Origin of the sequence: Paracoccus endophyticus (assembly GCF_003286075.1) — a bacterium.
Lineage (GTDB): Bacteria > Pseudomonadota > Alphaproteobacteria > Rhodobacterales > Rhodobacteraceae > Paracoccus > Paracoccus endophyticus.
Genome location: NZ_QLUV01000006.1, coordinates 1 through 174,134, shown reverse-complemented (window position 1 = coordinate 174,134; position 174,134 = coordinate 1). Strand labels below are relative to the sequence as shown.

General features: G+C 70.4%; 169 protein-coding genes, 2 tRNA genes, 1 other RNA gene and 5 pseudogenes. 76 read left to right on the top strand and 101 right to left on the bottom strand.

Annotation, left to right across the window (positions count from 1 at the left end; translation table 11 throughout):
* Positions 1–110 precede the first annotated feature (110 nt).
* From DPQ23_RS09540 to DPQ23_RS09525, 4 genes are read right to left on the bottom strand one after another with little or no spacing between them, the layout of a single operon-like run.
* A complete protein-coding gene (locus tag DPQ23_RS09540; protein WP_205961430.1) occupies positions 111–584 on the bottom strand; it encodes a thioesterase family protein in 474 nt (157 codons plus the stop codon).
* Positions 581–1,180 (bottom strand): recombination mediator RecR, encoded by a 600-nt coding sequence (gene recR / locus DPQ23_RS09535; protein ID WP_112874449.1) that lies wholly within the window; start codon positions 1,178–1,180, stop codon positions 581–583. Before recR ends, DPQ23_RS09540 begins: the two co-directional genes overlap by 4 nt.
* On the bottom strand, positions 1,181–1,525 hold the full coding sequence (locus DPQ23_RS09530) for a YbaB/EbfC family nucleoid-associated protein (protein ID WP_112874448.1): 345 nt from the start codon (positions 1,523–1,525) through the stop codon (positions 1,181–1,183).
* Between the two features lie 7 nt (positions 1,526–1,532).
* On the bottom strand, positions 1,533–3,344 hold the full coding sequence (locus DPQ23_RS09525; RefSeq protein WP_112874447.1) for a DNA polymerase III subunit gamma/tau: 1,812 nt from the start codon (positions 3,342–3,344) through the stop codon (positions 1,533–1,535).
* Positions 3,345–3,475: 131 nt separating this feature from the next.
* Here DPQ23_RS09525 and nudC point away from each other — a divergent pair, with 131 nt between their 5' ends.
* From nudC to DPQ23_RS09510, 3 genes are all read left to right on the top strand, one after another.
* Complete coding sequence (gene nudC, locus DPQ23_RS09520; protein ID WP_112874446.1) at positions 3,476–4,408, top strand: NAD(+) diphosphatase; 933 nt, start codon at positions 3,476–3,478, stop codon at positions 4,406–4,408.
* Positions 4,409–4,454: 46 nt separating this feature from the next.
* Positions 4,455–4,856 (top strand): group III truncated hemoglobin, encoded by a 402-nt coding sequence (locus DPQ23_RS09515; RefSeq protein ID WP_112874445.1) that lies wholly within the window; start codon positions 4,455–4,457, stop codon positions 4,854–4,856.
* 83 nt (positions 4,857–4,939) lie between these two features.
* Positions 4,940–5,164, top strand: a complete 225-nt coding sequence (locus tag DPQ23_RS09510) for a GlsB/YeaQ/YmgE family stress response membrane protein (RefSeq protein ID WP_162630708.1) — start codon at positions 4,940–4,942, stop codon at positions 5,162–5,164.
* A gap of 13 nt (positions 5,165–5,177) precedes the next feature.
* Here the strand turns inward: DPQ23_RS09510 and DPQ23_RS09505 are convergent, their stop codons facing one another.
* The 3 genes from DPQ23_RS09505 to DPQ23_RS09495 form a co-directional block, all read right to left on the bottom strand.
* Positions 5,178–6,539 (bottom strand): cytochrome P450, encoded by a 1,362-nt coding sequence (locus DPQ23_RS09505; protein ID WP_240602603.1) that lies wholly within the window; start codon positions 6,537–6,539, stop codon positions 5,178–5,180.
* Positions 6,536–7,768 carry a hypothetical protein gene (locus DPQ23_RS09500; protein ID WP_112874473.1) on the bottom strand — a complete coding sequence of 411 codons (1,233 nt, stop codon included), beginning with the start codon at positions 7,766–7,768 and terminating at the stop codon, positions 6,536–6,538. Before DPQ23_RS09500 ends, DPQ23_RS09505 begins: the two co-directional genes overlap by 4 nt.
* Before the next feature lie 127 nt (positions 7,769–7,895).
* The gene (locus tag DPQ23_RS09495; protein WP_112874443.1) at positions 7,896–8,582 is read right to left on the bottom strand and encodes a M48 family metalloprotease; all 687 of its coding nucleotides are present in this window, start codon (positions 8,580–8,582) and stop codon (positions 7,896–7,898) included.
* An 81-nt stretch (positions 8,583–8,663) separates the two neighbouring features.
* Here DPQ23_RS09495 and xseA point away from each other — a divergent pair.
* A pseudogene (gene xseA, locus DPQ23_RS09490) lies at positions 8,664–10,220 on the top strand (exodeoxyribonuclease VII large subunit); the annotation flags it as partial.
* 326 nt (positions 10,221–10,546) lie between these two features.
* On the opposite strand, the gene DPQ23_RS09485 reads toward xseA, so the two are convergent.
* The 5 genes from DPQ23_RS09485 to putA all read right to left on the bottom strand — a co-directional run bounded on the left by DPQ23_RS09485 (position 10,547) and on the right by putA (position 18,047).
* Positions 10,547–11,770 (bottom strand): MFS transporter, encoded by a 1,224-nt coding sequence (locus DPQ23_RS09485; RefSeq protein ID WP_112874442.1) that lies wholly within the window; start codon positions 11,768–11,770, stop codon positions 10,547–10,549.
* A gap of 35 nt (positions 11,771–11,805) precedes the next feature.
* A complete protein-coding gene (gene eda / locus DPQ23_RS09480) occupies positions 11,806–12,447 on the bottom strand; it encodes a bifunctional 4-hydroxy-2-oxoglutarate aldolase/2-dehydro-3-deoxy-phosphogluconate aldolase (protein WP_112874441.1) in 642 nt (213 codons plus the stop codon).
* Between the two features lie 155 nt (positions 12,448–12,602).
* Positions 12,603–13,295 carry a DUF1190 domain-containing protein gene (locus DPQ23_RS09475; RefSeq protein ID WP_112874440.1) on the bottom strand — a complete coding sequence of 231 codons (693 nt, stop codon included), beginning with the start codon at positions 13,293–13,295 and terminating at the stop codon, positions 12,603–12,605.
* A gap of 3 nt (positions 13,296–13,298) precedes the next feature.
* Positions 13,299–14,516, bottom strand: coding sequence for a glutathionylspermidine synthase family protein (locus DPQ23_RS09470; RefSeq protein ID WP_112874439.1), 1,218 nt, complete (start codon positions 14,514–14,516; stop codon positions 13,299–13,301).
* Between the two features lie 93 nt (positions 14,517–14,609).
* Complete coding sequence (gene putA / locus DPQ23_RS09465) at positions 14,610–18,047, bottom strand: bifunctional proline dehydrogenase/L-glutamate gamma-semialdehyde dehydrogenase PutA (RefSeq protein ID WP_112874438.1); 3,438 nt, start codon at positions 18,045–18,047, stop codon at positions 14,610–14,612.
* Positions 18,048–18,119: 72 nt separating this feature from the next.
* Between putA and DPQ23_RS09460 the strand changes: the two genes are divergently transcribed.
* From DPQ23_RS09460 to DPQ23_RS09435, 6 genes are all read left to right on the top strand, one after another.
* Positions 18,120–18,623 (top strand): Lrp/AsnC ligand binding domain-containing protein, encoded by a 504-nt coding sequence (locus DPQ23_RS09460; protein WP_112874437.1) that lies wholly within the window; start codon positions 18,120–18,122, stop codon positions 18,621–18,623.
* A gap of 109 nt (positions 18,624–18,732) precedes the next feature.
* The gene (locus tag DPQ23_RS09455) at positions 18,733–20,325 is read left to right on the top strand and encodes an ABC transporter substrate-binding protein (RefSeq protein ID WP_112874436.1); all 1,593 of its coding nucleotides are present in this window, start codon (positions 18,733–18,735) and stop codon (positions 20,323–20,325) included.
* A gap of 127 nt (positions 20,326–20,452) precedes the next feature.
* Entirely contained in the window at positions 20,453–21,445 is a 993-nt protein-coding gene (locus DPQ23_RS09450) for an ABC transporter permease (RefSeq protein WP_112874471.1), read from the top strand.
* The gene (nikC, locus tag DPQ23_RS09445; protein WP_112874435.1) at positions 21,442–22,365 is read left to right on the top strand and encodes a nickel transporter permease; all 924 of its coding nucleotides are present in this window, start codon (positions 21,442–21,444) and stop codon (positions 22,363–22,365) included. The genes DPQ23_RS09450 and nikC overlap by 4 nt, the downstream gene beginning before the upstream one ends.
* On the top strand, positions 22,362–23,249 hold the full coding sequence (locus DPQ23_RS09440; protein ID WP_112874434.1) for an ABC transporter ATP-binding protein: 888 nt from the start codon (positions 22,362–22,364) through the stop codon (positions 23,247–23,249). The genes nikC and DPQ23_RS09440 overlap by 4 nt, the downstream gene beginning before the upstream one ends.
* Complete coding sequence (locus DPQ23_RS09435; protein WP_112874433.1) at positions 23,246–24,004, top strand: ABC transporter ATP-binding protein; 759 nt, start codon at positions 23,246–23,248, stop codon at positions 24,002–24,004. Before DPQ23_RS09440 ends, DPQ23_RS09435 begins: the two co-directional genes overlap by 4 nt.
* A gap of 64 nt (positions 24,005–24,068) precedes the next feature.
* Here DPQ23_RS09435 and DPQ23_RS09430 read toward each other — a convergent pair whose 3' ends face one another.
* The 7 genes from DPQ23_RS09430 to ubiE all read right to left on the bottom strand — a co-directional run bounded on the left by DPQ23_RS09430 (position 24,069) and on the right by ubiE (position 29,632).
* On the bottom strand, positions 24,069–24,269 hold the full coding sequence (locus tag DPQ23_RS09430; protein ID WP_112874432.1) for a CsbD family protein: 201 nt from the start codon (positions 24,267–24,269) through the stop codon (positions 24,069–24,071).
* Between the two features lie 71 nt (positions 24,270–24,340).
* Positions 24,341–25,291 carry a 2-hydroxyacid dehydrogenase gene (locus tag DPQ23_RS09425; protein ID WP_112874431.1) on the bottom strand — a complete coding sequence of 317 codons (951 nt, stop codon included), beginning with the start codon at positions 25,289–25,291 and terminating at the stop codon, positions 24,341–24,343.
* Entirely contained in the window at positions 25,291–25,650 is a 360-nt protein-coding gene (locus tag DPQ23_RS09420) for a tRNA-binding protein (RefSeq protein WP_112874430.1), read from the bottom strand. The genes DPQ23_RS09425 and DPQ23_RS09420 overlap by 1 nt, the downstream gene beginning before the upstream one ends.
* Complete coding sequence (gene proC, locus DPQ23_RS09415; RefSeq protein WP_112874429.1) at positions 25,647–26,456, bottom strand: pyrroline-5-carboxylate reductase; 810 nt, start codon at positions 26,454–26,456, stop codon at positions 25,647–25,649. The genes DPQ23_RS09420 and proC overlap by 4 nt, the downstream gene beginning before the upstream one ends.
* Before the next feature lie 120 nt (positions 26,457–26,576).
* Entirely contained in the window at positions 26,577–27,080 is a 504-nt protein-coding gene (locus DPQ23_RS09410) for a type III secretion system chaperone family protein (protein WP_112874428.1), read from the bottom strand.
* Between the two features lie 253 nt (positions 27,081–27,333).
* Complete coding sequence (gene ubiB, locus DPQ23_RS09405; protein WP_112874427.1) at positions 27,334–28,866, bottom strand: 2-polyprenylphenol 6-hydroxylase; 1,533 nt, start codon at positions 28,864–28,866, stop codon at positions 27,334–27,336.
* A gap of 1 nt (position 28,867) precedes the next feature.
* On the bottom strand, positions 28,868–29,632 hold the full coding sequence (ubiE, locus tag DPQ23_RS09400; protein ID WP_112874426.1) for a bifunctional demethylmenaquinone methyltransferase/2-methoxy-6-polyprenyl-1,4-benzoquinol methylase UbiE: 765 nt from the start codon (positions 29,630–29,632) through the stop codon (positions 28,868–28,870).
* 55 nt (positions 29,633–29,687) lie between these two features.
* Between ubiE and mutM the strand changes: the two genes are divergently transcribed.
* Positions 29,688–30,545: a bifunctional DNA-formamidopyrimidine glycosylase/DNA-(apurinic or apyrimidinic site) lyase gene (mutM, locus tag DPQ23_RS09395; RefSeq protein WP_112874425.1), complete on the top strand. Its 858-nt coding sequence runs from the start codon at positions 29,688–29,690 to the stop codon at positions 30,543–30,545.
* Between the two features lie 101 nt (positions 30,546–30,646).
* Positions 30,647–31,423 carry an enoyl-CoA hydratase gene (locus DPQ23_RS09390; RefSeq protein WP_112874424.1) on the top strand — a complete coding sequence of 259 codons (777 nt, stop codon included), beginning with the start codon at positions 30,647–30,649 and terminating at the stop codon, positions 31,421–31,423.
* Positions 31,424–31,481: 58 nt separating this feature from the next.
* On the opposite strand, the gene DPQ23_RS09385 is transcribed toward DPQ23_RS09390, so the two are convergent.
* The 3 genes from DPQ23_RS09385 to DPQ23_RS09375 all read right to left on the bottom strand — a co-directional run bounded on the left by DPQ23_RS09385 (position 31,482) and on the right by DPQ23_RS09375 (position 34,617).
* Complete coding sequence (locus DPQ23_RS09385) at positions 31,482–32,504, bottom strand: hypothetical protein (RefSeq protein ID WP_112874423.1); 1,023 nt, start codon at positions 32,502–32,504, stop codon at positions 31,482–31,484.
* Positions 32,505–32,619: 115 nt separating this feature from the next.
* Positions 32,620–33,522 (bottom strand): RNA polymerase sigma factor RpoH, encoded by a 903-nt coding sequence (rpoH, locus tag DPQ23_RS09380; protein WP_112874422.1) that lies wholly within the window; start codon positions 33,520–33,522, stop codon positions 32,620–32,622.
* Between the two features lie 54 nt (positions 33,523–33,576).
* Entirely contained in the window at positions 33,577–34,617 is a 1,041-nt protein-coding gene (locus DPQ23_RS09375) for an RluA family pseudouridine synthase (protein ID WP_112874421.1), read from the bottom strand.
* On the opposite strand from DPQ23_RS09375, the gene DPQ23_RS15430 reads away from it, so the two are divergent.
* Positions 34,616–34,924: a DUF6476 family protein gene (locus DPQ23_RS15430; RefSeq protein WP_162630707.1), complete on the top strand. Its 309-nt coding sequence runs from the start codon at positions 34,616–34,618 to the stop codon at positions 34,922–34,924. The two genes, DPQ23_RS09375 and DPQ23_RS15430, sit on opposite strands and share 2 nt — an antisense overlap.
* Positions 34,925–35,146: 222 nt before the next feature.
* Here DPQ23_RS15430 and DPQ23_RS09365 read toward each other — a convergent pair.
* Positions 35,147–35,383 (bottom strand): annotated as a pseudogene (locus DPQ23_RS09365) (accessory factor UbiK family protein); the annotation flags it as partial.
* A 119-nt stretch (positions 35,384–35,502) separates the two neighbouring features.
* Between DPQ23_RS09365 and lgt the strand changes: the two are divergent.
* The 3 genes from lgt (at position 35,503) to pgeF (ending at position 38,287) form a co-directional block, all read left to right on the top strand.
* Positions 35,503–36,384: a prolipoprotein diacylglyceryl transferase gene (lgt, locus tag DPQ23_RS09360; protein ID WP_112874419.1), complete on the top strand. Its 882-nt coding sequence runs from the start codon at positions 35,503–35,505 to the stop codon at positions 36,382–36,384.
* The gene (locus tag DPQ23_RS09355; protein WP_112874418.1) at positions 36,381–37,457 is read left to right on the top strand and encodes a class I SAM-dependent methyltransferase; all 1,077 of its coding nucleotides are present in this window, start codon (positions 36,381–36,383) and stop codon (positions 37,455–37,457) included. Before lgt ends, DPQ23_RS09355 begins: the two co-directional genes overlap by 4 nt.
* Before the next feature lie 65 nt (positions 37,458–37,522).
* Positions 37,523–38,287, top strand: coding sequence for a peptidoglycan editing factor PgeF (gene pgeF / locus DPQ23_RS09350; protein WP_112874417.1), 765 nt, complete (start codon positions 37,523–37,525; stop codon positions 38,285–38,287).
* 59 nt (positions 38,288–38,346) lie between these two features.
* On the opposite strand, the gene DPQ23_RS09345 is transcribed toward pgeF, so the two are convergent.
* Both DPQ23_RS09345 and DPQ23_RS09340 read right to left on the bottom strand, forming a co-directional pair.
* Positions 38,347–38,835 carry an Lrp/AsnC family transcriptional regulator gene (locus DPQ23_RS09345; protein WP_112874416.1) on the bottom strand — a complete coding sequence of 163 codons (489 nt, stop codon included), beginning with the start codon at positions 38,833–38,835 and terminating at the stop codon, positions 38,347–38,349.
* Positions 38,836–38,912: 77 nt separating this feature from the next.
* Entirely contained in the window at positions 38,913–39,431 is a 519-nt protein-coding gene (locus tag DPQ23_RS09340) for a DUF2243 domain-containing protein (protein WP_112874415.1), read from the bottom strand.
* A gap of 176 nt (positions 39,432–39,607) precedes the next feature.
* Here DPQ23_RS09340 and trxB point away from each other — a divergent pair, with 176 nt between their 5' ends.
* The 4 genes from trxB (at position 39,608) to DPQ23_RS09320 (ending at position 44,299) form a co-directional block, all read left to right on the top strand.
* Positions 39,608–40,603, top strand: coding sequence for a thioredoxin-disulfide reductase (trxB, locus tag DPQ23_RS09335; protein ID WP_112874414.1), 996 nt, complete (start codon positions 39,608–39,610; stop codon positions 40,601–40,603).
* Positions 40,604–40,739: 136 nt separating this feature from the next.
* Positions 40,740–42,449 (top strand): bifunctional sulfate adenylyltransferase/adenylylsulfate kinase, encoded by a 1,710-nt coding sequence (locus tag DPQ23_RS09330; RefSeq protein WP_112874470.1) that lies wholly within the window; start codon positions 40,740–40,742, stop codon positions 42,447–42,449.
* Positions 42,450–42,524: 75 nt separating this feature from the next.
* Positions 42,525–43,328 carry a hypothetical protein gene (locus DPQ23_RS09325; RefSeq protein WP_112874413.1) on the top strand — a complete coding sequence of 268 codons (804 nt, stop codon included), beginning with the start codon at positions 42,525–42,527 and terminating at the stop codon, positions 43,326–43,328.
* Positions 43,325–44,299: a glycosyltransferase family 8 protein gene (locus DPQ23_RS09320; protein ID WP_112874412.1), complete on the top strand. Its 975-nt coding sequence runs from the start codon at positions 43,325–43,327 to the stop codon at positions 44,297–44,299. The genes DPQ23_RS09325 and DPQ23_RS09320 overlap by 4 nt, the downstream gene beginning before the upstream one ends.
* On the opposite strand, the gene DPQ23_RS09315 is transcribed toward DPQ23_RS09320, so the two are convergent.
* Both DPQ23_RS09315 and DPQ23_RS09310 read right to left on the bottom strand, forming a co-directional pair.
* Complete coding sequence (locus tag DPQ23_RS09315) at positions 44,286–44,513, bottom strand: DUF1150 family protein (RefSeq protein WP_112874469.1); 228 nt, start codon at positions 44,511–44,513, stop codon at positions 44,286–44,288. The two genes, DPQ23_RS09320 and DPQ23_RS09315, sit on opposite strands and share 14 nt — an antisense overlap.
* 11 nt (positions 44,514–44,524) lie before the next feature.
* Complete coding sequence (locus DPQ23_RS09310; RefSeq protein WP_112874411.1) at positions 44,525–44,935, bottom strand: Hsp20 family protein; 411 nt, start codon at positions 44,933–44,935, stop codon at positions 44,525–44,527.
* Between the two features lie 215 nt (positions 44,936–45,150).
* Here DPQ23_RS09310 and DPQ23_RS09305 point away from each other — a divergent pair, with 215 nt between their 5' ends.
* The 4 genes from DPQ23_RS09305 (at position 45,151) to DPQ23_RS09290 (ending at position 47,417) form a co-directional block, all read left to right on the top strand.
* Positions 45,151–45,384 carry a YdcH family protein gene (locus DPQ23_RS09305; RefSeq protein ID WP_112874468.1) on the top strand — a complete coding sequence of 78 codons (234 nt, stop codon included), beginning with the start codon at positions 45,151–45,153 and terminating at the stop codon, positions 45,382–45,384.
* Positions 45,385–45,453: 69 nt separating this feature from the next.
* Positions 45,454–45,942: a 5-(carboxyamino)imidazole ribonucleotide mutase gene (purE, locus tag DPQ23_RS09300; RefSeq protein WP_112874410.1), complete on the top strand. Its 489-nt coding sequence runs from the start codon at positions 45,454–45,456 to the stop codon at positions 45,940–45,942.
* Complete coding sequence (locus tag DPQ23_RS09295) at positions 45,935–46,993, top strand: 5-(carboxyamino)imidazole ribonucleotide synthase (RefSeq protein ID WP_112874467.1); 1,059 nt, start codon at positions 45,935–45,937, stop codon at positions 46,991–46,993. Before purE ends, DPQ23_RS09295 begins: the two co-directional genes overlap by 8 nt.
* Complete coding sequence (locus DPQ23_RS09290) at positions 46,980–47,417, top strand: hypothetical protein (protein WP_205961429.1); 438 nt, start codon at positions 46,980–46,982, stop codon at positions 47,415–47,417. Before DPQ23_RS09295 ends, DPQ23_RS09290 begins: the two co-directional genes overlap by 14 nt.
* Positions 47,418–47,419: 2 nt before the next feature.
* On the opposite strand, the gene DPQ23_RS09285 is transcribed toward DPQ23_RS09290, so the two are convergent.
* Both DPQ23_RS09285 and DPQ23_RS09280 read right to left on the bottom strand, forming a co-directional pair.
* Positions 47,420–48,598: a dipeptidase gene (locus DPQ23_RS09285; RefSeq protein ID WP_112874408.1), complete on the bottom strand. Its 1,179-nt coding sequence runs from the start codon at positions 48,596–48,598 to the stop codon at positions 47,420–47,422.
* Positions 48,599–48,614: 16 nt separating this feature from the next.
* Positions 48,615–50,432 (bottom strand): M3 family oligoendopeptidase, encoded by a 1,818-nt coding sequence (locus DPQ23_RS09280; RefSeq protein ID WP_112874407.1) that lies wholly within the window; start codon positions 50,430–50,432, stop codon positions 48,615–48,617.
* A gap of 143 nt (positions 50,433–50,575) precedes the next feature.
* Between DPQ23_RS09280 and DPQ23_RS09275 the strand changes: the two genes are divergently transcribed.
* The gene (locus DPQ23_RS09275) at positions 50,576–51,859 is read left to right on the top strand and encodes an O-acetylhomoserine aminocarboxypropyltransferase/cysteine synthase family protein (RefSeq protein ID WP_112874406.1); all 1,284 of its coding nucleotides are present in this window, start codon (positions 50,576–50,578) and stop codon (positions 51,857–51,859) included.
* A 61-nt stretch (positions 51,860–51,920) separates the two neighbouring features.
* On the opposite strand, the gene DPQ23_RS15725 is transcribed toward DPQ23_RS09275, so the two are convergent.
* Positions 51,921–53,357: an SIMPL domain-containing protein gene (locus DPQ23_RS15725; protein WP_205961428.1), complete on the bottom strand. Its 1,437-nt coding sequence runs from the start codon at positions 53,355–53,357 to the stop codon at positions 51,921–51,923.
* A 247-nt stretch (positions 53,358–53,604) separates the two neighbouring features.
* On the opposite strand from DPQ23_RS15725, the gene DPQ23_RS09265 reads away from it, so the two are divergent.
* The gene (locus DPQ23_RS09265; protein WP_112874405.1) at positions 53,605–57,312 is read left to right on the top strand and encodes a hypothetical protein; all 3,708 of its coding nucleotides are present in this window, start codon (positions 53,605–53,607) and stop codon (positions 57,310–57,312) included.
* A 16-nt stretch (positions 57,313–57,328) separates the two neighbouring features.
* Entirely contained in the window at positions 57,329–59,245 is a 1,917-nt protein-coding gene (locus DPQ23_RS09260; protein ID WP_112874404.1) for a cation:proton antiporter domain-containing protein, read from the top strand.
* A 43-nt stretch (positions 59,246–59,288) separates the two neighbouring features.
* Here the strand turns inward: DPQ23_RS09260 and DPQ23_RS09255 are convergent, their stop codons facing one another.
* A complete protein-coding gene (locus DPQ23_RS09255) occupies positions 59,289–59,885 on the bottom strand; it encodes a hypothetical protein (protein ID WP_162630705.1) in 597 nt (198 codons plus the stop codon).
* Positions 59,886–60,054: 169 nt separating this feature from the next.
* On the opposite strand from DPQ23_RS09255, the gene gatB reads away from it, so the two are divergent.
* Positions 60,055–61,569 (top strand): Asp-tRNA(Asn)/Glu-tRNA(Gln) amidotransferase subunit GatB, encoded by a 1,515-nt coding sequence (gene gatB / locus DPQ23_RS09250; RefSeq protein WP_112874402.1) that lies wholly within the window; start codon positions 60,055–60,057, stop codon positions 61,567–61,569.
* A gap of 57 nt (positions 61,570–61,626) precedes the next feature.
* Complete coding sequence (locus DPQ23_RS15720) at positions 61,627–62,259, top strand: DUF4177 domain-containing protein (RefSeq protein WP_205961427.1); 633 nt, start codon at positions 61,627–61,629, stop codon at positions 62,257–62,259.
* A gap of 1 nt (position 62,260) precedes the next feature.
* Here DPQ23_RS15720 and DPQ23_RS09240 read toward each other — a convergent pair whose 3' ends face one another.
* Complete coding sequence (locus DPQ23_RS09240; protein ID WP_112874401.1) at positions 62,261–62,461, bottom strand: SlyX family protein; 201 nt, start codon at positions 62,459–62,461, stop codon at positions 62,261–62,263.
* Between the two features lie 50 nt (positions 62,462–62,511).
* On the opposite strand from DPQ23_RS09240, the gene hisS reads away from it, so the two are divergent.
* From hisS to DPQ23_RS09220, 4 genes are all read left to right on the top strand, one after another.
* The gene (gene hisS / locus DPQ23_RS09235) at positions 62,512–63,996 is read left to right on the top strand and encodes a histidine--tRNA ligase (protein WP_112874400.1); all 1,485 of its coding nucleotides are present in this window, start codon (positions 62,512–62,514) and stop codon (positions 63,994–63,996) included.
* Positions 63,993–65,072, top strand: coding sequence for an ATP phosphoribosyltransferase regulatory subunit (locus DPQ23_RS09230; protein WP_162630704.1), 1,080 nt, complete (start codon positions 63,993–63,995; stop codon positions 65,070–65,072). The genes hisS and DPQ23_RS09230 overlap by 4 nt, the downstream gene beginning before the upstream one ends.
* Complete coding sequence (hisG, locus tag DPQ23_RS09225) at positions 65,066–65,743, top strand: ATP phosphoribosyltransferase (RefSeq protein ID WP_112874399.1); 678 nt, start codon at positions 65,066–65,068, stop codon at positions 65,741–65,743. The genes DPQ23_RS09230 and hisG overlap by 7 nt, the downstream gene beginning before the upstream one ends.
* A gap of 97 nt (positions 65,744–65,840) precedes the next feature.
* On the top strand, positions 65,841–66,110 hold the full coding sequence (locus DPQ23_RS09220; protein ID WP_112874398.1) for a DUF2171 domain-containing protein: 270 nt from the start codon (positions 65,841–65,843) through the stop codon (positions 66,108–66,110).
* A 149-nt stretch (positions 66,111–66,259) separates the two neighbouring features.
* Here DPQ23_RS09220 and ftsY read toward each other — a convergent pair whose 3' ends face one another.
* Positions 66,260–67,375 carry a signal recognition particle-docking protein FtsY gene (gene ftsY / locus DPQ23_RS09215; protein ID WP_112874397.1) on the bottom strand — a complete coding sequence of 372 codons (1,116 nt, stop codon included), beginning with the start codon at positions 67,373–67,375 and terminating at the stop codon, positions 66,260–66,262.
* 122 nt (positions 67,376–67,497) lie between these two features.
* On the opposite strand from ftsY, the gene DPQ23_RS09210 reads away from it, so the two are divergent.
* The gene (locus tag DPQ23_RS09210) at positions 67,498–68,316 is read left to right on the top strand and encodes a TIGR00282 family metallophosphoesterase (RefSeq protein ID WP_112874396.1); all 819 of its coding nucleotides are present in this window, start codon (positions 67,498–67,500) and stop codon (positions 68,314–68,316) included.
* 121 nt (positions 68,317–68,437) lie between these two features.
* Entirely contained in the window at positions 68,438–70,216 is a 1,779-nt protein-coding gene (locus DPQ23_RS09205) for an SLC13 family permease (RefSeq protein ID WP_112874395.1), read from the top strand.
* Here DPQ23_RS09205 and olsA read toward each other — a convergent pair.
* From olsA to DPQ23_RS09190, 3 genes are all read right to left on the bottom strand, one after another.
* Entirely contained in the window at positions 70,211–71,080 is an 870-nt protein-coding gene (olsA, locus tag DPQ23_RS09200; protein ID WP_112874394.1) for a lyso-ornithine lipid O-acyltransferase, read from the bottom strand. The genes DPQ23_RS09205 and olsA overlap by 6 nt on opposite strands.
* On the bottom strand, positions 71,077–71,859 hold the full coding sequence (gene olsB, locus DPQ23_RS09195) for an L-ornithine N(alpha)-acyltransferase (RefSeq protein ID WP_112874393.1): 783 nt from the start codon (positions 71,857–71,859) through the stop codon (positions 71,077–71,079). The genes olsA and olsB overlap by 4 nt, the downstream gene beginning before the upstream one ends.
* Before the next feature lie 124 nt (positions 71,860–71,983).
* Positions 71,984–72,178 carry a DUF3553 domain-containing protein gene (locus tag DPQ23_RS09190; protein WP_112874392.1) on the bottom strand — a complete coding sequence of 65 codons (195 nt, stop codon included), beginning with the start codon at positions 72,176–72,178 and terminating at the stop codon, positions 71,984–71,986.
* Between the two features lie 48 nt (positions 72,179–72,226).
* On the opposite strand from DPQ23_RS09190, the gene DPQ23_RS09185 reads away from it, so the two are divergent.
* The gene (locus tag DPQ23_RS09185; protein WP_240602601.1) at positions 72,227–72,892 is read left to right on the top strand and encodes a histidine phosphotransferase family protein; all 666 of its coding nucleotides are present in this window, start codon (positions 72,227–72,229) and stop codon (positions 72,890–72,892) included.
* A gap of 26 nt (positions 72,893–72,918) precedes the next feature.
* Here DPQ23_RS09185 and DPQ23_RS09180 read toward each other — a convergent pair whose 3' ends face one another.
* Together DPQ23_RS09180 and DPQ23_RS09175 are read right to left on the bottom strand one after the other, a co-directional pair.
* A complete protein-coding gene (locus DPQ23_RS09180; protein ID WP_420818576.1) occupies positions 72,919–74,178 on the bottom strand; it encodes a glutamate-5-semialdehyde dehydrogenase in 1,260 nt (419 codons plus the stop codon).
* 34 nt (positions 74,179–74,212) lie between these two features.
* Positions 74,213–74,875, bottom strand: a complete 663-nt coding sequence (locus DPQ23_RS09175) for a glutathione S-transferase (protein WP_112874391.1) — start codon at positions 74,873–74,875, stop codon at positions 74,213–74,215.
* A 160-nt stretch (positions 74,876–75,035) separates the two neighbouring features.
* On the opposite strand from DPQ23_RS09175, the gene DPQ23_RS09170 reads away from it, so the two are divergent.
* Positions 75,036–75,713 carry a DUF2270 domain-containing protein gene (locus DPQ23_RS09170; RefSeq protein ID WP_112874390.1) on the top strand — a complete coding sequence of 226 codons (678 nt, stop codon included), beginning with the start codon at positions 75,036–75,038 and terminating at the stop codon, positions 75,711–75,713.
* Positions 75,714–75,721: 8 nt separating this feature from the next.
* On the opposite strand, the gene ssrA is transcribed toward DPQ23_RS09170, so the two are convergent.
* The 4 genes from ssrA to DPQ23_RS09150 all read right to left on the bottom strand — a co-directional run bounded on the left by ssrA (position 75,722) and on the right by DPQ23_RS09150 (position 78,243).
* Positions 75,722–76,077, bottom strand: a transfer-messenger RNA (tmRNA) gene (ssrA, locus tag DPQ23_RS09165).
* On the bottom strand, positions 76,077–76,607 hold the full coding sequence (locus DPQ23_RS09160; protein WP_162630703.1) for a DsrE family protein: 531 nt from the start codon (positions 76,605–76,607) through the stop codon (positions 76,077–76,079). The genes ssrA and DPQ23_RS09160 overlap by 1 nt, the downstream gene beginning before the upstream one ends.
* Before the next feature lie 85 nt (positions 76,608–76,692).
* Positions 76,693–77,109, bottom strand: coding sequence for a PaaI family thioesterase (locus DPQ23_RS09155; RefSeq protein WP_112874389.1), 417 nt, complete (start codon positions 77,107–77,109; stop codon positions 76,693–76,695).
* 78 nt (positions 77,110–77,187) lie between these two features.
* Positions 77,188–78,243, bottom strand: coding sequence for an ABC transporter substrate-binding protein (locus DPQ23_RS09150; protein ID WP_112874463.1), 1,056 nt, complete (start codon positions 78,241–78,243; stop codon positions 77,188–77,190).
* A 117-nt stretch (positions 78,244–78,360) separates the two neighbouring features.
* Between DPQ23_RS09150 and DPQ23_RS09145 the strand changes: the two genes are divergently transcribed.
* Positions 78,361–79,035, top strand: coding sequence for a 5'-methylthioadenosine/S-adenosylhomocysteine nucleosidase (locus DPQ23_RS09145; protein WP_112874388.1), 675 nt, complete (start codon positions 78,361–78,363; stop codon positions 79,033–79,035).
* 9 nt (positions 79,036–79,044) lie between these two features.
* Here DPQ23_RS09145 and DPQ23_RS09140 read toward each other — a convergent pair whose 3' ends face one another.
* The 6 genes from DPQ23_RS09140 to DPQ23_RS09115 form a co-directional block, all read right to left on the bottom strand.
* Positions 79,045–80,040: an NAD(P)/FAD-dependent oxidoreductase gene (locus tag DPQ23_RS09140; RefSeq protein ID WP_112874462.1), complete on the bottom strand. Its 996-nt coding sequence runs from the start codon at positions 80,038–80,040 to the stop codon at positions 79,045–79,047.
* A gap of 36 nt (positions 80,041–80,076) precedes the next feature.
* Positions 80,077–80,820, bottom strand: a complete 744-nt coding sequence (locus DPQ23_RS09135) for an SDR family NAD(P)-dependent oxidoreductase (RefSeq protein WP_112874387.1) — start codon at positions 80,818–80,820, stop codon at positions 80,077–80,079.
* A gap of 77 nt (positions 80,821–80,897) precedes the next feature.
* Positions 80,898–81,788, bottom strand: a complete 891-nt coding sequence (gene ppk2 / locus DPQ23_RS09130) for a polyphosphate kinase 2 (RefSeq protein ID WP_112874386.1) — start codon at positions 81,786–81,788, stop codon at positions 80,898–80,900.
* 73 nt (positions 81,789–81,861) lie between these two features.
* A complete protein-coding gene (locus DPQ23_RS09125) occupies positions 81,862–82,788 on the bottom strand; it encodes a homoserine O-succinyltransferase (RefSeq protein WP_112874385.1) in 927 nt (308 codons plus the stop codon).
* Positions 82,788–83,645: an ATPase gene (locus DPQ23_RS09120; RefSeq protein WP_112874384.1), complete on the bottom strand. Its 858-nt coding sequence runs from the start codon at positions 83,643–83,645 to the stop codon at positions 82,788–82,790. Before DPQ23_RS09120 ends, DPQ23_RS09125 begins: the two co-directional genes overlap by 1 nt.
* Positions 83,646–83,766: 121 nt before the next feature.
* Positions 83,767–84,909, bottom strand: coding sequence for an OmpP1/FadL family transporter (locus DPQ23_RS09115; protein WP_112874383.1), 1,143 nt, complete (start codon positions 84,907–84,909; stop codon positions 83,767–83,769).
* 293 nt (positions 84,910–85,202) lie between these two features.
* Between DPQ23_RS09115 and DPQ23_RS09110 the strand changes: the two genes are divergently transcribed.
* From DPQ23_RS09110 to DPQ23_RS09090, 4 genes are all read left to right on the top strand, one after another.
* The gene (locus tag DPQ23_RS09110; protein ID WP_162630702.1) at positions 85,203–86,135 is read left to right on the top strand and encodes a TDT family transporter; all 933 of its coding nucleotides are present in this window, start codon (positions 85,203–85,205) and stop codon (positions 86,133–86,135) included.
* A gap of 71 nt (positions 86,136–86,206) precedes the next feature.
* Positions 86,207–87,655: an IMP dehydrogenase gene (gene guaB, locus DPQ23_RS09105; protein WP_112874381.1), complete on the top strand. Its 1,449-nt coding sequence runs from the start codon at positions 86,207–86,209 to the stop codon at positions 87,653–87,655.
* Positions 87,656–88,045: 390 nt separating this feature from the next.
* A complete protein-coding gene (locus DPQ23_RS15425) occupies positions 88,046–88,540 on the top strand; it encodes a hypothetical protein (protein WP_162630701.1) in 495 nt (164 codons plus the stop codon).
* A 139-nt stretch (positions 88,541–88,679) separates the two neighbouring features.
* Positions 88,680–90,965 (top strand): FdhF/YdeP family oxidoreductase, encoded by a 2,286-nt coding sequence (locus DPQ23_RS09090; protein ID WP_112874380.1) that lies wholly within the window; start codon positions 88,680–88,682, stop codon positions 90,963–90,965.
* Positions 90,966–90,978: 13 nt separating this feature from the next.
* On the opposite strand, the gene modC is transcribed toward DPQ23_RS09090, so the two are convergent.
* From modC to DPQ23_RS09070, 4 genes are all read right to left on the bottom strand, one after another.
* A complete protein-coding gene (modC, locus tag DPQ23_RS09085) occupies positions 90,979–92,064 on the bottom strand; it encodes a molybdenum ABC transporter ATP-binding protein (protein ID WP_112874379.1) in 1,086 nt (361 codons plus the stop codon).
* Positions 92,061–92,759 carry a molybdate ABC transporter permease subunit gene (gene modB, locus DPQ23_RS09080; protein ID WP_112874378.1) on the bottom strand — a complete coding sequence of 233 codons (699 nt, stop codon included), beginning with the start codon at positions 92,757–92,759 and terminating at the stop codon, positions 92,061–92,063. The genes modC and modB overlap by 4 nt, the downstream gene beginning before the upstream one ends.
* A 10-nt stretch (positions 92,760–92,769) precedes the next feature.
* The gene (gene modA, locus DPQ23_RS09075; protein ID WP_112874461.1) at positions 92,770–93,519 is read right to left on the bottom strand and encodes a molybdate ABC transporter substrate-binding protein; all 750 of its coding nucleotides are present in this window, start codon (positions 93,517–93,519) and stop codon (positions 92,770–92,772) included.
* Between the two features lie 75 nt (positions 93,520–93,594).
* Positions 93,595–93,960: a winged helix-turn-helix domain-containing protein gene (locus DPQ23_RS09070; RefSeq protein ID WP_112874377.1), complete on the bottom strand. Its 366-nt coding sequence runs from the start codon at positions 93,958–93,960 to the stop codon at positions 93,595–93,597.
* Positions 93,961–94,238: 278 nt separating this feature from the next.
* Between DPQ23_RS09070 and DPQ23_RS09065 the strand changes: the two genes are divergently transcribed.
* From DPQ23_RS09065 to DPQ23_RS09030, 8 genes are all read left to right on the top strand, one after another.
* Complete coding sequence (locus DPQ23_RS09065; protein ID WP_112874376.1) at positions 94,239–96,584, top strand: NosR/NirI family protein; 2,346 nt, start codon at positions 94,239–94,241, stop codon at positions 96,582–96,584.
* Between the two features lie 2 nt (positions 96,585–96,586).
* Positions 96,587–98,554 (top strand): TAT-dependent nitrous-oxide reductase, encoded by a 1,968-nt coding sequence (nosZ, locus tag DPQ23_RS09060; protein WP_170310771.1) that lies wholly within the window; start codon positions 96,587–96,589, stop codon positions 98,552–98,554.
* 4 nt (positions 98,555–98,558) lie between these two features.
* Positions 98,559–99,902, top strand: coding sequence for a nitrous oxide reductase family maturation protein NosD (locus tag DPQ23_RS09055; RefSeq protein WP_112874375.1), 1,344 nt, complete (start codon positions 98,559–98,561; stop codon positions 99,900–99,902).
* Positions 99,871–100,821 carry an ABC transporter ATP-binding protein gene (locus DPQ23_RS09050; protein WP_112874374.1) on the top strand — a complete coding sequence of 317 codons (951 nt, stop codon included), beginning with the start codon at positions 99,871–99,873 and terminating at the stop codon, positions 100,819–100,821. The genes DPQ23_RS09055 and DPQ23_RS09050 overlap by 32 nt, the downstream gene beginning before the upstream one ends.
* A complete protein-coding gene (locus DPQ23_RS09045; RefSeq protein ID WP_112874373.1) occupies positions 100,818–101,636 on the top strand; it encodes an ABC transporter permease in 819 nt (272 codons plus the stop codon). The genes DPQ23_RS09050 and DPQ23_RS09045 overlap by 4 nt, the downstream gene beginning before the upstream one ends.
* Entirely contained in the window at positions 101,633–102,226 is a 594-nt protein-coding gene (locus DPQ23_RS09040; RefSeq protein ID WP_112874372.1) for a nitrous oxide reductase accessory protein NosL, read from the top strand. Before DPQ23_RS09045 ends, DPQ23_RS09040 begins: the two co-directional genes overlap by 4 nt.
* Positions 102,223–103,149 carry an FAD:protein FMN transferase gene (locus tag DPQ23_RS09035; protein ID WP_170310770.1) on the top strand — a complete coding sequence of 309 codons (927 nt, stop codon included), beginning with the start codon at positions 102,223–102,225 and terminating at the stop codon, positions 103,147–103,149. The genes DPQ23_RS09040 and DPQ23_RS09035 overlap by 4 nt, the downstream gene beginning before the upstream one ends.
* A gap of 120 nt (positions 103,150–103,269) precedes the next feature.
* Complete coding sequence (locus tag DPQ23_RS09030) at positions 103,270–103,944, top strand: SDR family NAD(P)-dependent oxidoreductase (RefSeq protein ID WP_112874371.1); 675 nt, start codon at positions 103,270–103,272, stop codon at positions 103,942–103,944.
* A 91-nt stretch (positions 103,945–104,035) separates the two neighbouring features.
* Here the strand turns inward: DPQ23_RS09030 and DPQ23_RS09025 are convergent, their stop codons facing one another.
* The 4 genes from DPQ23_RS09025 to DPQ23_RS09010 all read right to left on the bottom strand — a co-directional run bounded on the left by DPQ23_RS09025 (position 104,036) and on the right by DPQ23_RS09010 (position 109,933).
* Positions 104,036–107,218, bottom strand: coding sequence for a helicase-related protein (locus tag DPQ23_RS09025; RefSeq protein WP_112874370.1), 3,183 nt, complete (start codon positions 107,216–107,218; stop codon positions 104,036–104,038).
* Between the two features lie 201 nt (positions 107,219–107,419).
* Entirely contained in the window at positions 107,420–108,199 is a 780-nt protein-coding gene (locus tag DPQ23_RS09020) for a MetQ/NlpA family ABC transporter substrate-binding protein (RefSeq protein ID WP_112874369.1), read from the bottom strand.
* A 23-nt stretch (positions 108,200–108,222) separates the two neighbouring features.
* Positions 108,223–108,894, bottom strand: coding sequence for a methionine ABC transporter permease (locus DPQ23_RS09015; protein WP_112874368.1), 672 nt, complete (start codon positions 108,892–108,894; stop codon positions 108,223–108,225).
* The gene (locus tag DPQ23_RS09010) at positions 108,884–109,933 is read right to left on the bottom strand and encodes a methionine ABC transporter ATP-binding protein (RefSeq protein ID WP_112874367.1); all 1,050 of its coding nucleotides are present in this window, start codon (positions 109,931–109,933) and stop codon (positions 108,884–108,886) included. Before DPQ23_RS09010 ends, DPQ23_RS09015 begins: the two co-directional genes overlap by 11 nt.
* A 199-nt stretch (positions 109,934–110,132) precedes the next feature.
* Here DPQ23_RS09010 and DPQ23_RS09005 point away from each other — a divergent pair, with 199 nt between their 5' ends.
* The gene (locus tag DPQ23_RS09005; protein ID WP_112874366.1) at positions 110,133–111,077 is read left to right on the top strand and encodes a glycosyltransferase family 2 protein; all 945 of its coding nucleotides are present in this window, start codon (positions 110,133–110,135) and stop codon (positions 111,075–111,077) included.
* Here the strand turns inward: DPQ23_RS09005 and DPQ23_RS09000 are convergent.
* Positions 111,074–111,655 (bottom strand): tyrosine-protein phosphatase, encoded by a 582-nt coding sequence (locus DPQ23_RS09000; RefSeq protein WP_112874365.1) that lies wholly within the window; start codon positions 111,653–111,655, stop codon positions 111,074–111,076. The genes DPQ23_RS09005 and DPQ23_RS09000 overlap by 4 nt on opposite strands.
* 198 nt (positions 111,656–111,853) lie before the next feature.
* Here DPQ23_RS09000 and DPQ23_RS15420 point away from each other — a divergent pair, with 198 nt between their 5' ends.
* Positions 111,854–112,021, top strand: a complete 168-nt coding sequence (locus DPQ23_RS15420; protein ID WP_162630700.1) for a hypothetical protein — start codon at positions 111,854–111,856, stop codon at positions 112,019–112,021.
* Between the two features lie 62 nt (positions 112,022–112,083).
* On the opposite strand, the pseudogene purF reads toward DPQ23_RS15420, so the two are convergent.
* The 3 genes and pseudogenes from purF to radA form a co-directional block, all read right to left on the bottom strand.
* A pseudogene (purF, locus tag DPQ23_RS08995) lies at positions 112,084–113,535 on the bottom strand (amidophosphoribosyltransferase); the annotation flags it as partial.
* A 127-nt stretch (positions 113,536–113,662) separates the two neighbouring features.
* Positions 113,663–114,262, bottom strand: a complete 600-nt coding sequence (locus tag DPQ23_RS08990) for a CvpA family protein (protein ID WP_112874364.1) — start codon at positions 114,260–114,262, stop codon at positions 113,663–113,665.
* A 42-nt stretch (positions 114,263–114,304) separates the two neighbouring features.
* On the bottom strand, positions 114,305–115,669 hold the full coding sequence (gene radA, locus DPQ23_RS08985; RefSeq protein WP_112874363.1) for a DNA repair protein RadA: 1,365 nt from the start codon (positions 115,667–115,669) through the stop codon (positions 114,305–114,307).
* Between the two features lie 144 nt (positions 115,670–115,813).
* Here radA and DPQ23_RS08980 point away from each other — a divergent pair, with 144 nt between their 5' ends.
* Both DPQ23_RS08980 and DPQ23_RS08975 read left to right on the top strand, forming a co-directional pair.
* Positions 115,814–117,112 (top strand): lipoprotein-releasing ABC transporter permease subunit, encoded by a 1,299-nt coding sequence (locus DPQ23_RS08980; protein WP_112874362.1) that lies wholly within the window; start codon positions 115,814–115,816, stop codon positions 117,110–117,112.
* The gene (locus tag DPQ23_RS08975) at positions 117,105–117,782 is read left to right on the top strand and encodes an ABC transporter ATP-binding protein (protein ID WP_112874361.1); all 678 of its coding nucleotides are present in this window, start codon (positions 117,105–117,107) and stop codon (positions 117,780–117,782) included. Before DPQ23_RS08980 ends, DPQ23_RS08975 begins: the two co-directional genes overlap by 8 nt.
* 15 nt (positions 117,783–117,797) lie before the next feature.
* Here the strand turns inward: DPQ23_RS08975 and DPQ23_RS08970 are convergent, their stop codons facing one another.
* Both DPQ23_RS08970 and DPQ23_RS08965 read right to left on the bottom strand, forming a co-directional pair.
* Positions 117,798–118,067, bottom strand: coding sequence for a hypothetical protein (locus DPQ23_RS08970; RefSeq protein ID WP_112874360.1), 270 nt, complete (start codon positions 118,065–118,067; stop codon positions 117,798–117,800).
* Positions 118,068–118,124: 57 nt separating this feature from the next.
* Positions 118,125–118,847 (bottom strand): gamma-glutamylcyclotransferase, encoded by a 723-nt coding sequence (locus DPQ23_RS08965; protein WP_162630699.1) that lies wholly within the window; start codon positions 118,845–118,847, stop codon positions 118,125–118,127.
* 152 nt (positions 118,848–118,999) lie between these two features.
* On the opposite strand from DPQ23_RS08965, the gene DPQ23_RS08960 reads away from it, so the two are divergent.
* Positions 119,000–119,404 carry a c-type cytochrome gene (locus DPQ23_RS08960; RefSeq protein WP_112874358.1) on the top strand — a complete coding sequence of 135 codons (405 nt, stop codon included), beginning with the start codon at positions 119,000–119,002 and terminating at the stop codon, positions 119,402–119,404.
* Between the two features lie 83 nt (positions 119,405–119,487).
* On the opposite strand, the gene parE is transcribed toward DPQ23_RS08960, so the two are convergent.
* The gene (gene parE, locus DPQ23_RS08955; protein ID WP_112874357.1) at positions 119,488–121,458 is read right to left on the bottom strand and encodes a DNA topoisomerase IV subunit B; all 1,971 of its coding nucleotides are present in this window, start codon (positions 121,456–121,458) and stop codon (positions 119,488–119,490) included.
* Positions 121,459–121,570: 112 nt separating this feature from the next.
* Complete coding sequence (locus tag DPQ23_RS08950) at positions 121,571–122,233, bottom strand: glutathione S-transferase family protein (protein ID WP_112874356.1); 663 nt, start codon at positions 122,231–122,233, stop codon at positions 121,571–121,573.
* Positions 122,234–122,439: 206 nt separating this feature from the next.
* On the opposite strand from DPQ23_RS08950, the gene rnd reads away from it, so the two are divergent.
* Both rnd and DPQ23_RS08940 read left to right on the top strand, forming a co-directional pair.
* A complete protein-coding gene (rnd, locus tag DPQ23_RS08945) occupies positions 122,440–123,621 on the top strand; it encodes a ribonuclease D (protein WP_112874458.1) in 1,182 nt (393 codons plus the stop codon).
* A gap of 4 nt (positions 123,622–123,625) precedes the next feature.
* A complete protein-coding gene (locus DPQ23_RS08940; protein WP_112874355.1) occupies positions 123,626–124,153 on the top strand; it encodes a GNAT family N-acetyltransferase in 528 nt (175 codons plus the stop codon).
* 51 nt (positions 124,154–124,204) lie between these two features.
* Here DPQ23_RS08940 and DPQ23_RS08935 read toward each other — a convergent pair whose 3' ends face one another.
* The 7 genes from DPQ23_RS08935 to DPQ23_RS08905 all read right to left on the bottom strand — a co-directional run bounded on the left by DPQ23_RS08935 (position 124,205) and on the right by DPQ23_RS08905 (position 129,087).
* On the bottom strand, positions 124,205–124,753 hold the full coding sequence (locus DPQ23_RS08935; protein ID WP_112874354.1) for an MgtC/SapB family protein: 549 nt from the start codon (positions 124,751–124,753) through the stop codon (positions 124,205–124,207).
* A gap of 30 nt (positions 124,754–124,783) precedes the next feature.
* Positions 124,784–125,104 (bottom strand): phosphoribosyl-ATP diphosphatase, encoded by a 321-nt coding sequence (locus tag DPQ23_RS08930; protein WP_112874353.1) that lies wholly within the window; start codon positions 125,102–125,104, stop codon positions 124,784–124,786.
* Positions 125,101–125,862, bottom strand: coding sequence for an imidazole glycerol phosphate synthase subunit HisF (gene hisF, locus DPQ23_RS08925; protein WP_112874352.1), 762 nt, complete (start codon positions 125,860–125,862; stop codon positions 125,101–125,103). The genes DPQ23_RS08930 and hisF overlap by 4 nt, the downstream gene beginning before the upstream one ends.
* A gap of 172 nt (positions 125,863–126,034) precedes the next feature.
* Positions 126,035–127,009, bottom strand: a complete 975-nt coding sequence (locus tag DPQ23_RS08920; RefSeq protein WP_162630697.1) for a beta-ketoacyl-ACP synthase III — start codon at positions 127,007–127,009, stop codon at positions 126,035–126,037.
* Positions 127,006–128,115 (bottom strand): phosphate acyltransferase PlsX, encoded by a 1,110-nt coding sequence (plsX, locus tag DPQ23_RS08915; protein WP_112874351.1) that lies wholly within the window; start codon positions 128,113–128,115, stop codon positions 127,006–127,008. Before plsX ends, DPQ23_RS08920 begins: the two co-directional genes overlap by 4 nt.
* A gap of 20 nt (positions 128,116–128,135) precedes the next feature.
* Positions 128,136–128,342, bottom strand: coding sequence for a 50S ribosomal protein L32 (rpmF, locus tag DPQ23_RS08910; RefSeq protein ID WP_112874350.1), 207 nt, complete (start codon positions 128,340–128,342; stop codon positions 128,136–128,138).
* Positions 128,343–128,514: 172 nt separating this feature from the next.
* A complete protein-coding gene (locus DPQ23_RS08905; RefSeq protein WP_112874349.1) occupies positions 128,515–129,087 on the bottom strand; it encodes a YceD family protein in 573 nt (190 codons plus the stop codon).
* A gap of 182 nt (positions 129,088–129,269) precedes the next feature.
* Here DPQ23_RS08905 and DPQ23_RS08900 point away from each other — a divergent pair, with 182 nt between their 5' ends.
* The gene (locus DPQ23_RS08900) at positions 129,270–129,725 is read left to right on the top strand and encodes an outer membrane protein assembly factor BamE (RefSeq protein WP_112874348.1); all 456 of its coding nucleotides are present in this window, start codon (positions 129,270–129,272) and stop codon (positions 129,723–129,725) included.
* Here DPQ23_RS08900 and msrB read toward each other — a convergent pair.
* Entirely contained in the window at positions 129,722–130,129 is a 408-nt protein-coding gene (gene msrB / locus DPQ23_RS08895; RefSeq protein ID WP_112874347.1) for a peptide-methionine (R)-S-oxide reductase MsrB, read from the bottom strand. The genes DPQ23_RS08900 and msrB overlap by 4 nt on opposite strands.
* Before the next feature lie 105 nt (positions 130,130–130,234).
* On the opposite strand from msrB, the gene DPQ23_RS08890 reads away from it, so the two are divergent.
* Together DPQ23_RS08890 and tgt are read left to right on the top strand one after the other, a co-directional pair.
* Positions 130,235–130,987, top strand: a complete 753-nt coding sequence (locus DPQ23_RS08890; protein WP_112874346.1) for a GNAT family N-acetyltransferase — start codon at positions 130,235–130,237, stop codon at positions 130,985–130,987.
* Positions 130,988–131,061: 74 nt separating this feature from the next.
* The gene (gene tgt, locus DPQ23_RS08885; protein ID WP_112874345.1) at positions 131,062–132,189 is read left to right on the top strand and encodes a tRNA guanosine(34) transglycosylase Tgt; all 1,128 of its coding nucleotides are present in this window, start codon (positions 131,062–131,064) and stop codon (positions 132,187–132,189) included.
* Here tgt and DPQ23_RS08880 read toward each other — a convergent pair.
* The 4 genes from DPQ23_RS08880 to DPQ23_RS08865 all read right to left on the bottom strand — a co-directional run bounded on the left by DPQ23_RS08880 (position 132,186) and on the right by DPQ23_RS08865 (position 135,031).
* Positions 132,186–132,833 (bottom strand): trimeric intracellular cation channel family protein, encoded by a 648-nt coding sequence (locus DPQ23_RS08880; RefSeq protein ID WP_240602598.1) that lies wholly within the window; start codon positions 132,831–132,833, stop codon positions 132,186–132,188. The genes tgt and DPQ23_RS08880 overlap by 4 nt on opposite strands.
* Complete coding sequence (rnhA, locus tag DPQ23_RS08875; protein WP_112874455.1) at positions 132,830–133,279, bottom strand: ribonuclease HI; 450 nt, start codon at positions 133,277–133,279, stop codon at positions 132,830–132,832. The genes DPQ23_RS08880 and rnhA overlap by 4 nt, the downstream gene beginning before the upstream one ends.
* A 160-nt stretch (positions 133,280–133,439) precedes the next feature.
* Positions 133,440–134,399, bottom strand: coding sequence for a 4-hydroxy-3-methylbut-2-enyl diphosphate reductase (gene ispH / locus DPQ23_RS08870; protein ID WP_162630696.1), 960 nt, complete (start codon positions 134,397–134,399; stop codon positions 133,440–133,442).
* 62 nt (positions 134,400–134,461) lie between these two features.
* Complete coding sequence (locus DPQ23_RS08865; protein ID WP_112874344.1) at positions 134,462–135,031, bottom strand: LabA-like NYN domain-containing protein; 570 nt, start codon at positions 135,029–135,031, stop codon at positions 134,462–134,464.
* Between the two features lie 32 nt (positions 135,032–135,063).
* Between DPQ23_RS08865 and folK the strand changes: the two genes are divergently transcribed.
* The 4 genes from folK to DPQ23_RS08845 all read left to right on the top strand — a co-directional run bounded on the left by folK (position 135,064) and on the right by DPQ23_RS08845 (position 138,943).
* Positions 135,064–135,633, top strand: a complete 570-nt coding sequence (folK, locus tag DPQ23_RS08860) for a 2-amino-4-hydroxy-6-hydroxymethyldihydropteridine diphosphokinase (RefSeq protein WP_240602596.1) — start codon at positions 135,064–135,066, stop codon at positions 135,631–135,633.
* 65 nt (positions 135,634–135,698) lie between these two features.
* Entirely contained in the window at positions 135,699–136,055 is a 357-nt protein-coding gene (gene rpoZ, locus DPQ23_RS08855) for a DNA-directed RNA polymerase subunit omega (protein WP_112874343.1), read from the top strand.
* Between the two features lie 18 nt (positions 136,056–136,073).
* On the top strand, positions 136,074–138,200 hold the full coding sequence (locus DPQ23_RS08850) for a RelA/SpoT family protein (protein ID WP_240602594.1): 2,127 nt from the start codon (positions 136,074–136,076) through the stop codon (positions 138,198–138,200).
* An 86-nt stretch (positions 138,201–138,286) separates the two neighbouring features.
* Positions 138,287–138,943: a DUF2062 domain-containing protein gene (locus DPQ23_RS08845; RefSeq protein WP_112874342.1), complete on the top strand. Its 657-nt coding sequence runs from the start codon at positions 138,287–138,289 to the stop codon at positions 138,941–138,943.
* On the opposite strand, the gene DPQ23_RS08840 is transcribed toward DPQ23_RS08845, so the two are convergent.
* From DPQ23_RS08840 to DPQ23_RS08825, 4 genes are all read right to left on the bottom strand, one after another.
* Positions 138,940–140,250, bottom strand: a complete 1,311-nt coding sequence (locus DPQ23_RS08840; protein WP_112874341.1) for an NAD(P)/FAD-dependent oxidoreductase — start codon at positions 140,248–140,250, stop codon at positions 138,940–138,942. The genes DPQ23_RS08845 and DPQ23_RS08840 overlap by 4 nt on opposite strands.
* A gap of 61 nt (positions 140,251–140,311) precedes the next feature.
* The gene (locus tag DPQ23_RS08835; protein ID WP_112874340.1) at positions 140,312–141,667 is read right to left on the bottom strand and encodes a glutamine synthetase family protein; all 1,356 of its coding nucleotides are present in this window, start codon (positions 141,665–141,667) and stop codon (positions 140,312–140,314) included.
* A 47-nt stretch (positions 141,668–141,714) separates the two neighbouring features.
* Complete coding sequence (locus DPQ23_RS08830) at positions 141,715–142,323, bottom strand: FMN-binding negative transcriptional regulator (protein ID WP_112874339.1); 609 nt, start codon at positions 142,321–142,323, stop codon at positions 141,715–141,717.
* Positions 142,323–143,021, bottom strand: a complete 699-nt coding sequence (locus DPQ23_RS08825) for a type 1 glutamine amidotransferase (protein ID WP_112874338.1) — start codon at positions 143,019–143,021, stop codon at positions 142,323–142,325. Before DPQ23_RS08825 ends, DPQ23_RS08830 begins: the two co-directional genes overlap by 1 nt.
* 143 nt (positions 143,022–143,164) lie before the next feature.
* Here DPQ23_RS08825 and DPQ23_RS08820 point away from each other — a divergent pair, with 143 nt between their 5' ends.
* Positions 143,165–144,292 carry an aminotransferase class V-fold PLP-dependent enzyme gene (locus DPQ23_RS08820; protein ID WP_112874337.1) on the top strand — a complete coding sequence of 376 codons (1,128 nt, stop codon included), beginning with the start codon at positions 143,165–143,167 and terminating at the stop codon, positions 144,290–144,292.
* Positions 144,293–144,334: 42 nt separating this feature from the next.
* On the opposite strand, the gene DPQ23_RS08815 is transcribed toward DPQ23_RS08820, so the two are convergent.
* From DPQ23_RS08815 to DPQ23_RS08790, 6 genes and pseudogenes are all read right to left on the bottom strand, one after another.
* Entirely contained in the window at positions 144,335–145,666 is a 1,332-nt protein-coding gene (locus DPQ23_RS08815; RefSeq protein ID WP_112874336.1) for a glutamine synthetase family protein, read from the bottom strand.
* A 3-nt stretch (positions 145,667–145,669) separates the two neighbouring features.
* Positions 145,670–146,497, bottom strand: coding sequence for an ABC transporter permease (locus DPQ23_RS08810; protein WP_112874335.1), 828 nt, complete (start codon positions 146,495–146,497; stop codon positions 145,670–145,672).
* Positions 146,494–147,375 carry an ABC transporter permease gene (locus DPQ23_RS08805; RefSeq protein ID WP_112874334.1) on the bottom strand — a complete coding sequence of 294 codons (882 nt, stop codon included), beginning with the start codon at positions 147,373–147,375 and terminating at the stop codon, positions 146,494–146,496. Before DPQ23_RS08805 ends, DPQ23_RS08810 begins: the two co-directional genes overlap by 4 nt.
* A 188-nt stretch (positions 147,376–147,563) precedes the next feature.
* Positions 147,564–148,286: pseudogene (locus DPQ23_RS08800) on the bottom strand (transporter substrate-binding domain-containing protein); the annotation flags it as partial.
* A gap of 28 nt (positions 148,287–148,314) precedes the next feature.
* The gene (locus tag DPQ23_RS08795; protein ID WP_112874332.1) at positions 148,315–149,133 is read right to left on the bottom strand and encodes an ABC transporter ATP-binding protein; all 819 of its coding nucleotides are present in this window, start codon (positions 149,131–149,133) and stop codon (positions 148,315–148,317) included.
* A 229-nt stretch (positions 149,134–149,362) separates the two neighbouring features.
* Positions 149,363–150,481 carry an NADH:flavin oxidoreductase/NADH oxidase gene (locus DPQ23_RS08790; RefSeq protein WP_112874331.1) on the bottom strand — a complete coding sequence of 373 codons (1,119 nt, stop codon included), beginning with the start codon at positions 150,479–150,481 and terminating at the stop codon, positions 149,363–149,365.
* A gap of 526 nt (positions 150,482–151,007) precedes the next feature.
* Here DPQ23_RS08790 and DPQ23_RS08785 point away from each other — a divergent pair.
* The gene (locus DPQ23_RS08785) at positions 151,008–152,006 is read left to right on the top strand and encodes an SDR family oxidoreductase (RefSeq protein ID WP_112874451.1); all 999 of its coding nucleotides are present in this window, start codon (positions 151,008–151,010) and stop codon (positions 152,004–152,006) included.
* Positions 152,007–152,189: 183 nt separating this feature from the next.
* Here DPQ23_RS08785 and DPQ23_RS08780 read toward each other — a convergent pair whose 3' ends face one another.
* Positions 152,190–152,897, bottom strand: coding sequence for a type 1 glutamine amidotransferase domain-containing protein (locus tag DPQ23_RS08780; RefSeq protein WP_112874330.1), 708 nt, complete (start codon positions 152,895–152,897; stop codon positions 152,190–152,192).
* 668 nt (positions 152,898–153,565) lie between these two features.
* Between DPQ23_RS08780 and DPQ23_RS08775 the strand changes: the two genes are divergently transcribed.
* The 3 genes from DPQ23_RS08775 to DPQ23_RS08765 all read left to right on the top strand — a co-directional run bounded on the left by DPQ23_RS08775 (position 153,566) and on the right by DPQ23_RS08765 (position 156,908).
* A complete protein-coding gene (locus DPQ23_RS08775) occupies positions 153,566–155,209 on the top strand; it encodes a flavin-containing monooxygenase (RefSeq protein WP_112874329.1) in 1,644 nt (547 codons plus the stop codon).
* Between the two features lie 82 nt (positions 155,210–155,291).
* The gene (acmB, locus tag DPQ23_RS08770) at positions 155,292–156,479 is read left to right on the top strand and encodes a methyl acetate hydrolase AcmB (protein WP_112874328.1); all 1,188 of its coding nucleotides are present in this window, start codon (positions 155,292–155,294) and stop codon (positions 156,477–156,479) included.
* A 102-nt stretch (positions 156,480–156,581) separates the two neighbouring features.
* A complete protein-coding gene (locus tag DPQ23_RS08765) occupies positions 156,582–156,908 on the top strand; it encodes a DUF1330 domain-containing protein (RefSeq protein ID WP_112874327.1) in 327 nt (108 codons plus the stop codon).
* A 228-nt stretch (positions 156,909–157,136) separates the two neighbouring features.
* Here DPQ23_RS08765 and hisH read toward each other — a convergent pair whose 3' ends face one another.
* From hisH to DPQ23_RS08745, 4 genes are all read right to left on the bottom strand, one after another.
* Positions 157,137–157,772 carry an imidazole glycerol phosphate synthase subunit HisH gene (gene hisH / locus DPQ23_RS08760; protein ID WP_112874326.1) on the bottom strand — a complete coding sequence of 212 codons (636 nt, stop codon included), beginning with the start codon at positions 157,770–157,772 and terminating at the stop codon, positions 157,137–157,139.
* A gap of 113 nt (positions 157,773–157,885) precedes the next feature.
* Complete coding sequence (gene hisB, locus DPQ23_RS08755) at positions 157,886–158,473, bottom strand: imidazoleglycerol-phosphate dehydratase HisB (RefSeq protein WP_112874325.1); 588 nt, start codon at positions 158,471–158,473, stop codon at positions 157,886–157,888.
* A 63-nt stretch (positions 158,474–158,536) separates the two neighbouring features.
* Positions 158,537–159,556 (bottom strand): hypothetical protein, encoded by a 1,020-nt coding sequence (locus DPQ23_RS08750; protein ID WP_112874324.1) that lies wholly within the window; start codon positions 159,554–159,556, stop codon positions 158,537–158,539.
* Between the two features lie 324 nt (positions 159,557–159,880).
* A tRNA-Tyr gene (locus DPQ23_RS08745) sits at positions 159,881–159,964 on the bottom strand.
* Between the two features lie 162 nt (positions 159,965–160,126).
* Here DPQ23_RS08745 and rlmB point away from each other — a divergent pair.
* From rlmB to groL, 5 genes are all read left to right on the top strand, one after another.
* On the top strand, positions 160,127–160,978 hold the full coding sequence (gene rlmB, locus DPQ23_RS08740; protein WP_112874323.1) for a 23S rRNA (guanosine(2251)-2'-O)-methyltransferase RlmB: 852 nt from the start codon (positions 160,127–160,129) through the stop codon (positions 160,976–160,978).
* 163 nt (positions 160,979–161,141) lie between these two features.
* Positions 161,142–161,552 (top strand): YHS domain-containing (seleno)protein, encoded by a 411-nt coding sequence (locus tag DPQ23_RS08735; RefSeq protein WP_240602593.1) that lies wholly within the window; start codon positions 161,142–161,144, stop codon positions 161,550–161,552.
* Between the two features lie 179 nt (positions 161,553–161,731).
* Positions 161,732–162,154 (top strand): CoA-binding protein, encoded by a 423-nt coding sequence (locus tag DPQ23_RS08730; protein WP_112874321.1) that lies wholly within the window; start codon positions 161,732–161,734, stop codon positions 162,152–162,154.
* A 169-nt stretch (positions 162,155–162,323) separates the two neighbouring features.
* Entirely contained in the window at positions 162,324–162,611 is a 288-nt protein-coding gene (locus tag DPQ23_RS08725; RefSeq protein WP_112874320.1) for a co-chaperone GroES, read from the top strand.
* A 45-nt stretch (positions 162,612–162,656) separates the two neighbouring features.
* Positions 162,657–164,303, top strand: coding sequence for a chaperonin GroEL (groL, locus tag DPQ23_RS08720; RefSeq protein WP_112874319.1), 1,647 nt, complete (start codon positions 162,657–162,659; stop codon positions 164,301–164,303).
* Positions 164,304–164,400: 97 nt separating this feature from the next.
* Here the strand turns inward: groL and DPQ23_RS08715 are convergent, their stop codons facing one another.
* The 6 genes from DPQ23_RS08715 to DPQ23_RS08690 form a co-directional block, all read right to left on the bottom strand.
* Positions 164,401–164,925, bottom strand: a complete 525-nt coding sequence (locus DPQ23_RS08715; RefSeq protein WP_112874318.1) for an arsenate-mycothiol transferase ArsC — start codon at positions 164,923–164,925, stop codon at positions 164,401–164,403.
* Between the two features lie 4 nt (positions 164,926–164,929).
* Positions 164,930–165,424 carry a UPF0262 family protein gene (locus DPQ23_RS08710; protein ID WP_112874317.1) on the bottom strand — a complete coding sequence of 165 codons (495 nt, stop codon included), beginning with the start codon at positions 165,422–165,424 and terminating at the stop codon, positions 164,930–164,932.
* A 101-nt stretch (positions 165,425–165,525) separates the two neighbouring features.
* Positions 165,526–166,830, bottom strand: a complete 1,305-nt coding sequence (hisD, locus tag DPQ23_RS08705; RefSeq protein ID WP_112874316.1) for a histidinol dehydrogenase — start codon at positions 166,828–166,830, stop codon at positions 165,526–165,528.
* A 67-nt stretch (positions 166,831–166,897) separates the two neighbouring features.
* Positions 166,898–167,395 carry a DUF2948 family protein gene (locus DPQ23_RS08700; RefSeq protein WP_112874315.1) on the bottom strand — a complete coding sequence of 166 codons (498 nt, stop codon included), beginning with the start codon at positions 167,393–167,395 and terminating at the stop codon, positions 166,898–166,900.
* Positions 167,388–168,671 carry a UDP-N-acetylglucosamine 1-carboxyvinyltransferase gene (gene murA / locus DPQ23_RS08695; protein WP_112874314.1) on the bottom strand — a complete coding sequence of 428 codons (1,284 nt, stop codon included), beginning with the start codon at positions 168,669–168,671 and terminating at the stop codon, positions 167,388–167,390. Before murA ends, DPQ23_RS08700 begins: the two co-directional genes overlap by 8 nt.
* Complete coding sequence (locus DPQ23_RS08690) at positions 168,671–168,880, bottom strand: hypothetical protein (RefSeq protein ID WP_112874313.1); 210 nt, start codon at positions 168,878–168,880, stop codon at positions 168,671–168,673. Before DPQ23_RS08690 ends, murA begins: the two co-directional genes overlap by 1 nt.
* A 181-nt stretch (positions 168,881–169,061) precedes the next feature.
* On the opposite strand from DPQ23_RS08690, the gene DPQ23_RS08685 reads away from it, so the two are divergent.
* Positions 169,062–169,136: transfer RNA gene (locus DPQ23_RS08685), tRNA-Thr, on the top strand.
* A gap of 532 nt (positions 169,137–169,668) precedes the next feature.
* Here DPQ23_RS08685 and DPQ23_RS08680 read toward each other — a convergent pair.
* The 3 genes from DPQ23_RS08680 to DPQ23_RS08670 form a co-directional block, all read right to left on the bottom strand.
* The gene (locus tag DPQ23_RS08680) at positions 169,669–170,202 is read right to left on the bottom strand and encodes a hypothetical protein (RefSeq protein WP_112874312.1); all 534 of its coding nucleotides are present in this window, start codon (positions 170,200–170,202) and stop codon (positions 169,669–169,671) included.
* 14 nt (positions 170,203–170,216) lie between these two features.
* Entirely contained in the window at positions 170,217–171,365 is a 1,149-nt protein-coding gene (locus DPQ23_RS08675; RefSeq protein WP_112874311.1) for a zinc-dependent alcohol dehydrogenase, read from the bottom strand.
* A 249-nt stretch (positions 171,366–171,614) separates the two neighbouring features.
* The gene (locus tag DPQ23_RS08670) at positions 171,615–172,742 is read right to left on the bottom strand and encodes an extracellular catalytic domain type 1 short-chain-length polyhydroxyalkanoate depolymerase (RefSeq protein WP_240602592.1); all 1,128 of its coding nucleotides are present in this window, start codon (positions 172,740–172,742) and stop codon (positions 171,615–171,617) included.
* 168 nt (positions 172,743–172,910) lie between these two features.
* On the opposite strand from DPQ23_RS08670, the gene DPQ23_RS08665 reads away from it, so the two are divergent.
* On the top strand, positions 172,911–173,630 hold the full coding sequence (locus DPQ23_RS08665) for a haloacid dehalogenase type II (protein WP_112874309.1): 720 nt from the start codon (positions 172,911–172,913) through the stop codon (positions 173,628–173,630).
* A gap of 228 nt (positions 173,631–173,858) precedes the next feature.
* Here DPQ23_RS08665 and DPQ23_RS08660 read toward each other — a convergent pair.
* Positions 173,859–174,134, bottom strand: a pseudogene (locus tag DPQ23_RS08660) (putative 2-aminoethylphosphonate ABC transporter ATP-binding protein); the annotation flags it as partial.

Below are 174,134 nucleotides of genomic sequence, written 5' to 3'. Positions count from 1 at the left end.
CTGGCAAAAGCATACGAAACCCTGCAATTCAAAGCCAACAAAACCGCAGCTTCAGCACACAAAATCAATGCAGTAGAAGTTGTTCAGGCCGGACTCCTTAGGCGGCGCGCTCAGCCGCGCGACAGCCCGACGCGCCGTCCGACCTGTTCGGGCAGGGGCAGGTCCGCATGGCGCGCGACCGCGGCCGCGATGCGGGCCGCCACGGCGGGCGAGAACGGCGTCACCCGGCGGGTCGCCAGATCGACGTGCAGGATCAGGTTCTCGCTGATCGCCGCGGCCCACCCGTCAAGGTGACGCATGGTCTGGACATAATGCAGCCGCTTGGCGTCGTGCGCGATCAGCCGCGTCTCGACCGTCACCCTGTCGCCCGCGTTCAGTTCGCGCAGGTAATGCACCTGCGCCTGCGCCGTGAACACCGACACCCCGTCTGCGGCCGCGACCTGCGGGCCAAGGCCCAGCGGGTCCAGCACGCCGTCCAGCGCGCGGTCGAACAGGACATGATACCACGCCATGTTCAGATGGCCGTTGTAATCGGTCCAGCCATCCTCGACGACCATCGGCGGGCTGATGAACGCTGCGCTCACAGCCGCCGCCGGGCGCGCAGCGCGGCCACGATGGTGCCGTCGTCCAGGTAATCCAGCTCTCCGCCGATGGGCACGCCCTGCGCCAGCCCGGTGACGGTGACCTGCGCGGGCTCCAGCGCCTCGGCGATGTAATGGGCGGTGGTCTGGCCCTCGACGGTGGCATTCAGGGCCAGGATCACCTCGGTCACGCCCTCCTCGGCGATGCGCGACACCAGCCGGGGGATGCCCAGCTCGTCCGGGCCGATCTCGTCCAGCGCCGACAGCGTTCCGCCCAGCACGTGATAGCGCCCCCGGAAGGCACGCCCGCGTTCCAGCGCCCACAGGTCGGCCACGTCGGCCACCACGCACAGCTCGCCGTTGGCGCGGGCGGGGTCGGCACAGATCGGGCAGATCGCCGCCTCGCCGATGTTGCCGCAGCGCGAACACTCGCGCGAGGTTTCGGCGACCCGTGCCATCTGCGCCGCCAGCTGCGCCATCTGGCCGGTCCGGCGGCGGATCAGCGATAGCACGATGCGGCGCGCCGACCGGGGGCCAAGCCCCGGCAGCCGCGCCATCTGTGCGATCAGCGCCTGGATCTCGTCGCTGCCCTCGGCCATTCAGAACGGCAGCGACATGCCCGGCGGCAGGCCCAGGTCGGCGCCCATGCGCTGGGTTTCCTCGGCCATGCGGTCCTGTGCGCGGCGTTGCGCGTCCTTGATCGCCGCCAGGATCAGGTCCTCGACCACCTGCTTTTCGCTGGGCACGAAGATCGAGGGGTCGATCTCCAGCCCCGTCAGCTCGCCCTTGGCGGTGGCGGTGGCGCGCACAAGCCCCGCGCCGGACTCGCCGGTGACGGTGATCGTGTCCAGCCTGGCCTGCAGTTCGGCCACCTTGCCCTGCATGTCGCGGGCGGCGGCCATCATCTTGTTCAGGTCCCCCAATCCGCCGAACGGGTTCTTCATCCTGTGCTCACTCCTCGTCCTCAAAGGGGTCCCATTCCTCGGCCTCGGCCAGTCCGCCCTGGGCGGTGGCGTGCAGGTCGGGGGCCGCGTCCGTGTCATCGTCCGCGGGCGGCGGCGCGACGTGCCGGATCGCGGCAAAGCGCGCGCCGGGCACCGCGTCGAAGATGGCGCGGATGACCGGGTTGTCCAGTGCCGCCGCCTCGGCGGCCTGTCGGGCGGCGGCGCGCGTCTCGGCGATGGTCGGCCCGCCGCCGCTATCCACGACCGACACGGCCCAGCGGGCGCCGCCGGTCCAGCCGCGCAGACGCTCGCCCAGCCGCTGCGCCAGGTCGCGCGGCGCCTCAGACGTCGGCTGGAATTCGATGCGGCCGGGGGCATAGCGGACCAGGCGCAGGTGATCCTCGACCTGGGTCAGCAGGACCATGTCGCGCATCCGCCGGATCAGGTCGACCACCGCGTCGAAGTCGGCCAGCGCCGCAACCGCATCGGGCGCCGTGGCCAGGGCCAGGGCCCCGCCGCTGCCGCCCGCCTGCGCCACGACGGGCGCGGACCGGGGGGCGGCAGGCTGCATGGGGGCCGCGGCGCGGGGCGCGGACGCAGGCGCGGACCCCGGCGCCGCCGGGCGGCTGAACTCGCCCGCGGCCTGGCCCGCCTGCACGCGGCGGATCAGCGCCTCGGGGTCGGGCAGGTCGGCCACATGGGTCAGGCGGATGATCGCCATTTCCGCGGCCATCATGGCGTTGGGCGCGGCCGACACCTCCTCCAGGGATTTCAGCAGCATCTGCCACAGGCGGGTCAGCGCGCGCATGGGCACCCGCGCCGCCATGTCGCGGCCGCGGGCGCGTTCGTCGGGACCGACGGTCGGGTCCTCGGCCGCCTCGGGCGTGATCTTGACCAGGCTGACCCAGTGGGTGATCTCGGCCAGGTCGCGCAGCACGGCCAGCGGGTCGGCACCCTCGGCATACTGGGCCTGCAACTCGGCCAGCGCCTCGGCCGCGGCGCCGCGCAGGATCATGTCGAACAGGTCCAGCACCCGGCCCCGGTCCGCAAGGCCCAGCATGGCGCGCACCTGCGCGGCGGTGGTTTCACCCGCCCCGCCTTCACCCGCGCCGTGGCTGATCGCCTGGTCCAGCAGGCTGGTCGCATCGCGCGCCGACCCTTCGGCCGCCCGCGTGATCAGCGCCAGCGCGTCGTCGGCGATCGCGGCCCCTTCCGCCGCGGCGATGCGCCTGAGCAGCGCGATCATCGTCTCGGGCTCGATCCGGCGCAGGTCGAACCGCTGGCAGCGCGACAGGACGGTGACCGGCACCTTGCGGATCTCGGTGGTGGCGAAGATGAACTTCACGTGCGGCGGCGGCTCCTCCAGCGTCTTCAGCAGCGCGTTGAACGCGCTGGTGGACAGCATGTGAACCTCGTCGATGATATAGATCTTGTAGCGCGCGACCGCGGCCCGATAGTGGACCGAGTCGATGATCTCGCGGATGTCGTTCACGCCGGTCCGCGATGCCGCGTCCATTTCCAGGACGTCCACGTGCCGCCCCTCGGCGATGGCGATGCACTGGTCGCAGACGCCGCAGGGGCTGGTCGTCGGCCCGCCCGTGCCGTCAGGGCCGACACAGTTCATGCCCTTGGCGATGATCCGCGCGGTCGTGGTCTTTCCGGTCCCCCGGATGCCCGTCATGATGAAGGCCTGCGCGATCCGGTCCGCCGCGAACGCATTCTTCAGCGTGCGAACCATCGCGTCCTGGCCGACCAGGTCGGCAAAGGTCTCCGGCCGGTATTTCCGGGCCAGCACCTGATAGGCGGGCGTGTCGGTCATGCGTTCCCCTGGGTCTGGGCGGAATGTAGGGGGGGGCACGCGGGGGCGCAACGCCCGATGGCGCCGGGTCGGCCTTGGCATTCCGGGGCGGGCGCGGCAGCGTGGCCCGAGCAGTCAGGACGGGGACGACGATGGGGATCGAGACAGAGGCGCTGGCCTTCGCCGGCGGCGGGCTGGACCGCGCGGCCGACCGGCGCGGCGGCGACGACTGGCTGACCGGCGCGGCGGTGCTGCCGGTCTGGCGCGGCAAGGTGCTGGTCGATGGCGCCGACCGGCTGGCGCGGCTGGCGGTCGATCACCCGGCCCTGGCGGACGCCGAGCCGCCGATCCTGCTGGGGCTGGACGCGGGCCAGGCGGTCGCCGCGCAGGACATCGGGGCCTGGTCGCCCCCCAACCTGGCCGAGACGCAGCTGTTCTTCGATCCGACCGAACAGGTCCATCCGCTGATCAGGGGCGCCCGCTTTGTCGAGCTGCGCGGCCTGATGGCGCGCCTGTCCACGCTGGACGGCGAACTGGCGGCGACGGCGCGGGCGCTGACCGGCTGGCACGCGACCCACCGCCATTGTGCCGCCTGCGGCGAGCGGTCCGAACCCGCCCAGTCGGGCTGGCAGCGGCGCTGCCCGTCCTGCGGGGCGCAGCATTTCCCGCGCACCGATCCCGTGGTCATCATGCTGGTCGCGCGCGGCGACCGGGTCCTGCTGGGCCGCTCGCCGGGCTGGCCAGACGGGATGTATTCCTGCCTTGCCGGCTTCATCGAGCCGGGCGAGACGATCGAGGCCGCCGTCCGGCGCGAGGTCGCCGAGGAGACGGGCGTGACCGTCGGCGCGGTCCGCTATGTCGCCAGCCAGCCCTGGCCGTTCCCGGCATCCCTGATGCTGGGCTGCGTGGCCGAGGCGCTGGACGAGGCGATCACCCTCGACCCCGTCGAGCTGGAGGACGCGCGCTGGCTGGGGCGCACCGAACTGGCCGCGGTGTTCGCGGGCGAGCACCCGACGCTGCGCGCCCCGCGCCCCGGCGCCATCGCGGGCTGGCTGCTGCGGTCCTGGCTTGGGGGCGGGCCGTGAGGGCGCGCCGCTTGGCAGACAGCCCACCCGTCCCCACATGCGTCCCATGATCCCGCCCCGCTTTGACGTCACCCCCGAGCAGATCGACCGCGTGGTCGCCACCTTCTACGCGGCCGTGCGCCGGCACGAGGTGCTGGGGCCCATCTTCGCGCGCCACGTCACCGACTGGCCCGCGCACGAGGAAAAGATCGCGGCCTTCTGGCGCAATGCGATCCTGTACGAGCGCAGCTATGACGGCAATCCGATGCGGGTCCACATGGCGGCGGGCGACGTGCGGGCCGAGCATTTCGAGCCGTGGCTGATGCTGTTCGACGCGACGCTGATCCGCACCCTGCCGCAGCCGCAGGCGCGGGCCTGGTCGGCGCTGGCCCACCGGATCGGGGCGGGGCTGCGGATGGGCGTGCGCGACCTGCGCGAGGACCGCGGCGCGGCGCCGATCCTGCGCTAGCGCCACCCGCCCGGCGATCGGGCGGGGGCCATGTCCGGGGGGCTTGCAGTTGGCGCAGGGGTCCTTATGTCGGGCACATGGGCATGATCGTGATCTTTGCAATTGTCGGCGCGGCCGTCGGATGGCTGGCCGCCGGGCAGATCGGCCGCGGCCGGGTGACCTCGACCCTAATCGGCGCGGCCGGGGGCATGGCGGGCGGCATCGGGCTGTGGATCATGATCGGGCTGCTGGGCCTGCTGGTCGGCGCGCTGGGTGCGGTTGCCGGGGCGCTAATCCTTCTGTGGCTGGTGGATCGCTGGCGGGGCTGACCCGCGTGCGGCGTCAGCGCCGGTCGATCCTTACGCGGATGCCGTCGCGGCCGCGCACGGTCAGCCGCGCCACCGGGACCGGGTCCGCCTGTCCCCGCGACAGCCGCAGGTCGCGGCAGATCATCGCCAGCATCAACGGCCCCTCGATCATGGCAAACCCTGCGCCGGGGCACACCCGCTGCCCTGCGCTGAAGGGGATATAGGCGTCGCGGGCGCAGGCCCGGCCGTTCGGCGTGTCCCACCGGCCGGGGTCAAAGCCGTCGGGATTGTCCCACAGCCGCTGGTGGCGGTGCAGGTGCCAGGGCGACAGCACCACCTGCGTGCCACGGGGCAGGGGGCGGCCGCGCAGGGTTTCGGGCCGCGTCGTCTGGCGCACCATCATCGGCACGGGGGGATACAGGCGCATCGCCTCGCGGAACACCGCGCGCGCGGTCCGCAGGCGGCTGACAGCGGCGAAGGCAGGCTGCTCGCCGGTGGCGTCCAGCGCGTCGGCGGCCTCGGTGGCGACGCGGTCCTGCCACGCGGGGCTGGCCGCCAGCAGCCACAGCGCCCAGGCCAGCGCGCTGGCCGATGTCTCGTGCCCGGCCAGAAAGAAGATCGCGACCTGATCGACCATCTCGCGGTCGCTGAAGCAGCGGCCGGTGACGGGATCGGGCGTGGTCATGATCTTGGTCGCCAGATCGTCAGGCGCAGTCCCCTGGGCGATGGCCCGGGCGCGTGCGGCGACCAGATCGCCGATCAGCCCGCGGATCGTGGCCGCGGTCGTCCGCGTCCGCCGGGAATGCCAGCGCGGCACCCAGCGGGGCATCGGGATCAGCGCGGCCGGGTTGACCAGCGGCTGCGCGTCCTGATGGGCGCGGAAGGCCGCGAACACCTGCCCTGCGATGCGGTGCTCGATCGGCATGGAAAACAGCGTGCGAAAGATGACATCGGCGGCGGCGTGGCTGGTTTCCGGCTCGACGTCGATCTCGGTTCCCGACGCATCGGCCAGGCGCGCGGTCGCGGCGCGGCTTGCCTGCCACATGGCGGGCCATGTGTCGCGGATGCGCCCGCCCTCGAACGCGGGGTCGATGATGCGGCGCTGGCGGGCCCAGACCTCGCCGTTGGTGACGAAGACCGACTGTCCCAGCAGCGGGGCCAGCCCTTCGCGCAGGCGGTCGGACTTGGGGAAATCGCGCGGTCGTTCTGACAGCACCAGCCGCACCAGCGCGGGGTCGTTGCACAGCACGCTGCGGATCAGCGGGCTGCGGAACTCGGCCATCCAGGCGCGGTACAGCTTGTCGGGCAGCGCCGACAGCAGGTCGCGCCGGAACGCCCGCGCGATGCCGACCAGCCTGCGACCGGGCGGCGCGGGATCGGGACGTGGCGGGATCACGGCGCGCCCCGCAGCCGGCCGGGCCAGTCGTTGACCGCGCGGGTGATGCGTCCGGGCGAATGGCCGCGGCCGGCGAAGCGCGCGCCCAGCCGACGCGGCCCGGCGGTGATGGCGAAGTAATCATACGCCCCGGGCCGGTCAAAGGCGCACAGGTACTGGAAATGCAGCCGGAACCAGCGGCCGCGCAGGGCGCGCTGGCGGGCGGGCGACAGGGTCTGGCGAAACGCCGCCGACAGCACCAGCGGATGGCGGCGGTCGGGGGGCGCGACGCCCGAGACGGCGACCGGATCGCACAGGCCAAAGCAGCACGGATCGCCCGGCGCGGACACGTCCACCCAGTCCAGTTCAGGGCGCGCCGACAGAGAGCGCAGGTCGGACCGCAGCCGCCCGGCACGCGGCAGGAACGATGCCATCGGCACGACCTGGCCCAGCGTCAGCAGCGCCAGCCGCCCGTCCGCGCGCGCCCGGCCCGAACCGATCAGCTCTGCCAGCGCAGACACCGCCAGATAGGCGCCCGACGAATGGCCGACGACCAGCACCTCGTCCCAGTCCTCGGCCAGCGCCGCCCCGATCCGGTTCGCAAACAGCGTGATCCGGGCCGCAAGCTGGGGCGGATAGGCCCCGCCGTCCTGCGCCGTAAACGCGAAATCATGCATCAGGTAATGGGCGAACAGCCGACCGTCGAGACGCCGGAACAGCGTCAGCCCGGCCATGACGACGCCCGCGCCCAGCGCCAGCCCGGCCAGCGTCGCGGCCAGCGCCGGCAGGCCCACGCCGTCCAGCACGCGCGCGCCCAGCCACCCTGCAAGGACGCCCGCGGCCAGTGCGGCCGCCAACTGCCCCACCAGCACCACAACGGGATAGAGGGCTGCCAGCGCAGGTCCGCGGCGCAGGCGCATCAGCCGCCACAGCGCGCCCGACGCGGCATAGGTCCATGCGGTCCGTACAAGCTGGCCATAGGTCGCGGCGACCGTCTGTCCCATCGACCCCTGCACGACATCGGCCCAGACCAGCACCTCGACATCGGTTTCGGCGGAGCCTTCGGGAAACTGCGCCCGCACGCCCCAGCCAAAGCCCGCGGCGTCGCGGCGCGGGACCAGATCCAGCCGATAGCCGGAGATCGCCGCCTGCGCCGCCCCCTCGCGCCGGTAAAGCTCGCGATAGCGCCGGGGCGGAATGGGGTCGTATCCGGGGATGTAAAGAACCCGGCGGCGAAAAGGTCGGGTCATCGGCCTGCCCGTGCAATGCAGCCGCAGCATAGCGGCCCCGGTCGGCCGGGGAAAGGCGCGGCGCTGCCCCTTGCACGGCAGGCGGTCAGCGCGAATCCCCCGCGTCAGTGGCCCGCGTCTGAGCCGTTCAGCGGACCTGCCAGCGCGCCTCCAGCGCCTCGATCGCGGCGATGCGGCGGTCCGCCGGCGGGTGCGAGCGCGCCCAGGCCAGCCCCGGCGATCCGCCCGCGCCCGTCATCGCGTCCAGCCGGCCCAGCAGCGCCTTTTGCGGACCTGTGCCGAAGCCTGCCTTGATCATCAGCGCGGCGGCAAAGGCGTCGGCCTGATACTCGTCCTCGCGCGACAGACGGGCGGCCAGCGCGGTGGCGATCAGCGACCCGAGCCAGGGGCCGACAAGCGGAATCATGCGGCCGAAAACCCCCACCAGCACCGCCCGCACCACGTTCTGCCCGGCGAAATCCAGCATCCGGCGACGGGTGTGGCCATGCGCGACGTGCCCCAGCTCATGCGCGATGACCGACGCCAGCTCGGGCTCGGTCACGCGCCCGGCGTCCAGCTGGTCCAGAAAGCCGCGCGTCAGGAACACCCGCCCGTCCGGCGCGGCAAGCCCGTTCACGGGCGCGATCTCGTAGACATGGGCGCGGATGCGGCCCAGCCCCATCGCCGCGCCCAGCCGGTCCAGCGCCGCCGCCAGCCGCGGGTCGGTCAGGGGCGTGGACCGCGCGTTCAGCTCGGCCCGCAGGCGCCAGGCCGAGAACGCCCACATCGCCAGCGCGTAAAGGACGATCAGCAGGATCGGGGTCAGCTTGATCATGGGTCCAATCTGGGGGGTCGCGCCCGCGCAATCAATGTCGCTCGCTTGCGCCGGGCGGGCGGCTGCGCCACATCTGGGCGCATGGATCTGTTCGAGGACAGCGGCGCGCCCGCCGCCACCGGAAACGCGCCGGCGCTGACCGTGTCCGAAATCTCGGGCGCGGTGAAGCGCGTGATCGAGGGCGAGTTCGGCCGCGTCCGCGTCCGGGGCGAGGTGGGGCGCGTGTCCCGGCCGTCCTCGGGGCATCTCTACTTCGATCTCAAGGACGACAACGCCTGCATTGCCAGCGTGTGCTGGAAGGCCCAGGCCGGCCGGCTGTCGCACCGCCCCGAGGAGGGGATGGAGATCGTCGTCACCGGCCGCCTGACCACGTTCCCCGGCCAGTCCAAGTACCAGCTGCTGGTCGAGGACGTCGAGCCCGCCGGCCTTGGCGCGCTGATGGCGATGCTGGAAACCCGCCGCCGGGCGCTGGCGGCCGAGGGGCTGTTCGACCCCGCCCGCAAGCGGCCGATCCCCTATCTGCCCGGCGTGATCGCGGTCGTGACCTCGCCCAGCGGGGCGGTGATCCGCGACATCCTGCACCGGCTGCGCGACCGTTTCCCGTCGCGCGTGCTGATCTGGCCGGTGGCCGTGCAGGGGGCCGCCTGCGCGCCGCAGGTGGCGGACGCGATCACGCGGCTGAACGCGCTGGCCCCCGGCGGGCCGGTCCCGCGCCCCGACCTGATCATCGTGGCGCGCGGCGGCGGTTCGGTCGAGGATCTGTGGGGCTTCAACGACGAGGCGGTGATCCGCGCCGTGGCCGCGGGCACCATCCCGCTGATCTCGGCCGTGGGGCACGAAACCGACACCACGCTGATCGATCATGCCGCCGACCTGCGCGCGCCGACGCCGACGGCGGCGGCGGAAATGGCGGTGCCGGTGCGGGCCGACCTGGCCGGGCGGCTGGCCGACACGCAGGGGCGGCTGATCCGCGCCGTGCAGGGGCGACTGGACCGGCCCGCGCAGCGGCTGTCGGATCTGGGCCGCGGGCTGGGACGGCCGCAGGCGCTGACCGGCGCGGCGCGGCAGCGGCTGGACCTGATCGGGGCACGGCTGGACCCCGCGCTGCGCGGCTTTCTGCGCGACCGCCGCCGCGGCGTCGAGGGGCTGGGGATTCCCCGCGCCTCGCTTCGCAGCTTCATGCGGGCGCGGCGCGAGGCGTTCGACCGGGCGGCGCTGGGGCTGACCAAGGCGCAGGACCGCGACCGCGACCGGCGGCGCGCGGCGCTGCCCGTGCTGAACGCCCGCTGGCTGGCACGGGCTGCGGGCGATGCGCGGCGGGCGCTGGACGCGGCGGGACGCGGGCTGGACCCGGCGGCGCGGCGGGGCGCGGCCCGCCAGGCCGAGCGGCTGAACGGACTGGCCGCGCGGCTGGTCGGCGCACGGACGCGCACGCTGGCCGATGCGCAGCGCACGACCGCGCAGGGCCGGGCGGCGCTGGAGGGGCTGACGCGGCGGCTGGCCGCGCAGGGACCGCGGCTGACCGCCGACCGGGCCGAGGCGCTGGCCGCGCTGGACCGGCTGCGCCAGACGCTGGGCCACATGGAAACGCTGCGCCGCGGGTTTGCCATCGTGCGCGGCCCGCACGGGCTGGTCACATCGGTCGCGACCGCCGCCGCCGCCCCCCGGCTGGACCTGGAATTCCACGACGGGCGCCTGCCGGTCGGCCCCTTGGGCGACGGCGACGGCGGCGACGCACAGCCGGCGCCCGTCCCGCGTCAGGCGGCCCCGCGCGTCAGGGCAGGCCGCAAGGCCGCCGACCCCGCCCCGCAGGCGATGCCCGCCACGGCGCAGACCACCGCCCAGCCACCCGCCGCCGTCCCGCAGGACGGGGCCGGGCCTGCCGCCGCGACCCCGCGGCCCCGCGCCCGACGGCCCCGCGGGGCGCCCGGCAACGGCGGGCCGCCCGATCAGGGATCGCTGTTCTAGCGCGTGTCGCGCGGGCGCAGGGTCAGCCAGATCAGCGCGCCCCCGGCCAGCACCAGGAACGGCAGCATCGCCATGTTGACCGCCGACCAGCCCGCCTGCGCCGATCCGCCCGTGCAGCCCATCAGCCCGCCCGACGACAGCGACGCCAGAAACACCCCGCCGAACACTACGGCGTCGTTCACCCCTTGGATGCGGCCCCGTTCCTCGACCGAGTGGGCGGCCGTCAGCATCGCGGTCGCCCCGATGAAGCCAAAGTTCCAGCCGATCCCCAGCAGCACCAGCGCGGCGAAGAACTGCTCGATCTGAACCCCGGTCAGCGCCACCGCGCCCGACAGCGCCAGGATCGTCAGCCCCAGCGCGACGATCCGCGGCGCGCCAAGGCGGGCGATCAGGTGTCCGGTGAAGAACGACGGCACGAACATCGCCAGCACATGCGCCGACACCACCTGCGAGGCGTCGGCCGTGGCAAACCCGCACCCCACCATCGCCAGCGGGGTCGAGGTCATCACAAGGTTCATCAGCGCATAGCTGACCATGGCGCAGATCATCGCCACCGCGATGCGCGGGTCGCGCAGCATCTGGCCCACGCTGCGCCCCCCCGCCGCCCGGCCCTGTTCGCGTTGCAGATGGGGGATATCCAGCCCGGCAAACAGCAGGGGTCCCAGCAGGTTCAGCCCGGCGATCACCGCAAAGGTCAGGGCGAACGGAATGGCCGTGCGGTCCGCCGTCAGGGTGACCAGCCCCGGCCCCAGCAGCGCCGACACGAGGCCCCCCGCCTGCACCATGCTGATCAGCCTGGGGTGCAGGCCGACCGGCGCCGTGTCGGTCGCCGCGAACCGATAGAACCCCTGCGCCGACATGTAGACGCCGCACAGCGTCGTTCCGGCGGTGAACAGCGCAAAGCTGCCCGCCCGCAGGCCGGCATAGGCCATCATCGCGCCCGCCGCGGCGATCATGCAGGCCAGCGTGAACCCCGCCTGCCGCCCGTGCCGCGCCATGAAGCCGGACAGCAGCCGCGCCGAGACGGCCGAGCCCAGCATCACCATCGACACCGGCAGCGTCGCCAGGCAGCGGTTCGGCGCCAGCATCGCGCCCGCCAGGCCGCCGACAATGAAGATCATCGACATCTGCGACCCCAGGATCGCCTGCGCGGCGATAAGCACCCAGGCGTTGCGCCAGCTTTGGCGGCGGCTGGCGAACGTGTCTGCAACCTCGGTCATGGGGGCCTGTCCGGTCTGTAAAGGGGGTGGCGTCGTCAGCGGGCCAGCGCGGCGGCGGCGCGGGCGCGCGCCTCGATGGCGGCCCAGTCACCTGCGGCCATCAGCGGCTCTGGCGCAAGCCAGGTGCCGCCGACGCAGGCGACGTTGGGCAGCGCCAGATAGGCCGGGGCCTTGTCGGCGGTGATCCCGCCCGTCGGACAGAACGTCAGCGCCGGCAGCGGCCCGCCCAGCGATGTCAGCATCGCCACCCCGCCCGCGGCCTCGGCGGGAAAGAACTTGAGCATCGTATAGCCGCGGTCGGCGGCCTGCATCGCCTCGGTCGCCGTTGCGGCGCCGGGCAGCAGGGGCAGGGCGGCGTCGGCCGCGCTTTCGGCCAGCCCGTCGGTCAGGCCCGGCGACACCGCAAAGCGCGCCCCCGCCTGGCGGGCGCGATAGACATCGGTGGGCGTCAGCACCGTGCCCGCGCCGACGACCGCGCCGGGCACCTGCGCCATGATGCGGATCACCTCCAGCGCGGCCGGGGTGCGCAGCGTCACCTCCAGCATCGGCAGCCCGCCGGCGACCAGGGCACGGGCCAGCGGCTCGGCCAGGGCGGGATCGGACAGGACGATCACCGGGATCACGGGGATGCCGGCGCACAGCGCGCGAAGCTGCGCCGACTGATGGTCAGGGGTCATGACGTGTCTTTCGTATGCTGCGCGCACCCTGCGACGCCCGCGAGGCCGCCGCAAGCGAGGCCGAAGCCTTCTCACCCATAGGACGGGCGCGCTGCCTTGCCCGCCAGCCCCGGGGGGGTGCGCTGGCCGGTCGTGTGGCGCAGCCGCGCCGCCCGTCAGCCGCCGACGCTGCGCGCCGCGCCGCCGACGCTGCGCGTGCCGCCCGTCGCGGTGCGCGCCGTGGCCCCCGCACCGAATCCGCCGCGCTGCGCGACCTGCGCGCGGGTCATGGGCTGCTGCCCGATGGTGGCGGGCGCGCGGTTGAACGTGGTCGCCGGCACCTTGCCCGCGCCGGTGTTGCTGGCGAACGTCTGGCCGCCGTTCGGCGTGGAATAGCCGTTGGGCGTGCGGATCATCGGCTGGCTGAACACGCCGCCGCCGCGGCTGAGCATCGAACCCATCATGTAGCCCACCAGCAGCGGCATGAAGCTGAACCCGCCCCCCTGCTGCTGCTGCGCAGCCGCGTTGGGGTCGGCGGGTGCGTTGGGATCGGCGGCGGCCTGCGCCACGGGATCGGCCCCGCAGGCGTCCGCGCCATGTTCCTGTTCGCACAGCTCGCGCGATTCATAGCGCGGCGCGGTTTCCAGGTGGGTCTTTTCCGCCTCGGCGAACTGGGTGCGGCAATCGTCGGCGGTGAACCACAGCCCGCCTTCCTTGGCGGCGGCAAGGCAGGCGTCCAGGTTCGGGAACGCCTGCGCGTCGGTCTGGTCATCCTCGCAGGCGGCCAGCGTCAGGACGGCAGCCCCCGCCAGCATCAGCGCGACATGGCGCGACCGCTTGCGGCGAGGAGGGGGCGACAGGTCGGTCATGGCTTACCCTTCGATGAAATGCGGCTTGAAGCGGCTGAGGTTGTGGGTGATGCGCGCGCGATCTTCTCGGATGCCCAGCCCGGCGCAGCGTTCGCCCACGATCCAGGCGCCCAAGACGGGGTGGAAGCCGTCGAACACCGGCAAGGGCGCCAGCGCCTGCACGACCTGCGGATGATGGGAATAGCTGTCGTCGGGGGCGCGGTCGGTCTCGCGCCCGGCCTCGGTGATGACGACGCCGGACCCTTCGCGCGAGAAGATCGGCTTGGTGACATGGCCGCGCGCCAGGGCGGGCTCGGCCTCGGCGATGGCCGCGGCAAAGGGGGTCGGCTCGCCCCGTCGCACGGCCTGGATGTCGGCCGCGAAGAACGCGGGCAAAAGGTTCGGGTGACCGGGAAACATCGACCACAGCAGCGGCAGCAGCGCCTTGTTGGACAGCACCGCCTTCCACGGCGGCTCGATGAACCGCGTTTGCGAGGGCTGGAGGTTCGGCGCGAAGTCGTCGCGCAGCATGTCCTCCCACGGGTACAGCTTGAACAGCGTGCCGATCACGCGGTCCTGGTCGTCGGCAAGCTGGCCCTGGTCGGTGACGCCGATGCCCGACAGCGCGGTGAAATGGGCGCCAAGGCCCGCCTCTCGGGCAGCCCAGGCGATCGCCTCGACGGTGGCATAGTCCTCGGGGTTGTCGCGGTCGGCGGCGAAATGCACGTCCTCGCCGGGCGCACAGATCTCGGCCCAGCGTTCGACCAGCGCCTCGTGGATGCGGTTGAACTGGTCGGTGCGGGGCGACAGCACGCCCGCGTCGCGGCTTTCCTCGAACCACAGCCACTGGAACGACGCGGATTCGTAAAGGGACGTGGGCGTGTCGGCGTTGTATTCCAGCAGCCTGGCCGGGCCGTTGCCGTCATAGGCCAGGTCAAAGCGCCCATAAAGCTCGGGCTCGCCCGCCGCCCAGGACCGCTCGACAAAATCCCAGTAGGGGCGGGGGATCGCCAGCCGCTCCATCCATTCCTCGGACACGACCGCCGCCGCCACGGCCTCGCGGCACATGGCGTGCAGGTCGGTCGCGGGGTCCTCGATGTCGTCCTCGATCTGGCGCAGGGTCAGGCGATAGGCGCTGGTCTCGTCCCAGTAGGGCTCGCCCCCCATGTCGGCGAAGGTAAAGCCGACCTCGGTGGCGCGCTCGCGCCAGCCGGGCCGTTCGGGAAGATTGATCTTGTGCATGGCGCGCCCTGTTGGTCACGTCCGATGTGGCAAGGGGCGGGCCGCGATGCAAGTGTGACGGCCATGCGGGGACGCCAGTGCCTTGCGCGGCCGCTAGCGCGCGGCGTCGGCGCCCAGCGCCTCGCCCGCAAGCAGCGCGGCGTTTCCGCCCGATGCGGTGGTGTCGATGCACACGTGGCGTTCCGCGACCGCGTGGCCTGCGTCGATGCCCCCGATCAGCGGCAGGATGGGGCCGGGGCGGGCGGCCAGCGCCCGGGCATAGGCGCGGCCCCGGTCCGCATCGCCCCACCAGACCGCGCCCGAAAACCCCTGCGCCCGCGCCAGGGCCGCAGGGTCGGGCAGGCTGTCCAGCGCCACGCCCACGCCGCCCAGCCGCGCCAGTTCGGCGGCCTGCGCGCGGGCGGTGTCGTAGCCGGGGCCAAGGCACAGGACCGGGTCGCGGGGCAGGGCCGACAGATGGTTCGATTCGCCCGTGGGACCGGGCAAGGCGCGGTCCCAGGACGCCGGGCGGTCGGCGCGGGCGCGGTCGATCACCGCCTGCAGCGGCCCGTCGCCGGGCGGCTGCGGGCTGCCCGCGGGACCGGCGGGTGCCGCGGTAAAGCGGTGCAGATACAGCGGGCCGCCTGCCTTGGGCCCGGTGCCGGACAGCCCCTCGCCCCCAAAGGGCTGGCTGCCGACCACGGCGCCGATCTGGTTGCGGTTCACATAGATGTTGCCCGCGTGGACCGTGTCCGCGACGCGCTCGGCGCGCGATTCGATCCGGCTGTGCAGGCCGAAGGTCAGGCCATATCCGGTCGCATTCACATCCGCGATCACGCGGTCCAGCCCGTCCGCCGGGAACGTCGCCACGTGGACCACGGGGCCGAAGATCTCGGCCCCCATGTCGCGGATCGATGCGACGCGGATCAGCGTGGGCGCGACGAACCGCGCCGGATCGGGCGAGGGCCGCTCAAGGATGACCCGTCCCTCGGCGCGCGCGGCATCGATGTGGGCGCGGATGGCCGCCACTGCATCGGCGTCGATGACCGGGCCCACGTCGGTTTCGATGGCGGCGGGATTGCCCAGCGACAGCTCGCGCATCGCGCCCGCCAGCATGTCCAGCACGGGACCTGCGATGTCGTCCTGCAGGTACAGGCAGCGCAGCGCGGAACAGCGCTGGCCCGCCGACTGGAATCCGCTGGCGACGATGTCGCGCACCGCCTGTTCGGGCAGGGCGGTCGAATCAACGACCATGGCGTTCAGCCCGCCGGTTTCCGCGATCAGCGGCGCGGTCGGGTCCAGATGGTCTGCCATGCTGCGCCGGATCGCCTGCGCCGTGTCGGTGCCGCCGGTGAAGACGACGCCCGCCACGCGCGCATCGGCGGTCAGCGCCGCTCCGACCGTGGCCCCGTCCCCCGGCAGCAGTTGCAGTGCGGCCGCGGGGATGCCTGCCCGCAGCATCAGGCGGGTGGCGAGATGCGCGATCAGGGGTGTCTGCTCGGCGGGCTTGGCCAGCACCGCGTTGCCCGCGGCCAGCGCGGCCGCGACCTGGCCGGTGAAGATCGCCAGCGGAAAGTTCCACGGGCTGATCGCCGCGAAGATGCCCCGCGCCGGGTGGCGCAGGGCTGCCGCCTCGGCCGCGTAATGGCGCAGGAAGTCCACCGCCTCGCGCAGCTCGCTGACGGCGTCGGCCCAGGTCTTGCCCGCCTCGCGCGTCAGCAGGGCCATGATCTCGGGCGCGTTCTGTTCATACAGATCGGCCGCGCGGCGCAGGGTCTCGGCGCGCTGTGCCACCGGCGCGGTCCAGGGCCGCGCCGCGTCGATGGCGGCGGCCACATGGGCAGGCGTCGCATCGGCCACGGTGCCCACCGTCTCGCCGGTGGCGGGGTTCGGAACCGGGCGGGCAGGGCCGTCGGGCACGACCGCCGCAAGGATCGGGGCGGCCGCGGGCCGGTCCGTCATGTGGCGGGCCCTCGCAGCGGTCAGCGCGGCCAGCGTCGGCCGGTCGGCCAGATCGACGCCGGCCGAGTTCTCGCGCACGGGCGCAAACAGCGCGGGTCCGCGCGCCAGCGCCGGGTTCTCGATCTGACCCAGCGCCTCCACCGCCGTCAGGGGGCAGGCGGCGACCGTCGCGGGGGGGATCGCCTCGTCCACGATCTGGTTGACGAACGACGAGTTCGCCCCGTTTTCCAGCAGCCGCCGCACCAGATAGGCCAGCAGTTCGCGATGCGCGCCGACCGGCGCATAGATGCGCAGACGGGTGCCATGGTCGGCCTGCACGATGCGGTGCAGGTTTTCGCCCATGCCGTGCAGGCGCTGGAACTCGAACGGTTGTCCCGCCGCCATGTCCAGCACGGCGGCGACGGTGTGGGCGTTGTGCGTGGCGAACTGCGGATAGAGGCGGTCGGTCATCCCCAGCAGCTTGCGGGCCAGCCCGACATAGCTGGCGTCGGTGGAGATCTTGCGGGTGAACACCGGAAAATCGGGCAGGCCCAGCACCTGCGCGCGCTTGATCTCGGCGTCCCAGTAGGCGCCCTTGACCAGCCGCACCATCAGCCTGCGGTCCGTCCGCGCGGCCAGATCGTGCAGCCAGTCGATGACCGGCCCTGCACGGCGGCCATAGGCCTGCACGACGATGCCGAACCCGTCCCAGCCCTTCAGCCGGGGATCGGCCAGCACCGCCTCGATCACCTCCAGCGACAGGGTCAGGCGGAACGATTCCTCGGCGTCGATGGTCAGCGGCATGTCGGCCGCCGCCGCCGCGCGGGCCAGATCGCCCAGCACCGGCACAAGCTCGGCCATGACGCGGCCCGCCTGCGCCGTCTCGTACCGCGGGTGCAGGGCCGACAGCTTGACCGAGATGCCAGGGTTGTCGCGCACCGCGCCCGGCTGGCAGTCGCGCGCGATGGCGGCGATGGCGCGTCCGTAGGCCGCGGCATAGCGGGCGGCATCGGCCTGCGTCAGCGCGGCCTCGCCCAGCATGTCGTAGCTGTAGGTGGCGGTGGGCGTCTCGCGCGCGCGGTGCATCGCGGCCTCGATGGTCTGGCCCAGCACGAACTGGCGGCCCATCTCGCGCATGGCGCGGGTGACGGCCGCGCGGATCACAGGCTGGCCCAGCCGGCGCACCGCGCCGCGGATCAGCCCGGCATGGCGGCGGTCCAGCACGCCCCCCGTCAGCATCAGCCCGCGGGTGGACAGGTTGACCACCCGCGACCGCGACCGGCCCTTGTGGCTGGCCCAGTCGGCCGGCGCGATCTTGTCCGCGATCAGCGCGTCCGATGTCTCGGCGTCGGGCACGCGCAGCAGCGCCTCGGCCAGCGTCATCAGGGCCAGCCCCTCATCGGTGGACAGGCCGTATTCCGCCAGGAACACCTCCATCATGCCGGGGTGCAGGTCGGCGCGGATGCGGGCCACCAGGCTTGCGCCCGAGGCGGCGATCCGCGCGCGGTCGGCGGGCGACAGCGCGGCCTGGGCGATGAGGTCGCGCAGCAGCGGCGACTCGGGCGTCAGCGTGGCGGCGTCGATGGCGGAAAGAGCGACGGTATAGGTCATGGCGATGTCCCTGTCGGATGGCCCATGATAAGGGCAGGAAGGCAGGCGTTTCGGCCAAAGGCAGGGCATCGGATGGATATTTCGACCGAAGATCGCGGCACATGCGAGCCGTTCGCCCTGGACCGGATCGACCGCGCCATTCTTGCCGCGCTGGCCGCCGACGGCCGCATCAGCGTGACCGATCTGGCGTCGCGCGTGGGGCTGTCCAAGACCCCCGTGCAGGCGCGGATGCGACGGCTGGAACGGGCGGGCGTGATCCGCGGCTATCGCGCCGTGCTGGACCCGGTGCGCCTGAACGCCGCGCATGTCGCCTTTGTCGAGCTGAAGCTTTCGGACACGCGCGAACCGGCGCTGCGCGCCTTCAACCGGGCCGTGATGGCCGTGCCCGAGATCGAGGAGTGCCACATGATCGCGGGCGGGTTCGATTACCTGCTGAAGGTCCGCACGACCGACATCACCGCCTATCGCCGCGTCATGGCGGACCGCATCAGCACGCTGCCGCATGTCGCCGCCACCTCGACCTATGTCGCAATGGAGGCGGTGAAGGACTCAGCCTCGGTCACTCTGCCCGGATAACCGGCAGATCGCCGGGCCGTCACGCAAGTTCTTGCCCCAGGGTGCGGAACAGCGCACAAAAACGCGATCAACCCCGCTGAACGACGGGGATACCAACTGGGAGACTGACATGACCCGCTTTTCCCCGCGCGCGATCCTGCTGGCGAGCGCCATCGCCGTGGCGCCCCTGTCCGCGGCCTGGGCCGAGACGCCCGCCGACGTGCTGGTGGTCGCCCACACGATCGACGACATCATCAGCCTGGACCCGGCGCAAAGCTTCGAGTTCTCGGGCAACGATGTCACCCAGAACCTCTACAGCCGCCTGGTCGATTTCGACCCCCTGAACCTGGAAGCCGGGTTCCAGCCCAGCTTGGCCGAGAAGTGGGAGGTGAGCGAGGACGGCAAGACCATCACGCTGACCCTGCGCGAAGGCGTGACCTTCCAGTCCGGCAACCCCGTCCGGGCCGAGGACGCCGCCTGGTCGCTGCAGCGCGCGGTCAAGCTGGACAAGTCGCCCGCCTTCATCCTGACCCAGTTCGGCCTGACGCCCGAGAACGTCGACCAGATGGTCAAGGCAGACGGCAACACCGTGTCCATCACTATGGACCAGCCCTATGCCCAGTCCTTCGTGCTGAACTGCCTGTCGGCCAGCGTGGCCAGCGTGATCGACAAGGAAACCGTGCTTCAGCACGTCGAGGGGGACGATCTGGGCAACGCCTGGCTGACCACGAACTCGGCGGGGTCGGGGCCCTATGCGCTGGCCGCCTGGCGGCCGAACGAGGTGGTGCAGCTGACCGCGTTCGAGAACTATTTCGGCGGCGCCCCCAAGATGAAGCGCGTGATCGTCAAGAACGTGCAGGAATCCAGCGCGCAGCGCCTGCAGCTTGAGGCCGGCGACATCGACGTGGCGCGCAACCTGACCCCCAGCGACATCGAGGGCGTGACCGGCAAGGAAGGGATCGTCATCAAGGACGAACCCCGCGGCCGCATCCTGTACATGGGGATGAGCCAGCGCGACCCGCTGCTGTCGCAGGCGCCGGTGCAGCAGGCGATGCGCCACCTGATCGACTTCGAGGGGATGGCCAACAGCTTCCTGAAGGGCCAGTGGCGGATTCACCAGAACTTCATCCCCGAGGGGTATCTGGGGGCCTCGGACGAGAACCCGTGGACCTATGACATCGAGGCGGCCAAGAAGATCCTGACCGACGCCGGGATCACCGGCGGCACGATCACGACCAAGGTGCGCGACCTGCGCGAATACCTGGACGTGGCCCAGACCCTGCAGGCGTCGATGGCGCAGGCCGGGCTGACGCTGAACATCGAGCAGATGACCGGCGCGCAGGTGCTTGACGCCTATCGCGCCCGCGAGGTGCCGATCTTCCTGGGCGAATGGGGGCCGGATTACGCCGATCCGCAGACCAACGCCGGCACGTTCGCCTGGAACCCCGACAACGAGGGCAAGGGCAGCACGCTGGCCTGGCGCAACAGCTATGCCGTGCCCGCCGCCATGCAGGAGGCGGTCAAGGCCGCGACGCTGGAAGGCGACAGCGACAAGCGCAAGCAGATGTACCTGGACATCCAGGCGGAATACCGCGCCAACGCCCCGATCCTGCCGCTGTTCCAGCGCGTCGAGCAGGCGGCCATGCGCGACACCGTCAAGGACTGGTCGGCCGGGGGCGCCGTGACCTCGGTCATGTACCACCAGGTCAGTAAGGGCGAGTGAGCCGGTGACCCGGACCGCGCCAACCGGGGGGCAGGCGCTGCCCCCTGCGGGTGCGGCGCCCGTCCCGGCGCTGCCGCCCGCCCCCGGTTCGGGGCGGCTGGCCGCCACGGGCCGGCGGGCGCGGGCGCTGGGCGGCATCCTTCTGTCGCTGGCGCTGACGCTGCTGGGGCTGCTGCTCGTCACCTTCATCATCGGCCGGGTCATGCCGATCGACCCGGTGCTGAAGGTGGTGGGCGAACGCGCCACGCCCGAGCAGTACGAGGCCGCCCGTCAGGCCATGGGGCTGGACCAGCCCCTGGCCGTGCAGTTCCTGACCTATATCGGCGACGTGCTGCGCGGCGACTTCGGCCGCTCGATCTCGACTGGGCATCCCGTGGCCGAGGATCTGCGGCGCGTCTTTCCGGCCACGCTGGAGCTTGCGGCCATGGGCACGCTGATCGGCGTGCTGGCCGGCGTGCCGCTGGGGGTGGTCGCCGCCGCGCGCCGCGGGGGCTGGGTGGACCAGATCGCCCGCGTCGCGGCGCTGGTCGGCTATTCGATGCCGATCTTCTGGCTGGGGCTGATGGGGCTGCTGGTCTTCTATGGCATCCTGGGCTGGGTCGGCGGACCGGGGCGGCAGGACATCCTCTATGACGGCATGGTCCCCGAGGTGACGCGGCTGCTGCTGATCGACAGCGCGCTGGCGGGCGACTGGGGCGCGTTCCGCGATGCCTTCGGCCACATCATCCTGCCCGCATCGCTGCTGGGCTATTTCAGCCTGGCCTACATCAGCCGCATGACCCGCAGCTTCATGCTGGAACAGTTGTCCGCCGAATACATCACGACGGCGCGGGTCAAGGGCCTGTCGGAAGGACGCGTCGTCTGGGGCCATGCCTTCCGCAACATCGCCGTGCCGCTGGTCACGGTGATCGCGCTGTCCTTCGGCTCGCTGCTGGAAGGGTCGGTGCTGACCGAGATCATCTTCAGCTGGCCGGGCATCGGCAGCTATATCACCAAGACCCTGCTGGCGGGCGACATGAACGCCGTGCTGGGGGGCACGATCGTCGTCGGTGTCTGCTTCATCGGGCTGAACGTGCTGTCCGACCTGCTGTATCGTTTCCTGGACCCGAGGGCGGCATGACCGATCTGTCCACCCGTCCCGCGTCCACCCGCGACTGGCTGCTGTCGGATGCCCCGTCCACCCGCCGCCAGGCGCGGCTGGGGGCGCTGTATCAGGGCTGGCTGACCTTCCGCGCCAACACGCTGGCGATGGTGGGGCTGGTCATCCTGATCGGGCTGGTGCTGATGGCGATCTTTGCGCCCTGGCTGTCGCCCTATGATCCCGTCGCGCAGAACCTGGGCGACCGGCTGATGCCGCCGTCGGGCGCGCACTGGCTGGGGACCGACGCGCTGGGGCGCGACATCCTGTCCCGCATCATCTGGGGCAGCCGGGTGACGCTGTTCATCGTCGGCACCGTCGCGCTGATCTCGCCCATCCTGGGGCTGCTCATCGGGACGGTGGCGGGCTTTGCGGGCGGCTGGGTGGACCAGGTGCTGATGCGGATCACCGACATCTTCCTGGCCTTCCCCAAGCTGATCCTTGCGCTGGCGCTGGTGGCGGCGCTGGGGCCGGGGATCTTCAACGCCGTCCTTGCGCTGGCGATCACCGGCTGGCCGCCCTATGCGCGGCTGTCGCGGGCGGAAACGCTGGCGGTGCGCCACGCCGACTATATCGCGGCCGCGCGCCTGCAGGGCGCGGGCCCGGCCCGGCTGCTGGTCGGGCATGTCTGGCCGATGTGCGTCAGCTCGCTGATCGTGCGGGTGGCGCTGGACATGGCGGGGATCATCCTGTCGGCCGCAGGCCTGGGGTTCCTGGGCCTTGGAGCGCAGCCGCCTCTGGCGGAATGGGGGGCGATGATCTCTGACGGGCGGACCTATATCCTGGACCACTGGTGGGTCGCGGCGATGCCCGGCCTTGCGATCTTCATCGTCAGCCTGGCCTTCAACCTGCTGGGCGACGGGCTGCGCGACGTTCTGGACCCCAAGGGGGCCAAGGAATGACCGGCGCGCCGCTGCTGTCCATCCGCGACCTGTGCGTGACCTTCCCGACCCGTCAGGGGGAATTCCAGGCCGTGCGGGGCGTCAGCTTCGATCTCGGCCGCGAACGGCTGGGGGTCGTGGGCGAAAGCGGGTCGGGCAAGTCGATGACCGGCCGCGCGATCCTGGGCCTGGTCCGCCCGCCGGGCCGCGTCACCGCCGCGCGCATGGACCTGGACGGCCAGCCGATCCTGAACCTGCCGGAACGGCGGATGCGGGCGATCCGCGGCGGGCGCATCAGCATGGTCATGCAGGACCCCAAGTTCAGCCTGAACCCCGTCATGCGCGTGGGCCCCCAGATCATGGAGGCGTATCGCCTGCACGCGGGGGGCGGGCGCGCCGCCGCGCGGGCCCGCGCGCTGGAGATGCTGGCCGCCGTGCAGATCCGCGATCCCGAACGGGTCTTCGGCCTTTACCCGCACGAGGTCTCGGGCGGCATGGGCCAGCGGATCATGATCGCCATGATGCTGGCCCCCGACCCCGAGATCCTGATCGCGGACGAGCCGACCAGCGCGCTGGACGTGTCCGTCCGGGCCGAGGTCCTCAACATCATGGACGCCCTGGTGCGCGACCGCGGCATGGGGCTGATCTTCATCAGCCACGACCTGAACCTGGTGGCGCAGTTCTGCGACCGCGTGCTGATCATGTATGCCGGCCGCGTGGTCGAGGAACTGCCCGCCCGCGACCTGCACGCCGCCCGCCACCCCTATACCCGCGGGCTGCTGGACAGCCTGCCGCGGCTGGATGCGCCGGTGGACCGGCTGGCGGTGCTGGAACGGCAGGACGACTGGCGGACCGAGGCGATCGACGCATCGATGGTCGATGCCCTGCCGGGTGGCCTGCGATGACGCCCATGCTGCAGGTCAGCGACATGGACGTCTGGTTCGGCCCCCCGCATGCCCGCGTGACGGCGGTGAAGGGGGCAACCTTCTCGGTCGCGCCGGGCGAAAGCTTTGGGCTGGTCGGCGAAAGCGGGTCGGGGAAATCGACGATCCTGCGGGCCGTGGTCGGGCTGATCCCCGGCTGGTCGGGCCGCATCGCGGTCGAGGGCAAGCCCGTCGCGGGCATTGGCCGCGACCGGGCGTTCCTGAAGACCGTGCAGATGGTGTTCCAGGACCCCTACGCCAGCCTGCATCCCCGCCATTCCGTGGACCGGGTGCTGTCGGAAACGCTGGCGCTGCAGGGCCTGGGCGACGTGGACCGCCGCATCACCCGCCTGCTTGAGGATGTGGGGCTGGGCCGGGGTTTCCGCTTTCGCTTTCCGCATCAGCTGTCGGGCGGGCAGCGCCAGCGCGTGGCCATCGCGCGCGCCCTGGCGGCCGAGCCCCGGCTGCTGCTGCTGGACGAGCCGACCAGCGCGCTGGACGTCAGCGTGCAGGCGGAAATCCTGAACCTGCTCAAGGACCTGCGGGCGGAACATCAGCTGACCTATGTGATGGTCAGTCATGACCTGGCGGTGGTGGCGCATATGTGCGACCGGCTGTCCGTGATGCAGGCAGGCCGCATCGTCGAGATCATGGACGCCGCCACCCTGCGCGCCGGCGCCCCGCGCGAGGATTACTCCCGCGCGCTGATCGCGGCCTCGACCTGGCGGCGCGCCTGAGGCGGGCGCCCACGGAAAAGGGCGCCTGAACGGCGCCCTTGCGGTCTCCGGCGGTCCTGCCGCGTCAGACGTGGCGACGGAAGAACTCGTTCATCTTCTCGTCAACCTCGGTCTTGGCCCAGCCATAGCGTTCCTGAAGCTTGCCCGCCATGCGGTCACGGTCGCCCTGGATCTGGGTCAGATCGTCGTCCGTCAGATCGCCCCACTGCTGCTTGACCGAGCCCTTGAGCTGATCCCACTTCCCCTGGATGATGTCCCAGTTCATAGCATCCTCCTGTGGATGTTGTTACGGGAAATCAACGTCCCATAAGCGGGCGAGGTTCCGCTTTGTGCCGGTCAGGCGACCCGGTCCGGCAGGGCGCGACCCTCGTCCAGCGCCACGACATTGGCCATGGCGCGCAGGGCCATGTCGGTGCGGACGTCATCGGTCGCGGTGCCCAGGTGGGGCAGCAGGACGGCGTTGTCCAGCGCGGCCAGGGCCGCGGGCACGACCGGCTCACGCTCATAGACGTCAAGGCCCGCGCCGAACAGGCGACGGGCGGCCAGCGCCTCGATCAGCGCCGCCTCGTCCACCACGTCACCGCGCGCGACGTTGACAAGGATCGCGTGGGGCTGCATCGCCGCAAGTTCTGCCGCGCCGATCAGGTGCCGCGTCGCGGCGCCCCCGGGCACGGCCAGAACCACGATGTCGGCCGCGGCCAGCAGGGCTGGCAGGTCCGGGACCTGCTCGGCCGGAAACGCCGTCGCCACGCGCGAGCGGTTGTGAAACAGCACCCGCATCCCGAACCCGAAATGGCACCGCTGCGCGATGGCCTGCCCGATGCGGCCCATGCCGACCACGCCGACCGTGCGGCCGGTCACGTGCATCCCCAGCATCTGCGTCGGATGCCACCCGGTCCAGCGGCCGGCGCGGACCAGGCGCTCGCCCTCGGCCGCGCGGCGGGCGGTCATCAGGATCAGCGTCAGGGCCAGGTCGGCGGTGGCGTCCGTCACCACGTCGGGCGTGTTCGTCACCGCGACGCCGGCCGCTTGCGCGGCGGCGATGTCGATGTGGTTGAACCCCGCGCCAAAGTTCGCAAGCAACCGGCAGCGATGCGGCCCGCCGGCCAGCGCCGCCGCCGAGAACCCGTCGCCCAGCGTCGGGATGATCGCATCATAGGCCGCCAGCGCCGCTGCGGCCTCGTCGCTCGTCAGGGGGGTGGTGTCGTCGCGGATCGTCGTGTCGAACCGGTTGCGCAGCGCGGCCTCGGCCCGGTCGGTCATGCGGCGTGTGACGAGCAGGCGCATCAGAACATCCGTCCGCCGTTGGGAACGGGGCTGTCCGGCCCGATCAGCACCACCTCGCCGTCCGCGTCAGGCAGGCCAAGGACCAGCACCTCGGACATGACCTTGCCGATCTGCCGGGCAGGAAAGTTGACGACCCCCAGAACCTGCCGGCCGACCAGCGCGGCGGGGTCATAGTGGCGTGTGATCTGGGCCGAGCTGTGCCGTTCCCCGATGCCGGGGCCAAAGTCGATCCACAGCCTGATCGCGGGCTTGCGCGCCTCGGGGTAGGGTTCGGCGCGCACGACGGTGCCCACGCGGATGTCCACGGCAGCAAAGTCGTCCCAGCCGATCTGCGGCGCGGGGGCGGTGGGCGCGCTCATGCGCCCAGCTCTCGTCCGCGGGCGGCGGCGGCGGCGATGGTGCGCCGCATTAGGGGCGGCAGGCCGGTCTTTGGGTCCATCAGCTGCGCCAGCCCCGCCGCCGTCGTGCCGCCGGGCGAGGTGACGGCCTCGCGCAGCGCGGCAGGGTCCTGATCCTGGTGCATGGCCAGCGCGCCCGACCCCGCCACCGTTGCGCGCGCCAGGTCCAGCGCCAGCGCCGCAGGCAGCCCCTCGGCCACGCCGGCGGCGGCCATTGCCTCGATCAGGTGAAAGACATAGGCCGGGCCGGAGCCCGACAGCGCGGTCACGGCATCCATCTGCGATTCGTCGCCCAGCCGGACCACGCGCCCCACGGCCCCCATCAACTGCTCGGCCAGATCCATGTCGGCATCGCTCGCCCGCGCGTTGCCGATGATCGCCGTGATGCCCTGGCCGATGGCGGCCGGGGTGTTGGGCATCGCCCGCACGATCGCGGCGCCCGGAAACGCCCGCTCATAGGCGGCCAGCGTGACGCCGGCCGCGACCGACAGCACCAGCGCGCCGCCCTGACCCGGCGAGGCAAGCTGGGGCAGCACGCCGCCCATCATCTGCGGCTTGACCGCCAGGACCAGAACCGCCGGGTGGGCGGGCAGCGGCCCGTTGACGGCGACCCCACGGTCCGCCAGCCCGGCGGGCGGCGAGGGGTCGAGCACGTGCACCGCACGGGGGGCCAGTCCCCGCGACAGCCACCCCTGCAGCAGCGCGCCACCCATGCGCCCGCACCCCACAAGCACCAGCCCGCGATCGTTCAGATGCGCCAGATCCATCCCTTGTCCCCCTGTTTGTGCAAGGCCTAGCACCCGGGGCGGCATGGACAAGGGAAACGATGCCCCCGCAAACCCGCGGCGCAGGGGCCGCCTGCCACGCACGGCCGCCGTCGGTCCCGCTCAGGCGCGGCCGTAGGCTGCCGACAGTGCCACGTCCATCGCCGCCTGGGCCGGGGCGTCGCCCCAGCAGGCAAGCTGGAACGCGGGATAGAACCGCTCGCACGCCTCGATCGCCGCGCCGATCATCCGGTTGATCTGCTCAGGGCCGGCAAGGACCTCGCCCGCCAGCACCAGCCCATAGCGCCAGACCATCAGCTTCTGAGGCGCCCAGAAGGTGAAGCCGCCGTCCCAGACCTGATCGTTGGCAAGGTTCAGCACCTCGTACAGCACGGGCAGCCGGGCCGCGGGCGGGTCCATGTCGAAGCTGCAGATCAGGCGCAGCACCTCGTCCCCCGGTGACCACGCCAGGGTCAGGGAATAGCTGCGCCACTGGCCCTGCACCGTCATGGCGATCTGGTCGTCGGCCAGCCGGTCGAAATCCCAGTCGCGATGGGCGGCCACCGTCTCGACGATGTCGATCGGGTGAATGTCGTCGCTGTGGATGAAGTGGTCCAGTTGCGCCATGTCGTGCCCTGCCTGTCTGAGGTCGGGTTCATCCCAACTTGTGGTAGTCGCCACAAGACCGGGGGTTCGGACCCGGTCGTGACACCAGATAGGGTAAGCGGGGAATCAGGGACGGTGTAAAGCGGAAAACGGGGCGCGGATTGCCCACAGCGATTGCGCGCCATCCGTGGCGCCCAGGGCGAACGGCCCTGGCGCTGTCGGTGCCCCGGGCAAGGCCCGCCGACCAGGCACAGGCGCAGGGTCCGCCCGCGGGTCAGCCCAGCATCGACGCCATCGCCGCGCCCAGGGCGACCAGCGCGCCCCCGACCAGCCAGTCGCAGGCGCGCAGCGCGGCGCTGCGGCGCGGGGGCTGCGGCGGCGGGCGCGTGGCCGAGTCCAGTCCGCGCTCGATCAGTTCGGGCAGCAGCGGTCCATAGCGGCCCAGCGTCTGCACCGCTCGCAGCCCGTCGCGCAGCGCGGCGCGCGGCCCCAGATTGTCGCGGATATAGCGTTCGACGACCGGGGCCGCGGCCCGCCAGATGTTGATCTGCGGGTCCAGCGTCCGGGCCACCCCCTCGACCACGACCATGGTGCGCTGCAACAAAATCAGCTCGGTCCGGGTCTGCATCCCGAAGCGCTCGGTGACCTCGAACAGATAGGCCAGCAGGTTGGCCATCGAGATGCGGCTGGCGTCCGCGCCGAAGATCGGCTCGCCCACGGCGCGCAGGGCGCGGGCGAACTCGGCGACGTTGCGGTCGCGGGGAACATAGCCCGCCTCGAAATGCACGCGCGCCACGCGGTCATAGTCGCGCTGGATGAACCCCATCAGGATCTCGGCATAGACGCGCCGGGTGTATTCGTCGATCTCGCCCATGATGCCGAAATCAAAGGCCGCGATGTCGCCGTTGGGGGACACGCGCAGGTTCCCCTGGTGCATGTCGGCATGAAAGAACCCGTCGCGCAGGGCGTGCGACAGGAACAGCTGGATCATCCGTTCCGCCAGGGCGCGGGTGTCGTGGCCGGCGGCGCGGATCGCGGGCACGTCGCCCATCGGGATGCCGTGCATCCAGTCGCTGGTCAGCACCCGGCGCGACGACAGGCCCCAGTCGGGGCGCGGCACGCCAAAGCCCGCATCCTCGCGCGTGTTCTCGGCAAAGGCCGAGGCAGAGGCCGCCTCGAGCCGGAAATCCAGTTCGCCCAGCACCACGGATTCGAAATGCCCGATCACGTCGCGCGGCCGCAGCCGGCGGCTGGAGGGCGAGAGCCGCTCGATCATGCCGGCCGCAAAGTGAAAGGCGTCGATGTCGCGGCGGAACGCGGCCTCGATCCCCGGCCGCAGGACCTTGACCGCGACCTCGGCCCCGTCGCGGGCGCGGCGGGCATGATGGACCTGCGCGATCGAGGCAGCGGCGACGGGTTCGGAAAACTCGGTGAACAGCGCCTCGACGGGGGCGGCCAGTTCGGACGCGACGATGGCCCGCGCCGTGGCCTGCGGAAAGGGCGGCAGGCGGTCCTGAAGCATGCGCAACTGGTTGGCCATTTCCGCCCCCACCACGTCGGGCCGGGTCGACAGGATCTGGCCGAACTTGATGTAGGCAGGTCCCAGGGCGGTGATCGCGCGCGTGATCGGCGGCAGTGCCGGGTCGCCGGGATAGCCGAGCCAGGCGAAGGGCCAGCCCATGATGCGCGCGGCCAGGCGCACGCGCGAGGGCGCGTTCATCGCGTTCAGCGCCGCGCCCATCGCGCCCGTGCGTTCGAACGTGGCGCCCGTGCGGATCAGGCGCCAGATATTGTGCGGGCCGCGCATGTCAGATCACCCAGCCGGAATGCAGCGCGGCGATGCCAAGGGACAGGTTGCGGTACTGCACGCGGGCAAAGCCCGCGTCGCGGATCATGGCCGCAAAGGTGTCCTGATCGGGAAAGCGGCGGATCGATTCGACAAGATACTGATAGCTGTCGCGGTCCCCCGCGACCACCTGCCCCAGCGGCGGGATCACGTTGAACGAATAGCGGTCATAGGCCCATTGCAGCGCCGGCACGGGCAGCTGGCTGAATTCCAGCACCATCAGGCGACCACCGGGGCGCAGGACGCGCCGCGCCTCGGCCAGCGCGTCGGGGATGCGGGTCACGTTGCGGATGCCGAAGCTGATCGTGTAGCGGTCAAAGCTCGCGTCGGCAAAGGGCAGGGCCATGGCGTCGCCCGTGACCCAGGACAGCCGGTCCGACAGGCGCCCGGCCTCGGCCCGCTTGCGCCCCTCGACCAGCATCGATTCCGTCATGTCGCAGACTGTGACGCGCGCGCCGGGCGCCCGGTCCAGAAACCGGAAGGCGATGTCGCCCGTGCCGCCCGCGACATCCAGCAGGCGCTGGCCATCGCGCGGGACCAGCCAGTCCATCATCGCGGTCTTCCACAGCCGGTGGACGCCGACGCTCATCAGGTCGTTCATCACGTCGTATTTCGACGCCACGCGGGAAAACACGCCGTGGACCAGCCCAGCCTTGTCATCCTCGGCCACGTCGCGAAACCCGAAATGGGTCTGGCGGCCGGATTGTGTCGGGCGAGGGTCGGTCATAGGTCGGTCTTTCCGTGCCGGTTGCGCGCGGCACCATGCGACGGATGGAGGCGGAATGCCAGAACTGCCAGAGGTGGAAACCGTGCGCCGCGGCCTTGAACCGCACCTTGCGGGACAGTCGATCGCCCGTGTCGACCAGCGCCGCCCCGACCTGCGATGGCCGATGCCGCCCGACCTGGTGCAGGTGCTGACCGGCGCGCGGGTCACGGCGCTGCGGCGCCGGTCGAAATACCTGCTGGCCGACCTTGACCGGGGCGGCAGCCTGCTGGTGCACCTGGGCATGTCGGGGCGCATCCGCATCCGCACGGCGGACCAGACCGCCACGCCCGGCGCGTTCCACCACGACGCGGCCATCCTGCCGCAGCACGATCATCTGGTGCTGACCACCGGGGCGGGCACGACCATCACGCTGAACGACGCCCGCCGGTTTGGCGCGGTCGATCTGGTGCGCGACGGGGTGGTCCACCCCCTGCTGGCCGCCCTGGGGCCCGAACCCTTCGCCCCCGAGTTCAGCGGCGACGGGCTGGCGGCCGCGCTGGCGGGCCGGCGCGCGCCGATCAAGTCTATGCTGCTGGACCAGCGGCTGGTCGCGGGCCTGGGCAACATCTACGTCTGCGAGGCGCTGTTTCGCGCGGGCATCCATCCGGCGCGGGCGGCGGGCCGGATCGGGCGGGGGCGGCTGGCCGCGCTGGCCGGCCACGTCCGCGAGGTGCTGGCCGAAGCGATCGAGGCGGGCGGCTCGTCGCTGCGCGATCACCGCCAGCCTTCGGGCGAGCTGGGGTATTTCCAGCACGCGTTCCGCGTCTACGACCGCGAGGGCCAACCCTGCCAGCGCCAGGGCTGCACCGGCACCATCCGGCGCATCGTCCAGTCCGGCCGGTCCAGCTGGTACTGCCCCGCCTGCCAGCACTGACCGGCCAGCAGTGGGCACCCTCCGGCCGACAAGGCACTCGCCGCTGGAACCGCACACGCAGCTTTGATAACCAGCCCCGGACCCTGTGGGAGAATGCTGCAATGGCCTATCAGACCCTGATCGTCGAGATCGCCGACAATGTCGCGCTGATCCGCCTGAACCGACCCGAGGCGCTGAACGCGCTGAACGCCCAGCTGCTGTCTGAACTCGCCGCCGCGCTGAAGGCCGCGGACGCGGACGAATCCGTGCGGTGCGTGGTGCTGACCGGCAGCGAAAAGGCGTTCGCCGCGGGCGCGGACATCAAGGAAATGGCCGACAAGTCCTATGTCGAGGCGCTGACCGGCGATCTGTTCGGGTCCGACGTGGACGCGATCAACGCGACGCGCAAGCCGATCGTGGCGGCGGTGTCGGGCTATGCCCTGGGCGGCGGGTGCGAACTGGCGATGATGTGCGATTTCATCATCTGCGCCGAGAACGCCAAGTTCGGGCAGCCCGAGATCAACCTGGGCGTCATGGCCGGGATCGGCGGCACGCAGCGCCTGACACGGCTGGTCGGCAAGTCCAAGTCGATGGACATGCACCTGACGGGCCGGTTCATGGACGCCGCCGAGGCCGAGCGGTCCGGGCTGGTCAGCCGGGTCGTTCCCGTGGACAAGCTGATGGACGAGGCGATGGCCGTGGCCCGCAAGATCGCCGCGAAATCGGCCATCGCCGTCGGCGTGGCCAAAGAGGCGGTGAACCGCGCGCTGGAAACCTCGCTGCGCGAAGGGCTGCTGTTCGAGCGCCGCGCGTTCCAGGCGCTGTTCGCCACAGAGGACCAGAAGGAAGGCATGGCCGCCTTTGTCGAGAAGCGCGAGGCGCAGTTCCGGGACCGCTGAGGTCCCGGCCCGCGCGCCAGGCAGGCGTGCGCTGGTGCCGGCGCGGGGGATGGGCCGGTCAGATGTTGCAGATCTGTTGCAACTGGACCCATTCCCCGTCGCTCAGGATCGGCTTCCTGGGCGGCGTGGTGCGGAACGGGTCAGCCTCGATCAGCGGCAGCACCGATTCGCCCGTGGGGTCCAGCGAGCGGGCATAGGGCTCGCTGGGCACGCCCGCCTGTTCCATCCGGGCCAGCAGCGCCTCGTCGGCCGGGCGCGCAACGGGGCCTGCCAGCAGCGCCTGCCCATAGCCCGCAAGCGCGCCCTCGGGCATCTCGCCGGTGGTCAGCATCTCGATGGCCGCGCGCGTCCCGGCGCGGTGGATCGCGGCCAGCAGCGGGTCGTGGGCGCGGGCCACCTCGTCGGCGGCAAGGACATGGCCCGCGGCGATGTCGGGGTCGGCCTTGCCGGCGATCAGGTCATCGCCGATCACCACGATCCCGCCGGGCAGCGCGCGCGCGCCCCGCAGCGTCGCGGGCAGGACCACGATGCGCCCCTGCGCCCCCAGCAGGCGGTCGGCCAGCCGCACCAGCACCGTCGATCCGGCCGCACGCGAGCATTCCGGCCCCGTCGCCACCCGCAGGTCGGCCAGGATCTGGTTGCCGATCGCCGTGCGCTGCGCCGGGGGCGAAATCCACGCCGCGTGCCGCTGGATCGCGCCCGGCAGCCAGACCGCCGCAGCCCCCAGCAGGACGACGGCCAGCGCCAGCCTCATGCCGTGGCGCACCCGCCCCGGACGGGGACGGCCGGCCGCGATGGCGGTGTGGATGCGCTCGATGGCATCGACCATCAGCGTGTCGTCGATCTCCAGGACCTCGTCGCGCTCGGTTCCGCCGGGGGCAAAGATGGCGGGGCGCTGGCCGGGGTTCAGCCGGGTCACCGCGGGCAGGGACCAGTGCGACAGCGGCTCCTCCGAGCGGGGATCGCGCAGGATCAGCGTGGCATCCCCGAAGGCCACGACCACGTCGCGCACCCGGTCTTCGGGCGAGGGACGCCAGACCCCCGATGATTCGAGCCGCTGATACTGCGCAAGCGCGGTCACCTGTGCGAAAGCCCCTTGCCCCTGTGCTTGCCGCCACCTTGGGGCCTGCCGCGCGGTGCGTCCAGATGGTCCTTCGACCGTGCGGGGTCCGGGAAGGGGGCGACCGGCGGGACGCTCACTCCTCGGCCGGGGTCATGCCGCGCTCGCGCGCCAGCTTGCGCATCCGGTCCTGAAGCTTCTCGAACGCGCGCACCTCGATCTGGCGGATGCGCTCGCGCGAGACGCCATAGCGCACGGACAGATCCTCCAGCGTCACGGGTTCGTCGCGCAGCCGGCGCTCGACCAGGATGTCGCGCTCGCGTTCGTTCAGCACGTCGATCGCGGCGGCCAGCATCTGGCGGCGGGCGTCCAGCTCGTCGGCCTCGGCGAAGGCTTCGGCCTGGTTGGCGTTCTCGTCCTCCAGCCAGTCCTGCCATTGGGCGGTCGACTCGCCCTCGGCGCCCCCGACGGTGGCGTTCAGCGAGGCGTCGCCCCCCGACAGGCGGCGGTTCATCTCGACCACCTCGCGCTCGGTCACGCTGAGATCCTTGGCGATCTGGGCCACGTTCTCGGGCCTAAGGTCGCCTTCCTCCAGCGCGCCCAGCTTGGACTTGGCCTTGCGCAGGTTGAAGAACAGCTTTTTCTGCGCGCTGGTGGTGCCCATCTTCACCAGGCTCCAGGACCTCAGGATGTATTCCTGGATCGAGGCGCGGATCCACCACATCGCATAGGTCGCAAGGCGAAAGCCCCGCTCGGGGTCAAACCGCTTGACCGCCTGCATCAGCCCGACGTTGGCCTCGGAAATCACCTCGGCTTGGGGCAGGCCATAGCCGCGATAGCCCATGGCGATCTTGGCGGCCAGGCGCAGGTGGCTGGTCACAAGCTTGTGCGCCGCCTCGCTGTCCTGGTGATCCACCCAGGCCTTGGCCAGCATGTATTCCTCCTCCGGCTCCAGCAGGGGGAACTTGCGGATTTCCTGCAGATAGCGGTTCATCCCTTGTTCGGGGCTGGGCGCAGGAAGGTTGGTATAGCTGGCCATTGCGAATCCTGACTGGCGCCCGGAATTGGGCGGCCGGTGTCCTATCGAACGCCCCTAGGGGGCGGGGGTTCCCCGCAGCCGGTCCAGCAGCCCGGCCATGTCGGGGGGCAGAGGGCTGTCGAAGGACAGCCAGCGCCCGTCGGGATGGGCGAACCCCAGATGCGCCGCGTGCAGCGCCTGTCGTGGAAAGGACGCAACGGCAGCCGCCGCATCCGCCCCCAGCGCCCGTGCCGAGGGCTTGCGGCCGCCACCATAGGTGGGGTCGCCCACAAGCGCCAGTCCGCAATGGGCCAGATGGACGCGGATCTGGTGGGTCCGGCCGGTTTCCAGCCGGCATTCGGCCAGCATCGCGGCCGGGGGCGCACCGAACGCCTCGATCATGCGGGCGCGGGTGACGGCGGCCCGCCCCCCGTCAAAGCGCACCGCCTGCCGCTGCCGGTCGGTGGGGTGGCGGTCCAGCCCGGTGGCGATCCGCAGCACGCCGCCGGGTTCCATCGTCACGCCCCGCAGGCCGCGCAGGCGTGGATCGCCCGCGTCGATGGTGCCATGCGCCACCGCCAGATAGCGCCGCGCGGCGGAATGGTCGGCGAACTGCGCGGCCAGCGTCTGATGCGCCAGATCGGTCTTGGCCACCACCAGCAGCCCCGAGGTGTCCTTGTCGATCCGGTGCACGATCCCCGGACGGGCCGCGCCCCCGATGCCCGACAGGCTGCCCGCGCAATGCGCCAGCAGCGCGTTGACCAGCGTGCCGTCTGGACTGCCGGGGGCAGGGTGGACGACCAGCCCCGCAGGCTTGTCGATGACGATCAGGGCCTCGTCCTCGAACGCGATGGACAGGTCCATCGGCTGGGGCTGGGCGTCGATGGGCGCAGGCTCGCCCAGGGTCACGCGGTAATCGCCCGGGCGGGCGCGCGCCTTGCCGTCGGTCACGGGACCCAGCGGGCCCGCGACGGCCCCCTGGGCGATCAGCCGCGTCAGGCGTGAGCGCGACAGCGCCGCGCCCGCTGGCGCGACGGCGGCCAGCGCCTTATCAAGCCGGTCGTGGTCGGTCCCGTCGGCGGAACCCTCCGGTATGGTCAGGATGAGGTCGGGCATGGCGCCGGATGATAACGACACTGCCGCGGCGGCGAAAGTGCCGGAACTGGCCCTGTTGCGCCGCGTCGTGGTCGGGCTGGCGCTGGCCATGGGGCTGGGCATCGCGGCGATCGCGGCGATCCTGTGGCTGCGCCTGTCCCAGCCGCCGCTGCCGGTGCTGCCGGCGGCCATCACCCTGCCCGCGGGGGCGCGGGCCGCGGCCGTGACCTTCGCCCGCGACTGGACCGTGGTGGTGACCGACGCGGGCGCGATCCTGCTTTATGACCGCGCCGGCACCCTGCGCCAAAGCGTCGTGCCGGACGCGTGATCCCGCGCCCTTGCGCGGAACGCGCTGTCAGCCCTTGTCGGGGGGGCTCATGTCCGTGGGCGGGGCATCGGCCTGGCTGACGTGCGGCGCCTCTGCGGGGGGATCGCCGGCCACTTCGGGGGCGGTCATGTCGCCGGCGGGTGCGTCGGTCTCGCTCACATGCGGCGCCTCGGGCGGCTGGCCTTCGGTCGTCGCCACCCCGGCCGAGGGCTCGGCGGTGCCGCGCATCGCCCCGATCAGCGCGCGCAGTTCGGCGTTTTCGGTCCGTGCCTTGATCGCCATCTCGCGCACCGCCTCGAACTCTTCGCGGGTGACGAAGTCGCGTTCGGCCAGCCAGCGGTCGATCCATCCCTTGAAGGCGGTCTCGGCCTCGTCCTTGGCGCCCTGTGCCACGCCCATGGCGTTGGTCATCAGGCGGGACATGTCGTCGAAAAAGCGGTTGGGTCCGGTGCTGGTCATGGGCGGTCCTTTCGCGTCCGTTGCCGCCAATATGGCGCGGGCGGCGGGGTGCTTCAATGTCTCGCGGTTGACACCCCGGCGCCGCGCCGCCAAGCCTGCGCCCGACCCGCGAGGAACCGATGATCCCTTTCCCCGACATTTCCCCCGACATCTTCACCATCACGCTGTTCGGGCGCGACTTTGCGCTGCGCTGGTACGCGATGGCCTATCTGGTCGGGCTGATCGGCGGCTGGCGGATCATCGTCGCGCTGATGCGCCGCCCCGGCCTGTGGGGCGGGACCGCACCCATGGCGCCCGAGCGGGTCGAGGAGCTGCTGACCTGGATCGTCGCCGGGGTGGTGCTGGGGGGGCGCCTCGGGTTCGTGCTGTTCTATGAACCGGCCTATTACCTGGCCAACCCCGGGCAGATCCCGATCCTGTGGCAGGGGGGCATGTCCTTTCACGGCGGGTTCCTGGGGGTCGTGGTCGCCGCTTGGCTGTTCGCGCGGCGCAACGGCATCGCGCCCCTGCGGCTGGCCGATGCACTGGCCGTGGCGACGCCGCTGGGGCTGTTTCTCGGCCGCATCGCCAACTTCATCAACGCCGAGCTGTGGGGCCGCCCGACGACCCTGCCCTGGGGCGTGGTCTTTCCGGGCGAGGCGGCGCAGACCTGTCCCGGCGTCGTCGGCCCCTGCGCCCGCCATCCCAGCCAGCTGTACGAGGCGGGGATGGAGGGCATCCTGCTGGGCCTTGCGCTGCTGTGGCTGGTGCGCCGCGGGGGCTTGCGCCGTCCGGGGATGGCGATGGGGCTGTTTCTGGCCGGCTACGGGCTTGCCCGCTTTGTCGTCGAGTTCTTCCGCCAGGCCGACGCGCAGTTCGTGGCGGCGGGCAACCCCTGGGGCCATGTCGTCGGCGGGCCTGTCTGGGGGCTGACGATGGGACAACTGCTGTCGCTGCCGATGATCCTGGTCGGGCTGGCCTTCGTGCTGCGCGCCCGCCGGCGCGTGGCCGCCCTGCCGTGACGCCGCTGGGCCGCCTGATCGCCGGCCGGATCGCGGCCGAGGGGCCGATGCGCCTGGACGACTACATGCGATTGTGCCTGCTGCACCCGGCGCACGGCTACTATTCGACCCGCGACCCGTTCGGGCGGGACGGCGATTTCACCACCGCACCGGAAATCAGCCAGATGTTCGGCGAGATGGTGGGGCTGGCGCTCGCCCAGGCGTGGCTGGACCAGGGTGCGCCCGCGCCGTTCACCCTGGCCGAGCTGGGACCGGGGCGGGGCACGCTGATGGCCGACATCCTGCGCGCGACGCGCGGCGTTCCGGGCTTTGCCGAGGCCGCCCAGGTCGTGCTGGTCGAGGCGTCGGCCCATCTGCGGCAGGTCCAGCGCGACCGGCTGGGCGCGGTCGTTCATCTCGACAGCGTCTCGGACCTGCCGGACAATCCCTTGTTCCTGATTGCAAACGAGTTCTTTGACGCGCTGCCGATCCGGCAGTTCCAGCGCGTTCCCGGCGGCTGGGCCGAGCGCATGGTCGTCGTCGCCGGGGACCGTCTGGCGCTTGCGCTGGGCCCGCCCGTCGCGCTGGACCGCGTGGCGCGCGATGGCGAGGTCGTCGAGATCTGCCCCGAGGCGCCCCCGATCGTCACGGCCCTTGCCGGACGTATCGCGCGGCACGGGGGGGCGGCCATCCTGATCGACTATGGCACCTGGGACGGCCGCGGCGACAGCTTTCAGGCGTTGCGCGCTCACGCCCCTGTCGATCCGCTGGCCCATCCGGGACAGGCCGACCTGACCGCGCATGTCGATTTTGCCCCGCTGGCCGCGGCGGCGCTGGCTGCGGGGGCGGCCGTCTCGGCCCCGGTGGCGCAGGGCGACTGGCTGCTGGGCCTGGGCATGGCGCATCGGGCCGCCCGGCTGGCCGCCGCCGGCGATGCCGGCGCGGCCGAGGCGCTTGAGCGCTTGACCCATCCGGCCCGGATGGGACAGTTGTTCAAGGCGATGGCTGTCTGGCCTCGTCCCGCGCCGCCGCCGCCCGGCTTTTCGGCACTGGCGTTGCCTGTCCCGGCCCAGTGCCGCCCGCCCGATGCCTGATCCTGCCGCCACGATCCGCGGCATCCCTGCCTGCACCGCCGCGCCCAGAACATGAGTTTCCGACCATGCAGACAACCCTGCAAGTCCTGACGCACCCGCTGCTGGCGCCGCTGCGCCACGGGTTCTTCACCCGCAAGGGCGGGGCCTCGTCGGGGCTGTTCGCGGGGCTGAACTGCGGGCGCGGATCGTCGGACCAGGCCGGGATCGTCGCGGTGAACCGCGCCCGCGTCGCCGAGGCCATGGGCGTCGCGCCCGACCGCCTGGCGACGGTCCACCAGACCCATTCCGCACGCGCGCTGACCCTGCATCCCGGCGATGACCCGGCCGCGATCTGCCGGACCGAGGCGGACGCCATCGTCACCGCCGTGCACGGCGTCGCCATCGCGGTGCTGGCCGCCGATTGCCAGCCCGTGCTGCTGGCCGACCCGCAGGCGGGGGTGATCGGCGCGGCCCATGCCGGCTGGAAGGGGACGCTGGACGGCATCCTGGACGCCACCGTGGCGGCGATGCGCGACCTTGGCGCGGACAACATCCGCGCCGTGATCGGCCCCTGCATCAGCCAGCGCGCCTACGAGGTCGGCGACGACTTCATGGACCGCTTTCTGGCCGAGGACCCGGACGCCGGGCGTTTTTTCGCCGGCGGGCCGAACGGGCGGCCCATGTTCGACCTGCCGGGCTTTGGCCTGCACCGACTGCGCGAACTGGGGGTCGAGGCCGAGTGGTCGGGCCACTGCACCTATTCGGACCCCGACCGCTTCTTTTCCTATCGCCGATCCACCCACCAGGGGCAGGCCGACTATGGCCGGCTGATCTCGGCCATCACGCTCTAGGCACCTGGGACGGCCGGGCGGCCCGGATCCTCATGGCAGGAAGACCACGGCTCCGGCCGTCAGCCGCGCGCCTCGATCACGTCGAAGGGCACGCCCGGCTCGTCCTTGGCGCAGCGGATCACCAAGCTGGTCTTGACGCTGGCCACGTTGTCGGCGGCGGTCAGCTGGTCGGTCAGAAAGCGCTGAAAGGTGGACAGGTCGGGGGCCACGCATTTCAGGATGAAGTCGATCTCGCCATTCAGCATGTGGCATTCGCGCACCAGCGCCCAGCCGCGGGCGCGGTTCTCGAACGCGGTCAGGTCGCGCTCGGACTGGCTGTGCAGGCGGACCATGGCAAAGACCTGCACCTCGAACCCCAGTTCGCGCGGGTCGATGTCGGCGTGATAGCCGCGGATATAGCCCGCCTCCTCCAGCGTGCGGACGCGGCGCAGGCAGGGCGGGGCCGAGATGCCGACCCGGCGCGCCAGTTCGACGTTGGTCATGCGCCCGTCGGATTGCAGTTCGGCCAGGATGCGGCGGTCAATATCGTCGAGTCTGTTCCCCGCCATGCTGTCCTCTGCCGTCGTTCCGACGGTTCCTTACCGAGGCGGCAGGGCAGGCGCAATATTCTTTCGCCACACCCGGGTCAGCGCCTCCCCTCGGCCGGGGTCTGGTCCCGGCCCGCCCGCAGCAGCGCCCATCCCCCCAGCAGCATGGCCGCGCCCCAGACCAGAAAGCCCAGGTCCCACCAGATCCACTGGGCGGGGGGCACCGTCTCGTTGACGTGGTGGATGCCCAGCAGCTGGTGGCTGATCGTGCCCTCGACCAGGTTGAACAGGCCAAAGCCCATCAGCATCGAGCCGGCCAGCAGCTTGCCCGACCAGCGCAGGTGCCGCCGGCGCGCCTGCCGCCACAGGACCACGAGGCCCAGCCCGACAAAGACATAGGTCGTCGCATGAAACAGCCCGTCGGCAAGCGTGTTCACCTTGAGGTTGGGCACGCTGTCGGGCGGAAAGCCCGCGCTGGTCAGCATGTGGTGCCATTGCAGGATCTGGTGCAGCACGATCCCGTCGAAGAACCCGCCCAGCCCCAGGCCGAACAGGATCCCCGCCGACACGGGGAAATGCGGCGGGTCCGAGGTCGTGTCGGAAAGCGCAGACGCCATGACGTGTCCCTTCAGCTGTGCAGGTCGTCCCCCATTTTTCCGCCGCCCTCAGCGCAAGGCAAGCCTCATCGCGCGCGGGGGCTGCCAGGCCGGCTGCCGTGGCGGGCGATCCCCGGCCATTGCGACGGGCTGTCCGGTGGCATACCTGATGCGCCGACCGATCTGAAAGGCCTGCCATGTCCGCCCCGACCGCCCCCCCCTTTGCCCCGGACGCAACCACGCCCGTGCCCGAGCATCTGCGCCTGCTCATCATCGGCTCCGGCCCTGCGGGATACACGGCGGCGATCTATGCCGCGCGCGCGATGCTGAAGCCGCGGCTGATCCAGGGGATGCAGCCCGGCGGCCAGCTGACCATCACGACCGAGGTCGAGAACTGGCCGGGCGACACCGAAGTGCAAGGCCCCGACCTGATGGTGCGGATGGAGGCGCACGCCCGCGCCATGGGGGCCGAGGTCGTGACCGACACCGTGACGCGCCTTGACCTGTCGCGGCGTCCCTTCCTTGTGGAATGCGACAGCGGCGCGCGCCTGACGGCGGACGCGGTGATTCTGGCGACCGGGGCGCAGGCGCGCTGGCTGGGCCTGCCCAGCGAGGCGCGGTTCCAGGGCTTTGGCGTCAGCGCCTGCGCCACCTGCGACGGCTTCTTCTATCGCGGAAAAGAGGTTCTGGTCATCGGCGGCGGCAACACCGCGGTCGAGGAGGCGCTGTTCCTGACCAATTTCGCCAGCAAGGTCACGCTGGTCCATCGCCGGGACAGCCTGCGCGCCGAACGCATCCTGCAGGACCGGCTGTTCCGCCATCCCAAGGTCGAGGTGCTGTGGAACCACGAGGTCGTCGAGATCACCGGCGACGACAACCCGCTGGGCGTCACCGGCGCGGTGCTGCGGTCCACCACGGACGGCAGCGTCCGGCCGATCCCGGCCGACGGCGTGTTCATCGCCATCGGCCATACGCCCGCATCCGAGCTGGTCAAGGGTCAGGTCGCGTTGCGCGACGGCGGCTATGTCCAGGTCGAGCCGGGCAGCACCCGCACCTCGGTCCCCGGCGTCTTCGCGGCGGGCGACCTGACCGACGACACCTATCGCCAGGCGATCACCAGCGCGGGCATGGGCTGCATGGCGGCGCTGGACGCCGAACACTGGCTGGCGGCGCAGGGACTGGCCGAGCGTTGACCTCGCTGCAACGCAGCAGTCTTTTCCCGCCCGCTATGGTTGCAGGGGACCGGCAGGGCCGATAAGGGGCCGGCAGCCGTGCCCGGCCTGCGCCTTGGCACCTGGCGTGATGTCATGAACAGTCAGTGGGCAGATGATGCAGCAGCCGAACCTTGCGCCGATCCCGGAACTTTATGTCAACGCCGATTCGGCGCAGAAGCTGAAGGTCGAGGCGGGCAACATGCCGTCCTGGGATCTGACGGCGCGTCAGATCTGCGATCTGGAACTGCTGATGAACGGCGGCTTCCATCCGTTGAAGGGCTTTCTGACCGAGGCCGACTACGACAGCGTGGTCGAGGACCTGCACCTGGCCTCGGGCGCGCTGTGGCCGATGCCGATCACCCTGGACGTGACCCAGGCGTTCGCCGACGGGGTTGAGCCGGGCACCGACATCGCGCTGCGCGACCAGGAAGGCGTGATCCTGGCCATCATGTCGGTCACGGACCGCTGGACGCCGAACAAGCAGCGCGAGGCCGAAAAGGTCTTCGGCGCCGACGATCTGGCCCATCCGGCCGTGAACTATCTGCACAATGTCGCGGGTCCGGTCTATCTGGGCGGGCCGATCACCGGCCTCCAGCCGCCGACGCATTACGATTTCCGCGGCCGCCGCGACACGCCCAACGAGCTGCGCGCCTATTTCCGCAAGCTGGGCTGGCGCCGCATCGTGGCGTTCCAGACCCGCAACCCGCTGCACCGCGCCCACCAGGAGCTGACCTTCCGTGCCGCGCGCGAGGCGCAGGCCAACCTGCTGATCCATCCGGTTGTCGGCATGACCAAGCCCGGCGACGTGGACCATTTCACCCGCGTCCGCTGCTACGAGGCGGTGCTGGACAAGTATCCGCAGGCGACAACCCATCTGTCGCTGCTGAACCTGGCGATGCGCATGGCCGGCCCGCGCGAGGCGGTGTGGCACGGCATCATCCGCCGCAACCACGGTCTGACCCACATGATCGTCGGCCGGGATCATGCCGGGCCGGGCAAGAACAGCCAGGGCCAGGACTTCTACGATCCCTATGCCGCGCAGGAGCTGTTCCGCCAGCACCAGGACGAGATCGGCATCGAGATGGTCGATTTCAAGCAGATGGTCTTCGTGCAGGAACGCGCCCAGTACGAGCCGCGCGACGAGGTCGAGCCGGGCGCGACCATCCTGGACATCTCGGGCACCGAACTGCGCCGCCGCCTGCGCGAAGGGCTTGAGATCCCGGAATGGTTCAGCTTCCCCGAGGTGGTGACGCAGCTGCGCCGCACCTCGCCCCCGCGCCACAAGCAGGGCTTCACCGTGTTCTTCACCGGCCTGTCGGGGTCGGGCAAGTCCACGATCGCCAACGCGCTGATGGTCAAGCTGATGGAGATGGGCGGCCGCCCCGTGACGCTGCTGGACGGGGACGTGGTGCGCAAGCACCTGTCGTCGGAACTGGGCTTTTCCAAGGAACACCGCGACATCAACATCAAGCGCATCGGCTATGTCGCGTCCGAGATCACCAAGAACGGCGGCATCGCGATCTGCGCGCCGATCGCGCCCTATACCGCCACCCGCCGGGCCGTGCGCGAGATGATCGAGCAGTTCGGCGCCTTCGTCGAGGTGCATGTCGCGACCACGCTCGAGGAATGCGAGCGGCGTGACCGCAAGGGCCTGTACAAGCTGGCGCGCGAGGGCAAGATCAAGGAGTTCACCGGCATCTCGGACCCCTACGAGGAGCCGCAGACGCCCGAGCTGCGCGTCCAGACCGAGGGCGTGGACGTCGATTACGCCGCCCAGCAGGTGCTGCTGAAGCTGGAACAGATGGGCCTGATCGGGCTGTCGTAAGCGGCCGCCGATTGACTTTCCCCGCGCCCCCCGGTCACACCGGGGGGCGTTTTCATCTGCGGAGCCCTGCGGCCCATGTCCGATCCGGTGCTGATCCTATGCATGAAATGGGGCACGCTTTATGGCGCAGCGGATGTGAACAACCTGGCGCGCGGCGTGCGCCGGCATCTGGCGCGGCCGCATCGGTTCATCTGCCTGACGGACGACGCGGCCGGGCTGGACGCGGGCATCGAGGCGCTGCCGCTGCCTGACCTGCGCCTGCCCCCCGGATCAGGCGACACCCGCTGGCGCAAGCTGGCGCTGTTTGGGCGCGACCTGCACGGGCTGGCGGGGACGGCGCTGTTTCTGGACCTGGACCTGGTCGTCATCGGCAACCTGGCCCCGTTTTTCGATCACCCGGGCGCGGTGTGCGTCATCCGCGACGACGACCTGTTCCGCGCCAAGCCGTTGCGGCGGATCAACCCCGGACGCGACCGATTCCTGCACATGGTCGGCAACACTTCGGTCTTTCGCTGGCGCATCGGCGCGCACCCCGAGGTGGTCGAGACCTACCAGGCCGACCCGGCCGCCGCGCAGGCCGCCTATGAGCATGAGCAGCAGATGGTCAGCGATATCCTGAACCGGCAGGGCAAGCTAACCTATTGGCCGCGCGGCTGGTGCGTCAGCTTCAAGAACGACTGCGTGGGGCGGGGGCTGGCAAGCTGGCTGCGCGACCCGGCCCCGCCCCCCGGGGCGCGCATCGTGCTGTTCGCGGGAACGCCCAAGATGGCCGAGGTGCTGGCCGGGCGGGGCGGGCGCTGGTATCGCCGCATCGGGGACGTGGGCTGGCTGCGCCGCGCGTGGCAAGGCCCCGACGCCGGCACCGGGTCCGCGCCATGACGCTGCACGTGGTCACGGGGGCGGACGACAATTACGCCCCCGGTGTGCTGGTGCTGATCGCCTCGGCGGCCTGGCACAATCCGGCCGCCCGCTTTACCGTGCTGGACATGGGCATCTCGGCCGGGAACCGCGCGCGCATCGACGCGCTGGGTCCGTTGCTGGGGGTGCAGGTCTCGCGCATCGAGATCGGCGCAGACCGCTTTGCCGCCGTGCCTGTCACCCGCGCTCATCTGACCCGCAGCACCTTTCTGCGGCTGCTCATCCCCGACCTGATGCCGCACGAGGGGCGGGTGGTCTACATGGATTGCGACATGGCGGTAATGGGGGACCTGGGGCTGCTGGCCGATGTGCCCCTGGGCGACAACCTGATCGCCGCGGTCCCGGACCCCAGCCCCGACGACCGCGAGCTTGCCTCGACCGGGCTGGCGCGGGGGGACTACGTCAATGCGGGGCTGCTGGTGATGAACCTGCCCCTGTGGCGGCGCGAGGGAACGGCCGCGGCCTGCCTGTCGCTGCTGTCCGATCCGTGCCGGCCCCTGCTGTCCGAGGACCAGTCCGCCGTCAACATCGCCTGCCGCGGCCGGGTGCTGGCGCTGCCGCCCTCGTTCAACGTCTACACCGACCCGGCCGCCTGGACGCCGGCGCGCCTGCCGGACGACATCCGGGTGGCCCATTACGTGGTGAACCACAAACCCTGGCGCGCCAATGTCGCCATGGGCGACATCTGGCATTTCCACGCCGACCGGATCGCGGCGCTGATGCCGCCGCCGCAGCCCCGGACCTGGCGGCTGCGCCTGTCCGTCCTGAACCGCAACCGGCGCATGGCCATGGGTTTGATGACGGGGCGGCGCAAGTACCGCGTCCAGCGGGCCGCCCTGGCACTGATGCGCCAGCGTTATGTCCTGCCCTATCTGCAGGCGCAGCAGCGCCGGGCCGCTGCGCCGCGCTCAGTCGGGCTCAGTGGACGCTGACGGGCGTCAACTCGTTCTGCCGCGCCAGCACGAAGGCCAGCTTGCGATCGGCGACCAGCGCCAGCCGCTCGCCATCGACGCCGTGCACGGCGTACAGCCAGTCCAGCCCCTGCGCCTGCTGGCGCACCTCGGCGGGCAGGGCGTCCATTTCGACGCGGCGGATATAGACGACGTTGCCTTCGTCGGTCTGCGGAAAGTCGTGCTTCATGTTCATGGCGATCCCCATTAACTGCGGCTGATCGGAATGGATTTGACGATGCCCTGCGGCGTCAGGCGGCGCAGGTCGATGTGCAGCAGGCCGTTTTCCAACGCGGCCGACTCGACTTCGATCCCCTCGGCCAGCACGAAGCTGCGCTGGAACGCGCGGGCGGCGATGCCGCGGTGCAGAAACACCCGCTGCTCGGCCGCGTCGGACTGGCGGCCGCGGATCATCAACTGGCGATCCTCGATCGTGACCGTCAGGTCCTCCTCGGCAAAGCCGGCGACGGCCAGGCTGATGCGGAACCCGTCGGGGGCGCGGTGTTCGATGTTGTAGGGCGGATAGCCCTCGGTCCCCTTGGCGGCGCGTTCGGCCAGGCGTTCCAGCTGGTCGAACCCCAGCAGATACGGATGTGCGCCCAGCGTCGTCTTGGTCATCGTCAGTGTCCTTGTCCTTCAAGCGACTGCGTGTCCGGTCCCGACTGCGGCAACCGGACGCCACAGATATGTGGTGCGTGGCGGGGCGCTGCAAGGGACGCAAGATTCTGTTCCCTTTCAGGGGCTCGGCCCTGTATGCTGTCCCTGCGCCGCGCTCTGGCGCCACGCCCAGCCCCGCGCGCGCCCCGCGCCCCCGCCCGGACATCTGCCTGACCATGCAAGACCTGCCCCTGACGACGCTGGCCGCCATGTCACCCGAGGACATGGCGCGCACGCGCCTGGCGGGGCTGCGCCGGCAGCACCGCGAAATGGACGAGGCGATCGCGGCCATGGCGGCGCAGGGCACCGTGTGCAGCCTGACGCTGGGCCGGCTGAAGCGAAGCAAGCTGGCGCTGAAGGACCAGATCGCCCGGCTTGAGGATGAGCTGACCCCCGACATCATCGCGTGATTGCGCGCGTCCCGCCGCTGGCTATGATGCCGGCTTTCCGCGAAGGGGGCAGGGCCAGAGAAAATGGGAATGACGGTTCCGGTCGGCATCATCATGGGCAGCCAGTCCGACTGGGCCACGATGCGAGAGGCGGCGCAGATCCTGGACGAACTGGGCGTGGCGCATGAGACGCGCATCGTCAGCGCCCACCGCACCCCGGACCGGCTGTGGACCTATGGGCGCGAGGCCGCGGGCCGCGGCTTGCAGGTCATCATCGCAGGCGCGGGCGGGGCCGCGCATCTGCCCGGCATGATGGCGTCCAAGACCCGCATCCCCGTGATCGGCGTGCCAGTCCAGACGCGGGCGCTGAACGGGGTCGATTCGCTTTATTCGATCGTGCAGATGCCCAAGGGCTTTCCCGTCGCCACCATGGCGATCGGCGCGGCGGGGGCGGCCAATGCCGGGCTGATGGCGGCGGGCATCCTGGCGCTGAACGACCCTGCCCTGGCTCAGCGGCTGGACGACTGGCGCGCGGCGCTGTCCGCCTCCATCCCCGAGGAGCCGTCCGATGATGTCTGATCCCCTGCGCCCCGGCGCCACCATTGGCATCCTGGGCGGCGGCCAGCTTGGCCGGATGCTGTCTGTCGCGGCCAGCCGGCTGGGATACCGCTGCCACATCTATGAACCGGGCGCCGCGCCTGCAGGCGACGTGGCCCATGCCGTGACGACCGCGCCCTACGAGGACGAGGCGGCGATCCGCGCCTTCGCCGCAGGCGTCGATGTCGTGACCTACGAGTTCGAGAATGTCCCGGCCTCGGCGCTGGACCTGATCGAAAGCATCGTCCCCATCCGCCCGAATCGTCGCGCGCTGGCCGTCAGCCAGGACCGGCTGGAGGAAAAGGACTTTCTGTGCGGCTTGGGTCTGACCACCGCCCCCTATGCACGTGTCGATTCGGCGGCCGACCTGGCCGCGGCCGTGCAGGGGCGCGACCGGGCGATCCTGAAGACGCGGCGCTTCGGCTATGACGGAAAGGGACAGGTGCGGATCAACGCGGGCGACGATCTTGACGCGGCATGGGCGCAGGTGAACGCACCTTCGGTGCTGGAGGGCTTCGTCGAGTTCAGCGCCGAGATCAGCGTGATCGTCGCGCGGGGGCAGGATGGGACGGTGGCAGCCTATGACCCCGGCCTGAACGTTCACCGGGGCGGCATCCTGCGCACCACCACCGTCCCCTGCGGCCAGCCCGCGCGGCTGATCCCCGATGCCGTCCTGCTGGCCAGCCGCATCGTCACGGCGCTGGATTACGTCGGCGTCATGGGGGTCGAGCTGTTCGTCACGTCCCAGGGCCTCGTCGTCAACGAGATCGCGCCGCGCGTGCATAATTCCGGCCACTGGACCCAGGCCGGTTGCGCCGTGGACCAGTTCGAGCAGCATATCCGCGCGGTCGCGGGACTGCCCCTGGGCGACGGTCGGCGCCATGCCGATGTGGTCATGGAGAACCTGATCGGCGACGACATGGACCGGCTGCCCCAGTGGCTCGCGCGACCGGACACCCAGATCCATCTTTATGGCAAGGCCGAGGTGAAGCCGGGCCGCAAGATGGGGCATGTGAATATTGTCCGCCGCTGAACCGGGGACAGCCAAGTTCCCTTCCCAGATCGTCGGCAATGCCGGGATGTATTTCGTCTGCTATCAGTTGTCGCGTCGTGGATGGAATGCCATGCCGACAGCCCGAAATGCGCGCGGCGTGGACATTATTGCTTATGACCGTGGCGCGACCTTCATGATCGCGTTGCAGATAAAGGCCCTGTCGCGCCGCGATCCTGTGCCGCTTGGCAGTTCGATCGATGGCCTGATGGGCGACATGTGGATCATCGTGAACCGGGCGCTGACAGACCCTTCATGCTGGATCTTGACCCCAGCCGAGGTTCATGCGCTTGCCCATCATGGCCGCAAGGATGGGAAAAGCAGCTTCTGGTTGCAACCAAAGGCCTATGAGCAGGCAGACTTCAAGGAAGCGTGGCACCGACTGGATGCCATCAGAAAGGCCTGAGTTCAATCGCGCGGCAGCACCTCGCCCAGATAGCGCACCACATTGCCGCCCATGACCTTGGCGATCTGCGCCTCAGTCAGCCCCTCGTCCATCAGCGCCTGCGTCAGCGCGGGCAGGCCGGCGGCGTCGAAGGGCACGCCCACCGAGCCGTCCCAGTCCGACCCCAACGCCACGTTATCCTGGCCCACGAGGCCGATAGTGGCCTTGATGCTGCGCGCAATGCCGCGGGGGGTATCGTCGCAGGTGACGTCCTCCCAGAACCCGATGCCGATGATGCCGCCTTTGTCGGCGATAGACTGCACCAGCGCGTCGGGCAGGTTGCGCGGCGTGTCGCAGGCGGCACGGATGCCGGTGTGGCTCAGCATCGGCCGCGTGCCGGGGATCGCCAGCACGTCACGGACCATCTGCGGCGAGGCGTGGGCCAGGTCGATCACCATGCGCCGCCGCACCAGTTCGGCCACGACCTGGCGCCCGAAATCCGTCAGCCCCGCACCGGACGCGCCATGCAGCGAACCGCCGAGTTCGTTGTCGAAGAAATGCGTCAGGCCGACCAGGCGGAACCCCGCGCTCTCCATGACCTGCAGGTTCGAAAGCTGCCCTTCCAGCGGATGCGCGCCTTCCATTCCCAGGACGCCCCCGATCACGCGCGCGCCTGACGCCCGGTCGGACAGCAACGCGGCCAGATCGTCGCGCGACCGGATCAGCCGCAGCTGGTCGGGGTGGTCCTCGGCCAGCCGCCGCAGGCGCGCGGCCTGATCCAGCGCGCGTTCCTTCAGGCTGAACCAGCTTTGCACCGGGCGAAGCTGGCCAATCACCAGCGGCGTGATGTTGTCGGGGGCCTCGGTGTCGTTGTCCGAATAGGTCTGCCCCCGCGGGCTTTTCGTCACGGTGGTGAAGACCTGCACCGCGACATTGCCCTGATCCAGCCGCGGCAGGTCCACATGGCCCTCGTCCCGGCGCGTGGACAGGTCGCGGTCCCACAGCAGCGGATCGGCGTGCAGGTCGGCGATGACCAGCCCCGCGTGCAAGGTGCGCGCGGTGTCCGACACCGGCCAGGATTCCTCCGCCGTGACCGGATTCAGGCGCCCGGCCACAAAGCCGGGGCCGAAGACCGCCACCACGACGGCCGCAAGGACGGCCAGCGCCACCAGCCACACAAGGATGCGGCGCAGCAGCCTCATGCGCGGGGCCGCCGGCTCATGCCTCCATCGCCTCAAGCTCGTCGATGAAGCCTTCGATCATCGACAGGCCCTTGTCCCAGAAGGCCGGGTCCGCCGCGTTCAGGCCGAAGGGGGCCAGCAGGTCCGAATGATGCTTGGACCCGCCGGCCTTCAGCATCTCGAAGTATTTCGCCTGAAAGCCCTCGGGCTGCGCCTCGTAGGCGGCATAAAGCGCATTCACCAGCCCGTCCCCGAAGGCATAGGCATAGACGTAGAAGGGCGAGTGCACGAAATGCGGCACATAGGTCCAGAACGTCTCGTAGCCCGGCATGAACTCGAAGGCGTCGCCCAGCGATTCATGCTGCACCGACATCCAGATCGCGTTGATGTCGTCGGGGGTCAACTCGCCCTCGGCCCGCGCCGCGTGCAGGCGGCATTCGAAATCGTAGAAGGCGATCTGGCGGACGACCGTGTTGATCATGTCCTCGACCTTGCCCGCCAGCAGGGCCTTGCGCTGGGCGGGGTCGTCCGTCTTCGCCAGCAGCGCGCGAAAGGTCAGCATCTCGCCGAAGACGCTTGCCGTTTCGGCCAGCGTCAGGGGGGTCGAGGACAGCAGTTCCCCCTGGCCCGCCGCCAGCCGCTGATGGACGCCGTGGCCCAGCTCATGCGCCAGCGTCATCACGTCGCGCGGCTTGCCGAGATAGTTCAGCAGGACGTAAGGGTGCGCGGTCGTCACCGTCGGATGGGCAAAGGCGCCCGGTGACTTGCCCGGCTTGACCCCCGCATCGATCCACCCCTTGTCGAAGAAGGGCTGCGCCAGTTCCGCCAGCTTGGGGTCAAAGCCTGCATAAGCCTCCAGCACCGTGGCCCGCGCCTCGTCCCAGCCGACCAGACGGGGGCTGTCCTGCGGCAGGGGCGCGTTGCGGTCCCAGACCTGCAGCCTGTCGAGGCCGAGCCATTTCGCCTTGAGCCGGTAATAGCGGTGCGACAGGCGCGGATAGGCGGCGACCACGGCATCGCGCAGGGCCTGGACGACCTCAGGCTCGACGTCGTTCGACAGGTGCCGCCCGGTCTGCGGCGTCGGCAACTTGCGCCACTTGTCCTCGATGGCCTTTTCCTTGGCCAGCGTGTTGTGGATGCGCGAGAAGAGCTTGACGTTCTCGCCGAAGACCCGCGCCAGCGCCCGCGCCCCCGCCTCGCGCCGTGCGCGGTCGTGGTCGGTCAGCAGGTTCAGCGTCGCCTCCAGCCCCAGCACCTGGCCGTCCACGTCGAAGGTCAGGGCCGCCATCGTCTCGTCGAACAGCCGGTTCCAAGCGGCCGCACCCACGACCGAGGTGTCGTGCAGGAACTTTTCCAGCTCGTCCGACAGCTGATAGGGCCGCATCGCCCGCATCCGGTCGAAGACGGGCTTGTAGCGCGACGGCCCGCAGGGGGCGCTGAACATCTGCTCATAGACGGCATCGGGGATGCGGTTGAATTCCAGGCTGAAGAAGACCAGCGGCGTCGTCATGTCGGTGATCTTGGCCTGCAAATCGCCCATCATCTTGGCGCGGGCCGCATCAGTGGTGTTCTGGTAATAGCGCAGTCCCGCATAGGACATGATCCGCCCGGACAGGATGTCGATCTGCTGGTAACGCTCGATGCACTCCAGCATCTCGGCCGGGGTCAGGCCCGCCAGCCGGCCCTGATAGTCGCGCGCGAACGCGGCGCAGGCGGCGTCCAGCGCGGCCAGGTCGGCGGTCAGTTCCGGCGCGTCGGGGGCGGAATACAGGTCGGACAGATCCCAGTCGGGCAGGGGGCCCAGGTCGGCCGCGGGGCTGGTGGCGGTTTCGGCGTCGCGGGCGATGGCGGTCATGGGCGGTCCTTTCGGTTACGCGTCATCATCTGACCCTTCGGCCCGCCCGGTTCAAGCCTGAGGGTGCGCGACGGCCGCGATCCCGATTGCCCGCGCGGGGGCGGCGACCTAGGGTCTGGCGCAACAGATCACGGGGGACCGCCATGACCGACCGCACGCCAGGATTCGACACCACTGCCATTCACGCCGGGGCCGCGCCGGACCCCGCCACGGGGGCCCGGCAGGTGCCGATCTATCAGACCACCGCCTATCAGTTCCGCGACGCCGACCACGCGGCCGCGCTGTTCAACCTGCAAGAGGTCGGCTACATCTATTCGCGGCTGACCAACCCCACGGTCAGCGCCCTGCAGGCCCGCGTCGCCGCGCTGGAGGGGGGCGCCGGCGCGGTCTGCTGCTCCTCGGGGCACGCGGCGCAGATCATGGCGCTGTTCCCGCTGATGGGGCCGGGGCTGAACATCGTGGCGTCCAGCCGGCTTTACGGGGGCACGGTCACGCAGTTCGCCCAGACCATCCGGCGGTTCGGGTGGTCCTGCAGCTTCGTCGATCTGGACGACACCGATGCGGTCCGCGCCGCCATCGACGACAAGACCCGCGCGATCTTTGTCGAGTCGATCTCGAACCCCGGCGGCTATGTCACCGACATCCCGGCGATCGCGGCGGTGGCCGAGCAGGCCGGCATCCCGCTGATCGTGGACAACACGCTGGCCACCCCCTTCCTGTGCCGGCCCATCGAGCAGGGCGCGACGCTGGTCGTTCACAGCCTGACGAAATACCTGACCGGCAATGGCACCGTCATGGGCGGCGCGGTGATCGACAGCGGAAACTTCGACTGGTCGGCCTCGGACAAGTTCCCGTCGCTGTCCGCGCCCGAGGCCGCCTATCACGGGCTGAAGTTCCACGAGACGTTCGGCGCGGCGGCCTTTACCTTTCATTCCATCGCCATCGGCCTGCGCGACCTGGGCATGACCCTGAACCCGCAGGCCGCGCATTACACGCTGATGGGCATCGAGACGCTGGGCCTGCGGATGCGCCGCCACGTGGAAAACGCCGTGACTGTGGCCCGGTGGCTGGAGGCCGATCCGCGGGTCGAGGCGGTCAGCTATGCGGGCCTTGACTCCTCGCCGTATCACCAGCGTGTGCAGCGGCTCTACCCAAAGGGGGCGGGCGCGCTGTTCACGATCCGGCTGAAGGGCGGCTATGACGCCTGCGTGCGGATGATCGGCGCGCTGAAGCTGGTCAGCCACGTGGCCAACCTGGGGGACGCGCGCACGCTGGCGATCCATTCGGCGTCCACGACGCACCGCCAGTTGACCGAGGCGCAGCAGATCGCCGCCGGCGCGGGGCCGGACATGGTCCGGCTGTCCATCGGGATCGAGGACGCGCAGGACATCATCGCCGACCTGGACCAGGCGCTGGGCGCAATCTGACGCGGCCAGGCGGCGGCGCGGGTCGCGCCGCCGTCCCGCGCCGCACGGGCGGCCACCCGCGTCAGTTCGCAGGCGTTTCCGAACCGCCGCTGCCGTTCCGGCCAGCATCGGCCGGGGGGGCCGCACGTTCCGGGGCCGTCGCGCCCGGCGAGGTCGCGCTGGGCGGGGTCGCGCCCGGGTCGGCGGGCTGCGGAACCGCGCTCTGCGCGGGTGCCGTCGTGGGGCCGGCGTCCTGACCGGGGGACGGCTGAACGGCGGTGGCGGGCGCTTGCGCCGGGGCAGGGGCAGGGGTCCCAACGCCTGTGGGTCCGTCCTGCGTCGGGGCGGGGGGCAGGGTCGTCTGCGACGGGGCCGTATCCCCTGCGGCATCCTCTGGCGCCGTGGGGCTTGCGGCGCCCGGACCCGCCATCGCGTCCTGTCCGTGCATCATGCCGCCGCCATGCATCATGCCGCCGCCGTGCATCATGCCGCCCCCGTGCATCATGCCGCCGCCATGCATCATGCCGTCGTCGGGCATCCCATGATGGTTCGCGCCGCCCCCATGGTGCATGTCGCCGCCCTGCATGCCGCTGCCATGTCCAGCGTGATGCCCATGACCCTGCCCTTGGCCGTCCCCCGAGCCCTGCATCATCCCGTGGCCGTGCCCGTGGCCCTGCATCGCGCCCCCGTGCATCGGGTCGCCGCGCGACATCCCCTGCGGCCCACCCGGCATCGGGCAGTCCGCCGCGCCGGCCTGCGGAAGCATTTCCCATGTTGCACTGACCTGCGCCGTGACCGTCATCTCGCCGGTGGCAATCGGCACGGATTCCGCCTTGGCGTCGCGCGCCATCATCATGGCAGGCATCGGGCCCCCTGACGCGCCGGCGTCACCCAGGGCGATCAGCCGGCCCAGTTGCAGGCCGGCCGCGCGGGCCAGAACCTCGGCCCGGTGGCGGGCGTTGCCCACGGCCTCGGTGCGGGCCTGATCCTCGGTCGCGGTCCGGTCCTCGCGGGAAAACGCGATTCCCTGCACCTCGTTCGCGCCGGCGCTCACCAGCCCGTCCAGCACCGCGCCCAGCCGCGCAAGGTCGCGCACGCGCACCGTGACCATGTTCTGCGCCTGATAGCCGGTGATGACCGGAGGCTGCCCATCGCGCGAATAATCCTGCATCGGCGACAGGTTCAGCCCCGAGGTCTGGACATCGCGCTCGGCCACCCCCTGCGCGGTCAGCGCCGCCAGCACGGCCGCCTGGCGGGTGCCGTTGTCGGCCATCGCCTGCGCCGCCGTGGGGGCCTGCGTCGTCACCCCCAGCGTGACCTGCGCCATGTCGGGGGCCACGCCCGCCTGGCCCTCTCCGGTGACGGTCAATTGCGCCATGCCCGCGGCGCCGCAGGCCCCCGGGCGGTTGGCGCCGGGACCCGCCACGGCCGGCGCGGCCGCCAGGGCGATGGTGGCGGCCGCAAGGGCCAGCCGGCGGGTCAGGGGCGCGAGAGCGGACAGGTCGGGCGGAATGATCATGGAGAACCTCGGATCGGTCGGGGCGCGGGCACGGGAAGGCCTTGTGCCCTGGGATGGATGCTGCGGGCGGGGCAGGCCGTGCGGCCTGTCCCGAAGCCCCTGCATCAAACCTCATCCGGGCCAAAAGGATGCCTCACGTTATGGTGTTTCGCTTTTCATGAGGTCCCGCTTGCCGTAGTGATGAGGCGAGCAGCAACGGACCGGATCGCGATCAACGACGACCGGCCACGAATGAAAAGCACCGGCCATGAGCATGCGGATTTCGCCCGATTTCGCCCTGTCCTTCAGCAGCGATGCTGTTCATCTTCTGGAACGCGCGGCCGAGGGGACCGGATCGCCCGACACCTCGGCCGACGAGGGGGGCAGGACCTCGCCCGTGTGGCGCGAGCGGGCGGCCGCGTCGTTCGCGGCCCCCGATTTCCGCGAGGCGATGTCGCAGCTGCGCCGGATCGCGGCCAATGGCGACGATGCGCCGGTCGCGCTGATCATTCCCGACGACCAGATCCTGTACACCCGGCTGCCTGTCGGCCAGCGGGCCGATGCGGTCGGTTCGGCCCTGAACGGGCTGACCCCCTATTCCGTGGACGAACTGGCATGGGACTGGCGCCCGGACGGCGAGGGCGAGGGCATCCGCGTCGCCGCCGTCGCCCGCCAGACCCTGCGCGAGGCCGACGAATTCGCCCGCCGCCACGGTTTTTCGCCGGCCAGCTTCCTGGCCGATCCGGGCGACGGACTGTTTCCCGCGACGCCGCGCTTTCAGGCCGAGGACGCGGCCCACGGGGACGGCCCGGACGCATTTGCCGGGGGCGAAGACAGCAACGGGCCTGCGGGTGATGCGGATGGCGCTGCCGATCAGGCGGGCGACGCTGCCGATCTGACCCTGCCGGGCGACGATCACGCAGAGGAGGCGTCGCCGGGGACGCCCGTTGCGGCCTCGTCGGGGGCGGTCGACCCCTCGTCCCCGTCCAACGCAGCCCCCGCGATGTTGGAGGCTGCGGCCTCGTCGGTCGCGCCCGATGACGATGCGCCCGGCACGGCCGAGGCGGAGGCGCCCGCAAGCGAGGCGGCTGCGACAGACCTGTCCGGCACTGCCGAGGCAGAGGAGGGGGCGGACGATCACGCCGCGTCGCCTGCGGCCGACCCTGCGTCCGTCGCGGACGCAGCGCCGACCGACAGTGCGCCCGATGCGGAGGCGGTATCCATCGACACTGCGCCCGATGCGGAGGCGGCGCTGACAGGGCAGACGCGCGACCCCCAGTCGGTCGACCCCGCCGCAGCGACCGCGCAGCCCGCCGAGGCCGAGCCAGAGGGGGCGCAGCCTGCCGCGCAGGCGGCCGATATGACGGCCTTTCACGCGGACCCCGTTGCCCAGACGGGGCAGGACGGCGGCGCCTCCGGCGCTCCAGCGGACAGGCCGGCGCCGCCCTCAAGCGCGGCTTTCCCGCCGCGTCCGGCGCCTTCGGTTCCCGACCGTGCCGCCGCCGTGATGGCGCAGGCTGGGCAGCCGAGGACGCAGCGACTGGTGGCCCAGCCGGCGCCTGGCGTGCATCCCGGCGCCCGCGGCAACATCGGGGGGCTGGTGGTGATGCTGGGCGCGCTGATCGTGGGCCTTGTCGTGATCTGGGCCTTCGCCATTGGCGACGGTCCTTCGTCCACGCCAACCCCGGTCGCCAGCACGCCCGACCTGACGCCTGCACCCGCCGCGCGGACGGCGCAACCGCGCCCGACAGCTGCACCGGCAACGGTTCCGCAGGCGTCCGTGTCGCCCACCCCCGCGGCCCCTGCCGCGACCGTGCCAACCCCCCTGGCAGCACCTGTCGCGGCACCGACCCCGACAGCGCCGATCCCGGCCGCACCAGCCACCGCGCCCAAGGCCGTCGCGGTGACACCGGCGCGTCCCGACCCCGCATTGAACGCAGCCACCCCGACGGGCGCTGCGGCGTCCGCCGCCGCTGTTGTGCCCCCCGCGGGTGCGCCCGCCGCTGCGACCACGCCCGCCCCGCGTTCTGCGGCGGACGCCGCAGCAGGGGACGCTTCGGCCGCACCGAGAGAGACCGCCGGGGTTCGCCAGACGCCTGCGCCAACGCCCCCTGCGCCGGCCGTGACGCCGCAGGTGCCCCCCACGTCCGCGGATCGGCCCGCCGCGCCCGTCGCGTCCGTCCCCAGCCCGGCGGCGCCCGTTGCCCCCACGGGGCGGACCACGCCTGCGGGAGCCACCTCTGCCGTGACCGCGGCTCCCGCGGTGACGCCCAGTGCGCCTGCGGCCGGCAGCACCGTCGCAAGCCCCGCGGCCTCTGCGGGGACGAGCGTCGCGCAGGATGCCGCCCGTCCCGACAGCGCGGCTGACGCCTCATCCTCCACCGCGGCAGGCCCCGCCGGACAGGCCGTTCCCTCGACGCAGGCCACCGTTCCGACCACTGCCAGCCGTGAGCCGGGCGCCCCCGGACCCGCCGTGGCCGCGCCCTCGCGCACAGCCGCGCCGCTGACGACCTCGGATCGCCCGGCCCCGCGGCGCGGCGCAGGCGCCGATCAGCCGGTGGCCGCCGCGGCCGATCCGGCCCCCGCGGTTCCCGGACGGCGCGCACCGCCCCCCGCACCGCGCCAGCGCGCCGGCGCGCCGGCAACCGACCCGGCCGCCCCCGTGGCCGCGGCGCCCGCAAACCCGCGGCCTGCGGTTACAGCCTCGCGCCCTGCCTCGCGCCCGACTGCTGCGGCAGCCGCCCCGGCGCGCGCCGAACCCGCCCCCGCCGCCACGGCCGGACCCGCCCCCCGGCCGCGGGCGCGGCCCGCCACCCTGGATGAAGGCTCGGCCAACGAGGACGTGACCGCCGCCGAGATGACCGCTGCCGAGGTGGTCGAGGCCGACCGGCTGCTGGCCGGTCTGTACGCAGCCTATCCCCATCTGGACCGGCTGGCCCTGCCCCGCGCCGCCGATGCGCCCCGCTATGCCCAGGCGCGGCCGTCACGCAGGCCGGATCGGTCGGACGGTGCCCGCACCGCCATCGACGCGGCCTTGCAGGAGGCGGCCGGCCCCGCGGACCGGCCCGCGCGCGCGGCGTCCGAACGGCCCGCCGGGCGCAGCACAGCGGCGGAAAAGCCCGCAGCCGCGGCTGCCGATCCCGTGCGGCGGTCCGCGGCGCGGGCGACGCCGGGCCGTCCCGCGCCCCGCCCTGCGCGCGGCGGCGCCAGCGACACCCCCGAGCCCTCGGCGGTCGAGACCGCCATCGCCGAGGCGGTGGGCCAGTCTGGCGCCTCGCCGGGCGGGGTCGCCCTGTCGGCACTGACCGCATCGCCCCTGCCGGTGCCCAAGCCCGCGCTCGACCGGCCAGCGACCCCGGCCAGCGATCCTGAGGCCGAAGCCGTGGCTGCGGCCGCGGCCGCCGCGTCCGAGGTCGATGCAGACCGCCCTGCGGAGCCGCCCGTGGCCGTGGCGGCGCTGCTGCCGCCGGCAAGCGCCGGTGACGCGGACACCCAATTGGCCGAGCGGCTGCGACTGGACGAGCAGCTGCAGGCCCAGGCCGAGGCGCGCGCCCGCGCCCAGGCCGCTGCCGACGCGCGGGCCGAATTGCAGGCCCGCGCCGCCGCCGAGGCGCGCGCCCGCGCCCAGGCCGCCGCCGAGGAGAAGGCCGCCATCGCCAGGCGCGGCGAGTATCGCCCCCCGGAAAGCGACGACGAGCCCGAGGTGGCGATGACCCCCGCCAAAGGCACCACCGCAGGAGCGGTCGCCAAGGCCGCCACCGTCGGCGGGATGGACCTGGGCAAGACGCAGGTGATCGGGGTCATCGGTGCAGGCCGCGCCAGCCGCGGGCTGATCCGGCTGCGCAACGGCAAGATCGTCACGGTTCGCCTGGGCGACAAGATCGACGGCGGTGCCATCAATTCGATCGGCAACGGCCGGGTCAGCTATGTCAAGGGCGGCCGGCAGTACAACCTGGCGATCCTGAACGGTCGTTGAACCGGCGGAGGTCAGCGTGGGCACGTTTCTGCTGATCGCCACCGTCTATCTGGCGACGATGGTGGTGGCGGTGCCGATTTCCGCCCGGCTGGGGCTGGGATCGGTGCTGGGCTATCTGATCGCCGGCATCATCATCGGCCCCGTCCTGGGGCTGGCCGGCAACGCGGGCCAGGTCGCCGACCTGCAACATTTCGCCGAGTTCGGCGTCGTGATGATGCTGTTCCTGATCGGGCTGGAGCTTGAGCCGCGCAGCCTGTGGGACATGCGCCACAGGCTGCTGGGCCTGGGTGGATTGCAGATCGCGGGCACCGTCGCGCTGCTGAGCGGGGTCGCCCTGATCCTGGACCAAAGCTGGCAGGTCGCGCTGACGTTGGGCATGATCCTGTCGCTCAGCTCGACCGCCATCGTGCTGCAGACGCTGTCGGAAAAGGCCCTGATGCAGACCGGGGGCGGGCGCAGTGCCTTTGCGGTCCTGCTGACGCAGGACATCGCGGTCATTCCAATGCTGGCGCTGATGCCGCTGCTGGCGGCCGGCGGGGCGCGGCACGCGGTCCACGATACGCCGGGCGCCGATTTCATGGCGGCGCTGCCGGGCTGGGCGGGGGCGCTGGTCACGCTGGGCGCGGTGGCGATCGTGGTGGCGCTGGGGCAGTTTGCGATCCGGCCGGTCTTCCGCTTCGTGCAAGGCGCGCGCCTGCTTGAGATGAACACGGCGCTTGCGCTGCTGATCGTGGTGGGGATCGCCTCGCTGATGACGGTGGTGGGTCTCAGCCCGGCGCTGGGAACCTTTCTTGCGGGCGTGATGCTGGCCGGGTCCGAGTTCCGCCACGAGCTTCAGGCCCAGATCGCCCCGTTCAAGGGGTTGCTGCTGGGTCTGTTCTTCATCACCGTGGGATCGGGGATGGACTTCGGCCTGCTGTTCGAGCGTCCGGGCACCATCCTGGCGATCACCGGCGTGCTGATCGCGATCAAGGCGGGCGTGCTGTCCGTCATCGCCCGCATCACCCGCATGGCGCGGCGGGACCGCACGCTGTTCACCCTGTCGCTGGCGCAGGCGGGCGAGTTCGGCTTTGTGCTGACATCCTATGCCATCTCGCTGTCGGTCCTGAGCGACCGGCTGGCGCAAGGGGTGTTGCTGGTGACGGCGCTGTCGATGCTGGCCACGCCCCTGCTGTTCATCCTGCACGACCGGCTGCTGCGCTGGCGGGGCGACGACCGCGATCTGGGCCAGCCCGACGACATCACCGAACAGCAGCCCATCATCATCGCGGGCGTTGGCCGCTTCGGGCAGGTGGTCAATCGGCTGGTCACCATGTCGGGGTTCAAGACGACGGTGCTGGACCATGACCTGAAGACGATCCAGCTGATGCGGCAGTTCGGCGTCAAGGGCTATTTCGGCGACCCCACCCGGCCCGAGATCCTGGCCGCCGCGGGGCTGGCGCGGGCGCGCATCCTGGTCGCGGCGCTCGACGATCCGGCAGCCAACCTGCGGCTGGTGAAATACGCCCGCCTGCAGCGCCCCGACCTGGTCATCATAGCGAGGGCGCGCGACCGCATCGCGGTCTATGAACTGTACGAGGCGAAAGCGGATCACATCGTGCGCGAGATGTTCGACAGCTCGCTGCGCGCCGGCCGGTATGTGCTTGAAAACGTGGGGCTTTCCGAATACGAGGCGGCCGAGCTCGAGCGCATCTATTATCGTCATGATCGCATCTCGTTGCGCGACCTGGCCAAGCTCTGGCAACCGGGGGTCCCGGTGGACCAGAACGCCCTCTACCTCGAGCGGTCGCGGGCGCTGAACGCGGCGATGGAAAGTGCCCTGATCGAACGGTTCTCGCGCGGCCCCTCGGCCCCCCCGGTCGAGCCCGAGGACGACGAGGCGCCCGAGCACGGACTGGCCATGGCGCCCGGCGCCCGACTGGGCGGCCGCTGACGGCAAACGCGGGCGGGCGTCCCGAACGGACGGGGTGGCCGGTTCAGCGGCAATAGCTTTGCTTGCGCGTCCAGCCGGCGATCCGGGTCCGGCTGCCGTCCGAGCGCAGGGGAAGCCACTCGCGCGCCGCGCCGCGCCAGCCGTCCTTGCGGCCCGCGATGGACCCGTCGCGGACCACATTCTTGGCCACGGTCCGCACCGCGCATTGCAGGGCTTCGCCCCCCTCCAGCAACTCGCCCGCACATCCGCCGGACTGCGTCTGGCCCAAGGCAGGCGCCCCCGGATCGCCCCCCTTGTGCCGCGCCAGCGCCGACAGCAACCCCGCCCAGAACGCCGCGCGATTCTCGCGGGTCTGCGTGGCATAGCCCGGGCAGAACTGCATGACATCGGCGGGCACGGTGGACAGCAGGGTGACGCCTTCCTGATCGAGGACCTGCAGCGCAGCCTGGGTCCAGGCGTCGGTGCCGTCGCCCCTGGGGGCCTGCGCCGCCTGTGGCTTGCCCCCCAGGGGCAGGACCGCCGCCAGACGGCCCGACAGGGGACGCGGCGCCTCGCCCGCGATGGTCGGCGCGGTGGTGGCGCGCCGCGCCGCCTCGCCGGCGCCGCAGCCCGCCAGCGCGAGAACTGCCAGTGTCGCCATGATCGTCCGGTGCATCGCGCGCCCACCCTCTTGCTGCCCACCGGCGGCCATAGCCGGGCGCACGCAAAGCCACAATGGCAAGGGCCGTCCGCGCCGCTGGCCCGTGCCCGGCCCTTGCCCCGCGAGGGCTGCGGCCCTAAAACCGTCCGACCCTTGCCGGAGCCCCGATATGCTGGACCACCTGACCTATACCGCGCCGCGACCCAAGGTCATTGCCGGGGCCAAGGGCGACTGGGAGCTGGTGATCGGGCTTGAGGTCCACGCGCAGGTGGCCTCCAACGCCAAGCTGTTCTCGGGTGCCTCGACGGCCTTCGGGGCCGAGCCGAACAGCAATGTCAGCTTCGTGGACGCCGCGATGCCCGGAATGCTGCCGGTCATCAACGAATTCTGCGTGGCGCAGGCGGTCCGCACGGGGCTGGGGCTGAAGGCCGCAATCAATCTTGTCTCGGCCTTCGATCGCAAGAACTATTTCTATCCCGACCTGCCGCAGGGCTATCAGATCAGCCAACTGTACCACCCCATCGTGGGCGAGGGCGAGATCATCGTGGACATGGCCCCCGGCATCGCCCGCCGTGTGCGGATCGAGCGGATCCACCTGGAACAGGACGCGGGCAAGTCGATCCACGACATGGACCCGGCGCTGTCCTTCGTGGACCTGAACCGCACCGGGGTCGCCCTGATGGAGATCGTGAGCCGACCCGACATTCGCGGCCCCGAGGAAGCGGCGGCCTATGTCGCGAAACTTCGCCAGATCATGCGCTATCTGGGCACCTGCGACGGCAACATGCAGAACGGCAGCCTGCGCGCCGATGTGAACGTGTCGGTGTGCAAGCCTGGCGACTACGAACGCTTCATCGAGACGGGCGATTTCTCGGTCCTGGGCACGCGCTGCGAGATCAAGAACATGAACTCGATGCGGTTCATCCAGGCCGCCATCGAATATGAGGCCCGCCGCCAGATCGCCATAATCGAGGACGGCGGCATGATCGTTCAGGAAACCCGCCTGTATGACCCCGACAAGGGCGAGACCCGGTCCATGCGGTCCAAGGAAGAAGCCCACGATTACCGTTACTTTCCCGACCCCGACCTGCTGCCGCTGGAAATCGAGCAGGCCTGGGTGGACGAGATCGCCGCATCCATGCCCGAACTGCCCGACGAGAAGAAGGCGCGGTTCGTGACCGCGCTGGGCCTGTCGGAATACGACGCGGGCGTGCTGACGGCCGAGGTCGAGAACGCCGATTTCTTCGAGGCCGTCGCCAAAGGCCGCGACGGCAAGCAGGCCGCGAACTGGGTCATCAACGACCTGTTCGGGCGATTGAAGAAAGAGGGGCTGGAGATCGGCGCCTCGCCGGTGGACGCGGCGCAACTGGGCGGCATCCTGGACCTGATCGGCTCGGGCGAGATCTCGGGCAAGATGGCCAAGGATCTGTTCGACATCGTCTGGACCGAGGGCGGCGACCCCGCCGCGATCGCGACGGCGCGCGGCATGAAGCAGGTCACCGACCTTGGCGCGATCGAGGCGGCGGTGGATGACATCATCGCGGCCAACCCCGCGCAGGTGGACAAGGCCAAGGCCAACCCCAAGCTGGCGGGGTGGTTCACCGGACAGGTGCTGAAGGCCACGGGCGGCAAGGCGAATCCGGCGGCCGTGAACGAGCTGGTGGCGAAAAAGCTGGGCCTGTGAACTGATGCACCGCTGTCGCGTTCTGCGGGACGGACACGGGATGGGTGGGGACCAAGGATGCAGCACTTTGAATATACGGTCATTCCCGCGCCAAGCCGCGGCGAGAAGGTGCGCGGCGCCCGGACCGGGGCCGAACGCTTCAGCTATGCCCTGCTGACCGAGATGAACCGCATGGCCGCGAACGGCTGGGAATACGTGCGCGCCGAAACGCTGCCCTGCGAGGAGCGCAGCGGCCTGACCAGCCGCACCACGGTCTTTCACAACGTGCTGGTGTTCCGCCGGGCGGTGCCGGTCGCCCAAGCCCAGCATCCGATCGTGGCCACGCACGAGCCGCCGTCCCGGCCCGCCGCGCGCCCCGCCCCCGCCGCAGCCCGGGACGATGCGCCGCCCCACGCGGCGGCTGCCGCGCGGCCCGACAGCGAGCCGCCCTCGCACTGGCCCGACGCCGCCCCCACCGACCGCGCGGCTGCGACAGGGGCCGCGCCCTCGGCTGGCGGGTCCATTCCCGCGACGGCCCCCGCGGGTGCCGGGACTACCGCCCGCGACGACCGCCTCGAGGACCCCGAGCTGCCCGCCTTCGTGCAGCGTCCGCCCCTGGCCGGGCCACGGGGCGAGGGCGCGCGAACGGGAGCGTTTTCGGAACCCATGCCCTCGGCGGGCGGCAACCGGCTGGGGCCGGCCGAGCGCTGATCTACCAGTGCGGGGGGCGCTGGTCGGCCAGCGGGATCGACCCCTGCGCCGCCTCGCGGTCGGCCTCGCGTTCGACCAGTTGGCCCACGAACCGCGACAGGCGGCGAATCTCGGCATCCTGGCGGGCCACGACCTCGGACAGCTCGTCCACGCTGCGGATCAGATGGGCGACCCGCTCCTCGACCGCCTGCAACTTGTCCATCCTGCCGCACTCCGCTAATCGGTCCCGGCGACCCGACAGGAAATCCGCCGATGGCCAAGGACATGAAACCGCGCCGCCCCCGCGCCGAAACGCCCAAGGGCTTTCGCGACTATTTCGGGGCCGAGGTGACGGAACGCAAGGCGATGCTGGACCGCATCGCCGCCGTCTATCACCGCCACGGCTTTGACGCGCTGGAAACCAGCGGCGTCGAGACGGTCGAGGCGCTGGGCAAGTTCCTGCCCGACGTGGACCGCCCCAACGCGGGCGTGTTTGCCTGGCAGGAGGAAGCCGTGCCGGGCGGGGGCCATGGCGACTGGCTGGCGCTGCGTTACGATCTGACCGCGCCGCTGGCGCGGGTCGCGGCGCAGTACCGCAATGACCTGCCGTCGCCCTATCGCCGCTATGCGATGGGCCCGGTCTGGCGCAACGAAAAGCCGGGGCCGGGCCGCTATCGCCAGTTCTATCAGTGCGACGCCGACACGGTGGGCGCGGCGAGCGTCGCGGCGGATGCCGAAATCATCGCCATGCTGGCGGACGCGCTTGAGGCGGCGGGCATCGCGCGCGGCGACTATCTGGTGCGGGTGAACAATCGCAAGGTTTTGAACGGCGTGTTGCAGGCGATGGGCGTGACCGACGCCCACCAGGCCGCCGACGTGCTGCGGACCATCGACAAGTTCGACAAGGTGGGCGAGGCCGGCGTGCGCGCGCTGCTGACCACCGGGCGCACCGATGCCTCGGGCGCCGAGATCGAGGGCGTCGGGCTGGACGCCGCGCAAGCCGACCCGGTGATCGCGTTCCTGACATCCCGGGGTGCCGACAACGCGGCCACGCTGGACAACCTGCGGGTGGCCGTGGGCGGATCGCCCGTGGGGGCCGAGGGCGTGGATGAGCTGGCCGAGATCGCGGTGCTGCTGGACACGATGGGCATGGGCGCGGATCGCGTGGTGATCGACCCTGCCGTCGTGCGCGGCCTTGGCTATTACACCGGCCCGGTGTTCGAGGCGGAGCTGACCTTCGAGATCCTCGACGACAAGGGCCGCAGGCGGCAGTTCGGCTCGGTCGCGGGTGGCGGGCGCTATGACGACCTCGTGGAACGCTTCACCGGGCAAAAGGTGCCCGCGACCGGTGTGTCCATCGGCGTGGACCGTCTGCTGGCCGCGCTGCGCGAAGAGGGGCTGGCGGGGGCGGATGCCGCAGGGCCGGTCGTCGTCACGGTGATGGACCGCGACCGCATGGCCGATTACCAGGCGATGGCGACCGAACTGCGCGCCGCCGGTATCCGGGCCGAGGTCTATCTGGGCAATCCAAAGAACTTCGGCAACCAGTTGAAGTACGCCGACAAGCGCAACGCGCCGGTCGCCGTGATCCAGGGCGGCGACGAGGCCGCCCGCGGCGTGGTGCAGGTCAAGGACCTGATCCTTGGCGCCAGGATCGCGGCGCAAGCCTCGGTCGAGGAATGGAAATCGCAGCCGGCGCAGGTCGAATGCCCGCGCGGCGGGCTGGTGCAGGCGGTGCGGGACATCCTCGCGCGATGACCTTGCGCCCCGCCTTGCCGCCGATCCCCCGCACCGCCAAGCAGGCCGCCGGCCGCCGCATCCTTGATGCGTTCCGCGCGGCGGGCGCGGTCGAGGTCGCGCCCGACATCCTGCTGCCCGCCGACACGCTGCTGGACCTGTATGGCGAGGATATCCGCGCCCGCGCCTATGTCACCACCGACCCCGTGCGCGGAGAGGTCGTGCTGCGTCCCGATTTCACCGTGCCGGTGGTGCAGATGCACATGGCCGGCGGGGCGGAGCCGGCGCGCTATTGCTATCTGGGCGAGGTCTTTCGCAAGCAGGACCAGGGCGACACGCGCCCCGAGCACCCGCGCGATAACGAATACCTGCAGGCGGGATTCGAGCTGTTCTCGCGCGACCCGGACGCCGACGCCGAGGTCTTTGCGATGTTCCACGCGATCCTTGCGCCGCTGTCGCTGGACGCCACGATGGGCGACATGGACCTGCTGCTGGATGCGGTCGCGGGATTGCCCCTGTCGGACGCCCGCCGCGCGGCGCTGTCCCACCATATCTGGCGGCCCGCGCGGTTCGAGCGGATGCTGGAGCGGTTTTCCCGTCCCGTGCCCCCACGCAGCTTTGCCGTCAACGACGCGCCCTGGACCGGGCTGCGCTCGTCCGGGGCCATGCAGGACCGCATCCGCCGGCTCGAGGCCGACCGGGCAGAGCCGGTGCTGCCCCCGATCTGGCGCGAGCGGCTGCACCGGCTGTTCGGGGTGGCCGGCCCCGCGCCTGCCGCGCTGGACGAACTGCGCGTTCTGGCCGACCATATCCCTGCCATTGCCGAGGCGGTGGCCCGCCTGTCCGGGCGTCTGGACGCCATCGCCGGGCGGGGCATCGACCCCGCGACGATCCGCTTTGACGCCAGCCACGGGCGGCGCACCATGGAATATTATGACGGCATGACGTTTTCCTTTACCGCGCCCCATCGTCCCGACTGGCCGCCGGTCGCCTCGGGCGGGCGCTATGACGCGCTGACCCGTGTGCTGGGGCAGGGGGCGGCGATCCCGGCCGTGGGCGGCATCATCCGCCCCGGGCTGGTGGCCGAGCTATGCTGAAGCTGGGGGTGCCGTCCAAGGGACGGCTGATGGAGCAGACCTTCGACTGGTTCGCCCATCGCGGCGTGCGGCTGGCCCGCAGCGGATCGGACCGCGAATATGCCGGCCGGGTCGAGGGGGCGGATGGCGTGCAGCTGGTCCTGCTGTCGGCGGGCGAGATCCCGCGCGAACTGGCGGCCGGGCGCATCGACCTGGGCGTGACCGGCTCGGATCTGGTGCGCGAAAAGCTGGCGGGCTGGCGCTCGGACGTGGTCGAGGTCGCGCCGATGGGCTTCGGCCACGCCGATCTGGTGCTGGCCGTGCCCGCCTGCTGGCGCGACTGCGAAGGCCTGGACGATCTGGCCACCATCGCCCGTGACTTTCGCCAGGCCCACGGGTTCCGGCTGCGGATTGCCACCAAATATCACCGCCTGGTGCGGGCGTTCCTGTCGGCCCACGAGGTTGCCGATTATCAGCTGGTGGACAGCCAGGGCGCGACCGAAGGCACGGTCGCGAACCTGACCGCCGAGGCCATCGCCGACATCACCAGTTCGGGCGAGACGCTGCGCGCCAACCACCTGAAGATCCTGCCCGACGCGCTGATCCACGCAAGCCAGGCGACGCTGTTCGCGGCCCGCGCGGCCGCCGACCGGCCCGAGGCGCGCGCCTTCCTGGCGCGGCTTTGTGTCTGACCGGGACGGCCAGCGGGACCGAACCGGCCCCTGGCGCGTTGGGCCTCCGAGCGTGCCGCAGCAGCGGCACCGGACCGACCCCGGCAGGAGATCAGCGATGGCAACGGCAAGCGACATCCAGAACGGCATGGAGATCGTGGGCGCAGACGGCGTTCATGTGGGCGTGGTCGATCACATGGACGGCCAGCGCATCAAGATGAAGCGCAAGGACCCCGCGCACGGGCAGCACGACAGCCACCACCATTATCTGTCGCTGTCCGCGATCGCCTCGACCGATGGCGGCAAGCTGTGGCTGTCGGCCGACGCCGCGAACGCCCGGCAACTGTTCGAGGAAGAGGACGGCACGCCGGTCGAGCACAACGGCTGAGAGACGCGGCGGGGGCGGGCGGCCGCGGGGACGCAACCTGTGGCCGGCCCTGTCCCGTGCGGATCAGTCGCAAGGCACAGCGCCCGGGACGGCTTGGGCGCGCCGCGCCGATTGCGGGCGCGGGTGCCGTGACGCGCGCTGCGACGGTCTCAGATCCCGACCAGCGCCTTCGCGAAATCCCCCGCGTCAAAGGCGTCCAGATCGTCGATCTGCTCGCCCACCCCGATCGCATGGATGGGCAGGCCGAACTTGTCGGCCAGCGCCACCAGAACGCCGCCACGCGCCGTGCCGTCCAGCTTGGTCATCACCAGGCCCGACACGTCGGCCAGCTTGCGGAACGTCTCGACCTGGCTCAGCGCATTCTGCCCGGTGGTCGCGTCCAGCACCAGCAGGGTGTTGTGCGGGGCGGACGGGTCCTTCTTGCGGATGACGCGGACGATCTTGGCCAGCTCCTCCATCAGGTCGGCGCGGTTCTGCAGGCGGCCAGCGGTGTCGATCATCAGCAGGTCGGCGCCCTCGGCCTCGGCGCGCGCCATCGCGTCATAGGCAAGGCTGGCGGGGTCCGACCCCTGCGGCGCGACCATCACCGGCACGCCCGCGCGCTGTCCCCAGACCTGCAACTGTTCGACCGCCGCCGCGCGGAAGGTGTCGCCCGCGGCGATCACCACCTTTTTCCCCGCCGCGCGGAACTGGCTGGCCAGCTTGCCGATGGTCGTCGTCTTGCCCGACCCGTTGACGCCAACGACCAGCACGACCTGCGGCTTTTTCGGATAGAGCGGCAGCGGCCGGGCCACCGGCGTCATGATGCGCGTGATCTCGTCGGCCAGCGCCTGCTTCAGCTCGGTCGCGCCGATGCGGCGGCCCATGCGCCCCTCGGCGATGTTGGCCGTGACCCGCAGGGCGGTGTCGGTGCCCATGTCGGCGGCGATCAGCATGTCCTCCAGCTCCTCCAGCATGGCGTCGTCCAGCTCGCGCCGGGGTTCGGCCGGAGTGCTGTCGCGGCCGAACAGGCGACCCATCAGGCCCGGCTGCGCTTGCGGCTGTTGAGGCTGTGCCGCGCCGGGGCGCTCTGGGGCCATCGCGGGCGCGGGGGCGGGATGCGGCTGAGGGGCAGGGGCCTGCGGCATGGCCGGTGCGACCGCCTCGGGCAGGGCGGGGCGGTCCGGTGCGGTGGCGGGCGCGTCGGACACGATGTCGTCCAGGCCCGCGCCGATGCGGGACGACGACCGGGTCAGCCGGTCACGCAGCTTGCTGAGAAACGACATCTGGCGATACCCCCGGCGTTTCGGGGAACCTAGGGGCTCGGGCGGGAAAGGGAAAGGGCACCGGGCGCCGTCGGCGAACTGCGGGCTTGAGGCGCGCGCCGCAAAGCCGTAACCCCGACGTCATGCGAATTCTGTTCCTGGGCGATGTCATGGGGCGCGCGGGCCGGCGCGCCATCACCGAACGGCTTAGCCCGCTGAAGGCGCGGCTGAAGGCCGATTTCACCATCGTCAACGGCGAGAACGCCAGCGGCGGCATGGGGCTGACCGGCGCCCACGCGCGGCTGATCCTGGACGCGGGCGCCGACTGCATCACGCTGGGCGACCATGCCTTCGACCAGAAGGACATGATGCAGTTCATCGAAAGCGAACCGCGCGTCCTGCGGCCGCTGAACTTTGCGCGCGAGGCGCCGGGCCGCGGGGCGCGGGTCTTTGCCGACGCACGGGGCCGCAAGGTGCTGGTGACGCAGGTGCTGGGGCAGGTCTTCATGAAGCGGCCCTTCGACGATCCGTTCAGCGCCGTCGATGCCGTGCTGCGCGCCCATCCGCCGGGCGGAATGGTGCAGGCCGCGGTGCTGGACATGCACGCCGAGGCCACCAGCGAGAAGATGGCGATGGGCCACTGGTGCGACGGCCGCGCCAGCCTTGTCGTGGGCACCCACACCCATGTTCCGACAGCCGACGCGCAGGTCCTGCCGCGCGGCACCGCCTATCTGTCGGACGCGGGCATGTGCGGCGACTATGACAGCGTGATCGGCATGGACAAGGCCGAGCCGTTGCGCCGGTTCCTGACCGGGATGCCGCGCGACCGCTTTACCCCCGCCGAGGGCGAGGCGACGATCTCGGGCGTCCTGGTGGTGACGGACGACCGCACCGGCATGGCCACCAGCGTCGCCCCGCTGAGGGATGGCGGGCGGCTGGCGCAGGCCAATCCGCAGGGCTGAACCGGCCTCCTGCGTCCCCTGCCGCCCGCTCGCGCGGCCGTGATTGCCTTGCACGTCCAGCGGGAATCGGGCAGATGCCGCGGGCCGGATTTGGTCCGGTGCCATCGAAAGTCCGCGCCCGATGTTCGGTTTCAGCCTTACAGGCCAGCCTGCAGCGATCGCCACGCTGATCATCATCGCCGTCATGTTCGTCATGTTCCTGCGCGAGAAGAACCCCCCCGAAGTGGTCGCCTTCGGCACGGCGGCGGTGATGCTGGTGCTGGGCCTCGTGCCGCTGGACGATGCCGGACGGGTGCTGTCGAACGCCGCGCCCTGGACCATCGCGTTCATGTTCATCCTGATGGGCGGGCTGGTGCGGACCGGCGCGCTGGACCAGCTGAGCCAGCTTGTCGCGCGCCGCGCCGATACGCGCCCGGTCCTGACCATCTGCGGGCTGTTCGCCTTTGTCTGCCTGGCCTCGGGGATCATGAACAACACGCCGGTCGTGGCCGTCATGATCCCGATCGTCATCCAGGTCGCGCACCGCACGAAGACCCTGCCGTCCAAGCTGCTCATGCCGCTGAGCTTCTTCACCGTCATGGGGGGGATGCTGACGCTGATCGGCACCTCGACCAACCTGCTGGTCGACGGCGTCGTGCAGGAGATGGGGATGGAGCCGTTCGGCATCTTCGACATCTTCCCGGTCGGGCTTGCGGTGACATTGGCGGGCGCCGCCTTCATCGCGGTCTTCGGCAACCGCCTGCTGCCCGAGCGGACCTCGATGTCGGCGTTCCTGTCGAACCGGCCCGAGATGAAATACTTCACCGAGGTTGCCATCCCCGAGGACAGCGGCATCGTCGGCATGAACGTCAACGAAGTGCCCATGTTCAAGCGCGAGGCCGTGCGCGTCATCGACGTGCTGCGGGGCGACGCCTCGCTGCGGCGCGACATGGCGAATGTCGTGCTGGAGGCGGGGGACCGCGTCGTGCTGCGGTCCAACATGTCCGACCTGCTGGAGATGCAGCAGAACAAGGATCTGCGCGCGCTGGACAAGCTGTCGTCGGTGCGGACCGAAACGGTCGAGGTGCTGATTTCCCCCGGCGCGCGGATGATCGGGCGGCGGCTGGGCGACCTGCGCCTGCGCCGGCGATACGGCGTCTATCCCATCGCCGCGCACCGGCGGAACCAGAACATCGGCCGGCAGCTGGACGATCTGGAAATCCGGGTCGGCGACACACTGCTGCTGGAAGGCGCGCCCGAGGACATCGCGCGGCTGGCGGCGGACATGGATCTGGTGGACGTGTCGCACCCGACCACCAAGGCGTTCCGTCGCCGCCATGCCCCCATCGCAGTGGCGGCGCTGCTGACCGTCGTGGTGCTGGCCGCCTTCGACGTGGCCCCCATCATGGCGCTTTCGATGATCGCGGCGGCTGCGATCCTTGTGACGCGCTGCGTGGACGCGGACGAGGCGTTCGGCTTTGTGGACGCGCGGCTGCTCGCGATGATCTTTTCGATGCTGGTGGTCGGCGCGGCGCTGGAACACACGGGCGCCGTCCACATGATCGTCGGTGCGGTCGAGCCGCTGCTGCGCGGCCTGTCGCCGTTCTGGACGCTGGTGGCCGTCTATTTCCTTGGCCTTGCGATGACCGAGGTGCTGTCCAACAATGCCGTCGCGGTCATCCTGACCCCCATCGCCATCGAGCTGGCGCGGCAGCTGGGCCACGACCCGCGGGCCTATGTGGTGGCGGTGATGTTCTCGGCCTCGGTCGCGTTCGCGACGCCGATCGGGTATCAGACGCACATGATGGTCTATGGTCCCGGCGGCTACAAGTTCAGCGACTTTCTGCGCCTGGGCCTGCCGCTGGACATCGTGACGGGCGTCGTGGCCTGCCTGGTCATTCCGCTGTTCTGGCCGCTATGACGCGCTGCGGACCGCCGCCTCGGCAGCCGTTGCGAGCGTCTTGCGCGTCTGCCCCGCCACTGGCAGCGGCGCGTGCAGGGTGACGGTCACCGACCCCTGGCGCACCTGTGACAGCACCGCCAGCAGATGCGGCCCCAGCGCCATGTCGCCCCACCAGCCGTAAAAGCGCGGGTCCCGGTCCGGGGGTGCGTGATAGCACGCGGTCACCGGCTGGACCGCCAGCCCCTTGGGCAGGGCAGGGTCCAGAAACGCCTGGAACAGCGTCGGCTTGAACGGAAGCACGCGCCGCCCGTCGCTGCTGGTCCCCTCGGGGAAGAACAGCAGCCGGTGGCCGGCCGCGGTGCGGTGCGCGAACTCGGCCGCCTGCGTCCGGGCGTGGCGAGGGTCGCGGGTGACGAAATGGGTATCGGTGACACGGGTCAGGATGTTGATGCCGGGCCATCCGGCGACCTCGGCCTTGCTGACAAAGAACACCGGCTGGGCGGCGTTCAGGACCAGGATGTCCAGCCAGCTTGAATGATTGGCCACCACCGCGCCCGGTCCGGCCATGGGCAGGCCGCGCCGGGTCCAGCGGATGCCCATCAGCCACAGCGACAGCCGGCAGATGCCCTGCACCCACGGCCCGGTCAAAGGGCGGCGCGGCCCGGCGGCCAGGCGTTCCGCCGCCCGCAGGGGCACGATCAGCGCGACGCCCGCCCCCAGCACCGACAGCACCGACAGTCCGCGCGTGGCCGCCAGCAGCCAGCCCAGGGCCGAGGGGCGGGGCAGGGCAGGGGGCGGCGGGCCGCGCCATGTCGGGGTGGGGTCCGGCGGGGGCGCGGCGTCCGGCCGCGCGGCCGGGCTGGACAGCCTGGCGTCCGTCATGCGCCCTGCCAGCGGTCCTGATAGAACTTGCGGTGCCGGTCCGACATCGCGGCGGTGTCCATCAGCAGGAACACGTCCGTGGTGTTGAAGGCGCGGTCCACGAACGCCCCCTCGCCCACGACGCCGCCCAGCCGCAGATAGGCCTTGATCAGCGCGGGCATGGCGACCATCGCGCTGCGGCGCTGCAACGCCTGCCGGGCAATCAGGTCCATGCGCTGGAATCCCGGCGCCCGCGCGACGGGGCGCAGGTCGGGCGGGGCAAGGTGATGATGGTGCAGCCAGGACAGCGCCGGGGCCAGTGCCTGGATGTCGGTGCCGTGAAAGCTTGCGACGCCGAACAGGATCTCGATGCCAAGGTCCAGGACATAGTCGGCCAGCGCGTTCCACAGCAGGAACATCCCCGACCCGCCGCGATAGGCGGGATCGACGCAGGATCGTCCCAGCTCCAGCAGGGTGCGGCCGGACTGGCGCAGCCGCGTCAGGTCGTATTCGTCGTCGCAATAGAACCGGCCGAAGGTGGCGGCCCGCGTGCCGGGCAGCAGGCGATAGACGCCCACGACGTGATCCAGCCCCGCCGGATCGCGGCGGGTGTCGATCAGCACCAGGTGATCCACGATCGGGTCGAACGCATCGCGTTCCAGCCGCCGGTCATGATCGACCAGCGGCCCGTCGCCGCCCAGCTCCTCGATGAAGACGCGATAGCGCAGGCGCTGCGCGGCAGTGAGGTCGATGTCCGACGTGGCGATGCGGATGTCGAACCAGGCGGGATCAGGGGTCATGGGATCCAGGCTGCGCCTTTGCGGGGGTCGTCGCGCCTCATAGGGCGTTGATGTGCGGGATGCAATGTCCGGGGATCGGCGGCATCCCGCTTGACTCGCGCACAGGTTGATCTAGGGTCGGCGTCTATGACCCGTGCGCGCCGGGATGATCCATGATCAAGGCCAGACGAACCCGACTGCCATCCACGACCTGCTTGCCGGCGTCCGTGAAGTTGATGGTGATGCGGTCGCCGATCCGCGACTGGACCTGGCCGATGCCCCAGTCGGGGGCGTCGGGGTGGCGCACCAGCATTCCCGGTTCAAGGATTTCGTTGACCATGGCCTTTCGACACCTTCCCCGCACCGCCGCATCGCAGGCTAGCGCGTGATGAACCCCGCGGCAATTCTGTCCTATGACCACATGGCCCCGGCAGACGACACCCTGCGGCGGCTGAACCTTGCCGCGCTGGTCGGCTCGCGTCTGTGCCATGACCTGATCTCGCCCCTGGGCGCAATCGGGAACGGGGTCGAGCTGCTGGAGATGTCGGGCGAGTTTCCGGGCATCGCCAAGTCGCCCGAACTGTCGCTGATCGGCGAAAGCGTCGAGGCCGCGCGCGCGCGCATCAAGCTGTTCCGCGTGGCTTTCGGTCATGCGGCGGCCGACCAGCGCATGGGCATCGGCGAGCTTGGGACGGTGCTGTCCGCCTATGCCCGCGGCGGCCGCCTGTCGATCGAGGTGGACGGCGCGGGCGATCTGTCCCGGATCGAGGCGCGGATGGTCGCGCTGGCCCTGATGTGCATGGACAGCGCGCTGCCTTGGGGCGGCCGGCTGCTGGTCTGCCGCGCCGGGCCCGGCTGGCGGCTGGTGGGCGAGGCGGCGCGCACGCGGATCGACCTGTCGCTGTGGGGGTGGCTGGACGCGCCGGACGGCGGTCACCGCCCGGACCCCGCCCCGGGCGAGGTGCATTTCCCGCTGCTGGGCCTGATCGCCCGCGACGCCGGCCGTCGCGTCAGCTGGGAACTGGACGAGGCCGGGGCCGAGATCGCGTTCTGACGAACCGGCCCGGCCCCGCCGGGCGGTCAGGACCGGATCGTTCCGTCCCCCGTCACGATGTACTTGAAGCTGGTCAACTGTTCGGCGCCCACCGGCCCGCGGGCGTGCAGCTTTCCGGTGGCGATGCCGATTTCCGCGCCCATGCCGAACTCGCCCCCATCGGCAAACTGGGTCGAGGCGTTGCGCATCAGGATCGCGCTGTCGAGCCGTTGCAGAAAGCGCGCCGCGGTCGCATCGTTCTCCGTCAGGATCGATTCGGTGTGGCCCGAGCCGAAGCGGCGGATATGGGCGATCGCCTCGTCCACGCCATCGACAAGACGGGCGGCGATGATGCTGTCCAGGAACTCGCGCCCGAAATCGTCGGGACGGGCCGGAACGGTGCCCGCGATGTCGGCCAGCTCGCCCTCGGCCCGGACCTCGACGCCTGCGTCCAGCAGGTCGCGGATCAGGACGTCGCCGTGCCGGGCGTAAAAGGCCCGGTCGATCAGCAGGCATTCCGCCGCGCCGCAGATGCCCGTGCGACGCGTCTTGGCATTCAGAACGACCCGCCGCGCCTTGGCCAGATCGGCATCGCCATCGGCATAGACGTGGCAGATCCCTTCCAGATGGGCAAAGACGGGGACCCGCGCCTCGGCCTGCACCAGCCCCACCAGTCCCTTGCCGCCGCGGGGGATGATGACGTCGATCAGCCCCTGCGCGCGCAGCATGGCGGCCACGGCGGCCCTGTCGCGCGTGGGCACCATCTGGATCGCCGCCTCGGGCAGGCCCGCGTCGCGCAGCCCCTGGGTCATGCAGCCCAGGATCGCCGTGGACGAGTGGATCGAATCCGTGCCGCCCCGCAGGATCACGGCATTTCCAGACTTCAGCGCCAGCGCGCCTGCGTCGGCGGTCACGTTGGGGCGGCTTTCGTAGATCACCCCCAGCACCCCCAGCGGGGTCAAGACGCGCTGGATGTGCAGGCCGTTCGGCCGGTCCCATTCCGCCAGCACCCGGCCCACGGGATCGGGCTGGTCGGCCACCGCGCGCAAGCCCTCGGCAATCGCGCGGATGCGGCCCGCGTCCAGCCTGAGGCGGTCGATCATCGCCGGCGACAGGTCGCGCGCCTGGGCCATGGCCACGTCCTGGGCATTGGCGTCGAGGATGGCGCCCTCGCGGTCCAGGATCGCGGTGGCGGCGGCCATCAGCGCGGCGCGCTTCTGCTCGGCGCCGGCACAGCCCAGCTCGGCCGCGGCGTCGCGGGCGGCGGCGCCCATGCGGGCGATCAGGTCGTCGGCGGTCTGGGTCATCGCGGTCATGTCGGTCGTCATCCCGTTCATCGTGTCAGCCTGCGGCAGCGCCGCTGTAAGGTCCGCCGGCGGCCAGCGCACGCCCATAGGCGGGCCGGGCGTGGATGCGCGCCAGCCAGTCGCGGGTGGCGGGTCGGGCCGACAGGTCGGCCCGCCGCGCGCTCATCTCGACCGGAAAGCTCATCATCACGTCCGCGGCGCTGAATTGGCCGCCCGCGAACCAGCCGTCCTCGGACAGGGTCCGCTCCCACCACTCTGCATGGCGGACCAGTTCCGGCCCGAGATAGGCTGAATGGACGGCAGCCACCAGGGCGCGGGCGACCGGGCGCGCGAGCCATGGCGTGCGCCGGGGAATCCGGGACAGCACCAGCCGCATCACCAGCGGCGGCATGGCCGAGCCTTCGGCATAGTGCAACCAGTACCGCACGGCGTCGCCGTCCGGGGTGCCCTCGGGCGGCAGCAACGCGCTGCCCCTTGCCAGATGCGTGACGATGGCGCCGGTTTCCGCCAGCACGCGACCACGATGCTCGACCAGCGGGGCCTTGCCCAGGGGATGCAGGCGGCGCAGGCTGTCGGGCGCCAGCGCGCTGCGCGGGTCGCGGATGTGGGGCACGATGCGATAGGGCAGGCCCAGTTCCTCGGCCAGCCAGATGACGCGCTGCGAACGGCTTTCGTTCAGGTGATGGATCGTCAGCATCGCGCCCCCCTTGGGTTCCCTGTCGCGCCCGCCCCCCGGCGCGCGGACCGGACCTTGGTGCCACAGGCCGCGCGCGGGCGAAAGGACGGTCGCGCTTGCGTGGGGCGGCGCGCCACGCTCACATGGGGCAGGGGCCGCAATCCGCGGCAGGGGGGATGCGATGGCCGACGACGGGCTGCCCGAGGGCCGCAACTTCAGCACGGCCGAGATCGGCGCGCTGGCGCATCTGTATCGCGGCGAGATCTATCGCTCGACCGTCTGGCGGACGCGGCTGGACACGACGACCAACTGGTCTGTCGTCACGCTGGGGGTCGCGCTGTCGATCACCTTTTCGTCGCCCGACGCCTCGCCCTTGCCGCTGATCCTTGTGGGCATCCTGATCCAGCTGTTCCTGGCGCTAGAGGCGCGGCGCTATCGGTATTTCAACGTCTGGCGGGCGCGGGCGCGGTGGATGGAAAAGCACCTGTTCGTGCCGATGCTGCGCGACGGCAACCTGAACGACGGCACGAACTGGAACGTCACGCTGGCCGAGGATTACCGCAGCCCCCGCTATCACGTGACCTATGTGACGGCGCTGGCCCGGCGCGTGCGCAGCAACTATCTGTGGATCCTGCTGATCCAGGGCATCGCCTATGTGGGCAAGCTGATGGTCCACCCGACGCCCATCGATTCAGCTGCCCATTTCATCGAGCGGGCCCGGATCGGCCCGATTCCGGGCTGGATCATCCTTGTGCTGGGCGCGGTCTATGCCGGCGTCTGGACCGGGCTTGCGATCTGGGTCACGCGCGAGGATGCGCGGCGCAGCGCCGAACGCGGCGTCCACGGACCGATGGGGTAAGGACGGAAAGTCCCAGGCTTCTGTTGCCAGGCGCCTGGGGGCCCCGCCTTACGCGGCTAAGCGCAAGGACTTAGGTTTCGATAACTCGAACTGCTTACGCAGCCAGAGCCACCGGAGCACGGTTGTCGTTGGCAACTGTACTTTTTGCACCGATAACGGTGGTAGCTCACCGAGACAAAGCAGACAGCTTTAGACGTTCGTCGATCCTATTTCGGCCCCATTCGCCCCCAACGAGGGATGGATGGTGGAGCCGCCGGGTACCGCCCCCGGGTCCGAGCCGCGTATTACCTGCGCGTTTATGTCCATAGTCCGGGCGAACCCGAACAGGTCGAATATAGGTCGCGCCGTTCGTGCCTGCAAGCGTCACGGACGGATATAGGCAAAGCCCTCGGCCTGCAGCTTGCCCAGTTCCGCCACCCCGGACGGCACGATGTCGTCATCGTAGACGTCGAACAGGGTGTCCGGGTCAATGTCGCGCGCGGTCAGCGTGTTGTTGCAGACCAAGAACCGCACGCCCCGGCTTTTCAGCTCGGCGATACGGCCCTGCAACTGCATGTCGCCGTCGGCGTGCTGCAGCAATTCGACTCCGTCGCCGTGCATCACCACCCGCAGGTCGATGTTGTCGTCGCCCAGGGCGTTAAGGTGGTTCTCGATATTGGCCAGTGCCCCGCGATAGCCGGCGCCCTCGGGACCGCCGGACTGATTGAGGTGATAGACCACCTTCTGCGACGCATAGGCCGCGGGGGCGGGGGCCGCATCGGCAGCGGGGCTGGGGGCGGCGGCGGGCGCCGCAGCCGCAGCGGGGGCAGGTTGGGATTCGGTCTGCGCGACGGCAACCGAGGCCGACAGGAACAGCGCCGCCGCCGACAGGCGGATCAGGTTCAGGGGGGTCATCGCGTCTCCTCCGCACGGGCAAGACCTGCAGCGTGGGACGCGCAACGCCACAGGGCAAGCGAGTCGTGCAAGCGTCGGCTCGCCTTCAGTCCTTGCGCCAGTCGATCACCATTTGCGTCTGCGTCACGATGGCGACGGTCTTTCCGTCGTCGCGTGTGATCGTCGTCTGCCACACCATCGTCGTGCGGCCCTTGTGCAGCGGCACGCAACGGGCCGTGGCCACGTCCCCGATGCGGACGGCGCGCAGGAAGTTGGTCTTGCTTTCCAGCGTGGTCGTGGTCTTGCCCTCGGGCAGGTTGATCATGGTGGCGGTGCCGCCCATGTTGTCGGCCATTGCCATGATGGCGCCGCCGTGCATGACGCCGTTGCGGTTGGCCATGTCCTGCGTGACCGAAAGCTCGCCCAGCACCGCGTCGGGGTCCGCCGAGATCAGCCGAAAGCCCAGCAGCTGCGCAAAGGCGGGCTGGTCGAACGCGATGCGGTCCTGGTCGCTGCGGTCCATGCAGATCCCTCGTGCGTGATCGGTGTGCGTGACGGGGCGGCCGCCGGGGCCGCCCGTCGGGTGCTTGTCAGGCTGGGTCTAGAACCCCGCCTTGATCTTTTCGAACTCGGCCAGCTGACGCTCGCGTTGCGCGGGGTCGTTCGGCGTCTGGGCCAGAATCGGCGCGCCGGTCTGGTCCAGGCCGCTCTTGACGCGGGGATCGTCCTTGATCGTCTCCATCGCCTTGAGGTTGGTGTGGCCGTAGCCGATCGTGTCCAGCAGCCCCTGCGCGGCGCTCGGGTCCAGCCAGGCGTTGATGAAGTCGTAGGCCTTGTCCTCGTTGCCCGGCCCGTCCTTCAGGTTGATGAAGCCGCAGAAGAACGTGGACGATCCTTCCTTGGGCGCGCGCTGAAAGCCGACCGGATAGTTCTCTTTCTGCAGCAGCACGACGCCGTCGTTCCACGACCAGGCGACGTCCACGGCGCCCGAGGCCATCAGCTGCGTCTGCTCGGCCGGGTCGGTCCAATAGGCGGCGACGTTCTTGTGGGCCTGCCGCAGCCAGTCGGCGGCGGCGGCGAACTGTTCGTCCGTGACCTTGGTCCAGTCGGTGACGCCGGTCGCCAGATAGGCCAGCGCCCACACGTCGTCGGCCGAATCGGGCAGCGAGGTGCGCCCCTGATAGGCGGGGTTCACGAACACCTGCAGCGAGGCCACGTCCTCGGCCGGAACCGTTTCGGTGTTGTAGGCGATGGCGGTCGCGCCAAAGTCCGTCGGGACGTACCACAGCCCCTGATCGTCCTTGAAGACGGGCGAGTTCAGGAACTGCGGGTCGATGTCGGCAAGGGCCGGGATGCGCGTTGCGTCCCACGGCTCGATCAGGCCGGCGTCGCGGTATTTGGACACCATCTGGCTGCACGGATGGGCCACATCGGCTTTGAACCCCGAGGCGAGCTTCTGATAGGCCTCGTCGTCGTCGCCATAGAAGGCGAACGTCGGCGGCTCGCCGTGCTGGTCGATGTATTTCTGGAAGATCGCCGGCTCTTCGAAGCCGGCCCAGTCGAACACGGTCAGCTCGGCATCGGCGGCAACGGCTTGCGAAACCAGGGCGGTGGTGGCCAGGGCGAAGGCCAGGGCGGTCGTGCGCAGAGGGGTCATGCAGATCATCTCCGGTCGGGGGCTTGCGGAACGCTAGCGGGGGGGCGATGCGGGTTCAAGGCGCTGTCGCGCGCAGGGTAAACGGGTCCGCATGGGACAGCCGGGGGGGACAGGGACATGGATCGTGGGACGCAGGCGGACGCGCGGCCGGGGCTGCCGCCGCTGGACGGGCTTGCCGGGCGGCCCGCCCTGTTCGTGATGGCGGCCGAGGCAGAGTATGGACCGGCGCTGCGCGGCCGGGTGCGGCCGCTGATGACGGGCGTGGGCCCGGTCGAGGCGGCGGTGTCGGTGACCGCGGCGCTGACCCGGCTGCACGGGGCCGGGCGGATGCCCGCGGTTGTCGTCTCGCTGGGCAGCGCGGGGTCGCAGCGGCTGGAACAGGGGCGCGTCTATCAGGTGTCGGCGGTCGATTACCGCGACATGGATGCCAGCGCCCTGGGGTTCGCGCCGGGCATCACGCCGTTTCTGGACCTGCCCGCGCGCCTGCCGCTGCTGACGCTGCCGGACCCGGCGCTGCCGGCGGCCACGCTGTCCACGGGCGCCTCGGTCGTGACGGGCGCGGCCTATGCCGGCGTCACGGGCGACATGGTGGACATGGAGACATTCGCCGTTCTGCGGGCCTGCACCGCGTTCGGCGTGCCGCTGATCGGGCTGCGCGGGATTTCCGACGGAACCGCGCCCGTCACGGGGCTGATGGACTGGACGCGCTATCTGGACGTGATCGACCGGCGGCTGGCGGACGCCGTGGCGCGGCTGGAACGCTGCATTGCGGCCGGTCTGCTGGACGGCTGAACCGGCCGCTCATTCCGCCAGGGTCTGTCCGTCCCTGTCGCGCAGGTCGTTGTGGATCGCCACCGCGGCGCGGGCGGCGGTGCCCATCGCATAGCTGATCTGGTCCAGCCCCTCGACCGCGTCGCCCGCCGCATAGATCCCGGGCACGTTCGTGCGCTGCTGGTCGTCGGTCAGAAAGCACTGGTTCTCGCACAGATCGGTTCCCAGCGCGCGCCCCAGGTCGTTGCGCGTCGTCGATCCCAGGCCGGCATAGAGCGTGTCGAGCACCACCGTCGAGCCGTCGTCCAGCGTCAGGCGCACCTCGTCGCCGAAGTCGAAGCTGCTGACCGGGGTCGTCACGACCCTGATTCCTGCAGCGTCGGCCTGCGCCTGTTCGTCGGGCGTCAGCGCGACGGAGGCCAGCCCCAGCAGGGTGATGTCCCGACTGTAGCTGCGCAGGAACAACGCTTCGGCAAGCCCGTGGGTGTCGCCGCCCAGAACCCCGATGCGCTTGCCCGTCTGCTCGAAGGCGTCGCAGATCGGACAATAGCGCAGCAGGCCGCGCGCGACCGCGTCGGCGTGCTGCGCCTCGTCCAGCGGGGGGCGGTGGTTCACGACGCCCGTCGCCAGCAGGACGGTGCGCGCCCGCACCGCGCCGTCGTGGGTCTCGGCGCGAAAGCCGTCGCCGTCGCGGTGCAGGCCCACCACCTCGCCCGTGCGCAACGTTGCCCCGTACTGGCGCGCCTGCTCGCGCATCCTGTCCAGCAGGGCGACGCCGGCCACGCCATCGGGATAGCCGGCATGATTGTGGCTGACGGGGATCATCTGCATGCGCCCCTCGCCCTTGTCCACGACCAGCGCCCGTCGGTGAAACCGCGCCAGATAGATGGCCGCCGTCAGCCCCGCCGGACCGCCGCCGACGATCAGGCAGTCCCAGACGTCGGGCGTCCGGTCCGGGGCAGGCTGGGCGGCCGCGTCGGCGGTTGCGTCAGCTGGGGTGGCTTCGGTGACAGTGGTGTCCTGCATGATGCGGCCCTTCAACTCGCGGCGGCCCTTTGGCGGTCATTGCATACGCAACGCGCCGTCCAGCCGGATCGTTTCGCCGTTCAGATAGCCGCATTCGACGATGAAGGCGGCCAGCCGCGCGAATTCCTGCGGATCGCCCAGCCGCTTGGGGAACGTCACCTCGGCGGCCAGGCTGTCCTGGACGTCCTGCGGCAGCCCGCGCAGCATCGGCGTGCCGAAGATGCCCGGCGCGATGGTGCAGACGCGGATGCCGCTGCGTGCAAGGTCGCGGGCGATGGGCAGGGTCATCCCGGCGATGCCGGCCTTGGACGCGGCATAGGCGGCCTGGCCCGCCTGTCCGTCGAAGGCCGCGATCGAGGCGGTGTTGACGATCACGCCGTTCTCGGCCCGGCCGTTGCGCGCCATCTCGGCGGCGGCAAGACGCAGCACGTTGAAGCTGCCGACCAGGTTGATGTCGATGGTGCGGCGAAAGCTGTCCAGCCGGTGCGGCCCGTCGCGGCCAACGGTCTTTTCGCCGATGGCGATGCCTGCGCAGTTCACGCACAGGTCCAGCCCGCCCATCGCCGCGACGGCCTGCGCCACGGCCGCGGCGACGCTGGCCTCGTCGGTGACGTCGGTGCGGGCGAACCCGGCGCCGATGCTGTCGGCAAAGGCTGTTGCGTCCTCGTTCAGGTCCAGCACCGTCACCTGCGCCCCCCGTTCGCGGAAGTGCTGCGCCGTGGCCGCACCCAAGCCCGAGGCGCCGCCGGTGACGATGGCGCGGGCGTTCGACAGATCCATGTGATCCCCCAGAAAATGAACGTATGTTCAATAATCCTAGCCGCCGTCCCGTCCCCGGGCAAGGCGGCGCGCGCGGGTCAGCGCACCAGCATTTCGGGTCCGCCCACGATGCTGGCGTCGATCGCGCCCACGGCCTGCGCGTCCTTGCCGGCATAGTTCACCCGTCCCAGCACCGTCTGGATGGCGGCCAGCCGCGCGCGCTTCTTGTCGTCGGACCGGATCACCGTCCAGGGCGCGTCCAGCGTGTGCGACAGGTTCAGCGTCTCGGTGATGGCGGTGCTGTACTCGTCCCAGCGCGCCAGCCCCTCGACATCGATGTGGCTCAGCTTCCAATGCTTCAGCGGGTCACGCTCGCGGTCCAGGAACCGCTTGAGCTGCTCGGCGCGGCCGACCGTCAGCCACAGCTTGACCAGGATGATGCCGTCCATCGTCAGCAGCCGCTCATAGTCGGGGACCTGGCGGAAGAACATCTGGCGCTGATCCTCGGTCGAGAAGCCGAAGACCTTTTCCACGACACCGCGGTTGTACCAGCTGCGGTCGAACAGCGCCATTTCGCCCGCCGCCGGCAACCGCGAGGTGTAGCGCTGGAAATACCACTGGCCCGTCTCGCGCTCGGTCGGCTTGGGCAGCGCCACGACATAGGCGGACCGCGGGTTCAGGTTCTCGCTCAGCGCGCCGATGGTCCCGCCCTTGCCGGCCGCGTCGCGCCCCTCGAACAGGACCACGACGCGCTGGCCGGTGTCGATCACGCAGCGCAGCATCTTGACCAGCTCGACCTGCAACGCCTGCATCCGGCGGTCATAGTCGTGGCCGTTCATCTCCTCGCGGTAAGGATAGCCGGGGTCGAGGATGTCGTCCTTGCCGGCCTGCTGGATCGCAAGCCGCACGGCGGGGGGCGCGTCCTCCTGCAGATAGCGGGTGATCGCACCGACGAAGGGGATGTCGGACGGGGCGGGTTTGCGGGTCATGGCGGCCTTTCCGTGTCGGGGCCAGCATCAGGCCCGGCACGGCGTTTGGCAAGCGCGGCCGCGCGCCCCCCCTTCAGGCCCGGCCGATGTCGGCCAGGTCGAAGGGCGTGGTCTGATAGATCTCGTTGATCCAGTTGCCGTAAAGCAGATGGGCGTGGCTGCGCCAGCGGTTCGACGGGCCGCGCGAAGGGTCGTCGTCGGGGTAATAGTTCGCCGGCACGTTGATCGGCTTTCCGGCCGCCACGTCGCGGTCGTATTCCTCCTTCAGCGTGCCGCTGTCGTATTCCAGGTGGTTGAAGATATACAGCGCGCGATGCCCGGGGTCCTCGATCAGGCAGGGGCCGACCTCGTCGCTGGCCAGCAGGGTGACAAGGGACGGGCGCGCGTCGATGTCGGCCTGCCGCACCTCGGTCCAGCGGCTGACGGGGATCAGCACGTCGTCGGAAAACCCGCGCAGGAACGGGCTGGAGGGCGCCAGGTTGCGGTGTCGGAAGCAGCCGAACGCCTTGGCCGGCAGGTCGTGCTTGGGCACGCCGTGGAAATGATACGCCATCGCCATGCCGCCCCAGCACACGCCGAAGCTGGAATGGACATGGGTGCGCGACCAGTCGAACACGCGGCGCAGTTCGTCCCAGTAGGTCACTTGCGCGAACGGCAGGTGCTCGATGGGGGCGCCGGTCACGATCAGCCCGTCGAAGCGGTCGCCCGAGGCCTCGACCTCGGCGAAGGGGCGATAGAACGAGGCCATGTGGTCGGCCGCGGTGTTCTTGGATTCGTGGTCGGACATGCGGATCAGCGACAGGCCGATCTGCAGGGGTGTGGCCCCGATCAGCCGGGCGAACTGGTTTTCTGTCTGGATCTTCTTCGGCATCAGGTTCAGCAGCGCGATCCGCAGCGGGCGGATGTCCTGCGTCGCGGCACGGCCCGGCGACATCACCATGACGCCTTCGCGCGACAGGATGTCGAAGGCGGGAAGGTCCTCGGGCAGGGTGATGGGCATCAGTCGTCCTTTCTGTCGATGGCCGACGCGATCAGCGCGACAAAGTCGGCGGGCTGGCGCAGGCGCGCAACCTCGTCGGCGCTGACGGTCACGCCATGGTGGCGGGCCATGGCCGCATAGCGGGGCTGGCGATGGGCCAGGGCGCGGGCATAGGTCCAGCGGATGAATGCGTCCGGGTCCACGGGACCGGGATGGGCGCGGCCATAGTCCGCCCAGGCCGCGCGCAGGAAGTCGGGATGATAGTACATCGGCTTGGGCGCGCGGTCGAAGCGGCGCACCAGCTCGGCCGTGTGCGCCGCGGACCCCTCGATCCAGACCGGCAGCAGATGCGCGCTCAGGGCCGTCATCAGCGGGTCGGCGGGGTCGTCGGGCGAGACCACCTCGCAGATCGAGCCCGAGGTGTCGCAGATGAAATGCGGATAGCCATAGATGTCCTCGGCCCGCTGCAGGAACCGGATAGCGTCGGTCAGCGACTGGATCTCGGCCGCGCGGTGCTGGTCCTGCCGGGCCATGTAGTCGTCGAATGGCAGGCCGCCGCGCGCCGGATCGCCCGGCTTGCCCAGCCAGCACGACAGCGGCGCCAGGTTGTCGAACCTGATGTTGCTGGTGATGCGGACGGAATCGGTCATCAGCAGCTCGCGCAGCAGCGGGACCTGCATCGCCAGCCGCTTGTAATCATCGCCGATCAACTCGCCCAGATAGCGCGTGCCGATCCGGTAATCGACCGAATAGTGAAACCACGTCCCTGACTGGCGCAGCATGGTGGCGATATGGGTCTTGCCCAGGCCCGACATGCCGAACAGCATCACCCGCTTGTGCCCCGCGTCGCGCCAGTCCTGCCCGGTCTGATAGATCATGCTGTCCCTCGGCCTGTCCCGGCGCACAGGTAAGACGCGGCCCCGGAATAGGAAAGGGGCAGGGGGTCATGCAAAAGGCCCCGCCCGGGGGGGCGAGGCCTTCGATGCAGTGCGCCAAGGTTCAGAAGCTGTAGCCGACCTTGACGCCGACGCCCACGGCGTCGCTGTCGCGCATCAGGGCGCGGGCGGCGCCGCCGGTCTGCGCGCTCGCGTCGCCCAGCTTGAAATAGCTGACGCCGGTCGTGACCTTCCACTGGTCCTGGGTATAGATCGCGGCCAGCGAGATGCCCTTGCGTCCCGTATAGGGGGCCAGCGGCGAGACCAGCTCGTCGCCCTCCTTCTCATAGGTGAAAGACATCGCCCCCGACCACGTATCGGTGAACTTGCGGGCCACGCCGATGACATAGGTGGTGGTGTCTTCCAGCGAGACGAGGCCATCGGTCACGCCAAAGCAGGGTGGCGCCACGCTTGCCGGCACGCAGCTGAAGGCCTGGGGCGCAACCTTGAATTCGGACCAGTTGACCCAGCGAATCGAGCCGAACAGCAGGGTATCGGGGGCAATTCCGGTCTGCGCCTCGAGGTTCCACGAGCGGGGGGTGCTGACCGTCGTGGTCGTCTCACCCCGACGAAGCGCGGCCCCGCCCAACGTCTCGGTCGTGTCGAAGTCGTGGTCGATGGGCGAGTTGTAGGTCAGCGACACGCGGGCCGCGATGTCCGGCCTTTCCCAGCTGGCGCCGACCGCATAGCCCCAGCCCCAGGCGCTGTCGAGTTCGACGTTGTAGCCCGAGACCGGGCCATAGGCCAGGCCGCTCAGGTTGACCTCGCCGTCCGCGCGCGACCCGCGCAGGCCGCCGTGGACGCCGAAGCCGTTGTCCATCGTATAGCGCAGAAGCGCCGTATAGGTGGTCGAGTTCACATAGGCATAGGTGCCCGCCAGCGCGACAGAGCCACCGAGCGGATAGCTGATGTCAGCGCCATAGGGCTGCTCGGCGATGAGCGCGGCCGACAGGTTGTCGTTGAACTGGTGCTTGTAGCCGAAGCCAAAGAAATTGTAGTCCTCGGCCACGTCGCCGGTCGCGCTGCCGCCGAACAGCGCCACGTCGCGCCCCGAGATGTCGGGGCTGAGGCGCCCGGTGCCGAACTCGACGTAGTTGCCCTGCTCGAACAGGATGCCGATGGACTGGGGCGCACGCTCGATCCCGCCGGCCAGCACGGGCGCGGTGGTCATCAGCAGGGCGCCGACGCCCGTGATCAGTCTGGTCATGTCGTTCCTCCCTGAGGCCGCAATCGGCGGCCCCTTGCCGACCGACAAGGTCCATTATCGGCCCTGCGGTCAATCATGCGAACCCCATGACGCGGCGTCTTGGCCGCCATTTCATTGCATCGTGTCGCCCCCGCAACGCTTGCGCCGCCCGCACGTTCTGGGATGATGCCGGAATGAGCCCGCAGCGCCCCGACATCCCCCCTCCTGTCCTGCGCCCGACCGCACCCCGGGTGCGCGCACAACGTCTGCGATTCGCAATGCCCCGATCGGTCCCGCCAGGGTTGTGGCGCCGGGTGCCTCCGGCGGTCTTTCCGCCGATCCTGGGCACCCTGGCCTTGGCGCTGGCGTGGCGAGGGGGCGTCCCGGCGTTTGCCCTGCCCGCCGCAATCGCCGACCTGCTGGCCGGTGCTGCGGTGGCGGTCCTTGGCTTTGCCGCCCTGGCCTATGCCGGCAAGCTTGTGCGCAGGCCGGGCGTCCTGCGTGACGAACTGGCGATCCTGCCGGGACGCGCGGGCGTCGCCGCAGGCGTGCTGTCGCTGTATCTGGGGGGCGCGCTGGTGGCCGGTTTCTCGACCGGGGCTGGGCGGCTGATGGTCGGTGTGGGGCTGGCGGCGCATGTGGCCTTTCTGGCGGTGCTGATCGGCGTGCTGCGCGGCGCGCCGCCCGAACAGCGCCGCGTCACCCCCGTCTGGCATCTGGCGTTCACCGGCCTGATCGTGGCGGCGCGCGCGGCGCTTGAGGTGGGGTGGCCGGGCCTGGCGGCTGTCCTGGTCTGGCCCGCGCTGGCGGCCGCCGTGCTGATCTATGCCGTCAGCCTGCGGCAGGCGCGGGCCATGCGGATGCCTGCGCCCCTGCGTCCGCTGCTGGCGATCCACCTTGCGCCACTGGCGCTGTTTGCCACCGTCGCGCTGGGGCTGGGCTGGACGGGCACGGGCCAGGTGCTGGCCTGGGCCGCGCTGGCCGTCGCGGTGGCGCTGGCGGCAGCGGCGCGCTGGCTGCTGGCGGCGGGCTTTTCGGCCCTATGGGGCGCCCTGTGCTTTCCGCTGGCGGCGACGGCTGCGGCCTGGGTGGCGCTGTGGCGCGCGGTGCCCGGCGACGCCCACCGGCTGATCGCGGGCGGGCTGCTGGTGGCGGCCACCCTGGTCGTGCTGCCCGTGCTGGTGGCGATCCTGCGCGACTGGGCGCGGGGGCGGCTGCCGGTCAAGACAAACGCCGCGATCGCCTGATGGCCTGCGCTGGACTTTTCCGCATCCGCGTGAAAGGGGAAGCGGCCACACGACCGTGACAGGATGATCCCATGCAGATCCGCGAGGCGCTGACCTTCGACGACGTTCTTCTGGTCCCGGCGGCATCCAGCGTGCTGCCGTCGACGGCGGACGTGACGACCTTTCTCACCCGGTCGATCCAGCTGAACATTCCGCTGATCTCGTCCGCGATGGACACCGTCACCGAAAGCCGCATGGCCATCGCCATGGCGCAGGCCGGGGGCCTGGGGGTCATCCACCGCAACTTGACGGCCGCCCAGCAGGCCGATGAGGTGCGCCGCGTCAAGCGGTTCGAAAGCGGCATCGTCTATGACCCCATCACCCTGACGCCCGAGCAGACGCTGGCCGACGCCAAGGCGTTCCAGGAACGCTATCACGTCTCGGGCTTTCCGGTGGTGGACGACCGCGGCCGGGTGGTCGGCATCGTCACCAACCGCGACATGCGCTTTGCCAGCGATGACCGCACGCCGGTGCGGGCGATGATGACGTCCGAGAACCTTGCGATCCTGCGCGAACCTGCGGACCGGGACGAGGCGATCAGCCTGATGAAGGCGCGGCGCATCGAAAAGCTGCTGATCACCGACGGCGACGGAAAGCTGACCGGCCTTCTGACGCTGAAGGACACCGAGACGTCGGTCCTCAACCCGCTGGCGTGCAAGGACGACATGGGCCGCCTGCGGGTCGCCGCCGCCTCGACCGTGGGCGACGAGGGCTTTGCCCGCAGCGAGGCGCTGATCGACGCGGGCGTCGATCTGGTGGTCATCGACACCGCGCATGGCCATTCCGAAGGGGTCGCCGTCGCCGTCCGCCGCATCAAGGACCGCTATGCCGGCGTGCAGGTCTGCGCCGGCAACGTGGCCACCGCCACGGGCGCGCGCGCGCTGATCGACGCAGGCGCGGACGCGATCAAGGTGGGCATCGGGCCGGGATCGATCTGCACCACGCGCGTCGTCGCAGGCGTCGGCGTGCCGCAGCTGACCGCGATCATGGACGCGGTCGCAGGCGCGGGCGACGTGCCGGTGATCGCCGACGGCGGCATCAAGTATTCGGGCGACTTCGCCAAGGCCATCGCGGCGGGCGCGGCCTGCGCGATGGTCGGATCGGCCATCGCGGGCACGGATGAAAGCCCGGGCGAGGTCATCCTGTACCAGGGCCGGCAGTTCAAGTCGTATCGCGGCATGGGGTCGCTGGGCGCCATGGCCCGCGGTTCGGCCGACCGCTATTTCCAGAAGGACGCGGCCTCGGACAAGCTGGTTCCCGAAGGGATCGAGGGGCAGGTCAGCTACAAGGGCCCCGCCGCCGCCGTCATCCACCAGCTGGTCGGCGGCCTGCGCGCCGCGATGGGCTATACCGGCAACGCCACCATCGCCCAGATGCGCGGCGGCTGCGAATTCGTCCGCATCACCGGCGCGGGCCTGAAGGAAAGCCACGTGCACGACGTCCAGATCACGCGGGAGTCGCCGAACTATCGGTTGGGGTAATCAAGGGGTCAGGTGATGTTCTGGCTGGTGCCTGGCTGATGGTTCGGGCAGCGGAAATCAAGGACTTACGCCGACATCAGCGCCGTTTGCCGATGCAGACTGATGCTGAGAGGACAGGATTGCCGATTTGCTGATGCAGCCTCGGCGGCATCATGAATGATGGCGCTGGGTCAGATCACAAGATCGGCGGCATGGGCCGCCAGGATTCATCGGGGCAGTATCGGTGCCGCCTTGACAAGGCGGTCAGTGGCAAAGACCAGCATCTGCTGCGGCGCCGTGTTGAGGCGCGAGTTGTCGAACACCATGCCGCGATCGGCCCGCAGCACCGCGTCCCGGACAAGGGGCGGACTGCGCTCCTAGCGGGCGCGGATCTTGGGCTTCGGGAACATCATGCCCGCCCTCTTCGGTGCGGGCCTTGACCCGGGCAACGGAAAGATCGGGGGCTTGATACGACGCCTGCATCGAGGGACCCCGAAGCTCGTCGCGCTGGATGATGTCGGCATTGATGAACGGACCCGCGAAGCCGGGGGCGACGCGGGTCTGATACAGGGTCCATTTTCCGGCGCCATTGGGTCCGGCAAGCAGGACAAGGCCTGGTCTCATGCGGCGGTATCATCGCGGGCATGGACAGGGTCGCCGCCGGCATCCAGGCCGACGCCCTCGGCCGAGCGCCCGGCGTCGGGCAAAGAAGGAAACCTCGGCGTCCGACGGCTGGCCCATCTTTTCGGTGAAGGCATCGAGCCGTGCGGCTTCTTCATCCTCGCTCAGATCGGTCGTATCGAGCCTGCCTTCGAGCACAGCGGTAAGGCGGGCATGATCGAACCTGCCGGAATGTTCGACCGCCCGCCCGGTCCGGTGGAAACCGAGCTTCGCCGCCCGCGTTGAGGATCGACGTTTGGCCCAGGGGCGCCGCCCTGAGGGGCGCGGCGGCGGGCGGCACAGGCCCCCGGGCGCCGTCCCCCGCAGGCTCGTGCCAGGCGTTCGCCCGCGGGCGTTCCGTCCCGACTGCCCGAGAGGTGCGACGATGGCTGCCGAACCCCACGACCCCCAGGCCGAGCAGGACCCCGACACCCCCCATTACGACGGGGCGGCCGGCGGGTGGGGCTCGCTCAAGGGGATGAGCCGCCTGCTGCTGGGCGAGCCGCCCTCCGCCGGGGCGCTGAACACGCTGCGCCGGCAGAACAAGCCGGGCGGGCACATGTGCACCTCGTGCGCCTGGGGCAAGCCCGCCAAACCGCACACCGCCGAGTTCTGCGAGAACGGGGCCAAGGCCACCATCTGGGACCTGACCCGCGCCATCTGCGACCCGCTGACGCTGGCCGACACCCCGGTGGCAGACCTTGCCCGCCTGAGCGACCACGAGCTTGAGGCGATGGGCCGGCTGACCCATCCGATGCGGTTCGACGCCGCCAGCGGCTGCTATGTGCCGACCGGATGGGACGAGGCGTTCCGCGGCATCGGGGCGGCGCTGCAACGGCTCGATCCGAAGTCGGTCGTCTTCTACACCTCGGGACGGGCGAGCCTTGAAACCTCGTTCCTGTGGCAGCTGTTCGGGCGGCTTTACGGCCACAACAACCTGCCCGATTCGTCCAACATGTGCCACGAGACGACCAGCGTGGCGCTGAAGAAATACATCGGCTCTCCGGTCGGGACCTGCGTGTTCGAGGACTTCGACCACTGCGACCTGATGCTGTTCTTCGGACAGAACACTGGCTCGAACAGCCCGCGCTTTCTGCACACCATCCAGAAGGCGGTGGAACGCGGCTGCAAGGTCGTCACCTTCAACCCCGTGCGCGAGACGGGGCTGCTGCGGTTCCGCAACCCGCAGCGCCCGTTGCAGATGCTGGGCCGGTTGACCGCCATATCGGACCTGTATCTTCAGGTCCGGCCGGGCGGGGACCTTGCGGCGATGCTGGGGCTGGTCAAGCGCACGCTGGACCTGGACGCGGCCGAGGGCGGCATCATCGACCGGGACTTCATCGCCGAGCATACAACCGGCTTCGACGCGCTCAGGGCGCACGCCGAGGCGACCGGCTGGGACGAGATCGAGGCGCATTCGGGCCTGTCGCGTCAGCATCTGCAGGACGTGGGCGATCTTTATGCCCGCGCCCGCGCGACGGTCGCCATGTACGGCATGGGGCTGACGCAGCACGTCCACGGCGGCGAGACGCTGGGGATGCTGGTCAACCTGATGCTGCTGCGCGGCAACGTGGGACGGCTGGGGACCGGCATCTCTCCGGTGCGGGGGCATTCCAACGTGCAGGGGCAGCGCACCGTGGGGATCTCGGAAAAGCCCGATCTGGTGCCGCTGGACCGCATGGCCGCGCTGTTCGGCTTCGATCCGCCGCGCGAGGAGGGGCGCACCACGGTCGAGGCCGCCCGGGGGATCATCGACGGGTCCGTGCGCGGCTTTCTGCAACTGGGGGGCAATTTCGCGCGGGCGATCCCCGACACCGACCGGGTTGCCCCGCACTGGGCGGGGCTGGATCTGGTGGTGAACGTGGCGACCAAGCTGAACCGGTCGCATCTGGTGCCGGGGCGCGCCACCTGGCTGCTGCCCTGCCTTGTCCGGGCCGAGGAGGACAGGCAGGCCAGCGGCCCGCAGACCGTCTCGATCGAGGATTCGCTGTCGCACATCCATGCTTCGCTGGGAAAGAACGCGCCCGCCGCCGACACGCTGCTGTCGGAACCGGCGATCGTGGCCGGCATTGCCAAGGCGACGCTGCCGCCGAACCCGAATGTGCCCTGGGACGACTGGGTGGGGGATTACGCCCGCATCCGGTCGGCCATCGAACAGGTCTGGCCCGAGCAGTTCACGGGGTATGAAACCCGGATGCGCCGGCCGGGCGGGTTCTACAAGGGCAACAAGGCGCGCGGCCGCGTCTGGCAGACCGACAGCGGCAAGGCCGAATTCTCGGTGCCGCCCGGCCACTCGGGTCTGGGGCGCGATCTGGCGCCGGGCGAGTACACGCTGATCACGCTGCGGTCGAACGACCAGTTCAACACCACCGTCTATGGGTTCGAGGACCGGCTGCGCGGCCTGTCGGGCAACCGCATGATCGTGCTGATGAATCTGGACGACATGGCCCGCGCCGGCTTGTCCGAGGGGCAGGTGGTCACGATGGCCTGCGCCGAGCAGGACGGCCACCGCCGCGCCGTGGCGGGGTTGACCGTCACGCCCTATGACCTGCCGGACCGCTGCGTCGCCGCCTATTACCCCGAGGTGAACGGCATCGTGCCGGTCGGGCTGCACGACCGGATGTCGAAGACGCCGGCCTACAAGGGAACGCCGGTGCGGATCGAGGCCTGAGGCGCCCTCGACCCTAGTGGGTCGGCGTTCCCACGTCGGCCGGGCCGTGCGACAGCGACTTGACGATGGCGGTCAGCGCCGCGCCGGGCACCACGTCCAGCTGGCGCGCGGACCGGCGGGTGATGCGCGACAGGATCGCGCCCGCGTCTGTGGACAACCGCACGAGGACGCTGTCGCCCAGGTCGACAAGGCTTTCCACCGTCCCAGGCAGGATGTTCAGCGCCGACAGGCCCTGGGGCAGGCCGCGCGCCAGCATCACGTCCTGGGCCGCGATCCGCAGCCGCAGCCGGTCGCCCGGCGCGGCCGCCAGCGTGGGCAGGAACAGGGCCCGTCCCCCCGCGTCCAGTTCGGTCACGCCGTCGGGATGGTGGGTCACGACGCGCGCGGCGATGACAGCGCCTGCATCGCGGCCCCGTCCGGCAACCGACGGATCGGCCAGCACCTCGGCCGCGGGGCCGATCCGTGTCAGCCGCCCGGCGTCCAGCATGGCCACGGTGGTCGCGATGCGCGCGACCTCGGCGGGGGAATGGCTGACATACAGCATCGGCACGCGCAGCTCGTCCCGCAGCCGTTCAAGACAGGGCATGATCTCGGCCTTGCGCTGATCGTCCAGCGCCGACAGCGGCTCGTCGGCCAGGATCAGCCGCGGCGCGGCCAGCAGCGCGCGCCCGATGGCGACGCGCTGGCGCTCGCCACCTGACAGCGTCGCGGGAGTGCGGCTCAGCAGCGCGCCGATGCCCAGCATCTCGATGACCGCGCCCTCGGGCATGGCGGGCGCGCCGCGCGGGGCGAACCAGCGGCCATAGCGCAGGTTCTGGCGCACCGACAGATGCGGAAACAGCCGACCGTCCTGAAAGATCACGCCCAGTCGGCGGCGGTGCGCGGGGACGTGAATGCCGCGCGCGGTGTCGGTGAGAACCGCGGGACCCGCAACGATGCGGCCCGCGTCAGGGCGCAGCAGGCCCGCGACGGCGTTCAGCACCGTGGACTTGCCCGACCCCGACGGGCCGAACAGAACCGTGACGCCGGGCGGCGCCTCGAACGCAACATCCAGCACAAAGCCGTCGAAGCGGTGGTGCAGGGCGACGGACAGCGTCATCGCCCGGCAACCCTGCGGGCGACGCGGCGCGCCAGCACCTCGGACGCGACCAGCGCGGCCATCGCCAGAGCGATCGAGATCGCCACCAGCCGCGCGGCCGCCCCCTCGCCCCCCGGCACCTGAAGGAAGGAATAGATGGCCAGCGGCAACGTCTGGGTCTGGCCCGGGATGTTGGACACGAAGGTGATGGTGGCGCCGAACTCTCCCATCGCCTTGGCAAAGGCCAGCATGGCGCCCGCAATCACGCCGGGCAGGATCAGCGGCACCGTCACGGTGGCCCAGACCCAGGGCCGCGCTGCGCCCAGGCTGCCCGCGGCCTGTTCCAGGCGCGGGTCCACCGCCTCGATCGACAGGCGGATGGCGCGCACCATCAGCGGGAACGCCATCACGGCCGCAGCCAGAACCGCGCCGGTCCAGCGGAATGCCAGCACGATCCCGAACCACTGGTCCAGGTGCTGGCCCACCCAGCCGCGCCGCCCGAACGTCAGCAGCAGCAGATAGCCCGTCGCCACCGGCGGCATGACCAGCGGCAGATGCACCAGCCCGTTCAGCACGGCGTGCCCGGGAAAGCGCCACCGCGCCAGCGCGTGCGCCACGAACAGGGCCACCGGCAGGCTGACCAGCGTGGCCCAGAACGCCACCCGCAGCGACAGCCGCAGCGCGTCCCATTCCTGCGCGGTCAGCCAGTCGGCCATGCGCGCGCCCTCACTTCAGCACGGCAAAGCCCTGCGCTGCGAACACGGCATCCGCAGGGGGCGCCGACAGCGCGTCCAGGAACGCCCGGTCGGCCGGGTCCTGCGCCGAGGCCAGCAGGGCCACCGGATAGGTGATCGGGTCGTGCGTGTCGGCGGCAAAGCTGCCCACGACGCGGACCCTGGGCTCGGCCGCGGCGTCCGTCGCATAGACGATGCCATAGGGCGCCTCGCCGGTCGCCACCAGCGCCAGGGCCGCGCGGACGTTGTCGACCTGCGCGACAAAAGGCTCTGCGGCATCCCACAGGCCCAGCGTCGTCAGCGCCGCCTTGCCGTATTGACCGGCGGGAACGGAATCGACCAGGGCCATCGCCAGCTTGCCGCCCGCCAGCAGGGCCGGCAGGTCGGTGTCGCGGTCCAGCGCGACCGGCGGCGCGGCGGGACCGGCGGCCACCAGCACCAGCCTGTTGCCCAGCAGGTCCCGGCGCGTGCCCGGGACCACCGCGCCGCCCTGTTCGACCTCGTCCATCCACTCGACCGAGGCCGAGACGAAGATGTCGGCCGGCGCGCCGTCAAGGATCTGCTTGGCGAGCTGGGCCGACCCTGCATAGCTGATCGTGACGGTGTGGCCGGTGTCGGCCTGATAGGCCGCCGCGACCGTGTCCAGCGCGGTCTTCATCGAGGCGGCTGCAAAGACGACGACCTCGGCCGCGGCGGCGGGAAGGGTCAGCGCGGCCAGGCCGAGGGGGAGGGCGAGCATCATCTGGCGAACCGGCATCGCATCCTCGCAAGGGTTATGTCCGATCGAACATATCCCCTGGCGGCCGCGGGGCAACCGTTATCTTTCGGCCGGGCTGTCGGCCAGCATCGCGCGCAGCGCGGCGATCCGCGCGACGTTCAGCTCGCGCGAGGTCGCCTCGATCTCGCGGTACAGCGCCAGCACGCGCCGCCCCGTGTCGGTCAGGGCTGCGCCGCCGCCGCCCGCGCCGCCTCTGACACTGTCGACCACGGGGTTGCGGAACATGCCGTTCATCGCCTCGACCAGCATCCAGGCGCGCTTGTAGCTCATCCCCAGCTCGCGCCCCGCCGCGGTGATCGAGCCGGTGCGTGCGATCCCCTCCAGCAGCGCGGCCTTGCCGGGGCCGATCATGCCGTCGCCGCTGAGATAGACCCGCAGGAAGAATTCGGGGTGCAGACCGCTCATGCGGCATGATCCCTGCCGCGCCGCCGATCCGCAAGGGCGCCTTGCGGCGGTCCACCGCACCGCCGCGATGCGCCAATTGACCAAAATCAATGTCCCTGACGCGCAATGGCGTATCCAAAGGCCATGTGCGCGGTGGCCCCGTCATATTTCCGCTTTCCGTCGGCCCTGATGCCGACCCTTGCCCCGTGGGACTGCGCGTGGGCGCCATGCCCTGCCGCCTCCGGGGCGCCCGCCCCGGTCCGTGCGCGTCCCGGCGATATCCCGAAAGGGCGAACTGAATGATTCTCCGATTGCCTGTCCTGTTCCTTTCGTTGTGCCTTGCGCTTTGCCTGCTGGTGCTGCCGGCACCGCCAGCCCAAGCGCAGGGGGCGGCGGCCGCGCCATCCCACCTGTCGCAGCTGCTGCCGGACCTTCGGCCCGGCGACATTGTTGCGGGCGCGGACGGGTTCGGCCCGATCCGCGACGACCTGCCGGTGGCCCCGGTCATGGGCGGGGGCCAGCAGCTTGGCTGGGTCTACATCACATCGGATTTCGTGGGCACGACCGGCTATTCCGGCAAGCCGATCCACACGGCGGTCGCCGTGGACGCCGATGCCCGCGTCCTGGGCGTGCGGCTGGTCAAGCATTCCGAACCGATCGTCCTGATCGGCATCCCGGACGCCAAGATCCAGCAGATGGCGGCCGATTACGTCGGCCTCGACCTCAAGGCCGAGGCGCAGGCCGGCGGATCGGCGCATGAGCTGAACATCATCTCGGGCGCGACCGTCACCGTCATGGTCATCGACGATTCGGTCGTGCGGTCCGGCCTGCATGTCGCCCGGGCCCTGGGCCTGGGCGGGCTGGGCGCTGCCCCGACGCAGGCGACGGCAACCGGCCCGATGCTCGAGATGAACCCCGACGCCACCGCGGCGCGCGACTGGTCCACGCTGGAGGGCGATGGCACCGTCCGGCGGCTGTTGCTGGACGTGGGCACGGTCAACCAGACCTTTGCGACCCATGCCGACCCGCGCGCCAAGGAACGGCCGCTGACCGAACCGCCAGAGACCACGTTCATCGACATGCGCGTGGCGCTGGTCAGCCAGCCGGCGATCGGCCGGGCGCTGCTGGGCGACGCGGAATACGAGAACCTCAAGGCCTGGCTCAAGCCCGGCGAACACGCGATCATGGTGCTGGGCAACGGGCTTTATTCCTTCAAGGGCTCGGGCTATGTGCGCGGCGGCATCTTTGACCGCATCCAGCTGATGCAGGGCGATGCGTCGGTCCGGTTCCGCGACCGCCAGCACCGCCGGATCAACGGGCTGGCGGCCGAGGGCGCGCCCGCGTTCACCGAAAAGGACCTGTTCAAGATCCCCGCGGACGCAGGGTTCGACCCGGCGCAGCCGTTCCGTCTGCAGCTGCTGGTGTTCCGGTCGGTCGCGGCGATCGACAAGGCCTTCACCACCTTCGACATGGAATACCGTCTGCCCGACCAGTTCCTGCGCGAAGTGGCGCGTCCGGCCGCTGCCGCCCCCGCGGTCGCCGCGGCCGCGCCGGCTGCGTCCCCGGCCCCCGGCGCCCCCGCAACGGGCGCCGCACCCGCGACCGACGCGCAGACGGCGGCGGGCGTGCCCACCGGCGCGGCACCGCCCGCGGTGGTGATGTCGCAGGCGGCGGCCGTCGAACACGGGGCCCAGGTGCAGCTGTGGCAGCGCATCTGGCAGGCCAAGTCCCCCCAGATCGGCGCGCTGCTGGTCATGCTCGGGGTGCTGACGCTGGCCTTCTTCTTCCAGGATTTCCTGACCCGCTCGGCGCGCGCGACCAAGGTGTTCCGCTATGCCTTCCTGACCGTCACGCTGGTCTGGCTGGGCTGGATGATGAACGCGCAGCTTTCGGTCGTGAACATCCTGGCGCTGTTCAACAGCCTGACCAGCGGCTTCTCGTGGCAGGCGTTCCTGCTGGACCCGCTGACCTTCATCCTGTGGTTCGCGGTGGCCGCGGCCCTGATCTTCTGGGGTCGGGGCGCCTATTGCGGCTGGCTGTGCCCCTTCGGCGCCCTGCAAGAGCTGACGAACCACGCCGCCCAGCGTCTGGGCGTGCCGCAGTGGCGGCTGCCCTGGGGGCTGCACGAGCGGCTGTGGCCGGTCAAGTACATGATCTTCCTGGGACTGTTCGCGGTGTCGCTGATGTCGCTGGAACGCGCCGAGCATCTGGCCGAGGTCGAGCCGTTCAAGACCGCGATCATCCTCAAGTTCGTGCGCGAATGGCCGTTCGTCCTGTATGTCGCGTCGCTGCTGGTGATCGGGCTGTTCGTGGAACGGTTCTATTGCCGCTATCTGTGCCCGCTGGGCGCAGGGCTGGCGATCCCGGCGCGCATCCGGATGTTCGACTGGCTGAAACGCTATCGTGAATGCGGCAGCCCGTGCCAGACCTGCGGCGTCGAATGTCCGGTGCAGGCGATCCACCCGACCGGGCAGATCAACCCGAACGAATGCGTGAACTGCATGCACTGTCAGGTGCTGTACCACAGCAAGGAAAAATGCCCGGTCGTGCAGCGCACGCTGAAACGTCGGGAAACCGCTTCGGCAGGCGCCCCGGCGCTGGACCGGATTCTGAATCATCCCAACATCAAGGCGAAGGGAAACTGAAAATGAGCGAGAACGGTGGCATCAGCCGTCGCGGCCTGCTGGGCGCAACGGCCACGGTGGGCGGCTTTGCCGCCCTGGGCGGGGCCGGCGCGGCGCGCCTGGGTCTCATGGGCGGCGCGGGCGCTGCGGCGCTGACGGCGGGCGCTGCCCCCGCGGCGGCGCAGACCGCGCCGGCCGAAAGCGCGACGCCGTGGATCCTGCATCCCGGCGAGCTGGATACCTATTACGGGTTCTGGTCCTCGGGTCAGACCGGCGAGGTCCGCATCCTCGGCGTGCCGTCCATGCGCGAGCTGATGCGGATTCCGGTGTTCAACCGCTGCTCGGCGACGGGCTGGGGGCAGACCAACGAGTCGCTGAAGGTCCTGACCGAGAACATGACCGAAAAGACGCGGAAGTACCTGGCCGCGCAGGGCAAGAAGGTCCACGACAACGGCGACCTTCACCACGTTCACATGAGCTATACCGACGGCAAGTACGACGGCCAGTACCTGTTCATGAACGACAAGGCCAACACCCGCGTGGCCCGCGTCCGCTGCGACGTGATGAAGGCCGACAAGATCCTGGAGATCCCGAACGCCAAGGCGATCCACGGGATGCGCCCGCAAAAAGTGCCGTCGTCGAAATACCTCTTCTGCAACGGCGAGGACGAGGCGCCGCTGGTCAACGACGGCACGGTGCTGGACGACAAGTCGCAGTACGTGAACCTGTTCAGCGCCGTGGACACCCAGACCATGACCGTCGCCTGGCAGGTCATCGTGTCGGGCAACCTCGATAACTGCGACGCGGACTATGAGGGCAAGTACGCCTTCTCGACCTCCTACAACTCCGAGATGGGCGTCACCTCGGCCGAGATGATGGAAGCCGAGCTGGACCACGTCGTGGTCTTCAACTTGGCCAACATCGAGGCGGGGATCGCCGCCGGCGATTTCAAGGAGCTGAACGGCGTCAAGATCCTGGACGGGCGCAAGGAGAACGCGGCGAAGAAATACACCCGCTACATCCCAATCCCGAACAACCCCCACGGCTGCAACATGGCGCCCGACAAGAAGCACCTGTGCATCGGCGGCAAGCTGTCGCCGACCGTGTCGGTGCTGGACGTCACCAAGTTCGACGCCGTGTTCGCCGACGAGGCCGAGCCCGCGTCCGTGATCGTGGCCCAGCCCGAGGTGGGCCTGGGGCCGCTGCACACCGCCTTTGACGGGTCCGGCAACGCCTACACCTCGTTGTTCCTCGACAGCCAGGTCGCCAAGTGGAACATCGAGGACGCGATCCGCGCCCACAACGGCGAGGCGGTGGACCCGATCCGCGAAAAGATCGACGTTCATTACCAGCCCGGCCACCTCAAGACCTCGATGGGTGAAACGCTGGAGGCGGACGGACGCTGGCTGGTCTGCCTGTCCAAGTTCTCGAAGGACCGCTTCATCAACGTGGGTCCGCTGAAGCCCGAGAACGATCAGCTGATCGACATCTCGGGCGACAAGATGGTGCTGGTCCACGACGGCCCCAACTTTGCCGAACCCCACGACGCGATCGCGGTGCTGGCCTCGAAGATGAGCAACATCAAGTCGGTGTGGGAACGCAACGACCCGTTCTGGGCCGAGACCCGCAAGCAGGCCGAGGCCGACGGCGTGGACATCGACAGCTGGACCGACACGGTGATCCGGGACGGCAACAAGGTCCGGGTCTACATGTCCAGCCAGGCGCCGAACTTCTCGCTGGAGCAGTTCACCGTGCAGGAGGGCGACGAGGTCACGGTCATCGTGACGAACTTGGACGACCTGGACGACCTGACGCACGGCTTTACCCTGGGCAACCACGGCGTCGCGATGGAGATCTCGCCGCAGGCCACGTCCTCGGTCACCTTCGTCGCCGCGCAGCCGGGCGTGTACTGGTATTACTGCCAGTGGTTCTGCCACGCCCTGCACATGGAGATGCGGGGCCGCATGTTCGTCGAGCCGAAGGCGACCTGATCCGATGCCTCGCCCCCTCGTCCCCATGCTTCTGACCTGCGCGCTGGCGCTGCACGGCGTCGCTGCCGCGGCAGCCGAGCGGCGGGTTGCGGCCGGGGACGGGGCGCTGGCCGCGGCGATCGCCGCGGCCGCACCGGGCGACGTGCTGCTGCTGGACCCGGGCCTGCATCAGGGGCCGGTCGTTCTGGACAAGCCGCTGACGCTGGACGGGCAGGGCGGGCAGGCCCGGATCGACGGCGCGGGACAGGGCAGCGTCATCACCATCACCGGCGAGGGCGCGGTCGTCCGCGGCCTCGTCATCACCGGCTCGGGCTCCGAGCATGAGACCATCGATTCGGGCGTGCAGCTGACCAAGACCTCGCGGCGCGCGGTGGTCGAGGGCAACCGCCTTGTCGGCAACCTGTTCGGCGTGGACGCGCACGGCACCCAGGACAGCGTGATCCGCGGCAACCTGATCGAGGGGCGTCAGGACACCCGCATGAACGACCGCGGCAACGGCGTTTATTCGTGGAACACCCGCGGCCTGGTGGTCGAGGGCAACGATATCCGGTTCGGCCGCGACGGCATCTTCGTCATCCTGTCGCGCAAGGGCACGTTCCGCGACAACCGCATGACCGACGTGCGCTTTGCCATCCACTACATGAACACCCACGACAGCGAGATTTCCGGCAACGTCTCGATCGGCAATCACCTGGGCTTTGCGCTGATGTATTCGGACCGCCTGCAGATCAACGGCAACACCAGCCTGGCCGATGCCGCGCAGGGCCTGATGCTGAACTATGCCAACAGTTCGGACATCGCCGAAAACCTGGTGATCGGCGCCGAGAAATGCGTCTTCATCTACAACGCCCACAAGAACCTGCTGGCGCGCAACCGCTTCGAGGGGTGCGACATCGGCATCCATTTCACCGCCGGCTCCGAGCGCAACGCGATCACCGGCAACGCCTTCATCGGCAACCGCACGCAGGTCAAGTACGTCGGCACCCGCGACGTGGAGTGGAGCGTCGAGGGTCGCGGCAACTACTGGTCCGACCACCCCGCATTCGACCTGAACGGCGATGCCGTGGCCGACAGCGCGTTTCGCCCCAACGACCTGATGGACCACATCCTGTGGTCGCAGCCCGCAGCCTCGCTGCTGACCGGCTCGCCCGTCGTCCAGCTGATCCGGTGGAGCCAATCGAGCTTTCCCGCGACGCTGCCCGGTGGCGTGCTGGACAGCCACCCGATGATGGCCCCGGTTGCCATTGCCCCCGATCCCGAAGACACCGCCCTTGCCGCCGTGGCCATGGCCCGGCGGGCGGCGGAAGGAACCCAGAATGACCAGTTTGATCCTCTCGCGGCTCACTAGGCGCTTTGGCGCGGTGGCCGCGCTGGACGAGGTAAGCCTGTCGGTCGGCCCCGGCGAGCGCGTGGCCCTGCTGGGCCACAACGGCGCGGGCAAGTCCACGCTGATGAAGATCGTGCTGGGCCTGATCCCGGCGACCTCGGGCGAGGTGCGGGTGCTGGGCGCAGCCCCCGGCAGCGGGCCCGCGCGGGCCGGCACCGCCTATCTGCCCGAAAACGTGGCCTTCCATCCGGCGCTGACCGGGCGTGAGCAGCTGCGCGCCTATCTGGCGCTGCGCGGCCAGCCGGGGCGTCAGGCGGGCGAGCTGCTGGCGCGCGTCGGGCTGGCCGATGCCGCCGACCACCGGATCGGCACCTATTCCAAGGGGATGCGCCAGCGCGTCGGACTGGCGCAGGCGCTGATCGGCCAGCCCCGCCTGCTGGTGCTGGACGAGCCGACCAGCGGCCTCGATCCGGTGTCGCGGCGCGAGTTCTATGCGCTGCTGGACGAGCTGGCCGCGACCGGGGCGTCGATCCTGCTCAGCTCGCACGCGCTGACCGAGGTCGAGGCGCGCACCGATCGCATGGTGATCCTGTCCCATGGCCGGGTCGTGGCGCAGGGCACCATGGCCGACCTGCGAGCCGAGGCGGCGCTGCCCGTCACCTTCGCCCTGCTGCCCGCGCCGGGTCAGGCCGAGGCGCTGGCCCGCGCCTTTCCCGACGGCCAGGCCGACGGGGGGGCCTTGCGCCTGATGGTGCCGCAATCGGACAAGCTTGCCGCGCTGGCCCGCGTGGCCGCCGCCCGGTCGCTGCTGACCGACGTGGACATCGTGCCCCCCAGCCTTGAGGACATCTACAGCCGCATCAGCCGCCGCGACCTGCCCGCAGAGCCGGGCGCCAGCGTCGCCGACTGGCGTGCGCCCCTGTCGGAGGCCGCCGAATGAGCCGCATCCTTGCCCTGGCCGCGGCCGAGCTGCGGATCGCAGCCCGCAACCGCTGGGTCGTCATCGCCGTCGCCATGATGGCGCTGTTCTCGCTGGCGCTGGCCGCCGCCGGGTCCGCGCCGACCGGGGCGCTGGGGGCCGACCGGCTGTCGGTGGTCGTGGCCTCGCTGACCAGCCTTGCGGTGTATCTGGTCCCCTTGGTGGCGCTGCTGATGTCGTTCGACGCCGTTGCCGGCGAGGTCGAGCGCGGCACGCTGCCGCTGCTGCTGACCTATCCGGTCAGCCGCGCACAGGTGCTGGCGGGAAAGTTCGTGGCGCATCTGTCCATCCTCACGCTGGCCATCGCGGTCGGATACGGGTTGGCCGCCGGGGCTGCGCTGCTGGTCGATCCGCTGGCGGGGCGGGGGGTTCCGGCGCTGTTCCGGCTGGGCTGGACCTCGGTCCTGCTGGGCGCCAGCTTTCTTGGCGCGGGTTATCTGGCGTCCTCGCTGGCGCGCAGGCCGTCCGGTGCGGCGGGCATGGCCATCGGGATCTGGCTTGTCGCGGTGGTGCTGTATGACCTTGCCCTGCTGGGCCTGATCGTGTCGCGCGGGGGCGAGGCGCTGGGCGCGGCGTTGCCTGCGGCGCTGCTGGCCAACGCGGCGGACGCGTTCCGCCTGTACAACCTTGGCGCCAGCGGGGCCACGGCGGCGGCGTCCGGCATCGGCGGGGCGGCAGCGTCCATCCCCGGCTGGCAGGCGCTGACCTCGCTGGTGCTGTGGCCCCTTGCGATGCTGGCCCTTGCCGTCACGGCATTCCGCCGGGTGACGCCATGAGGGGCGCGGTTGCCGCCCTGCTGCTGGTCGCGGCGCTTGCGGGCTGCCGAGAGGAGGCCGCGCAGCGCCCCGAGCCCGTCGCCATGACGCGCGAGGCGGTCGGCCATTTCTGCCAGATGAACCTGTTCGAACACCCCGGCCCCAAGGCGCAGGTGCATCTGCGCGGCATGCCCGATCCGCTGTTCTTCAGCCAGGTCCGCGACGCCGTGGCGTTCCGCCTGCTGCCGGAACAGCAGGGCGAGATCACGGCCATCTATGTCAGCGACATGGCCGTGGCGCCGTGGGAAAACCCGGGCGCATCGAACTGGATCGCCGCCGAGGACGCGTTTTTCGTCACCGGGTCCGCGCAGGCGGGCGGGATGGGAACGCCCGAGGTGATCCCCTTCGGCACCGAGGACGCCGCCCGGAGCTTTGTCGCGGCACAGGGGGGCGAGGTGCGGCGGCTGGACGAGATCCCGGCAGAGCTGGTGCTGGCGGCCGACGACCCCCCCAGTCCCATCGCGGGCACCCCCGCCAACGACGACGATGCGGATTTTGCCGCCCGGCTGAAGGCGCTGTCCGCGAACCGACCCGAGGAGAAGACGCCATGACCGTGACCCGCCGCCATTTCCTGACCATCGCCTCGGCCGCGGCGCTGGCGCCGCTGGCAGGACGCGCTGCCCCCGCCGGGCCGATCACCGACTGGCGCGGCACGGCGCTGGGGGCCGAGGCCCGGCTGATCCTGGCCCATCCCGACGCCGAGCGCATGGTCGCCGCCGCGCTGGACGAGCTGGCGCGGCTGGAGGCGATCTTCAGCCTTTATCGGCCCGGCTCCGAGCTGATGCGCCTGAATGCCACCGGCACGCTGGACGCGCCCTCGACCGAGATGGTCGCGCTGCTGACGCTGGCCGGGCTGGTCCACGACGCAAGCGGCGGGTTGTTCGATCCGACCATTCAGCCCCTGTGGGCCCTGCACGCCACGGCCGCCGCCGAGGGCCGCACGCCGACCGCGGCCGAGCGCGCGGCCGCGCTGTCGCGCACCGGCTGGGGCGGGGTGGCCGTTGAACCGGCGCGCGTCACCCTGGCCCGCCCCGGGATGGCGCTGACGCTGAACGGGATCGCGCAGGGCTATGTCACCGACCGGGTCGCGGCGCGGCTCGCCGGGATGGGGATGACCGACCTGATGTGCGAGATGGGCGAGATCGCGGCATTGGGCCGCGCGCCGGACGGGCGGCCCTGGCCCGTCACGCTGTCGAACGGCCGCCCGGTGCCGCTGAGCGGGCGGACCCTGGCCAGCTCGGCCCCTCGCGCCACCTGCTTCGACCAGGCCGGACGGCTGGGCCACATCATCGACCCGCGCACGGGTCAGCCCTCGGACCGGGCGCTGGCGCTGGTGTCGGTGTCGGCGCCTTCGGCCGCGCTGGCGGATGCGCTGTCCACCGCAGGCTGCCTGATGACGCGGTCGGACCTGGACCGCGCCGTTGTGGCCTTTGCCGATGTGCGGGTCGAGGCGTTCGACCCCCTGCCGGTCTGACGGACGCCGGCCGGCCCGCGGCGCGCCGCGGGCAGCGGGGGGTTGCCTCGGGCGCCGTCCCGCGCCAGCCTGCCGCCGAGGCGTGCCCGCCGCGGCCCGCCGTCCCCAGCCAGCAGGCACATGATGAAGGCGCTGATCCTTGGGCGAACGGGCGGCATCGGATCTGCGTTCAGCGCACGGCTGGAGGCCTCGGGCTGGGACGTCACCGGCCTGTCGCGGTCGGACGGATTCGACCTGACCGATCAGGGGTCGGTCGCGCGGGCGGCCGAGCGGCTGGGCAAGGCGCGCTTTGACCTGATCCTGAACGCGACGGGGGCGCTGACGGTGGGCGAGGGCAGCCCCGAAAAGACCATCCGCGCGGTCGAGGCGTCCGCGATGGCCGCGATGTTCGCCCTGAACGCCACCGGCGTCGCGCTGGCCCTGCGGTATTTCTCGCCCCTGCTGGCCCACCGGCGCGAGGGCGGGCGCGCGGTGTTCGCCTCGCTGTCGGCGCGGGTGGGGTCGATCGGCGACAACCGGCTGGGCGGCTGGATCGGCTATCGCGCCGCAAAGGCCGCGCAGAACCAGATCATCCGGACCGCCGCGATCGAGATTGCCCGCCAGCACCGCGGCGCGATCGTGGTGGCGCTGCATCCCGGCACGGTGGCGACCCGCCTTTCGGCGGGATACCAGCCGCGCCATGCGGTCCTGACGCCCGACCAGTCGGCCGCCGCCCTGCTGGAGGTGATCGCAGGGCTGTCGCCCGCCGATACGGGCACGTTCCGGGACTGGCGCGGAGAGCCGGTGCCCTGGTGAGCGCGCAGGCGCCGGAACGGACCGCGCCCGCGCAAGCGCGGGCAGGGCGCAGGCGGCGCCATATCGCGGCCGACGGCGACAGGCCTGCGCGTCAGGTCGCCCTGTCCGCGCCCTGGGTCTCTGCCCCGGCAAGCATGGCCAGCAGCCCCGCGGCGCGCGCCATCCTGTCGGCTGCGTCCTCGATGGGTTCGCGCAGGATGGCGCAGTCGTCCTTGCGTTCCAGCCCGTCGGCGGCCAGCGTCACGCCGGGGCGAGGGTAAAGCGCGATGGCCGCCGGACCCGCCACGACGCGGGCCACGCCCGCAGCCCGCGCGTCCATCCGCAGCCGGGCGGCGGTCAGCAGGTGCCGCGCCTCGGGGGGGATCTCGCCGAAGCGGTCCTCCAGTTCGGCCTCGACCAGGTCCACGGCGTCGGCATCGGCCAGCCGCGCCAGGCGCATGTAGACGCCCAGCCGCGTGTCCTGGTCGGCGATCCAGTCCTCGGGCAGGCGGCCCTGAACGCCCAGGTTCAGGTCGGGCGTCCAGTGCTCGGCCGCCTCGCCCCGCAGTTCGGCCAGGGCCGAGGCCAGCAACTGCTGATACAGATCGACGCCGATCAGCTTCATGTGCCCGGCCTGCGTGTCGCCCAGCAGGTCGCCCGCGCCGCGCAGGTCCAGGTCGCGGGCGCTGATCTCGAACCCCGCGCCCAGCCGGTTCAGCGCCTCGAGCGTCTGCAGCCGCCGCATGGTGCGGTCGGGAATGGTCTTGCCCGCCTCGGTCAGCATCAGCATGTGGCCGCGCAGATTGCCCCGGCCAACCCGGCCGCGCAGCTGATGCAGCTGCGCCAGGCCGAAGCGGTCGGCCTTGTGGACGATCATCGTGTTGGCGCGGGGCACGTCCAGTCCCGCCTCGATGATGTTGGTGGCCAGCAGGACGTCGCCGGCGCCGTTCGCAAACCGGATCATCGCGTCGTCGATGTCGGCCGCGGGCAGCTTGCCGTGCGCCTGCAGCACCGTCAGGTCGGGCACCGCGTCGGCCAGCGCCTTGGCCATCGCCGCCATGTCCGCGATCTTCGGCACCACGACAAAGCTTTGCCCGCGCCGCGCGCGTTCGCGCAGCAGGGCCGCGCGCAGGGTGTCGGGCTGGAACGTGGCGACCGCGGTGCGGATCGGCTGGCGGCGGGCCGGGGGCGTGGCGATGACCGACAGTTGTTGTAGCCCGACCAGCGCGGTCTGCAGGGTGCGCGGGATGGGCGTCGCCGTCAGGGTCAGCACATGGCCCGCCGAAAGCGCGCGCAGCTTTTGCTTGTCGGCCGTGCCGAATCGCTGTTCCTCGTCGATGATGACCAGCGCAAGATCGTGATAGGCCACGCCCTTGGCCGCGACCGCACCGGTTCCGATGACGATGCGGATCGACCCGTCGGCCAGCCCGGCCTTGACCGCCTTGCGTTCGGCGGCGCTGGTCAGGCGGTGCAGCGCGCCGATGCCGATGCCCAGATCGGCGAACCGGCGCTGAAACGTCTCGACGTGCTGGCGCGCCAGGACCGTCGTGGGCGCGGCAAGGGCCACCTGCCGGCCCGCCAGCACCGCCACCGCCGCCGCGCGCAGCGCCACCTCGGTCTTGCCGAAGCCCACGTCCCCGATCACCAGCCGGTCCATCGGCCGCCCCGAGGCGAGATCGTCGCGCACCGCCTCGATCGCCCGGATCTGGTCGGGGGTCTCGGCGAACGGAAAGCCTGCGGCAAAGCGTTCGTAGGCGGCGGGGTCGGGCTCCAGCACGGGGGCGGTCCGGGTGCTGCGGTCGCGGGCCAGATCGGCCAGGCCCCGCGCGGTCTGGGCGACCGCCGCCTTGATGTCGTCCTTGCGCTTGCGCCAGCTTGACCCGTCCAGGCGGTCCAGCGTCACTGCCTCGGGTTCCGCGCCATAGCGCCAGATCTGGTGGGCTTGCGCGACAGGCACCAGCCGCACCGCATCCGCCGCATAGCGCAAGCGGATCGCGTCGCCGGCGTCCGGCTCGCCCGCCGGGGCGGGCAGCGGCTCGATCCCCTCGACGACGCCCAGCCCGTATTCCTCGTGCACGATGACATCCCCGGTGCGGATCTCGGTGGCGTCGGTCAGGGCGTTCACGGCGGCGCCGGGATCCTCGTGCCGCTGCGCCCGGCTGCCCAGCAGGTCGGCGGCGGCGACCGCCAGCACGCCCTCGCGGCGAAAGCCGCGGTCGGCGGGCAGGGGCATCGCCAGCACCGCGCCGGGGGCAGCCCCGGTCACGTCGGACCACGCCGCCGCCGGCGCGACGGTCACGCCCAGTTGCCGGGCCATGCCGCGGGTCAGGAACCGCAGGTCGCGCTCGCCCCCCAGCAGCACCAGCCGCTCGCCTGCCCTGGTGGCGGCGCGGGCGGCGGCGGCAAAGGCGCGCACAGGGTGGGGCCTCTCGACGAACCGCGGCGGCGGATCGCCCGGGCGATCCAGTGCCAGCGTCTGATGCCGGGCCAGCGCTGCCTGCCAGGCGGCCTGATCGACCAGCCGGGTGCTTGCCGCCCCCTCGATCTCGCGCGCCAGCCGCAGCGCCGAGGCGCGACGACGATCGGCACCGGCGCCCATCACGACGCGCGCGCCCGGCAGGTGATCCAGCAGGCTGCACGGCGCATCGCCCAGCGGCAGTTCGACCGCAGGCGCGATCTCGATGCCGTCGATCTGCGCGATGGTGCGCTGATCGACCAGGTCATAGCTGCGGATGTCCGCCACGCCGCCCTCGTCCGTCTCGATGCGGACGGGCCACTCGGACTGGCAGGGAAAGAGATCCAGCACCTGGCCGCGCAGGGCGACCTCGCCGGGTTCGTCCACGCGGTCGTCCTCGACATAGCCCAGCGCCACCGCAGCCGCCAGCAGGTCGGGCAGGGCAATATCCTGCCCGGTCGTCACGGACAGCAGACGCGGATCGACCGTGTCGGGGGCGGGCCAGGCGCGGGCCAGCGCCTCGCCGGTCGTGATCAGCGCGACCGGGCCGCGTTGGTCGTCACCGGCCAGCGCGCGCAGGCGGGCCAGCGCGGCATTGCGCGCACCCAGGTTGGCGGGCGAGGCGGGCGCGTCGCGGCCTGCCATCGCATCGCTTTCGGGCACCAGCACGACCTGCGCCTGCGGGGCGGCAAGGGCCAGGGCGCGGGCAATCGCACGGGCCTCGACCTCGCTTTCCGCGGCCAGGATGATGTCACCGCCGGTCAGCGCCTCGGCAAGGGCGGCGGCGGTTTCGGCATGGCCCATGCGGGCGGGCGCAGACTGGTCCGGGGATCGGGGCATGATGGCTTTCGTTGTCTGGGGCGCGGCTGACGCGTCGCCGGCCCGGCCTTGCGGCCATCGCCGCCGCCCGTCCTGACTGTCGAGATCACGCCGCGCCCCGTTGCTGTGCGCGGTCCAACCGCGTCCGGCGAAAAGGGTTCCCCGCGGCGGTCGCCCGGCGTGCGACGGGGGCAGCCCGCCCCCGCTGCCCCTGGTGCGGCGTCACCAGGCGGTGATGACCGCGCCTTCGTACTTGGTGTCGATGAAGGTCTTGATTTCAGGCGAGTGATAGATCTCGACCACTTGCTTGACCCAGGGCTGGTCCTCGTCGCCCGCGCGCACGACGATCACGTTGGCATAGGGGCTGTCGGCTTTTTCCATCGCGATGGCGTCGGTCTTGGGCGACAGCCCGGCGGCCAGGGCAAAGTTGGTGTTGATGATCGCCGCATCGGCGTCCTGCAGCGCGCGAGGCAGTTGCGCCGCGTCCAGTTCCAGGAACTTCAGCTTGCGGGGATTGTCCGCGATGTCCAGCGGCGAGGGCGTGAGGCCGGTCCCTTCCTTCAGCGTCAGCAACCCGTTGTCCTGCAGCAGCAGCAGGGCGCGGCCGCCGTTGGTCGGGTCGTTGGGGATCGCCACAGCGCCGCCCTCGGGCAGGTCGGCCAGCGCCTTCAGGCTGGCGGAATAGACGCCCATCGGCGTGGTGATGGTCTTGGCGACGACGCTCAGCTTGAAGCCGCGATCCTTGATCTGGTTATCCAGATAGGGGACGTGCTGAAAGCTGTTGGCGTGCAGGTCGCCGTCGGCCAGCGCCTGGTTCGGCACGACATAGTCCGAGAACTCGATGACCTCGATGGACAGGCCCTTGGGTTCGGCCAGCTTGGCGACCTCGTCCATGATCTCGGCGTGCTCGCCCGGCGTGACGCCGACCTTGATGTCCTCGGCGGTGGCCAGACCTGCGGTCAGCGCCAGGGCGGCAGCGGTCAGGGTCAGAAGACGGCGCATGAAGTGTTCCTTTGTGCGATGTGTCATTTCGGGCGGCGGGGCGCGCGCTTGTCCAGCCGGGCCGCGATCGCCTCGCCCACCAGCTGGACAAGCTGGACCAGGACGATCAGGACGACGACCACAGCCAGCATGACGGCGGGCATGAACCGCTGATAGCCATAGCGGATGCCCAGGTCGCCCAGGCCCTCGCCGCCGACGGCGCCGACCATGGCGGAATAGCCGATCAGGCTGACCACGGCCAGCGTCAGGCCCAATGTGATGCCGGGCAGCGCCTCGGGCAGCAGGACCTTGCGCACGACCTGCCAGGGCGTGGCGCCCATCGCGCGCGCGGCCTCGATGAGGCCAGCGTCCAGGTCGCGGATCGAGGTTTCGACCAGCCGTGCGATGAATGGGGCGGCCGCGATGGTCAGGGGCACGATGGCCGCGGTGGTGCCGATCGAGGTGCCGACCAGCATCCGGGTGAACGGGATGATGGCCACCACAAGAATGATGAACGGCACCGAGCGCGCGGCGTTCACGACCAGTCCCAGCGCGGCATTCGCGGCGGGCGCGGCCAGCAGCTCGCCCCGGCGCGAGGTCGCAAGGAACACGCCCAGCGGCAGGCCGATCAGCGTCCCCAGGATCGCCGAGGCGGCGACCATGTACAGCGTCTGCGCGGTGGCCTGCGCGATCAGCCCGATCAGTTCAGGCGACATAGCCCAGCACCTTGGTCATCATTCCGTGTTGTTCCAGCGTGGCGGCGGCCTGCGCGGCGCGGCTGGCGTCCAGCGCCACCAGCAGGTTGCCGAACGGCCGGGTCCCGATCTCCTCGATCGCGCCGGCCAGGATGTTGACATCCAGCCCCAGGTCGCGCGTCAGCCGCGACAGCATGGGTTCGGTCGCATGATCGCCGATGAACGTGACCTGCATCACCGCCTGCGCCGGCCCCTGCGGGCGGTCGGCCAGCATGCGCCCCGCGATGAACCCCGGCAGGGCGACAGTGGTGATCCCGGCCAGAAAGGATCGGGTGACCGGATGGCGGGGGTCGGAAAAGACGCGATAGGTCTCGCCCGCCTCGACGATGCGCCCGGCTTCGATGACGGCGACGTGGGTGCAGATCTGGCGCACGACGGCCATCTCGTGCGTGATCAGCAGGATGGTCAGGCCAAGCCGCGCGTTGATGTCCGACAGCAGCCCCAAGACCGAGCGGGTGGTTTCCGGGTCAAGGGCACTGGTCGCCTCGTCCGAGAGCAGCACGCGCGGCCCGGTCGCCAGGGCGCGGGCGATGCCGACGCGCTGTTTCTGGCCGCCCGACAATTCGGCCGGATAACGGTCGGCCTGCTCGGCCAGACCGACCAGCCGCGTCAGATCGTCCACGCGGGCGGCGACGGCCGCGCCACGCTGTCCCGCGATCTCCAAGGGCAGGGCGATGTTGCCGCGCACCGTGCGGTTGGCCAGCAGGTTGAAATGCTGGAAGATCATGCCGACGGCGCGCCGGATGCGGCGCAGGTCGGCCCCGCTGGCCCCACCCACGTCGTCCCCCCCCAGCGTGACGGTGCCGCTGGTCGGACGCTCCAGCCCGTTGGCCATCCGCAGCAGCGTGGACTTGCCCGCGCCGGACCGCCCGATGATTCCGGTGATCGAGCCTGCAGGCACGTCCAGCGTCACGTCGTCCAGCGCCGTCACGACCGTGCCCCCGGCCTGGGGCCAGGTCCTGGTGACGTTCTGGAAATGGATCGGGGTCGCGGCACGCATCCGCGGGGGAATAGACCGCAGACGCAGGCGGCGCAACCGCACGGCAAGGGGTGGCCGATCTGCACGGGGGGAAGGGGCCAAGCGTGGCTATGGGGTGCGGCCGTCCTGCCCTGACACCATGCGCGGCGATCGCGCTTGATTTCGGCCCGCGTTCCGGCACAGGTCGGCGCGCGTGCTGCAACCGTGACGGAGCCTGCGAATGACCGACAGCCTGGGCCATGTGCTGATTTCGTCGATGAAGGACGAGGGGCCGTATGTGCTGGAATTCGTGGCCCATCATCGGGTGCTGGGTTTCGACCGGATCTTCATCGCGTCGAACGACTGCCGCGACGGCACCGACCTGGTGCTGGACGCGCTGGCCGCGGCGGGGGCCATCGGCCACACCCGCAACGTGCTGGCGCCCGGCGACATCCCCCAGCACAAGGGCTATGCCCTGATGCGGGCCGAGCACGGGCTGGACCGGGCCGACTGGCTGATGGTGCTGGACGCCGACGAGTTCCTGCAGGTCACGACCGGCGCAGGCCGGGTGCAGGACCTGACCGCCGCGGCGCCCGACGGCACCGACATCATCGCGCTGAACCCGATGACCTTCGGCACCTCGGACGACGAGGACTGGCGCCCCGGCCGCGTCACCCAGCAGTTCGTGCGCCGCGTGCCCCCGCGCCATCGCGCGAACCGGCCGATCAAGACGCTGACCCGCGGGTTGCGGCGGTTCCGCACCATCCACAACCATTGCGTCAACGGCTATCGCGGCAAGGTGCCGTTGCAGGTCATGCGGGGCGACGGGGCGCTGTCGGCCATCGCGCCGGGCACGCCGCTGTGGCAGGTGCTGCGCAACGTCCCGCCCGAGCAGATCGCCCACGGGCTGGCGCATTACAACCATTACGCCGTCAAGTCGCTGTCGTCGTTCTGCCTGCGTCACGATCGCGGCCGGGGGGCCGTCGCCGTGGGCGAGGGCAATACCCGCCACACCGAGGAGTATTTTGCCCGCATCGCGGGCGCCCGGATCGAGGATCGCAGCATCGAGCGGCGCTATGGCCCGGCGGTCGCCGCGGAACTGGCGCGGCTGATGGCCATTCCCGCCGTCGCCGCCGCCCAGGCCGAGGCCGAGCGCCGCTATGCCGGGCTGCTGGCGACCCTCTAGCGGCCGGGCAGGGCCGCGCTCCGGGACCGGACGCGATCCTTCAGCCGCTGCCAGCTTTCGGTCATGGGCCACGCGTAGGTGAGGCCCTGGATGCCGACATGGCCATAGCGAACCGACAGCTGCCGCCCCGCCTCGCGGGCCGGCACGCCCTGCACGGCCGTCAGATACAGCGCGGCGGCAAGGCCTGTGCGGTCGGCCCCCCCCTCACAGTGGATCAGCATCGGCTTGGGCGCGTCCGCCATCAGGCGGATCAGCGCGCCGGCCTTTGCCTCGGGCAAGGGGGCGCCTGCCGTCATCGGAAAATCCAGCAGTTGCGCGCCGGCGGCGGCGGTCGCGGCCGCCTCGGCGTCGTACCAGGGGGTGCCGGGATGCGGGCCGCGCAGGTTCACCACGCTGCGGATGCGGTGCTGCGCCAGCAGGCGGGCAAGGTGGTCGGGCGGCAGCGTTCCGGCGCGATAGACCTGCCCCGCGACCACCGTCTGCACATTGCCGCTGGCATGCAGGCCGCCGAACCAGCCCACCAGCGCCAGCAGACAGGCCAGCGCGACCATCCCCACACGCGCGGCGATCATCCGCATGGGCCAGCCCGCTCACAGCGGATGCGGGGCGCTGCGCCCGCCTGTCCGGCCGCACGAGCGTGGCGGGGTTGAGCGCCGTGGTCCGCGCGCAGGCCCTTGGCAGGGAGGGAAAAGTGCAAAATGCCGGTCATGCGCCTGCGACCCCGTGAAGCCCCGCGCGTCCAGTCTGCGGCCCAGCCGCCGAACCGGATAGTGGGTATGGCAACCCCGTCCGTCCAGCCCGACGGCATGGAAAGACGCTATCGCCTGACGGTGACAGAAACGACACGGCCCCGCGACGGGTTCGTGGCGCCCCCCAAGGGCGGCGTGCCGGACGCGTGCGACTATTCGGCCGCGCGTGTCGCGCTGTTCGGGGTCAGCGTGTGATCGACCGGGCGATAGCCGGTCTGGTCCTGCTGGGCCTCGGCATCGCCCGACAGCGGGTCCGGCCGCATGCGAAAGCCGCGTTCCAGCTGGTCGAAGGGCGCCACTGGATAGTCGCCCGAAAAGCACGCATCGCAATACTGCGGCCGGGCCGGGTCGCGCCCCGTCGCCTCGCCCACGGCGCGGTAAAGACCGTTCAGCGACACGAAGGCCAGGCTGTCCACGCCGATCCAGTCGCGCATCTCGTCGTTGGACATGTTCGCGGCCAGCAGCTTGTCGCGATCCGGCGTGTCCACGCCGTAAAAGCAGGGCCAGGCGGTCGGCGGGCTGGCGATGCGGAAATGCACCTCGGCCGCGCCTGCGTCCAGGATCATGTCCTTGATCTTGCGGCTGGTGGTGCCCCGCACGACGCTGTCGTCGACCAGCACCACGCGCTTGCCGCGCACCAGCGCGCGGTTGACGTTCAGCTTCAGCCGCACGCCCATGTTGCGGATCTGCTCGGTCGGCTCGATGAAGGTGCGGCCCATGTACTGGTTGCGGATGATGCCCATGCCATAGGGAATGCCGCTTTCATGGGCATAGCCGATGGCCGCGGGCGTGCCGCTGTCAGGCACCGGGCAGACCAGGTCGGCGTCCACCGGGGCCTCGCGCGCCAGCTCGACGCCGATCTGGCGGCGGGTCTCGTAGACCGAGCGGCCGCCGATGATCGAATCGGGGCGGCTGAAATACACGTGCTCGAAGATGCAGAACCGCCCCGTGGACGGGCCGAAGGGGCGCGAGCTTTCGACCTTGCCCTTCGAGATCACGACCATCTCGCCCGGCTCGATCTCGCGGATGAACTCGGCCCCCACGATGTCCAGCGCGCAGGTTTCCGACGACAGCACGAACGCGTCGCCCGGCAGCCGACCCAGCACCAGCGGGCGCACGCCCAGGGCATCGCGCACGCCGATCAGCTTGGTGCGGGTCATGGCGATGACGGAAAACGCGCCCTCGACCCGGCGCAGCGCATCCTTCATCCGCTCGGGGATGTTGCGCTGGATCGACCGCGCCATCAGGTGGATGATGCATTCGCTGTCGGACCCCGACTGAAAGATCGAGCCGCGCTCGATCAGTTCGCGCCGCAGGGCCAAGGCGTTGGTGATGTTGCCGTTGTGGGCGACGGCGCAGCCGCCCATCGCGAACTCGCCGAAGAACGGCTGCACGTCGCGGATCGCGGTGTTGGCCTTGGTCCCGGCGGTGGAATAGCGCACATGGCCGACGGCCAGCGGCCCCGGAAGGGTTTCCATCAGCGACGCCTTGGTGAAGTTGTCGCGGACATAGCCGAACCGATGGGCGCTGTTGAACCCGTGGTCGGGGTGGTGGACGACGATGCCGCCCGCCTCCTGACCTCGGTGCTGCAGGGCGTGCAGCCCCAAGGCGACGAAGTTGGCGGCATCGGTCACGCCGATCACGCCAAAGACGCCGCACTCTTCGTGCAGGCGGTCGTGATCGAAGGGATGGGCAAGGAAAGGCTGCATCGAACGCCTGCCAGTCGCTGGGGGAACGAGGAGGTATCTAGGCGCGCGCCGCACCAAAGTCACGCCCCGGCGGACGCGCCGGGACGGAAAACGACATCGGTCCGCCACAAAGGCCCGGATCGCCCTGTCAGTTCGAGGCAGCAGTCGGCGTGGTCGCGGCCGGGACCGTGGCGCTGGCGGGGCAGGACCGCACCAGCTGGTCATAGCGCGACACAACCCAGCCCGGCGCATCCTGCGGGATCTGTTCGTTCAGCTGACCGCTCATGCGCTGGAAGACCTGCGCCGACCGGGACCCGTCCACCATGGGAACGGGCTGGCTTGCCATCACCCGGTCATAGACGATGAACGCCACGGCAACCAGCAGGATGCCGCGCGCCACGCCGAACAGAAAGCCCATGCCCTGATCGACGCCCCCCAGCGCGCTGCGCTGGACGACCGACGAAAACAGCGGCGTCAGGATGGAAAACACCACCAGCGCCAGCGCGAAGACGACGGCAAACCCCGCGATTGTGGCCAGTTCGCAGCTGTCGGCCAACAGCCTGTTCACATAGGGGATCTGCGCGATCAGGGGCCGCATCGCTGCCGCGAACATGAACGCCAGGATGGCGGCCCCGATCCAGCCCAGGATCGCCAGCGATTCGCGCACGAAGCCGCGCGAATAGGCGAGAATCGCCGAAAGGATGATGACGGCCGCAACGATGCCATCAACAAGGGTAAAGCCGTCCATTGAAACCGCCCTTTTGCGGCTGTCGCCGCAGGTTGGGGGCGGTCATCCGGCGCCGAATGTCTCGCCCGTGAAACTCGTCAGATCGGCGGCGCGGGTCACGCGCATGCCCTCCGAACCCTCGACCTTCTGGACCGCGGGCAGGATGGCTTGTGAAAAACCAAGTTTCTGCGCCTCTTTCAACCTGTTTTCGGCCTGGGCGACGGGGCGCAGGGCGCCCGACAGGCTGACCTCGCCGAAAAAGACGGTCTCGGCGGGCAGGGGGTGGTCCTCGCGCGCGCTCAGCAGCGCGGCGGCGATGGCAAGGTCGGCGGCCGGCTCGCTGACGCGCATGCCGCCCGCGACGTTCAGGAACACGTCCAGCCCGGCAAAGGGCACGGCGCAGCGCGCCTCCAGCACGGCAAGGATGGTGCTGACCCGCCCGCCGTCCAGCCCCACCACCGTGCGCCGGGGCGAGGCGAGGGTGGACGGCGCGACCAACGCCTGGATTTCCGTCAGGACCGGCCGCGTCCCCTCGATCCCGGCAAAGACGGCGCTGCCGGGAATGGGCTGGCCGCGTTCGGACAGAAACAGGGCCGAGGGGTTGGCGACCTGCGCCAGGCCGCCGCCGGTCATCTCGAAAACGCCGATTTCCCCGGCCGGGCCAAAGCGGTTCTTGACCGCGCGCAGGATGCGGAACTGGTGGCCGCGCTCGCCCTCGAAATACAGGACCGTATCGACCATATGCTCGACGACGCGGGGTCCTGCGATCTGGCCGTCCTTGGTGACGTGGCCCACAAGGATCACGGCGACCCCGCTGCGCTTGGCGAATGTCATCAGCTCGTGCGCGGCGGCGCGGACCTGGCCCACGCTGCCCGGGGCGGCATCGACGGTGTCCGACCACAGGGTCTGGATCGAATCGATCACCGCGACGTCGGGACGCTCTGCGTCCAGCGTTGTCAGGATGTCGCGCAAGGCGGTTTCCGTGCCCAGCCGCACCGGCGCGTCGGCCAGCCCCAGCCGCCCGGCGCGCATCCGCAACTGTGCGCCGGCCTCCTCGCCGCTGATATAGACGGCGCGGGCGCCCGCGCGGGCAAAGGCGGCGGCGGCCTGAAGCATCAGCGTGGACTTGCCGATCCCCGGGTCGCCCCCGACCAGGATGGCGCTGCCGGGCACCAGCCCGCCGCCCAGCACCCGGTCCAGCTCATCGATGCCCGAGGCGGCGCGTGTGGGCGGCGGCTCGTCGCTGGACAGCCCGCTCAGCGCGATGACCCGCCCGCGCGCCGCGCCCAGGCCGCGGCCGGGTCCCTGGGACAGCGGGGCCTCCTCGACGATGCTGTTCCACTGCCCGCAGGCATCACAGCGGCCCGACCACTTCGGGTGGGCGGCCCCGCAGGCGGTGCAGGTAAAGGCGGCGACGGGTTTGGCCATGGCCACGGTTGTGGCCGAGGCGCGGCGCAAGGGCAAGCAGGCGCCGGCAGGCAGGGCACGCGCGCCCCTCGCCTCACGGGGATGTCGGCTTGCCAAGCCCGCCCCCCGTCGTCAGTTTGCCGCCACCCGACGAAAGGCCTGCCGATGGCAAACCCGCGCCCCTTTGCGCCCTACGAGTTCATGATCGCCTGGCGGTATCTGCGGGCCCGCCGCGCCGAAGGCGGCGTTTCGGTGATGACCTGGATCAGCCTGATCGGGATCGCCCTGGGGGTTATGGCGCTGATTGCAACACTGGCTGTAAGGTCTGGTTTTCGCGCGGAATTCGTGGACACGATCCTGGGCGCGAATGCCCACACGACGGTCTATATGCCGCCGGGGCAGATCGTGAACGACCTGACCGAGGAAACCTACAGCGTGGCCGGGACCATCGCGGACTATGCCGCGGTCGCCGATCGCATGGCCGCGCTGCCCAGCGTGCTGCGGGCCGATCCGGTGGTCAAGGGACAGGTGATGGCCAGCGCCGGCGAACGGTCGAACGTGGCTGAGGTATTTGGTCTAACGCAAGGGGATCTTGCAGATATTCCGCGTATTGCGGACCCGCAGACGGCGGTGGGCGACATCGCCGACTTTGACCGCGGCGTGGCCATCGGGTCGGGCATCGCGCGCGAACTGAACCTAGGCGTGGGGGATCGCATCCAGCTGATCTCGCCCCAGGGGGCGCAGACCGCATTCGGCACCACCCCCCGCGTCGCCGCCTACGAGGTCGTCTATGTCTTCACGGCGGGACGTTATGACATCGACCGGACCCGGATCTACATGCCTCTGGCCGAGGCCCAGTCCTATTTCAACCGCGAGGGGGTCGTGGACGAGATCCAGGTCTATGTCGCCGAGCCCGAGCAGGTGGATGATCTGACCCCCGCCCTGATGGAGGCGCTGCCGGGCAGCCTCGTCTGGACATGGCGCGACAGTTCCGGCAGCTTTCTCAAGGCGCTGGACGTCGAAGATGATGTGATGTTCGTGATCCTCTCGGTGCTGGTGCTGATCGCGTCGATGAACATCACCAGCGGCCTGATCATGCTGGTCAAGAACAAGGGCCGCGACATCGGCATCCTGCGGACGATGGGGCTGACCGAGGGCGCGGTGTTGCGGGTGTTCTTCCTGTGCGGCGCGTTCACCGGGGTGATCGGCACGCTGGCGGGCGTGATCCTGGGCGTCCTGCTGGCCCTGAACGTGGACAGCATCATGGCGGCGGTGAACTGGTTTTCCGACGGCGGCGCCTGGGACCCCGCGGTGCGCGGCATCTACGAACTGCCGGCCAGGCTGCGCGGCATCGACATCGCCAAGGCCGTCGGCCTGTCGCTGGTGCTGTCCTTCATCGTCACCATCTTTCCCGCCCGGCGCGCCGCGCGGATGAACCCGGTCGAGGCGCTGCGCTATGAGTGATGTCCTGCGGCTGGAAGGCATCGCAAAGACCTACAACCCCGGCACACCGGCGGCGGTCGAGGTGCTGCGCGGGCTGGACCTGACCGTTGCACGCGGCGAGGTGGTGGCGCTGGTGGCGCCCAGCGGGGCGGGGAAATCGACGCTGCTGCATATCGCGGGGCTGCTGGACACGCCGGGCGCGGGCAGGGTGATCCTGTCCGGGCGCGACATGACCGGCCTGTCCGACCGTGCGCGGACCGAGGCACGGCGGCGCGAGCTGGGATTTGTCTATCAATTCCATCACCTGCTGCCCGAATTTACCGCATTGGAGAATGTCGTCCTGCCGCAGTTGGCGAATGGCACGCCGGAACGCGCGGCGCAGGACCGGGCGCGCGGCCTGCTGGACCGTGTCGGGCTGGCGCCGCGCGCCGATCACCGCCCGGCGGCGCTGTCGGGGGGCGAGCAGCAGCGCGTGGCGTTCTGCCGCGCGCTGGCCAATGCGCCTGCGCTGCTGCTGGCCGACGAGCCGACGGGCAACCTGGACCCCGCAACGTCCGACCGCGTGTTCGGCGTGCTGATGGCCCTGGTGCGCGACACCGGCCTGTCGGCGCTGATCGCCACTCACAACATGGACCTGGCCGCGCGCATGGACCGCGTCCTGCGGCTGGACAAGGTCGCAGGCCGCAGCTAGGCGCGGCCCGCTCGGTCAGCGGTTCACGAACTTGAAGAAGCGGCTTTCCTTGCCGTCCTTGGTCTCGTCCTGATACAGGAACGCAAGGCCCCGATCCTCGAAGGTTTCGAAGAACTCGTCCCACGAGATTTCTTCGAGCGCGTCGTCGCGTTCCGCAAAATCGATGCGCAGGATGCCCTCGCCCTCGTCGTCCTGGGTGCCCTTGACGACGGTGGGGATGCCGCCGCGCTGTTCGATCCACTGGCGGATCACGTCATGGTCGGTGGTGGTTTCGCTGGATGACATTCGCCTGCTCCGGTTCTGGCCGCGGGAAACAACGCGCGGTCGCGGCGGCCGTTCCGGTCAGACGTCACCGATGGGCGCGCCGGGATGGCGCCAGCTGTCGATTTCGGTCGCCACCATCTGCTGCAAGCGCCAGACATACGGGTCGTCCAGACCATGTGCCGCCAGCGCCTCGGCGGTGCGGTGCAGATACTCGGCGCCCGACCCCGCGGGGCCGCAGGCATGGGCCAGACGCATCGCCTGTTCCGCGATCGGCAGGTGCACCAGCGTCTGTCCAACGGCGCCGGCATAGAAGGTCAGGGCCTGTTCGCGGCCGCGATCGGTGTCCACGGTGATCCAGACGGCGTTGTCCACCAGTTCATGCGCCACCAGTTCGCGCCGCAGGATGGCGCGCAGCGACTCGCGTTCGGTGCCGGGCGCGATCTCCATCACCAGCCCGCCGCACTGGCCGCCGGGTTCCAGGGCCAGCATCAGGCCGGGGCAATCGGGCGTGCCGCGCCAGCGGTTCATCTCGATGCAAAAGCTGCGGTGCCAGCCGGGCGCCGTGGCGCGGCGGATGCCGCTGACCTCGAACCCCGGATTCCAGATCAGCGAGCCATAGGCGAAGATCGGCACCGGGCGCGGCCGGCCTGCGGTCAGTCGCTCGGCCAGCGCATCCAGATCATCGTCGGTGAGCATCGTCCACTGCGGGTCATAGGGGGACTCGTCCACCTCGCGGTGGGCGCGGGCGACATGGGCGGCGGTCAGCGCAAGGCTGGCAGGGACAGGAAAATCATCGGACATGGGGGGTCGTTGTCGGCCAGAAACCCGGCAAGCGCAATGCGCGGCGGCCATCAGGCCGCGGCCTGCGCCCGCATCTGCGGAACCGCACCGCCGGGACTTGCCTGCCCCGCCCCCGTTCGGCACAGTCCGCGCAACGAACAAGGGGGACAGCCATGAAATTCGCCACTCCGGCCCTCGTCGCATTGGGCGGCGCGGCCTTGCTGATCGCCTGCACGCCCGCACCGCAGGCCGACAGCGGCCCGGCCGATTACGCCCTGTTCTGCGCCTCGTGCCATGGCCCGACGGGCAAGGGGGACGGGCCGGCGGCTGCAGGTCTTGCACCGCCCCCTGCGGACCTGACCCGGATCAGTGCCCGGTCGGGCGGCAGGTTCCCCCGGTTGCAGGTCATGGGCCGGATCAACGGCTATACGATGGGGCGCAGCGACAGCCACATGCCCCAGTTCAGCGAGCTGCTGCAGGGTGAGACGGTGATGTACGACCCCGGCGACGGCATCACCGCGCCCACGCCGGCGCGGCTGGTGGCGCTGGTCGAGTATGTCGAACGCCTGCAGGAATAGTTCGCACGGCCACTCGGCCGGCCGTTCCATGCGGCCGGTCGGGCACAGAAGGCGGCGGGCGGCACAGGGCGCCCGGGCTTTCCTCAGACGTCCAGGCCCTCTTCCTCGACGAAGCGGGCGTTCTCGCTGATGTACTGAAAGCGCAACTCGGGCTTTTTCCCCATCAGCCGCTCGACCAGGTCGCCCGTCTCGCCGCCGTCCTCGTCGTCGATGCTGACGCGGATCAGCTTGCGCGTGGCGGGGTTCATTGTCGTGTCCTTCAGGTCCTTGGCGTCCATCTCGCCCAGGCCCTTGAATCGCTGCACGTCGATCTTGCCCTTGCCGCCCAGGCCCTTGCCCAGCCAGCGTTCCTTTTCGGCATCGTCGGCGACATAGACCCGCGCCGCGCCCTGCGTCAGGCGGTAGAGCGGCGGGCAGGCCAGATACAGGTGGCCCTTGTCGATCAGCGGCCGCATTTGGGTGAAGAAGAACGTCATCAGCAGCGAGGCGATATGCGCGCCGTCCACGTCGGCGTCGGTCATGATGATGATCTTGTCATAGCGCAGGTCGTCCACGTTGAACCGCGTCCCCAGCCCCACGCCCAGCGCCTGCGACAGATCCGCGATCTCCTGGTTCTGGCTCAGCTTGGATGACGCCGCGCCCAGCACGTTCAGGATCTTGCCCCGTATCGGCATGATCGCCTGCGTGTTGCGGTCGCGTGCCGACTTGGCCGAGCCGCCCGCCGAGTCGCCTTCGACGATGAACAGTTCGGTCCCCTCGCGGTTCGTGGCCGAACAATCCACCAGCTTGCCCGGCAGGCGCAGTTTCTTCGTGGCCGACTTGCGCGCCGTCTCCTTTTCCTGGCGCCGCCGCAGCCGCTCCTCGGCGCGCAGGACCAGGAAATCGAGGATCGCGCCCGCCGATTTGGTATTCGCGGCCAGCCAGTTGTCGAAGTGGTCGCGCACGGCGCCCTCGACCAGCCGGGCGGCCTCGGTGGTGGCCAGCCGGTCCTTGGTCTGGCCGACGAACTCCGGCTCGCTGATGAAACACGACACCAGCGCGCAGCCGCCGGCCAGCAGGTCGTCGCGGGTGATGTTCTCGGCCTTGCGGTTCTTTGCCAGCTCGCCATAGCCGCGCACCCCCTTCAGGATCGCGGACCAGAAGCCCGATTCATGCGTGCCGCCCTCGGGGGTGGGCACGGTGTTGCAATAAGACTGGATGAAGCCGTCGCGCGAGGGCGTCCAGTTGATCGCCCAGTCCACCTTGCCCGGCACGCCGAAGCGTTCGCGGAACTCGACCGACCCGGCGAAGGGCCGCTCGGCATAGGTCGAGGCGGTGCCCAGCTGTTCGCCTAGGTAATCGGCCAGCCCGCCCGGGAAGTGGAAGGTGGCCTCGGTCGGCGTCTCGCCGTCGTCGATGTCCGTCTTCCAGCGGATCTCGACGCCGGACTGCAGATAGGCCTTGGATTTGACCATCCGCATGATGCGCGACGGCTTCAGCCGATGGTGGCCGAAGATCTGCTCGTCGGGATGGAACAGGACCGTCGTGCCGCGCCGGTTGGGGGCGGCGCCGACCCGTTCGATGGGGCCTTGCGGCACGCCGCGGGAAAACGACTGTCGCCACAACTCGCGGTTGCGCGCGACCTCGACCACCATCACGTCGGACAGCGCGTTCACCACCGACGCGCCGACCCCGTGCAGCCCGCCCGAGGTCTGATAGGCGCCCTCGGTGAACTTGCCGCCCGCGTGCAGCGTGCACAGGATCACCTCCAGCGCGGATTTGCCCGGAAACTTGGGATGCGGATCGACAGGGATGCCGCGGCCGTTGTCGCGGACCGTGACGCTGCCATCGGCGTGCAGCTCGACCTCGATGCGGCTGGCATGGCCGGCCACCGCCTCGTCCATCGCGTTGTCGAGGATTTCGGCCACCAGATGGTGCAGCGCGCGTTCGTCGGTGCCGCCGATATACATGCCGGGGCGCTTGCGGACCGGCTCCAGCCCCTCCAGCACCTCGATCGAGGCGGCGGAATAGGCGTCGGCGGCGCGATCGGCGCCCGAGAGAAGATCGTCGGACATGGGCTGCTTTCGGTTCTAAGGTCGGCGCGTTATTTCACGCCCCGGCCCCGCGGGGCAAGGGCGCGCCGCGCACCCGCGGGCGGACAGGCGCGCAGGCCCGGTGCGCCCCCGGCTATTCCGGCTCGGCCAGGCGGGCCTGCCACATCCGCTGGAACGCGGGTCGCGCCTGACAGTCGGCAAGCCACGCCAGCACCGCAGGAAACTGCTCGGTCAGCGGGCCGTAGCCTTGGGCATAGCGGATGATCTCGGCCAGGTTCAGGTCGGCCACGGTGAAGCGGCCGCCGACCGGATGGGCGTGGATCGCCAGATGGTCCTCGACTACCTTCATGGGCCGCACCAGCCGTTCGGCGGCGCCGGCGACAAGCGCGGCATCCTCGCCCGACTGGGCCTGCCAGCGTCCATGCAGGAACATCAGCGTCAGGGCGTCCGGCTCGATCGCGGTGGCCGCGAAGAACGACCATTGCTGCATCAGCGCGTCCTCGGCCTGGTCGGCGGGGCCGAGGCCGCCCGCCGCGTGCTTGCGCGCCAGATGCAGCGTGCAGGCGAGCGATTCCGACAGCACCAGCCCGTCATCCTCGATCACCGGGATGGAGCCGGCGGGCGACAGCGCCAGGAAGGCGGCCGACCGCGTGTTCAGGGCCGCGTCCGCGGCATCGGGAAAGGGCAGCCGATAGGCCTGGATGACGGGAACCTGCCGGAACGGCAGGTCCAGTTCGTGGCACAGCCAGATCACGCGCGAGGCGCGCGAACGGGTGACGCCGTGGATGGTCAGCATGATGCGCTCCGCTCAGGGTGGGGACAGGGAAGGCCGGATCGCAGCCGGGCGCAACGGGGAAATCCCGTGGCCGGCCGCATCGGGCTGTGGCCGGCGCGCCATCGTGCCGCCCCCAGGCATGCGCGCGCGCTTTCCTTCGTGGCCAGAGGGGCTTAAACCCGGACGACCGGCGGATGACCCGCCCCAGCCGAAAGCCCATGACGCCCATGTCCGCAGTGCCCCGCATCCTGACCACCACCGACGAACTGGCCGAGTTCTGCGCCCTGGCCAAGGCGCAACCCTATGTGACGCTGGACACGGAATTCCTGCGCGAGCGGACCTATTATTCCAAGCTGTGCCTGATCCAGATGGCGCTGCCGCCGGCATCCGGCCCCAAGGCCGAGGGCGGGCCGGCCGTGCTGGTCGATCCGATGGCCGACGGGCTGTCGCTGGAGCCGCTGTACGACCTGTTCCGCCACACCGCGACGGTCAAGGTGTTCCACGCCGCGCGGCAGGATCTGGAAATCTTCTTTCACGATGCGGGGGTGTTCCCCGACCCGCTGTTCGACACCCAGGTCGCGGCGATGGTCTGCGGCTTTGGCGAGCAGGCGGGCTATGAGACGCTGGTCAAGAAGATCGCCCGGCAGCCACTGGACAAGTCGTCGCGATTCACCGACTGGTCGCGCCGCCCGCTGACGCCCGCGCAGGCGGACTATGCGCTGGCCGACGTGACGCACCTGCGCGCGATCTATGAATATCTGGCAGAGCAGCTGAAAAAGACCGGGCGCGAGGCGTGGGTGGCCGAGGAGGCGGCCGTGCTGATCGACCCCGAGACCTATATCACCCGCCCGCACGAGGCGTGGGAGCGGGTACGCACCCGGTCCGGCTCGCCCCGCTTTCTGGCGGTGGTGCGCGAACTGGCGCGGTTCCGCGAGACCTATGCGCAAAGCCGCGACGTGCCCCGCTCGCGCGTGTTCAAGGACGATGCGCTGGTCGAGCTGGCCTCGGCCAAGCCGCTGACCGACGAGGATCTGGGCAAGTCGCGGCTGCTGCTGCGCGAGGCGCGGCGCGGCGAGATCGCGCAGGGCATCCTTGCGGCGGTCAGGGCAGGGGTCGAGGCGACCGACCTGCCCAAGCCCAGCCCCGACGAGCCCGGCAAGCCCGGCAACGCGGCGCTGTCGCAACTGCTGCGGGTGCTGCTGCAGGCCAAGGCTGACGCGGCGGGCGTGGCGCCGCGGCTGATCGCGTCCGCGGCGGACCTGGACGCGCTGGCGGCCGGCGGGCGCGACGTTCCGGCGCTGACGGGCTGGCGGGCCGAGGTGTTCGGCGACGACGCGCTGCGTCTGGTGCAGGGTCGGATCGCGCTGTCTGCCGCAGGCGGCGCGATCAGGGTCGTGCCGGTCGGCTGAGCCGATGCCCGATCCCGGCTGCGCCGCAGGGCGGGGGTTCCGGGCAGGATCGCCCCGCTGCCTGATACGCAGCGTGGCCGCACCCGATCTGGACCCGCTGTACGCCATCGCCACCAACCCCGCGGTCGCGCCCATGCTGCTGCTGTTCAGCCCCGGCATGAGCCGGGCGCAGTTTGCCGGCATCTTTCCCCCTGGGGCGGATCGCCCGCCGTTCCGGGCCGCGGTGGACATGGACGGCCGCACGGTCGGGTCGATCGGCGTGTCCGCGGGGGCGCGGCCCTCGATCGTCTATTTCCTGGCGCCGGCCGTGTCGGGACGCGGGCTGGCCAGCGAGATCGTCCCGGCCTTCATCGCGGCGCTGGCACATGACTTCGGGCTGCGCGCGCTGCGGGCGGATGTGTTCGTGGACAATCCCGCCTCGCTGCGGGTCCTGGAAAAGGCGGGGTTCATCCGGACGGGTCGAACGATGCTGCGGTCGGCCGCCCGACCCGCCGCAGCCCCCGCCTGGGTGCTGGAGCGTGGGGCGGACTGACGCGCAGACCGGGCGCCGCCCGCCGTACGGGTCGCCGGGTGGACCCCGCCCTCAGCCGCCCCGGTCGGCGTTCGTCCCGCCCGCGTCGGTGTCGCCGCGCCCCGCATCCGCCCGGTTGTCGCGCACGTGTTCGGCGACAGGGGTGACGAACTGCTGGATCAGCCACAGAACGATGATGGCCATCAGCGTGACCAGCCCGGCCAGCTTGACATCGCCCACCCCGCAGCACAGGCCGATGGCGCCGCACAGCCACATCGACGCGCCGGTCGTGACGCCCCGCACGCTGGCGCCGGTGATGACGATGGACCCCGCCGCCAGAAACGCCACGCCCGACGTCACGGCCTCGATCAGGCGCAGCGGGTCGGTCTGAAGCCCGACGCCGGGGGCGCTTTCAAAGCTGGTCAGCTCCATCGCGACGATGGCAAAGGCGGCCGCGGCCAGCGCGATCAGCATATGCGTGCGCAACCCTGCGGCGCGCGAGTTGATCTCGCGTTCCCAGCCGATGATCCCCCCCAGCAGGATGGCGGTCATCAGCCGCAACGCCGCGGTGCCCATGGACACCGAGTTCATCGGATCGGTGAAGTCGTGCCAGACGTCCATGCGCGCTCCCTCTGGCGGCAGCTCCGCAGGTCAGCCGCGCCCCGCCTTTTCGGCCAGACCCGAGGTGCCGTCGCGGCGGTCGAGTTCCGCCAGCACCTCGCCCAGCGTCACGTCGCGGGCGGCCAGCATCACCAGCAGGTGATACAGCACGTCAGCCGCCTCGGCCGTCAGCCGGGCGCGATCGCCGCGCACCGCCTCGATGATCGCCTCGACGGCCTCTTCGCCGAATTTCTCGGCGCATTTCTCGGGTCCCTTGGCCAGAAGCTGCGCGGTCCAGCTGGACGCAGGGTCCGCACCGCGGCGCTGCGCGATGGTCGCGGCCAGCCGGGACAGGGCGTCGGGGGCGGTCATGTCAGGCGCACCGGGACACCGGCCGCGGCCATGTGGGCCTTGGCCTCGGCGATGGTGAACGTGCCGAAGTGAAAGATCGAGGCCGCCAGGACGGCGCTGGCATGGCCGTCGCGCACGCCCTCGACCAGATGATCCAGTGTGCCAACCCCGCCCGAGGCGATCACCGGGATGCCGACCGCGTCCGCAACCGCGCGGGTCAGCGGAATGTTGAACCCGGCGCGGGTGCCGTCGCGGTCCATGCTGGTCAGCAGGATCTCGCCCGCGCCCCTGTCCGCGACCGTCCGGGCAAACGCGACGGCATCGATCCCGGTCGGCCTGCGGCCGCCGTGAGTGAATATCTGCCATGTGCCGGGCGACACGGTCTTGGCGTCGATGGCGACCACGATGCACTGGCTGCCAAAGCGGTCCGCCGCCTCGGCCACGACATCGGGGTTCTCGACCGCGGCCGAGTTGAACGACACCTTGTCGGCGCCCGCCAGCAGCAGGGCGCGCACGTCGCGGTGCGACCGAACGCCACCGCCCACGGTCAGCGGGATGAAGCACTGTTCCGCGGTGCGCGTCACCAGATCGTACATCGTGCCGCGGTTTTCATGGGTCGCGTGGATGTCCAGAAAGCACAGCTCGTCCGCACCCGCCGCGTCATAGGCCGCCGCCGCCGCGACCGGGTCGCCCGCGTCCACAAGGTCGACGAAGTTCACGCCCTTGACGACACGCCCGTCGGCCACGTCCAGGCAGGGGATGATGCGGGTCTTGAGCATGTCAGCCTGATAGCGCGGGCGCGCACGGGGGAAAAGGGGCTTTGCCCCCCGGCGTTGCTGCAGGCTCGCCCAAGGGGGGCGCGGCCCGGAAAGACCGTGCGGAAAGCGGGCGGCGGGCCGTCCCAGGGCAGGCGCCGACGGCAAGGCGGACGAAGCGCCGCCCGCGTGGGACTTACCAGCGCAGGACGACGCTGCCCCAGGTCAGCCCGCCGCCGATCGCCTCGGTCACGATGACATCGCCGCGCTGGAACCTGCCCGCGGTGTCCGCGACCGACAGCGCCAGCGGGATCGAGGCGGCCGACGTGTTGCCGTGGTCGGCCACTGTCAGCACCACCTTGTCCATCGGCAGGTGCATCTTGTTCGCCGTGGCGGTGATGATGCGCAGGTTGGCCTGATGCGGGACCAGCCAGTCCACGTCCGCGGGGGCCAGCCCCGCCTTGTCCAGAACCCGATGCGCCGTCTGCGCCAGCTTTTCGACAGCATGCCGGAAGACGAGGTTGCCCTGCATCCGCAGGCAGCCCGCGGTGCCGGTCGTCCCGACGCCCCCGTCCACATACAGGATGTCGCGCAGCGTGCCGTCGCTGTTCAGGTCGGTCGCCAGCACGCCCCGGTCGTCGCTGGTGCCCTCGCCCTCGGCCACTTCGATGATGACGGCGCCGGCGCCGTCGCCGAACAGCACGCAGGTGCCGCGGTCGGTCCAGTCCATGATGCGGCTGAACGTCTCGGCCCCGATCACCAGCACGCGGTTGGCCTGTTCCGACCGGATCAGGCCGTCGGCGTTCGCCAGGGCGAAGACAAAGCCCGCGCAGACCGCCTGCACGTCAAAGGCAAAGCCGCGCGTCATGCCCAGTCCCGCCTGCACCATCGTGGCGACCGACGGGAAGGTCAGGTCGGGGGTCGAGGTCGCGACGACAATGGCGTCGATGTCGTTGGCGGCCAGACCGGCGCGGTCCAGCGCCGCCCGCGCCGCCTTGATGGCCAGGTCGCTGGTGCGCTCGCCCTCGGCGGCGAAATGGCGCCGCTCGATCCCGGTGCGGTCCCGGATCCAGGCGTCCGTGGTGTCCAGCGTCTGTTCGAAGTGACTGTTCTCGACCACCCGTTCGGGCAGGTAATGGCCGGTCGAGCGGATGACGGAACGGCGGATCACGATGTCTGCTCCTGCGCCGCGGCGGGCGGGGCTGCGGCGACCTGGACGGCCGCCTGGGCCACCCGCGCCGCCAGCCGGTCATGAAAGCCCGATTGCGCCAGCTGGAACGCCAGCTTGATCGCCGCCGAAACGCCCGTCGCGTCCGCCGAGCCGTGGGACTTGACCACCGTGCCGTTCAGGCCAAGGAACACGCCCCCGTTCACCCGCCGCGGATCGATGCGCTTTTGCAGCCGCTTCAGCGAGGTCATGGCCAGCAGGGCTGCGAACTTGGACATGATGGAATTGGCGAAGGCGTCCTTGAGGAAGTCGCCGACCAGCTTGGCCGTCCCTTCGCCCGTCTTCAAGGCGACATTGCCGGTGAAGCCATCGGTCACGATCACGTCCACGCGCGCGCCGGGCAGGTCGCTGCCTTCGACGAAGCCGGCATAGTCGAAACTGCCGCCCGCCGCCGCCGCGGCGATCATCTCGTTGGCCTGCTTCAGCTCGGCGCGGCCCTTGTGCTCCTCGGTGCCGACATTCAGCAATCCGATGCGCGGACGCGCGATGCCCAGGCCGTTGCGGGCATAGGACGCGCCCATCAGCGCATACTGCAACAGGTCCGGGGCGTCCGCCTTGACGTCCGCGCCCACGTCCAGCATCACGTTGAACCCGGTCGGATTGCGCGAGGGCCACAGGATCGCGATGGCCGGGCGGTTCACGCCGGGCAGCTTGCGCAGCCGGATCATCGACAGCGCCATCAGCGCGCCGGTGTTGCCGCAGCTGACGGCGACCGTCGCCTCGCGCGCGCGGACGGATTCGATCGCCGACCACATCGAGGTGTCCTGCGCGTTGCGGACCACCTGGGCGGGCTTGTCGTTCATCGTGACCACGCCGGGGGCGTGGCGAATGTCGCAGCGGTCGGCCAGGCCCTTGCGCTTGCCGATCAGGCGGCGCAGCTCGGTCTCGGGTCCATGGACGATAAAGCGGATGGCGTCGTTCTTGGCCGCGCTGTGCGCGATGCCCGCGACGACGGTGGCCGGGCCCCGGTCGCCGCCCATCGCGTCAACCGAGATCACGACACTGCCGCCAGGGCGGTGCGGACCGGAAGGCTCGAGCGCGGCGGGCATAGACGCGGGCGGTCCGACGATCAGGCTGCGTCGTCGTCCAGGTCGATCGCGGCCGCCTGCGCCACGACTTCGCGGTCGGCATAATGGCCGCAGGACGGGCAGACGTGGTGCGGACGCTTCAGTTCGCCGCAGTTGGAGCAATCGTTGGGATTGCCCGCGACCAGCGCATCATGCGAACGGCGCATGTTGCGGCGGGACCGGGTCACTCGGTTCTGTGGGACGGCCATGTGTCAACCTTTGGTGGCGGGGCGCGGGGACGGGTCCGGCCCATAGAGTTTCGGATCGAACCGCGCCAATACGTCATTGCGCCGCGACCCGCAAGGTCAAAGGGGGCAGGGCACGCGGTCCCCTGCGGGCGGGCTGCAGCCCGGCCCGCAGGGGGCGCACGTCCCCCCGGCCCTAGTCCCGGTCGCGGCGGGCCAGCAGGTCGCCCAGCCCGGCAAAGGGTCTGCGGGCGTCCTCGGCGTCCGGCGCGGGGGCCGCGCTGTCGTCCAGGGCGGCCCCCGGCGCCCGAGGATACAAGGGCAGCGCCAGCGACAGCGCCTCGACCAGGACCGCGCCCAGGTCGATGGCCTGGCCCAGCGGCTCGACCTCGTCGTCCGCCATCTCGACCTCCTCGCCCTCGGGGTCCGCGACATGGGGGGAATAGCGGCGGCTGACCTCCTCCTCCAGCGTGGTTTCGACGGGGCCCAGCGTCACCACGCAGGGCTGCACCACCCGCGCCGTCAGCCGCGCGGTCAGCAGCCAGCCATCCGCCCCGGCGGCCACGATCCGGCCGGCCAGCCGGACCGAGGGCAGGTGGGTCAGGTCAAGCGCCTGCGCGATGCGCGCGCGCGCCTCGGCATCGGGGACCAGGTCGAAGTCGTGACCGTGCCGCGGGCTGAGCTGCGACACCCGCAGCCTGTGGCTGTAGGGCCCGGCTGCCGCCGGATCGGGGCGGCGGTCGCCGCGGGTCGGGTCGGAAGCTGTCATGGCGGGCCTTTCTGGCGGACCATGCCGCCAAGCATCTGACATTCTTGAGCGCAGGCGCCGAGTTTGCTAAGCGGCGCATGCGGCGTCAACAACCGCGGCCGGCTCATCCCCGTTCCGCAACACGGCGACACACGGCAGACCGCGCCTGCAGAGGCGCCCGAGCGGCAAGGATCGACACCCGGATGACCACCACGCGGCGGCAGATGATCCTTGCGGCGCTGGCCTTGCCCCTGCTGGGCGCGGCCGGATGTACCCGGCTGTATCGCAACCACGGCTATGTCCCCCCCGATGACGAGCTTTCGGCCGTCGTCGTGGGCCAGACCACGCGAGACCAGCTTGAATCGCTGATCGGCCGTCCGGGGTCGCAGGGCGTGCTGACGGGGGCCAGCTGGTATTATGTCGGATCGCGGTGGGAGCATTACGGCCTGAACCCCCCGCGTGAGATCGACCGGCAGGTCGTGGCGATCAGTTTCGACGAATCGGGCGTGGTGTCCAACGTGGAACGGTTCGGACTGGAAAGCGGCCGCGTCGTGGTGCTGTCGCAGCGCGTGACGGACAGCGGCGTCTCGGGCGAGGGGGTGATCCGCCAGCTGTTCCGCAACGTCGGCAACGTAAACGCGGGGCAGCTGATCGACTAGGCCGCGGGGGCGGACTCGCCCTCGGGGACAAAGCGGATCGCGACGCCGTTGATGCAGTAGCGCAACCCCGTGGGCGGCGGGCCGTCGGGAAACACGTGGCCCAGATGCGCGTCGCAGCGGTGGCAGCGCACCTCGGTCCGCACCATGCCATGGCTGGTGTCGCGCAACTCGTCGATGGCGCCGCCCGCGCGCGAAAAGCTGGGCCAGCCGCAATGGCTCTCGAACTTGTGGTCGCCGTCGAACAGACGCGCCCCGCAGCAGGCGCACGCGTAATGCCCTGCCCCCCGGGGAAAGCCGGGATGCGAGAAGGGCCGCTCGGTGCCCGCCTGGCGGGTCACGCGATAGGTTTCGGCGTCCAGCATCGCGCGCCATTCGGCATCGCTGCGGGTGATCTTGTCGGTCATGTCGTTTTCCTGTTGCCGCCCCGTTACAACTTAGGGCTAACCCGGCAGGGAACAAGCGCCGCGTTCCCCCTGTTCCCCCTGGTGACCGATCTGGAAGGTCAAGCGATGCTGAACCTGCGCAAGGGGCGCTATGGCGTCCGTCTGGCCGTCACGGACGAGGATCTGCGCGCCGCGCAGCGGCTGCGCTGGCTGTGCTTCGTGGGCCAGCGGACGGGGGCCGACGATCCCGTGGCGCTGGACAGCGACACCCATGACGCGATCTGCCGTCATGTCCTGATCGAGGACCTGCGGTCTGGCGCGCTGGTCGCCTGCTTTCGCATCCTGCCCCTGACCCACGGGGCCGAGATCGGGCGCAGCTATGCCGCGCAGCATTACGACCTGTCGCGCCTGGCGCGCTTTGACGGTCCGATGATCGAGGTCGGGCGCTTCTGCATCCACCCCGCCCACAGCGACCCCGACATCCTGCGCCTGGCCTGGGGGGCGCTGGCCGCCCATGTCGAGGCCGAGGGCGTCGAGATGCTGTTCGGCTGCTCGTCGTTCCTCGGCACCGACACCGCCGCCTACGAGGAGGCGTTCGCCATGCTGGGCGACAGGCATCTGGCGCCGACGCGCTGGCTGCCGCGGGTCAAGGCGCCCGACGTGTTCCGCTTTGCCCGGCTGCTGCGCCGCCGCCCCGACGCCCGCGCCGCCATGGCCGCGATGCCGCCGCTGCTGCGGACCTATCTGCTGATGGGGGGCTGGGTCAGCGACCATGCCGTCGTGGATCGCCAGCTGAACACCCTGCATGTCTTCACCGGGCTGGAGATCCGCGCCATCCCGCCCGCGCGCGCGCGCCTGCTGCGGGCCGTGGCAGGCTGACGCCCGGCCGTGGGCCGCATTGCCAGCGCGGGCCGTCCGGCCTAGACAGGGCGCTTTCCAGCGGAAGGGCAGGCATGGCCGGGTTTTCGTTCACCGTCACCGCGACGCAGGACCGGGCGCGCACGGGCGTCATCGCGACCCCGCGGGGGCAGATCCGCACGCCCGCCTTCATGCCGGTGGGCACGGCCGGCACCGTCAAGGCGATGCTGCCCGAAAGCGTGCGCGCCACGGGCGCCGACATCCTGCTGGGCAACACCTATCACCTGATGCTGCGCCCCGGCGCGGACCGGATCGCCCGGCTGGGGGGGCTGCACCGCTTCATGCACTGGGACCGGCCGATCCTGACCGATTCGGGCGGCTTTCAGGTGATGAGCCTGTCGGACCTGCGCAAGCTGACCGAGGAGGGCGTGACCTTCGCCAGCCACATCGACGGCTCGCGCCATGTGCTGTCGCCCGAAACCAGCATGGAGATCCAGCGCCTGCTGGGATCCGACATCGTCATGGCCTTTGACGAATGCCCCGCCCTGCCCGCCACCGAGGAGCGGCAGGCCGAGGCGATGCGCCTGTCGATGCGCTGGGCGCAACGGTCGCGCGACGCCTTTGGCGACCGCCCCGGACACGCGCTGTTCGGGATCATGCAGGGCGGCGTGATCCGGCACCTGCGCGAGGAGTCGGCCGAGGCCCTGCGCGCCATCGGCTTTGACGGCTATGCCATCGGCGGCCTGGCCGTGGGCGAGGGGCAGGCGGCGATGTTCGGCGTCCTCGATTACGCCACCGACCTGCTGCCCGCCGACAGGCCGCGTTACCTGATGGGGGTGGGCAAGCCCGACGACATCGTGGGCGCTGTCCAGCGGGGCGTGGACATGATGGACTGCGTTTTGCCGTCGCGGTCCGGGCGCACCGGGCAGGCCTGGACGCGGCGCGGCCCCGTCGCCGTCAAGAACGCGCGGCACGCCGACGACCCGCGCCCCCTGGACGAATCCTGCACCTGCCCGGCCTGCACCGGCTATTCCCGCGCCTATCTGCACCATGTCTTCCGCGCCGGAGAGATGATTTCCGGGATGCTGCTGACGTGGCACAACCTGCATTATTATCAGCAGATCATGCAGGGCATGCGCGACGCCATTGCCGCAGGCACGCTGGACGACTGGGTGGCGGATTTCCACGCCGTCCGGGCGCAAGGCGACATCGCGCCCCTTTAGCTCCGCGGCGGCCGGGGCTTGTAGGCGGGCAGCGACCAGCCCCAGCGCATCGACCCGGCCCGCAGCAGAAAGGTCACGGCCCCGCAGGCCGTCAGGGCCACGGGACGCGGCAGGTCCAGCCATGTCAGCGCCAGCGCCGCCAGCGCGCCCCCAAAGGCGGCGGTCAGGTAAAGCTCGCCCTGCTTGAGGACAAGCGGCACCTCGTTGCCCACCACGTCGCGCATCAGCCCGCCGAAGGTGCCGGTGACGATCCCGGCGATCACCACGATCAGGGGACCATAGCCCCCGACCAGCGCCACGCCCACCCCCGCGGGAACGGCCACCGACAGCGCCATCGCGTCCAGCCACAACAGCCAGCGATAACGGCTTTCGACCAGATGCGCCGTCCAGAACACCAGGAAGGCGGCCGCCATCGCCAGCAGCACAAAGCCCGGACGCGACACCCAGAACACCTCGCGTCCTAGCACAAGGTCGCGCACCGTGCCGCCGCCCACGGCGGTCATGGCGGCCATGAAGATGAAACCCACGGGATCAAGCTGCTTGCGGCTGGCAACCAGGGCGCCGGTCAGCGCAAAGACCAGCACCGACGCATAATCCAGCGCCACCACAAAGCCCGACACCGCGCCCACCAGATCGGGCTTCACTTGAACGGCGCCATGCCGGCGCGGGCCAGTTCGTCGGCGCGTTCGTTTTCGGGATGGCCCGCATGGCCCTTGATCCAGGCCCAGGTGACGCGGTGGCGGCTTCGCGCGGCATCCAGCCGCTGCCACAGGTCGGCGTTCTTGACCGGCTTGCGATCGGCGGTCTTCCAGCCGTTCTTCTTCCAGTTGTGAATCCAGGTGGTGACGCCGTTCTTCACATAGGCGCTGTCGGTGGTGATGGTGATCGCCGTGTCGCGGGTCAGCGCCTCGAGCGCGGCGATGGCGGCCATCAGCTCCATCCGGTTGTTGGTGGTGTCGGGCTCGCCCCCGGACAGTTCACGCTCGCGCACGATGGCGGTGCCGTCCATCGCGCGCATCAGCACGCCCCATCCCCCCGGCCCGGGATTGCCGCTGCAAGCGCCATCGGTCCACGCGAACAGGTCAGTCACGCGGACACGCGGCGCGGGCGCAGGGCCGCGCAATGCGGCAAGCCGGATGGATCACGAACGGCACGGTCATTCCTTCCTGGATCATGATGAGGGGGGTCGCGCCGGGCGCAGATCGGGGGACAGGTCTGAGCGGGCGCAAGGGGCGGCCCCGGGCGGCGGCTCAGCCGGCCACAGGCTCGCGCAGGACACGGGGCACCTTGAACTCGACCCGCTCCCGCGCCGTCTCGACCAACTCGACCGTCAGGTCGTGGCGCTCGGCAAAGGCGGCGACAACCTCGTCCACCAGCACCTCGGGCGCGCTGGCGCCCGCGGTCACGCCCACCGCGCGGATGCCGTCCAGCGCGCGCCAGTCGATGTCGGACGCCCGCATCACCAGTTGCGCGTGCGCGCACCCGGCCGATTGCCCCACCTCGACCAGGCGGCGCGAGTTCGAGCTGTTGGGTGCGCCGATCACCAGCAGCGCGTCGATCAGGGGTGCGATCGCCTTGACTGCGGCCTGCCGATTGGTGGTGGCATAGCAGATGTCGTCCTTGGCCGGGCCGACGATGGCGGGAAAGCGCGCCTGCAAGGCCGCGACGACGGCGGCGGTGTCGTCCACCGACAGCGTGGTCTGGGTGATCCAGGCCAGCCGCGACGGGTCGCGCGGCGCAAGGCGGGCCACGTCGTCCACCGTCTCGACCAGGATCACCTCGCCCTCGGGCAGCTGGCCCATGGTGCCCAGCACCTCGGGGTGGCCGGCGTGGCCGATCATGACCATCTGCAGGCCTTCGGCGTGGTGGCGCTCGGCCTCGATGTGGACCTTGCTGACCAGCGGGCAGGTCGCGTCCACATAGACCATGTTGCGCCGCTGTGCCTCGGCCGGGACGGACCTGGGCACGCCGTGGGCCGAAAAGATCACCGGACGGTCGTCGGGAACCTCGTCCAGTTCCTCGACGAAGACGGCGCCCTGCGCGCGCAGGCCGTCCACGACAAAGCGGTTGTGCACGATCTCGTGGCGGACATAGACCGGCGCGCCCCATTTCTGCAGCGCCAGTTCCACGATCTTGACGGCCCGGTCCACGCCCGCGCAGAACCCGCGCGGCGCGGCCAGATACAGGGTCAGGGGCGGCTTGCTGATCATGACGGCGGGTTAGCGCGCCGGGCGGCCAAGGTCCAGCCGTGACGCACCGCGCCGCGCCTGCGTCATCCGTCCGCGGCGGGCGCGGGCGGGGGGTCGCGCGGCTCGCGCGGCGGACGGCCGATGATCTCGCGCAGGGCGTCCAGCTCGATGAAGTTGTCGGCCTGCCGGCGCAGCTCGTCGGATATCATCGGGGGCTGGCTGCGCAGCGTGGACACCACCGACACCCGCACGCCCTGCCGCTGCAGGGCCTCGACCAGCGGGCGGAAATCGCCATCGCCCGAAAACAGCACCGCATGATCCAGCCGGTGGGCCAACTCCATCGCGTCCACCGCAAGTTCGATGTCCATGTTGCCCTTGACGCGCCGGCGGCCCATCGAATCCACGTATTCCCGCGCCGGCTTGGTGACCATCGTGAAGCCGTTGTAATTCAACCAGTCCACGAGCGGGCGGATGGGCGAGTACTCCTCGCTTTCCAGCAGGGCGGTGTAGTAGTAGGCACGGATCAGCTTGCCGCGGCGCTCGAATTCCTGGCGCAGCAGCTTGTAATCGATGTCGAACCCCAGCGTCTTGGCTGCGGCATGCAGGTTCGACCCGTCGATAAACAGGGCCAACCGATCGTCCTTGTAAAACAAGTGAATGACCTCGTGCGAAACTGGGAAAACCTTTGGACGCGATACTAACGCTGTTGGGCCTTGGGGCAAACCTGTCCAGTTCGGCAGGTTCGCCCGCCGACGCCCTGCGCGCGGCACTGGGTCGAATCGCCGATCTGCCCGGCTTGCGGCTGGCCGCGGTCAGCCGGTTCTGGCACACCCCGGCGCACCCCGCGGGCTCGGGCCCCGACTATATCAACGCCTGCGCTGCCGCCTGGGCCGCCGAGGCGCCGGGCGCGTTGCTGGCCCGCCTGCACGGGGTCGAGGCGGCCATGGGGCGCGTCCGGTCCGGCCGCTGGGCGGCGCGCGGCATCGACATCGACCTGCTGGCGGTGGGGGACGGCGTGGTGCCTGACGCGGCCACCCAGGACGGCTGGCGCGCGCTGTCCCCGGCCGATCAGGCCAGGCTTGCCCCGGACCGGCTGATCCTGCCTCACCCGCGCCTTCAGGACCGCGGCTTCGTGCTGGCCCCGCTGGCCGAGATCGCGCCCGGCTGGACCCATCCGCGCACCGGGCGGACCGTGGCGCAGATGCTGGCCGACCTGCCTGCGTCGGCGCTGAAGGGGATGGCACCGGCGGCTTGACAATGGTGCAGGCACACGCCAGTCATGCCTCCTTGCCCTGAAGTTGCGATTCGCAGAGGTGTTGCATGGCCCGCGTGACCGTCGAAGATTGCGTTGACAAGGTTCCGAACCGCTTCGATCTGGTTCTGCTCGCGGCCCATCGCGCGCGCGAGATCGCGGCCGGCTCGCCGCTGACCGTCGACCGTGACGACGACAAGAACGCCGTCGTGGCCCTGCGCGAGATCGCTGACGAGACCCAGCCCGTCGACGAGCTGCGCGAGCGCATGATCGAGACCACCCAGACCCAGATCGAGGTGGACGAGCCCGAGGAGGACGCGATGGCGCTGCTGCTGGGCGCCGAGGTCGATCGTCCCAAGCCCGCCGACGAGGAGTCGGAGGAGCGCATGCTGCGCATGATGCTGCAGGCCCAGGATCGCGGCTGACTCTGTCGGGGCGGGCGGTTGGACCGGATCGATGTCGATGATCTGATTGCCCTGGTCCGCAACTACAACCCGCGGACCAACGCCGATCTGATCCGGCAGGCCTACGACTATGGCCTGCGCATGCACGAGGGGCAGACGCGCCACTCGGGCGAGCCGTATTTCACCCACCCGGTCGCGGTCGCCACGATCCTGACCGAGATGCGGCTGGACGACGCCACCATCATCACCGCGCTTCTGCACGACACCATCGAGGACACCCGGTCCACCTGGACCGACATCGAGCGGCTGTTCGGCCGCGAGATCGCCGATCTGGTGGACGGCGTCACCAAGCTGACCAACCTGCAACTGTCCGGCACCCATACCAAGCAGGCGGAGAACTTTCGCAAGCTGTTCATGGCCATGTCGCGCGACCTGCGCGTGATCCTGGTCAAGCTGGCCGACCGGCTGCACAACATGCGTACGATCAAGTCGATGCGCCCCGACAAGCAGGTCCAGAAGGCGCGCGAGACGATGGACATCTTCGCGCCGCTGGCCGGCCGCATGGGGATGCAGTGGATGCGCGAGGAGCTTGAGGACCTTGCCTTCAAGGTCATCAACCCCGAGGCGCGCAACTCGATCATCCGCCGCTTCGTCACGCTGCAGAAGGAAACCGGCGACGTGATCCCGCAGATCACCGCCGACATCCGGGCCGAGCTGGACCGCGAGGGGATCGAGGCCGCCGTCTTCGGGCGCGCGAAAAAGCCCTTCAGCGTCTGGCGCAAGATGCAGGAAAAGCAGTTGGCCTTCAGCCGGCTGTCCGACATCTACGGCTTTCGCATCATCACCGGGTCCGAGGCCGAGTGCTATCGTGCGCTGTGGATCATCCACCGCCGCTGGCGGGCGGTCCCGGGCCGGTTCAAGGACTATATCAGCCAGCCCAAGTCGAACGGCTACCGCTCGATCCACACGACCGTTTCGGGGCGGGACGGCAAGCGGGTCGAGGTCCAGATCCGCACCCGCGCCATGCACGAGGTGGCCGAGGCGGGCGTCGCGGCGCACTGGGCCTATCGCGACGGCGTTCGGACGCGAAACCCCTTTGCGGTCGATCCGGGCGAGTGGATCGCGAGCCTGACCGAACGCTTTGGCGAGGAGGACCACGACGAGTTCCTCGAACACGTCAAGCTGGAGATGTACCAGGATCAGGTCTTCTGCTTCACGCCCAAGGGCGACGTGATCCAGTTGCCCAAAGGGGCCACGCCCATCGACTTTGCCTATGCGATCCACACCCGGCTGGGCAACGGCTGCGTGGGCGCCAAGGTGGACGGCATCCGCGTGCCGCTGTGGACCCGCCTCAAGAACGGCCAGTCGGTGGAAATCATCGCGGCCTCGGGCCAGCGCCCGCAGGCGACCTGGCTGGGGATCGTCGTGACCGGCCGCGCCAAGGCCGCGATCCGGCGGTCCTTGCGCGAGGAGGACCGATCCCGCTTCATCCGGCTGGGATCGGAGCTGGTGCGCGTCGCGTTCGAGCATCTGAACCGCAAGGTCACCGACAAGGCGCTGCGGACCGCCGCCAAGGCGCTGGCGCTGCCCAGTTCGGACGAGATGCTGGCCCGCATCGGCAGTGCCGAGATGTCGGCGCGCGCGGTAACGGCGGCGCTTTATCCGGACCTGGTCCTGGCCGAGGAGGAGGTCGAGGCCGGTCGCGCCGTGGCCGGGCTTGAGGCCGATCAGGAATCCGTCCGCGCACCCTGCTGCAACCCCCTGCCCGGAGAGCGGATCGTCGGCATCACCTATCGCGGCAAGGGCGTCGTCATCCACGCCATCGACTGCCCGGTGCTGGAGGATTACGAGAGCCAGCCGGGCCGCTGGGTCGACCTGCATTGGCGCGAAGGGCGTCATCCGCCCGTCTATTCCACGCTGATGTCGCTGACGATCCGCCACGATGCGGGCGTTCTGGGCCGCATCTGCACGCTGATCGGGGCGCAGGGGGCCAATATCTCGAACCTCGAGTTCAACGACAGGAAGCCCGATTTCTATCGCCTGACCGTCGAGGTCGAGTTGCGCGACCGCGAGCACCTGCACGCGCTGCTGACCGCGCTTGAGGCGGAAAGCGACGTGGCGCAGGTGGCCCGCATCCGCGACCCGGCCCAGCGGAACCGACTGTGACGGCCCCGGCGCGGCTGTGGCTTGCGGCCCGCCGCACGGCCTGATTGACTGTCCGCGCAGCCGAAACGACAGCCGGGGGGGCCGGGGTGTTCAAGCGCAAGCCGCGCAGCTATTCCCAGCTTGCCAGCGACATGGTCTATCCGCGCGGGGGCTGGTCACGGGCCGTGCAGTATCTTGTGCACCGCGTCCGCAGGCTGCCCGATCAGCCCCACCGGGTCGCGCGCGGCTTTGCGGCAGGAACCTTCGTCAGCTTCACGCCCATGTTCGGCCTGCACCTGCTGGGCGGGATGGCGCTGGCCTGGGCCGTCCGGGGCAACGTGCTGGCGGGGGTGCTGGGCACCATGGTGGGCAATCCGCTGACCATCCCGTTCATTGCCGTGATGTCGGTGGGCCTGGGGCGGCGGATGCTGGGGATCGAGGGCAGCATGGCCCCCCGCGCGATCCTGGACGAATTCAGTGCTGCGGGAACGCAACTGGCGCAGAACGTCATGACGCTATTCGACGGTCGGGCCGCCGAATGGGACAGGCTGGCGCATTTCGCGCAGACCATCCTGCTGCCCTATTTCGTGGGGGGGCTGATCCCGGGGCTGATTGCCGCGCTGATCGGGCACGCGCTGACCGTGCCGCTGGTGCGGGCCTATCACAACCGCCGCGCCGCCCGCATGGCGCGCCGGATCGCAGCTCTGCGGGCACGCCAGACCGCCCCGCCGCCTGCTGCGGGCACCGAGGACCCGCCGCTCTAGATCCCCAGCCGGTCGCGCAACCCGTACCATGACATGCCGGCCACCAGCAGCGGCCAGCGCAGCGCGGCACCGCCCGGGAACGGCGCGGGGGCCAGCGCGGCCATGGCGTCAAAGCCCTCGGACTGGCCCTGCACCGCCCGGGCCATCAGCTTTCCGGCCAGGGTCGCCAGCGCCACGCCATGACCGGAATAGCCGCTGGCCGACAGGCAGTTCGGCGCGGGCCGGGCGAACAGCGGCATCCGGTTCATGGTGATCGCCAGCGTCCCGCCCCAGGCGTGGGTGATCGCCACCCCCTTCAGCTGGGGATAGACCTGTTCCAGTGGCCGGCGGACCTTGGCCGCGATGTCGCGCGGAAAGCGATAGCTGACGTTCTCGCCACCCCCGAAGATCAGCCGCCGGTCGTCCGACAGGCGCCAATAGTTCACCACGAAGCGGGTGTCGTGGACGGCGATGTTCTGCGTCAGGATGTCGTCGGCGCGCGCGCCCAGCGGCCCGGTCGCCACGACGAAGTTGTTGATCGGCATGACGCGCGCGGCGACATGGGTGTCCAGACCGCCCAGATAGCCATTGGCGGCCAGGATCACGTGATCGCAGATCACCCGACCCGTTCCGGTCTGCACGATGGTCTTGCCGCCCGCGCGCGTGGCATGGGCGATGTGGTGGACGGGACTGTCCTCGTGGATCACGGCCCCGGCCTGGGCGGCCAGCCGGGCCATCCCCAGCGCCAGCCCCAGCGGGTCAAGGTGCCCCGCGCCGCGGTCGATGTCGCCGCCGCGGTACAGCGGCGACCGGACCAGCGCGCGCAGCCCGTCGCGGTCCAGGGGCGTGATCTGGTGATAGCCGTAATCGCGCGCCAGCCGTTCGGCGTTGGCGCGCGCGTGGGCAACCTCGGACGCACTGCGGGCGGCATGGGCGATGCCCGGGTGAAAGGCCACGCCCGAGGCGTCGGCCAGCGCGCGGGTCAGGGCCTTGGCTTCCTCGGCCATGTCCCACAACCGCCGCGCGGCCTCGCGCCCCGCCATTCGCTCCAGTTCCTCGACCTCGAGCCGCTGGCCCGAGCCGACCTGCCCACCGTTGCGCCCCGACGCGCCGAAGCCCGCGCGATGCGCCTCGAGCAGGACAACCCGCCGCCCCGCGCGCGCCAGGTGCAGCGCCGCCGACAGGCCCGTGTAGCCGCCCCCGACCACGGCCACATCGGCCCGCGTCTCGCCCCGCAAGGGCGCGAACGGCGGCAGGGCCGGGTTCTGCGCGGCATAAAGGCTGGGCGGATAGGTCGCGCGCCGGTCGTTGGAAAACAGCAGGTTCATCGCAGGGGCTTCTTTCTTGCCCAAATATCCCGGGGTCCGGGGCAGCGCCCCGGTCTGCCCCTTACACGTTCAGCAACAGGTGCTCACGCTCCCACGGGCTGATCACCTGCAGGAACTCCTTGTATTCGTTGCGTTTCACTGATTCGTACACGGCCACGAACTCGGTCCCCAGCACCTCGCGCATGGGCTCGGATTCCACCATCTCGTCCAGCGCGTCGCCCAGGTTCAGGGGCAGGCCGTCCTCGGCCATATAGGCGTCGCCCAGGCATTCCGCGCGCGGGTTCTCGCCCTCCATCAGCCCCAGATAGCCGGTCGCCAGCGACGCGGCAAAACCCAGATAGGGGTTGCAGTCCATCCCCGCCAGACGGTTTTCCACCCGCCGCCCGCTCGGGTCCGAAATCGGGACGCGCAGCCCGGTCGTGCGGTTGTCGCGGCCCCATTCCAGGTTGATGGGCGCCGCAAAGTCGGGGACATAGCGGCGATAGCTGTTCACATAGGGCGCGAGCAGCGCGACCGCCGCCGGCAGGTGCCGCTGCATCCCGGCGATGAAATGCAGGAAGGCCGGCGTCTCGCGCCCCTCGGGGTCGGAAAAGATGTTGTCCCCGGTCTGCGAGGACACCACCGAGTGGTGGATGTGCATGGCGCTGCCCGGCTCGCCCTCGATCGGCTTGGCCATGAAGGTGGCAAAGCAGTCGTGGCGCAGCGCCGCCTCGCGGATCAGCCGCTTGAAGTAGAAGATCTGGTCGGCCAGCTGCACCGGGTCGCCGTGGGCCAGATTGATCTCGACCTGCCCGGCGCCCCCTTCCTGCAGGATGCCGTCGATCTCGAACCCCTGCGCCTCGGCAAAGTCGTAGATGTCGTCGATGACCTTGCCGTATTCGTCCACCGCCGACAGCGAATAGGCCTGCTTGGCGGCGGCGCGTCGTCCGGTTCGCCCCATCGGCGGCTGGATCGGCTGGTTGGGGTCGATGTTGCGGGCGACGAGGAAGAACTCCATCTCGGGCGCCACGATGGGGCGCCAGCCGCGTTCGGCGTAAAGCCCGACGACGCGCTTGAGCACGTTGCGCGGCGCGATCGGCACCGGGCGGCCCTGCTGGTCGAACACGTCGTGGATCACCTGCAGGGTCACGTCCGCGGTCCACGGCGCCGCCGAGGTCGTCTCGTAGTCCGGGGTCAGCACCATGTCGGGTTCGGTGAACGCGCCGGTCGGGTTGTCGGCCCACTCGCCGGTGATCGTCTGCAGGAAGATGCTGTTGGGCAAATAAAAGCTCTGCTGCCGCGCGAACTTGGACGCGGGCATCGCCTTGCCGCGGGCGACGCCGGCGATGTCGGGCACGATGCACTCGATCTCGTCCAGGCGGCGGCCGTCGATATACTGCCGCGCGGCGGCCGGGATCTTCGTCAGCCAGTCTGACATGGGTAACTTTCCGCCGGCGCCGGGGCCGGCTTTCTGGGAACGGAGGGTCAGGGCGCCGGCACGACGCCGGCCATCGGGTCGCCGCGTTCGGCCAGACCCGCGATCACGCCGGCGCGGTCATCGGGGGGGCGGTTCTGGCTGGCCTTCCACTTGCCCTGCAGGCGCGCGACCGGCACTTCCAGCCCCACGATGCCGCGCAGCTGCGCCGCGACAAAGGCCGGGGGCGCATCGGTGACTGCCCAAGGGACGCTGGCGCCCGCCTCATGCGTATCGGTCAGGCTGGACACCTGCGCGTGCAGCCAGTCGGCGTCGTCGAGGATGCGCGGAACGCCGCGCACCTGCACAGTCAGATAGTTCCAGGTCGGGACGACGCGCCCGTGTTCGGCCTTGGAGGCATACCAGCCCGGCGAGACATAGGCCTGCAGGCCCTGAAACACCGCCAGGACCGCGCCACCCGCGCGCAGGTCGTCCAGTTGCGGGTTGGCGCGCGCCAGATGGGCGCGCAGCACCTGCGCGGCCGGATCAAGCTGCATGGGGATCAGGTTCGCCGTCAGCCCGTCCCGCCCGTGCGAGATCAGCGTGGCCAGCGGATGGGCCGCGATCAGCGCCGCCAGCACCTCGGGCCGGTCCTCGGCAAACGCAGGCGGGACATACATCAGGCGGCCCCCCGCCGGGGCTTGCGGTCGCGCGCGGCCTTGAAGAACGCCTCGATCCGGTCGGCCACGGGGCGTGCATCGGCCTGTCCGCGGCGTGCGCGCGCATCGTCGATCAGCGCGCCGGGCACCAAGCCTGCGCGATGCTCCATCAGGCCGTCGATCACCGCGTCGCCGAACTCGGGGTGGGCCTGGACGGTAAACGCCCGGTCGCCATAGACCAGCGCCGCATTCTCGCAGAACGCATTGCGCCCCAAAGGCGCGGCCCCCGGCGGCAGGGTGGTCACCTGGTCCTGGTGCCACGCGTTCAGCGTCACGGTCTGGTCCCCGAAATCATAATCCTGCGGGCCGATGGCCCAGCCGCCCGGGTGCTTGTCCACCCGCCCGCCCAGCGCCTGAGCGATGATCTGGTGGCCAAAGCAGATCCCCACCATCGGAACGCCCGCGTCATGGGCGGTGCGGATGAACCCCTCCAGCGGCGGGATGAAGGCGTGATCCTCATAGACGCCATGGCGCGATCCGGTGATCAGCCAGCCGTCGGCGTCGTGGACGGTGGCGGGAAACTCCATCGCCTCGACGTGATAGCTGTCGAAGGTGAACCCGCGACCTGCCAGCAGCCGGACGAACATGTCGTCATAATCGCCGACCTCGCCCCGGATGACCTCGGGCGACTGGCCGCATTTCAGGATGCCGATCCGCATCGAAAACTCGCTGGTTGTTCGGCGACAACGTAGGCGCGGGGCAGGGGGCACCGCAAGGGGCGGCGCATCTGCGCCAAACGGCCGGGTGGCCGAGCCCGCGCCGCGCGTGCTAGCCTGCGCGCCGAACGAACAGGAGTTTGCCCATGCCCGGCCTGCGCCCCGATGTCGATCCCGACGGCCTGATGGAGTTCTCGGTCGTGTTCACCGACCGCAGCCTGAACCACATGTCGCAGCGTTTCCAGCAGGTGATGCGCGACATCTCGGCCATGGCGACCGACGTCTATGGCGCAGCCGGCGTGGCGCTGGTGCCCGGCGGCGGCACCTGCGCGATGGAGGCGGTGGCCCGCCAGTTCGGCCGCGACGCCCATGCGCTGATCGTCCGCAACGGCTGGTTTTCCTATCGCTGGACGCAGATATTCGACGCGGGCGGCTTTGCGCGCGAGACCACCGTCGTGATGGCGCGTCCGGCCGGCAACGATCCCCGTCCTGCCTATGCCCCGCCCCCCATCGACGAGGTCGTGGCCCGCATCCGCGAGACGCGCCCCGACGCCGTCTTTGCGCCCCATGTGGAAACCTCGGCCGGTCTGATCCTGCCCGACGACTATGTCACCGCGCTGGCGGATGCCGCGCACGAGGTGGGCGCGCTGATGGTGCTGGACTGCATCGCCTCGGGCGCAATCTGGGTGGACATGCAGGCGACCGGCGTGGACGTGCTGATCTCGGCTCCCCAAAAGGGCTGGAGCGCATCGCCCTCGGCCGGGATGGTGATGCTGTCGGACCGCGCGGTCGAGCGGCTGGACCGCACCACCAGCGACAGCTTTGTCCTGGACCTGAAGAAATGGCGCGCGATCATGGCCGCCTATGAGGCGGGCGGCCACGCCTATCACGCGACCCTGCCGACCGACGCCCTGGTGGGGCTGCGCGACGCCATGGCCGAGACGCGCGAGATGGGTTGGGACGCCGCGCGCGAGGCGCAGTGGCGACTGGGCCGCGGCGTGCGCGACTGGCTGGCGGGACGCGGCGTTCGCTCGGTCGCGGCCGAGGGGTTCGCCGCGCCGGGGGTCGTGGTCAGCTATACGGACGACCCCGAGGTCCAGAGCGGCCGCGCCTTTGCCGCCGAGGGCGTGCAGACCGCCGCGGGCGTGCCGCTGCAGGTGGGCGAGGGCGCCGAATTCCGCAGCTTTCGCCTGGGGCTGTTTGGCCTCGACAAGCTGCGCGACGTGGACGGAACGCTGGCGCGGCTGACGGGCGTGCTGGACCGGGTGCTCTGACCGCGCGCCGGGGGCGGTCAGGCGCGTCCCTGTCGCGCGGCCTCAGACCGTGTCCAGGTACAGCTCGACCGTTTCCTCGTCGGACAGTTCGGCCATGTAGTGCAGTTCCTGCCGCTTGGTCATCACCAGGTTCTCGATCAGGTGGGCCGGGAAGATGCGGCGCGTCTGGGGGCTGTGCTCGAACGCGTCGATGGCCGCGCCCCAGTCGGCCGGCAATTGCGCCAGTCCCTGGTCATAGGCGTTCCCGGTGATCGGGGGCGGGCACTCGGCCTTGTCCTCGATCCCGTTCAGCGCCGCCCCCAGGATCGCGGCCACGGTCAGATAGGGGTTCACGTCGCCGCCCGGCGTGCGATGCTCGATCCGCCGCGCCTTGGGCCCGGACGACGGAATGCGGATCGCCGAGGTGCGGTTCTCGTACGCCCAGCCGATGCCGGTCGGCGCGTGCGCGTTCGGCACCAGCCTGTCATAGCTGTTCTCGTGGGGCGCAAACAGCAGCGTCGATCCCGGCATCGCGTCCAGGCAGCCGGCGACCGCATGGCGCAGAATGTCCGAGCCGCGGTCCGTGCCGTCGTCGAAGACGTTGTCGCCGTTGCGGTCGAGGACCGAGAAATGCATGTGCATCCCCGAGCCGTTGAACAGCTCGTAGGGCTTGGCCATGAACGACCCCGCAAACCCGAAGCGGCGTGCCAGCCCCTTGACCAGCTGCTTGAACAGCCAGGCGTCGTCCGCGGCCTTCAGCGGGTCGGGCTGGTGCATCAGGTTCAGCTCGAACTGCCCGGGCGCCGCCTCGGAGATGGCGGTGTCGGCGGGAATGTCCATCGCCTCGCACGCGTCGTAGAGCGCGGTGAAGAACCGGTCAAAGGCGTCCAGCGCCCGCAGGCTGAGCGTTTCGGCCCCGGTCCGGCGCTTTCCCGACCGCGGGCTGGGCGGCACGCGCAACTGGCCCTGGCTGTCGTCGATCAGGAAGAACTCCAGCTCGGTCGCCACCACGGCCGTCAGGCCGGCGGCCTCGTAGCGTTCGACGACGCGGGCCAGGGCCTGCCGCGGATCGCCGTCATAGGGGCGGCCATCGGGGTGGAACATCCACAGCGGCAACAACCCGGTGGGCGCGTCCAGCCACGGCATCGGCATGAAGCCGCGTTCCGTCGGCATCAGCAGCCCGTCGGGGTCGCCGGCCTTGAACACCAGCGGGCTGTCTTCGACATCCTCGCCCCAGATGTCCATGTTCAGGACCGAATAGGGGAACTTGGTCCCCTCGGTCAGAAGCTTGTCGGCAAAGCGTGCCGGAATGCGCTTGCCGCGCGCGACGCCGTTCAGGTCGGCCGCCGCGACGCGGATCGTCTTTACCTCGGGATGTTCCCTCAGCCAGTCCATGGTTCACCTGATGATGTTCGGCCGATAGCGTAGCCGTTGGGCGGCGCCCGGCAGATGCCGGTTCAACCGCCTGTTGACGACCCCGAACAGCGTGATCAGCGCCAGGGTCAGAAGGATGAAATAGCCTGCCACGATCGGATAGGCGACGAACGGGTTGTAGGTGCGATCGGCGATGAAGCTGGCAAAGTACAGCGCGTCGCCCTGCTGGCGAAAGACCGGAAAGCCCGAGAAGAACACCAGCGTCGTCGCGTGAAACAGGAAGATCGCCTCGTTGGTGTAGGCGGGCCAGGCCAGCCGCAGCATCGTTGGCCAGACGATGCGCCGGAACCGCGGCCATCCCGACAGGCCATAGGCATCGGCGGCCTCGAGGTCGCCCTTGGGAACGTTGCGCAGCGCGCCGTGAAAGATCTCGGCCGAATAGGCGGCGGTGTTCAGGATCAGGACGATCAGCGCGCCCGCCCATGCCCGCGTCAGCCAGCTTGTCTGCACGATGACGCCGAACACCTCGACGCCCTCGCGCGGCAGCAGGACGAACGCCTGGTAGGCGATGAAGAACTGGATGAACAGCGGGCTGCCCCGGAACAGGAAGATGAACCACTCGGCCGGGCGGCGCAGGGCCGGATTGCGGCTCGACTTGGCCAGGGCCAGCCCCGTCGCCATCCAGAACCCGACGGCCAGCGCGAACACCCCGAAATAGATGTTCCAGATCAGGCCGGATGCGATCAGCGTCATCTGCCGGCACAGCGTCAGCTCGATCCCCGAGAGCGTCAGTTCGCCGATCCCGATCGAGCGCAGGCCGAAGTCCGCGATGTCCTGAAGGCACTGGTTCATGGCACGGCCACCCGGCGCATCGCCTCTCCGGCCAGTGTGGCCTGGCCGTGCGACAGCCGCCCGGCCACGCGGTCGATGACCCGCTGCGACACCCACGTCATCATCAGGTAAAAGGCCAGGATTACCAGGAAATACCACAGCCGCCAGTCGGGATGCGGATAGGCATAGGTGGACGTCTTGGTGCCGCCCAGGTCGCGCGCCCAATAGACGATGTCCTCGACCCCCAGCAGGAACAGCAGGGGCGTCGCCTTGATGAGGATCATCCACAGGTTCGACAGCCCGGGCAGGGCATAGGTCCACATCTGCGGGATCAGGATGCGCCGGTTGATCTGGCGGTCGCTCATCCCGTAGGCCTCGGCGGTTTCAAGCTGGGCACGCGGCACCGCCGCCATCGCCCCGCTGAGGACGTTGGCCGCGAACGCGCCGAACACGATGGCAAACGCCACGACGGCCAGCGCAAAGCCATAGCCCTGATGCACCCAGCCGGCCGCATCGGCGCGGGGCAGCTTGGCCAGCGCGCAGACGACGAACTCGTTGCCCTGCCGGACGGGTACCGAGGGGTCGCAGTAGACGCGGCTGCGCAGCCATTCCAGCGACTGGTCCATGGCGATGGGCACGAACAGGAAAAAGATGATGTCGGGCACCCCACGCACCATCGCGGTATAGACCTTGCCGAACCACCGCAGCGGCCGGATGCGCGAGCGTGCGGCCAGGGCGCCGCCAAAGCCCAGCAGCAGCGCCAGCGGCGCGGTGATCGCAAGCAGCAGCAGGACCGTGCCGAACGAGGCGTAGAACAGCAGGTGCTTGCCCGATGTGAGATAACACATCAGCCAGGGCAGGCCGTCCAGGACGGCGGGGTTGCTGCAGCTTGCGAACATGAGGGCCTGGACCGCCGCCTCGTCAGGTGCGGCGGTCCCCTGTCATCGGATCAGTTCGTGGCCGCAGGCGCGGCCGCGCCCGTCGGCGCGCCGGCGGCAGGGGCCGCCGCGGCAGTCGCGGGTGCGGTGGCGGTCGCGGGTGCGGTGGCACCGGCGGCTGCGGGCGCCGCCGCCGCGGGGGCGGTGCCGAACGTCTTTGCCTCGGGCCCGAACCACTTGACGATCAACGCGTCCAGCGATCCGTCGGCCTTCATGTCGATGATGGCCTTGTCGAAGCGCGCCTTCAGCTCGGTGTCGGACTTGCGCAGGCCCATGCCCAGGCCCTCGCCCAGAACCACCGTGTCCTTGCCCTCGACCCAGACCATCTCGCCGTTCGAATCGTTCACGAAGGGCGCCAGAAAGTCCTTGTCGGCGAACACGGCCTCGGCCTCGCCGTTGCGGACCGCGTCGACCGTCTCCTCTCCGGTCGCGAACTCCAGCAGCTGCGCGCCGGTGTCGGCCACGTGCGACGCCTGGATGGTCCCGGTCTGCGCCGCGACGACGCCGGTGATGTCGGCATCGGGGGTCAGCGCCAGATAGGCCGAGGGCGGCGGCGGGGTGTAGGGCTCCGAAAACGCGATCGCCTTGCGCCGCTCGTCGCTGATGTTCATGCCGGCCATGATGGTGTCATAGTTCGACGACACCAGGTTCGGGATGATCGAATCCCAGTCGTTGCGGACCCATGTGCATTCGGCCTGGATGCGGCGGCACAGCTCGTTGCCCAGCTCGATCTCGAACCCGTCCACCTCGCCCTTGTCGTTGACGAAGTTGTAGGGCGGATAGGCGCCCTCGGTGCCCATGCGGATGACCTGTGCCGCGCCTGCCCCTGCGGTCAGCGCCAGCACCGCCGCGGCAATCATCAGTCCTCTCATCGTCGTCTCCCGTTGGTCGTCGTTGTTGTCAGGCCGCCATCGTGGCGCTGAGGAATTGGCGCAGCCGGTCGGTCCGGGGTGCGCGGAAAATCTGCTCGGGGGGGCCTTCCTCCTCGACCATGCCCTTGTGCAGGAACACCACATGATCGCTGAGATCGGCGGCCAGGCGCATGTCGTGGGTCACCAGGATCATGGTGCGCGCCTCGGCGGCCAGGTCCTTGATGACCTTGACGACCTCCTGCTGCAATTCGGGGTCAAGGGCGCTGGTCGGCTCGTCGAACAGCAGGGCGCGCGGCTCCATGCACAATGCGCGGGCGATGGCGGCGCGCTGCTGCTGGCCGCCCGACAACTGCGCGGGCCAGGCGTCGGCCTTGTCGCCGATGCCCACCTTGTCCAGCAGGGCGCGGGCGCGCGCCTCGACCGTGGCGCGGGGCTGGCCCAGCACGGTAACGGGCGCCTCGGTCACGTTCTGCAGGATCGTCAGGTGGGACCACAGGTTGAACTGCTGGAACACCATCGACAGGTTCGTGCGGATGCGCGTGACCTGCGCGCGGTCGGCGGGTACGCGGCGGCTGTCCGTGCCGGTCCAGCGCACAGGCTCGCCTTCGAACAGGATCTCGCCCGCCTGGCTGTTTTCCAGCAGGTTGCAGCAGCGCAGCAGCGTCGACTTGCCGGAGCCCGACGACCCGATCAGGGTCACGACATGGCCGCGCGGCGCGGTCATGTCCACGCCCTTCAGCACCTGCAGCGCGCCGTAGGCCTTGTGCAGGCCGCGGATCTGGATGACCGGCGCGCCGGGCTCGGCGGCAGCCGGGCGGGGGTTCGGGGAAACGGCGTCAACGGTCATGGTCGGCCCATGTGGCGTGATTCCCCGCCGGAATGCAACGGGTTCGTCCGGTCGGCGTCGGCGCGTGGCGCCGGGTGGACCGGGGTTCGGCTGGATCGGCAACGGTCGTCCATCCTTGCGGTCGGCGCCCTGTCGGCTTCCGGTTGCAAAGCAGACGACGGACGCCGGCCGGGCCGGGTCCGCGCTGCTCTGCCGCTGTCCCGTCAGGGCAGCACGCGGTCGCGCAAGCTCAGGACTCGGCGCTGCCCTCGACGTCGAACAGCGCCCGATACTGCCGGGGCTGCGAGCGCAGGTACTGAGCGGGGGCCTTGACCCGACCGCCCAGATGGGCCGCCGCGTGCCAGGGCCACCGCGGATCGTAAAGGATGGTGCGGGCCAGCGCGACAAGGTCGGCGTCCCCCGTCCCCACGATGGCCTCGGCCTGGTCATAGTCGGTGATCAGCCCCACCGCGACCACGGGCAGGCCCGTCGCCTGCTTGACGGCGCGCGCCAGCGGCACCTGATAGCTGGGGCCGACCGGGATCTGCTGGCGGGGGTCCAGCCCGCCGCTGGACACGTGAATGGCGTCGCAGCCCCGTGCCTCCAGCGCGCGGGCCAGGGCGATCGTCTGCGCGATGTCCCAGCCGCCGTCCACCCAGTCGGTGCCCGACACGCGCACCGTGACCGGGCGGTCGGCCGGGAACGCCTCGCGGACGGCGTCGAACACCTCGAGCGTCAGGCGCATCCGGTTGTCCAGGCTTCCGCCATAGTCGTCGTCGCGCGCGTTCGACAGCGGCGACAGGAACTGGTGCAGCAGATAGCCGTGCGCGGCATGGATCTGCACGGCGTCGATCCCCAGGCGACCGGCGCGACGGGCCGCATCGGCAAAGCCCGATCGCACGCGGTCCAGCCCGGCCCTGTCCAGCGCCACCGGCGGGATCTCGTCCGCCTGGAACGGCGCGGCGCTGGGGGCCACGGTCTGCCATCCATGCGTCTGGCCGGGCGGGATCTGCTGGCCGCCCTTCCACGGCAGGTCGGTCGAGGCCTTGCGCCCGGCATGCGCCAGCTGGAGGGCGATGGGCATGTCGGACCAGCGGCGCACGGTGTCCAGCGTGCGGGCCATGGCCGCCTCGGTCTCGTCGGACCACAGGCCGACATCGCCCCATGAAATGCGCCCTTCGGGGACGACGGCCGTCGCCTCGATGGTCAGCAGGGCGGCCCCCGACAGCGCAAGCTGGCCCAGGTGGATCACGTGCCAGTCGGTCATGCAGCCATCCACCGCCGAGTACTGGCACATGGGCGCGATGACGATGCGGTTGGCCAAGGCAAGCGTGCCCACGACAAAGGGGCTGAACAGGCGGGACGACATCGGCGGACCTCGTTTGGACAAACAGGGCGGCAGCGTGCCGCTGCGCTGACCCCCGGTGTAGGAACGGCGGACCGGATGTGCAATCGACCGGCGGGATTGGAAGCAGGGGCCGTTCTCCCCCTCTGCCGTTGCCGCGGTGTGATGTCGCCGGGCAGGGCCGGGCAGGTATGCAGAACGATGCGCTTGGCGCACGTCGTCTGCAAGGCCCGCCGCGGGGGACGCGGCGCACCGGCCGGGCCGGGAACGCGCCCCAGCCGCGCCCGCGCGCTGTGGCCGCGCCTGGCCTCGCCGGACCCGTGGAACATCAAGGCCGCCGGTCGCCGCCTGCCGCGCCAACGGTGTTGAAAGGCCGAACCGCCATGGGATCGAAAGCGGCGAATGCGGGTTGAGTGGGCATGATCCAGCAGGAGAGATTGAGGATGACCATCACCGGCACGCGCCCTTGTGGCATGGACCAGGCCCCCTTGCGTTCGGTTGCACCCGCAACCCCGATGACGCGGCGCCACGCCGCACAGGGGGTGTGATCGTGGGGGTCCGGCTGAAGCCACTGTCCGAACAGGTCATCGTCGTCACGGGCGCGTCCAGCGGCATCGGGCTGGCGACCGCCCGCAGGGCGGCGCGTCAGGGCGCGTGTGTGGTGCTGGCGGCCCGCACCAAGCCGGCCCTGGACCAGGCGGTCGACGACATCACGGCCGCGGGCGGACAGGCGCTGGCCGTCGTTGCGGACGTGACCCGGCGCGACGACCTGGACCGCCTGGCGCGACAGGCGGTGGACCGCTTCGGGCGGATCGACACCTGGGTCAACAACGCCGGTGTCGGCATCTGGGGCGTGCTGGAGGAGGTCAGCGAGGCGGACATGCGCCAGCTGTTCGACATCAACTTCTGGGGGGTGGTGAACGGCTCGCTGGTGGCCATCCCGCACCTCGAGGCATCCGGCGGAGGCGCGCTGATCAACGTCGGCAGCGTCCTGTCCGACCGGGCGGCCCCGGTCCAAGGCATCTATTCCGCGTCCAAGCACGCGGTTCAGGGTTTCACGGATGCGCTGCGCGACGAACTGGGGCACCGGGGGGCGCAGGTCGCCGTCACCCTGATCAAGCCCTGGTCAGCCGCGACCCCGCTGAGCGAGCATGTGCGGAACTATACCGGGCATCAGCCGGTGCTGCCGCCCCCGGTGATCGACCCCGAGCGGGTCGCCGCGGCGGTGCTGCGCGCGGCCCGGCATCCGACCCGCTCGGCCTTTGTCGGCGCGGCGGGGCCGATGACCGCGGCCCTTGCCAACGTCGCGCCGGGCCTGCTGGACCGGGTCAGCGAGACGGTGCTGTTCGACATGCAACTGGGCGAGCCGACGACGGCCGGGTCCGACAATCTGTGGGACGGCAACGCCGACGCGCGGGTGCGCAGCCAGGGCAGCAGCAGCGCTGCGCCGGCGGTGATCCCCCGGTCGCTGGGCGGCCTGACCATCCCCCAGGCGCTGGCCGCCGCAGCGGGCGGATTTCTGGTGTATCGAACCCTGCGCCGTCGCTGACGGGCCGCAGAAATCGCCGGAACCGGCGGGCCACATGGCCCCCGTCGCGTTGCGGCGGGAAGCGCGCCGCAGGCCTGTCGCTGCGGTCGCAACCGAGGCACGCCCCATGCCCATCCGTTGGGCAAGGGGCGTGCGTTGTCCAGACGGCCCGAGGGATCGTTCGTCGAAAAGGCTTTCGCGCCGTCAGGCCGGCTTCATCTCGTGGAACGCCTCGAACACCAGCTTGGCCATCGGCTCGGCCGAGGCCGGGTTCTGGCCCGTCACCAGGTTGCGGTCGCGGATAGCGAAGGGTTCGAAGTCCGGGCCTGACACGTAGTGCGCGCCAAGGTCCTTCAGGCGGGTTTCCAGCAGGAACGGAACGGCCTGATCGAGGCCCATCGCGCGTTCCTCGCTGTCGGTGAACCCGGCGACACGGCGGCCGGCGACGACGGGACGGCCGTCCGCCCGGCGCGCGGCGACCAGGCCGGCCGGCCCGTGGCAGACCGCGGCCACGACCTTGCCGGCGGCATCGAAATCGGCCACCAGCTTTGCCAGGGCCGCGCTGTCGGGATAGTCGAACATCGTGCCGTGCCCGCCCGGCAGGACGACGGCGTCGAACGCCGCCGTGTCGAGCGTGTCGAACCGGGGCGTCGCCGCGATGCGGGCCTGGAAGTCGGCATCCTTCAGCGCGCGCTCGACCGAGGGATCGTTCTCGCCCGCGGGTTTCACGCTGCCGGGATCGACCGGCACCTTGCCGCCCTGGATCGAGGCCAGAGTGACCTCCGCCCCCGCGTCAAGGAACGCATAGTACGGGGTGGTCAGTTCCTCCAGCCAAAGGCCGGTCGGCCGTTCGTCGGCGCCCATCGTGGCGGCCGAGGTGGTGATGATCAGGATGCGTGGTGTCTTGTCCATCGTCTGTCTTTCTTTCTTCAAGGCTTGCAAACAAGCGGGTTGAAAGGGGCGGCGAGGTGCCGGGGCATCGGGGCGCCGGTGACGGGGGCCGTCCAGGGCATGGTGGTTCCTGTCCGGTCGCGCCGCCCCCGTGGCTGTAGAGGGCCAGAGGGCCTGCGGTCGGTTGGAGCCTGCGCTTTCCGCCACGCCCCCCTTCGTGCGGAGGTAACGCAGGCCGGCGCTGAACCGTTTCCGCCATGCGGAAATGGACTTGGCTCGGCAGCGCGGATTGCCCGGGTACCTGCCGGTCAGCCGCCTTGTGCGCAGGCGCCAGATCAGACCAAAGACATATTGCGCCGCAAAGCGGGACCATGCTTGGCTGCCCGGGTGATCCGATGTCGGGGCATCTCTGTCGCCCCAAGGCGGAAGGGGAGGTGCCAGGGGTTTCAGGCGTGCCCGGTCGCCGGGCCTTGCAGCCGGGTCTTGAACGATGCGCCATTGCGTGCGCCGCCAGCATCCCGGGCGGGCGTGGCCCGGCCCGCAGGACTGGGCACCGCGGTGCCCGTGCGAGGCCGCAGTCGCACGGGACCGCGGGAAAGCCGGTCATGATCCGCCCGATGGGCGGGCGGACGGCACGCGGTGTTGCGGAACAGGGTCCGGCGGGACCCGACTCACAAGGGGGGAATACGATGGCTCTGGACACTGAATCCCTGCCGCAAGGCCGTACCGCGGCCGACCGGCAGGTGCTGGACGCGCTGATCATCGGCGCGGGCGTCGCGGGACTTTACCAGTTGCACCAGCTGCGCCAGATGGGCCTGAAGGTTCGGGCCTACGACACCGCCAGCGATGTGGGGGGCACCTGGTACTGGAACCGCTATCCGGGCGCCAAGTTCGATTCCGAGGCCTACATCTATCAGTACCTGTTCTCGGAGGACCTCTACAAGAACTGGAGCTGGAGTTCGCGCTTTCCCGGCCAGCCCGAGATCGAGCGCTGGCTGGACTATGTGGCCGACAGCCTGGACCTGCGCCGCGACATCAGCTTTTCGACAACGATCACCAAGGCCGTCTTCGACGAGACCACCAACCGCTGGTCCGTCACCACCGACAAGGGCGAGGTGATCGACACGCAGTTCCTGATCACCTGCGGGGGCATGCTGTCGGCCCCCATGTCCGACATCTTCCCCGGCCAGGACAGCTTCAAGGGCCAGATCGTCCACACCTCGCGCTGGCCCAAGGAGGACATCGACCTTGCCGGCAAGACCGTGGGCGTCATCGGCATCGGCGCCACCGGCATCCAGGTGATCCAGACCATCGCCGACAAGGTGGCCGCGCTGAAGGTCTTCGTTCGGACCCCGCAGTATGTGCTGCCGATGAAGAATCCGTCCTATGGCCCCGAGGAGGTCGCCGCCTACAAGGCCCGGTTCGAGGAGTTGCGCGACACTCTGCCCAACACCTTCACCGGATTCGAATACGACTTTGAAAAGCAGTGGTCCGCGCTGACCCCCGAGGAACGCCGCGCGCATCTGGAGGACTGCTACCAGAACGGCTCGCTCAAGCTGTGGCTCGCGTCCTTCGGCGAGATGTTCTTCGACCCGGAGGTGAGCGAGCAGGTGTCCGAGTTCGTGCGCGAGAAGATGCGCGCCCGCCTGAAGGACCCGCGGCTGTGCGAGCTGCTGATCCCGACCGATTACGGCTTCGGCACCCACCGCGTCCCGCTGGAGACGAACTACCTCGAGGTCTATCTGCGCCCCAACGTCGAGGCGGTGCCGGTCAAGGACAACCCCATCGCCCGGATCGTCCCCGAGGGGATCGAGCTGGCGGATGGCACCCGCTACGATCTGGACGTCATCATCCTTGCGACCGGCTTCGATGCGGGGACCGGGGCGCTGACCCGCATCGACATCCGCGGCCGCGGCGGGCGTTCGCTGCGCGAGGACTGGGGGCGCGACATCCGCACCACCATGGGGCTGATGGTGCATGGCTATCCCAACATGTTCACGACGGCCGTGCCGCTCGCGCCCTCGGCGGCGCTGTGCAACATGACGACCTGCCTGCAGCAGCAGACGGAATGGATCACGGATGCGATCCGCACCATGCGCGAACAGGGCAAGACGGTGATCGAGCCCACCGCCGAGGGCGAGGACGCCTGGGTCAGGCACCATGACGAGACAGCCAGCGCGAACCTGATTTCCAGAACCAACTCGTGGTACCTGGGGTCGAACGTGCCGGGCAAGCCGCGCCGCGTGCTGTCCTATACCGGGGGCGTCGGCACCTATCGCCGCAAATGCGCCGAGGAGGCTGCGGCCGGCTATCCCAGCTTCACGATGGCATGAGGGGGCGGGCGGCGCCCGCACGAGGAGGTGCCGGCGCCGCCCTGAAACCGGAACTGCAGGGTCCACAGGGGGAGAGGACAGGATGAGCCAGGATTTCAGGGCCGCGGCCGATCGCGTGCTGAACGGCGTCGTCAGCGGCCAGCCGCGGGTGCCGGGCGTGGTGGCGATGGCGACGGACCGCAACGCCAATTTCTATGAGGGCGCGGCGGGTCTGCGCAGGGTGGACCGCGACCAGCCCATGACGACCGACAGCGTGTTTGCGCTGTTCTCGACCACCAAGGCGATCACGGCGACGGCGGCGCTGCAACTGGTCGAGGAGGGCAGGCTGGACCTGGACGCGCCCGCGGAAACCTATGCGCCCGACATCGGCACGCTGCAGGTCATCGAAGGCTTCGACGAGCAGGGCGAGCCGATGCTGCGCCCGCCCAGGCGCAAGGTCACGACCCGGCATCTGCTGACCCATACCGGGGGCTTCGGCTACGATTTCTTCAGCGAGACCTACAACCGGCTGGCGCAAGGCAAGGGCCAGCCCAGCGTCATCACCGCGTCCCGCGCGTCCATCATGACGCCGCTGCAATTCGACCCGGGCGAGCGCTGGGAATACGGCAGCAACATCGACTGGGTGGGCCAGGTCGTCGAGGGCATCGCCGGCAAGCGCCTGGGCGAGGTCTTCCAGTCGCGCATCTTCGAGCCGCTGGGCATCACCGACATGACCTTCGAGCTGACCGACCGGCTGCGCGCCCGCCTTGCAGGGATGCACGCCCGCAACGCGGACGGAAGCCTGACGCCGATGGACTTCGAGTTGCCCGACAAGCCCGAGATCCACATGGGCGGGCACGGGCTTTACGGGACCGTCGGCGACTACATGCGTTTCATCCGCATGTGGCTGAATGACGGCCGGGGCGAGAACGGGCAGGTCCTGCGGCCCGAGACGGTGGCCATGGCGGAACAAAACCAGCTTGGCGACCTGAAGGTCACGGCCCTGCCGGGCGTGATCCCGTCGCTGTCGAACGACGCCGAGTTCTTTCCGGGCCTGTCCAAGTCCTGGTCACTGCCCTTCATGGTCAACGACGAGGCCGCGCCCACGGGCCGGCCGGCGGGCGCGCTGGGCTGGGCCGGGCTTGCCAACCTGTTCTACTGGATCGACCGGCGCAACGGCGTCGGCGGCTTCTGGGCGACGCAGATCCTGCCCTTCGGCGACGCGACGTCCTTCACCGGCTATATCGACTTCGAGACGGCCTGGTACCGGTCGCAGCGGCAGGCGGCCTGACCAGCGGCCGGGACAGGCGCCTCCCGATGCCCGTCCCGGCCCCTGCGGCAGTCGATGGACTGCCACGCGGACACAGTCATCCACAGGAAAGGCGGACAGGACATGCCATGCTATCTCATCGCCGAGGTAAAGATCACCGATGACGCCTGGGTCCCGGACTATGCGGCGCAGGTCCACGACATCGTGGCCCGCCACGGTGGCCGCTATCTGTCACGCAGCGGCAAGATCGAGACGCTGGAGGGCGAAGGCCCCGATGCTTCGCTGGTGGCGCTGATCGAGTTCCCGTCGCGCGACGCGGCCATGGCCTTTGCGCAAAGCCCCGAATACGCACCCTTCGGCGCCGCGCGAAAGGCGGGCAGCGTCAGCAACTTCTATCTGATCGACGACAGCGACGCGGCGGGAACGATCCCCTACCTGAACAAAGGGTAGGCTGCGAGATCCTCAAGAAGTGCCGGGGAGTCGATCGGCACGCGTTGGCCGATTGCATCAGCGCAACCGGCCTGTCTGGCGGTGTCGGGCTGATCCTCGGCGTCTACAGCCGCTGGGTGTCACGGGCGCCGGCGCCGCTCTGCCCGTGCCCATGGCGCGCGGCGTGACACCCTGTTGCGCCCGCCCGCGCCCGTGCTGCGGCCCCCGATCAGGGCCGCGCACAACCGTTCAGGGTTGCCAGTCCAGAAAGTTCCCGATCAGCCGCAGGCCAATGGCTTGCGATTTCTCGGGGTGGAACTGGACGCCGGCGATGTTGTCGCGTGCGACGATGGCCGTGACCGGCCCGCCGTAATCCACAGTCGCGACCAGATTGTCGTCGCTGGCGGTCAGGAACTGCCAGGAATGCACGAAATACGCGTGATCGCCCTCGGCAATCCCGTCCAGCAGCGGGTGGGGGCGGTGGATCTGCAGGGCATTCCAGCCCATGTGGGGAATCTTCAGCCCCGGGTCGGCCGGGCTGATCCGCTGGATGCGGCCGCCGATCCAGCCAAGGCCGGGCGTCTCGCGGTATTCGAACCCTACATCGGCCAGCATCTGCATGCCGACGCAGATCCCCAGGAACGGCACGCCCCGCCCCAGCACGGCCTGTTCCAGGGCCTCGGTCATGCCGGGCACCGCGTCAAAGGCCGCGCGGCAGGCCGGAAACGCGCCGTCCCCGGGCAGGACGATGCGGTCGGCCGCGTGAACCACGTCGGGATCGGCGGTCACGATCACCTCGGCCCCGCGGTCGCGCCCGGCAAGGGCGAACGCCTTTTCCGCCGAATGCAGGTTGCCGCTGTCGTAATCTATGATCGCCACACGCATCGCGTCATCCCCTTCCTGCCGCCGTCCGGTTATCGGCGCGGGACCGTGCCTGCAAGCGCGCGGGGAACCGGCCGCGCAACGGGCAGGGCCCCGGCAGTCGGCCCCGGAAAACGCTAGAGCGCACCCTTGGTCGAGGGCAGCGCGTCCCCCATGCGCGGGTCCGGCTCGACCGCCTCGCGCAGGGCGCGGGCGACGGCCTTGAACGTCGCCTCGGCAATATGGTGGCTGTTGAACCCGCGCAGACGGTCCACGTGCAGGGTGATTCCGCCATGGACCGACAGCGCCTGAAAGAACTCTCGCACCAGCTGCGTGTCAAAGCTGCCGATCGTATCGGTGGGAAACGCGACGTCCCAGGCCAGGAACGGCCGCCCCGACAGGTCCAGCGCGGCGCGCACCAGCGTGTCGTCCATCGCCAGGTGGCAACTGCCATAGCGGCGGATGCCCCGCTTGTCGCCCAGCGCCTCGCGCAGGGCCTGACCCAGCGCGATCCCGCAATCCTCGACCGTGTGGTGGTCGTCGATGTGGCGGTCGCCGGTCGCGGCCAGGTCGATGTCGATCAGAGAATGGCGGCCCAGCTGGTCGATCATGTGATCGAAGAACCCGACGCCCGTGCGGCTGTTGTGACGCCCGGTGCCGTCGAGATCGACAGACACGGTGATGTCGGTTTCGGCGGTGGTGCGGGTGATCGTGGCGCGGCGCATGGCGAACCTTTCAACGGCGTGCCCGTCACTAGCCGAGGGCGGCGGTACGGGGCAACCCGGCTGTCACGCCAGCCACAGGTCGGCCTGGCGCAGGCGGTGGCGGATGGCCTGTTCGCGCGGGGCGACCGGCTCGTCCGCGAACATCGGCGCGATGCGCCGCTGGCCGATGCCGTCGCGGATCAGCCGGGCCGGCAACCAGCCGTCCAGCAGCGGCGCGATCTGCGGCAGGGCGGCGATCGCCTCGATCTCGTCCACGGCCGCCGCCGGGCCGCGCGCATAAAGCAGCGGCAGGTTGCGGTAATGCGTCGTGACCGGCCCGTCCATGCCGGACAGGTCCGGCCCAGGACGCCCGCCGCCCAGGCTGTGGACCACCAGCGGCAGGATGACCTGATCCAGCCAGGGGTCCAGCGACTGGCTGGCCAGCACGTCGCCGGGATCGTCGCGCACCGCGACCGCCCATTCGGTGAAGCGGCGCCCGAATTCGGCAGGGTCCGCGCCGATGAACCAGCCGGCGTTGAAATAAAGATGGCGTTCCCAGTGATCCGGCGGCTGCGCCCGGTCCAGCGAGCCCGCCATGTCCAGCCCGAAGCGGCGATAGAGAAAGTCCCAGATCGCCGCCATGTCGGGCCCGTACAGCGGCGGGACCGGCCAGGTGAACTCTCGCCGCATCGAGGCGGTGGGCCGGTCGAAGTCGAAGGGCACCGCGTCGATGTCGCCGGTGATGACCGTGTCGCTGTCCAGAAACAGGAACGGTCGGCCCGGGTCCAGCAGGGACAGCGCCTCGATCTTGTTGCCATGCGGATAGTGGCGGCCGAAATGGCGGGCGGACAGCGGGCGGATGTCGGCGCCCAGGTGCGACAGCGCCGCGCGGGCCGCGTCGGACATGCGGGGATCGGTGCCCGCCCATGCACCTGTCGGCTGCGGCTCGGCCACGATCAGCCGGCCGCGAAAGCCGGGGGCGTTGCGGCGCAGGCTGGCGGCAAGGATCGCGGCCTCGCGGTCGATGCCGCCGCCCTGCGCGACAATCAGGATGTCGAAGACGGGCGCGCGCTGGGCAGGGATCGCGGCCTGTTCGCCGCGCATGGCGTCCAGACCGTTTTCTGCCTGACGCGCATTCGGCTGGGCCGCAAGGCGGGCAGGGCCGTCTGTGTCCGCAAGAGCGGTGGTCCTGCGGGGGGCGCCGGCCTCCGCATCCGCGGCGGTGCGCCGCGTCTCGCGGCGGGCAGCGCGCTCTGCCTGATGTGCGGCGCGACGGGCTTCGCGTTCAGCAATGCGGGCCGCACGGCGCGCCGCGCGGGCGTCCGGGGAATCGGGGCTGCCGGGTTCGGATGGCCTTGGCGGTGTCGTCACGGGTCCGGCCCTTGTCCTGCGGGGGGCATCCCGCGACCCGCGCCGCCGGAAAGCGGGTGGTGGGCGACCCTGGAATCGAACCAGGCATGGGTCTCCCCGGCGGAGTTACAGTCCGCTGCCGCACCTTGCAGCACGTCGCCCGACGCCGGGGGTGATTAGCCGCGCCCATGGCAGCGGTCAAGCGAGAATCGGGCGCCTACCCGCCGCGGCGCGCCGCCCCCTGCGGCCAGACCTGCCCTGCGTTTCCGGCTTGCAGCGCGCCCTTGCCGCGCGCAGACAGGGCCATCCCCTGCCGGAGCCACGATGACCCAGCCGCCGCCCTTCGACAGCCGTCCCGATCACCGCGACGGACGCCCGGCCAAGACGAAAAAGCCCACCTGGGTGATCGACAAGGAACGCGCGCGGCGCGCGTCCGCAGCCGAAACCGTGTGGCTGTTCGGCCTGCATGCGGTGCGCGACGCCCTGGCGAACCCCGCGCGGCAGCGCCTGCGGCTGGTGCTGACGCGGAATGCGGCCGACAGGCTGGGCGAGGCGGTTCCGGCCTCGGGCATGACGCCCGAGATCGTGGATGCCCGGACCTTTGACCGCGCGGCGCCGCTGGCCCCTGACAGCGTCCACCAGGGCGCCGCGCTGGAGGTCAAGCCGCTGGCCTGGGGTCCGTTGTCCCGGATCGCGGCCGAGGGCACGGGGGGCGCGCGGCCGATGGTCGTGGCGCTGGACCGCGTGACCGATCCCCACAACGTGGGCGCCATCCTGCGGTCGGCCGAGGTCTTCGGCGCCCGCGCGGTCGTCGCCACCGCCCGCCACGCGGCCCCCGAAACGGGGGCGCTCGCCAAGACCGCCTCGGGGGCGCTGGAACGCCAGCCCTATCTGAGGGTGACGAACCTGGCCGAGGCGCTGAACGAGCTGAAGGCGATGGGCTATGTGGTGCTGGGCCTGGACGGATCCGGCGGCCAGACGCTGCCCGAGGCCCTGGCCGCCCTGGGAAACCGCGCCGTCTGCCTGGTCCTGGGCGCCGAGGGGCCGGGGCTGCGCGAAAAGACGCTGGACACCTGCGACCAGGTCGTCCGCATCCCGTATGCAGGCGGTTTCGGATCGTTGAACGTGTCGAACGCAGCCGCCGTCGCGTTGTATGCCGCAAGCCTGGGCGGCTGAACCAGCCGGCCGCGTCGCTGTGGCGACCCGGCAGCACGCTGCGTCACATCGGCGCGAGAGGACGCGCCCCGGCGTTGCGGACGCGGCGCGGGGGTGTCACATCAGAACCATGTCTCATGTCGCCAGATCCATCCTTGCCGGCCACGCGCCGGCAGGCCGCCGGGTGGCTGCCCTGCCTGTCATGGCCATGGCGCTGATGCTGGCGCTGCCGGCACTGGGCCAGACGGCCGCGCTGAACGGCATGGACGCGGTCAGCCTGCGCGACAGCGGCCGCGTCGTGGGGGGGCGTGCGAACATCGTGACGCATTGGCGCGGGGCGGTGTGGCACTTCACCAACGAGGCGAATCGGCAGGCGTTCGAATCGAATCCGCGGGCCTATGCGCCCGCGCTGGGCGGTTTTTGCGCCGTCGCCATGGCCGAGGGCCGAAAATTGAAGGGCGACCCGGCGCAATTCGTGATCGTGGACCAGCGCGTTTTCCTGACCCACGATGCGGCGGCGCGCGCACGAATGCAGGCAGATCCCCAAGGAATCGCGGCCCGCGCGATCGCGTCGTGGAAGCGCATCGGCCGGTGAAAACCCGCAGGACTATCAAGGCAAAGATCACATTGCCGAGAAAGGACTGGAACTTTAATCCGAACAGGCGCATTTTTATCACGAACGTGACCACGGAACGGTCATGTTCGGATCACTGTCCCTCGTTCCGCGACTTGCGCCCGGTCCCCGACCGGGCGCTTTTTCTTTCAGGAGGCCCCGTGACCGACGAGATCGCCCGCATCGTCCGCGAGACGCGCACCATTGCCGTGGTCGGCCTGTCCCCCAAGCCAGAGCGGCCCAGCCACGGTGTCGCACGCTTCCTTCAGAACAGCGGATTTCGCATCATCCCGGTCAATCCGGGACACGCCGGCAGCACGATCCTGGGAGAGACGGTCTACGCCTCGCTGTCGGACATTCCTGCCGACATCCCGGTCGACATGGTGGACGTGTTCCGCCAGTCGGAGGCTGTCCCGGCCATCGTGGACGAGGCGATCGCCTCGCTGCCGGGGCTCAGGACGATCTGGACCCAGATCGGCGTGCGCCACGACGAGGCTGCGGCGACGGCGCGCCAGGCGGGTCTGACCGTTGTGCAGAATCGCTGCCCCAAGATTGATTTTCCAGCCTATTTGCCGCGTCGCTGACCGCGCCGGATAGGCCGCGCCAACGCACCGCAGCGCGGCGCGCAGGGTGGCTGCATGCGGCCTTCCCCCCAGTTGACAGTGCGTGCCGGGCCTCCTAGATGGGCGTCACTGGCACTCGCTGGCAGTGAGTGCCAACAGCAGACACTGCAACCTGAAACGGAGTGTTTCGATGGCTTTCACCCCTCTTCATGACCGCGTCCTCGTGCGTCGCGTCCAGTCCGACGAAAAGACCAAGGGCGGGCTGATCATCCCCGACAGCGCCAAGGAAAAACCCGCCGAGGGCGAGATCGTCGCCGTGGGCGAGGGCGCGCGCAAGGACTCGGGCGAGCTGATCGCCCCTTCGGTCAAGGCCGGCGACCGCATCCTGTTCGGCAAGTGGTCGGGCACCGAGGTCACGCTGGACGGCGAAGAGCTGCTGATCATGAAGGAAAGCGACATCCTCGGGATCATCGCCTGATCCCTTGCAGGTTTCGCCTTCAACTCATTCAAAAGGATTAGATAAATGGCTGGCAAGGAAGTAAAGTTCGGCACTGACGCCCGCGACCGGATGCTCAAGGGCGTGAACATCCTGGCCGATGCGGTCAAGGTGACGCTGGGCCCCAAGGGCCGCAACGTGATCCTGGACAAGTCGTTCGGCGCGCCGCGCATCACCAAGGACGGCGTCACCGTCGCCAAGGAAATCGAACTGACCGACAAGTTCGAGAACATGGGCGCGCAGATGGTCCGCGAAGTCGCTTCGCGCACCAACGACGAGGCCGGTGACGGCACCACCACCGCGACCGTCCTGGCGCAGGCCATCGTCAAAGAGGGCATGAAGGCGGTCGCCGCCGGCATGAACCCGATGGATCTCAAGCGCGGCATCGACCTGGCCGTGACCAAGGTCGTCGAGTCGATCAAGGCGGCTTCGCGCCCGGTCAGCGACACTGCCGAAGTGGCGCAGGTCGGCACCATCTCGGCCAACGGCGAGTCCTTCATCGGCCAGCAGATCGCCGAGGCGATGCAGAAGGTCGGCAACGAGGGTGTCATCACCGTCGAAGAGAACAAGGGGATGGAGACCGAGGTCGAAGTCGTCGAGGGCATGCAGTTCGACCGCGGCTATCTGTCGTCCTATTTCGTGACCAACCCCGAGAAGATGGTCGCGGATCTGGAAGACGCCTATATCCTGCTGCACGAGAAGAAGCTGTCGTCGCTGCAGCCGATGGTCCCGCTGCTGGAAGGCGTGATCCAGACCGGCAAGCCGCTGCTGATCGTGGCCGAGGACGTCGAGGGCGAGGCGCTGGCCACGCTGGTCGTCAACCGCCTGCGCGGCGGACTGAAGGTCGCGGCCGTCAAGGCGCCGGGCTTTGGCGACCGTCGCAAGGCGATGCTGCAGGACATCGCGATCCTGACCGGCGGTCAGGTCATCAGCGAAGACCTGGGCATGAAGCTGGAAAACGTCGGCATCGACATGCTGGGCCGCGCCAAGAAGATCTCGATCACCAAGGACAACACCACCATCGTCGATGGCGCCGGTGAAAAGGCCGAGATCGAGGCCCGTGTCAGCCAGATCCGTCAGCAGATCGAGGAAACCACCTCGGACTATGACAAGGAAAAGCTGCAGGAGCGTGTGGCCAAGCTGGCCGGCGGCGTGGCCGTCATCCGCGTCGGCGGCATGACCGAGATCGAGGTCAAGGAGCGCAAGGACCGCGTCGATGACGCGCTGAACGCGACCCGCGCGGCCGTTCAGGAAGGCATCGTGGTCGGCGGCGGCGTGGCCCTGGTCCAGGGCGCCAAGGTGCTGGCCGGTCTGGAAGGCGCGAATGCCGACCAGAACGCAGGCATCGCGCTGGTCCGTCGTGCGCTGGAGGCGCCGATGCGCCAGATCGCCGAAAACGCGGGCGTCGATGGCGCCGTCGTGGCGGGCAAGGTGCGCGATTCCGACGACAAGACCTTCGGCTTCAACGCGCAGACCGAGGAATATGGCGACATGTTCAAGTTCGGCGTGATCGACCCGGCCAAGGTCGTCCGCACCGCGCTGGAAGACGCCGCCTCGGTCGCGGGCCTGCTGATCACGACCGAAGCCATGGTCGCCGAAAAGCCTGAAGCCAAAGGCGCCGGTGGCGGCATGGGCGGCGGCATGGGCGGCATGGGCGGCATGGACATGATGTGATCCATCCGCTGCCACCTGGCAGAGGACAGGAAGGGCGCCCACCGGGCGCCCTTTTTTCATGTCCGGCTATCGCTGGCGCCTTGCGCCGTGCCCCGGATCATCCGGCGCCCGAGGGGGACGCGCTGGATGACGCGTCCGCCGGACCCGGCGGCGCGCCCTCGGCCGGATTGTCGCCCGGGCCGAACCGCGCGATCATCCGCGACAGGATCAGGTCGCGCGTGGCGCGATAGCTTGCCAGCTTGGCCTCGCGCCCCTCGCCCAGGCCGCTGGGGTCCATGATCGGCCAGTATTCCACGTTCATGTGATAGACCCGGGTCAATTCCAGCGCCTGGCGCTGGCTTGCGGGCGACAGCGCCACGATCAGGTCGAATGCGCCCAGGTCGTCGCCCCAGTCGCGCATCTCGTCAAAGCTGCGGACCCGGTGGCGTGACAGCTCGACCCCGATCTCGTCGCAGACGGCGACCGCAAAGCCGTCGATCTCGTATTCGCTTTTGACGCCGGCCGACTGCACATAGGCACGCCGGCCGTAAAGCTTTTTCATGATCCCCTCGGCCATGGGCGAGCGAATCGCATTGTGGTCGCAGCAGAACAGGATCGACGAGGGGAAGGCGCCGTCAGTCATTCCCTCAGCTCGGCACCAGCGCGCAGATCAGGGTGAACAGCCGCCGGGCGGTGTCGATATCCAGGGTGGCCTTGCCGTCCAGCCGGTCCTGAAGCGTGCGCGCGCCCTCGTTGTGGATGCCGCGGCGGGCCATGTCGATCGCCTCGATCTGTGCCGGGGGCAGGCGCTTGACGGCCTCGAAATAGCTTTCGCAGATCTGGAAGTAATCCTTGACCACCTGCCGGAACGGACCCAGCGACAGATGGAACTCGGCCACCTTTTCGCCCGGATCGGTGGTCACGTCGAACACCAGCCGGCGTTCGCGGATGGCCAGCAGCAGCACATACGGGCCGGGCGGCGCCCGGTCCCCGCCGCGACCGGGCAGGACGAAGCTGTTGTCCTCGATCAGGTCGAAGATGGCGACGCGGCGCTCCTGTTCCAGCTCGGGCGAGGCCGGCGGTATGGCAGAGTCGTCGATCTCGATCCGGCAGAGGCGGTCCTTGTCGGTGGCAATCGTCATGGCGAACCCGTCACAATGGCAGCGTCCAGCCTGCCGACCGGCACCGTCCGGGGGAATGCGCCGGATTTCAAGGCCCGATCGCGCGACGAAGGGGATCGCCGTCAACGGCCGTTGATCCGGGCCAGCCGGGCCGCGACGGACCGGGCGTGGGCACCCAAGCCCTCGGCCTGTGCAAGCGTCACCGCCGCGGGCCCGATCGCCGCCAGCGCGGCAGGCGTCAGCCGCGACAGGGTCGTGCGCTTGAGGAAATCCTGCACCGACAGCCCCGACGAGAACCGCGCCGAGCGCGCCGTGGGCAGGACGTGGTTCGGCCCCGAGACATAGTCCCCCGCGGCCTCGGGCGTCCAGCCGCCCATGAAGATCGCCCCCGCATGGCGGGTCTGCGCGGCCAGCGCCGCGGGATCGTCCACGCACAGCTCCAGATGCTCGGGGGCGATGCGGTTGCTGAGGCGCGCGGCCTCGGCCAGGTCGCGGGTGACGATGATCGCGCCGTGGTCGCGCCAGCTTGCGCCGGCGATGGCGGCGCGGGGCAGGGTGGGGAGCAGGCGGTCCACCTCGGCCGCGACGGCCTGCGCCAGGGCGGCATCGGGGGTCATCAGGATCGACTGCGCGTCGGCGTCGTGTTCGGCCTGTGCCAGCAGGTCCAGCGCCAGCCATTCGGGGTTCTGCGCGCCCTGGGCGATCACCAGCACCTCGGACGGCCCCGCGATCATGTCGATGCCGACGCGGCCGAAGACCTGGCGCTTGGCGGCGGCGACATAAGCATTGCCCGGCCCGGTGATGATGTCCACCGGCGCGATGGTCGCTGTGCCGTAGGCCATGGCGGCGATGGCCTGCGCCCCGCCGATCCGGCAGATCTGGTCCACGCCCGCCAGACGGCAGGCCAGCAGCACAAGCGGGTTCAGCACGCCGTCCGGGGTCGGCACGCAGACCATCAGCCGGCCCACCCCCGCGACCCGCGCCGGGATCGCGTTCATCAGGACCGAGGACGGATAGCTGGCCTGCCCGCCCGGCACATACAGACCCGCCGCATCGACCGGGGTCCAGCGCCAGCCCAGCTCGGCCCCCGTCTCGTCGGTCCACATCGCGTCAGCCGGGCGCTGGCGGTCGTGATAGGCGCGGATGCGTCCGGCGGCCAGCGCCAGCGCCGCGGCCTGGTCGGCGGGGACGGCGGCGACGGCGGCGTCGATTTCGTCGGGTGACAGGATCAGGCGGTCGGCGGTCAGATCAAGGCGGTCGAAGCGCGCGGTATAGTCCAGCACCGCGGCGTCGCCACGCGCGCGGACATCCGCCAGGATCGCCGACACGACGTCGTGGACGTCGGCCGAGTCCTCGCGCTTGGCGGCCAGCATCGCGGCAAAGCCGGCTTCGAAATCGGGATCGGCAGTGGTCAGCGTGACGGGCATGGCAGGCGGCCTTTCGACGGGTGCCGGGGTGTTAGCGGGCCGCGCGGGCGCTCTCAAGGGCGGCCTGTCAGACCTCGTGGCGAGGGGCCGCGCCCGAGACGGCGCGATGCGGGCGCGCCACGTCGCGCAGATCGACGTTCACACATTCGGCGTCCACGGCGATGGTGCCGTCGCCGGCAAACCGCAGGTGCAGCGTCCCGGTGCCGTCCTCGCCCGGCTGCCACGACAGGTCCAGCAGCGACAGCACGGTGGCCGCGTCGTCGCGCGGGATGCCGTCATGGCGCACCCGCAGCGCGTCACCGATGACCAGCAGCGCGCGCACGCGTTCATAGGGGCGGCCCTCGGCGCGGGCGGCCTCGGCGTCCTCCCAGCGAAAGCGGCTGACCAGCAGCGCCAGCCGCCGGGCGCGCGTGTCGTGGCGAATGTCGCCGACGGTCAGCACCGCGTCCTGCGCCAGCGCCGCCAGAACCGGCAGGTCCTCGGGCGATTCGGCCCGGATCGCCAGCACCTGCGCGGGGTCCCCTTCGGCAAAGCTGGCGTCGGCGGCAAGCCGTGTGTCAGTCATGGGTCGGGGCCTCCTTGATGCGCTCGATGTCGGCACCAACGCCGCGCAGCTTGCGCACGACCTTCTCATACCCCCGGTCCAGGTGATAGACGCGGCTGACCACCGTCTCGCCCTCGGCCGCAAGGCCCGCCAGGATCAGGCTGACGCTGGCGCGCAGGTCGGTCGCCATCACCGGCGCGCCCTTCAGGCGATCGACGCCCGAAACGCGCGCGTGGCCGCCATGCACGTCGATCCGCGCACCCATGCGGGCCAGTTCGGGGGCGTGCATGAACCGGTTCTCGAAGATCGTCTCCTCGAGGTCGCTGACGCCCTCGGCGGTGCACATCAGGGCCATCATCTGCGCCTGCAGGTCGGTCGGAAAGCCGGGGAACGGCTCGGTCACGACATCGACGGCGCGGATGCGGCCATTCTTGCGGCTGACGGTCAGGCCGCGGGCGTCCTCGGTCACCGAGATGCCCGCCTCGTCCAGCTTTTCACTGAAGGCATGCACCAGGTCGATCCGCCCACCCAGGCAGGTGACCGTGCCGCCGCAGATCGCGGGGGCGAGCATGTAGGTGCCCAGTTCGATCCGGTCGGTGACGACCGGATGGGTGGCGCCCCCCAGCCGGTCCACGCCCTCGATGGTGATGGTGGACGTGCCCTCGCCGTCGATCCGGGCGCCCATGCGGCGCAGGCAATGCGCCAGGTCGACGATCTCGGGCTCGCGCGCGGCGTTCTTCAGCACGGTCGTGCCCCGGGCGAGCGTCGCGGCCATCAGCGCGTTCTCGGTGGCCCCGACCGAGACGATGGGAAATTCGATCACCGCGCCGCGCAGACCGCCGGCAGGGGCCTTGGCGTGGACATAGCCCTCGCGCAGGTCCAGGTCCGCCCCCATCGCCTGCAAGGCCCGCAGATGCAGGTCCACCGGCCGCGCCCCGATCGCGCATCCGCCCGGCAACGACACGATCGCATGGCCGTCCCGCGCCAGCATCGGTCCCAGCACCAGGATCGAGGCGCGCATCTTGCGCACGATGTCGTAATCGGCGGTGTGGCTGGTCAGGTCATGGCTGGACAGCGCCAGCACCTGCCCGTCCTGCAGGCTGGCGACCTCGGCCCCCAGCGACCCCAGCAGGGCGGTCATCGTGCGGATGTCCGACAGGCGGGGGGCGTTGGTCAGGGTCAGCGGCTGATCGGTCAGCAGCGTCGCGGGCATCAGCGTCAGGCAGGCGTTCTTGGCCCCGGCAATCGGGATCTCGCCATTCAGCGGACCGTTGCCGCGCACCAGAATCGTATCCATCAGTCCTCGCTTTCGGGCCGCTGCGGGGTCTGCCCCGTGGCGGTGTCGTCGTTCTCCGCGCGGCTGCGCGCCTGCGCCTTGCGGCGCGCCAGATTGGCCCGCAGGGCGGCGGCGCGCCGGTCTGCCGTCCCCTTGGCGGCCGGACGGCGCGCGAAAGTGGCCCCGTCCGGGGGCGCGCCGTCTGCTGGGGGATCGGTGTCGCGCGTCATGGGGGGGTGTTACAAGCGCAACCGCCCCCCGTCCAGAACGCAGCGGGTGACGGCACGGCTGCACCGGCACAACCCCGCCGCGGCTGCCCCGGCACGCATTTCACCATCCTCCCGCTTTCCCCCTTGCGCTGCCGCAACCTTCGCTCTAAATCCGCCCGCACGGCTGGAAACAGCCGCCGGCGCTGTGGTAGCTCAGTGGTAGAGCACTCCCTTGGTAAGGGAGAGGTCGAGAGTTCAATCCTCTCTCACAGCACCATAACTCAGCGGGTTTCTCGGCGTCGCGTGCAGTTACCCGCACAGCCATTCTCTCCCTTCCATGATCCCGACAGCCCATTCCTGATGATACGGGCTGTGGTGCCAGTGGTGCTCGCCGATCGTCTCAGCGGACGTGTCGAAGTATTCCGCCGCATCCTGGACATGCAGGCTGTCCTGGCTTGCCCAGGTGATTGCCGTGTGCTTGAGGACATGCGGGGTGACGCCCTCGCTGCCGGCGCGCTTGACCGCCCTGGTGATGCCCGTCTTGACACGGGCAACGGGTTTGCCCGGAACAGGATGCCGTGAGTGCCGCGCCGGTGTGCCCAGCGGCGCAGGTGGCCTCTCGATTGGCGCGGGATGCGGATGCGGCCCCGTCGCTTGGTCGTCTCCGCCTGCCCCTTAGCCCGAAAGCGGATCAGCCTTCGGCCTGCCGCCATGGCCTGGGGCCCGTTGGCGTTCGTTGCGAGATGTTGCCGGGCGCGCAGGTCGTTGCGCCCAGCGTGCGGCGCATCCTTTATACCCTTGCCGCAAGGCTAGTGGTGCAGGCGCCTCGCGTGCCGGCTTCGACCGCGTTCTGCCCTTGGCCACAGCAGCGCGGCCACGCTGACCACCGCGACGGCGACGGCGGCCTTGCGGACCAGACCGGTCCTGTTGTGCCGCCACTCGGCGCGCAGGCCCATCTCGCCGGGGATGTCGGGAATGTGACCCCGGGCAAGATCCTCGGCCAGCCCCTCGACCATGTTCACCCGGTCCGCGCCCAGCAGCATCAGCCAGTGGCGCCAGTCGGATTCGCTGTAGGCGAAGGCCGCGCGCCGGATCGCCCCGCTGAGGCCGCGGGGGGGTGTCGAGGTGCCGACCACCGCCGGCAGGCGGTTGTGCTCGATCGAGCAAAGGACCTCGACCTGCGGGTCCTGCAGCGGCGGCCGTTCCCAGTCCATGGGCCGGCCACCTTCCTCGCGGTGGCGCATGGGATAGGTCGGGTCATTGCGGCGGTCGGCGTCCACGCCCCAGCCGGGCACCGTGGCTGGGTCGATCGCCCGCGCAGGGGGTCTGGCGAGATCGGTCATGCGAACTTCCCTTCTCAGATGCCGTTGGGATAGAGGACCGGCTTGATGCAGTCGTCGAGCTTGCCCGAGAAGATGCGGTAGCCGTCCGACACGTCCTCAAGACTCATGCGGTGGGTGATCAGCGCCTTGGGGTCGATCCGGCCCTCGCGCACATGCTCGATCAGTCGCGGCAGCAGGCGCTTGACCGAGGCCTGGTTGGCCCGGACCGTGATCCCCTTGTTCAGAACGTTGCCGATCGGAACCATGTTGCCGGTGGGGCCATAGACCCCCACGATCGACACGATCCCACCCTTCTTGACCGAGTTGATCGCCCAATGCAGCGGAATGGCCGAGCCTGCCTCGAGCTTCAGCTTGACGCCGAACAGCGTGTGCAGCGCGTTGCCGGTCGCGTCGCCGCCCACCGCATCGATGCAGACATCCGCGCCCAGCGAGTCGGTCTGCTTCTTGATGAAGACCGCCATGTCGTCGATCTCGCGGAAGTTATACACCTCGGCCGGGCAATAGCGACGGGCGAAGTCCAGGCGATACTCGATCTCGTCGATGACGATCACCCGCCCCGCGCCGAAGAGCCAGGCGCAACGCGCGGCCATGATGCCGACCGGCCCCGCGCCGAAGACGACCACCGTGTCGCCGGTCTGGATGCCGCCCATCTCGGCGGCCTGATAGCCGGTCGGGACCACGTCGGTCAGCAGCACCGCGTCGTCGGGGTCCATCCAGTCGGGGATCAGCGTCGGCCCGACATCGGCATAGGGCACCCGCACATACTGCGCCTGGCCCCCGTCATAGCCGCCCGCCGTGTGGGAATAGCCAAAGATCGCCCCCACCGCCGTCGCCTGCGCGTTCGATTCGTGGCAGTTGCCGAACAGCCCCTGCCTGCAGAAATGGCACTGCCCGCAGGCGATGTTGAAGGGAACAAGGACGTGGTCGCCGGGACGCAGGTTTTCGACGGCGGGGCCGACCTCCTCGACGATGCCGCAGAACTCGTGCCCGAAGGTCATGCCGATGCGGGTGTCCGGCATGAGGCCGTGATAAAGATGAAGGTCCGACCCGCAGATGCACGATCGCGTCACGCGCACGATGGCATCGCGGGGATGCAGGATCACGGGCTCGGGCTTTTGGGCCGCGCGGACGCGGTAAGGTCCCCTGTAATCGGCAGCCAGCATGCGGGGCTCCTGAAGTTCGTTGCTGTCAGCCCAACGGTGCCGCGCCCCCTGAGTTCCCGGGACCCCTTCGACAGGTTGTGGGCAGCGCCATCCTTGGGTCGGCTTGCCTAACCCCGAGAGAGCAGGCAAGGCGCGGGACACTCTGGTCGCCATGAGGGGGGTCTTGCGGCCGCCGCTGCGGCCGGCCCGACGCACGGGTTGAAAACGTTGGATGTCCGCCAGAATGACCGCAGCAGGCCGGGGAAAGGATCAACCCCCGTTCCGTCTGCGCGCCGAGGTCCTGTGGCGAAGGAAAAAGCGCAGCATCTGGGCCGATGCGTCAGGTCCCGTCGGGTCGGTGAAGCGGCCGGCCGATGAGCCGCCGGACCAGGCGTGGCCTGCCCCTGTCACGGTCCACTGCTCGACCCAGGGGCGCCCCCGCCCCACCCGATGCACCGTTCTGACATAGGCGCGGCCATCGGGCACCTGACCTGCGGTCTCGGTCCGGCCAAGCCTCGGAAACGGCTCCAGCGCGCGAAAGGCGATGAGGCGCCCGTTGCGGGGATTGACGACATGATCCGCGCTGCCGTGAAAGACGATGGTGGGAACCGGCGCGGTCGGGCGCAGTCCCAGGCCGCCGCGCTGCATGGCGACCACGGCAGAGATCCTGTCATGCGCGGCGCCTGTCGGCAGCCCCGAATGCGCCCCGGCCGCGGCAAAGAGGTCGGGATAGGCATGGGCCACGATCAGCGCCATCGACGCGCCGGCGGACAGTCCCGCAACATAGACGCGGGCCGGATCGGCGCCGTGGCGTTCGATGACATGGCGGGTCAGGCTGGCCATCAGCGCCGGCTCGCCTGCGCCGCGCCCCTGGTCGCCCGGCCGGAACCAGTTCCAGCATCGGTTCGCATGGGCCTCGCGCGGCTGCGCCGGATAGACCACCAGCACGCCGAACGCCTCGGCCAAAAGGTTCATTCGCGTGCCCTTGGCGAAATCGTCCGGGGTCTGGCCGCAGCCGTGCAGCATGACCAGCAGGGGCGGCGGCTTCGCCGAGGCGGCTGCGCTGGCAGGCGTGAAGATCTTGTAGCGCCGCTCGCCATGCTCGCAGGTGTGGACCGCCGCCCTGAACGATGACCCCTGCGCGGCCTTGCCACTGCGCGCGCTGCCGGGAGCGGCACGTCCGCTGGTGGCTGGTTTTGCGGCGGCACCCGCCGGGGCCGTGGGCGTTTTCGATCGTCCTGTCGCGCTGGCCTTCGGCCCTGCGGCCTTGGCGGTTGGAGAGGGCTTGAGCGCAGCCAGCCCGAGCATGACGTCCACAGCACTGGCCAGGGCAGACGGGGGCTTGCGGTGGCGCGGCGCTTTCCCACCCCGGCGCTGAGGCTTGAACAGTCGGATCATGCGACCTCAGAATCAATCGAGCCGGTCCAGTGGCACGCGCCACAGGGTGCCGCAAGTGACTTTGTCCGGCCGCCGCCGGTCTTGTCTGGAACCGGATCTGCTCCTCACGCCTGTGTCTGCACGTCAAGGCCTGCACGATGCGGCGCCCGATCATCGGAAGGATCCTGAATGTCGATCCGTCTCTTCGTCTTTGATGCCTATGGCACCCTGTTCGATGTGGCGGCCGCTGCCCGCCAGGCCGCCGCCGAGCCGGGGGCAGAGGCGTGGGCCGGCCGCTGGATGGCGCTTGCCGGCCACTGGCGGCGCAAGCAGCTGGAATACACCTGGATCCGGGCCGCGGCCGGGTCCCATGCCGATTTCTGGCAGGTCACGCAGGATGGGCTTGACTGGGCGCTCGAGGCCGAGGCGATCGATGACCCGCAGCTTCGGCAGCGGCTGCTCAACCTTTATCATGAGCTTCCGGCCTTTCCCGAGGTCCCCGAGGTTCTGCGCACGCTCAAGGAGCAGGGCTTCACTCTGGCGATCCTGTCCAACGGCTCGCCCCCGATGCTGCAGGCGGCGGTGGCGTCTGCGGGGCTGGGGCCTTTCCTGGATGCGGTCCTGTCAGTCGAGGAGGTGGGCGTCTTCAAGCCGGACCCTGCGGTTTACGCAATGGTCGGCGCGCGCTTCGGCACCGCGCCTGCGGGGACGGGCTTTGTGTCGTCGAATGGCTGGGACGCCTGCGCGGCCGCGGCCTTTGGTTTCCACTCGATCTGGGTGAACCGCGAAAGCGCGCCGATGGACCGCCTGCATGGCCGACCTGCGCATCAGCTGTCGGACCTGCGTGCGCTGCCTGACCTAGCAGCCGGGCTGGGCGACACGGACCGCCGCAGCGATCCGCCCGCCTAGTCTGCCCTTTCGGCACGGCGCGGCACCAGTCCCCTTCGCCGTCGCGGCGTGTTGACAGCACCTCAAAGGAACATCCGCCACCCTGCCCGTTGTCGGCACACGCGCGGTGCAGCAGACTGCGCCGCCTGCCGCTGATGCTGACCACGTGTGACGGCTGACCCGAGTGCTCATCCGACGCGCTGTTCCGTCCACGCGGGTCGCAGAGAAGGCCCTTCGGATGTCCGGGCTTTACCCCGCAATGAAGTCGCGCACGAAGGCGGTCGCGGGGCGGGTGCGGATGTCCTGAGGGCGGCCGATCTGCTCGATGCGGCCCATGGACATGACGACCACCAGATCGGCCAGCTCCATCGCCTCGTCTTGATCGTGGGTGACGAAGATCGTGGTCAGGCCGGTCTCGTCGTGGATTTCCCGCAGGCCCTGGCGCAGTTCCTTGCGGACCTTGGCGTCCAGCGCCCCGAAGGGCTCGTCCAGCAGCAGCATCCGCGGCTCGATGGCCAGCGCGCG

What these genes read in the sequence shown, in the direction of transcription:
- DPQ23_RS08665 (WP_112874309.1), top strand. Translation starts at nt 172,911, where the DNA reads ATGTCGATCCGTCTCTTCGTCTTTGATGCCTATGGCACCCTGTTCGAT.
- DPQ23_RS09390 (WP_112874424.1), top strand. Translation starts at nt 30,647, where the DNA reads ATGGCCTATCAGACCCTGATCGTCGAGATCGCCGACAATGTCGCGCTG.
- DPQ23_RS15720 (WP_205961427.1), top strand. Translation starts at nt 61,627, where the DNA reads ATGCAGCACTTTGAATATACGGTCATTCCCGCGCCAAGCCGCGGCGAG.
- DPQ23_RS08725 (WP_112874320.1), top strand. Translation starts at nt 162,324, where the DNA reads ATGGCTTTCACCCCTCTTCATGACCGCGTCCTCGTGCGTCGCGTCCAG.
- hisG (WP_112874399.1), top strand. Translation starts at nt 65,066, where the DNA reads ATGCTGAAGCTGGGGGTGCCGTCCAAGGGACGGCTGATGGAGCAGACC.
- DPQ23_RS08965 (WP_162630699.1), bottom strand. Translation starts at nt 118,847, where the DNA reads ATGTCCGATGATTTTCCTGTCCCTGCCAGCCTTGCGCTGACCGCCGCC.
- DPQ23_RS09140 (WP_112874462.1), bottom strand. Translation starts at nt 80,040, where the DNA reads ATGCAGGACACCACTGTCACCGAAGCCACCCCAGCTGACGCAACCGCC.
- ftsY (WP_112874397.1), bottom strand. Translation starts at nt 67,375, where the DNA reads ATGTCGTTTCTCAGCAAGCTGCGTGACCGGCTGACCCGGTCGTCGTCC.
- DPQ23_RS09500 (WP_112874473.1), bottom strand. Translation starts at nt 7,768, where the DNA reads ATGACCCGACCTTTTCGCCGCCGGGTTCTTTACATCCCCGGATACGAC.
- acmB (WP_112874328.1), top strand. Translation starts at nt 155,292, where the DNA reads ATGAGCCAGGATTTCAGGGCCGCGGCCGATCGCGTGCTGAACGGCGTC.
- DPQ23_RS09065 (WP_112874376.1), top strand. Translation starts at nt 94,239, where the DNA reads ATGATTCTCCGATTGCCTGTCCTGTTCCTTTCGTTGTGCCTTGCGCTT.
- DPQ23_RS08835 (WP_112874340.1), bottom strand. Translation starts at nt 141,667, where the DNA reads ATGTCAGACTGGCTGACGAAGATCCCGGCCGCCGCGCGGCAGTATATC.
- DPQ23_RS09525 (WP_112874447.1), bottom strand. Translation starts at nt 3,344, where the DNA reads ATGACCGACACGCCCGCCTATCAGGTGCTGGCCCGGAAATACCGGCCG.
- DPQ23_RS09210 (WP_112874396.1), top strand. Translation starts at nt 67,498, where the DNA reads ATGCGAATTCTGTTCCTGGGCGATGTCATGGGGCGCGCGGGCCGGCGC.
- DPQ23_RS09255 (WP_162630705.1), bottom strand. Translation starts at nt 59,885, where the DNA reads ATGGCGACACTGGCAGTTCTCGCGCTGGCGGGCTGCGGCGCCGGCGAG.
- DPQ23_RS09345 (WP_112874416.1), bottom strand. Translation starts at nt 38,835, where the DNA reads ATGGCGGGGAACAGACTCGACGATATTGACCGCCGCATCCTGGCCGAA.
- DPQ23_RS09330 (WP_112874470.1), top strand. Translation starts at nt 40,740, where the DNA reads ATGCAGCAGCCGAACCTTGCGCCGATCCCGGAACTTTATGTCAACGCC.
- rnd (WP_112874458.1), top strand. Translation starts at nt 122,440, where the DNA reads ATGTCCGCAGTGCCCCGCATCCTGACCACCACCGACGAACTGGCCGAG.
- DPQ23_RS09420 (WP_112874430.1), bottom strand. Translation starts at nt 25,650, where the DNA reads ATGAGCGCGCCCACCGCCCCCGCGCCGCAGATCGGCTGGGACGACTTT.
- rlmB (WP_112874323.1), top strand. Translation starts at nt 160,127, where the DNA reads ATGACCCAGCCGCCGCCCTTCGACAGCCGTCCCGATCACCGCGACGGA.
- DPQ23_RS09220 (WP_112874398.1), top strand. Translation starts at nt 65,841, where the DNA reads ATGGCAACGGCAAGCGACATCCAGAACGGCATGGAGATCGTGGGCGCA.
- hisS (WP_112874400.1), top strand. Translation starts at nt 62,512, where the DNA reads ATGGCCAAGGACATGAAACCGCGCCGCCCCCGCGCCGAAACGCCCAAG.
- DPQ23_RS09125 (WP_112874385.1), bottom strand. Translation starts at nt 82,788, where the DNA reads ATGCCCATCACCCTGCCCGAGGACCTTCCCGCCTTCGACATCCTGTCG.
- DPQ23_RS09145 (WP_112874388.1), top strand. Translation starts at nt 78,361, where the DNA reads ATGGATCGTGGGACGCAGGCGGACGCGCGGCCGGGGCTGCCGCCGCTG.
- ubiE (WP_112874426.1), bottom strand. Translation starts at nt 29,632, where the DNA reads ATGACCGACCCTCGCCCGACACAATCCGGCCGCCAGACCCATTTCGGG.
- DPQ23_RS09275 (WP_112874406.1), top strand. Translation starts at nt 50,576, where the DNA reads ATGACCGACCGCACGCCAGGATTCGACACCACTGCCATTCACGCCGGG.
- nikC (WP_112874435.1), top strand. Translation starts at nt 21,442, where the DNA reads ATGACCGATCTGTCCACCCGTCCCGCGTCCACCCGCGACTGGCTGCTG.
- DPQ23_RS08715 (WP_112874318.1), bottom strand. Translation starts at nt 164,925, where the DNA reads ATGACTGACGGCGCCTTCCCCTCGTCGATCCTGTTCTGCTGCGACCAC.
- modA (WP_112874461.1), bottom strand. Translation starts at nt 93,519, where the DNA reads ATGATGCTCGCCCTCCCCCTCGGCCTGGCCGCGCTGACCCTTCCCGCC.
- DPQ23_RS09115 (WP_112874383.1), bottom strand. Translation starts at nt 84,909, where the DNA reads ATGACCAGACTGATCACGGGCGTCGGCGCCCTGCTGATGACCACCGCG.
- DPQ23_RS09175 (WP_112874391.1), bottom strand. Translation starts at nt 74,875, where the DNA reads ATGCTGACGATCCATCACCTGAACGAAAGCCGTTCGCAGCGCGTCATC.
- DPQ23_RS09020 (WP_112874369.1), bottom strand. Translation starts at nt 108,199, where the DNA reads ATGCGCCGTCTTCTGACCCTGACCGCTGCCGCCCTGGCGCTGACCGCA.
- DPQ23_RS08970 (WP_112874360.1), bottom strand. Translation starts at nt 118,067, where the DNA reads ATGTCATCCAGCGAAACCACCACCGACCATGACGTGATCCGCCAGTGG.
- DPQ23_RS15430 (WP_162630707.1), top strand. Translation starts at nt 34,616, where the DNA reads ATGGCGCCGGATGATAACGACACTGCCGCGGCGGCGAAAGTGCCGGAA.
- olsA (WP_112874394.1), bottom strand. Translation starts at nt 71,080, where the DNA reads ATGACGGACGCCAGGCTGTCCAGCCCGGCCGCGCGGCCGGACGCCGCG.
- hisH (WP_112874326.1), bottom strand. Translation starts at nt 157,772, where the DNA reads ATGCGTGTGGCGATCATAGATTACGACAGCGGCAACCTGCATTCGGCG.
- DPQ23_RS09320 (WP_112874412.1), top strand. Translation starts at nt 43,325, where the DNA reads ATGACGCTGCACGTGGTCACGGGGGCGGACGACAATTACGCCCCCGGT.
- DPQ23_RS09440 (WP_112874434.1), top strand. Translation starts at nt 22,362, where the DNA reads ATGACCGGCGCGCCGCTGCTGTCCATCCGCGACCTGTGCGTGACCTTC.
- hisB (WP_112874325.1), bottom strand. Translation starts at nt 158,473, where the DNA reads ATGCGCCGCGCCACGATCACCCGCACCACCGCCGAAACCGACATCACC.
- DPQ23_RS15425 (WP_162630701.1), top strand. Translation starts at nt 88,046, where the DNA reads ATGCCCGCCCTCTTCGGTGCGGGCCTTGACCCGGGCAACGGAAAGATC.
- DPQ23_RS08680 (WP_112874312.1), bottom strand. Translation starts at nt 170,202, where the DNA reads ATGACCGATCTCGCCAGACCCCCTGCGCGGGCGATCGACCCAGCCACG.
- DPQ23_RS09305 (WP_112874468.1), top strand. Translation starts at nt 45,151, where the DNA reads ATGCAAGACCTGCCCCTGACGACGCTGGCCGCCATGTCACCCGAGGAC.
- olsB (WP_112874393.1), bottom strand. Translation starts at nt 71,859, where the DNA reads ATGACCCCTGATCCCGCCTGGTTCGACATCCGCATCGCCACGTCGGAC.
- DPQ23_RS09510 (WP_162630708.1), top strand. Translation starts at nt 4,940, where the DNA reads ATGATCGTGATCTTTGCAATTGTCGGCGCGGCCGTCGGATGGCTGGCC.
- plsX (WP_112874351.1), bottom strand. Translation starts at nt 128,115, where the DNA reads ATGCCCGCCGCGCTCGAGCCTTCCGGTCCGCACCGCCCTGGCGGCAGT.
- DPQ23_RS09180 (WP_420818576.1), bottom strand. Translation starts at nt 74,178, where the DNA reads ATGACCCAGACCGCCGACGACCTGATCGCCCGCATGGGCGCCGCCGCC.
- DPQ23_RS09435 (WP_112874433.1), top strand. Translation starts at nt 23,246, where the DNA reads ATGACGCCCATGCTGCAGGTCAGCGACATGGACGTCTGGTTCGGCCCC.
- DPQ23_RS08805 (WP_112874334.1), bottom strand. Translation starts at nt 147,375, where the DNA reads ATGTTCGCAAGCTGCAGCAACCCCGCCGTCCTGGACGGCCTGCCCTGG.
- DPQ23_RS08900 (WP_112874348.1), top strand. Translation starts at nt 129,270, where the DNA reads ATGACCACCACGCGGCGGCAGATGATCCTTGCGGCGCTGGCCTTGCCC.
- mutM (WP_112874425.1), top strand. Translation starts at nt 29,688, where the DNA reads ATGCCAGAACTGCCAGAGGTGGAAACCGTGCGCCGCGGCCTTGAACCG.
- DPQ23_RS09430 (WP_112874432.1), bottom strand. Translation starts at nt 24,269, where the DNA reads ATGAACTGGGACATCATCCAGGGGAAGTGGGATCAGCTCAAGGGCTCG.
- DPQ23_RS09410 (WP_112874428.1), bottom strand. Translation starts at nt 27,080, where the DNA reads ATGGCGCAACTGGACCACTTCATCCACAGCGACGACATTCACCCGATC.
- DPQ23_RS09050 (WP_112874374.1), top strand. Translation starts at nt 99,871, where the DNA reads ATGACCAGTTTGATCCTCTCGCGGCTCACTAGGCGCTTTGGCGCGGTG.
- nudC (WP_112874446.1), top strand. Translation starts at nt 3,476, where the DNA reads ATGGGGATCGAGACAGAGGCGCTGGCCTTCGCCGGCGGCGGGCTGGAC.
- guaB (WP_112874381.1), top strand. Translation starts at nt 86,207, where the DNA reads ATGCAGATCCGCGAGGCGCTGACCTTCGACGACGTTCTTCTGGTCCCG.
- gatB (WP_112874402.1), top strand. Translation starts at nt 60,055, where the DNA reads ATGCTGGACCACCTGACCTATACCGCGCCGCGACCCAAGGTCATTGCC.
- DPQ23_RS08815 (WP_112874336.1), bottom strand. Translation starts at nt 145,666, where the DNA reads ATGGACTGGCTGAGGGAACATCCCGAGGTAAAGACGATCCGCGTCGCG.
- DPQ23_RS09495 (WP_112874443.1), bottom strand. Translation starts at nt 8,582, where the DNA reads ATGATCAAGCTGACCCCGATCCTGCTGATCGTCCTTTACGCGCTGGCG.
- trxB (WP_112874414.1), top strand. Translation starts at nt 39,608, where the DNA reads ATGTCCGCCCCGACCGCCCCCCCCTTTGCCCCGGACGCAACCACGCCC.
- tgt (WP_112874345.1), top strand. Translation starts at nt 131,062, where the DNA reads ATGGCCGGGTTTTCGTTCACCGTCACCGCGACGCAGGACCGGGCGCGC.
- DPQ23_RS09485 (WP_112874442.1), bottom strand. Translation starts at nt 11,770, where the DNA reads ATGACCGAGGTTGCAGACACGTTCGCCAGCCGCCGCCAAAGCTGGCGC.
- DPQ23_RS09045 (WP_112874373.1), top strand. Translation starts at nt 100,818, where the DNA reads ATGAGCCGCATCCTTGCCCTGGCCGCGGCCGAGCTGCGGATCGCAGCC.
- DPQ23_RS09315 (WP_112874469.1), bottom strand. Translation starts at nt 44,513, where the DNA reads ATGAACATGAAGCACGACTTTCCGCAGACCGACGAAGGCAACGTCGTC.
- rpmF (WP_112874350.1), bottom strand. Translation starts at nt 128,342, where the DNA reads ATGGCCGTCCCACAGAACCGAGTGACCCGGTCCCGCCGCAACATGCGC.
- modC (WP_112874379.1), bottom strand. Translation starts at nt 92,064, where the DNA reads ATGACGCTGTCCGTCGCCCTGCACCACCGCTTCGACGGCTTTGTGCTG.
- DPQ23_RS09455 (WP_112874436.1), top strand. Translation starts at nt 18,733, where the DNA reads ATGACCCGCTTTTCCCCGCGCGCGATCCTGCTGGCGAGCGCCATCGCC.
- purE (WP_112874410.1), top strand. Translation starts at nt 45,454, where the DNA reads ATGACGGTTCCGGTCGGCATCATCATGGGCAGCCAGTCCGACTGGGCC.
- DPQ23_RS09160 (WP_162630703.1), bottom strand. Translation starts at nt 76,607, where the DNA reads ATGACCCCCCTGAACCTGATCCGCCTGTCGGCGGCGGCGCTGTTCCTG.
- DPQ23_RS09470 (WP_112874439.1), bottom strand. Translation starts at nt 14,516, where the DNA reads ATGCACAAGATCAATCTTCCCGAACGGCCCGGCTGGCGCGAGCGCGCC.
- putA (WP_112874438.1), bottom strand. Translation starts at nt 18,047, where the DNA reads ATGACCTATACCGTCGCTCTTTCCGCCATCGACGCCGCCACGCTGACG.
- DPQ23_RS09055 (WP_112874375.1), top strand. Translation starts at nt 98,559, where the DNA reads ATGCCTCGCCCCCTCGTCCCCATGCTTCTGACCTGCGCGCTGGCGCTG.
- DPQ23_RS08750 (WP_112874324.1), bottom strand. Translation starts at nt 159,556, where the DNA reads ATGCGCGGCGAACAGGCCGCGATCCCTGCCCAGCGCGCGCCCGTCTTC.
- DPQ23_RS09010 (WP_112874367.1), bottom strand. Translation starts at nt 109,933, where the DNA reads ATGCGTGCCGCGACCCCGATCCATTTCCAGAACGTCACCAGGACCTGG.
- DPQ23_RS09325 (WP_112874413.1), top strand. Translation starts at nt 42,525, where the DNA reads ATGTCCGATCCGGTGCTGATCCTATGCATGAAATGGGGCACGCTTTAT.
- pgeF (WP_112874417.1), top strand. Translation starts at nt 37,523, where the DNA reads ATGCAGACAACCCTGCAAGTCCTGACGCACCCGCTGCTGGCGCCGCTG.
- DPQ23_RS08975 (WP_112874361.1), top strand. Translation starts at nt 117,105, where the DNA reads ATGAGTGATGTCCTGCGGCTGGAAGGCATCGCAAAGACCTACAACCCC.
- DPQ23_RS09530 (WP_112874448.1), bottom strand. Translation starts at nt 1,525, where the DNA reads ATGAAGAACCCGTTCGGCGGATTGGGGGACCTGAACAAGATGATGGCC.
- rpoH (WP_112874422.1), bottom strand. Translation starts at nt 33,522, where the DNA reads ATGGCCAGCTATACCAACCTTCCTGCGCCCAGCCCCGAACAAGGGATG.
- DPQ23_RS08840 (WP_112874341.1), bottom strand. Translation starts at nt 140,250, where the DNA reads ATGAACCTGCTGTTTTCCAACGACCGGCGCGCGACCTATCCGCCCAGC.
- DPQ23_RS08795 (WP_112874332.1), bottom strand. Translation starts at nt 149,133, where the DNA reads ATGACCGTTGACGCCGTTTCCCCGAACCCCCGCCCGGCTGCCGCCGAG.
- DPQ23_RS08830 (WP_112874339.1), bottom strand. Translation starts at nt 142,323, where the DNA reads ATGTATGTCCCGCCTGCGTTTGCCGAGGACCGGCCCGAGGTGCTGGCG.
- proC (WP_112874429.1), bottom strand. Translation starts at nt 26,456, where the DNA reads ATGGATCTGGCGCATCTGAACGATCGCGGGCTGGTGCTTGTGGGGTGC.
- DPQ23_RS09310 (WP_112874411.1), bottom strand. Translation starts at nt 44,935, where the DNA reads ATGACCAAGACGACGCTGGGCGCACATCCGTATCTGCTGGGGTTCGAC.
- DPQ23_RS09240 (WP_112874401.1), bottom strand. Translation starts at nt 62,461, where the DNA reads ATGGACAAGTTGCAGGCGGTCGAGGAGCGGGTCGCCCATCTGATCCGC.
- DPQ23_RS09090 (WP_112874380.1), top strand. Translation starts at nt 88,680, where the DNA reads ATGGCTGCCGAACCCCACGACCCCCAGGCCGAGCAGGACCCCGACACC.
- eda (WP_112874441.1), bottom strand. Translation starts at nt 12,447, where the DNA reads ATGACCCCTGACCATCAGTCGGCGCAGCTTCGCGCGCTGTGCGCCGGC.
- DPQ23_RS09190 (WP_112874392.1), bottom strand. Translation starts at nt 72,178, where the DNA reads ATGGTCAACGAAATCCTTGAACCGGGAATGCTGGTGCGCCACCCCGAC.
- DPQ23_RS09475 (WP_112874440.1), bottom strand. Translation starts at nt 13,295, where the DNA reads ATGACCGACCTGTCGCCCCCTCCTCGCCGCAAGCGGTCGCGCCATGTC.
- DPQ23_RS08690 (WP_112874313.1), bottom strand. Translation starts at nt 168,880, where the DNA reads ATGACGCGCGACACCGATCCCCCAGCAGACGGCGCGCCCCCGGACGGG.
- DPQ23_RS09230 (WP_162630704.1), top strand. Translation starts at nt 63,993, where the DNA reads ATGACCTTGCGCCCCGCCTTGCCGCCGATCCCCCGCACCGCCAAGCAG.
- DPQ23_RS15725 (WP_205961428.1), bottom strand. Translation starts at nt 53,357, where the DNA reads ATGATCATTCCGCCCGACCTGTCCGCTCTCGCGCCCCTGACCCGCCGG.
- recR (WP_112874449.1), bottom strand. Translation starts at nt 1,180, where the DNA reads ATGGCCGAGGGCAGCGACGAGATCCAGGCGCTGATCGCACAGATGGCG.
- DPQ23_RS08940 (WP_112874355.1), top strand. Translation starts at nt 123,626, where the DNA reads ATGCCCGATCCCGGCTGCGCCGCAGGGCGGGGGTTCCGGGCAGGATCG.
- DPQ23_RS08990 (WP_112874364.1), bottom strand. Translation starts at nt 114,262, where the DNA reads ATGGACGGCTTTACCCTTGTTGATGGCATCGTTGCGGCCGTCATCATC.
- rpoZ (WP_112874343.1), top strand. Translation starts at nt 135,699, where the DNA reads ATGGCCCGCGTGACCGTCGAAGATTGCGTTGACAAGGTTCCGAACCGC.
- lgt (WP_112874419.1), top strand. Translation starts at nt 35,503, where the DNA reads ATGATCCCTTTCCCCGACATTTCCCCCGACATCTTCACCATCACGCTG.
- DPQ23_RS09515 (WP_112874445.1), top strand. Translation starts at nt 4,455, where the DNA reads ATGATCCCGCCCCGCTTTGACGTCACCCCCGAGCAGATCGACCGCGTG.
- DPQ23_RS09005 (WP_112874366.1), top strand. Translation starts at nt 110,133, where the DNA reads ATGACCGACAGCCTGGGCCATGTGCTGATTTCGTCGATGAAGGACGAG.
- nosZ (WP_170310771.1), top strand. Translation starts at nt 96,587, where the DNA reads ATGAGCGAGAACGGTGGCATCAGCCGTCGCGGCCTGCTGGGCGCAACG.
- DPQ23_RS08670 (WP_240602592.1), bottom strand. Translation starts at nt 172,742, where the DNA reads ATGATCCGACTGTTCAAGCCTCAGCGCCGGGGTGGGAAAGCGCCGCGC.
- DPQ23_RS09070 (WP_112874377.1), bottom strand. Translation starts at nt 93,960, where the DNA reads ATGAGCGGTCTGCACCCCGAATTCTTCCTGCGGGTCTATCTCAGCGGC.
- DPQ23_RS09460 (WP_112874437.1), top strand. Translation starts at nt 18,120, where the DNA reads ATGGATATTTCGACCGAAGATCGCGGCACATGCGAGCCGTTCGCCCTG.
- msrB (WP_112874347.1), bottom strand. Translation starts at nt 130,129, where the DNA reads ATGACCGACAAGATCACCCGCAGCGATGCCGAATGGCGCGCGATGCTG.
- DPQ23_RS09375 (WP_112874421.1), bottom strand. Translation starts at nt 34,617, where the DNA reads ATGCCCGACCTCATCCTGACCATACCGGAGGGTTCCGCCGACGGGACC.
- murA (WP_112874314.1), bottom strand. Translation starts at nt 168,671, where the DNA reads ATGGATACGATTCTGGTGCGCGGCAACGGTCCGCTGAATGGCGAGATC.
- DPQ23_RS09030 (WP_112874371.1), top strand. Translation starts at nt 103,270, where the DNA reads ATGATGAAGGCGCTGATCCTTGGGCGAACGGGCGGCATCGGATCTGCG.
- DPQ23_RS08780 (WP_112874330.1), bottom strand. Translation starts at nt 152,897, where the DNA reads ATGGACAAGACACCACGCATCCTGATCATCACCACCTCGGCCGCCACG.
- DPQ23_RS08890 (WP_112874346.1), top strand. Translation starts at nt 130,235, where the DNA reads ATGCTGAACCTGCGCAAGGGGCGCTATGGCGTCCGTCTGGCCGTCACG.
- ispH (WP_162630696.1), bottom strand. Translation starts at nt 134,399, where the DNA reads ATGATCAGCAAGCCGCCCCTGACCCTGTATCTGGCCGCGCCGCGCGGG.
- DPQ23_RS08820 (WP_112874337.1), top strand. Translation starts at nt 143,165, where the DNA reads ATGCCCGGCCTGCGCCCCGATGTCGATCCCGACGGCCTGATGGAGTTC.
- DPQ23_RS08905 (WP_112874349.1), bottom strand. Translation starts at nt 129,087, where the DNA reads ATGACAGCTTCCGACCCGACCCGCGGCGACCGCCGCCCCGATCCGGCG.
- DPQ23_RS09285 (WP_112874408.1), bottom strand. Translation starts at nt 48,598, where the DNA reads ATGAGGCTGCTGCGCCGCATCCTTGTGTGGCTGGTGGCGCTGGCCGTC.
- DPQ23_RS15420 (WP_162630700.1), top strand. Translation starts at nt 111,854, where the DNA reads ATGGCAACCCCGTCCGTCCAGCCCGACGGCATGGAAAGACGCTATCGC.
- DPQ23_RS09295 (WP_112874467.1), top strand. Translation starts at nt 45,935, where the DNA reads ATGTCTGATCCCCTGCGCCCCGGCGCCACCATTGGCATCCTGGGCGGC.
- DPQ23_RS09000 (WP_112874365.1), bottom strand. Translation starts at nt 111,655, where the DNA reads ATGCGGATGATCGCCGCGCGTGTGGGGATGGTCGCGCTGGCCTGTCTG.
- DPQ23_RS08935 (WP_112874354.1), bottom strand. Translation starts at nt 124,753, where the DNA reads ATGGACGTCTGGCACGACTTCACCGATCCGATGAACTCGGTGTCCATG.
- DPQ23_RS08700 (WP_112874315.1), bottom strand. Translation starts at nt 167,395, where the DNA reads ATGACTGACACACGGCTTGCCGCCGACGCCAGCTTTGCCGAAGGGGAC.
- DPQ23_RS09035 (WP_170310770.1), top strand. Translation starts at nt 102,223, where the DNA reads ATGACCGTGACCCGCCGCCATTTCCTGACCATCGCCTCGGCCGCGGCG.
- DPQ23_RS09015 (WP_112874368.1), bottom strand. Translation starts at nt 108,894, where the DNA reads ATGTCGCCTGAACTGATCGGGCTGATCGCGCAGGCCACCGCGCAGACG.
- modB (WP_112874378.1), bottom strand. Translation starts at nt 92,759, where the DNA reads ATGGCCGACTGGCTGACCGCGCAGGAATGGGACGCGCTGCGGCTGTCG.
- DPQ23_RS08810 (WP_112874335.1), bottom strand. Translation starts at nt 146,497, where the DNA reads ATGAACCAGTGCCTTCAGGACATCGCGGACTTCGGCCTGCGCTCGATC.
- DPQ23_RS09205 (WP_112874395.1), top strand. Translation starts at nt 68,438, where the DNA reads ATGTTCGGTTTCAGCCTTACAGGCCAGCCTGCAGCGATCGCCACGCTG.
- DPQ23_RS09185 (WP_240602601.1), top strand. Translation starts at nt 72,227, where the DNA reads ATGAACCCCGCGGCAATTCTGTCCTATGACCACATGGCCCCGGCAGAC.
- DPQ23_RS09155 (WP_112874389.1), bottom strand. Translation starts at nt 77,109, where the DNA reads ATGGACCGCAGCGACCAGGACCGCATCGCGTTCGACCAGCCCGCCTTT.
- DPQ23_RS09135 (WP_112874387.1), bottom strand. Translation starts at nt 80,820, where the DNA reads ATGGATCTGTCGAACGCCCGCGCCATCGTCACCGGCGGCGCCTCGGGC.
- hisF (WP_112874352.1), bottom strand. Translation starts at nt 125,862, where the DNA reads ATGCTCAAGACCCGCATCATCCCCTGCCTGGACGTGGCCGACGGGCGT.
- groL (WP_112874319.1), top strand. Translation starts at nt 162,657, where the DNA reads ATGGCTGGCAAGGAAGTAAAGTTCGGCACTGACGCCCGCGACCGGATG.
- DPQ23_RS08710 (WP_112874317.1), bottom strand. Translation starts at nt 165,424, where the DNA reads ATGACGATTGCCACCGACAAGGACCGCCTCTGCCGGATCGAGATCGAC.
- DPQ23_RS08775 (WP_112874329.1), top strand. Translation starts at nt 153,566, where the DNA reads ATGGCTCTGGACACTGAATCCCTGCCGCAAGGCCGTACCGCGGCCGAC.
- parE (WP_112874357.1), bottom strand. Translation starts at nt 121,458, where the DNA reads ATGTCCGACGATCTTCTCTCGGGCGCCGATCGCGCCGCCGACGCCTAT.
- DPQ23_RS08980 (WP_112874362.1), top strand. Translation starts at nt 115,814, where the DNA reads ATGGCAAACCCGCGCCCCTTTGCGCCCTACGAGTTCATGATCGCCTGG.
- DPQ23_RS08765 (WP_112874327.1), top strand. Translation starts at nt 156,582, where the DNA reads ATGCCATGCTATCTCATCGCCGAGGTAAAGATCACCGATGACGCCTGG.
- DPQ23_RS08675 (WP_112874311.1), bottom strand. Translation starts at nt 171,365, where the DNA reads ATGCTGGCTGCCGATTACAGGGGACCTTACCGCGTCCGCGCGGCCCAA.
- ubiB (WP_112874427.1), bottom strand. Translation starts at nt 28,866, where the DNA reads ATGCGCGGCCCGCACAATATCTGGCGCCTGATCCGCACGGGCGCCACG.
- hisD (WP_112874316.1), bottom strand. Translation starts at nt 166,830, where the DNA reads ATGCCCGTCACGCTGACCACTGCCGATCCCGATTTCGAAGCCGGCTTT.
- DPQ23_RS08950 (WP_112874356.1), bottom strand. Translation starts at nt 122,233, where the DNA reads ATGCTGACCATCCACGGCGTCACCCGTTCGCGCGCCTCGCGCGTGATC.
- DPQ23_RS09425 (WP_112874431.1), bottom strand. Translation starts at nt 25,291, where the DNA reads ATGCGCCTGCTCGTCACACGCCGCATGACCGACCGGGCCGAGGCCGCG.
- DPQ23_RS09025 (WP_112874370.1), bottom strand. Translation starts at nt 107,218, where the DNA reads ATGCCCCGATCCCCGGACCAGTCTGCGCCCGCCCGCATGGGCCATGCC.
- DPQ23_RS08960 (WP_112874358.1), top strand. Translation starts at nt 119,000, where the DNA reads ATGAAATTCGCCACTCCGGCCCTCGTCGCATTGGGCGGCGCGGCCTTG.
- ppk2 (WP_112874386.1), bottom strand. Translation starts at nt 81,788, where the DNA reads ATGACCCGCAAACCCGCCCCGTCCGACATCCCCTTCGTCGGTGCGATC.
- DPQ23_RS09265 (WP_112874405.1), top strand. Translation starts at nt 53,605, where the DNA reads ATGAGCATGCGGATTTCGCCCGATTTCGCCCTGTCCTTCAGCAGCGAT.
- DPQ23_RS09170 (WP_112874390.1), top strand. Translation starts at nt 75,036, where the DNA reads ATGGCCGACGACGGGCTGCCCGAGGGCCGCAACTTCAGCACGGCCGAG.
- DPQ23_RS08930 (WP_112874353.1), bottom strand. Translation starts at nt 125,104, where the DNA reads ATGACCGCCCCCGACGCCCTGTCCCGGCTGGCCGCGACCATCGCGCAG.
- DPQ23_RS08825 (WP_112874338.1), bottom strand. Translation starts at nt 143,021, where the DNA reads ATGCGGATCGGCATCCTGAAATGCGGCCAGTCGCCCGAGGTCATCCGG.
- DPQ23_RS09280 (WP_112874407.1), bottom strand. Translation starts at nt 50,432, where the DNA reads ATGACCGCCATCGCCCGCGACGCCGAAACCGCCACCAGCCCCGCGGCC.
- DPQ23_RS09040 (WP_112874372.1), top strand. Translation starts at nt 101,633, where the DNA reads ATGAGGGGCGCGGTTGCCGCCCTGCTGCTGGTCGCGGCGCTTGCGGGC.
- DPQ23_RS09340 (WP_112874415.1), bottom strand. Translation starts at nt 39,431, where the DNA reads ATGGCGTCTGCGCTTTCCGACACGACCTCGGACCCGCCGCATTTCCCC.
- DPQ23_RS09150 (WP_112874463.1), bottom strand. Translation starts at nt 78,243, where the DNA reads ATGACCCCTCTGCGCACGACCGCCCTGGCCTTCGCCCTGGCCACCACC.
- DPQ23_RS09120 (WP_112874384.1), bottom strand. Translation starts at nt 83,645, where the DNA reads ATGATCTATCAGACCGGGCAGGACTGGCGCGACGCGGGGCACAAGCGG.
- DPQ23_RS08790 (WP_112874331.1), bottom strand. Translation starts at nt 150,481, where the DNA reads ATGTCGTCCCGCCTGTTCAGCCCCTTTGTCGTGGGCACGCTTGCCTTG.
- radA (WP_112874363.1), bottom strand. Translation starts at nt 115,669, where the DNA reads ATGGCCAAACCCGTCGCCGCCTTTACCTGCACCGCCTGCGGGGCCGCC.